The 216,019-nt window shown below is 59.3% G+C and carries 209 protein-coding genes, 2 tRNA genes, 1 other RNA gene and 1 riboswitch; of the genes, 131 read left to right on the top strand and 81 right to left on the bottom strand.

Annotated elements, in window-relative coordinates:
• Positions 1-198 precede the first annotated feature (198 nt).
• The 3 genes from AC0TNJ_RS07510 to AC0TNJ_RS07520 form a co-directional block, all read right to left on the bottom strand.
• A complete protein-coding gene (locus AC0TNJ_RS07510) occupies positions 199-816 on the bottom strand; it encodes a class I SAM-dependent methyltransferase (protein WP_473770736.1) in 618 nt (205 codons plus the stop codon).
• Positions 817-824: 8 nt separating this feature from the next.
• A complete protein-coding gene (locus tag AC0TNJ_RS07515; protein ID WP_473770737.1) occupies positions 825-1,493 on the bottom strand; it encodes an RluA family pseudouridine synthase in 669 nt (222 codons plus the stop codon).
• Positions 1,494-1,600: 107 nt separating this feature from the next.
• Positions 1,601-1,690, bottom strand: a tRNA-Ser gene (locus tag AC0TNJ_RS07520).
• A gap of 351 nt (positions 1,691-2,041) precedes the next feature.
• On the opposite strand from AC0TNJ_RS07520, the gene rplU reads away from it, so the two are divergent.
• The 10 genes from rplU to rlmH all read left to right on the top strand — a co-directional run bounded on the left by rplU (position 2,042) and on the right by rlmH (position 9,705).
• Positions 2,042-2,470 (top strand): 50S ribosomal protein L21, encoded by a 429-nt coding sequence (rplU, locus tag AC0TNJ_RS07525; RefSeq protein ID WP_122001569.1) that lies wholly within the window; start codon positions 2,042-2,044, stop codon positions 2,468-2,470.
• Between the two features lie 25 nt (positions 2,471-2,495).
• The gene (gene rpmA, locus AC0TNJ_RS07530; RefSeq protein WP_002964927.1) at positions 2,496-2,765 is read left to right on the top strand and encodes a 50S ribosomal protein L27; all 270 of its coding nucleotides are present in this window, start codon (positions 2,496-2,498) and stop codon (positions 2,763-2,765) included.
• 183 nt (positions 2,766-2,948) lie between these two features.
• A complete protein-coding gene (locus AC0TNJ_RS07535) occupies positions 2,949-3,644 on the top strand; it encodes a GNAT family N-acetyltransferase (protein ID WP_473770738.1) in 696 nt (231 codons plus the stop codon).
• A gap of 66 nt (positions 3,645-3,710) precedes the next feature.
• Positions 3,711-4,262, top strand: a complete 552-nt coding sequence (locus AC0TNJ_RS07540; protein WP_473770739.1) for a GNAT family N-acetyltransferase — start codon at positions 3,711-3,713, stop codon at positions 4,260-4,262.
• A 152-nt stretch (positions 4,263-4,414) separates the two neighbouring features.
• A complete protein-coding gene (gene obgE / locus AC0TNJ_RS07545) occupies positions 4,415-5,440 on the top strand; it encodes a GTPase ObgE (protein ID WP_473767394.1) in 1,026 nt (341 codons plus the stop codon).
• Positions 5,441-5,479: 39 nt separating this feature from the next.
• Positions 5,480-6,616, top strand: a complete 1,137-nt coding sequence (proB, locus tag AC0TNJ_RS07550) for a glutamate 5-kinase (protein WP_473770740.1) — start codon at positions 5,480-5,482, stop codon at positions 6,614-6,616.
• Positions 6,617-6,627: 11 nt separating this feature from the next.
• Positions 6,628-7,911 (top strand): glutamate-5-semialdehyde dehydrogenase, encoded by a 1,284-nt coding sequence (locus tag AC0TNJ_RS07555; RefSeq protein WP_473770741.1) that lies wholly within the window; start codon positions 6,628-6,630, stop codon positions 7,909-7,911.
• Between the two features lie 6 nt (positions 7,912-7,917).
• Positions 7,918-8,577 carry a nicotinate-nucleotide adenylyltransferase gene (locus tag AC0TNJ_RS07560; RefSeq protein ID WP_473770742.1) on the top strand — a complete coding sequence of 220 codons (660 nt, stop codon included), beginning with the start codon at positions 7,918-7,920 and terminating at the stop codon, positions 8,575-8,577.
• 222 nt (positions 8,578-8,799) lie between these two features.
• Complete coding sequence (gene rsfS, locus AC0TNJ_RS07565; protein ID WP_122001575.1) at positions 8,800-9,171, top strand: ribosome silencing factor; 372 nt, start codon at positions 8,800-8,802, stop codon at positions 9,169-9,171.
• Positions 9,172-9,222: 51 nt separating this feature from the next.
• Positions 9,223-9,705 (top strand): 23S rRNA (pseudouridine(1915)-N(3))-methyltransferase RlmH, encoded by a 483-nt coding sequence (gene rlmH, locus AC0TNJ_RS07570; protein ID WP_122001576.1) that lies wholly within the window; start codon positions 9,223-9,225, stop codon positions 9,703-9,705.
• On the opposite strand, the gene AC0TNJ_RS07575 is transcribed toward rlmH, so the two are convergent.
• Entirely contained in the window at positions 9,693-10,226 is a 534-nt protein-coding gene (locus AC0TNJ_RS07575; protein WP_473770743.1) for a dihydrofolate reductase family protein, read from the bottom strand. The genes rlmH and AC0TNJ_RS07575 overlap by 13 nt on opposite strands.
• A gap of 50 nt (positions 10,227-10,276) precedes the next feature.
• Here AC0TNJ_RS07575 and AC0TNJ_RS07580 point away from each other — a divergent pair, with 50 nt between their 5' ends.
• Complete coding sequence (locus AC0TNJ_RS07580; protein ID WP_473770744.1) at positions 10,277-10,861, top strand: TetR family transcriptional regulator; 585 nt, start codon at positions 10,277-10,279, stop codon at positions 10,859-10,861.
• 63 nt (positions 10,862-10,924) lie between these two features.
• On the opposite strand, the gene AC0TNJ_RS07585 is transcribed toward AC0TNJ_RS07580, so the two are convergent.
• A complete protein-coding gene (locus AC0TNJ_RS07585) occupies positions 10,925-11,557 on the bottom strand; it encodes a LysE family translocator (protein WP_122001580.1) in 633 nt (210 codons plus the stop codon).
• A gap of 236 nt (positions 11,558-11,793) precedes the next feature.
• On the opposite strand from AC0TNJ_RS07585, the gene AC0TNJ_RS07590 reads away from it, so the two are divergent.
• The 7 genes from AC0TNJ_RS07590 (at position 11,794) to AC0TNJ_RS07620 (ending at position 17,745) form a co-directional block, all read left to right on the top strand.
• The gene (locus AC0TNJ_RS07590) at positions 11,794-12,180 is read left to right on the top strand and encodes a VOC family protein (RefSeq protein WP_473767388.1); all 387 of its coding nucleotides are present in this window, start codon (positions 11,794-11,796) and stop codon (positions 12,178-12,180) included.
• 69 nt (positions 12,181-12,249) lie between these two features.
• A complete protein-coding gene (locus AC0TNJ_RS07595) occupies positions 12,250-13,569 on the top strand; it encodes a murein hydrolase activator EnvC family protein (protein ID WP_473770745.1) in 1,320 nt (439 codons plus the stop codon).
• A gap of 2 nt (positions 13,570-13,571) precedes the next feature.
• Positions 13,572-14,900, top strand: coding sequence for a S41 family peptidase (locus AC0TNJ_RS07600; protein ID WP_075042061.1), 1,329 nt, complete (start codon positions 13,572-13,574; stop codon positions 14,898-14,900).
• 7 nt (positions 14,901-14,907) lie between these two features.
• Positions 14,908-16,125, top strand: a complete 1,218-nt coding sequence (locus tag AC0TNJ_RS07605; RefSeq protein WP_473770746.1) for a divergent polysaccharide deacetylase family protein — start codon at positions 14,908-14,910, stop codon at positions 16,123-16,125.
• Positions 16,126-16,148: 23 nt separating this feature from the next.
• Positions 16,149-16,673 (top strand): RNA pyrophosphohydrolase, encoded by a 525-nt coding sequence (locus AC0TNJ_RS07610; protein ID WP_473767385.1) that lies wholly within the window; start codon positions 16,149-16,151, stop codon positions 16,671-16,673.
• A gap of 102 nt (positions 16,674-16,775) precedes the next feature.
• Positions 16,776-17,030 carry a GlsB/YeaQ/YmgE family stress response membrane protein gene (locus AC0TNJ_RS07615; RefSeq protein WP_075042058.1) on the top strand — a complete coding sequence of 85 codons (255 nt, stop codon included), beginning with the start codon at positions 16,776-16,778 and terminating at the stop codon, positions 17,028-17,030.
• Between the two features lie 70 nt (positions 17,031-17,100).
• Positions 17,101-17,745 carry a YoaK family protein gene (locus tag AC0TNJ_RS07620; protein WP_075042057.1) on the top strand — a complete coding sequence of 215 codons (645 nt, stop codon included), beginning with the start codon at positions 17,101-17,103 and terminating at the stop codon, positions 17,743-17,745.
• Between the two features lie 49 nt (positions 17,746-17,794).
• On the opposite strand, the gene AC0TNJ_RS07625 is transcribed toward AC0TNJ_RS07620, so the two are convergent.
• Entirely contained in the window at positions 17,795-18,676 is an 882-nt protein-coding gene (locus AC0TNJ_RS07625) for a LysR family transcriptional regulator (RefSeq protein ID WP_075042056.1), read from the bottom strand.
• Positions 18,677-18,810: 134 nt separating this feature from the next.
• Here AC0TNJ_RS07625 and AC0TNJ_RS07630 point away from each other — a divergent pair, with 134 nt between their 5' ends.
• Complete coding sequence (locus AC0TNJ_RS07630; RefSeq protein WP_473770747.1) at positions 18,811-20,307, top strand: CoA-acylating methylmalonate-semialdehyde dehydrogenase; 1,497 nt, start codon at positions 18,811-18,813, stop codon at positions 20,305-20,307.
• A gap of 494 nt (positions 20,308-20,801) precedes the next feature.
• Here AC0TNJ_RS07630 and AC0TNJ_RS07635 read toward each other — a convergent pair whose 3' ends face one another.
• A complete protein-coding gene (locus AC0TNJ_RS07635) occupies positions 20,802-21,149 on the bottom strand; it encodes a DUF3088 domain-containing protein (RefSeq protein WP_473770748.1) in 348 nt (115 codons plus the stop codon).
• Between the two features lie 185 nt (positions 21,150-21,334).
• On the opposite strand from AC0TNJ_RS07635, the gene AC0TNJ_RS07640 reads away from it, so the two are divergent.
• The 5 genes from AC0TNJ_RS07640 (at position 21,335) to AC0TNJ_RS07660 (ending at position 25,184) form a co-directional block, all read left to right on the top strand.
• Entirely contained in the window at positions 21,335-22,354 is a 1,020-nt protein-coding gene (locus tag AC0TNJ_RS07640) for an NADP-dependent oxidoreductase (protein ID WP_473770749.1), read from the top strand.
• Between the two features lie 179 nt (positions 22,355-22,533).
• Entirely contained in the window at positions 22,534-22,815 is a 282-nt protein-coding gene (locus AC0TNJ_RS07645) for a hypothetical protein (RefSeq protein ID WP_121987122.1), read from the top strand.
• A 7-nt stretch (positions 22,816-22,822) separates the two neighbouring features.
• The gene (gene pdxY / locus AC0TNJ_RS07650; RefSeq protein ID WP_122003401.1) at positions 22,823-23,719 is read left to right on the top strand and encodes a pyridoxal kinase PdxY; all 897 of its coding nucleotides are present in this window, start codon (positions 22,823-22,825) and stop codon (positions 23,717-23,719) included.
• A complete protein-coding gene (locus tag AC0TNJ_RS07655; RefSeq protein WP_473770750.1) occupies positions 23,719-24,438 on the top strand; it encodes a DUF429 domain-containing protein in 720 nt (239 codons plus the stop codon). Before pdxY ends, AC0TNJ_RS07655 begins: the two co-directional genes overlap by 1 nt.
• A gap of 101 nt (positions 24,439-24,539) precedes the next feature.
• A complete protein-coding gene (locus AC0TNJ_RS07660; RefSeq protein ID WP_122003403.1) occupies positions 24,540-25,184 on the top strand; it encodes a carbonic anhydrase in 645 nt (214 codons plus the stop codon).
• Positions 25,185-25,492: 308 nt separating this feature from the next.
• Here the strand turns inward: AC0TNJ_RS07660 and AC0TNJ_RS07665 are convergent, their stop codons facing one another.
• The gene (locus AC0TNJ_RS07665; protein ID WP_473770751.1) at positions 25,493-26,317 is read right to left on the bottom strand and encodes a lytic murein transglycosylase; all 825 of its coding nucleotides are present in this window, start codon (positions 26,315-26,317) and stop codon (positions 25,493-25,495) included.
• A 290-nt stretch (positions 26,318-26,607) separates the two neighbouring features.
• Here AC0TNJ_RS07665 and AC0TNJ_RS07670 point away from each other — a divergent pair, with 290 nt between their 5' ends.
• The 9 genes from AC0TNJ_RS07670 (at position 26,608) to AC0TNJ_RS07710 (ending at position 40,253) form a co-directional block, all read left to right on the top strand.
• The gene (locus tag AC0TNJ_RS07670; RefSeq protein ID WP_122003405.1) at positions 26,608-28,311 is read left to right on the top strand and encodes an L-lactate permease; all 1,704 of its coding nucleotides are present in this window, start codon (positions 26,608-26,610) and stop codon (positions 28,309-28,311) included.
• Positions 28,312-28,672: 361 nt separating this feature from the next.
• The gene (gene ffh, locus AC0TNJ_RS07675) at positions 28,673-30,244 is read left to right on the top strand and encodes a signal recognition particle protein (protein WP_473767381.1); all 1,572 of its coding nucleotides are present in this window, start codon (positions 28,673-28,675) and stop codon (positions 30,242-30,244) included.
• A gap of 5 nt (positions 30,245-30,249) precedes the next feature.
• Positions 30,250-30,564, top strand: a complete 315-nt coding sequence (locus tag AC0TNJ_RS07680) for a chorismate mutase (protein ID WP_122003410.1) — start codon at positions 30,250-30,252, stop codon at positions 30,562-30,564.
• A gap of 72 nt (positions 30,565-30,636) precedes the next feature.
• Positions 30,637-31,053 carry a 30S ribosomal protein S16 gene (gene rpsP / locus AC0TNJ_RS07685; protein ID WP_473770752.1) on the top strand — a complete coding sequence of 139 codons (417 nt, stop codon included), beginning with the start codon at positions 30,637-30,639 and terminating at the stop codon, positions 31,051-31,053.
• A 206-nt stretch (positions 31,054-31,259) separates the two neighbouring features.
• Positions 31,260-31,883, top strand: a complete 624-nt coding sequence (locus AC0TNJ_RS07690) for a LemA family protein (RefSeq protein WP_122003408.1) — start codon at positions 31,260-31,262, stop codon at positions 31,881-31,883.
• 11 nt (positions 31,884-31,894) lie between these two features.
• A complete protein-coding gene (locus AC0TNJ_RS07695) occupies positions 31,895-32,800 on the top strand; it encodes a TPM domain-containing protein (RefSeq protein ID WP_473770753.1) in 906 nt (301 codons plus the stop codon).
• Between the two features lie 12 nt (positions 32,801-32,812).
• The gene (locus AC0TNJ_RS07700) at positions 32,813-33,454 is read left to right on the top strand and encodes a TPM domain-containing protein (RefSeq protein ID WP_473770754.1); all 642 of its coding nucleotides are present in this window, start codon (positions 32,813-32,815) and stop codon (positions 33,452-33,454) included.
• Between the two features lie 289 nt (positions 33,455-33,743).
• A complete protein-coding gene (locus AC0TNJ_RS07705; RefSeq protein WP_473770830.1) occupies positions 33,744-38,534 on the top strand; it encodes an NAD-glutamate dehydrogenase in 4,791 nt (1,596 codons plus the stop codon).
• 321 nt (positions 38,535-38,855) lie between these two features.
• The gene (locus AC0TNJ_RS07710; RefSeq protein ID WP_473770755.1) at positions 38,856-40,253 is read left to right on the top strand and encodes an MFS transporter; all 1,398 of its coding nucleotides are present in this window, start codon (positions 38,856-38,858) and stop codon (positions 40,251-40,253) included.
• A gap of 17 nt (positions 40,254-40,270) precedes the next feature.
• Here the strand turns inward: AC0TNJ_RS07710 and glpK are convergent, their stop codons facing one another.
• The 5 genes from glpK to htpX all read right to left on the bottom strand — a co-directional run bounded on the left by glpK (position 40,271) and on the right by htpX (position 47,955).
• Positions 40,271-41,770: a glycerol kinase GlpK gene (gene glpK, locus AC0TNJ_RS07715; protein WP_473770756.1), complete on the bottom strand. Its 1,500-nt coding sequence runs from the start codon at positions 41,768-41,770 to the stop codon at positions 40,271-40,273.
• 224 nt (positions 41,771-41,994) lie between these two features.
• Positions 41,995-43,611: a bifunctional phosphoribosylaminoimidazolecarboxamide formyltransferase/IMP cyclohydrolase gene (gene purH / locus AC0TNJ_RS07720; protein ID WP_473770757.1), complete on the bottom strand. Its 1,617-nt coding sequence runs from the start codon at positions 43,609-43,611 to the stop codon at positions 41,995-41,997.
• 106 nt (positions 43,612-43,717) lie between these two features.
• Positions 43,718-45,460: a heparinase II/III family protein gene (locus AC0TNJ_RS07725; protein WP_473770758.1), complete on the bottom strand. Its 1,743-nt coding sequence runs from the start codon at positions 45,458-45,460 to the stop codon at positions 43,718-43,720.
• A gap of 122 nt (positions 45,461-45,582) precedes the next feature.
• Positions 45,583-46,974, bottom strand: coding sequence for an RsmB/NOP family class I SAM-dependent RNA methyltransferase (locus AC0TNJ_RS07730; RefSeq protein ID WP_473770759.1), 1,392 nt, complete (start codon positions 46,972-46,974; stop codon positions 45,583-45,585).
• 15 nt (positions 46,975-46,989) lie between these two features.
• Positions 46,990-47,955, bottom strand: coding sequence for a zinc metalloprotease HtpX (htpX, locus tag AC0TNJ_RS07735; RefSeq protein WP_473770760.1), 966 nt, complete (start codon positions 47,953-47,955; stop codon positions 46,990-46,992).
• A gap of 135 nt (positions 47,956-48,090) precedes the next feature.
• On the opposite strand from htpX, the gene AC0TNJ_RS07740 reads away from it, so the two are divergent.
• Positions 48,091-48,309, top strand: coding sequence for a DUF1674 domain-containing protein (locus tag AC0TNJ_RS07740; RefSeq protein WP_473770761.1), 219 nt, complete (start codon positions 48,091-48,093; stop codon positions 48,307-48,309).
• On the opposite strand, the gene AC0TNJ_RS07745 is transcribed toward AC0TNJ_RS07740, so the two are convergent.
• Both AC0TNJ_RS07745 and acs read right to left on the bottom strand, forming a co-directional pair.
• Complete coding sequence (locus AC0TNJ_RS07745; protein WP_473770762.1) at positions 48,306-48,983, bottom strand: DUF2268 domain-containing putative Zn-dependent protease; 678 nt, start codon at positions 48,981-48,983, stop codon at positions 48,306-48,308. The two genes, AC0TNJ_RS07740 and AC0TNJ_RS07745, sit on opposite strands and share 4 nt — an antisense overlap.
• Before the next feature lie 112 nt (positions 48,984-49,095).
• Entirely contained in the window at positions 49,096-51,051 is a 1,956-nt protein-coding gene (gene acs / locus AC0TNJ_RS07750; RefSeq protein ID WP_473767373.1) for an acetate--CoA ligase, read from the bottom strand.
• 331 nt (positions 51,052-51,382) lie between these two features.
• Here acs and AC0TNJ_RS07755 point away from each other — a divergent pair, with 331 nt between their 5' ends.
• On the top strand, positions 51,383-51,670 hold the full coding sequence (locus AC0TNJ_RS07755; protein WP_006471250.1) for an usg protein: 288 nt from the start codon (positions 51,383-51,385) through the stop codon (positions 51,668-51,670).
• Positions 51,671-51,745: 75 nt separating this feature from the next.
• On the opposite strand, the gene AC0TNJ_RS07760 is transcribed toward AC0TNJ_RS07755, so the two are convergent.
• Positions 51,746-52,426, bottom strand: a complete 681-nt coding sequence (locus tag AC0TNJ_RS07760) for a YggS family pyridoxal phosphate-dependent enzyme (protein WP_473770763.1) — start codon at positions 52,424-52,426, stop codon at positions 51,746-51,748.
• A gap of 122 nt (positions 52,427-52,548) precedes the next feature.
• Between AC0TNJ_RS07760 and leuS the strand changes: the two genes are divergently transcribed.
• The 3 genes from leuS to AC0TNJ_RS07775 all read left to right on the top strand — a co-directional run bounded on the left by leuS (position 52,549) and on the right by AC0TNJ_RS07775 (position 57,013).
• Positions 52,549-55,182, top strand: a complete 2,634-nt coding sequence (gene leuS / locus AC0TNJ_RS07765) for a leucine--tRNA ligase (protein ID WP_473770764.1) — start codon at positions 52,549-52,551, stop codon at positions 55,180-55,182.
• Positions 55,169-55,753 (top strand): LPS assembly lipoprotein LptE, encoded by a 585-nt coding sequence (lptE, locus tag AC0TNJ_RS07770; protein ID WP_473770765.1) that lies wholly within the window; start codon positions 55,169-55,171, stop codon positions 55,751-55,753. Before leuS ends, lptE begins: the two co-directional genes overlap by 14 nt.
• Positions 55,754-55,918: 165 nt before the next feature.
• On the top strand, positions 55,919-57,013 hold the full coding sequence (locus AC0TNJ_RS07775) for an AAA family ATPase (RefSeq protein WP_473770766.1): 1,095 nt from the start codon (positions 55,919-55,921) through the stop codon (positions 57,011-57,013).
• A gap of 151 nt (positions 57,014-57,164) precedes the next feature.
• Here AC0TNJ_RS07775 and fsa read toward each other — a convergent pair whose 3' ends face one another.
• On the bottom strand, positions 57,165-57,818 hold the full coding sequence (gene fsa / locus AC0TNJ_RS07780) for a fructose-6-phosphate aldolase (protein ID WP_121983394.1): 654 nt from the start codon (positions 57,816-57,818) through the stop codon (positions 57,165-57,167).
• 109 nt (positions 57,819-57,927) lie between these two features.
• On the opposite strand from fsa, the gene AC0TNJ_RS07785 reads away from it, so the two are divergent.
• From AC0TNJ_RS07785 to AC0TNJ_RS07820, 8 genes are all read left to right on the top strand, one after another.
• Positions 57,928-60,150, top strand: a complete 2,223-nt coding sequence (locus tag AC0TNJ_RS07785; protein WP_473770767.1) for a primosomal protein N' — start codon at positions 57,928-57,930, stop codon at positions 60,148-60,150.
• A 77-nt stretch (positions 60,151-60,227) separates the two neighbouring features.
• Positions 60,228-60,641: an AGROH133_08824 family phage infection protein gene (locus AC0TNJ_RS07790; RefSeq protein ID WP_122000273.1), complete on the top strand. Its 414-nt coding sequence runs from the start codon at positions 60,228-60,230 to the stop codon at positions 60,639-60,641.
• A 291-nt stretch (positions 60,642-60,932) separates the two neighbouring features.
• On the top strand, positions 60,933-61,493 hold the full coding sequence (locus tag AC0TNJ_RS07795) for a F0F1 ATP synthase subunit delta (protein WP_122000392.1): 561 nt from the start codon (positions 60,933-60,935) through the stop codon (positions 61,491-61,493).
• Positions 61,493-63,022, top strand: coding sequence for a F0F1 ATP synthase subunit alpha (gene atpA / locus AC0TNJ_RS07800; protein WP_122000274.1), 1,530 nt, complete (start codon positions 61,493-61,495; stop codon positions 63,020-63,022). Before AC0TNJ_RS07795 ends, atpA begins: the two co-directional genes overlap by 1 nt.
• A gap of 21 nt (positions 63,023-63,043) precedes the next feature.
• Positions 63,044-63,922 carry a F0F1 ATP synthase subunit gamma gene (locus tag AC0TNJ_RS07805; protein ID WP_122000275.1) on the top strand — a complete coding sequence of 293 codons (879 nt, stop codon included), beginning with the start codon at positions 63,044-63,046 and terminating at the stop codon, positions 63,920-63,922.
• A 127-nt stretch (positions 63,923-64,049) separates the two neighbouring features.
• Positions 64,050-65,600 carry a F0F1 ATP synthase subunit beta gene (gene atpD / locus AC0TNJ_RS07810; protein ID WP_122000276.1) on the top strand — a complete coding sequence of 517 codons (1,551 nt, stop codon included), beginning with the start codon at positions 64,050-64,052 and terminating at the stop codon, positions 65,598-65,600.
• Between the two features lie 118 nt (positions 65,601-65,718).
• Positions 65,719-66,126 (top strand): F0F1 ATP synthase subunit epsilon, encoded by a 408-nt coding sequence (locus tag AC0TNJ_RS07815; protein ID WP_122000277.1) that lies wholly within the window; start codon positions 65,719-65,721, stop codon positions 66,124-66,126.
• Between the two features lie 215 nt (positions 66,127-66,341).
• Positions 66,342-66,779: a MarR family transcriptional regulator gene (locus tag AC0TNJ_RS07820; RefSeq protein WP_122000278.1), complete on the top strand. Its 438-nt coding sequence runs from the start codon at positions 66,342-66,344 to the stop codon at positions 66,777-66,779.
• A gap of 94 nt (positions 66,780-66,873) precedes the next feature.
• Here AC0TNJ_RS07820 and AC0TNJ_RS07825 read toward each other — a convergent pair whose 3' ends face one another.
• Positions 66,874-67,569 carry a GntR family transcriptional regulator gene (locus AC0TNJ_RS07825; RefSeq protein ID WP_122000393.1) on the bottom strand — a complete coding sequence of 232 codons (696 nt, stop codon included), beginning with the start codon at positions 67,567-67,569 and terminating at the stop codon, positions 66,874-66,876.
• Between the two features lie 296 nt (positions 67,570-67,865).
• Between AC0TNJ_RS07825 and AC0TNJ_RS07830 the strand changes: the two genes are divergently transcribed.
• From AC0TNJ_RS07830 to AC0TNJ_RS07885, 12 genes are all read left to right on the top strand, one after another.
• The gene (locus AC0TNJ_RS07830) at positions 67,866-69,128 is read left to right on the top strand and encodes an NAD(P)/FAD-dependent oxidoreductase (protein WP_473770768.1); all 1,263 of its coding nucleotides are present in this window, start codon (positions 67,866-67,868) and stop codon (positions 69,126-69,128) included.
• Positions 69,129-69,133: 5 nt separating this feature from the next.
• Positions 69,134-70,135 (top strand): 4-hydroxyproline epimerase, encoded by a 1,002-nt coding sequence (locus AC0TNJ_RS07835; protein ID WP_473770769.1) that lies wholly within the window; start codon positions 69,134-69,136, stop codon positions 70,133-70,135.
• Positions 70,136-70,526: 391 nt separating this feature from the next.
• Positions 70,527-71,435, top strand: coding sequence for an ABC transporter permease subunit (locus tag AC0TNJ_RS07840; protein WP_122000395.1), 909 nt, complete (start codon positions 70,527-70,529; stop codon positions 71,433-71,435).
• A gap of 2 nt (positions 71,436-71,437) precedes the next feature.
• On the top strand, positions 71,438-72,817 hold the full coding sequence (livM, locus tag AC0TNJ_RS07845; RefSeq protein WP_473767367.1) for a high-affinity branched-chain amino acid ABC transporter permease LivM: 1,380 nt from the start codon (positions 71,438-71,440) through the stop codon (positions 72,815-72,817).
• A 29-nt stretch (positions 72,818-72,846) separates the two neighbouring features.
• Complete coding sequence (locus AC0TNJ_RS07850; RefSeq protein WP_473770831.1) at positions 72,847-73,914, top strand: ABC transporter ATP-binding protein; 1,068 nt, start codon at positions 72,847-72,849, stop codon at positions 73,912-73,914.
• Positions 73,914-74,660, top strand: a complete 747-nt coding sequence (locus AC0TNJ_RS07855; RefSeq protein WP_031347285.1) for an ABC transporter ATP-binding protein — start codon at positions 73,914-73,916, stop codon at positions 74,658-74,660. The genes AC0TNJ_RS07850 and AC0TNJ_RS07855 overlap by 1 nt, the downstream gene beginning before the upstream one ends.
• A 9-nt stretch (positions 74,661-74,669) precedes the next feature.
• Positions 74,670-75,014, top strand: a complete 345-nt coding sequence (locus tag AC0TNJ_RS07860; protein ID WP_473770770.1) for a DUF6867 family protein — start codon at positions 74,670-74,672, stop codon at positions 75,012-75,014.
• A 151-nt stretch (positions 75,015-75,165) separates the two neighbouring features.
• Entirely contained in the window at positions 75,166-76,281 is a 1,116-nt protein-coding gene (locus AC0TNJ_RS07865; protein WP_122000282.1) for a branched-chain amino acid ABC transporter substrate-binding protein, read from the top strand.
• Between the two features lie 429 nt (positions 76,282-76,710).
• Positions 76,711-77,826 (top strand): branched-chain amino acid ABC transporter substrate-binding protein, encoded by a 1,116-nt coding sequence (locus AC0TNJ_RS07870; protein WP_473767365.1) that lies wholly within the window; start codon positions 76,711-76,713, stop codon positions 77,824-77,826.
• 267 nt (positions 77,827-78,093) lie between these two features.
• Positions 78,094-81,570, top strand: coding sequence for a pyruvate carboxylase (gene pyc / locus AC0TNJ_RS07875; RefSeq protein ID WP_473770771.1), 3,477 nt, complete (start codon positions 78,094-78,096; stop codon positions 81,568-81,570).
• A 19-nt stretch (positions 81,571-81,589) separates the two neighbouring features.
• The gene (locus AC0TNJ_RS07880; protein ID WP_473770772.1) at positions 81,590-82,213 is read left to right on the top strand and encodes a LysE family translocator; all 624 of its coding nucleotides are present in this window, start codon (positions 81,590-81,592) and stop codon (positions 82,211-82,213) included.
• A gap of 115 nt (positions 82,214-82,328) precedes the next feature.
• Positions 82,329-83,522 (top strand): MFS transporter, encoded by a 1,194-nt coding sequence (locus AC0TNJ_RS07885; RefSeq protein WP_473770773.1) that lies wholly within the window; start codon positions 82,329-82,331, stop codon positions 83,520-83,522.
• Between the two features lie 53 nt (positions 83,523-83,575).
• On the opposite strand, the gene AC0TNJ_RS07890 is transcribed toward AC0TNJ_RS07885, so the two are convergent.
• Positions 83,576-84,367, bottom strand: coding sequence for a 3-hydroxybutyrate dehydrogenase (locus AC0TNJ_RS07890; RefSeq protein ID WP_473767362.1), 792 nt, complete (start codon positions 84,365-84,367; stop codon positions 83,576-83,578).
• 183 nt (positions 84,368-84,550) lie between these two features.
• Here AC0TNJ_RS07890 and ispG point away from each other — a divergent pair, with 183 nt between their 5' ends.
• Positions 84,551-85,822, top strand: coding sequence for a flavodoxin-dependent (E)-4-hydroxy-3-methylbut-2-enyl-diphosphate synthase (gene ispG, locus AC0TNJ_RS07895; RefSeq protein WP_473770774.1), 1,272 nt, complete (start codon positions 84,551-84,553; stop codon positions 85,820-85,822).
• A 98-nt stretch (positions 85,823-85,920) separates the two neighbouring features.
• On the opposite strand, the gene AC0TNJ_RS07900 is transcribed toward ispG, so the two are convergent.
• Entirely contained in the window at positions 85,921-87,171 is a 1,251-nt protein-coding gene (locus tag AC0TNJ_RS07900; RefSeq protein ID WP_473770775.1) for an MFS transporter, read from the bottom strand.
• Positions 87,172-87,264: 93 nt separating this feature from the next.
• Between AC0TNJ_RS07900 and AC0TNJ_RS07905 the strand changes: the two genes are divergently transcribed.
• A complete protein-coding gene (locus AC0TNJ_RS07905) occupies positions 87,265-87,723 on the top strand; it encodes a winged helix-turn-helix transcriptional regulator (protein ID WP_473770776.1) in 459 nt (152 codons plus the stop codon).
• A 3-nt stretch (positions 87,724-87,726) separates the two neighbouring features.
• Here the strand turns inward: AC0TNJ_RS07905 and AC0TNJ_RS07910 are convergent, their stop codons facing one another.
• Positions 87,727-88,641: a polyprenyl synthetase family protein gene (locus tag AC0TNJ_RS07910; RefSeq protein ID WP_473770832.1), complete on the bottom strand. Its 915-nt coding sequence runs from the start codon at positions 88,639-88,641 to the stop codon at positions 87,727-87,729.
• Between the two features lie 185 nt (positions 88,642-88,826).
• Between AC0TNJ_RS07910 and mtgA the strand changes: the two genes are divergently transcribed.
• Together mtgA and rpmF are read left to right on the top strand one after the other, a co-directional pair.
• Positions 88,827-89,555: a monofunctional biosynthetic peptidoglycan transglycosylase gene (gene mtgA / locus AC0TNJ_RS07915; protein ID WP_473770833.1), complete on the top strand. Its 729-nt coding sequence runs from the start codon at positions 88,827-88,829 to the stop codon at positions 89,553-89,555.
• 149 nt (positions 89,556-89,704) lie between these two features.
• A complete protein-coding gene (rpmF, locus tag AC0TNJ_RS07920) occupies positions 89,705-89,884 on the top strand; it encodes a 50S ribosomal protein L32 (RefSeq protein ID WP_006467787.1) in 180 nt (59 codons plus the stop codon).
• 149 nt (positions 89,885-90,033) lie between these two features.
• On the opposite strand, the gene AC0TNJ_RS07925 is transcribed toward rpmF, so the two are convergent.
• Entirely contained in the window at positions 90,034-90,465 is a 432-nt protein-coding gene (locus AC0TNJ_RS07925) for a GlcG/HbpS family heme-binding protein (protein WP_473767358.1), read from the bottom strand.
• Positions 90,466-90,650: 185 nt separating this feature from the next.
• On the opposite strand from AC0TNJ_RS07925, the gene AC0TNJ_RS07930 reads away from it, so the two are divergent.
• From AC0TNJ_RS07930 to AC0TNJ_RS07955, 6 genes are all read left to right on the top strand, one after another.
• Entirely contained in the window at positions 90,651-91,835 is a 1,185-nt protein-coding gene (locus AC0TNJ_RS07930) for an acetyl-CoA C-acetyltransferase (protein WP_473770777.1), read from the top strand.
• 716 nt (positions 91,836-92,551) lie between these two features.
• Positions 92,552-95,635, top strand: coding sequence for a helicase-related protein (locus AC0TNJ_RS07935; protein ID WP_473770778.1), 3,084 nt, complete (start codon positions 92,552-92,554; stop codon positions 95,633-95,635).
• A gap of 1 nt (position 95,636) precedes the next feature.
• Positions 95,637-96,020 (top strand): RNA-binding S4 domain-containing protein, encoded by a 384-nt coding sequence (locus tag AC0TNJ_RS07940; RefSeq protein WP_473770779.1) that lies wholly within the window; start codon positions 95,637-95,639, stop codon positions 96,018-96,020.
• A gap of 379 nt (positions 96,021-96,399) precedes the next feature.
• Positions 96,400-96,738, top strand: coding sequence for a ferredoxin FdxA (gene fdxA, locus AC0TNJ_RS07945; RefSeq protein ID WP_006467781.1), 339 nt, complete (start codon positions 96,400-96,402; stop codon positions 96,736-96,738).
• 572 nt (positions 96,739-97,310) lie between these two features.
• Positions 97,311-97,892 carry a CarD family transcriptional regulator gene (locus tag AC0TNJ_RS07950; RefSeq protein ID WP_006471273.1) on the top strand — a complete coding sequence of 194 codons (582 nt, stop codon included), beginning with the start codon at positions 97,311-97,313 and terminating at the stop codon, positions 97,890-97,892.
• Positions 97,893-98,293: 401 nt separating this feature from the next.
• Complete coding sequence (locus AC0TNJ_RS07955; protein ID WP_473767354.1) at positions 98,294-99,229, top strand: RNA polymerase factor sigma-32; 936 nt, start codon at positions 98,294-98,296, stop codon at positions 99,227-99,229.
• A gap of 45 nt (positions 99,230-99,274) precedes the next feature.
• Here AC0TNJ_RS07955 and AC0TNJ_RS07960 read toward each other — a convergent pair whose 3' ends face one another.
• The 5 genes from AC0TNJ_RS07960 to thiB form a co-directional block, all read right to left on the bottom strand.
• Positions 99,275-99,979 (bottom strand): MOSC domain-containing protein, encoded by a 705-nt coding sequence (locus tag AC0TNJ_RS07960; RefSeq protein WP_473770780.1) that lies wholly within the window; start codon positions 99,977-99,979, stop codon positions 99,275-99,277.
• A 6-nt stretch (positions 99,980-99,985) separates the two neighbouring features.
• Positions 99,986-101,467 (bottom strand): cell division protease CdlP, encoded by a 1,482-nt coding sequence (gene cdlP / locus AC0TNJ_RS07965; RefSeq protein ID WP_122000299.1) that lies wholly within the window; start codon positions 101,465-101,467, stop codon positions 99,986-99,988.
• A gap of 193 nt (positions 101,468-101,660) precedes the next feature.
• Positions 101,661-102,392, bottom strand: a complete 732-nt coding sequence (thiQ, locus tag AC0TNJ_RS07970) for a thiamine ABC transporter ATP-binding protein (protein WP_473770781.1) — start codon at positions 102,390-102,392, stop codon at positions 101,661-101,663.
• 20 nt (positions 102,393-102,412) lie between these two features.
• Entirely contained in the window at positions 102,413-104,038 is a 1,626-nt protein-coding gene (thiP, locus tag AC0TNJ_RS07975; protein ID WP_473770834.1) for a thiamine/thiamine pyrophosphate ABC transporter permease ThiP, read from the bottom strand.
• Positions 104,035-105,039, bottom strand: coding sequence for a thiamine ABC transporter substrate binding subunit (gene thiB / locus AC0TNJ_RS07980; RefSeq protein ID WP_473770782.1), 1,005 nt, complete (start codon positions 105,037-105,039; stop codon positions 104,035-104,037). The genes thiP and thiB overlap by 4 nt, the downstream gene beginning before the upstream one ends.
• Before the next feature lie 41 nt (positions 105,040-105,080).
• A riboswitch (TPP riboswitch) is annotated at positions 105,081-105,244 on the bottom strand.
• A 95-nt stretch (positions 105,245-105,339) separates the two neighbouring features.
• On the opposite strand from thiB, the gene AC0TNJ_RS07985 reads away from it, so the two are divergent.
• The 3 genes from AC0TNJ_RS07985 to AC0TNJ_RS07995 all read left to right on the top strand — a co-directional run bounded on the left by AC0TNJ_RS07985 (position 105,340) and on the right by AC0TNJ_RS07995 (position 108,393).
• The gene (locus AC0TNJ_RS07985; protein ID WP_473770783.1) at positions 105,340-105,987 is read left to right on the top strand and encodes a thiamine diphosphokinase; all 648 of its coding nucleotides are present in this window, start codon (positions 105,340-105,342) and stop codon (positions 105,985-105,987) included.
• Between the two features lie 143 nt (positions 105,988-106,130).
• A complete protein-coding gene (locus AC0TNJ_RS07990) occupies positions 106,131-106,415 on the top strand; it encodes a glycine zipper domain-containing protein (RefSeq protein ID WP_121983360.1) in 285 nt (94 codons plus the stop codon).
• Positions 106,416-106,575: 160 nt separating this feature from the next.
• Positions 106,576-108,393 carry an ABC-F family ATP-binding cassette domain-containing protein gene (locus tag AC0TNJ_RS07995; RefSeq protein ID WP_473770784.1) on the top strand — a complete coding sequence of 606 codons (1,818 nt, stop codon included), beginning with the start codon at positions 106,576-106,578 and terminating at the stop codon, positions 108,391-108,393.
• A 24-nt stretch (positions 108,394-108,417) separates the two neighbouring features.
• Here AC0TNJ_RS07995 and AC0TNJ_RS08000 read toward each other — a convergent pair whose 3' ends face one another.
• The 3 genes from AC0TNJ_RS08000 to AC0TNJ_RS08010 all read right to left on the bottom strand — a co-directional run bounded on the left by AC0TNJ_RS08000 (position 108,418) and on the right by AC0TNJ_RS08010 (position 110,714).
• The gene (locus AC0TNJ_RS08000) at positions 108,418-109,365 is read right to left on the bottom strand and encodes an aldo/keto reductase (RefSeq protein ID WP_473770785.1); all 948 of its coding nucleotides are present in this window, start codon (positions 109,363-109,365) and stop codon (positions 108,418-108,420) included.
• 87 nt (positions 109,366-109,452) lie between these two features.
• On the bottom strand, positions 109,453-109,713 hold the full coding sequence (locus tag AC0TNJ_RS08005; protein ID WP_002964837.1) for a DUF2312 domain-containing protein: 261 nt from the start codon (positions 109,711-109,713) through the stop codon (positions 109,453-109,455).
• Between the two features lie 182 nt (positions 109,714-109,895).
• Positions 109,896-110,714 carry an N-formylglutamate amidohydrolase gene (locus AC0TNJ_RS08010; protein ID WP_473770786.1) on the bottom strand — a complete coding sequence of 273 codons (819 nt, stop codon included), beginning with the start codon at positions 110,712-110,714 and terminating at the stop codon, positions 109,896-109,898.
• 256 nt (positions 110,715-110,970) lie between these two features.
• On the opposite strand from AC0TNJ_RS08010, the gene AC0TNJ_RS08015 reads away from it, so the two are divergent.
• Both AC0TNJ_RS08015 and pyk read left to right on the top strand, forming a co-directional pair.
• Positions 110,971-111,432 carry a DUF1036 domain-containing protein gene (locus tag AC0TNJ_RS08015; RefSeq protein ID WP_122000305.1) on the top strand — a complete coding sequence of 154 codons (462 nt, stop codon included), beginning with the start codon at positions 110,971-110,973 and terminating at the stop codon, positions 111,430-111,432.
• A complete protein-coding gene (gene pyk / locus AC0TNJ_RS08020) occupies positions 111,429-112,865 on the top strand; it encodes a pyruvate kinase (protein WP_121983356.1) in 1,437 nt (478 codons plus the stop codon). Before AC0TNJ_RS08015 ends, pyk begins: the two co-directional genes overlap by 4 nt.
• Before the next feature lie 338 nt (positions 112,866-113,203).
• On the opposite strand, the gene AC0TNJ_RS08025 is transcribed toward pyk, so the two are convergent.
• The 5 genes from AC0TNJ_RS08025 to AC0TNJ_RS08045 form a co-directional block, all read right to left on the bottom strand.
• Positions 113,204-113,893 (bottom strand): tetratricopeptide repeat protein, encoded by a 690-nt coding sequence (locus AC0TNJ_RS08025; protein ID WP_473770787.1) that lies wholly within the window; start codon positions 113,891-113,893, stop codon positions 113,204-113,206.
• Between the two features lie 37 nt (positions 113,894-113,930).
• A complete protein-coding gene (gene ykgO, locus AC0TNJ_RS08030) occupies positions 113,931-114,056 on the bottom strand; it encodes a type B 50S ribosomal protein L36 (RefSeq protein WP_010661422.1) in 126 nt (41 codons plus the stop codon).
• Between the two features lie 235 nt (positions 114,057-114,291).
• Entirely contained in the window at positions 114,292-115,380 is a 1,089-nt protein-coding gene (locus tag AC0TNJ_RS08035; RefSeq protein ID WP_473770788.1) for a 5-(carboxyamino)imidazole ribonucleotide synthase, read from the bottom strand.
• 1 nt (position 115,381) lies between these two features.
• Positions 115,382-115,876 (bottom strand): 5-(carboxyamino)imidazole ribonucleotide mutase, encoded by a 495-nt coding sequence (purE, locus tag AC0TNJ_RS08040; RefSeq protein ID WP_122000308.1) that lies wholly within the window; start codon positions 115,874-115,876, stop codon positions 115,382-115,384.
• 86 nt (positions 115,877-115,962) lie between these two features.
• Positions 115,963-116,166: a DUF465 domain-containing protein gene (locus AC0TNJ_RS08045; RefSeq protein WP_122000309.1), complete on the bottom strand. Its 204-nt coding sequence runs from the start codon at positions 116,164-116,166 to the stop codon at positions 115,963-115,965.
• A gap of 343 nt (positions 116,167-116,509) precedes the next feature.
• On the opposite strand from AC0TNJ_RS08045, the gene AC0TNJ_RS08050 reads away from it, so the two are divergent.
• On the top strand, positions 116,510-116,692 hold the full coding sequence (locus tag AC0TNJ_RS08050) for a YdcH family protein (protein ID WP_180350104.1): 183 nt from the start codon (positions 116,510-116,512) through the stop codon (positions 116,690-116,692).
• A 314-nt stretch (positions 116,693-117,006) separates the two neighbouring features.
• Here AC0TNJ_RS08050 and AC0TNJ_RS08055 read toward each other — a convergent pair whose 3' ends face one another.
• Both AC0TNJ_RS08055 and AC0TNJ_RS08060 read right to left on the bottom strand, forming a co-directional pair.
• Positions 117,007-118,245 (bottom strand): MFS transporter, encoded by a 1,239-nt coding sequence (locus AC0TNJ_RS08055; protein WP_122000310.1) that lies wholly within the window; start codon positions 118,243-118,245, stop codon positions 117,007-117,009.
• Between the two features lie 149 nt (positions 118,246-118,394).
• Complete coding sequence (locus AC0TNJ_RS08060) at positions 118,395-118,586, bottom strand: DUF1192 family protein (RefSeq protein ID WP_473770789.1); 192 nt, start codon at positions 118,584-118,586, stop codon at positions 118,395-118,397.
• A 168-nt stretch (positions 118,587-118,754) separates the two neighbouring features.
• On the opposite strand from AC0TNJ_RS08060, the gene AC0TNJ_RS08065 reads away from it, so the two are divergent.
• Both AC0TNJ_RS08065 and AC0TNJ_RS08070 read left to right on the top strand, forming a co-directional pair.
• The gene (locus AC0TNJ_RS08065) at positions 118,755-119,759 is read left to right on the top strand and encodes an NAD(P)H-quinone oxidoreductase (protein ID WP_473770790.1); all 1,005 of its coding nucleotides are present in this window, start codon (positions 118,755-118,757) and stop codon (positions 119,757-119,759) included.
• Positions 119,760-119,880: 121 nt separating this feature from the next.
• Entirely contained in the window at positions 119,881-120,570 is a 690-nt protein-coding gene (locus AC0TNJ_RS08070; protein WP_473770791.1) for a DUF1013 domain-containing protein, read from the top strand.
• Between the two features lie 82 nt (positions 120,571-120,652).
• Here the strand turns inward: AC0TNJ_RS08070 and AC0TNJ_RS08075 are convergent, their stop codons facing one another.
• The 4 genes from AC0TNJ_RS08075 to AC0TNJ_RS08090 form a co-directional block, all read right to left on the bottom strand.
• On the bottom strand, positions 120,653-121,354 hold the full coding sequence (locus AC0TNJ_RS08075) for a helix-turn-helix transcriptional regulator (protein WP_006467756.1): 702 nt from the start codon (positions 121,352-121,354) through the stop codon (positions 120,653-120,655).
• Positions 121,355-121,361: 7 nt separating this feature from the next.
• Entirely contained in the window at positions 121,362-121,547 is a 186-nt protein-coding gene (locus AC0TNJ_RS08080; RefSeq protein ID WP_473770792.1) for a hypothetical protein, read from the bottom strand.
• A gap of 112 nt (positions 121,548-121,659) precedes the next feature.
• Positions 121,660-122,451, bottom strand: a complete 792-nt coding sequence (locus AC0TNJ_RS08085) for a 3-oxoacyl-ACP reductase family protein (RefSeq protein ID WP_122000315.1) — start codon at positions 122,449-122,451, stop codon at positions 121,660-121,662.
• 68 nt (positions 122,452-122,519) lie between these two features.
• Positions 122,520-124,430, bottom strand: a complete 1,911-nt coding sequence (locus AC0TNJ_RS08090; RefSeq protein WP_473770793.1) for a propionyl-CoA synthetase — start codon at positions 124,428-124,430, stop codon at positions 122,520-122,522.
• Positions 124,431-124,660: 230 nt separating this feature from the next.
• Between AC0TNJ_RS08090 and AC0TNJ_RS08095 the strand changes: the two genes are divergently transcribed.
• Entirely contained in the window at positions 124,661-124,855 is a 195-nt protein-coding gene (locus AC0TNJ_RS08095) for a hypothetical protein (protein WP_286167637.1), read from the top strand.
• Positions 124,856-124,864: 9 nt separating this feature from the next.
• On the opposite strand, the gene AC0TNJ_RS08100 is transcribed toward AC0TNJ_RS08095, so the two are convergent.
• Entirely contained in the window at positions 124,865-125,890 is a 1,026-nt protein-coding gene (locus tag AC0TNJ_RS08100; protein ID WP_473770794.1) for a class I fructose-bisphosphate aldolase, read from the bottom strand.
• A 223-nt stretch (positions 125,891-126,113) separates the two neighbouring features.
• Between AC0TNJ_RS08100 and AC0TNJ_RS08105 the strand changes: the two genes are divergently transcribed.
• A complete protein-coding gene (locus AC0TNJ_RS08105; protein WP_473770795.1) occupies positions 126,114-127,286 on the top strand; it encodes a PQQ-dependent sugar dehydrogenase in 1,173 nt (390 codons plus the stop codon).
• A 17-nt stretch (positions 127,287-127,303) separates the two neighbouring features.
• On the opposite strand, the gene AC0TNJ_RS08110 is transcribed toward AC0TNJ_RS08105, so the two are convergent.
• From AC0TNJ_RS08110 to tkt, 4 genes are all read right to left on the bottom strand, one after another.
• Entirely contained in the window at positions 127,304-128,494 is a 1,191-nt protein-coding gene (locus tag AC0TNJ_RS08110; protein ID WP_473770796.1) for a phosphoglycerate kinase, read from the bottom strand.
• 49 nt (positions 128,495-128,543) lie between these two features.
• A complete protein-coding gene (locus AC0TNJ_RS08115) occupies positions 128,544-129,113 on the bottom strand; it encodes a putative glycolipid-binding domain-containing protein (RefSeq protein ID WP_122000320.1) in 570 nt (189 codons plus the stop codon).
• Positions 129,114-129,122: 9 nt separating this feature from the next.
• On the bottom strand, positions 129,123-130,130 hold the full coding sequence (gap, locus tag AC0TNJ_RS08120) for a type I glyceraldehyde-3-phosphate dehydrogenase (RefSeq protein ID WP_021588015.1): 1,008 nt from the start codon (positions 130,128-130,130) through the stop codon (positions 129,123-129,125).
• A 111-nt stretch (positions 130,131-130,241) separates the two neighbouring features.
• On the bottom strand, positions 130,242-132,233 hold the full coding sequence (gene tkt, locus AC0TNJ_RS08125) for a transketolase (RefSeq protein ID WP_122000321.1): 1,992 nt from the start codon (positions 132,231-132,233) through the stop codon (positions 130,242-130,244).
• A gap of 393 nt (positions 132,234-132,626) precedes the next feature.
• On the opposite strand from tkt, the gene AC0TNJ_RS08130 reads away from it, so the two are divergent.
• The 7 genes from AC0TNJ_RS08130 to AC0TNJ_RS08160 all read left to right on the top strand — a co-directional run bounded on the left by AC0TNJ_RS08130 (position 132,627) and on the right by AC0TNJ_RS08160 (position 137,013).
• Positions 132,627-132,899: a DUF4164 domain-containing protein gene (locus tag AC0TNJ_RS08130; protein ID WP_006473231.1), complete on the top strand. Its 273-nt coding sequence runs from the start codon at positions 132,627-132,629 to the stop codon at positions 132,897-132,899.
• Between the two features lie 9 nt (positions 132,900-132,908).
• Positions 132,909-133,274, top strand: coding sequence for a cell division protein ZapA (locus AC0TNJ_RS08135; RefSeq protein ID WP_473770797.1), 366 nt, complete (start codon positions 132,909-132,911; stop codon positions 133,272-133,274).
• Positions 133,275-133,387: 113 nt separating this feature from the next.
• Positions 133,388-133,546, top strand: a non-coding RNA gene (gene ssrS / locus AC0TNJ_RS08140) — 6S RNA.
• 97 nt (positions 133,547-133,643) lie between these two features.
• Positions 133,644-134,639: an SRPBCC family protein gene (locus AC0TNJ_RS08145; RefSeq protein ID WP_473770798.1), complete on the top strand. Its 996-nt coding sequence runs from the start codon at positions 133,644-133,646 to the stop codon at positions 134,637-134,639.
• A 60-nt stretch (positions 134,640-134,699) separates the two neighbouring features.
• Entirely contained in the window at positions 134,700-135,296 is a 597-nt protein-coding gene (locus AC0TNJ_RS08150; RefSeq protein WP_473770799.1) for a 5-formyltetrahydrofolate cyclo-ligase, read from the top strand.
• Positions 135,297-135,305: 9 nt separating this feature from the next.
• Entirely contained in the window at positions 135,306-136,130 is an 825-nt protein-coding gene (locus tag AC0TNJ_RS08155; RefSeq protein WP_122000324.1) for a TIGR00282 family metallophosphoesterase, read from the top strand.
• Positions 136,131-136,266: 136 nt separating this feature from the next.
• On the top strand, positions 136,267-137,013 hold the full coding sequence (locus AC0TNJ_RS08160) for a TerC family protein (RefSeq protein WP_473767334.1): 747 nt from the start codon (positions 136,267-136,269) through the stop codon (positions 137,011-137,013).
• 24 nt (positions 137,014-137,037) lie between these two features.
• Here the strand turns inward: AC0TNJ_RS08160 and AC0TNJ_RS08165 are convergent, their stop codons facing one another.
• The 3 genes from AC0TNJ_RS08165 to AC0TNJ_RS08175 all read right to left on the bottom strand — a co-directional run bounded on the left by AC0TNJ_RS08165 (position 137,038) and on the right by AC0TNJ_RS08175 (position 138,926).
• A complete protein-coding gene (locus tag AC0TNJ_RS08165) occupies positions 137,038-137,487 on the bottom strand; it encodes a DUF1284 domain-containing protein (protein WP_473770800.1) in 450 nt (149 codons plus the stop codon).
• On the bottom strand, positions 137,484-138,053 hold the full coding sequence (locus AC0TNJ_RS08170) for a biotin transporter BioY (RefSeq protein WP_473770801.1): 570 nt from the start codon (positions 138,051-138,053) through the stop codon (positions 137,484-137,486). The genes AC0TNJ_RS08165 and AC0TNJ_RS08170 overlap by 4 nt, the downstream gene beginning before the upstream one ends.
• Before the next feature lie 192 nt (positions 138,054-138,245).
• Complete coding sequence (locus AC0TNJ_RS08175) at positions 138,246-138,926, bottom strand: GntR family transcriptional regulator (RefSeq protein ID WP_122000328.1); 681 nt, start codon at positions 138,924-138,926, stop codon at positions 138,246-138,248.
• A gap of 226 nt (positions 138,927-139,152) precedes the next feature.
• Here AC0TNJ_RS08175 and AC0TNJ_RS08180 point away from each other — a divergent pair, with 226 nt between their 5' ends.
• On the top strand, positions 139,153-139,899 hold the full coding sequence (locus AC0TNJ_RS08180) for a YebC/PmpR family DNA-binding transcriptional regulator (RefSeq protein ID WP_122000329.1): 747 nt from the start codon (positions 139,153-139,155) through the stop codon (positions 139,897-139,899).
• Between the two features lie 123 nt (positions 139,900-140,022).
• On the opposite strand, the gene rpmE is transcribed toward AC0TNJ_RS08180, so the two are convergent.
• Positions 140,023-140,244: a 50S ribosomal protein L31 gene (rpmE, locus tag AC0TNJ_RS08185; RefSeq protein WP_002964804.1), complete on the bottom strand. Its 222-nt coding sequence runs from the start codon at positions 140,242-140,244 to the stop codon at positions 140,023-140,025.
• A gap of 69 nt (positions 140,245-140,313) precedes the next feature.
• On the opposite strand from rpmE, the gene AC0TNJ_RS08190 reads away from it, so the two are divergent.
• A complete protein-coding gene (locus tag AC0TNJ_RS08190) occupies positions 140,314-142,242 on the top strand; it encodes an ABC transporter transmembrane domain-containing protein (RefSeq protein ID WP_473770802.1) in 1,929 nt (642 codons plus the stop codon).
• 30 nt (positions 142,243-142,272) lie between these two features.
• Here the strand turns inward: AC0TNJ_RS08190 and AC0TNJ_RS08195 are convergent, their stop codons facing one another.
• From AC0TNJ_RS08195 to AC0TNJ_RS08220, 6 genes are all read right to left on the bottom strand, one after another.
• Positions 142,273-143,304, bottom strand: a complete 1,032-nt coding sequence (locus AC0TNJ_RS08195) for a peptidoglycan -binding protein (RefSeq protein WP_122000331.1) — start codon at positions 143,302-143,304, stop codon at positions 142,273-142,275.
• 6 nt (positions 143,305-143,310) lie between these two features.
• A complete protein-coding gene (locus AC0TNJ_RS08200) occupies positions 143,311-144,348 on the bottom strand; it encodes a MotA/TolQ/ExbB proton channel family protein (protein WP_122000332.1) in 1,038 nt (345 codons plus the stop codon).
• 157 nt (positions 144,349-144,505) lie between these two features.
• Positions 144,506-145,297: an inositol monophosphatase family protein gene (locus AC0TNJ_RS08205; protein WP_122000333.1), complete on the bottom strand. Its 792-nt coding sequence runs from the start codon at positions 145,295-145,297 to the stop codon at positions 144,506-144,508.
• Positions 145,298-145,489: 192 nt separating this feature from the next.
• Complete coding sequence (gene efp, locus AC0TNJ_RS08210; RefSeq protein ID WP_122000334.1) at positions 145,490-146,050, bottom strand: elongation factor P; 561 nt, start codon at positions 146,048-146,050, stop codon at positions 145,490-145,492.
• Positions 146,051-146,238: 188 nt separating this feature from the next.
• Complete coding sequence (locus AC0TNJ_RS08215) at positions 146,239-147,273, bottom strand: tetratricopeptide repeat protein (protein WP_473770835.1); 1,035 nt, start codon at positions 147,271-147,273, stop codon at positions 146,239-146,241.
• Between the two features lie 28 nt (positions 147,274-147,301).
• Positions 147,302-147,967 (bottom strand): thiamine phosphate synthase, encoded by a 666-nt coding sequence (locus AC0TNJ_RS08220; protein WP_122000335.1) that lies wholly within the window; start codon positions 147,965-147,967, stop codon positions 147,302-147,304.
• A 415-nt stretch (positions 147,968-148,382) separates the two neighbouring features.
• Between AC0TNJ_RS08220 and AC0TNJ_RS08225 the strand changes: the two genes are divergently transcribed.
• The 23 genes from AC0TNJ_RS08225 (at position 148,383) to AC0TNJ_RS08335 (ending at position 175,314) form a co-directional block, all read left to right on the top strand.
• Entirely contained in the window at positions 148,383-149,579 is a 1,197-nt protein-coding gene (locus AC0TNJ_RS08225; RefSeq protein WP_473770836.1) for an OpgC family protein, read from the top strand.
• A 493-nt stretch (positions 149,580-150,072) separates the two neighbouring features.
• Positions 150,073-150,579, top strand: a complete 507-nt coding sequence (gene rcdA, locus AC0TNJ_RS08230) for a protease adaptor protein RcdA (RefSeq protein WP_121983412.1) — start codon at positions 150,073-150,075, stop codon at positions 150,577-150,579.
• A gap of 91 nt (positions 150,580-150,670) precedes the next feature.
• Positions 150,671-151,189, top strand: coding sequence for a crossover junction endodeoxyribonuclease RuvC (gene ruvC, locus AC0TNJ_RS08235; protein WP_010661380.1), 519 nt, complete (start codon positions 150,671-150,673; stop codon positions 151,187-151,189).
• Positions 151,190-151,195: 6 nt separating this feature from the next.
• The gene (gene ruvA, locus AC0TNJ_RS08240) at positions 151,196-151,813 is read left to right on the top strand and encodes a Holliday junction branch migration protein RuvA (protein WP_121986129.1); all 618 of its coding nucleotides are present in this window, start codon (positions 151,196-151,198) and stop codon (positions 151,811-151,813) included.
• 55 nt (positions 151,814-151,868) lie between these two features.
• Positions 151,869-152,909, top strand: coding sequence for a Holliday junction branch migration DNA helicase RuvB (ruvB, locus tag AC0TNJ_RS08245; protein WP_411505937.1), 1,041 nt, complete (start codon positions 151,869-151,871; stop codon positions 152,907-152,909).
• Positions 152,906-153,355: a YbgC/FadM family acyl-CoA thioesterase gene (locus AC0TNJ_RS08250; RefSeq protein ID WP_122000337.1), complete on the top strand. Its 450-nt coding sequence runs from the start codon at positions 152,906-152,908 to the stop codon at positions 153,353-153,355. Before ruvB ends, AC0TNJ_RS08250 begins: the two co-directional genes overlap by 4 nt.
• Before the next feature lie 332 nt (positions 153,356-153,687).
• On the top strand, positions 153,688-154,398 hold the full coding sequence (tolQ, locus tag AC0TNJ_RS08255) for a protein TolQ (protein ID WP_121983322.1): 711 nt from the start codon (positions 153,688-153,690) through the stop codon (positions 154,396-154,398).
• A 46-nt stretch (positions 154,399-154,444) separates the two neighbouring features.
• Positions 154,445-154,897 (top strand): protein TolR, encoded by a 453-nt coding sequence (gene tolR / locus AC0TNJ_RS08260; protein ID WP_006467713.1) that lies wholly within the window; start codon positions 154,445-154,447, stop codon positions 154,895-154,897.
• Positions 154,898-154,904: 7 nt separating this feature from the next.
• Positions 154,905-155,975 carry a hypothetical protein gene (locus AC0TNJ_RS08265; RefSeq protein WP_122000338.1) on the top strand — a complete coding sequence of 357 codons (1,071 nt, stop codon included), beginning with the start codon at positions 154,905-154,907 and terminating at the stop codon, positions 155,973-155,975.
• 58 nt (positions 155,976-156,033) lie between these two features.
• Positions 156,034-157,365, top strand: coding sequence for a Tol-Pal system beta propeller repeat protein TolB (gene tolB, locus AC0TNJ_RS08270; protein ID WP_122000339.1), 1,332 nt, complete (start codon positions 156,034-156,036; stop codon positions 157,363-157,365).
• Between the two features lie 369 nt (positions 157,366-157,734).
• Positions 157,735-158,244: a peptidoglycan-associated lipoprotein Pal gene (pal, locus tag AC0TNJ_RS08275; protein ID WP_122000341.1), complete on the top strand. Its 510-nt coding sequence runs from the start codon at positions 157,735-157,737 to the stop codon at positions 158,242-158,244.
• 293 nt (positions 158,245-158,537) lie between these two features.
• Positions 158,538-160,016, top strand: a complete 1,479-nt coding sequence (gene ybgF / locus AC0TNJ_RS08280; protein WP_473770803.1) for a tol-pal system protein YbgF — start codon at positions 158,538-158,540, stop codon at positions 160,014-160,016.
• 116 nt (positions 160,017-160,132) lie between these two features.
• On the top strand, positions 160,133-161,503 hold the full coding sequence (tilS, locus tag AC0TNJ_RS08285) for a tRNA lysidine(34) synthetase TilS (protein WP_473770804.1): 1,371 nt from the start codon (positions 160,133-160,135) through the stop codon (positions 161,501-161,503).
• Positions 161,504-161,782: 279 nt separating this feature from the next.
• Entirely contained in the window at positions 161,783-163,711 is a 1,929-nt protein-coding gene (gene ftsH, locus AC0TNJ_RS08290; protein ID WP_122000345.1) for an ATP-dependent zinc metalloprotease FtsH, read from the top strand.
• A gap of 307 nt (positions 163,712-164,018) precedes the next feature.
• Complete coding sequence (gene glmM / locus AC0TNJ_RS08295) at positions 164,019-165,374, top strand: phosphoglucosamine mutase (protein WP_473770837.1); 1,356 nt, start codon at positions 164,019-164,021, stop codon at positions 165,372-165,374.
• A 200-nt stretch (positions 165,375-165,574) separates the two neighbouring features.
• Positions 165,575-166,393, top strand: a complete 819-nt coding sequence (locus AC0TNJ_RS08300) for an outer membrane protein (protein ID WP_122000346.1) — start codon at positions 165,575-165,577, stop codon at positions 166,391-166,393.
• A 142-nt stretch (positions 166,394-166,535) separates the two neighbouring features.
• Positions 166,536-167,225, top strand: coding sequence for an outer membrane protein (locus AC0TNJ_RS08305; protein ID WP_473770805.1), 690 nt, complete (start codon positions 166,536-166,538; stop codon positions 167,223-167,225).
• 143 nt (positions 167,226-167,368) lie between these two features.
• A complete protein-coding gene (locus tag AC0TNJ_RS08310; protein WP_122000348.1) occupies positions 167,369-168,325 on the top strand; it encodes a bile acid:sodium symporter family protein in 957 nt (318 codons plus the stop codon).
• A gap of 150 nt (positions 168,326-168,475) precedes the next feature.
• Positions 168,476-169,651 (top strand): phosphoserine transaminase, encoded by a 1,176-nt coding sequence (locus tag AC0TNJ_RS08315; RefSeq protein ID WP_473770806.1) that lies wholly within the window; start codon positions 168,476-168,478, stop codon positions 169,649-169,651.
• 138 nt (positions 169,652-169,789) lie between these two features.
• A complete protein-coding gene (gene serA / locus AC0TNJ_RS08320; protein ID WP_122000350.1) occupies positions 169,790-171,391 on the top strand; it encodes a phosphoglycerate dehydrogenase in 1,602 nt (533 codons plus the stop codon).
• A gap of 4 nt (positions 171,392-171,395) precedes the next feature.
• The gene (locus AC0TNJ_RS08325; protein ID WP_473767319.1) at positions 171,396-171,905 is read left to right on the top strand and encodes a GNAT family N-acetyltransferase; all 510 of its coding nucleotides are present in this window, start codon (positions 171,396-171,398) and stop codon (positions 171,903-171,905) included.
• Positions 171,906-172,328: 423 nt separating this feature from the next.
• Positions 172,329-173,618 (top strand): adenylosuccinate synthase, encoded by a 1,290-nt coding sequence (locus tag AC0TNJ_RS08330; RefSeq protein WP_122000353.1) that lies wholly within the window; start codon positions 172,329-172,331, stop codon positions 173,616-173,618.
• A gap of 268 nt (positions 173,619-173,886) precedes the next feature.
• Entirely contained in the window at positions 173,887-175,314 is a 1,428-nt protein-coding gene (locus AC0TNJ_RS08335) for a transcriptional regulator (protein WP_473770807.1), read from the top strand.
• Between the two features lie 161 nt (positions 175,315-175,475).
• Here the strand turns inward: AC0TNJ_RS08335 and AC0TNJ_RS08340 are convergent, their stop codons facing one another.
• The 3 genes from AC0TNJ_RS08340 to AC0TNJ_RS08350 all read right to left on the bottom strand — a co-directional run bounded on the left by AC0TNJ_RS08340 (position 175,476) and on the right by AC0TNJ_RS08350 (position 178,545).
• A complete protein-coding gene (locus AC0TNJ_RS08340; RefSeq protein ID WP_473770808.1) occupies positions 175,476-176,078 on the bottom strand; it encodes an inorganic diphosphatase in 603 nt (200 codons plus the stop codon).
• A 239-nt stretch (positions 176,079-176,317) separates the two neighbouring features.
• Positions 176,318-177,229, bottom strand: a complete 912-nt coding sequence (rpoH, locus tag AC0TNJ_RS08345; protein ID WP_473770809.1) for an RNA polymerase sigma factor RpoH — start codon at positions 177,227-177,229, stop codon at positions 176,318-176,320.
• A 311-nt stretch (positions 177,230-177,540) separates the two neighbouring features.
• Positions 177,541-178,545 (bottom strand): RluA family pseudouridine synthase, encoded by a 1,005-nt coding sequence (locus tag AC0TNJ_RS08350; RefSeq protein WP_473767317.1) that lies wholly within the window; start codon positions 178,543-178,545, stop codon positions 177,541-177,543.
• 168 nt (positions 178,546-178,713) lie between these two features.
• On the opposite strand from AC0TNJ_RS08350, the gene AC0TNJ_RS08355 reads away from it, so the two are divergent.
• The 4 genes from AC0TNJ_RS08355 (at position 178,714) to AC0TNJ_RS08370 (ending at position 180,307) form a co-directional block, all read left to right on the top strand.
• Positions 178,714-179,190: a hypothetical protein gene (locus AC0TNJ_RS08355; protein WP_473770810.1), complete on the top strand. Its 477-nt coding sequence runs from the start codon at positions 178,714-178,716 to the stop codon at positions 179,188-179,190.
• Positions 179,191-179,380: 190 nt separating this feature from the next.
• A tRNA-Glu gene (locus AC0TNJ_RS08360) sits at positions 179,381-179,455 on the top strand.
• An 87-nt stretch (positions 179,456-179,542) separates the two neighbouring features.
• Positions 179,543-179,809, top strand: a complete 267-nt coding sequence (locus AC0TNJ_RS08365; protein WP_473770811.1) for a hypothetical protein — start codon at positions 179,543-179,545, stop codon at positions 179,807-179,809.
• Between the two features lie 72 nt (positions 179,810-179,881).
• Positions 179,882-180,307 (top strand): ferric uptake regulation protein, encoded by a 426-nt coding sequence (locus AC0TNJ_RS08370; RefSeq protein WP_122000405.1) that lies wholly within the window; start codon positions 179,882-179,884, stop codon positions 180,305-180,307.
• A 223-nt stretch (positions 180,308-180,530) separates the two neighbouring features.
• Here the strand turns inward: AC0TNJ_RS08370 and AC0TNJ_RS08375 are convergent, their stop codons facing one another.
• The 3 genes from AC0TNJ_RS08375 to AC0TNJ_RS08385 form a co-directional block, all read right to left on the bottom strand.
• Positions 180,531-181,541, bottom strand: coding sequence for a PAS domain-containing sensor histidine kinase (locus tag AC0TNJ_RS08375; RefSeq protein WP_162997273.1), 1,011 nt, complete (start codon positions 181,539-181,541; stop codon positions 180,531-180,533).
• Between the two features lie 288 nt (positions 181,542-181,829).
• Complete coding sequence (locus tag AC0TNJ_RS08380; protein WP_006473348.1) at positions 181,830-181,994, bottom strand: DUF1328 domain-containing protein; 165 nt, start codon at positions 181,992-181,994, stop codon at positions 181,830-181,832.
• Between the two features lie 229 nt (positions 181,995-182,223).
• Complete coding sequence (locus AC0TNJ_RS08385) at positions 182,224-183,018, bottom strand: response regulator (protein ID WP_122000360.1); 795 nt, start codon at positions 183,016-183,018, stop codon at positions 182,224-182,226.
• Positions 183,019-183,254: 236 nt separating this feature from the next.
• On the opposite strand from AC0TNJ_RS08385, the gene AC0TNJ_RS08390 reads away from it, so the two are divergent.
• The 3 genes from AC0TNJ_RS08390 (at position 183,255) to AC0TNJ_RS08400 (ending at position 185,600) form a co-directional block, all read left to right on the top strand.
• On the top strand, positions 183,255-183,482 hold the full coding sequence (locus AC0TNJ_RS08390; protein WP_122000361.1) for a NepR family anti-sigma factor: 228 nt from the start codon (positions 183,255-183,257) through the stop codon (positions 183,480-183,482).
• Positions 183,454-184,026, top strand: a complete 573-nt coding sequence (locus AC0TNJ_RS08395) for an RNA polymerase sigma factor (RefSeq protein WP_006467673.1) — start codon at positions 183,454-183,456, stop codon at positions 184,024-184,026. The genes AC0TNJ_RS08390 and AC0TNJ_RS08395 overlap by 29 nt, the downstream gene beginning before the upstream one ends.
• 167 nt (positions 184,027-184,193) lie before the next feature.
• Positions 184,194-185,600, top strand: coding sequence for a sensor histidine kinase (locus AC0TNJ_RS08400; RefSeq protein ID WP_473770838.1), 1,407 nt, complete (start codon positions 184,194-184,196; stop codon positions 185,598-185,600).
• 66 nt (positions 185,601-185,666) lie between these two features.
• Here the strand turns inward: AC0TNJ_RS08400 and AC0TNJ_RS08405 are convergent, their stop codons facing one another.
• Positions 185,667-186,587, bottom strand: coding sequence for a LysR family transcriptional regulator (locus AC0TNJ_RS08405; RefSeq protein WP_473770839.1), 921 nt, complete (start codon positions 186,585-186,587; stop codon positions 185,667-185,669).
• Positions 186,588-186,710: 123 nt separating this feature from the next.
• Here AC0TNJ_RS08405 and AC0TNJ_RS08410 point away from each other — a divergent pair, with 123 nt between their 5' ends.
• Together AC0TNJ_RS08410 and AC0TNJ_RS08415 are read left to right on the top strand one after the other, a co-directional pair.
• Positions 186,711-187,067 carry an antibiotic biosynthesis monooxygenase gene (locus AC0TNJ_RS08410; RefSeq protein ID WP_122000363.1) on the top strand — a complete coding sequence of 119 codons (357 nt, stop codon included), beginning with the start codon at positions 186,711-186,713 and terminating at the stop codon, positions 187,065-187,067.
• Positions 187,068-187,072: 5 nt separating this feature from the next.
• Complete coding sequence (locus AC0TNJ_RS08415; protein ID WP_473770812.1) at positions 187,073-188,284, top strand: MFS transporter; 1,212 nt, start codon at positions 187,073-187,075, stop codon at positions 188,282-188,284.
• Between the two features lie 73 nt (positions 188,285-188,357).
• Here AC0TNJ_RS08415 and AC0TNJ_RS08420 read toward each other — a convergent pair whose 3' ends face one another.
• The 4 genes from AC0TNJ_RS08420 to AC0TNJ_RS08435 form a co-directional block, all read right to left on the bottom strand.
• Positions 188,358-188,789 carry a hypothetical protein gene (locus tag AC0TNJ_RS08420; RefSeq protein WP_473770813.1) on the bottom strand — a complete coding sequence of 144 codons (432 nt, stop codon included), beginning with the start codon at positions 188,787-188,789 and terminating at the stop codon, positions 188,358-188,360.
• 8 nt (positions 188,790-188,797) lie between these two features.
• Positions 188,798-189,151: an ElaB/YgaM/YqjD family protein gene (locus AC0TNJ_RS08425; protein WP_473770814.1), complete on the bottom strand. Its 354-nt coding sequence runs from the start codon at positions 189,149-189,151 to the stop codon at positions 188,798-188,800.
• A gap of 176 nt (positions 189,152-189,327) precedes the next feature.
• On the bottom strand, positions 189,328-190,182 hold the full coding sequence (locus AC0TNJ_RS08430; protein ID WP_473767313.1) for a PRC-barrel domain-containing protein: 855 nt from the start codon (positions 190,180-190,182) through the stop codon (positions 189,328-189,330).
• Positions 190,183-190,375: 193 nt separating this feature from the next.
• Entirely contained in the window at positions 190,376-190,534 is a 159-nt protein-coding gene (locus tag AC0TNJ_RS08435; protein WP_473767312.1) for a hypothetical protein, read from the bottom strand.
• Between the two features lie 295 nt (positions 190,535-190,829).
• Here AC0TNJ_RS08435 and exbB point away from each other — a divergent pair, with 295 nt between their 5' ends.
• The 3 genes from exbB to AC0TNJ_RS08450 are packed head-to-tail and all read left to right on the top strand — an operon-like array spanning position 190,830 to position 193,221.
• Complete coding sequence (gene exbB / locus AC0TNJ_RS08440; RefSeq protein ID WP_473770815.1) at positions 190,830-191,798, top strand: tonB-system energizer ExbB; 969 nt, start codon at positions 190,830-190,832, stop codon at positions 191,796-191,798.
• Between the two features lie 5 nt (positions 191,799-191,803).
• Entirely contained in the window at positions 191,804-192,307 is a 504-nt protein-coding gene (exbD, locus tag AC0TNJ_RS08445; protein ID WP_473770816.1) for a TonB system transport protein ExbD, read from the top strand.
• Positions 192,304-193,221 (top strand): energy transducer TonB family protein, encoded by a 918-nt coding sequence (locus tag AC0TNJ_RS08450; protein WP_473770817.1) that lies wholly within the window; start codon positions 192,304-192,306, stop codon positions 193,219-193,221. Before exbD ends, AC0TNJ_RS08450 begins: the two co-directional genes overlap by 4 nt.
• Before the next feature lie 51 nt (positions 193,222-193,272).
• Here AC0TNJ_RS08450 and AC0TNJ_RS08455 read toward each other — a convergent pair whose 3' ends face one another.
• Genes AC0TNJ_RS08455 through AC0TNJ_RS08465 form a run of 3 tightly spaced genes read right to left on the bottom strand, consistent with a single transcriptional unit; the run spans position 193,273 to position 197,288 of the window.
• Complete coding sequence (locus tag AC0TNJ_RS08455; protein ID WP_473770818.1) at positions 193,273-194,043, bottom strand: phosphodiester glycosidase family protein; 771 nt, start codon at positions 194,041-194,043, stop codon at positions 193,273-193,275.
• 27 nt (positions 194,044-194,070) lie between these two features.
• Entirely contained in the window at positions 194,071-196,041 is a 1,971-nt protein-coding gene (locus AC0TNJ_RS08460) for a MacB family efflux pump subunit (RefSeq protein WP_473770819.1), read from the bottom strand.
• Entirely contained in the window at positions 196,041-197,288 is a 1,248-nt protein-coding gene (locus AC0TNJ_RS08465) for an efflux RND transporter periplasmic adaptor subunit (protein ID WP_473770840.1), read from the bottom strand. Before AC0TNJ_RS08465 ends, AC0TNJ_RS08460 begins: the two co-directional genes overlap by 1 nt.
• Before the next feature lie 516 nt (positions 197,289-197,804).
• Between AC0TNJ_RS08465 and AC0TNJ_RS08470 the strand changes: the two genes are divergently transcribed.
• The gene (locus AC0TNJ_RS08470) at positions 197,805-198,275 is read left to right on the top strand and encodes a TadE/TadG family type IV pilus assembly protein (protein ID WP_473770841.1); all 471 of its coding nucleotides are present in this window, start codon (positions 197,805-197,807) and stop codon (positions 198,273-198,275) included.
• A 20-nt stretch (positions 198,276-198,295) separates the two neighbouring features.
• Positions 198,296-200,026, top strand: coding sequence for a pilus assembly protein TadG-related protein (locus AC0TNJ_RS08475; RefSeq protein ID WP_473770820.1), 1,731 nt, complete (start codon positions 198,296-198,298; stop codon positions 200,024-200,026).
• Positions 200,027-200,080: 54 nt separating this feature from the next.
• Here the strand turns inward: AC0TNJ_RS08475 and dut are convergent, their stop codons facing one another.
• The gene (dut, locus tag AC0TNJ_RS08480; RefSeq protein ID WP_473770821.1) at positions 200,081-200,554 is read right to left on the bottom strand and encodes a dUTP diphosphatase; all 474 of its coding nucleotides are present in this window, start codon (positions 200,552-200,554) and stop codon (positions 200,081-200,083) included.
• A gap of 298 nt (positions 200,555-200,852) precedes the next feature.
• Here dut and AC0TNJ_RS08485 point away from each other — a divergent pair, with 298 nt between their 5' ends.
• Positions 200,853-201,167, top strand: a complete 315-nt coding sequence (locus AC0TNJ_RS08485) for a four-helix bundle copper-binding protein (protein WP_473770822.1) — start codon at positions 200,853-200,855, stop codon at positions 201,165-201,167.
• 14 nt (positions 201,168-201,181) lie between these two features.
• Here the strand turns inward: AC0TNJ_RS08485 and AC0TNJ_RS08490 are convergent, their stop codons facing one another.
• The gene (locus tag AC0TNJ_RS08490; RefSeq protein ID WP_473770842.1) at positions 201,182-201,649 is read right to left on the bottom strand and encodes an Lrp/AsnC family transcriptional regulator; all 468 of its coding nucleotides are present in this window, start codon (positions 201,647-201,649) and stop codon (positions 201,182-201,184) included.
• Positions 201,650-201,792: 143 nt separating this feature from the next.
• Here AC0TNJ_RS08490 and AC0TNJ_RS08495 point away from each other — a divergent pair, with 143 nt between their 5' ends.
• Together AC0TNJ_RS08495 and AC0TNJ_RS08500 are read left to right on the top strand one after the other, a co-directional pair.
• A complete protein-coding gene (locus tag AC0TNJ_RS08495) occupies positions 201,793-202,008 on the top strand; it encodes a DUF6356 family protein (RefSeq protein ID WP_122000377.1) in 216 nt (71 codons plus the stop codon).
• Between the two features lie 14 nt (positions 202,009-202,022).
• Entirely contained in the window at positions 202,023-202,835 is an 813-nt protein-coding gene (locus AC0TNJ_RS08500) for a class II glutamine amidotransferase (RefSeq protein ID WP_473770823.1), read from the top strand.
• Positions 202,836-202,856: 21 nt separating this feature from the next.
• Here AC0TNJ_RS08500 and mbfA read toward each other — a convergent pair whose 3' ends face one another.
• Positions 202,857-203,840, bottom strand: coding sequence for an iron exporter MbfA (gene mbfA / locus AC0TNJ_RS08505; RefSeq protein WP_122000379.1), 984 nt, complete (start codon positions 203,838-203,840; stop codon positions 202,857-202,859).
• 243 nt (positions 203,841-204,083) lie between these two features.
• Between mbfA and AC0TNJ_RS08510 the strand changes: the two genes are divergently transcribed.
• Entirely contained in the window at positions 204,084-205,436 is a 1,353-nt protein-coding gene (locus AC0TNJ_RS08510; protein ID WP_473767302.1) for an MFS transporter, read from the top strand.
• Positions 205,437-205,472: 36 nt separating this feature from the next.
• Here the strand turns inward: AC0TNJ_RS08510 and AC0TNJ_RS08515 are convergent, their stop codons facing one another.
• The 5 genes from AC0TNJ_RS08515 to gluQRS form a co-directional block, all read right to left on the bottom strand.
• Positions 205,473-205,967 carry a GNAT family N-acetyltransferase gene (locus tag AC0TNJ_RS08515; protein ID WP_122000381.1) on the bottom strand — a complete coding sequence of 165 codons (495 nt, stop codon included), beginning with the start codon at positions 205,965-205,967 and terminating at the stop codon, positions 205,473-205,475.
• Complete coding sequence (locus AC0TNJ_RS08520) at positions 205,964-206,479, bottom strand: GNAT family N-acetyltransferase (protein WP_473770824.1); 516 nt, start codon at positions 206,477-206,479, stop codon at positions 205,964-205,966. Before AC0TNJ_RS08520 ends, AC0TNJ_RS08515 begins: the two co-directional genes overlap by 4 nt.
• 11 nt (positions 206,480-206,490) lie before the next feature.
• Entirely contained in the window at positions 206,491-207,072 is a 582-nt protein-coding gene (locus AC0TNJ_RS08525; protein ID WP_473770825.1) for a helix-turn-helix domain-containing protein, read from the bottom strand.
• A 150-nt stretch (positions 207,073-207,222) separates the two neighbouring features.
• Positions 207,223-209,394 (bottom strand): malate synthase G, encoded by a 2,172-nt coding sequence (locus tag AC0TNJ_RS08530; protein WP_122000383.1) that lies wholly within the window; start codon positions 209,392-209,394, stop codon positions 207,223-207,225.
• Between the two features lie 139 nt (positions 209,395-209,533).
• Positions 209,534-210,427 (bottom strand): tRNA glutamyl-Q(34) synthetase GluQRS, encoded by an 894-nt coding sequence (gene gluQRS / locus AC0TNJ_RS08535; protein ID WP_473770826.1) that lies wholly within the window; start codon positions 210,425-210,427, stop codon positions 209,534-209,536.
• Positions 210,428-210,501: 74 nt separating this feature from the next.
• Between gluQRS and AC0TNJ_RS08540 the strand changes: the two genes are divergently transcribed.
• Together AC0TNJ_RS08540 and AC0TNJ_RS08545 are read left to right on the top strand one after the other, a co-directional pair.
• Positions 210,502-211,146 carry a DNA-3-methyladenine glycosylase family protein gene (locus AC0TNJ_RS08540; protein ID WP_473767399.1) on the top strand — a complete coding sequence of 215 codons (645 nt, stop codon included), beginning with the start codon at positions 210,502-210,504 and terminating at the stop codon, positions 211,144-211,146.
• A gap of 258 nt (positions 211,147-211,404) precedes the next feature.
• Complete coding sequence (locus AC0TNJ_RS08545) at positions 211,405-211,977, top strand: HNH endonuclease (protein WP_010661320.1); 573 nt, start codon at positions 211,405-211,407, stop codon at positions 211,975-211,977.
• Positions 211,978-212,059: 82 nt separating this feature from the next.
• Here the strand turns inward: AC0TNJ_RS08545 and AC0TNJ_RS08550 are convergent, their stop codons facing one another.
• The 3 genes from AC0TNJ_RS08550 to AC0TNJ_RS08560 all read right to left on the bottom strand — a co-directional run bounded on the left by AC0TNJ_RS08550 (position 212,060) and on the right by AC0TNJ_RS08560 (position 214,848).
• A complete protein-coding gene (locus tag AC0TNJ_RS08550) occupies positions 212,060-212,581 on the bottom strand; it encodes a disulfide bond formation protein B (protein ID WP_473770827.1) in 522 nt (173 codons plus the stop codon).
• A 91-nt stretch (positions 212,582-212,672) separates the two neighbouring features.
• Complete coding sequence (locus AC0TNJ_RS08555) at positions 212,673-213,263, bottom strand: YqaA family protein (RefSeq protein ID WP_473770828.1); 591 nt, start codon at positions 213,261-213,263, stop codon at positions 212,673-212,675.
• 133 nt (positions 213,264-213,396) lie between these two features.
• On the bottom strand, positions 213,397-214,848 hold the full coding sequence (locus AC0TNJ_RS08560; protein ID WP_122000388.1) for an NAD-dependent succinate-semialdehyde dehydrogenase: 1,452 nt from the start codon (positions 214,846-214,848) through the stop codon (positions 213,397-213,399).
• A gap of 130 nt (positions 214,849-214,978) precedes the next feature.
• On the opposite strand from AC0TNJ_RS08560, the gene AC0TNJ_RS08565 reads away from it, so the two are divergent.
• On the top strand, positions 214,979-215,824 hold the full coding sequence (locus tag AC0TNJ_RS08565; protein WP_473770829.1) for an IclR family transcriptional regulator: 846 nt from the start codon (positions 214,979-214,981) through the stop codon (positions 215,822-215,824).
• Positions 215,825-216,019: the final 195 nt, after the last annotated feature.

The raw sequence follows: 216,019 nt of genomic DNA on the forward strand, positions 1-216,019 counted from the left end.
GTAGCTCGTCAGGCTCATAACCTGAAGGCCGCAGGTTCAAATCCTGCCCCCGCAACCAACGATCCAAAACCCCGTTGCCCACGCAGCGGGGTTTTTGCGTTTCCAGAGCAAACATGACACCAGCGGACAATGACGCCTTTCGTCGGCATGAACCGGATCAGAGCGACCAGACCCTGCGATAGTGCCACGGCTTGATCCTCAGGTGAGCTTGGCCTTCACAAACACATCATAGCGCGTGCTTTTCCCGAGTATCTGATGAGAGGGCTTGCGCAGCCCGTGCATGGGTTCGGCTCGCAATGGCCATTTCAACACCACGCGGTACTGCGCGGCCTCCAGCGCCACCTGCATCAGTTTTTCGGCATCCGGATCGGTGCCGACGATCTCGCGGATCTGGCGCATTTCCTTCTTGACGAGTGCGCTGTTGCCGCGCGGAGGGTGCATTGGGTCAACCAGCACGACCTGGGGCTTCAATTTGGGCAGGAGACGGCAGGAATCGCCATGCAGCAATGTCATGCGCCCGACAGTTTCCGCATAGCGACCGCCTTCAGCGCTTGCGCGCGCCAGTCCGTCGGCCAGAAGACCATGCATCTTTTCGGAGCGTTCTATCAAGGTTACCTTGGCACCGAGTGATGCCAGCAGAAACGCATCCCGGCCAAGCCCTGCCGTCGCATCTACAATTTCAGGCATAACATCGCGCGTCAATCCGGCCGCCTTGGCTAGCGCCTGTCCGCGACCTTCGCCAGAGCGAAACCGGTGGCCGACGGCACCTCCGACGAAATCAACGACCAGTTCCGACGTATCGATTTTCTGCGACATGGATGCTCTCAGAACGGACAGGGCGCGGTGAACGTCAAGGCGCTGCCATCGGGATGGCGGAAAGCCAGTTCTTCCGCATGCAGCAGCAGACGGTCCGCAGCGGTCAGCGCTTCGCCTTCGGCATAGAATTCATCGCCGAGGATCACATGCCCCAGCGCCTTCATATGCACCCGCAGCTGGTGCGTACGGCCTGTCAGCGGACAAAGCCGCAGTCGGGTTGTGCGCTCGTCCCGGTCCAGAACCTGCCAGCGTGTCTGTGCGGGCTTACCGTGATCGCGATCGATACGATGCCGCGGCTTGTTGTCCGGATCGATTGCCAAGGGCAGGTCGATCAGTCCTTCGTCTTCCTCAATATGTCCCCAGACCACGGCTACATAGGATTTCTGCGTTGTCCGGCCCTCGAACTGTGAGGCGATGGCGGCATGCGCCTTGCGGTTGAGTGACATGAGAACAAGGCCTGACGTGTCCTTGTCGAGACGGTTGATCATTTGAGCCTGTGGAAACTGCTTTTGAACTCGTGTCGCGAGACTGTCCGCCAGCGCGGGGTGGCGTCCCGGTACAGACAACAAGCCGCTTGGCTTGTCCAGCACGAGAAACCCCTCATCGCGATGAAGAATCGAGACATAGGGTTCCAGCGGGGGATGATAGATGGGAGACACAGCGGATAACACACTCATGATCTCTTCTAGCATGTTTTTCGTCAGGCGGAGAAGTTCGCGCTCATGTCTGCGGCGGCAAATGACATGCTATCCACCGTCGGGTTGAATCAGTGCAGGGAAGCAAATGGCGGAGAGGGAGGGATTCGAACCCCCGATGGAGTTGCCCCCATGCCGCATTTCGAGTGCGGTGCTTTCAACCACTCAGCCACCTCTCCGCGTTGTGCAGCACTGAAAAACGATCCTTGAAGAATCGCTCAGTAACAAGCATCAATAACGAATGCCGAGCGTGCAGCGGCTCAATAACGGGCCAGCGCCGATTAGACAAGAGCTAATTTGCATTCCGTTGTGAAAATTCTTGACTTTTCTGCCGCTTCGAACCTATAAGCACCAGACCTTGGGCGTGGGGTGATCCGCGCCTATTGTTTTGATTGCAGATTTCGGGCTTTTCCGGGGCTGCGATCAAGGGCAAAAGCCCGCTCATCAACCGACTGATAAAAAGACGGCCCATCACTTCGACGCCAATGTCGCGGAATGAGAGCCGGACCGAACAACCGAAAGGACAACAAATGTTCGCAGTCATCAAGACCGGTGGCAAGCAGTATCGCGTTGCCGCAAACGACCTCATCAAGGTCGAAAAAGTTGCTGGCGAAGCCGGTGACATCGTAGAATTCGCAGAAGTCCTGATGGTCGGCACGACCATTGGCGCCCCGACCGTCGCCGGTGCCCTCGTCACCGCCGAAGTCGTCGAACAGGGCCGTGCCCGCAAGGTCATCGCGTTCAAGAAGCGTCGCCGTCAGAACTCGAAGCGCACCCGCGGTCATCGTCAGGAACTGACGACCATCCGCATCTCGGAAATCCTCACCGACGGCGCAAAGCCTTCCAAGAAGGCCGCCGAGAAGAAGGCTCCGAAGGCAGACGCCGCTGAAGGCGAAGCCGCAAAGCCGAAGAAGGCAGCGCCCAAGAAGGCCGCAGCCAAGGCCGAGTCGGCTGAGTAAACAGAGAGATTAAAGGAGAACACCAATGGCACACAAAAAAGCTGGCGGTTCCTCGCGTAACGGTCGCGATTCAGAATCCAAACGCCTTGGCGTGAAGAAGTTCGGCGGCGAAGCTGTGCTCGCCGGCAACATCATCGTGCGCCAACGCGGCACGAAGTGGCATCCGGGCGCCAATGTCGGCCTCGGCAAGGACCACACGATTTTCGCAACCGTAAACGGCTCCGTGTCTTTCCGCACGAAAGCCAACGGTCGCACGTACGTGTCGGTTAACCCGATCGCGGAAGCAGCAGAGTAAGCCGGGCACTCTTTAAAGCACCGGCGTCCCATCGGACCCGGTGTAAATGGCAGCCTAGCCAAAAGATCGAAGGGAAGATGGGGCCACCCATCTTCCCTTTTTGCATTTGAGCGCATCTCGAAAAGTGTGAAGCGGTTTTCAAACAAGGTGCGCGTCAAATGAAACGCTCTGGAGGAACGAAAAATGGTTGTCGAAGTTCTGGAAGAAGATTGTTACGACGCAAGCAGTAGCGAAAGAAGAGACAGTTACGCCGATCTGTCGCCCGGCGCGGCAGGTGAAGCAGGCCCCGATCTGAGCCCCGATCTGAGCGTAGATCTGGCCTACGAGTTGGATTGTCCCGTCCTCGTCACTGAAAGGCTGGTGCTGCGCCCGCCGCATGTCGAAGACGTGGATGCGATTTCCTATCTTGCCAATAACGCCCGCGTCTCCAGTATGCTTGCCCGTATGCCGCATCCATACACGCGTGAAAACGCCGTCGATTTTGTCGAACGCGTGCGAAAAGGCGAGATGGGCAATTGCATCTACGCCATCACGCAAGCGGAAACCGGCATCTTCATGGGCTGCTGCGGCATCCATGCGCATAAGCATGGTGAGGGGCTGGAAATCGGTTACTGGCTGGGCGAACCCTATTGGGGCCACGGCTTTGCCACCGAGGCCGCGCATGCGTTGATCGACCTGGCTTTCCGCGCAACGGAAATCGAGCGGCTGCATGTCTCGTGCCGCGCCAGCAATGGCGGCTCGCGCCGGGTGATCCACAAATGCGGCTTCCAGTTCAGTAGCATGGGCATGGCGGATTCGCTTGCCGCAGGCAATGTGCCGGTGGAGCGCTATGTTCTCGACCGCCGCACCTGGATCGGGCTGAGAAGCTGGCAGTCGTAAGATAAGCAGCGGTCCTGCGTGAAGCCCTTCCGGCTTGCGCAGGACCGATAATCACCGGGGAATGAAATGATGGATACGCACGCAATCGCCCGCGACAGGATCGTGGTGCGCGCGCTCGAAAAGGGCGACCTGCACCGCTACCGGGCCATAAGACTAAGCGGTTTGCAACTTGCGCCGATGGCTTTCGGTTCGAGTTTCGAGGAAGAAAACGCCTATTCGGACAGCGTCTTCGCGCGCCGTCTGGAACAGGTGGACGGCAATGTGGTTTTCGGTGCCTTCGACGGCGAAAACCTGCTGGGAACGGCAGGCATGTTCCGCCATGATCGCAAGTCCGAGCGCCATCGCGGTACGCTCTGGGGCGTCTATGTGGCTCCCGAAGTGCGCGGGCTGGACCTCGGCAGGGCTCTGGTCGGCAAGGTCATCGATCACGCGGCCAACCATGTCGTCGTTCTGGATGCCAAGGTGGTCGCGACCAACGAAGCCGCCAAACGCGTCTATTATGCGCTTGGCTTCAAGACTTACGGCGTCGAACCCAAGTCGCTCTACGTTCAGGGCCAGTATCTGGATCAGGAATTGATCTATATCGATTTCACCGATCCTGAACGGAACTCGAAATAGGCATAAACCGGCTTCCTCGACTGTTTGCAGGAAGCCGGTTTTGCTGTAATTGCAACACACCACAGGCGGGCGCGCCCCGCCTGTAACGATATCAGGGCGCGCGCCGCCCCAAAGTCTGCCGCAGCGCGGGCATCCAAGAAGGTTACGTTCAGATGAAGTTTCTCGATCAGGCAAAGATCTATATCCGCTCCGGCAATGGCGGGGCGGGGGCGGTTTCGTTCCGCCGCGAGAAATTTCTGGAGTTCGGCGGTCCCGACGGCGGTGACGGCGGACGCGGCGGCGATGTGTGGGTGGAGGCCGTCGACGGCCTCAACACGCTGATCGATTATCGCTACCAGCAGCATTTCCGGGCCAAGACCGGCATGCACGGCATGGGCCGCAACATGACCGGCGGCAAGGGCGACGATATTGTCCTCAAGGTGCCGGTCGGCACGCAGATTTTCGAAGAAGACGACGAAACGCTGATCTGCGACATCACCGAAATCGGCCAGCGCTATCGTCTCGCAAAGGGCGGCAATGGCGGTTTCGGCAATCTGCATTTCACGACCTCGACCAACCGCGCGCCGCGCCGCGCCAATCCTGGACAGGAAGGTATCGAGCGCACCATCTGGCTGCGCCTGAAGCTGATTGCCGATGCCGGTCTGGTCGGCCTGCCCAATGCGGGAAAGTCCACTTTCCTCGCAAGCGTGACAGCGGCAAAGCCGAAGATTGCCGATTATCCTTTCACCACGCTGCACCCCAATCTGGGCGTTGCGCGTGTGGACGGGCGCGAGTTTGTCATCGCCGATATTCCGGGCCTGATCGAAGGGGCGAGCGAAGGCGTCGGCCTTGGCGACCGCTTCCTCGGCCATGTCGAGCGCACGCGCGTCCTTCTGCATCTGGTGTCGGCGCAGGAAGAAGATGTGGCCAAGGCCTACAAGGTCATTCGCGGCGAGCTGGAAGCCTATGAGCACGGTCTTGCCGACAAGCCGGAGATCGTGGCGCTGTCGCAGATCGATACACTCGATCCGGAAGCGCGCAAGGCCAAGGTCAAGGCGCTGAAAAAGGCATGCGGGCGCGATCCGCTGCTGCTTTCGGCGGTCAGCCATGAAGGTCTGAACGATGCGTTGCGCCAGCTCGCTGCCGTCATTGACCAGAGCCGCGCCGCAGAGGCCGGTACGGCGCAGGCCGAAGAATAAGCGTCGGATTTTATTTTGGATGCGGCGAGGGGGATGAACATGCTGAAGAAACTGAAAGATTATCGCCGCATCGTTGTCAAAATCGGGTCCGCCCTTCTGGTGGATCGCGCAAGCGGCCTCAAGCGCGACTGGCTGGAAAGCCTGGGGCAGGATATTGCAGCGCTGCATCACGCAGGCGTTGAGGTGCTGGTGGTCTCGTCCGGTGCCATTGCGCTTGGCCGCACGGTGCTGGGCCTGCCGAAGAAGGCGCTGAAGCTTGAGGAAAGTCAGGCTGCTGCCGCTGCCGGCCAGATCGCGCTCGCTAAGGCCTATGCCGATGTGCTTGGCGGTCATTCCATCCGTTCCGGCCAGATCCTTGTCACGCTTTCCGATACCGAGGAGCGCCGCCGCTATCTCAATGCGCGCGCCACCATCGAGACGCTGTTGAAGCTGAAGGCCGTGCCGGTCATCAACGAGAACGACACGGTGGCAACCACCGAAATCCGCTATGGCGACAATGACCGTCTGGCCGCGCGCGTGGCGACGATGATGGGCGCGGACCTTCTGGTCCTGCTGTCGGATATTGACGGGCTTTATACGGCCCCGCCGCACAAGAACCCGGATGCGCAGTTTCTGCCATTGGTCGAAACCATCACGCCGCAGATCGAGGCCATGGCAGGCGCTGCGGCGTCGGAATTGTCGCGCGGCGGCATGAAGACCAAGCTCGACGCGGGCAAGATCGCCAATGCCGCCGGGACCGCGATGATTATCACCTCGGGCACGCGTTTCGGCCCGCTTTCGGCCATTGACCGCGGCGAGCGCGCAACGCTGTTCGAGCCGACGCGTGCGCCGGTCAATGCGTGGAAGACGTGGATTTCCGGCAATCTGGAACCGGCTGGCCGGTTGACGGTGGATGCCGGTGCGGCCAAGGCGCTGAAATCCGGCAAGTCGCTCCTGCCTGCGGGCGTGAAGGAAATCGACGGTCAGTTCGAGCGCGGCGATACGGTTGCGGTGATGAACGAGGACGGGCGCGAGATCGCCCGCGGACTGATCGCCTACGATGCCGAGGATGCGCGCAAGATCGCAGGCCATAAAAGCGATGAGATCAGCGAAATTCTTGGCTATGATGCGCGCGCGGCGATGATCCATCGCAATGATCTGGTTGTGCGCGCGGCCAGCAATGCGGAAGCGGTGTAGGGGGAGAGGACATGCTGACCAAGGCAGATACGGCAAACGACATTGCTGCCGTGATGGCGGAGGTGGGGCGCAGGGCGCGCGCCGCCGCCGCCCCCCTTGCCATCGCCACCACCGAACAGAAGAACAGGGCGCTGATTGCCGCTGCTGACGCGCTGCTGGAAGCGCGGGCAGATATTCTGGAAGCCAACAAGCTTGATCTTGGCCATGCGGAAAAGAACGGCATGGCGGCATCCTTCATCGACCGGCTGACGCTGGATGACGGCCGGATCAAGGCCATTGCCGACGGTATCCGCGCTATTGCTGCCCTGCCTGATCCGGTGGGCGAAGTGATTGCCGAATGGGATCGTCCGAACGGCTTGCATATCGAGCGCGTGCGCACGCCGCTTGGCGTGATCGGCGTCATTTACGAAAGCCGTCCCAATGTAACCGCCGATGCCGGGGCGCTGTGCCTCAAGGCGGGCAATGCCGTCATCCTGCGCGGCGGTTCGGATTCGGCGCATTCGTCGGCTGCCATTCACAAGGCGCTGGTCAGGGGGCTTGAAGCGGCGGGTCTGCCTGCCGATGCGATCCAGATCGTGCCGGTGACGGACCGTGCCGCTGTCGGCGAAATGCTGAAAGGTCTTGGCGGCGCGATTGACGTGATCGTGCCGCGCGGCGGCAAAAGCCTCGTCGCGCGTGTCCAGTCGGAGGCGCGGGTGCCGGTCTTCGCGCATTTGGAAGGCATCTGCCATCTTTATATCGACAAGTCCGCCAATCTCGACATGGCGCGCAGAATTGCGCTCGACGCCAAGATGCGGCGCACCGGCATTTGCGGTGCTGCGGAAACGCTGCTCGTGGATCGCGCCGCGGCTGCGACGCATCTCGCGCCGATCCTCGGCGATCTCGCCGCCAAGGGCTGCGAAATTCGCGGCAGCGAAGAGGTGAGGGCGCTCTATCCGGCGGCAAGGCCTGCCACGGAAGAGGACTGGTCGACCGAATATCTCGATGCGATCATTTCCGTTGCGCTGGTCGATGGCATTTCGGGTGCAATCGAACATATCAACCGCTATTCCTCGCATCATACGGAAGCGGTGGTCGCGGAAGATGCGGCAGCGGTTGCGCGATTCTTCAACGAGATCGATTCGGCCATACTCCTGCACAATGCCTCGACGCAATTTGCCGATGGCGGCGAGTTCGGCATGGGGGCGGAAATCGGCATTGCCACCGGCAAGATGCATGCGCGCGGGCCGGTTGGCGTCGAGCAACTGACCTCCTTCAAATACCGCGTGCGCGGAAGCGGTCAGGTTCGTGGTTAGTTTCGGATGAAGTTCGGTTTCGGGCTTTCCGCATTGAAGGAAAAATATCCGGGTGTCAGTGCGCATTATCTGCGCATGCCCCATGTCGAAAAGGGCATGGCGGTGGGGCTGTTCGGCGGCTCGTTCAACCCGCCGCATGGAGGCCACGCGCTGGTGGCGGAAATCGCCATAAGGCGGCTGAAGCTCGACCAGCTCTGGTGGATGGTGACGCCCGGCAATCCGCTGAAGGACAGCCGCGAACTGGCGCCGCTCGCCGACCGGCTGAAGCTGAGCGAGGCAGTGGCCAAAGACCCGCGCATCAAGGTGACGGCGCTGGAGGCGGCTTTCAATGTGCGCTACACGGCGGATACGCTGGCGCTCATCCGCGACGCCAATCCCGGCGTTCATTTCGTCTGGGTGATGGGGGCGGACAATCTCGCTTCCTTCCACCGCTGGCAGCGCTGGCGCGAGATTGCGCAGAATTTCCCGATTGCGGTTATCGACCGGCCGGGCTCGACGCTCGCCTATCTGTCGTCACGCATGGCGCAGACATTTTCCGACGGCCGCATCGACGAACAATATGCGCCCATGCTGGCGCGGCGCACGCCCCCGGCCTGGACCTTCATCCATGGGCCGCGTTCGTCGCTGTCCTCCACCGCCATCCGCAAGACCCGTACCGTATCTTGATGGTTTCCTGATAATTTCTGCAAGATATGCGTATGACGGGCAAAGAAACTGAAAAAGTGAACAGGTTGGAAAAGCTGTCACTCTTGAAACAAAACAGGGACTCTGCCTATTTTAGAGCGTGTGGTGCTTACAACTGCCACACTGCGTTGTTCTGTTGAGAAAGGGAATACACTGAGAACAGCAATTGAGAAGAAGGCTCATCACGCGCCTTCAACGGTCAGGATGGACGAGTCCAATCTCGTGTCCCAGACCTTCGACGCGGCCTTGGCCAGTCTCGAAAACTCCAAGGCGGAATCCATCATCCCCATCGACATTCGCGGAAGATCAACGATCGGCGATTTTATGATCGTCGCGTCGGGTCGCTCGCATCGCCATGTGACGGCGGTTGCCGACCATCTCATGCAGGCCCTGCGTGAAGCAGGCTGCAAGGACGTCAAGGTCGAAGGGCTCGAAAGCGGCGACTGGGTTTTGATCGATACGGGCGATATCATCGTTCATATCTTCCACCCGGAAATCCGCGAATTCTATAATCTCGAAAAGATCTGGCTGGACGACGATTTCGACGCCGACAAGGCGCTGGGAACCGTTCACTGACTTTCGAGCGAACCTTGCAGGCGGTGCGCTGCCTGCCTGATTGAGAGCGTCATGCGTGTGAGTGTTTTTGCCGTGGGCCGAATGAAAGCCGGCCCCGAACGGGAACTGGTCGAGCGTTATTTCGACCGATTTTCGAAGGCTGGTCCGCCTTTGGGACTGGAATTTGCCGGTGTGAGCGAAATTCCCGAAAGTCGGGGCCAGACGGCGGATCTGCGCAAGGCTGAAGAAGCCCAGCGCATCCACGAAGCGCTTGACAATGGTGCGGCGCTGATCCTGCTGGACGAGCGTGGCAAGGCGCTCGGATCGGAAGCTTTTGCGGATCGCATCGGGCGGATGCGGGACGACGGCAAGCGCCAGCTCATCGTCGCCATTGGCGGGCCGGACGGCCACGATCCGGCCTTGCGATCACGCGCCGATCTCGTTCTGGCGCTGGGCGAATTGACGTGGCCGCACCAGATCGCCCGCATCCTGATTGCCGAGCAGCTTTATCGCGCCGCCACCATTCTGGCAGGCCATCCCTATCATCGGTCGTGAAATGCGTAATGCAGGCGGACGCAGCCGCGGTCAAGCGTCTTCGCGCTGAGGAGGACGGGGCTTGCCTTGAAGCCGACAGCCGGAAACAGCGGTATGCCGCCGCCGATCAGTTCCGGCATGAGGTAAATCTCGATTTCATCCAGCGCCCCGCGTTCCAGAAACGCCATCTGCAACTGGCCGCCGCCAAGCATCCACACATCGCCATCATCAAGCGCACGCAGTTCCGTGATCAGCGCATCGATATCGTGGCGGATTTCAAGCGGGGCCTTCGGATTCTCGATGGGGCGCGAGGTGACGACAATACTTCTCTGGTCGCCATAGGCCCACGGCTCATCGCTCTGCGCGACGAAATCATAGGTCGCGCGGCCCATGACCACGGTGCGGATCGACTTGATGAAGCTGCGATAGTCATGCTCGCCCAGATCGGCGTCTCCATATTTGAACAGCCAGTCGAGATTTCCGTTCTCCGCCGCAATGTAACCGTCGAGACTGGCGGCGATGTAGCCGACAATTTTCGCCATGATGAACTCTCCTGTTGATTTATAAATGAACATACGTTTATATATTGTCCATGGCAAGAACGAAATCCATATCCGATGAGGCGGTGCTCGACCGGTTGATGACAATGGTCTCGGAGGCTGGCCCTGAGGGCCTCACCTTCGCGCGGGCGGCGAAGGCTGCCGGGCTTTCTGCGGCCACACTGGTCCAGCGTTATGGCAACCGGGAAGCCATGCTTGAGGCGGTGCTGCTGCGGGCGTGGGACAGGCTCGATGCGGCAACGCGCGCAGCCGATGAAAATGCGGCCCCCGGTCCGCAGGGGGCTGTCGATCTGTTGATGGCGCTGATGCCATCCGATGCCGCTGAATATAATGCGACGGACGGGCTTCTGCTGCTGCGCGAGGATATTCGCAATCCGGTGCTGCGGGCGCGGGGCGCGGCGTGGGGCATCGATCTGGCCCATGCGCTGGGGCGCAGGCTTTCAGGCGATGCGGAAAAAGCCGAACGGCTCGGCTGGCAGATAGCCAATATCTGGCAAGGCGCGCTTATATGGTGGGCATTCAGGCGCTGCGAACCGCCGGAAACGGCCATCCGGCGCGCCCTGACAGAATGGCTGGAGACGGTTCGGTGTGCCGTTTCGCTCGATCACCGTTCGTAACGCTCTTCATTTCCTCGACAAAAAGCGGCGCGGAAGCCGCTTCGCGCTTTTGCTGGAAATGCTCTAATTCCGGTTTCCAAGCGCGAGACGGCAGGCAAGTCCGGTGAAAACCGATGCAAGAAGGAATTGTGGCAGTCGGGGAAACCGGTTCATCGCGGAGAGGCGGGCACGAACATGGCTTCCCGCTACAATGACGGTTCCGTTGACCAGGAAGCCGATTATGTTCAGGACGGTTGCCAGCAGGATCATTTGAAGGAGCACCGATCCGCCGGCGGGATCAACGAACTGCGGAAAAAGCGCCAGAACGAACAGCGCCATTTTGGGGTTGAGCAGATTTGTCGCCAGACCTTCGGTAAAAATCCGTTTGCCTGACAGTTTTTGCAAGGGTGTCAATGAGGAGACGCTGGCTCCTTTTGACCGGATTGTCTTATAGGCGAGATAGAGCAGATAGGCGCAGCCAGCCCAACGAACGATTTCATAGGCAATGGGCACGGACAGAAACAGTTTTGACAGGCCAAGCCCGGCGGCGATGGCGTGGCAGTAGGTACCGGCTGCGATGCCTGCATAGGTTTGAAAGCCAGCAGATCGCCCCTGACTGACACTGCGGGAGGCGATGAGAAGCATGTCCGGTCCCGGCGTAGCGGTCAGCACCAGCGAGGCGGCGGCAAAGAGCATGAGGATGGAAAAGTCCGGCATGGGAGTTCCTTTTGGAAGTAAAGCCGGGATTCCTCTTTACCATAACCTCGCCCAATAACAACAGGCACCCGCTCCCTTCGCGCGGGCGGCGAAGGTTGCCGGGCTTTCTGCGGCCATCCGGCGCGCCTGACGGAACGGCTGGAGGCAGTCTTACCTTCCTGACGGCCTTCCCGAATTCTGTTGTGCGATTCTGCGCTGCTTTGTAGGCTTTGCCCGCAAACAGCAGGAGAGACCTCATGCGCGTCGCGCAACTGGATCATGTACAGCTTGCCATGCCGCAAGGCGGAGAAGAGCAGGCGCGCGCATTCTATGGCGGGCTGCTCGGCCTACCGGAAGTCCCGAAGCCGTCGAATCTCGCCGCCCGTGGGGGCTGCTGGTTCGAGCGCGGCGCTTTGAAAATCCATCTGGGTGTCGACCCGGCTTTCGCGGCTGCGCGCAAGGCGCATCCGGCATTCCTGATCGATGGTCTTGATGAGCTGGTCGATATTCTGTCCGGCGCCGGTTATCCGGTCAGCGAGGATGAGCCGCTAGAAGGCTATAAGCGCTGCTATGTTTCCGATCCTTTTGGGAACCGCATCGAATTGATGGAACGGCTGGCGGCTGATGCCGGTCGTTATGGTTGATGGTTCGTTAACGGGTTCGGGCTAGTTTCGGCTCTGAATTTAGCCTTGTTTCGTCCTGATAGAACACGAATGTACCCTGTACGCCTTTTCAAAAGACCAAGATTACTTGCATCCGCGCGGGCTGGCCTTGTCGTGGCCGGGCTGTTTGCCTGCGCGCCGGTTCATGCGCAGGACGCCTTGCAGCAGCAGCGCGATCAGGCGGCAAGCGACTATGAAAAGCTCAGCAACGAACTCACCGTTACCGGCGACAGGCTGAAACAGCTTGAGGACGAGGTGGCCGGGCTGAAGAAGGATCAGGCCACCATTACCGCCGCGCTGATCCAGTCGGCCAAGACCGACAAGAAGCTGCAGCAGGATATTGCCGATATTGCCGACAAGCTGACCGCGCTGCGCGAGCAGGAAGACGGCATCCGCGCATCGCTCAGCGCACGGCGCGGCGTTCTGGCCGAAGTGCTGGCCGCGTTGCAGCGCATGGGGTTGAACCCGCCTCCCGCCATTCTGGTGCGGCCCGACGATGCGCTCGCCTCGGTGCGCAGCGCCGTGCTTCTTGGCGCCGTGGTGCCCGAAATGCGCGAGCAGGTGGAGGAGCTGACCGGCGATCTGAAAGACATGCAGCAGGTCACCGCTTCCATCGGCCAGGAGCAGGAAAAGCTGAAGACGACGCGCACGGTCCAGGCGGAAGAGCAGAAACGGCAATCACTTCTTCTTGAGGAGAAGAAGAAACTGCAGGCGCAATCGGAACAGGAAATCGAGGCGCAGCGCAAGCGTTCGGAAGAGCTTGCGGCCAAGGCAGGCAGCCTGAAAGACCTCATCGACGGGCTCGACAAGCAGATGGCAGGCGTGCGCGATGCAGCCGAAGCGGCCCGCAAGGCGGAAGCCGATCGCCTTGCCGCAGCAAGGGAAAAGGCCGGGGAAGCCGCGCCCGATGACACGCATCTGCGCCCGCAGATCGATTTTGCCTCCTTGCAGGGCAAGCTTGCCTTGCCTGCGGCGGGTAAGACGGTGCGCCGCTACGGCGAAAGGGACGGCGTCGGCGGCTCCATGATGGGGCAAGTGGTCGAAACCTTGCCCTCTGCCACGATTACGTCACCTTCCGATGGCGTGATACTTTACGCGGGCACATTCCGTTCCTACGGGCAGCTCTTGATACTCGATGCAGGCAATGGATATCATGTCGTCATGGCTGGCATGGGGCGAATCGACGTATCGCAAGGCCAATTTGTACTTGCGGGAGAGCCGGTCGGCGCAATGGGAGAAAAACTTCTCGCAAGTGTTGCACCGATAGAGGTGGGCAATGGCGCGCCATTGCTTTACATTGAATTTCGAAAGGATGGAAAACCCGTCGATCCCGCTCCGTGGTGGACCGAACGGCTTTCTGGAAGGACGTGAAAATGATGCGTAAACTGTCGCTGCTGTTCGCCGGGGCCCTTCTGGGGGCGTCAGCCATGGTGATGGTCCAGGGCGCGCCGGCTTCCACTGCTTTCGCGGCAGGGAAAGATAGCGATGTCTACAAGGAACTGGCCCTTTTCGGCGATATTTTCGAGCGTGTGCGCGCACAATATGTGACGCCGCCCGACGACAAGAAGCTCACCGAAAGCGCGATCAACGGCATGTTGACCTCGCTCGATCCGCATTCGTCCTATCTCAACCCGGAAGCCGCGCAGGACATGCGCGCGCAGACCAAGGGTGAGTTCGGCGGTCTGGGCATCGAAGTGACGATGGACAACGATCTCGTCAAGGTCATTGCGCCGATCGACGATACGCCCGCTTCCAAGGCCGGCGTGCTGGCAGGCGATCTCATCACCAAGATCGACGGGCAGGAAGTGCGCGGGCTTTCGCTGAACGACGCCGTGGACAAGATGCGAGGCGAAGTGGGTTCGCAGATCGAGCTGACCATCCAGCGCGAAGGCGCCGACAAGCCGATCACGCTGAAGATCGCGCGCGCCGTCATCAAGGTGAAGGCCGTTCGCTACCGCGTCGAGAACGATGTGGGCTATCTGCGCGTCATCTCGTTTACCGAACAGACGTCCGACGACCTGAAGAAGGCGATCAAGGATATTCAGGACAAGATTCCGGGCGACAAGCTCAAGGGCTATGTGCTGGATCTTCGCCTCAATCCGGGCGGGCTTCTCGATCAGGCGGTCGCCGTGTCCGACGCCTTCCTCGACAAGGGCGAGGTGGTTTCGACCCGTGGCCGCGATCCGCAGGACGTGACCCGTTTCGATGCGCGCAAGGGCGACCTGACCGACGGCAAGCCGGTCATCGTTCTCATTAATGGCGGTTCGGCCAGCGCGTCGGAAATCGTTGCCGGTGCGTTGCAGGATCATCGCCGCGCCACCGTGCTCGGCACGCAGTCCTTTGGCAAGGGCTCGGTGCAGACGATTATTCCGCTTGGCGAAAATGGTTCGCTGCGCCTCACCACCGCGCTTTATTACACGCCGTCGGGCAAGTCGATCCAAGGCAAGGGCATCACGCCTGATATCAAGGTCGACCAGCCATTGCCGCCGGAACTGAAGGGTGAGGACGTCGTGCGCGGCGAATCCGAACTCAAGGGCCACATCAAGGGCAATGCCGAAGACGATAACGGCTCCGGTTCGTCGGCCTATGTCCCGGCTGAACCGAAGGACGATATTCAGCTCAATGAAGCCTTCAAGCTCCTGCGGGGCGAAGTGGCCAATGCCGCATTCCCGCCGGACCCGAAAAAGGGCGTATTGAACTGATCGCTCCATGCTTGACCTGAACAGCCCGTTAGGACTGGACAAGAAACCGCAAAAGCGCGGGGGCTTACGCTCCCGCGCTTTTCGTTCGTCCGTGAAGGGTCTGGCCATCGTCGCCGGGCTTTGCCTTGCCGGGGGCGCGGTGTTCGCCATCTGGCAGACCAATCAGGCCGGTTTCCGCAAGACCGAAACCGCCGCCGTGGAACCGGCGCAAACCGAAGCGCCCGCCGTCAAGCCAGAGGTGAAGCCTGCGACCGGCAACACGCCGCCGCCCGGCAGCGCATTGCGCGGGGCGAGCGGTCAGCCGGGACCGGCCATCATCAAGGTGACGCCGGACACGCCGCCCGGTATGCCAAATGTCGCTCCGGGTGCGGAAGGCAACGTGGTCGTGGTGCAGAACACGCATCGCTCCGGGCAGGACCAGCGCGTCGCCCATCTGCCCGAACCGGCGCTGGTCGAGCAGAGCCCGACCGGGCCGCTTCCCCAGCGCGGCGCGGATGGCCTGCGCCCGATGGATGCCTATGCGGTCGGCTGGTCCGGCGCGCGCGGCGCGCGGATCGCGCTTGTCATTGGCGGTCTCGGGCTGTCGCAGACCGGCAGTATGGAGGCGGTCGACAAGCTTCCGCCGGAAATAACGCTCGGTTTTGCGCCGCAGGGCAACAGTTTGCAGCGCTGGATGCAGGCCGCACGGCAAAACGGTCATGAACTTGTGCTGCAATTGCCGATGGAGCCGTTCGATTATCCGCGCGTCAATCCCGGCCGCAATACGCTGACGGTGAATGACGGGGCCAGCCAGAATCAGGCTTCCCTGCTGTGGGCGCTGTCGCGCATGACCAATTATGCCGGAGTGATGAACTATATGGGCGCGCGTTTCACAGCCGAGACGGAAGCCTTTTCACCGGTGCTGGGCGAGATCGGCAGGCGCGGCCTTTATTATCTGGATGACGGCACATCGGCGCGCAGCCAGGCCGACCGGATTGCCGAAAGCGACGCGGTGCCTTTCGCGGCGGCGGACGTGCTGATCGATGCGGCGCAGGAGCGCGGCGCAATCCTCGATCGTCTGGATGAGCTGGAACGGATAGCGCGCGCCAATGGCAGCGCCATCGGCACCGGCTCGGCCTTTGCCGTGACGGTCGATGCGGTTGCCGCATGGGCCAATGAGATCAAGAAGCGCGGCATTGAAATCGTGCCGGTTTCGGCGCTGGTCCGCGATCCCGAACAGCAGTAGATTTTCATATCATGGAGAATGTCATGTCGAAGCACAAAGGCCCTGTCGACCCGGAAAGCCTGCCTTACCGTCCCTGTGTCGGGCTGATGGTGCTGAACAAGGCCGGTCTGGTCTGGGCTGGCCGGCGCATCGTCATTCCGGGCGACGAGATGGACGGTGCGACGCAGCTCTGGCAGATGCCGCAGGGCGGTATCGACAAGGGCGAGGAGCCGGTCGAGGCGGCCATCCGCGAGCTTTATGAGGAAACCGGCATGAAGTCGGTCTCGCTGCTCGAAGAGGCGTCGGACTGGATCAATTACGACCTGCCGCCGCATCTGGTCGGCGTGGCACTCAAGGGTAAATATCGCGGCCAGACGCAAAAGTGGTTTGCCTATCGTTTCGAGGGCGACGAGAGCGAAATCGCCATCAACCCGCCGCCCGGCGGCCATACCGCCGAATTCGACCGCTGGGAATGGAAGCCGATGGCCGAGCTGCCGGGGCTGATCGTGCCTTTCAAGCGCAAGGTTTACGAGGACGTGGTTGCTGCTTTCCGGCATCTCGTGGCCTGATTTAACGGGGGAGGTGTTCGTGCCCCCTTGTGCCTTCCGCGAACATATAGTCAACTCGCATCAGGCGCGCCGGACGGCGTGTTTTGAGAGGGAGAAAAACGCATGGATGTTGGAAGTCTTCTCGTATTTCTTTTTGTGGGTCTTATCGCTGGCTGGCTGGCAGGCAAGGTCGTGCAGGGCGGCGGTTTCGGCCTGATCGGCAATATTATCGTCGGCGTGATCGGCGCTTTCTTTGCGGGCTGGTTGCTGCCGCGTCTCGGATTTTCCGTCGGCGGAGGGATTATCGCCGCAATCGTCAACGCCTTTATCGGCGCGGCCATCCTGCTTGTTATCCTGCGCATCATCAAACGCGCCTGACCTGCAAATATTTCTCTGAACAGGCCCGGCTTCCCGAAAGCCGGGTTTCTTCATTGCGAAGTTCAATCAGATGACACCGAATTCCAAACTGTCGCTCGGGCTGATTCTCACCGCATCGGCCGGTTTCGTCGATGCGATTGCCTTCCTGCAGCTTGGCGGTTTTTTCGCTTCCTTCATGAGCGGCAATACGACCCAGCTCGGCACCGCGCTGGCCGGACAGCCGGGACCGCAGGGCGCGGTGCTGGTGTGGTTTCCGGCCATCCTGATCGTGCTGTTTTTTGCCGGAGCATTCTTCGGCACGCTGACGGTGCGCGCCCATGGACGCCGGGGCAGCCTTTATGTGATGGCGAGCGTCGTGGCGATATTGCTGCTGGTCGGCGTGCTGCGGCGGGAGGGCGCGCTGCTCATCCAGCCGGTGCTGCTGCTTGCCGCCGCCATGGGAGCGCAGAATGCGGCGGTGCAGCCGATAGGCGCGGCGCGTCTTGGCGTGACCTATGTGACCGGCACGCTCTTCAACGCCGCCGCCGATCTTGCCTGTTCGCTGCGCGGCGAAACGCCGAAATGGCGCTGGCTCCAGCATGTGGCCGTGTGGCTTTCCCTGATGCTTGGCGCTGTCGGCGGCGGTCTTGGACACTATTTCATCGGCCTTGACGCGCTGTTCGTTCCGGCTGCGATGATTGTGGGCGTCATGGTCGCCTATATACGGCTCAATTGATTTAGCATGATCTGATCCGAAAACCGCTTCACACTTTTCGGGATCATGCTCAGCTGAAAAGCGATTTTTCGCTTTCCACCAGTTCGGAAATCAGGGCCGAAACTGCCGTCACGCGCCGCAATGTGCGGGCGGATTCGTGATAGGCAAGCCAATAGGCGCGGCGGATCACGCGGTCAGGCAGGACGGGGACAAGGTCAGGATCGGCGCGGGCGATAAAGGCGTGAAGAATGCCGATGCCCGCACCGGCGCGCACGGCCTCGACCTGTCCCAGAGCACTCGACACTTCAAAAGCCGGTTTCCAGTCGCGGGAAATTTCCGGCGCATAGGCGAGCGACGGATTGATGACCAGATCCTCCACATAGCCGATCAGCCGGTGCCGGGCGAGGTCTTCCGGGCTTTCCGGCGTGCCGTTTTCTGCCAGATAGCGCCGATGCGCATAGAGGCCCAGCGTATAATCGACGAGCCTGCGCGCAATCAGCCTGCCTTGTTCCGGGCGTTCGACCGTGATGGCGATATCCGCCTCGCGGCGCGACAGCGAAAAGGAGCGCGGCACAGGCACAAGCTGGATGGTGAGGTCCGGATATTTCTGGGTCAGCCGCGCCAGCCGGGGCGCCAGGAAATTGACGCCGAACCCGTCCGGCGCGCCGATGCGCACCGTGCCCGACACGGCAATGTCCGCATTGCCGACATGGGCGCGGGCGGCAAGCATTTCCGCCTCCATGCGCTCGGCGGCAAGCAGAAATTCCTCGCCCGCCTGCGTCAGCGTCGAGCCATTGGTGCGGCGTGTCAGAAGCGTGGTGGAGAGCGCCGTTTCCAGCGCCGTCAGCCGCCGCGCGACGGTGGTGTGGTTGAGGCCAAGCCGTTTGGCCGCTCCAAGAATCTGGCCAGAGCGGGCGACGGCCAGAAAAATGCGAATATCGTCCCAGTTCATGGCGGCACACTAGCATAAAAATGCACAACGGATACGCTTTTCAGCGCCTTGCAATCACGAATTTGCAGAGTCAAGATGGCGGCAACGATGGGGGCGCCTGCGCCCTCCAAAGCGATCATCAGGGAGGTTCTTCGATGCGCAATATCGGACATTTCATCGGCGGCAAGCATGTGGCAGGCAAGAGCGGCCGCACGGCGGACGTCTTCCAGCCGCTCGACGGCTCGGTGCAGGCCAAGGTGGCGCTCGCCACCAAGGAAGAAGTGCGCGCCGCCGTCGAAAACGCCAAGGCGGCACAGCCGGCCTGGGCGGCGACCAACCCGCAGCGCCGGGTTCGCATCCTGCGCAAGTTCATCGAACTGGTCGAAGCCGAATATGACAGCCTCGCCGAATTGCTGGCCCGCGAACACGGCAAGACCATCGCCGACGCCAAGGGCGACATCCAGCGCGGCCTTGAAGTGGTGGAAGTCTGCCTCGGTGCGGCGCATATGCTGAAAGGCGAATTCACCGACAATGCCGGTACCGGCATCGACACCTATTCCATGCGCCAGCCGCTCGGCGTCGTGGCAGGCATCACGCCGTTCAACTTCCCGGCCATGATCCCGCTGTGGAAGGCCGGCCCAGCGATTGCCTGCGGCAATGCCTTCATCCTGAAGCCGTCCGAGCGCGATCCGGGCGTGCCGATGCGCCTTGCCGAACTGTTCATGGAAGCCGGTCTTCCGGCAGGCATTTTCAACGTCGTCAATGGCGACAAGGAATCGGTCGACGCGCTGCTCGATGATCCCGACGTGCAGGCCATCGGCTTTGTCGGCTCCACGCCGATTGCGCAATATATCTATGGCCGCGGCTGCTCGAACGGCAAGCGCGTGCAGTGCTTCGGCGGCGCGAAGAACCATCTTCTCATCATGCCGGATGCCGACATGGACCAGACCGTCGACGCGCTGATCGGCGCAGGCTACGGTTCGGCTGGCGAGCGCTGCATGGCGATCTCGGTTGCGGTTCCGGTCGGTGAAGACACCGCCAACCGCCTGATGGAAAAGCTGATCCCGCGCGTCGAAGCGCTGAAGATCGGCACCTCCACCGACAATTCCGCCGATTACGGCCCGCTCGTCACCAAGGCAGCGCTCGACCGCGTGCGCGGCTATGTCGATCTCGGTGTGGAAGAAGGCGCGAAGCTGGTCGTCGATGGCCGTAACTTCAAGATGCAGGGCTATGAAGACGGCTTCTACATGGGCGGCTGCCTGTTCGACCACGTGACGCGCGACATGCGCATCTACAAGGAAGAAATTTTTGGCCCCGTCCTCTCGGTCGTGCGCGCCAAGAATTACGAGGAAGCGCTGGCTCTGCCGAACGATCATGAATATGGCAACGGCGTTGCTATCTTCACCCGTGACGGCGATGCTGCCCGCGATTTCGCCAGCCGCGTACAGGTCGGCATGGTCGGCATCAACGTGCCAATCCCGGTTCCGATCGCTTACTACACCTTCGGCGGCTGGAAGGCTTCCGGCTTCGGCGATCTCAACCAGCATGGCCCGGATGCATTCCGCTTCTACACCAAGACCAAGACCGTCACTTCTCGTTGGCCGTCCGGGGTTAAGGATGGGGCAGAGTTCGTCATCCCGACGATGAAGTAACCCCGAACGATTCCCTACGTTTGCGCGTCCTCGCTTCGCTGCGGGCGCGCGGCTGGGGTTGAGGATGGGGCAGAGTTCGTCATCCCGACGATGAAGTAACCCCGGACGATTCCTTACGTTTGCGCGTCCTCGCTTCGCTGCGGGCGCGCGGCTGGGGTTGAGGACGGTGCGGAGTTCGTCATCCCGACGATGAAGTAAGCATTGCGCCAATCACCTCGTCCTTCGATGAACTCAGGATGAGGTGATTGGCAGCCTTACTGCCCCCCAAGCGAAACCCCGCCGTTGTGGCGGGGTTTTTGTTTGTATCCGGGCATCAATAAGGGCGCAGAGTTGGTCATCATCGCCAATGAAGCAGGCGGCACGGCGTCTGTCCCCTCATCCTGAGGAGGCGCAAAGCGCCGTCTCGAAGGGCGAGGTGAGGGTCCCCCACCCGCCAATGCCCAACGTCATCTTGAGCCTATCAAGGGGTCGAAGGATGGCTGTGGGGCGGGCTTTCAGGGATGCAGGGGCGGAAATCCATGCCGTTCTGTCAGGGCAGCCAATATCTTGTGCGGGTCGGCAATCAGCGAACGCCCTTCATACATGCCGGTCTCAAATTCGGAGCGGTCGCCATCCTTCACTATCAGCAAAGGCAGGCTTTGATTGTCCTCGCCTGCCAGCGCTATCACGCCCTTGCGCGGGCGCTGCCAGTCGATGCGCTCAATGTCCAGACCGCTGCCCAGCGCCGGAAACGAAGCCAGCACGCCTTCGATGAGCGCACAGTGCCAGCAATAGAATGTCTGGCCGGGATAAGCCGGATCTTCAAAACCGGGCTTCAAGAGAAAAAGCTTGTCCTGTTTCATGGCCGTTATCCCAATGCTTGAGTAATTTGTAAAAGTGATGAAGCGCAAAAATCGCTGGTTTTGGAACAGCTTTCCAAGCCAGATGCCTGCAATCGATATATAGCTTGATTCCCGATTGCAAAAGCTCAACTTTTCCGTTTCACGCCCTAAATAAGCTCGAAGCCCGATCATCAGGAGTTCCGTTCATGAGCGAAAAGATCAATCGCCGCATCGTGCTGGCGTCCCGTCCCGAAGGTCGCCCCACAGCGGAAAACTTCCGGCTGGAGGAAGCGGCAATCCCCAGCCCCGGTGATGGCGAGGTTCTGCTGCGGCTGCGCTATTTGTCGCTCGACCCCTATATGCGCGGGCGCATGAGCGCGGGCAAGTCCTATGCGGCGCCGGTGGCCATCGGCGATGTGATGGAGGGCGGCACGGTCGGCGAAGTGGTTGAAAGCGGGAGCGCGGGCTTTGCTCCGGGCGATGTCGTGCTGTCCCATTCCGGCTGGCAGGATTACGCGGTCGCCGATGCCTCGACCTTGCGCAAGCTCGATCCGAAGGAAGCGCCGGTGACGACGGGGCTTGGCGTTCTCGGCATGCCGGGCTTTACCGCCTATTCGGGCCTCCTCACCATCGGCCAGCCGAAACCGGGCGAGACTGTCGTGGTGGCGGCGGCAACCGGCCCGGTCGGTTCTGCCGTCGGGCAGATTGCCCGGATGAAGGGCGCGCGCGCCGTCGGCATTGCAGGCGGGGCGGATAAGTGCAAGGCGTTGATCGATGAGTTTGGCTTCGATGCGGCCATTGATCACCGCAGCCAGAATTTCGCGGCTGAACTGGCGCAAGCCTGTCCTGACGGCATCGATGTCTATTTCGAGAATGTCGGCGGCAAGGTTTTCGATGCGGTGTTTCCGCTTCTGAACCAGTTTGCGCGTGTGCCGGTCTGCGGCCTGATCGCGCAGTATAATCAAAGCGGGCCGTTCGACGGGCCTGACCGGTTGCCGCTGGTGATGCGGGATGTTCTGTCGAAAAGCCTCACCATTCGCGGTTTTATCCAGCGTGATTTCGCCGATCAGAGGCCAGCCTTCCACCACGACATGGTGAAGTGGATTGCCGATGGGCAGGTGCGCTATCGCGAAGATATTGTCGATGGGCTGGAAAATGCGCCGAAAGCCTTCATTTCCCTGCTGGAAGGCGGCAATTTCGGCAAGCTGATCGTGAAGCTTGCATGAGACTGCAATAAACTACTTGCAGAACGGCCTGTTGAGCGTGATGCTGTGCCCGTCAATTCAAACTGAAGCGCGTTTCGATCTCCTGAATCGGATCAGCGCTCCGGTCATTTGTTTTAACGCGCATCTGTTCTGAAAGCCGTTTCACACGTTTCAGGATGCGCTCCAAAGGCAGGCAGGGCATGGGCGAGCGCCAGCAGGCGGGCATAGGGGAAGGCGGCGGGCCGGGGCGCGAGCGCCAGGAAGAGGCCCAGCGCATTCTTGACCGGCTGGAGCGCGAGCAGACCGGGGCCGAAGGCATTGTGCGGCGCGGTTTTTTCCGCACTACGCAACATCTGGCCGCCGCCGACGCTCCCGAAAACGATCCCATCGAGCTTTGGGCCACGCGCGTCGGGCGCGGGCTCGGCTTCCTCATCACGCTGGCGATCATCGTCTGGCTCATTTTCTATCTCATGCAAAGCTAGGTGCCCAATGACGCTTTCAGCGCCTTCGGATGCGACAACCGTTATTGTCATCTCAAGCCATGTCGTGCGCGGATCGGTCGGCAATCGGGCCGCCGTTTTCGCATTGGAAACGCTGGGTTTTCCCGTCTGGGCCGTGCCGACCGTGGTGCTGCCATGGCATCCGGGCCATGGAGTTCCGGGCGCTCCGGCTGGACGCATCGTGCCGCCGGCGGAAGAGTTTTCGCGGCTCATGCAGGATCTGCAGCGCGCGCCATGGCTTGGCGAGGTGGGCGCTGTCCTGACCGGCTATCTCGGCCATCCCGAGCAGGCGGCAGCCGTTGCCGAACTGGTCAAGACCGTGAAGACGAAAAATCCGCAGGCCGTCTATCTCTGCGATCCGGTCATTGGCGACGAGAAGGGGCTTTATGTGCCCGAAGCGACGGCGATCGGCATTCGCGACAGGCTTTTGCCGCTCGCCGATATTGCGACGCCCAATCGGTTCGAGCTTTCCTGGCTGACCGGCGTGCCGCTCGAAGACAATGCCGCCCTGATGGAAGCGGCACTGGAAGCCGGTCCGGCGACCATGCTGGTTACTTCGGCCTTTCCGCTGATGAGCGGCAGCATCGGCAACATTCTGCTGACGCCGACCATGGCGCTGATGGCCGAGCATCGCCGTGTCGAAGGCCCGACCAACGGTCTTGGCGACCTGACCTCGGCGGTGTTTCTGGCGCGGCGCCTTTCCGGCATGACCGAGGAAAAGATGCTGCAAAGCACAACCGCAGCGGTGTTCGAGATCATGGCGCGTTCGGCAAAGCGCGGGGCGGACGAACTGATGCTGGAGGCCGATGCGTCGAGCCTTGCAACGCCCATGGCCATGGTGCAGACCCGACGGCTGGTGCATCCGACCAGGGGGTTGCGCGCCTGATGCAGACCGCCGCCGTGTTCGCTGGCGTCGATGGCTGTCCCGGCGGCTGGGTCGCGGTGATCGGGGAGAGCGGGCGCTTGCGGGCCGAAGTGTTCGGCAGTTTTGCTGCATTGGCGGCGTCGCTGCCCGACAAGGCGATCATTGCTGTCGATATGCCGATCGGCTTGCCCGAAAAGGGCGTGCGTTCTGCGGAGCGGGCTGCGCGGGCGCATCTCGGCGAAAGACAGTCGAGCCTTTTTTCCATTCCGCCGCGTGCTGCCGTTTATGCTGCGGATTATCGCGAAAGCTGTTCCCTGTCGCTTGAACGAACCGATCCGCCACGCAAGGTTTCAAGGCAGGCTTTCGGGCTTTTCCCGAAGATTTGCGAGCTTGATGCCCTGTTGCGCCGCGATGCCGGGCTTGCGATGCGTGTTATCGAATCGCATCCCGAACTGGCTTTTGCCGCGCTGAATGGCATGAAGGCCATGTCGCTGCCCAAGAAGATCAAAGGCCGCGTAAACCCGCAAGGGCTGGCCGAGCGCCGGGCATTGCTGCGCGGCTGCGAACTGACGGAGGATTTTTTGCAAAGTCCCGTTCCGCGCGGCGCGAAGGAGGATGACTTTCTCGATGCCTGCGCCATGTATCTCGTGGCCCGTCGCCATGCGCGGGGCGAGGCGCGTCCGTATCCCGGCCATGTGGAACGTGATGAGTTCGGTCTGCGCATGGCGATATGGGCTTGAGAAACATGCGTGAATGCGAGCGAAAATCTGCGTCCAATTCGACGCAGCCCGTTCAGTGCATTTCGATTGATCTCGCTTTTCGATAGGGATATTGGAAAAATATGGTTGATCTTCCAGACTCACTTCTCGCCGGTTATCGGACCTTCATGAGCGAGCATTTTGCCCATGAAACCTCACGATACCGCCATTTGGCCGACAAGGGACAATCACCGGAAACGCTGGTTATCGCGTGTTGTGATTCCCGTGCGGCTCCCGAAACCATCTTCAACACGGCGCCCGGAGAAATCTTCGTCCTGCGCAATGTTGCCAACCTCATTCCGCCCTACGAGCCCGATGGCGAATATCATGCCGCTTCCGCAGCGCTGGAATTCGCGGTTCAAAGCCTCAAGGTGAAGAATATTGTCGTCATGGGCCATGGCCGCTGCGGCGGCATCAAGGCGGCGCTCGACACCGAAAGCGCGCCGCTTTCGCCGGGCGACTTTATCGGAAAATGGATGAGCCTCATCGCGCCCGCCGCCGAAGCTGTCAGCGGCAACCAGCTCATGACCCAGAGCGAACGCCAGACCGCTCTGGAGCGCATCTCCATCCGCTACTCCATCAACAATCTGCGCACATTTCCTTGCGTCGATATTCTGGAGAAGAAGGGCAAGCTTACCCTGCATGGCGCATGGTTCGATATTTCGACCGGCGAGCTGTGGGTGATGGATCATCAGACGGGCGATTTCAAACGTCCTGAGCCGGCCTGATCGAATATTCAAAAAGAGTGTTTTTGAACGGCTCCTTTCATGTCGAGAGGAGCCGTTGCCTTATTTTTGCCATCAGAAATCGGGGATTTTCTTCCCAAAACGCGAAAAATCGCACCAGAACATGCAAAAATAGCCCCAAATTTTGGGGCTATTTTGTGAAGTCTGTGGCTTTTCCGTGGCAATTTCGAAGCGAAATTGCGGATAGCGGCATAGGAGCGGGATGATTTAAACTAAATCGTCTCCCGCTCTGAATTTTATTTGAGCATGATTTTATCCGAAAACCGGTTCCCAGTTTTCGGAATCATGCTCTAATTTCCGTCGATGGCCTTGCCCATGACGGCGATGGCGCGCTGGTAAACCGAAGCTGCATTCCAGCCCTGGATCGCACCGTAGTTCGGTTCGCCCGGCTGATAGCCCGCACCGCGCCGCCAGCCGTGGCCGACGAGGAAATTCGCGGTCGAATGGAGCGCGTCCGCCTTGTTGCGCAGGTCGAAATGGCCGCCGCCCGAACCGCTGACACCGTATTTCAGGACGTTTGCCGGCATGAACTGGGTCTGGCCGACTTCGCCATGCATCGCGCCCACGGCCTGCGGGCTGAGATCGCCCTGATCGATGAGCTTGAGAGCGGCATAAAGCTGGCCGGTGAAGTATTCGGAACGGCGGCAGTCATAGGCCAGCGTTGCAACGGCGGACAGCGTGTGCTGCTTGCCGAGATAGGAGCCGAAGCCGGTTTCCATGCCCCAGATCGCGATCAGCGGGCCGGCTGGAACGCCATAGCGCTTTTCGATCGCGGCGAAGAGAGCGGCGTTCTGCTGCTTCTGGGCGCGGCCGCGCTTGATGATCGTATCGGCGCCGCGCTTCTTCATGAAGTCTTCGAAGGAGAGCTTGAAGCTCTTCTGATTGCGGTCGGCATTGATGGTGGCCTGCGCATATTTGGTGTTGGCCAGCGCGCCGAGGCCCGCCTTGCCAACGCCGCGCGACGGCGCTTCCTTGAGGGTCTGCTGGAGCCAGGCATTATAACCGGCGGCGTTATTGCCGCACTGGGCTGCCTCGGCAATGCCTGTTCCCGTCATCATGCCCATTGCAAGAACTGCTGCTGCCGTCCAAGTCCGGCCCTTGGCAACCAATGCCATTCGTTTCTCCTTTGGAGTTGATTCGACCTCAACGCGAATTTGCCATTCCTTACACCAAATGTCATGCGGCAACGACAACGCGCCGGAGGCATTTGCGAAATGCCGCGTTTACAAACATTTTTGCATCAAAACAGCAAGCTTTTGTTGGCTCCCAAACAGTGAGCGAAATTTTTCGCTTGGATGCTGTGGCTTTCATACCTATTGCTAATAGCGGGACTGGTAAAGAATATTTACCACCCAGGATACAATCGATTTTCAAGATTCGTGACATTGACGAGGGAGGACGCCACATGTCGAACGGATTTCTTGCGCTATTTGCGTTTCTGCCAATTCTCGTAGCCGGTGTAATGCTGGTTGGATTTCGTATTCAAGCCCGCATCGCGATGCCTGTTACCTATGCGCTGACCGTGGTGATCGCCATGGCGGTCTGGGGCATGAGCGGCAACCGGGTCATCGCCTCGACCATTCAGGGCCTGATCCAGACGGCGGGTCTGCTCTGGATCATTTTCGGAGCGATACTGCTTCTCAACACACTTAAATATTCGGGCGGCATTTCCGCAATCCGGTCGGGTTTTGCCCAGATCAGCCCGGACCGCCGCATCCAGGTGTTTCTGATTGCCTGGCTGTTCGGTTCGTTCATCGAGGGTGCGTCCGGCTTCGGCACGCCTGCCGCCGTTGTGGCGCCGCTGATGGTGGCTGTCGGGTTTCCGGCCCTTGCCGCCGTTACGTTCGGACTGATGATCCAGTCCACGCCGGTCTCGTTCGGGGCCGTCGGCACGCCGCTCATCGTCGGCGTGCAGTCGGGTCTCAATCGCGAGGCGCTGACGGCGCAATTGCAGGGCGTGGGGTCGGGCTGGGAACAGTTCTTCCATATCATCACATCGGAAGTGGCAATCCTGCATGCGCTGTGCGGCACGTTCATGCCGCTGTTTCTTGTGGTCGTCATGACCCGCTTCTTCGGGCGCAACCGCTCCTGGACGGAAGGCCTTGCCATTCTGCCCTTCGCGCTGTTCGCCGCCTTCTCGTTCACCATCCCATATGTGCTGAGCGCGGTTTTCCTCGGCGCGGAATTTCCGTCCATGATCGGCGGTCTCGTCGGTCTGGCGCTCGCGACATTCGCAGCGCGCGCCGGTTTTCTCATGCCGAAGCAGAACTGGGATTTTCCGCCCGCTTCGGAATGGCCTGCGAGCTGGCTCGGCAGCGTCGAAATCAAGCTCGATGAACTGACCTCGAAGAAAATTCCGCTGGCATTGGCATGGACGCCCTATGTGCTTCTGGCGATTTTCCTGGTCGTCAGCCGCACATTCCCGTCCGTGGGCAATGCGCTCAAATCGATCACCTTCGTTGCCAAGGATATCATGGGTGAAGCCGGGGTAGGAGGCGATTTCTCGCCGCTTTTCCTGCCGGGCGGCCTTCTGGTCATTGTCTGCGTGATCACCTTCTTCCTGCATCGCATGAATGGCGGGCAGTTTGCCAAGGCTTTCGGGGAAAGCACCAAGACGCTGGTGGGGGCGGGCTTCGTGCTGCTGTTCACCGTGCCGATGGTGCGCGTCATGATCAATTCCGGCGTCAACGGCAAGGAACTGGCCAGCATGCCGCTGATGGTGGCCGACTGGGTGGCGACGGAAGTCGGAAATGTCTATCCGTTCTTCGCCCCCTCGGTCGGTGCGCTGGGTGCGTTCCTTGCAGGCTCCAACACGGTATCGAACCTCATGCTCAGCCAGTTCCAGTATGGCGTGGCGGAAGGGCTCGGCATTTCCGGTGCGCTGATGGTTGCCGGTCAGTCGGTCGGTGCCGCAGCCGGCAACATGATAGCAATCCACAACGTGGTTGCGGCTTCGGCGACCGTCGGCTTGCTGGGGCGTGAAGGCACCACAATGCGCATGACCATCATCCCCACGATCTATTACGTGGTGCTGGCGGGAACCCTGCTGATGATCGGCCTCTATGTGCTGGGCATCGGCGATCCGCTGGCTGGTGTGGCGGCACAATAAACGCAAGCGAACCTAAAACGGCCCCGTTTGTTTTAGGGGCGCATCCCGAAAGGCGTGAAACGGTTTTCGGAACAAGATGCGCCCCATGGCAAACCGGGCCGGTTTCAGTGTATTGCGGGCCTTTTGCTTGACATTGCAGGCTGTTCGCCTTAAAGCCTGCTCCAATCTATCCGCGATCTTCAGAACGCGAGCCACCGACCGGGACCCATCATGGTATAAAGCGATCCCGGAGGTCCACATCCGACAGCGCGATGCGCCCTCGGGTGCTGTACCGCTTTGGTTGCTTCTTGAACTGGCAGACCCACGGGACGATTTATCCCTGACGAAGCATAAGCCTCTTCTCGGATTAAAAGGAAATTCGATGTTTGAATCACTTCAGGAGCGTCTTGGCTCCATCCTGAACGGCCTGACCGGACGCGGCGCTCTTTCCGAGGCCGACGTGACGGCGGCGCTGCGCGAAGTGCGCCGCGCGCTGATCGAGGCCGACGTTTCGCTGGAAGTGGTTCGCTCCTTCACCGACAAGGTGCGGGAAAAGGCCGTTGGCGCTGAAATCCTGAAAAGCATCAAGCCCGGCCAGATGGTCGTCAAGATCGTCCATGACGAACTTGTCGAAATGCTCGGCACCGAAGGCGTTTCCATCGACCTGAACGCGCCTGCGCCCGTCGTCATCATGATGGTCGGCTTGCAAGGCTCCGGTAAGACGACCACCACGGGCAAGATCGCCAAGCGCCTGACCGAGCGCCAGCGCAAGAAGGTGCTGATGGCGTCGCTCGATACGCGCCGTCCGGCTGCGCAGGAACAGCTTCGCCAGCTTGGCATCCAGACCGGCGTCGACACGCTGCCGATCATTGCCGGCCAGTCGCCGGTGGAAATCGCCAAGCGCGCCGTGCAGGCCGCAAAGCTTGGCGCGCACGACGTGGTCATTCTCGATACCGCAGGCCGCACGCATATCGACGAGCCGCTGATGGTGGAAATGGCGGATATCCGCAAGGCCGCCAATCCGCATGAAATCCTGCTCGTTGCCGACAGCCTGACCGGTCAGGACGCCGTCAATCTGGCGCGCAATTTCGACGACCGCGTCGGCATTACCGGCATTGTGCTCACCCGTATGGATGGCGACGGTCGCGGCGGTGCCGCCCTTTCCATGCGCGCCATCACCGGCAAGCCGATCAAGCTGATCGCCACCGGCGAAAAGATGGATGCGCTTGAGGAGTTTTATCCCAAGCGTATTGCAGACCGTATTCTCGGCATGGGCGACATTGTTTCGCTGGTCGAAAAAGCTGCCGAAAACATCGACGCGGAAAAAGCCGCCGCGATGGCCAAGAAGATGCAGTCGGGCAAGTTCGATCTCAACGATCTTGCCGATCAGCTCGGGCAGATGAAGAAGCTTGGCGGCATGGGCGGCATCATGGGCATGATGCCGGGCATGGCGGGGATGAAGGACAAGGTGGCAGCCGCCGGTCTCGACGACAAGGTGTTCGACCGCCAGCTCGCCATCATCGGTTCCATGACCAAGGCCGAGCGCGCCAATCCCGACATTCTCAAGCACAGCCGCAAGCAGCGCATCGCCAAGGGTTCCGGCACGAGTGCCGCCGACATCAACAAGCTTCTCAAGATGCATCGCCAGATGGCCGACATGATGAAAGTCATGGGCAAGGGCAAGGGCGGAATGATGAAGCAGATGATGGGCGGGCTTGCCAGCAAGATGGGGCTGGGTGGTCTGGGTGGAGGAATGGGCATGCCCGATCTCTCCAAGATGGACCCCAAGCAGCTTGAGGCGCTTGCCAAGCAGGCGGAAGCAGCGGGCCTGACGAAAGGCGGCGGCTTGCCGGGGCTTCCCGGCGGCGGTCTTCCGGGCGGTTTGCCCGGTCTGGGCGGGCCCAAGCTTCCCGGTCTCGGTGGCGGCCTTCCGGGTCTGCCGAAGAAGAAGTGAGCATCATGAGCGACGAACAGAACACTGCACCGGCTGAACTTCTGGCATTGCGCGCTTCCATCGACAATATCGATGCGGCGTTGATCCATATGCTGGCCGAGCGTTTTCGCTGCACGAAGGCTGTTGGCGTTCTGAAGGCTGAACGCGGTCTGGCGCCCGCCGATCCGGCTCGCGAAAAGCGTCAGGTGGAACGTCTACGCGCGCTTGCAGTCGATGCCCATCTCGATCCCGATTTCGCCGAAAAATTCCTGAACTTCATCGTGAAGGAAGTCATTCGGCATCATGAGCATACCGCCGCCAATCACGGTGGGAAACAATAGCTATCTCGATAGCTTAACCCGTTTTGTCCCGGCCATCCCCCGGGCGAAGCAATTGTCTAAAGGAAAGAAAAAATGTCTCTGAAGATTCGTCTGGCCCGCGCTGGCTCCAAGAAGCGTCCTTACTACCACATCGTCGTTGCCGACGTCCGCAGCCCGCGTGACGGCCGCTTCATCGAAACCGTTGGCGCATGGAACCCGATGCTGGCCAAGGACGCTGAACGCGTGAAGCTCGACGCCGACCGCATCCAGCATTGGATTGCACAGGGCGCACAGCCGACCGATCGCGTTCTGCGCTTCCTCGACCAGGCTGGCCTTGCAAAGCGTCCGACCCGCAGCAACCCGACCAAGGGTGAGCCGGGCAAGAAGGCCCAGGAACGTCTGGCCATGGCCAAGCAGGCTGAAGAAGAAGCCGCTGCAAAGGCTGCCGAAGCTGCTGCAGCCGCCGCGGAAGCTGCTGCTGCTCCGGCTGAAGAAGCTGCAAGCGAATAATTTTTTCGCGCAGTTTTGCGTTTTGAGAAAGCGGCGGAGCAATCCGTCGCTTTTTCTTTTTAACCAGTCATTTTGAATGGGCTGGACGCGCCGCCAAAATCGCTTATCTTCTTGATTTGACGGCTCGCATTTGCGTGAACGCGTATGTGCGGGTGATGAGTTTGTTTCCCCGGCGCTTGGCAAAGCGCTCTTTTCAGGAGAAGTCCATGTCGGCTGCGACCGTTGCCACTTCTTTCTCTTTTCGCCGTATTTTCATCGCTCTTGGTCTCATCGTTCTGGTTCCGCTGCTCTCCGCATGCGGTTTCAACACGATCCCCACCAATGAGGAAAAGGCGAAAGCCGCCTGGAGCGAGGTGCAGAACCAGTATCAGCGCCGCGCCGATCTCGTGCCCAATCTGGTCGAGACCGTGAAGGGCTATGCCGCCCACGAAAAGGAAACCCTGCAAGCCGTGATCGATGCGCGCGCCAAGGCGACGCAGGTGCAGATCACGCCTGAAACGCTGAACAATCCCGAGCTGTTCAAGCAGTTTCAGGATAATCAGGCCAACCTGACCAGTGCGCTGTCGCGCCTGATGGTGGTGGTCGAGCGCTATCCGGACCTGAAAGCCAACCAGAACTTCCTTGCTTTGCAGTCGCAGCTTGAAGGCACCGAAAACCGCATCGCCGTCGCACGGCGCGACTATATCGAGGCGGTTCGTGTCTACAACACGTCGCTGCGCACCATGCCGACGATGATCTGGACATGGATCTGGTATCGCGATGCACAGCCCATGCAGAGCTTCAGCGCCGATGCGGGCAGCCAGGCCGCGCCCAAAGTCAACTTCAACTGACGGCGCGATTTATGGCGCGTGCGGCACTCTTGCGTGATCGTCGCGGCCTTGGCTGGCCGGGGGGCTGGCTGGGCTGGCTGGGCTGGCCGCGACATTTGCTTGCGCTCGCTTTCCTGATTTTTTCGAGCGTTCTGGCGCTGAACAATGCGCTGGCGCAGGACGTGCCGAAGCCGGCGCAGGCACTGACAGGCCGCGTGGTGGATGCGGCAGGGATCATCGATCCGGCTGAGCGCCAGCAACTGACGCAGAAACTTGCCGATTTCGAAGCGAAGTCGTCCGATCAGGTGGTCGTGGTGACGGTGCCAAGTCTCAATGGCGAAGACATTGAAACCTATTCCAACCGTCTGTTCCGCGCCTGGGCGCTGGGGCAGAGCCAAGAAAACAACGGCATTTTGCTGGTGGTTGCGCCCAACGACCGCAAGGTGCGCATCGAGGTCGGCTATGGTCTCGAAGGCGTCATGACAGATGCGCTTTCAAGCGTCATCATCAATGGCACCATCATTCCGGAATTTCGCACCGGCAATTATTCGAGCGGCATCGTGCAAGGCGTGGACGGCATTCTTTCGGTGCTTTCCGGCGATGCGGCGGAGCTTGAAGCGCGGGCGAAGCGCAATGTGCAGTCAAGCTCGGACGATGTCGACTGGGTGTTCGTCGTCTTCATCACCTTCTGGTGCCTGATCTTCTTCGGCGGTTTCGGCATGGCGATCCTGACGCCGGTTTTTGGCCGCAAGATCGGGCCGGGAAAATATCAGTGGCTCGGCATGGTCGTGGATTACAACAATCGCGGCGGCGGCTCTGGCGGCAGGGGTGGCGGCAGCTGGGGCGGCGGCGGTGGCTGGTCGTCCGGCGGGGGAGGCGGCGGTTTCTCCGGCGGTGGCGGCTCATCGGGTGGCGGCGGCGCCTCGGGCAGCTGGTAGGGAGACGCAACGATGAAGCATCACACGCTGATTGGCGCCGAGGACCATACCCGCATTGCCGAGGCGATCCGCAAGGCGGAAGCCGAGACCAGCGGCGAAATCTACGCCGTCCTGGCGCGCTCCAGCGACGATTATTTCTTCGCGGCGGGCTTTGTCGCGACCTGCGGCATTCTGCTGGCATCGGTTGTCGTGGCGTTTCTCGCGCACTGGTACTGGTTCGATATCCGCCTGCCCATGTTTGGACTGGCGGTGCTGGCGGCGTTTCTGACCGCAATGCTGGTGCTCTGGTTCTTTCCGGCCATCCGCATGCTGCTGGTGCCGCGCCGCATCCGCTACAAACGCGCCCATCTCAATGCCGTGCAGCAGTTTCTGGCGCGCAATGTGCATATTACGGAGCACCGCACCGGCATCCTGCTTTTCGTCTCCATGGCCGAACATTATGCCGAGGTGATCGCCGATGCGGGCATCAATGCGCGTGTCGATCAGGAAGAGTGGAACGCGATCGTCGCGACGCTCACCCATCATGCCTCGCGGGCGCAGGTGGCCGAGGGTTTCGTGCTGGCAATCGGGCAGGCCGGGCTTTTGCTGGAGAAGCATTTCCCGGCAGGCCCGGACAATATCAACGAGCTGGACGATCACCTGATCGAGTTATGAGAGCCGTTCGATTCCGTCAGAATCATCTGCAACTTTAGTCCTAGAATAAGGCGAAACGCGCCTGCGGCTTCGCCCTTCTGACGGGTTTCCAGCGGGTTGTGGAGAAATCCACCGGCATAATCCGAAATTTCGCAGGAAGTTTTCGAAGTTTTGTTCCAAATTAAATGGATTAAATGCTGTTTTTCTGACTTTCCGGGAAATTTTTCGTTATTTTCAGCGAATTGCCATCGAAACCGATGCCTAATCTGCTAGTTTGGCGCGCATTGCCATCATGACAGGAGTATCCGACGTGACTGCAAAGCAGGATCGGTCGAGCAAGGTTAAAGGTTCCAAGGCAAGCAAGGAGGAGAAGAAGGGAGGAAGTTCGAAGGCGCTTACGGCCTTCTCGCAGCTTCTCTTCGAATGGGCGCCGCCAGAAGATCTGGCCGCTTACGATGCTGCCGCTCTCGACAGTTCGGCCCGTCACGGCTATGCCGCGCTGGAATCCTGGCGCAAGGGCAAGAGCATCATCAGCGTCGATAACGGTATCGAACGCCAAGGTCGCCCGGTGAGCGTCATCACCATCGTCAATGACAACATGCCGTTCCTGCTCGACTCCATCATGGGTGAGCTGAACGATCATGCCGGCCAGATTTTCATGGTCGTGCATCCGGTTCTGGATATTGCACGCGAGAAGGACGATCTCGTCATTCTCGGCGAAGCATCGCAGCTTGCGCCTGCCAAGGGTGTTGAGCGCGTCAGCCTGGTACAGATTCATCTTCCTGCCCTCGACAAGCAGGTCAAGGCCGACCTGACCGCCGCCATCAAGCGCGTGCTGGGGCAGGTTCGCTCCGCCGTCAGCGACTGGAAGCCGATGCTGAAGCGCCTCGACGGCGCCATCGCCGATTACAAGCGCGTTTTTGAAATGACGAACGATCCGGCCATGCCGGAAGCAATCGCGTTTCTGGAATGGCTGCGCGACGACCGTTTCATCTTCCTCGGCCTGCGCGAACTGACCTTCAAGGGCAAGGGCGACAAGCGCGAACTGGTCCCGGTCAGGGAAACGCTCGGCATCCTCAACGATCACGAGGTCCGCGTCCTGCGCAAGGATGGCGACGACACCGTGACGCCACGCGAGGTGACGGAATTCCTCGACAGCAGCGAACCGCTCATCGTCACCAAGGCGAATTCGCTTTCGCTGGTGCATCGCCGCTCCTATCTCGATTATGTCGGCGTGAAGATTTTCGGCGAGAAGGGCGAGGCCATCGGCGAACTGCGCCTGGTCGGCCTCTTCACCTCGGTCGCCTATACGAGCTCGGTTGCTGGCATTCCGTTCATCCGCTCCAAGGCCGATGCGGTCATCAAGCATCTGGGCTTCAACCGCGAGGACCATTCGGGCAAGGCGCTCATCAATGTGCTGGAAGAATATCCGCGCGACGAGCTTTTCCAGATCGATGTGGAAAGCCTCACGGCCAATGCCGAACTGATCCTGGCGCTCGGCGAACGCCCGCGCGTGCGCGCCGTGCCGCGTCTCGATCGCTTTGGCCGTTTCGCCACGGTGCTGGTCTATATCCCGCGTGACCGCTACGACTCGGTCGTGCGCGAGAAGATCGGCCATTATCTGGTCGACGTCTATGGCGGCGACAGCTTTGAGTTCCATCCGGTCTTCCTGCAAAACGGCCTGACCCGCGTTCAGTTCGTCATCCGCCGTCATGAGCGCTCCACGCCGCATGTGGACCGGGAAGCGCTGGAAGCTGAAGTGCGCGCCATCGTCCGCACCTGGGACGACGCGGTGCGTGAAAGCTCGGACAGCGCCGAGGCAAAGACCGTTGCGCTTGCCGCGAGCTTCCCGCCGTCCTATCGCGAAATCTTCACGGCGCCGGAAGCGCTGGTCGATGCGGAACGCATTGCCGGCCTCAGCGCAGAAGCTCCACTTTTCGTGGATTTCTATCGTTATCGCACCGATGGTCCCGATGCGGTTTCGCTGAAAATCTATCATCACGGCGCCCCGGTTGTGCTGTCGCAGCGCGTGCCGCTTCTGGAAAACATGGGCTTCCGCGTCGTCAGCGAGCAGACCATCGACCTGCCAAATGCGGGCAAGGACGGCGCGACCGTCTATCTGCACGACATGCAGCTTGTGAATGCCTATGGCGCAGCCGTCGATCTTTCCGACGATGGCGAGATGCTGGAAGATGTGTTCCGCAATGTCTGGGACGGTCTGGCCGACAATGACGGCTATAACGCGCTGGTGCAGACCGCGCGCCTGAGCGCACGCCAGATCATGATCCTGCGTTCCTATGGCCGCTATCTGCAACAGGCAGGCATTGCCTATTCGCAGAGCTTCATCGCGGCTGCGCTGAACCGTTATCCGGAAATCGCCAGCGATCTCTATGCGCTATTCGACCTGCGCTTTAACCCGTCGGCCAAGCGCCGCGATGCGGCTGAAAGGAAGCTGGTCGACGGTATTGAAACCGCGCTCCTGGGCGTGCCGAGCATCGATGACGACCAGATCTTGCGCCGTTTCCGCAATCTGATCGAAGCGACGCTGCGCACCAATGCTTACCAGCCGGATGCCGACGGCAAGCCGCGCGTCACCTTCGCCTTCAAGCTTGATCCGCGTCTGGTCGACGGCCTGCCGGACCCGCGCCCCTATCGCGAAATCTTCGTCTATGGGCCGGAAGTGGAAGGCGTGCACCTGCGCTTCGGCGCTGTCGCTCGCGGCGGCCTGCGCTGGTCGGACCGCGCACAGGATTATCGCACCGAAGTGCTGGGTCTCGTGAAGGCGCAGCAGGTCAAGAACGCGGTGATCGTGCCGGTTGGCGCCAAGGGCGGCTTCTATCCGAAGCGCCTGCCGGTCGGCGGCGACCGCAATGCGGTTTTCGAAGCCGGTCGCGATGCCTATAAGGTGTTCATCTCCACGCTTCTGTCGGTCACCGACAATATCGAGGACAACCATGTCGTGCCGCCGACGGAAGTCGTGCGTCATGACAATGACGACCCTTATTTCGTCGTTGCCGCCGACAAGGGTACGGCCACCTTCTCCGATACGGCCAATGCCATCAGCCAGGCGCATGATTTCTGGTTGGACGATGCCTTCGCATCCGGCGGTTCTGCCGGTTACGACCACAAGGGCATGGGCATCACCGCGCGCGGCGCGTGGGAAGCCGTGAAGCGGCATTTCCGCGAGCTCAACATGGATATCCAGACCGAGCCTTTCACGGTTGCCGGTGTGGGCGACATGTCGGGCGACGTGTTCGGCAACGGCATGCTGCTTTCCGAGCAGATTCGTCTGGTGGCGGCATTCGACCATCGCGATATCTTCATCGATCCGAACCCGGTTCCGGCGGACGGCTATGCCGAGCGCAAGCGCCTGTTCGAACTGCCGCGTTCGAGCTGGCAGGATTATGACCGCTCCAAGCTTTCGGCTGGCGGCGGCATCTACAGCCGCAGCCAGAAGACGATTACGCTCTCGCCGGAAGCCGCCGAAGTCATCGGCCTTGGCAAGACCTCCGGCACGCCGCAGGAAATCATGACGGCGATCCTGAAGTCGAAGGTCGATCTCCTCTGGTTTGGCGGTATCGGCACCTATATCCGCTCGTCCGCCGAAACGGATGCGCAGGTCGGCGACCGCGCCAATGATGCCATCCGCATCACCGGCTCGGAAGTCGGCGCACGGGTGATCGGCGAAGGCGCAAACCTTGGCGTAACCCAGCGCGGGCGCATCGAATATGCGCTGTCGGGCGGTCGCGGTAATACGGACGCCATCGACAATTCGGCAGGCGTCAACTGCTCGGACGTCGAGGTCAATATCAAGATCGCGCTGGCTGCCGCCATGCGTTCGGGCAAGCTCAAGCGCCCGGCGCGCGACAAGCTCCTGGTCAGCATGACCGACGATGTATCGGAACTCGTTCTGCGCAACAATTACCTGCAACCGCTGGCCTTGTCGCTCAACGAAAGGCAGGGGCTCGCAGAACTGCCCTATCAGGCCCGCTTCATGGCCGAGCTGGAAGCCCGCAAGCTTCTCGACCGCAAGGTGGAGAACCTGCCGTCCGACGCCATGCTGATCGAGCGCCAGAAGGCTGGCCAGCCGCTGACGCGCCCGGAACTGGCGGTCCTGCTGGCTTATGCCAAGCTGTCGCTCTGTGACGATCTGGTGGCGAGCCAGCTTCCGGACGAGCCTTACTTCCAGTCGCTGCTGCTGGATTATTTCCCGAAGCGCATGGTGAAGACCTATGCCGAGGAAATCTCCGGCCATCGTCTGCGCCGTGAAATCGTCGCCACCCTGTTGGCAAACGATGTCATCAATCGCGGCGGCATCACCTTCATCAGCCGTCTGGCCGATACGACCGGCAAGTCGCCTGCCGATATCGTCCGCGCCTATGTGGCGGTGCGTGACGGTTTCGACATCGACACGATCTATGATGCCATCGATGCGCTCGACAACAAGGTGCCGGGCGATGTGCAGAACCAGTTCTATCATCTGGTCGGCGAAATGCTGCAGGCGACGACGGCCTGGGTACTGCGCAACGACACGACCCGCGCCAACCTGACGGAGCTGGTGGATACGATCACCCGCGCCCGTGCCGAACTGGAGCCGCGTTTCGACGGCCTGATGCCGGAATATCTGAAGAGCGCGCTTCAGACCGACAAGGCCGCCTTCGTGGAAATGGGCGCGCCGGAAAAGCTGGCAGGGCGTCTTGCCAATCTGCAGCTTGCAGGCATCATGCCGGACATCGCGCTGATCGCGCATCTGGCCGGTGCCGACCGGGTGGTCACCGCCAAGACCTATTTCGGTGTTTCGGAAGCGTTCCGCATCGGTCGCATCGAGGAAGCCGCCCGCGCTATCCCCGTCACGGATTATTATGACGGGCTGGCGCTGTCGCGGGCAAGCGATACGATCACGCAGGCCGCACGCGGCATCACCATTGCGGCGCTCAAGCGCTTTGCCAAGGAGAAGGACCCGGCGTCAGCCTGGTTTGCCGCCGATGGCGCGCGCATCGAGCAGGTGAAGAGCCGCATGGTGGCGCTGACGGAAGGTGGCGACCTGACCGTCTCGCGACTGGCGGTTGCGGCGGGTCTCATGTCCGATCTTGCGCAGTAAAACAACCCGAGAACAGTCTCATGGAAGGGCGGCTTCGGCCGCCCTTTTTCATTATCCTGCGCAAAACCGTTTCACACTTTTGCTGGAAATGCTCTAATATGATTTGGGCCTGAAATTCATCCGACACATTGAAGGAACGACGCAGCCTTGGCTGGGCTGGCCTGCGCGCATCTGCCTGAAAATCGGAGCTGAAAATCGGAGCCGGTTTTCGCAAAGCATTGTGTGCAGATGTATCGCGTTGGAGTGGTCTTTATACGCCAAAAGGCGCACGGTGCTCTATCGTCGAAAGCAGCTTCGGGCGTGGGGGGAAGGAAAGAGTAATTGAGCGATCAGCTTGTGGCTGCCCGCAGCCATGCCTCGCGGCGTGGCATATGGGGCTGGATATTCTTCGACTGGGCGGCGCAGCCGTTCTTTACCGTCATTGTAACCTTTATCTTCGGCCCGTATTTCATTTCCCGCATGGCGGATACTCCGGAAGCGGGGCAGATTGCCTGGGGATATGGTCTTGCCGCAGCCGGTTTCGTGATCGCCATCCTCTCGCCCGTTCTGGGGTCGATTGCCGACAAGACCGGTTCGCGCAAGCCCTGGATCGCCTTCTTTGCCGTTCTGAAGATCGTGGGCCTGATGACGCTGTGGTTTGCAGTGCCGGGTGCCAGCCTGTTCTGGGTGCTTCTGGCTTTCAGCATGGCAATGGTTTCGGCGGAATTTTCCATCGTCTTCAACGATTCCATGATGCCGCGGGTTGTTCCCGGCGGTGAGATCGGCAAGGTTTCCAACCTGGCCTGGGGGCTTGGCTATCTGGGCGGCGTTCTGGTGCTCATCTTCGTGGTGGTTTTTCTGGCTGCATCGCCGGATACGGGCAAGACGCTGATCGGGCTTCCGCCGCTCTTCGGCCTTGATCCGTCCAGCGGAGAAGATGCCCGCATCACCGGGCCTATCGCGGCGCTGTGGTATCTTGTTTTCATCATGCCGATGTTCCTGTTCACGCCCGATCAGGCGCGTGGACAGCCGTTGCGTCAGGCAATCGGCAGCGGTCTGGCTGAACTCAGATCGACGCTGGGGGAAGTGCGAAAGCGTCCGGGCATTGCCCGCTTTCTTGCCGCGCGCCTTGTCTATCAGGATGGGCTCAACGCCATTGTGACGCTGGGCGCCGGTTATGCCGCTTCGTTGTTTGACTGGAGCATCAACGAAATCGGCCTCTTCGGCATGATTACCAATGTGACGGCCATCCTGAGCTGCCTCGTTGTGGCGCGTCTCGACACCAGGATCGGCTCAAAAGTCATCGTGATTGGATCGCTGGTGCTTTTGCTCGTGGCTTCATTGGGCATCGTTTCCACCCAAACGGATTCCCTGCTGTTCGGCCTTGTGCCGGTCAGCTATCCAGAGGTGAGGGGACTGTTCTCGACTGTTTCGGAACAGGCATTTCTCGTTTACGGGCTGACGATTGGCGTGGCGCTCGGGCCGGTGCAGGCATCCGCCCGTTCGTGGTTTGCCCGCAGCATCAGGCCGGAGGAATCGGGCCGCTATTTCGGCATCTATGCGCTGGCTGGCCGCGCGACGAGCTTTCTCGGACCGTTTCTGGTGGCGACCATCACCGCTCTCAGCGGTTCCGCAGCACTCGGCATGTCGGTGCTGTTGCTGTTCTTTGCCGTTGGGCTCTATCTGGCGGCCATAACGCCTTATCCAGCCGACCGGCCGCGCGCATCCGGCCCGCTGTGACGGGCCGGATGATTATATTATTCGATCCAGCCGAGTGAACGCTGCACGGCCTTTTCCCACGAGCGGAACAGGCGCGTGCTTTCCTCGGCTGACATGCGCGGGTGCCAGCGATGGCCCACTTGCCAGTTCTCGATAATGTCCTGCGTGGATTTCCAGTAGCCGACGGCAAGCCCGGCGGCGTAGGCGGCGCCCAGCGCCGTCGTCTCGATGATTTTCGGACGCACGACCGGCACGTCCAGAATGTCGGACTGGAACTGCATGAGAAGCTCGTTGACGGTCATGCCGCCATCGGCGCGCAGTTCCGTGATCTCGACGCCGGAATCCTTCACCATCGCATCCAGTACTTCGCGCACCTGATAGGCGCTTGCCTCAAGGGCTGCGCGCGCTATGTGGCCCTTGTTGGCGAAGCGGGTGAGACCGGCAATGATGCCGCGCGCCGAATCCTGCCAGTGCGGCGCAAAGAGGCCGGAAAAGGCCGGGACGAAATAGACGTCGCCATTGTCTTCGACGGTCCGCGCCAGCGTTTCGATGTCGCCGCTCGTTTTGATGATGCCGAGATTGTCGCGTAGCCACTGCACCAGAGCGCCGGTGATGGCGATGGACCCTTCCAGCGCATAGACCGGCTTCGCACCGTCGAGCTTGTAGGCAACCGTGGTCAGCAGGCCGTAATTGGAGGGCACCAGTTTCTCGCCGGTGTTCATCAGCATGAAGCAGCCGGTGCCATAGGTATTCTTGGCTTCGCCCGGTTCCAGGCAGGCCTGACCGAAGAGCGCTGCCTGCTGGTCGCCCAGAATGCCCGCAAGCTGGACGCCGGAAAGCGCGGGCAAGGTGATCTCGCCATAGACCTCGCTCGAAGAGCGGATTTCCGGCAGGCAGGCGGATGGAATATCGAACAGGCGAAGAATAGCTTCGTCCCATTCCAGCGTCGAAAGATCCATAAGCTGGGTGCGGGAGGCATTGGTCACGTCGGTGATGTGAATGCCGCCCTCAGTGCCGCCGGTGAGATTCCAGACCAGCCATGTGTCGATGGTGCCGAAAAGCGCATCGCCCGCTTCAGCCTTTTCACGCGCACCCGGAACATGATCGAGGATCCAGCGCAGCTTGAGGCCGGAAAAGTAAGTGGAAATTGGCAGGCCCGTCTTTTCGCGCAGACGGTCCGCGCCGCCGTCCTTGGTGTAACGGGCGACCAGCTCGTCGGTGCGCGTATCCATCCAGACGACCGCATTATGAAGCGGCGCGCCGGTCTTCCGGTCCCAGAGCAAGGTGGTCTCACGCTGGTTGGTGATGCCGACGGAAGCGATATCGCTTGCCTTCAACTTTGCCTTCTTGAGTGCAGCCGCAATGACATGCTGCGTGTTCCGCCAGATTTCCACCGGATTGTGCTCGACCCAGCCCGCTTTGGGGTAAATCTGCTCGTGTTCGCGCTGGTCGCTGGCGACGATATCGCCCTGCCTGTCGAAAATGATGAAACGCGAACTCGTGGTTCCCTGGTCGATGGAACCGATAAACTGCGTCATGGGGCGGGCTCCTCCAAATCTGTTCGAAACGAATGTAAACGAAAGAATGTGAAACTCAAAATAGAGCATTTCCAGCAAAAGTGCGAAGCGGTTTTGCGTAGGATAATGCGAAAAAACAAAGAGATAGATCGGTTCCGCAATTCCGCTAGGATCGGAACCGATCTAAACGAAGGCCCCGGAACGGTTGGTTCCGGGGCCTCTATAAATCTGTGGTTTACAAGGATTTAGTGGCGGAAGTGACGCATGCCGGTCATCACCATGGCAATGCCATGTTCGTCGGCAGCGGCGATCACTTCGTCGTCCCGCATGGAGCCGCCGGGCTGGATGACAGCGGTTGCGCCAGCCTGAACTGCGGACAGCAGACCGTCTGCGAACGGGAAGAACGCATCGGAAGCGACCACGCAGCCCTTGGTGAGCGGTTCGGCAAGACCGGCTGCTTCGGCTGCATCTTCGGCCTTGCGGGCTGCGATGCGGGCGGAATCGACCCGGCTCATCTGGCCTGCGCCGATGCCGACCGTTGCGCCGTCCTTCACATAGACGATGGCGTTCGATTTCACATGCTTGCCAACGCGGAAGGCGAATTTCAGATCGTTGAGTTCGGCTTCGGTCGGGGCGCGCTTGGTGACGACTTTCAGATCAAGGTCATCGACCACGCCATTGTCGCGCGACTGGACCAGCAGGCCACCGGCAACCGTCTTGGCGGCAATGCCCTTGGCGCGCGGGTCCGGCAGACCGCCGGTCACGAGCAGGCGCAGGTTCTTCTTGGCTGCGACGATGGCCTGTGCACCTTCGGTGGCATCCGGCGCGATGATGACTTCGGTGAAGATCTTCACGATCTCTTCGGCTGCTTCCTCATCGAGCGTCTTGTTGAGCGCAACGATGCCGCCAAAGGCTGAAACCGGATCGCAGGCGAGCGCCTTGAGATAGGCTTCCTTGATCGTGGAAGCTTCCGCAACGCCGCACGGATTGGCGTGCTTGATGATGGCGACGGCTGCGGTGCGGGCGGGATCAAACTCGGCCACCAGCTCGAAAGCCGCATCGGTGTCGTTGATGTTGTTGTAGGAAAGCTGCTTGCCCTGAAGCTGGGTCGCGGTGGCGACGCCGGGGCGCTTTTCGCCGGTGAGATAAAAGCCAGCCGTCTGGTGCGGATTTTCACCGTAGCGCATGACGGAATGCAGCTTGCCTGCGACGGCGCGATAGGTTGGCGTTTCTTCGTTGATTGCCTCGGCAAACCAGTTGGAAATCGCCGCATCATAAGCTGCCGTGCGCGAAAAGGCCTTGGCGGCAAGCTTTTTGCGGAAGGCGAGCGGCAGGGAGCCGGAATGCTTTTCCAGTTCGGCCACAACTTCCGTATAGTCGGCAGGATCGACGACCGTTGCGACATAGGCATGGTTCTTGGCCGAAGCGCGGATCATCGCCGGGCCGCCAATGTCGATATTCTCGACGGTGGTGTCATAGTCGCCGCCCTGGAAGCGGACTTCCTCGAACGGATAGAGATTGATAACGGCAAGATCGATGCCGCCAATGCCGTGTGCTTCCATGGCCGCGACATGTTCCGGGTCATTGCGTACGGCGAGCAGGCCGCCATGCACCGCCGGATGCAGCGTCTTGACGCGCCCGTCCATGATTTCCGGGAAGCCGGTGACTTCGGACACGTCCTTCACCGGAATGCCTTCTGCGGCAATCGACTTGGCGGTGCCGCCGGTCGAGAGGATTTCGACGCCTTGCGCATGAAGCGCCTTGGCGAAATCGATCAGGCCGGTCTTGTCGGAAACGGAAAGGAGGGCGCGGCGCACCCGATGAAGATCGGGAGCGGGAATATGCTTGGAGCTGACAGCCATAGGGAGTTGGTCTCTTCGTTGCTGAAACGGATGCGTTCAGGAAAGTGGACGGCTCGCCCTAACACAAGCGCGCCGAGAATCCTACCGCAAAAGACCAATTTGATCTTTATACGTAACTGCCAAGCGCGACGCGGCTGAACTGCCAGTTCACTTCCGGCAGGTCGGATGCCGGGAAGGAGAGCACGATCTGTTTCGATGTCACTGGACCGCGGAAACCCGCAAAGAAGATCGAATCTTCCAGTTGCGGCGCAACTTCAAAGCAGGAAAAGACCCAGGTGTCGTCGCGATCCGCTGACAGGACGATCAATCCGTTCTCATCGAAGGAAATATCGACCGAGGGATGCAGGTGGAAACGGACGGCAATATTGTCGCGCCCGTTGGCCTTCAACGGACGGCCATCGCCGCGATAAAAGCGATCGGCGCCCTGGATTACGCTGCCATTATGCGACAGCACGAGGCGACGTTCGTGATAGATGCCGAACAGGCGCGCATAGCCGTCATGGCTGGCAACAAATCCCTGCCGCCCCATTTCCTCGATCCGGTCGCGCTGCACGCGGGTCGGGCCTGCAATGATCGGCGTGCCGATCATGTTGGAAAGGCCCGCATTGAGGCTGAAACGGCACGAGGACGTGTCGTTGATGGTGACGGTGGAGTGCGCAGCCGTCGAGCGGCCCAAGGGACGAAATTCCGGCGGGCCGAAACGGTCGATGCCGGAATTGACGATATAGCGCTGGCGCCCGGAGGACATTTCAAAGGCGAGGCAACCCGCATGGGCATCCCGCGATGCGGTCACCGGCGGCGGCAGTCCGGTATCGGCGATGATGGTGGTGGACCCCATCGAAAGCCGTTCATAGCCGGAATAGGGCGCATGGGTCAGCGGCGATCCGGCGGTCTCGTCGTGCCGCAGAACCGAGATGATGCGTTCCGGCATGGTGGGACCGACGCCATTGAAAAGCGCAAGGCTGCCATCCTGATGACGGAAGAAACGCAGCGCAGGCAACATGCGCTCAACGGCTTCGATCAGCGCCTTGGGCGGCGATTCGGTGCCGTTGGCATAGGTCTGGCGGAGCGGCAGAAGATCGGCCAGAAGTTCCAGTACCGTAACGGGATTGCGCGAGATATGCCCGCCATCCGGCAGGATCTGGCGTTTCAGCTCATATTCCAGATTGCGGCGCGCGGCGCGTGCCGTCGGCGGCGAAACTGGCAAGGCAAGCGCTGCGAAGGCAAGAGCGATGCGGGCGCGCAAGCGTTCCTCGCCGTCATCCATGGCGGCGGCGACGGTGCGCAGGTAACGCACCTGCATGGCGAGCGAGCGCATGAACTTGCGATAGGCGGGAAGTTCCGCGCCCGACAAAATGAGATTGGAATGCTGCAGCCAGGCGATGATGCGCTGGGCGGTGACTTCCGGCGACCAGGCAAGACCGCCGATGCGCCTGCCGAACATGCGCATCCAGTCATCGACGAGCGCGCGCGCATTGGCGGTGGCCAGTTCGCTGTTGGCGCTTTTCAGATGACGCAGCCAGCCAAAACTCTGGAGGGCTGCTTCCCATTCCGGTGTCGGCGGCTCGACGGCGAAAGGCGACAATCCGCCGGTTTCGACAAGACGACCGGCGAGCGCGAAGCGGCCATGATAGAATTCTTGCGCCAGTTGCGGGTCGGCGACGCGCAGGTCGGGCGGGGCTATCAGAATGCGGTCCGGGGTAAAGCCGGTGAAGCGCCAGCGATAAAGCGGCCCCATGCGCAGACGGCGGCTGAACTTGCGCCACGCCTGTGCAACGGCCAGTCCCCAGAGGTGAGGGGTTTCGCTGAGGGCGACTGCCACCCGGTCTTTCTCCGTATCGTTTGTCATTATGCTGCGGCCAAATCGAACAGCCGATGTCCTTTGATACAATTGTACTGAAATGGTGAATCGAGCGTTAACCATACCGGACGGAAATGCGCCCGGTATGCGAAAACACTTGTTTAGTGGTTTTATACGCGCTTGAAGCGGGCGGCGAAGAAGCCGTCCATGCCAGCCATTTGCGGATTGCCGTCAAAACGATCCGGCGGCAGGTCTGCAGGTGTAGACCGCAAAAAGCCTTCCGCCGTCACCAGCCCTTCAAGGCCGGGACAATCCTGCTCCGTGATCGGGAACGGCTCCAGCAGCGGATTTTCCGCCGCCTTGCGCGCCATTTCTTCGCCTTCGAGCGGATGCAGCGAACAGTTGGAAAAGACGATCACGCCGCCGGGTTTGACCAGAGTGGCCGCGTGCGCCAGAAGCTTGCCCTGAAGTTCCGCGAGTTTTGCAATGTCCTGCGGGGTCTTTGTCCATGGCACATCCGGGTGACGGCGCACCGTGCCGGTGGACGAGCAGGGCGCATCCAGAAGCACGGCGTCGAACAATTCATTCGGCTGGAAATCCATCAGATTGGTGGCGACGGTTTTCGCCTCGAAACCAAGCCGTTCCAGATTGCTGTTGAGCCGCTTCAGGCGGTTTTCGGAAAGGTCGAGCGCGGTCACATCCGCGCCCTGAAGCACAAGCTGCGCCGTCTTGCCGCCGGGGGCGGCACAGAGATCGGCAACCCGTTTGCCCTTGATGTCGCCCATCAGGCGGGCGGGCAGGCTTGCCGCCACATCCTGCACCCACCAGTCGCCTTCGGCAAAGCCGGGCAGGTCGGTGAGATTGCCTTCGACCGTTTGCAGGCGCACCGAACCGTTGGGAAGCGCCATGCCGCCGAGCTTTTCGGCCCATGCCTTCGCATCGCCCTTGACCGTGAAATCGATCGGCGGCTCATAGGCGTGCATGGCGAGAATGGTTGCGGCTTTTTCCGCGCCATAGGCATCCGTTATACTCTTTGCAAACCACTCCGGCACATTGGTTTCGGGCTCCAGCGTGTGGGCGAGAGCGCGTTCCTTGTTGCGCGCGAGACGCCGCAGCAGCGCATTGACCAGACCGGCATATTTGCGGTTGCGCGGATCGTTGTTTGCCGCTTCCACCGCCAGATCGACCGCCGAGTGATCAGGCAGATCGAGATAGAAAATCTGGGCGATGGCGACGTGCAAAAGATGTTTCAGCGCCACGGCATTTTCCGGCAATGGCCGGTCGAGCCGCTTGTTGATGGCGCGTTCGATGCTGCCGCGATTACGCAGCGCAGAACCCAGAATGGCGCGAACCAGAGCGCGGTCGCGCGGCTCAAGCGCCAGATATTGCGGATGGCCGTGGGTATTGTCGGTCAGGCCGTCGAGCGAGGTGTTCTTTTCGATCACCGCGCCGAGAAGGCGGGCCGCACACAAACGCGCCGCCAGACCGGGGCGCAGGTCTGCGGCGTAGTTGTTCTGCGGCTTTTTGTTTCCACGCTTCGGCGCGGCTTTTTTATCGTTCACACTATTCTTCTTTATTTACGACCACGGCCCTCGAAAACCGGAACCGCCATTGCTGCTGCCGCCTGCATTACCCCATGGACCGGTGCTTTGGGAAGGGGCAGCGGCGCGTGGTGCCATTCCGCCAGAGCGGATGCCCATTTCGGCAGCCATCTGTTCAAGTGCCGCAATGCGGTTATCGGTATCCGGATGGGTCGAGAAAAGATTATCCGCGCCGCGCCCGCTCAAGGGATTGATGATGAACATATGCGCGGTCGCCGGGTTGTGTTCGGCTTCCTCGTTCGGGATGACCTTGGCGCCACGCGCGATCTTGCCTAGCGCGGAGGACAGCCACAACGGATTGCCGCAGATTTCCGCGCCGCGCCTGTCGGCGGCGTATTCGCGGGTGCGGCTCACCGCCATCTGCACGATCATCGCGGCAAAGGGCGCGACGATCATGGCGAGAAGCGTGCCGACCACGCCCATGATGCCATTGCCGTTCTCGCGGTTGCCGCCAAGAAAGAAGGCAAAATTGCCGAGCATGGAGATCGCGCCGGCAAGCGTTGCCACGATGGTCATGGTCAGCGTGTCACGGTTTTGCACATGCGCCAGCTCATGCGCCATCACGCCCGCCACTTCTTCCGGCGAAAGCCGGTTGAGCAGGCCGGTCGTCGCGGCAACGGCGGCGTTTTCGGGGTTGCGGCCCGTGGCGAAGGCGTTCGGCTGGTCTTCGTGGATGATATAGACCTTCGGCATCGGCAGGCCCGCATTGGCGGCAAGGCCGCTCACCATGCGGTAATAGTCGGGCGCGCTGCGCTCGTCCACTTCCTGCGCATTATACATGCGCAGCACCATCTTGTCGGAGTTCCAGTAGCCGAACAGGTTCATGGCGACGGCGATCACTAGCGCGATCATCATGCCGCCTCCGCCGCCCAACAAATAGCCGATGCTCATGAACATGACCGTCATGAGCGCGATCAGCATGGCAGTTTTCGTCATATTCATCCGTGGCGGTCTCCAAATCTTGAGCCGCGCGCCCCCGCAAGGGTTTTGCACGGCAAGCCTTTCTGCCTATATGATGGGTATGAAAAGGCTTCGCTTCAATAATGGGAGCAGATGCAGCCAACAGGAATGTGACCGATGAGCGAGAAAACCGACGCAACCGAAGCCCGGGAAAATGTGGACAAGCGCACGTTTGAAGACCTGCCGCCTGCGGCACAGCGCGCCTTGAAGGAAGCCGAAGCGCGCCGCGCCGCCGAAAAGGAAGCGCAAGCACCGCGCGAAATTGGCGGGCGCGGCGGAAAAGATCCCGCCCGTTATGGTGACTGGGAGATCAAGGGGCGGTCGATAGATTTTTAGTCTCTGATCAGTCCGGCTTCTTTGCCAATGGCAAGAATTTCATGTGAAGGCGTGTCGGTCCATTGGGCTTGAGTTTCCGGTCGAACGGTTTCACGCCAGAGCCGCACGAGTTCGAACCCCATTGAATAACCAAGCCAACGGGGAAATTTTCCTCTGCCAAAAAACCATTCGGCGTGATTGTAATCGGGAGATTGCAAATCTGCGACTGTTGGGCGGTGCACGCTCAACCGGTCGATGTCGACTGCACGTTCCCACGGCTCTGGTGGTGAGTTCATCAGATGTTGGACGAAATTTCCTGCCAAGCCTTCGCTTACCAACGCTTCACCAAGTGTCCATCCATAGCCCGGTCCAGCCATGCGCATGCAGTGATGGATTTCATGCAGCGCCTGGCGCTGGAGCGTTCCGTTTGTAAGGCTGGGTTTAAGATTGGGATTTTCTGGGTCGAAGTTTAATGAAAACAACGTGCTGTTGTGGGCTCGTCCCAGAATTCCGATCTCTGGAATTATATGTTTCGAACGATCGAGAAGAATATCGAGCTTAGGAGGCGAAACGAAGCGTTCCAGAGTTCTGAAGGCTTCGGCAATCTCAACGTCGATACGTTGCTGAAATTCTTTGAGGCCGCCTGATGCAGTCAACCAATGTAAAAGCCAGATATCCTTGAAGGCAGATTCCATACCAGTTCTCAGGAAATGAGTGACTGAAATCGAGTGTAGGACACTTCAATTCTCACACAAGTCAAAGAATTGGGGATGTGAAAAGGCCGGGAAATTCCCGGCCTTTCGTTTGTCATTTCTTGTTCTGGCGATTTTCGATCAGGTCGTCCACGACGCCCGGATCGGCCAGCGTCGAGGTATCGCCCAGTGCGCTGAACTCGTCTTCGGCGATCTTGCGCAGGATGCGGCGCATGATCTTGCCCGAGCGGGTCTTCGGCAGGCCCGGCGCGAACTGGATCTTGTCCGGCGTCGCGATGGGGCCGATTTCCTTGCGCACGTGCTGGGTCAGTTCCTTGCGCAATGCCTCTTCGTCATGGACGGTCTCGCCGGTCATCAGCGTGACATAGCAATAGATGCCCTGTCCCTTGATCGGATGCGGATAGCCCACGACGGCAGCTTCCGAAACCGAGTGATGCGAGACGAGCGCTGATTCGATTTCCGCCGTGCCGAGGCGATGGCCGGAAATGTTGAGCACGTCGTCGACACGGCCCGTGATCCAGTAATAGCCGTCCTCGTCGCGGCGGCAGCCGTCGCCGGTGAAATACTTGCCCTTATAGGTCGAGAAGTAGGCTTCGACGAAGCGCTTGTGGTCGCCGTAAAGCGTGCGCATCTGGCCCGGCCACGAATCGATGATGCACAGATTGCCGTCTGTGGCGCCCTCGACGACCGCGCCTTCATTGTCCACGAGTTCCGGCTTGATGCCGAAGAACGGGCGTGTTGCCGAACCGGGCTTGAGGTCCGTTGCGCCCGGCAGCGGCGTGATGAGAATGCCGCCGGTTTCCGTCTGCCACCATGTATCGACAATCGGCGAGCGCTGGTCGCCAACCACGTTGTAATACCATTCCCAGGCTTCCGGATTGATCGGCTCGCCGACCGAGCCGAGCAGGCGCAAGGTCGAGCGCGACGACCGGGTGACGAATTCATCGCCCGCACCCATCAGCGCGCGGATGGCCGTCGGCGCGGTATAGAAAATGTTGACGTGATGCTTGTCGACGACTTCCCAGAAACGCCCCTGATCGGGGAAGTTGGGCACGCCTTCGAACATGAGCGTCGTCGCGCCGTTGGCGAGCGGCCCATAGACGATATAGGAATGGCCCGTCACCCAACCCACGTCCGCCGTGCACCAGTAGATGTCGCCATCGTGATAGTCGAAGACATATTGATGCGTCATCGATGCATAGACGAGATAGCCGCCGGTGGTGTGCAGCACGCCCTTCGGCTTGCCCGTGGAACCGGAGGTGTAGAGAATGAAGAGCGGGTCTTCCGCGTTCATCGGTTCCGGCTCGCAGGTCGGCTCCACGCTTGCCACTTCCTGGTGGTACCAGAGATCGCGGCCCGGACCCCAGCTCACCTTGCCGCCGGTGCGGCGCACGGTGAGAACCTTGTTGACCATCACATATTGCTTGGCAGCAATGTCGATGGCGGTATCGGTGTTTTCCTTCAGCGGAACCGGCTTGCCGCCGCGCACGCCTTCATCGGCAGTGATGACGAAGGTGGATTCGCAGTCGACGATACGGCCGGCCAGCGCCTCCGGCGAGAAACCGGCGAAGACGACCGAATGCACCGCGCCGATGCGCGCGCAGGCGAGCATCGCATAGGCGGCTTCCGGGATCATCGGCAGATAGATCGTGACGCGGTCGCCCTTCTTCACGCCGTGCTTCTTCAGCACATTCGCCAGACGGCAGACGTTTTCATAAAGTTCGCGATAGGTGATCTTCTTGTCGATATAAGGATTGTCGCCTTCCCAGATGATGGCGACCTCGTCGCCACGGCTCTTCAGGTGGCGGTCGATGCAGTTGTAGGAAACATTGGTGACGCCGTCCTCATACCATTTGATGGACACGTCGCCGTTGAAATCGGTGTTCTTGACCTTGGTGAAGGGCTTGAACCAGTCGATGCGCCGTCCGTGCTTTGCCCAGAAGCCGTCCGGGTCGCTCACGCTTTCCTGATACCAATCGAGATAGGTTGCGTTGTCGATGAGCGTGTTTCTCTTTGCCTCGGCAAGAACCGGGTAAAGCTTTTCCGACATGATGTCCTCCTTCAGCATTCCGCGAACCGGACAGCCATGTCCCGCTCGCATAATGCACCCAAAACTGCCCGGCACCTCCCGCCGGATGAGACGGCTTGCCGAGAATGGCAAGACCATCGGGTGCCCTGTCTACCTTCCATCGCGGGCAAGGTAAATTAGACAATCGGCGCGTCCATGATCCACAATGACGCATCGTTGGGAAGGGCGGCTGGCAGCACTCGCTGTCGATTGTTGCTAATATATTGTTTTTACAGTTTAAAAACCTTTTGGAGTGATTATCTTCTAATCAGGAGCCTTGCAATATGGCTCTTCACAAAAAGGGGAAATCGCCATGACGACGTCCGCTTTGAATGCGAAATCAGCCTTCGAACTCCAACTTGCCGGCTACGGCCTGACGACGGCGAAAGTCTTCTACCACCTGCCCGATCATCCGCATCTGCTGCAACTTTTCGTCTGGCAGGATTATGACCTCGCGCCGGATTTTCCGGTGCTCAATCATTTCATCGAGTTCTGGAACAGGGAAATCGACGGGCCGTTGCATTCGGTCAGCTACACGCATTTTCGGCTGCTTGGCCCTTCGGACTGGAGGAATGTGCAGGGCGAGATCGTCCTGCATTAGGAGCATTTCCAGCAAAAGTGTGAAGCGGTTTTGCGTAGGATAATGCGACAAAACAAATAGTAGGGGACAAGGGACTCAGGCGGGGGTGGTATAGCTCCGCCCGCCGAAGATGGCCGAGCCGACACGCACCGATGTCGCGCCGAAGCCGATGGCGGTTTCATAATCGCCCGACATGCCCATGGAGAGCTTTTCGACGCCTGCTTCACGCGCCAGTTTTTCCAGAAGCGCGAAATGCGGCCCCGGATTTTCATCCGCAGGCGGGATGCACATCAGCCCCTCGATGGCGAGGCCATGTTCCGTGCGGCAGCGCTCGACAAAAGCCACGGCCTCTTTGGGCGCAATACCAGCCTTTTGTTCTTCAAGGCCGGTGTTCACCTGCACATAGAGTTTGAGGCTTTTGCCCTGCTTCTTGATTTCATCGGCAAGGGCAGCGGCGATCTTTTCGCGGTCGACGGTTTCGATGACATCGAAAAGCGCGACGGCATCGGCGGCCTTGTTGGATTGCAGCGGGCCGATGAGATGGAGTTCGATGCCGGAATAATCCTCCCGCAACTGCGGCCACTTGCCTTGCGCTTCCTGCACGCGGTTCTCGCCGAAGACGCGCTGGCCTGCATCGAGCGTGGGGCGGATGGCATCCGCGTCGAAGGTTTTTGACACCGCGACAAGCGTAACGGAGCCTTTATCGCGTTGTGCTTCCTTTTCAGCTTGGGCGATTGCGGCCTTGACCGTGTTCAGGTTCGCTACGATATCTGACATGAAACTCTCGCTTTCAGGCTTTTCGTCCGCAAAAGGTTGACGCTTTCGCCAATACGTGGTGAAGGTCGCCATTAAATATCGACTCTCCTTATTGCATCACCTTCGTGCGAGTAAATACGGTCATGGCAGCCGAACGTTATAATCCGCGCGTGGCGGAAGCTCATTGGCAGAAAGTCTGGGAAGAAGACCGGACTTTCGAAACCGACAATGGCGACAGCCGCGAGAAATATTATGTGCTCGAAATGTTCCCCTATCCGTCGGGGCGCATCCATATGGGCCATGTGCGCAACTATGCGATGGGTGATGTCGTCGCCCGTTACAAGCGCGCCAAGGGTTTCAACGTGCTTCATCCGATGGGATGGGACGCGTTTGGCATGCCTGCGGAAAATGCTGCAATGCAGAACAAGGTCCATCCGAAGGAATGGACCTACCAGAACATCGCCACGATGCGCAGCCAGCTGAAATCGATGGGGCTTTCGCTCGACTGGGCGCGTGAATTCGCGACCTGCGACGTGGAATATTATCATCGCCAGCAGATGCTGTTCATCGACCTTTTCGAAAAAGGCCTGGTGACGCGCAAGACCTCCAAGGTCAACTGGGACCCGGTCGACAACACCGTGCTTGCCAATGAGCAGGTGGTGGACGGTCGCGGCTGGCGTTCGGGCGCACTGGTGGAACAGCGCGAACTGACGCAGTGGTTCTTCAAGATCACCGATTTCAGCGACGAATTGCTGGCCGGTCTCGACACGCTCGACCAGTGGCCGGAAAAGGTCCGCCTGATGCAGCGCAACTGGATTGGCAAGTCGGAAGGCTTGCAGGTCCGCTTCGCGCTGGATGGCAAGTCCGCGCCGGAAGGTTTCTCGGAAATCGAAGTCTATACGACCCGCCCCGACACGCTGTTCGGTGCGGCTTTCGTGGCGATTTCCGCCGATCATCCTCTGGCGAAGAAGCTGGCTGAAAACAATGCCTCGCTCACCGGCTTCATCGATGAATGCCATCACCATGGCACATCGCTGGCGGCGCTTGAAACCGCTGAAAAGAAAGGTTTCGACACTGGCGTAAAGGTCAAGCACCCGTTCGACGAGAACTGGGAGCTGCCGGTCTATGTCGCCAATTTCGTTCTGATGGAATATGGCACGGGCGCGGTTTTCGGCTGCCCGGCGCACGATCAGCGCGACCTGGATTTCGCCAACAAATACAAGCTGAAGGTTACGCCTGTCGTTCTGCCGAAGGGCGAGGACGCGGCAAGTTTCAGCATCGGCGATACGGCCTATACCGACGATGGCATGATGATCAATTCGCGCTTCCTCGACGGCATGACGCCGGAAGCCGCCTTCAATGAAGTGGCGAACCGTCTGGAGAAGACCGATCTCGATGGCAAGCCGCAAGCGGTTCGCAAGGTGCAGTTCCGCCTGCGCGACTGGGGCATTTCGCGCCAGCGTTACTGGGGCTGCCCGATCCCGATGATCCATTGCGAGGCTTGCGGCGTCAATCCGGTGCCGCGCGCCGATCTGCCGGTCAAGCTGCCGGACGATGTCGAGTTCGACCGCCCGGGCAATCCGCTCGACCGTCATGCCACATGGCGTCATGTGAAATGCCCGAAATGCGGCGGCGATGCGCGCCGCGAGACGGACACGATGGACACGTTCGTCGATTCGTCCTGGTATTACGCCCGCTTCACGGCACCTTGGGAAAACGAGCCGACGGATCGCGCGGTTGCCGACCGCTGGCTGCCGGTCGACCAGTATATCGGCGGCATCGAACACGCGATCCTGCATCTGCTCTATTCGCGCTTCTTCACCCGCGCGATGAAGGTTGCCGGTCATGTCGGCATCGACGAGCCGTTCAAGGGCTTGTTTACGCAGGGCATGGTCGTGCACGAAACCTACAAGGCCAATGGCCAGTGGGTGGCGCCTGCCGATATCCGCATCGAGGAAAGCGAAGGCAAGCGCAGCGCGACTTTGCTTTCGACAGGCGAGCCGGTGGAAATCGGTTCCATCGAGAAGATGTCGAAGTCGAAGAAGAACGTTGTCGACCCGGATGACATCATCGCTTCCTACGGTGCCGACACGGCGCGCTGGTTCATGCTGTCTGATTCGCCGCCCGAACGTGACGTGATCTGGACGGAGGCCGGTGCCGAAGGCGCGCATCGTTTTGTGCAGCGCGTCTGGCGCCTGGTGGCCGAAGCTGCCGAACAGTTGAAGGACGTTGCGCCGAAGGCGGGAACGCAGGGCGAGGCGCTTGTCGTTTCCAAGGCCGCGCACAAGGCGGTCAAGGCTGTCGGCGACGATATCGAAAAGCTCGCCTTCAACCGTGGCGTGGCCCGTCTTTACGAGCTGGTCAACACGGTCGCCGGTCCGTTGCAGCAGGTTGCCTCCGGCAGCGCGGATGACGAATTGAAGGGCGCTGTCCGCGACGCTACCGAAAAGCTTATCGCGATGCTGGCGCCGATGATGCCGCATCTGGCCGAACAGTGCCTGGCAGCGCTCGGCGGCAAGGTGGCTGGTCGCGAAACGCTGGTTGCCCGCGCGCCATGGCCGGTCTTCGATCCGGCCTTGGTAGTGGAAAACGAGATCGTTCTGCCGGTTCAGATCAACGGCAAGAAGCGTGGGGATTTGACAATCGCCCGCGACGCTGATCAATCTAGCATCCAGCAGGCGGTGCTCGAACTTGACTTCGTCAAGGCTGCGCTCAATGGAGGCTCGCCGAAGAAGGTTATCGTGGTGCCGCAAAGGATCGTCAATGTCGTTGCCTGACCGCTTTTTCTCCGCAATCAAAGCTTTCCGCATTGCGTTTTTCGCAGTGGGAGCCGCGGTTCTGATGGCTGGATGCACCGTGCAGCCGCTTTACTCCTCCGGCGCTGGCGTCGGTGGAACCATAGGCGGCAGCGTGACGCCGGACATGCGCACCAAGCTTGCTTCGGTCGCGATCGATCCGGCTGGCGACGTCTTCGGCCAGCAGGTCCGCAATCGCCTCATCTTCCTGCTCGGCGGCGGTGCCGGTGAGCCGGCTAACCCGACCTATCGGCTTGGCCTTGGCCTGAGAAGCTACACGCTTGCGGCGGTCAGCGTCGATGTCGGCGATACGACCGACCGTACCGGCCGTCCATCGTCCGGTATCGTCAAGGCGACGTCGAATTTCGTGCTGCGTGACAAGGACGGCAAGCCGCTTGCCGCTGGCACTCGCACGGTTGGCGCTTCCTTTGACCGTCCGCGTCAGGAATTTGCGAACCTGCGTGCCGAACGCGATGCGCGCAAGCGCGCCGCGGAAGAACTGGCCGAACAGATCTTCCTCGGCCTGGCGCAAAAGATGTCGAAGCTCCAATAGAGCGGCTTTAACGGTATCGTTGGAACCGCTCTATCCATTCGTTTTTTCCGCATTTGCGAACGTAAAACCGTTTCACATTTTTGCTGGAAATGCTCTGGTTGGGCTGGTCCGATCTGGCGGAAGGCGGTACTCTCTGTGCCGCCTTTTGTGTTTCAGGGAGCAATGATGCGTCTCGTTTCGTTTTCCGCGAAGGGCTATCGTTCGTTGCGTTCCGTTCGTGTCGATCTCGGGCAGGTGGCGGTTTTTGTCGGCGAGAACGGGGCCGGAAAATCCAATCTCTATCGCGCCCTGCAATTGGTGAAGGCCGCTTCCGAAGGCAATTTCTCAACCGAAATCGTGCGTGAAGGCGGAATGCAATCGGCGATGTGGGGCGGAAGCCGCCGCAAGCACGAACCGGCGCGCATCATTCTGGAAGCGCATTTCGAGGATGAAAGGCTGGCATCGCGGCTTGCCTATAGTGTCGAGGCGGGGTTGCCGCCGCCCGTTTCGGGTGCGTTTCCCTTCGAGCCGCAGATCAAGGAAGAGAAGCTCAGCCTCGATACGGGGCGCCGTCCTGTCGATCTGATGGACCGGCGCGGGCCGGTTGTTTTCGCGCGGGATGGGGAAGGGCGGCGCATGGAGCATCCGTCACGCCTGCTTACTTCCGAAAGCGGGCTGGCGGTGCTGGGACAATCCGGCCATTACCCCGAGATCGGCGATTTGGCCGCGCAGATGCGAAGCTGGCGCTTTTATCATGGCTTTCGAAGCGACCGCGACGCACCGGCGCGTCAGCCCTCCATCGCTGCGACCGCCGCCATGCTGGACGAGGACGGCGGCAATCTTGCCTCGGTCTTCGCGACGCTTGCCCATATCCGGCAGGATACGGTCGATCTGGACCGTCTGGTGGCAGATGCGCTGGATGGCGCGAGGCTCGATATTCCCTTTCCGGGCGAGACGGCGAGGTTCGGCCTGAATTTTCCGGCTTTTCCGCATCGCATATTCCGGGCCGGAGAATTGTCCGACGGGCAAATCCGCATGCTGGCGCTTGCCGGTGCTCTGCTTTCCTATCGCCTGCCGCCGCTGATCGCCCTCAATGAGCCGGAGGCGAGCCTGCATCCCGATATGCTTCCCTCGCTCGCCCGCATGATCGCCCAGGCATCCGAGCGCAGCCAGATATGGGTGGTGACGCATTCCGCCACCCTTGCAAGCGCCATTGCCGAGCAATGCGGCGCGCGACCGATCCGGGTGAGCAAGCAGGATGGGGAAACGGTGCTGGAATAAAAAAGGCGAGCCGATGGCCCGCCTTTCATTCGTCTGACAAGAGCAGCCCATTCAATGATGAATCGTTGGAACTGCTCCAAGTTTTTGTTTTTAAGCATTATCCTACGCAAAACCGCTTCGCACTTTTGCTGGACATGCTCCAGGTCGCCGATCAGGCGATCTTCTGGCCGGTTTTCGCCCAATCGGCGAGGAAAGCTTCGAGACCCTTGTCGGTCAGCGGATGCTTGACGAGCGCCTTCAGCGTGGCAGGCGGCGCGGTCACGACATCGGCGCCGATGAGAGCGGCTTCCTTGACATGATTGACGGTGCGAACCGAGGCAGCAAGAATCTCGGTGCGGAAATCATAATTGTCATAAATCGTGCGGATTTCGGCAATCAGTTCCATGCCGTTGATGCCCGTATCGTCCAGGCGGCCGATGAAGGGCGAGATATAGGTCGCGCCAGCCTTGGCGGCGAGCAGGGCCTGATTGGCCGAGAAGCACAGCGTCACATTGGTCTTGTGGCCTTCCGACGACAGCTTCTTGCAGGCGCGCAGACCGTCCAGCGTCAACGGAACCTTGATGCAGATATTGTCGGCGAGCTTGGAAAGAACGGCGGCTTCCTTCATCATGCCGTCGAAATCCGTCGCGGTGACTTCCGCCGAGACCGGACCCTTGACGATGCTGCAGATTTCCTTGGTGACTTCAAGAATGTCGCGGCCCGACTTTGCAATCAGCGACGGGTTGGTGGTCACGCCATCGACCAGCCCAAGGTCATTGAGCTCGCGGATTTCCTTGACGTCCGCAGTGTCCACGAAAAACTTCATAACAGCGTTCCTCCATAATGAGCGCGGGTGGATTTGAGGAATTTAAAACCATTTAATTCCCGGAAGGTGGCTTTTCTTTAGCGCAAAGCCGCGCCAAGGTCACGCGATCATGTCGAAAGATTCGCACGATATTGCAAACCCCATTTCTGGCCTGTTTCCGGAGCTCGCCCCCCGGGTGGTTCCCGTGCTCGTGCCCATGCCCGCGGAGCGGCCTTATTCTTATATGGTTCCGCCGGGCATGAACGTCCAGCCCGGATCGATTGTGCGCGTGCCGCTGGGGCCAAGGGAAGTTGCGGGGATCGTCTGCGAGGGCGAAACCGATGCCGTCGATGCCAGAAAATTGCGGGAAATTTCGGAAGTTTTCGATTGTCCGCCGGTTGGCGGCGACATGCTCCGCTTCATGCGCTGGGCAGCCGACTACACGCTGTCGCCGCCCGGCATGGTGGCGCGCATGGTCCTGCGCGTGCCTGCCGCATTCGACCCCGAACCGTCGGTGCCGGGGCTTCGCTATTGCGGCGGCGAGCCGGAGCGCATGACCGACGCCCGGGCGCGGGTGATGGAGCTTGCCCGCGACGGGCTTGCCTGGACCAGATCGGGCCTCGCCCATGCGGCGGGGGTTTCGATGACGGTCGTGGACGGGCTGAAGGCGCAAGGCGTTTTTGAGGAAGTGATGCTGCCGCCGCCAGCCGTGGTGGCAAAGCCCGATATCGATTATGCCCGGGCCACGCTTTCGGAAGACCAGCAGGCGGCGGCGGAAATGCTGTCGGAAGCGGTGGAAGCGGGCGGTTTTTCGGTTTCGCTTCTCGACGGGGTGACCGGTTCGGGCAAGACCGAGGTCTATTTCGAAGCGGTCGCCAAGGCGATCGACCAGGGCAGGCAGGTGCTGATTCTCCTGCCGGAAATCGCGCTGACGCAGCAGTTTCTCGACCGGTTCCATGACCGGTTCGGGGCAAAGCCCGCCGAATGGCATTCCGATCTTGCACCGCGTACCCGCGAACGCGTCTGGCGGCAGATAGCGGAAGGCACGGTGCGGGTTGTGGCGGGCGCGCGGTCGGCTCTGTTTTTGCCCTTCAAGGAACTGGGGCTGATCGTCGTCGACGAGGAACATGACCCGGCTTACAAGCAGGAAGATCGGGTTTTTTATAATGCCCGTGACATGGCGGTGGTGCGCGGCCATATCAGCGGTTTTCCGGTGGTGCTGGCATCGGCCACGCCCTCCATCGAAAGTCAGGTCAATGCGGAGCAGGGGCGCTACAAGCGAATCAAGCTCTACGGACGCTATGCGGAAGCCGCGCTGCCCGACCTGAAGACCATCGACATGCGGCGTTCGCCGCCGCCGCCGGGCCGGTTTCTGTCTCCTGCCCTGACGGAAGCGGTCGGCAAGACGGTAGAACGCGGCGAACAGGCGCTTTTGTTCCTCAACCGGCGCGGTTATGCGCCCCTGACGCTGTGCCGGGTCTGCGGCCATCGCTTCCAGTGTCCGCAATGTTCAAGCTGGCTGGTGGAACACCGCTTTCGCGGGCAGCTCATGTGCCATCAGTGCGGCTATCACGAGCCGGTTCCGCAAGCCTGCCCCGAATGCGGCACGCTCGATCATCTGGTCGCCTGCGGTCCCGGCGTGGAACGCATTGCCGAGGAAGTGGCGGCGACCTTCGACAAGGCGCGAATCATCGTTCTTTCGTCTGATATGGCGGGTGGAGTGAAGCGGCTGCGGCTGGAACTCGACGCTATCGCGAAAGGCGAGGCGGATATTGTCATCGGCACACAGTTGGTCGCCAAGGGGCACAATTTTCCCAATATGACGCTGGTGGGCGTCGTGGATGCCGATCTGGGGCTTGCCAATGGCGATCCGCGTGCGGCCGAGCGCACCTTCCAACTGCTCAATCAGGTGACGGGACGTGCCGGACGAACCGGGCGCAAGAGCCTCGGGCTTCTCCAGACCTACCAGCCCGATCATCCGGTGATGCGGGCCATCGTCAGCGGCGATGCGGATGCGTTCTACGCCCGCGAGATCGAGGAGCGCGAGCGCAGCAACCTGCCGCCTTACGGACGGCTTGCAGCGCTGATCATCTCCGCCGACAACCGGCCCGACGCCGAAAATCATGCGCGTGCGCTTCGCCGTGCCGCCCCTTCTTCACGGGAGATATCCGTGCTCGGTCCTGCCGAAGCGCCGCTTGCGCTGGTGCGCGGACGCCATCGCTTCCGAATTCTGGTGCACGGGACAAAACGCGCAGATATTCAAGGATTTATCCGTGCGCTGCTGGCGGCTGCGCCAAGGGAAAAAGGCTCGATCAGGGTGCAGGTGGATATAGATCCGCAAAGCTTTCTCTGACACGTAAAGGCGTGGAAGATCCACGGAAATTCCGCTATATGGCCTGAAGTGACAAGGGTGCCGAAAGGGGAAATGCGATGGAATTCTATCTTCCTGCCACGACCGGAGAATGGCTTGCATGGGGCTCTGCGGCCATCACGGCACTGGCCGGTCTTGTCATGCTTTTCGCACCCGGCATAACGATGAAGCTCTTGCGCCTCCAGCCGATCAACGGCCGGCCCGAAGGTTACGGTTCCATCCGCGCGACGCTTGCAGGACCCTATCTCGGCGTGGGGCTTGGATGCCTCATCTTTGCCCAGCCTTTTCTTTGGGTGGTGCTGGGTACCGTATGGGCGTTTGCGCTGTTCGGGCGCTTCATTTCGATGATGTCGGACGCAGGCGGGCGCAGGGGCGGACCGACCGGCGGACGCTTCTACGGCAGTCTCGCGGCATTGGTAGAATTCGTGCTCGCAGCCGGTCCGCTGCTCTACGCATTCGGCTTCATTTCCTGACCGGAAAGGGCCGGGTTTTGCACGTCAGGCGTGCAGGCTTTGTCACGGAAGGTAGCACTGGCGCGGCAGATGCGACTTTTTTGACCGCGAAAGGCGGCAAATCTTACACAAAAGTGCCGGATTCGCGTGTTGCGAGTCCTGTTCGTCTATGCTAGACGGCAATCACATTTCGGTGTTGACGTGCTCGCGCGTCAGTGGTTTTCCGGAAACATTCAATAAAATCATCGGCTTGGCGTCCTGAGCAAGATTGGGCCCCAAAAGGATGGTTTCAACGTAGAGAGCAGGTTGTTCGTGGCTGAAACGTCTTCGCTCATTTCAGGTGTCGCACAGCGTTACGCCGGATCGCTTTTCGAGCTCGCGCTCGACGCGAAATCCGTTGCAGCTGTGGAAAAAGATCTTGACCGTTTCGAGGCGCTTCTGAGCGGAAGCGAAGACCTCAAGCGACTGATCTCCAGTCCGGTGTTTTCCTCGGAAGACCAGCTTCACGCCATCGGCGCCATTGCCGACAAGGCAGGCATCAAGGGTCTGGTTGGAAATTTCCTGCGCGTCGTCGCGCGGAACCGCCGTCTCTTTGCATTGCCCGGCATCGTTGCCGCTTTCCGCAAGATTGCTGCTGAACATCGTGGCGAAGTCTCCGCCGATGTGGTTTCCGCGCACGAGCTGAGCGCTGCGCAGCAGAACGAATTGAAGGCAACGCTGAAGGGCGTGGCCGGCAAGGACGTGACGATCAATGTCACCGTCGATCCGTCGATCCTCGGCGGTCTTATCGTCAAGATGGGTTCGCGTCAGATCGACACGTCCCTTCGCACTAAACTTTCTTCTCTCAAGCTTGCACTGAAAGAGGTCGGCTGATGGACATCCGCGCCGCGGAAATTTCCGCTATCCTGAAAGAGCAAATCAAGAACTTCGGCAAGGAGGCTGAGGTCTCCGAGGTCGGTCAGGTTCTGTCCGTTGGCGACGGTATCGCCCGCGTCTATGGTCTGGACAATGTTCAGGCTGGTGAAATGGTCGAATTCCCTGGCGGCATTCGCGGCATGGCGCTGAACCTTGAAAGCGACAATGTCGGCGTCGTTATCTTCGGTGCCGACCGCGACATCAAGGAAGGCGACATCGTCAAGCGCACCGGCGCAATCGTTGACGTTCCGGTCGGTCCGGAACTGCTCGGCCGCGTTGTCGACGCTCTCGGCAACCCGATCGACGGCAAGGGCCCGATCAAGGCCAAGGAACGCCGCCGCGTCGACGTCAAGGCGCCTGGCATCATCCCGCGCAAGTCGGTCCATGAGCCGATGTCGACGGGCCTCAAGGCCATCGACGCCCTGATCCCGGTTGGTCGCGGCCAGCGCGAGCTGGTCATCGGCGACCGTCAGACCGGCAAGACCGCCATCATCCTCGACACCTTCCTGAACCAGAAGCCGATCCACGACAACGGCCCGGACAAGGACAAGCTGTACTGCGTCTACGTCGCCGTCGGCCAGAAGCGTTCGACTGTTGCCCAGTTCGTCAAGGTTCTTGAAGAACGCGGCGCCCTGGAATATTCGATCGTTATCGCGGCTACCGCTTCCGATCCGGCTCCGATGCAGTATCTCGCACCGTTTGCTGGCTGCGCGATGGGCGAATATTTCCGTGACAATGGCCAGCACGCCCTCATCGGCTATGACGATCTGTCCAAGCAGGCTGTTGCCTACCGCCAGATGTCGCTTCTGCTGCGTCGTCCTCCGGGCCGCGAAGCTTATCCGGGCGACGTTTTCTACCTGCACTCCCGTCTTCTCGAGCGCGCTGCAAAGCTCAACGACGAAAACGGTGCTGGCTCGCTGACGGCTCTGCCGGTCATCGAAACGCAGGGCAACGACGTTTCCGCCTTCATTCCGACCAACGTGATCTCGATCACCGACGGCCAGATCTTCCTCGAAACCAACCTGTTCTATCAGGGTATCCGTCCGGCTGTTAACGTCGGTCTGTCGGTTTCGCGCGTTGGCTCTTCGGCCCAGATCAAGGCCATGAAGCAGGTTGCCGGTTCGATCAAGGGCGAGCTTGCCCAGTATCGTGAAATGGCTGCCTTCGCACAGTTCGGTTCCGACCTTGACGCTGCAACGCAGCGCCTTCTGAACCGCGGTGCGCGCCTGACCGAACTCCTGAAGCAGCCGCAGTTCTCGCCGCTGAAGACGGAAGAGCAGGTTGCCGTGATTTTCGCCGGTGTTAACGGCTATCTCGACAAGCTTGCTGTCAACCAGGTTGGCAAGTTCGAAGAAGGTCTTCTCGCTTCGCTGCGCACCGAGCACAAGGACGTGCTCGAGGGCATCCGCAACGAGAAAGCCATTACCGATGACCTCAAGGGCAAGCTCAAGGCAGCGATCGACGCGTTCGCCAAGTCTTTCGCTTGAATTTTGTGACGGGATGAACGGATGCCTTCACTAAAGGATCTGAGAAACCGTATCGCCTCGGTCAAGGCGACGCAGAAAATCACCAAGGCGATGCAGATGGTCGCCGCGGCGAAGCTGCGCCGTGCCCAGGAAGCTGCGGAAGCCGCAAGGCCTTATTCGCAGCGCATGGGCGCCGTTCTCGCAAATATCGCGCAGAACGTCACCGGCGAAGATGCGCCGGCCCTGATGGCCGGTACGGGCAAGGACGACGTGCATCTGCTCGTCGTCTGCACCGCAGAACGTGGCCTTTGCGGCGGTTTCAACAGCCAGATCGCGCGTCTGGCGCGCGATCATGCCCGCAAGCTCCTCGCTGAAGGCAAGACGGTCAAGATCATCACGGTCGGCAAGAAGGGCGCGGACATCCTGCGTCGCGAATTTGCCAGCCTGCTGGTCGATCATGTCGATCTGCGCGAAGTCAAGCAGCTCGCTTTTGTGCATGCCGACCAGATCGGCCACAAGATCATCAAGCTGTTCGAGGAAGGCGCTTTCGACGTCTGCACGCTGTTCTATTCCGAATTCAAGTCGGTGATCTCCCAGGTTCCGACCGCACAGCAGCTTATCCCGGCTTCGGCTGGCGACAGCGTGGGCGGGGAAACTGCGGGCGACGCGATCTACGAATACGAACCTGATCCTGCGGCGATCCTGTCGACGCTGATCCCGCGCAATATCTCGGTCCAGATTTTCCGCGCTCTGCTGGAAAATGTCGCGGGCGAGATGGGCGCGAAGATGAGCGCGATGGACAATGCGACGCGCAATGCGGGCGACATGATCAACAAGCTGTCGATCACGTATAACCGCCAGCGTCAGGCGCAGATCACCAAGGAACTGATCGAAATTATTTCGGGTGCGGAAGCGCTCTAGAGCATTGTGCAGCCAGATGGAAACATCTGGCGTCGCACGGATGCGCCGGAATAGAATTTGGTTTACCGCGTGATTTTCCGAAAAGCCTGCAACTTTTCGGGATCATGCTAACGGAAGGTAAGGATCGATGGCAAAAGCAGCGACCCCGAAAACTACCGCCGCGGCCGAAGCAAAGCCAGCGGCGAAGGCGCCTGCCAAGAAAGCAGCGCCCAAGACCACCGCAGCAGCCAAGTCTGCCGCTCCAAAGGCAGCAGCGGCTGGCGCAATCGGCCACGTTACGCAGGTCATCGGCGCTGTCGTCGACGTCAAGTTCCCGGAAGGCCAGCTCCCGCTGATCCTGAACGCGCTTGAGGTTGACAATCAGGGCAACCGCCTGGTTCTCGAAGTTGCCCAGCATCTCGGCGAAGACACCGTGCGCACCATCGCCATGGACGCGACCGAAGGTCTGGTTCGTGGTCAGGAAGCACGCGACACCGGCGAACCGATCATGGTTCCGGTTGGCGTCGAAACGCTTGGCCGCATCATGAACGTCATCGGCGAGCCGGTTGACGAAGCCGGTCCGATCAAGACCACGGCAACCCGCGCCATCCACCAGAGTGCTCCGGAATATATCGAGCAGTCGACCGAAGCCGAAATCCTCGTAACGGGCATCAAGGTCGTCGACCTTCTCGCTCCTTACGCCAAGGGCGGCAAGATCGGCCTCTTCGGCGGTGCAGGCGTCGGCAAGACCGTTCTCATCATGGAACTCATCAACAACGTCGCCAAGGCGCACGGCGGTTACTCCGTGTTCGCAGGCGTCGGTGAGCGTACCCGTGAAGGCAACGACCTTTACCACGAAATGATCGAATCGGGCGTGAACAAGCTCGGCGGCGGCGAAGGTTCCAAGGCTGCCCTCGTTTACGGCCAGATGAACGAACCCCCGGGTGCGCGCGCCCGCGTTGCTCTCTCCGGTCTGACGGTTGCCGAAAACTTCCGTGACCAGGGCCAGGACGTTCTGTTCTTCGTGGACAACATCTTCCGCTTCACGCAGGCAGGTTCGGAAGTGTCGGCTCTTCTCGGCCGTATTCCTTCCGCCGTGGGTTATCAGCCGACGCTGGCAACTGACATGGGCGCCATGCAGGAACGCATCACGACGACGACCAAGGGCTCGATCACCTCGGTTCAGGCGATTTACGTCCCTGCCGACGACTTGACCGACCCGGCGCCGGCCACCTCGTTTGCCCACCTGGACGCCACGACCGTTCTGTCGCGCTCGATCGCAGAAAAGGGTATCTACCCGGCTGTTGACCCGCTCGACTCCACGTCGCGCATGCTTGACCCGAAGGTCGTCGGTGACGAACACTACGCCGTCGCCCGTCAGGTTCAGTCGATCCTGCAGCGCTACAAGGCCCTTCAGGACATCATCGCGATCCTGGGCATGGACGAACTGTCTGAAGAAGACAAGCTCACCGTGGCCCGCGCCCGCAAGATCGAACGCTTCCTGTCGCAGCCGTTCTTCGTTGCTGAAGTCTTCACCGGTTCGCCGGGCAAGCTGGTCGACCTCGCCGACACCATCAAGGGCTTCAAGGGCCTTTGCGCTGGCGATTACGATCATCTTCCGGAAGCTGCCTTCTACATGGTCGGCAGCATCGAGGAAGCTCTCGAGAAGGCCAAGAAGCTGGCAGCAGAAGCTGCCTGATGAATTGAATTTCCCGGTGGGCCGCAAGGCCCGCCGTGAAAGCCAATCATTTTGTTTAAGCATGTTCTGAAAACTGCTTCAGCTTTCCGGATCGTGCTTTTGAATTCAAGTGAGAACCATGGCTCAAGCTTTCCAATTCGAACTCGTGTCGCCTGAACGGCTCCTGCTTTCCGCGCAGGTGACGGAAGTCGTCATTCCGGGTAGCGAAGGCTATCTGACGGCTCTCGCCGGTCATTCGCCGCTGATGACGACGATCATGCCGGGTGTCGTTTCGGTGAAGCTTGCCGACGGCAAGTCCGACTCCTACGTGGTCTTCGGCGGCTTCGCCGATATCACCCCGCAGGGCTGCACCGTTCTGGCCGAATCGGCGACCCATGTGGATGATATCAACCCGGCAGACATTCAGCGCCGCATCGAGGAAGCCCGCAAGCATCTGGAAGATGCCTCGACCAACGAGCATCGGACCAAGGCGGAGATCTTCCTGCACCAGCTGATGACGCTGCAGGGAACGATCATGCCGGCCTGATAAGCGGGCAATTCATCGTGTTTCGGGAAAGCGGGCTTTTGCCCGCTTTTTCTTTTCAGATCACCGTTCCGTCAGGGAATTTGTTCGCAGAACGGTCATATCGGCGCAAAATCCCATCACGCTTGCGTGAGTTCATGAAGTTCGCTTGAAAATGGTTCGGCAGCGATCTATCCAAACCTGAAATCATTAGTTTACTAATATATAAGGCGATTGGCATGGATACGGCAGACCTCAGAGCTGAAATGATAGATGCCATGGCGAAGGTTAATCGCAGGCTTCGCACTGTTTTTGATGCGCGCGTGAAGGAGCGCGGCCTGACGCTGGCCCGGGCGCGCACCCTGCTTGCCCTGATGGAACAGGAAGGCCTTTACCAGAAGGAGCTGGCCGAGGCGCTGGAGATCGAAAACGCGACCATGGTGCGCCTGCTCGATGGTTTGGAGCGCCAGTCTTTCATCGAACGGCAAACGGTTCAGGGCGACCGCCGCGCCAAGCGGGTCGTCATGACGGCGGAAGGCAAGATTCTGGCTGAACAGGTGGTGAAGCTCGCCGGAGACGTGCGCGAAGATCTTCTTGAAGGCGTGAGCGATGAAGAGTTGAGCGTTGCGCTCAACGTGCTTCGCAAAATGTCGGACTCGATGAACAAATCCCATTGATGGGGTTAATCAGTTCCCGAAGTTTCAAAGAGCCGGAGCCATCGCTTCGGCTTTTGTTTTGATTATCGCGCCTCATGAAAGCCAGCGGCGAAAATCAGGGCGCGAGGGTCCGCAGATAGGCCATCAGTTCGCTGGCCGTGTCGCTGGCCCGCTCCGGCTGGCGGGAAATGATCGCCTCGATCAATGTCGCATGTGCATTGGCCGAACCGGCTATGCCGGTCGACGGGCGAAGGCGGAACCAGAAGCGGCGGCTGTGGCTTTGCAGGGGCGCAGCGATGCGCGCCGCATAGGGATTGCTCGCAGCCGCGCCCAGAACAATGTCGAACGCCTTGTCGGCATCGAGAAACAGCGCCACATCCTCGTCGGGAATTGCCTGCCGCATGGCAGCGGCAGCGGCTTCGAGCCGTTCATAGTCGCGCGGGCTGCCGAAGCGCGCGGCATCACGCGCCAGAACGCGCTCGACGCCTTCGCGCGCATCCAGCACCTTGATGAAATCCTTCGGGTCGATGGCCGCGATGGCAATGCCGGAGCGCGGACGCACCTCTACGAGACCTTCCCAGGCGAGCCTTTGAATGGCTTCCCGCATCGGCGTGCGGCCCATGCCGGTCAGTTCGATCAGCGTACGCTCGTTGACGACAGTGCCCGGCTCCAGTTCCAGCGTGACGATGGAACGCTCCAGAATGCGATAGGCCTGTTCGGCAAGGCTTTCGCTGGCCCAGCCATCCATGGCCGCCAGCGGCATGCTGGCCGGGCTGCGCGTCAGCCTGTCTCGAACGTTCGTTTCTTCCATGTCGTCCATGCCCTGTGGTTTACGACGATTGACATAGTTCAATCCTACAGATATATCTCTGATATATCAATAAGTGACGATTTGCGTAGTCGATCCCTGACTTGGCCCTAATCTGGCCTTTGTGGCTTTTTCAAGCGATGGCGAACTTTCGGCACAGTGTCATTCCAAAAAAATGATGGACAGAAATTGCGTGCTGGCGTTGAACATGACGATTGCCGATTGGCCGAAACGACCATGTGGGCTGGTTTTTCGGCAAGGCTGCAGGCAGAATTGAATCCGGTGGGGAGCCGCACAAGATGAAATCTGATCCACAGGGTCAGCAGGATATTCTCATTATCGGCGGCGGTATCGTCGGCGTGGCCACAGCGGCCTTGCTTGCCGAAGCGGGGCGTCAGGTTCTGGTTATCGACAGAACCGGCATTTGCGAGGAAACCAGCTCCGGCAATGCTGCGGCGCTTGCTTTCTCCGACATTCTTCCGCTCGCCTCCAAGGGCGTCATGCGCAAGGTGCCGGGCTGGCTGATGGACCCGCTCGGGCCGTTTACGATCCGTCCTTCCTATTTTCCGAAGATGGTGCCCTGGCTTTATCGCTTCTGGCGCGAAAGCAGCGCGGATGCATTGGCTAAAACCGCGATTGCGCAGGCAGATATCATGCGGCTTGCAGGCAGCGAGATGATGGCGCTGATCGACCGGGCCGGCTTGCGCGATCGCCTGCACGAGAACGGCAATCTCGAACTTTATGAAAGCGAAGCGGAGCTTGCCGCCTCGCAGCCGGGCTGGGATGTTCGCGGAAATGCCGGAATTGCCTATGAACACGTGCGCGGCGATCGGCTTGCCGAATTGCAGCCGGGACTAAGCCCGCGTTTCGTTGCCGGAACTTTCGTTCCCGGCTGGAAGAATGTGAGCGATCCGAAGCTGTTCGGCAAGGCGATCTGGTCCTATGCGGAAAGCAGGGGCGCGCGCTTCCTTCAGGCCAAGGTCGTGAATGCCAGACCGGGCGATGGCGGGGCGAGTGTTCGTCTTGAGGACGGAACCGAAATCAGGGCGGCGCATCTCGTCCTGATGGCCGGTGCGTGGTCGCGTGACCTCGCCAAAGGTTTTGGCGATGCCGTGCCGCTCGATACGGAACGCGGTTATAATACGACCTTGCCGGTCGGCAGTTTCGACGTGAAGCGCCAGCTGACATTCCCCGGCCACGGTTTCGTCATCACTCCGATGGAAACAGGCCTGCGCGTCGGCGGCGCGGTGGAGTTCGGCGGGCTTGACCTGCCGCCCAATTTCGCGCGTTCCGAAGCCATGCTAAAGAAGGCTTCCATGTTTCTGCCGGGCCTTCGCACCGAAGGCGGACGGCAATGGATGGGCTATCGGCCATCCATGCCGGATTCGGTGCCGGTCATCGGCCGGGCTTCGGCGCGCGGCAATATCTATTACGGCTTCGGCCATGGCCATCTCGGCCTCACGCAGTCGGCTGCGACCGGGCGGCTTATCCGCGATCTTATCACGGGGGCTGCGCCTGCAATCGACATCGAACCTTTCAAGCCACAACGTTTTCGGAACTGACCATCATGGCAAGACATTCATTCTTCTGCGTCGACGGACATACATGCGGCAACCCCGTGCGTCTGGTGGCTGGCGGCGGGCCGAACCTGGAAGGTTCGACCATGATGGAAAAGCGGGCGCATTTTCTGCGCGAATATGACTGGATTCGCACCGGGCTGATGTTCGAACCGCGCGGCCATGACATGATGTCGGGCTCGATCCTCTATCCGCCCACGCGCCCGGATTGCGACGTTGCGGTGCTGTTCATCGAAACCTCCGGCTGCCTGCCGATGTGCGGTCATGGCACGATTGGAACCGTGACGATGGCGATAGAGCAGGGGCTGGTGACGCCGAAGACGCCGGGCAAGCTCAATCTCGATACGCCCGCCGGTCTGGTGGCCATCGAATATGAGCAGAACGGCCAGTATGTCGAGCGCGTGCGCCTCACCAATGTCCCGGCCTTCCTTTATGCCGAAGGGCTGGAAGTCGAGTGCCCCGACCTTGGAAACCTCAAGGTTGATGTGGCCTATGGCGGCAATTTCTACGCCATTGTCGAACGCCAGGAAAATTACACGGACATGGAAGATTATTCCGCGCTGCAACTGATTGCGTGGAGCCCGGTCCTGCGTGAGCGGCTGAACGAGAAGTACAAGTTCCAGCATCCGCTGCTGCCCGACATCAATCGTCTGAGCCATATTCTATGGACCGGCAAGGCGAAACACCCGGAAGCGCATGCCCGCAATGCGGTCTTCTACGGCGACAAGGCAATCGACCGTTCGCCCTGCGGAACCGGTACGTCTGCGCGCATGGCGCAACTGGCTGCCAAGGGCAAGCTGAAGCCCGGCGATGAGTTCGTGCATGAATCCATCATCGGGTCGCTTTTCCACGGCCGCGTGGAACGCGCTGCGGAAGTCGACGGGCGCCCGGCAATCATCCCTTCAATTGCTGGCTGGGCACGCATGACGGGATATAATACGATCTTTATCGATGACCGCGATCCCTTTGCACACGGGTTTACAGTCGCGTAGGATCAGTGGAGGGGACGAGGCTGGGACAGCGTCGGGATTTGTTCAGGAATAAAATCCGGCTGACGCCAGGCCCGCAACCTGGTCTCCCGAAAGACCCTAAAGTGGGTACGGCTGGTAATTTTCTTATTGGCCCCCAATTTTTTGGCTTTCGGGCAACGCTAAAAATATGGAATAAAGCGCGCCGGGTAGGAGAAAAAAACATATACAGGACGTTTGATAGGGGACATGACTAGTTTGTGGAGGGATGATGCCCTTAGTCTTTTGTCTGAGACAAAAGGGGCTTGCATTCCTCTATACAGCCGTTAGGTGTAATTAACCGGGAATAAAATGAAGGCGCACGAAATAAAGATGCGTCAAAAAAACCCCGGACGTTAAAATGGGTGGCTTCTCGATGGAATATTTCTTCCAGCAGGTGATCAACGGGCTTGCGCTCGGCTCGATCTATGGCCTGATCGCCATCGGCTATACGATGGTCTATGGCATTATCGGCATGATCAACTTTGCTCATGGCGATGTCTTCATGCTCGGCGCCTTCATGGCGCTGATTGTTTTTCTCATCATCACAACTTTCATTGGAGCATTGCCGATTGCGCTGATGCTTCTGTTGATGATGATCGTCGCCATGTTGCTGACGGGCTTGTGGAGCTGGACGATCGAGCGCGTGGCCTACAGACCGCTGCGCGGTTCGTTCCGCCTCGCGCCGTTGATCACGGCTATCGGCATGTCGATTGCCTTGTCGAATTTCGTTCAGGTGACGCAGGGTCCGCGCAACAAGCCGGTGCCGCAGCTTCTGAACGGCTCCTTCAATATCTTCGGTACGAACGTGACGATTTCGCTGAAGCAGATCGTTGTCATCGTGGTGACCGCGGTGCTGCTGACGATCTTCTGGTATATCGTCAATCGCACCTCGCTGGGCCGTGCGCAGCGCGCCTGCGAACAGGACCGCAAGATGGCGGCGCTTCTTGGCATCAATGTTGATCGCGTCATTTCGCTTACCTTCGTGATGGGTGCGATGCTGGCGGCGGTGGCCGGTACGCTCTACCTCTCCTTCTATGGCGTGATTTCCTTTGCCGACGGCTTCATTCCCGGCGTCAAGGCGTTCACGGCAGCGGTTCTGGGCGGCATCGGCTCGCTTCCCGGCGCTGTGGTCGGTGGCTTGCTCATCGGTCTCATCGAGGCGTTGTGGTCGGCCTATTTCTCGATCGATTACAAGGACGTTGCCGCGTTCTCGATCCTTGCCATCGTGCTGATCTTCATGCCGTCCGGCATTCTTGGCCGTCCTGAAGTCGAAAAGGTTTAATCATGGCTGCACAGTCGAGTTCACGCCCGGATTCCCTTTTTGGCCGGGCCATCCGTGAAGGGTTCTTCGCCGGTCTTCTGGCGCTGGGCCTCTTCTGCCTCATCATCGGTTTCAAGACCGATCAGAACATCAACAACGAACTGGTGCTGCAACAGCGCTGGGGCGCGCTGGCCATCATCGTCGTGCTGGCCGCCATTGGCCGCTTCCTGTTCGTTGCCTTTGCCCAGCCCTGGCTGGAGGCGCGCAAGCTTGCCAAGAGCAAGCAGCCTGCCGTTGCGGTCGGAAGTCCGTCTTTCGTGCGCCGCAACTTCTCGCGTCTTGGCGTCGCCTTCCTCTTTGTCTACCCGATCCTGATCGTCGCGCTGCTTGGCTGGCAGGGATCGCTCAAATGGGTCGACAATTTCGGCGTTCAGATCCTCATCTATGTGATGCTGGCCTGGGGTCTCAACATCGTGGTGGGCCTCGCCGGTCTTCTCGATCTGGGTTACGTCGCCTTCTATGCCGTCGGCGCTTATTCCTACGCGCTGCTTTCCACCTATTTCGGCCTGTCCTTCTGGATGCTGCTGCCGATTGCCGGTATTCTCGCTGCGACGTGGGGCGTTATTCTGGGCTTTCCGGTCCTGCGCCTGCGCGGTGACTATCTCGCCATCGTGACGCTGGCCTTCGGTGAAATCATCCGTCTGGTCCTCATCAATTGGACCGATCTGACGAAGGGCACGTTCGGCATTTCCGGCATTGCCAAGGCAACCTTCTTCGGCCTGCCTTTCAAAGCGGGGCCAGATGGTTTTGCGGCCCATATGGGACTGACCTTCTCGGCGGCGCATTACAAGTTCTTCCTTTATTACGTCATCCTTCTGCTGGCGCTGCTAACGGCGTGGGTCACCATCCGCCTGCGTCGCATGCCGGTTGGCCGTGCATGGGAAGCGTTGCGCGAAGACGAAATCGCCTGCCGCTCGCTCGGCATCAACACCACCACGACCAAGCTCACGGCCTTTGCGACGGGCGCGATGTTTGGTGGCTTCGCCGGTTCCTTCTTTGCGGCACGCCAGGGCTTCGTCAGCCCGGAATCCTTCGTGTTCCTCGAATCCGCCGTCATTCTCGCAATCGTGGTCCTCGGTGGCATGGGTTCTCTGGTCGGCATCGCCATCGCGGCAATCGTCATGATCGGCGGTACCGAAATCCTGCGTGAAATGAGCTTCCTGAAAGCGATTTTCGGACCTGATTTCACCCCCGAACTCTACCGTATGCTCATCTTCGGCCTCGCCATGGTCGTGGTCATGGTCTGGAAACCGCGCGGTTTCGTCGGAAGTCGAGAACCGAGCGCGTTCCTGCATGAGAAGAAGATGGTGTCGGGTGCCTTTACCAAGGAAGGGCACGGCTGATGGCGGAGATAAGCACAATGTCTGGCACTGTGTCCGGCAACACTCAAAAAGACACCATCCTTCAGGTCGAGCATCTCTCGATGCGCTTCGGTGGCCTCGTCGCCATCAATGATCTGAGCTTCAATGTGAAGCGCGGGGATATTACGGCAATCATCGGCCCCAACGGTGCAGGCAAGACCACGGTCTTCAACTGCATCACCGGCTTCTACAAGCCGACAGGCGGCATGCTGACGATGAACCGGAAGACGGGCGACAAGTACTTGCTGGAGCGTCTTCCCGATTTCCAGATCACCAGACACGCCAAGGTGGCGCGCACATTCCAGAACATACGCCTGTTCTCGGGCCTCACCGTTCTGGAAAACCTGCTCGTTGCGCAGCACAACACGCTGATGCGTTCTTCCGGTTATACGATCCTGGGTCTTCTGGGGCTGCCCGGCTACAAGTCGGCGGCGAAGGAAGCGGTTGAAAAGGCGCGTTACTGGCTGGAGAAAATCAACCTGATCGGCCGTGCGGACGATCCGGCAGGCGATCTGCCCTATGGCGATCAGCGCCGTCTGGAGATCGCCCGTGCAATGTGCACCGAGCCGGAAATCCTCTGCCTCGACGAACCTGCCGCCGGTCTCAATCCGCGCGAATCGGCGGAGCTCAACAAGCTTCTGCTCGATATCCGCAAGGAAACCGGCACATCGATCCTGCTGATCGAACATGACATGTCGGTCGTCATGGAAATCTCCGATCATGTGATCGTTCTGGAATACGGCACCAAGATTTCCGATGGCGCGCCGGAAGAGGTCAAGAACGATCCGCGCGTTATCGCCGCCTATCTCGGCGTCGATGACGAGGAAATCGCCGAACTCATCGAAGAGGCGGACAAGCCCGGTGTTGTCGATCCGGCGCATCTGGTCGCCGCCCAGCTTGCCGAGGAAGCCATCGAGGAGGAAATTGCCGAGGAGACGGGCGAAAAGCCTTCCGCTGTTGATGCAACCGATGTTCCGGCTGGCGACAAGACTGCTCCCAAGGGCGATGCGAAACGCACCAAAGCCCCGACAAAAACCCCTACAAAGGCTTCCTCGAAGCCCAAGAAGGGAGGCGAATGATGCAGGCTGAAACCATGCAGAAAAAGCAACCGCTTCTGGCCGTCGAGAAGGTCGAAACCTATTACGGCAATATTTGCGCCCTGAAGGGCATCGACCTGACTGTCGACGAGGGCGAGATCGTGGCGCTGATCGGTGCCAACGGCGCCGGAAAATCGACGCTCATGATGACGATCTTCGGTTCGCCGAAGGCGCGCACCGGTCGCATTCTCTTCAACGGCAAGGATATCACATCCATGCCGCCGCACGAGATTGCCAAGTTGCGCATCGCGCAGTCGCCGGAAGGCCGCCGCATCTTCCCGCGCATGACGGTTCTGGAAAATCTCCAGATGGGCGCGAGCCTCGATAATCAGCAATATTTCGATGAAGACGTAAAGCTGATGTTCGACCTGTTCCCGCGCCTGAAGGAGCGTATCAACCAGCGTGGCGGCACGCTTTCGGGCGGCGAGCAGCAGATGCTGGCCATCGCCCGCGCGCTGATGGCGCGTCCGAAGCTTCTGCTTCTGGATGAACCGTCGCTCGGTCTGGCGCCGCTGATCGTGAAGCAGATCTTCGAGGCGATCAAGGAACTGAACCGCACCCAGGGGCTGACGGTTTTCCTCGTCGAGCAGAACGCATTCGGTGCGCTGAAGCTCGCAGACCGCGGCTATGTGATGGTCAACGGCTCGATCACCATGAGCGGCGCAGGCCGTGAATTGCTGGCCGATCCGGAAGTCCGCGCCGCCTATCTCGAAGGCGGAAGGCACTAGGAGGAAATCATGCAAGGTATTCTCTACGAAGAACCGTCATTCTGGTTGTTTTTCCTCATCACCTGTCTGCTTGGCGGCTGGGCTGCCTGGATGACGGGACGTGCCTGCGCTTCGACCTGGCGCACCTATCCGCAGCTGCTGATCTACCTGATCCCACTGGGCGCTGCGGTGCGCTTCATCCACTTCGCGCTGTTCGAGGGAACCCTTCTTTCGCCCCAGTACTATCTGGTGGATACGATTGTCCTGATGATCATAGGCACGATCGGCTTCCGCTACACGCGCACCAAGCAAATGGTGCGGCAGTATGGCTGGCTTTATGAAAAGGCGTCACCTCTCAGCTGGAAAGCGAAATAATTTCAAAGCTTCGCCGTTATGCGGCGAAGCTTTTTTACAAGATCACGTTGACAGTAATAAGATTCAGCGTAGATATTGCTGAGTAATCAGCAAGAAAATAAGGCGATGCAAAACATCGTTCGGGGTAAATACAATGATGGGAGTCTCAACAATGAAGAAATCGCTTTTTTCAGGCGTTGCACTTGCAGCAGTAATGGCTTTCGGGGGCTCGGCTTGGGCCGACGTGCTTGTCGGTATCGGTGTTCCTGTAACGGGGCCAAATGCTGTTTACGGTGCGCAGATTCAAAAGGGCGCGGAAGCCGCGATCAAGGAAGTCAACGATGCGGGCGGCATCAATGGCGAGAAGATTGCCATTACCGTCGGTGATGACGTATCCGATCCCAAGCAGGGGATTTCGGTAGCCAACAAGTTCGCCGCTGATGGCGTCAAGTTCGTCATCGGTCACTTCAATTCCGGCGTCACGATCCCTGCATCGCAGGTCTATGCCGAGAATGGCATCCTCGAAATATCGCCCGGCGCGACCAACCCGCAATATACCGAACAGGGCCTTTGGAACACCTTCCGCACCTGTGGCCGTGACGACCAGCAGGGTATTGTTGCCGGTCAGTACATCTTCGATCATTTCAAGGACGCGAAGGTCGCCGTTATTCACGACAAGACCCCTTATGGTCAGGGCCTTGCTGACGAAACCAAGAAGAAGCTCAACGAACTTGGCGCCAAGGAAACCCTCTATGAAGGCGTCAACGTCGGTGAAAAGGACTTCTCCGCGCTGATCGCCAAGCTCAAGCAGGCTGGCGTGACCGTTGTTTACTGGGGTGGGCTGCATGCTGAGGCCGGTCTCATTATCCGCCAGATGGCCGATCAGGGCGTGAAGGCCCAGTTCATCTCGGGCGATGGCATCGTGTCGAACGAGCTGGCCTCTATCGCCGGTCCGGCTGTCGAAGGCACGCTTAACACCTTCGGTCCCGATCCGCGCAACAACCCAAACAATGCCGATCTGGTGAAGAAGTTCCGTGACGCCGGTTTCGAGCCGGAAGCCTACACGCTTTATTCCTATGCGGCGGTTCAGTCGCTCGCCCAGGCCGCCAAGGCTGCCGGCAGCAACGATCCGCAGGAAGTCGCCAAGGCCATGAAGGAAAAGGGACCGTTCAAGACGGTGCTGGGCGACCTCTCCTATGATGAAAAGGGCGATCCGAAGCTTCCCGGCTATGTCATGTATAAGTGGGAAAAGGGCGCTGACGGAAAATATACTTACGTTCAGCAGTAAGTTTCGCTTATATTCTTTCCCGATTGGTGGAGATGCCCGGCTTTATGCCGGGCATTTTCGTTTTCATGTTTCGACCTCGCATAAAGTCATGCGTGAAACGCAGAATATAGACGAAATCATTACTTTACTTTCCTAATGAAAGGGAATCTATCTACGATGGCTGTCAGATGTAGGGCGATTCCCGGTGTCTGACTGGCGATCTGGTGGGAGGACCGGTTTCAACGCGGGCAGTTCAAGCCCAAATTGCGTTTCAACGGCTGATGCAGCCTCCCATCCGAAATTCCGGGTTCAGGTCCAGCCATTGCTGTTCAAGCCCGCAAGAATGGTGGCCATCCGGTTCGGTCGGGCGGTCGCCGTGAATGACTGTTTTGATGCGTATTCCGGAAACCGTTTCAAACTTCGGAGTGCGATTTAGTGGGAGCAACTGAAATGAAGAAATCCTTATTCTGCGGCGTATGCCTCTCGGCAATGGTGGCAATGGGCGGCGTATCCTTCGCCGACATCCAGCTGGGCGTCGGCGCACCGTTGACCGGCAGCCAGGCGGCTTTTGGCGAGCAGATCAAGCGCGGTGTGGAAGCGGCTGTCGCGGAAGCCAATGCCAAGGGCGGCATGAACGGCGAGCAGATCACCATCGTCTATGGTGACGACGCAGCTGATCCGAAGCAGGGCATTTCGGTTGCAAACAAGTTCGTTGGCGATGGCGTCCAGTTCGTCATCGGCCACTTCAATTCCGGCGTCAGCATTCCGACTTCTGACATCTATGCCGAAAACGGCGTGCTGATGATTGCGCCCGGCACCACCAACCCGACCTTCACCGAGCGCGACTTGTGGAACACCTTCCGCACCTGCCGTCGTGACGACAAGCAGGGCATCGTTGCCGGTAAATACATGGCCGACAATTACAAGGACGGCAAGGTTGCCATCCTGCACGACAAGACTCCCTATGGTCAGGGCCTTGCCGACGAGACCAAGAAGTCGCTCAACGAAAGCGGCATGAAGGAGACGCTCTACGAAGGCGTGAACCAGGGCGACAAGGATTTCTCCGCGCTCATCTCCAAGATGAAGGCGGCGGGAATCACCGCGGTTTACTGGGGCGGCATGCACCCGGAAGCCGGTCTGCTCATTCGTCAGATGGCCGATCAGGGCCTCAAGGCGCAGTTCATTTCGGGCGATGGCATCGTGTCCAACGAACTGGCCTCGATTGCTGGTGATGCCGTGGCAGGCGTCATGAACACCTTCGGTCCCGATCCGCGCGACGACAAGTCGAACGCCGATCTGATCAAGGCTTTCCGCGACAAGGGCTTCGAGCCGGAAGCCTATACGTTCTACGCCTATGCGGGTGTGCAGTCGCTGATCAGTGCCGCCAATGCCGCCGGAAGCAACGACCCGCAGGAAGTCGCCACCGCGATGAAGGAAAAGGGCCCGTTCAAGACCGTGCTCGGCGACATCACCTTCGATGCAAAGGGCGATCCAAGCCTGTCGCCTTACGTCATGTTCGAGTGGCGCAAGGGTGAAGACGGCAAGTACAATTACTTCCAGAAGTAATGGAGCATTTCCAGCAAAAGTGCGAAGCGGTTTTGCGTTGGATAATGCGCAAAAGCAAATGCACGAGAGCGGTTCCAGTGATTGCCTCAAAATAGGAACCGCACTCGTGCCTCATATATTAGCAAAATTTGCTACAAAATTCAGCAATATGCCCGGCATTTAGCCGGGCATATTGTTTTTAACTTGCGGTTGCACAGTTCGTTTGCGCTTGGGCCTGTTGCCATGTAATCAAAGCTGCCTTTGTCATTGCAGTTAGGGAGATCTGCCTTGTCTTTCGCCCAAAAGCCAATCCGGAAAATTCTGGTCGCCAACCGATCTGAAATTGCAATCCGCGTATTCCGCGCCGCCAACGAGCTGGGGCTCAAAACGGTGGCCATATGGGCCGAGGAAGACAAACTTTCCCTGCATCGCTTCAAGGCCGACGAGAGTTATCAGGTAGGGCGCGGCCCGCATCTCGACCGCGACCTTGGCCCGATTGAAAGCTATCTTTCGATCGACGAGATCATTCGCGTTGCCAGGCTTTCGGGCGCCGATGCGATCCATCCGGGTTATGGCCTGTTGTCGGAAAGCCCGGAATTTGCCGAAGCCTGTGCCGAAAACGGCATCATCTTCATCGGTCCGAAGCCGGAAACCATGCGCCGCCTCGGCAACAAGGTTGCGGCGCGCAATCTCGCCATCGAGATCGGTGTGCCGGTGGTGCCCGCCACCGATCCGCTGCCGGACGACATGGAGGAGGTGAAAAAGCTTGCCGCCGAAATCGGCTATCCGCTGATGCTGAAGGCAAGCTGGGGCGGCGGCGGGCGCGGTATGCGCGCCATCCGCGCCGAGGCCGATCTCGCCCGCGAGGTGACGGAAGCCAAGCGCGAGGCCAAGGCCGCCTTCGGCAAGGATGAGGTTTACCTCGAAAAGCTCGTTGAGCGCGCCCGCCATGTCGAGGTGCAGATTCTCGGCGATACGCATGGCAATGCGGTTCATCTTTTCGAGCGTGACTGCTCGATCCAGCGCCGTAACCAGAAGGTCGTGGAGCGCGCGCCCGCGCCCTATCTCGGCGATGCGCAGCGGCAGGAACTGGCAAATTATGGCCTGAAGATTGCGCATGCTACCGATTATATCGGCGCGGGGACCGTCGAGTTCCTCATGGATGCCGATAGCGGCAAATTCTATTTCATCGAGGTCAATCCACGCATTCAGGTGGAGCATACGGTCACGGAAGAAGTGACCGGCATCGACATCGTCAAGGCGCAGATTCATATTCTCGAAGGCTTTGCCATCGGCACGCCGGAATCAGGCGTGCCCCGCCAGGAAGATATCCGGCTTAACGGTCACGCGCTGCAATGCCGTATTACGACGGAAGACCCGGAACAGAATTTTATTCCCGACTACGGGCGCATTCAGGCCTATCGCTCGGCGGCGGGCTTTGGCATCCGTCTGGACGGCGGTACGGCTTATTCAGGCGCGTTCATCACACGCTACTACGACCCGCTACTGGTGAAGGTGACGGCCTCCGGCTCGACACCGCTTGAAGCCATTCACCGCATGGATCGGGCGCTCCGCGAATTCCGCATTCGCGGCGTGGCGACGAACCTCACTTTCCTCGAAGCGATCATCAATCATCCGAAATTCCAGTCGAACGATTACACGACGCGCTTCATCGACACGACGCCGGAACTGTTCGAGCAGGTGAAGCGGCAGGACCGCGCCACCAAGCTTCTGACCTATATTGCCGATGTGACCGTCAACGGACATCCCGAAACCAAGGGCCGTGCGAAACCTGCCAGCGATGCTGCCAAACCGCGCGTGCCGTGGTTCGGCGACAAGCCGGTGCTCGATGGCACCAAGCAGCGTCTGGACCAGCTGGGGCCGAAGAAATTCGCCGAATGGGTGCGCAATGAAAAGCGTGCGCTGATTACCGACACCACCATGCGCGATGGGCATCAGTCACTGCTTGCCACCCGCGTGCGCACCTATGACATTGCCCGTATCGCCAATTCCTACGCGCAGGCGCTGCCGAACCTGTTTTCTCTGGAGTGCTGGGGCGGCGCAACCTTCGATGTCTCGATGCGCTTCCTCACAGAAGACCCGTGGGAGCGTCTGGCGATGGTGCGTGAAGGCGCGCCGAACCTTCTTCTGCAGATGCTTCTGCGCGGTGCGAACGGTGTTGGCTACAAATCCTATCCCGACAATGTCGTGAAATATTTCGTGCGCGAAGCTGCGCGCGGCGGCATCGATCTGTTCCGCGTCTTCGACAGCCTCAACTGGGTGGAGAACATGCGCGTGTCGATGGATGCGGTGCTGGAGGAAAACAAGCTTTGTGAAGCGGCGATCTGCTACACCGGCGATATCCTCAATCCGGAACGCGCCAAGTACGACCTCAAATATTATGTCGATCTGGCGAAGGAAGTCGAAAAGGCAGGCGCGCATATCATCGCGGTGAAGGATATGGCGGGGCTTTTGAAGCCTGCCGCCGCGCGCGTGCTGTTCAAGGCGCTGCGTGAGGAAACCGATCTGCCGATCCATTTCCATACGCATGACACGTCAGGCATTTCGGCCGCGACCGTGCTTGCCGCAATCGATGCGGGCGTCGACATTGTCGATGCGGCGATGGATGCGCTGTCGGGCAACACGTCGCAGCCTTGCCTGGGTTCCATCGTGGAGGCGCTGCACGGTTCGGAGCGCGATCCGGAACTGGACTCGCAGTCGATCCGCCGCATTTCCTTTTACTGGGAAGCGGTGCGCAACCAATATGCGGCCTTTGAAAGCGACCTCAAGGGGCCGGCCTCGGAAGTCTATCTCCATGAAATGCCGGGCGGACAGTTCACAAACCTGAAGGAACAGGCGCGTTCGCTGGGGCTTGAAACGCGCTGGCATGAAGTGGCGCAGGCCTATGCCGATGTGAACCGCATGTTCGGCGATATCGTCAAGGTCACGCCATCCTCGAAGGTGGTCGGTGACATGGCATTGATGATGGTCAGCCAAGACCTCACCGTTGCCGACGTGGAGAACCCGGCCAAGGACATTGCTTTCCCGGATTCGGTGGTGTCGATGATGCGCGGCGATCTCGGTCAGCCGCCTTCGGGCTGGCCGGAAGCCTTGCAGAAAAAGATTCTGAAGGGCGAAAAGCCTTTCACCGTGCGTCCCGGCTCGCTTCTGCCTGCCGCCGATCTCGATGCGGAGCGCAAGGGCTTTGAGGAAACAGTGGGCCGCAAGCTTTCCGATCAGGAATTTGCCTCAGCGCTGATGTATCCGAAAGTCTTCACGGATTATGCTGCCGCGCAGGAAACCTATGGCCCGACAAGCGTGCTGCCGACGCCGGTTTATTTCTATGGCCTCAAGCCGGAAGAAGAAGTCTTTGTCGATCTGGAGCGCGGCAAGACGCTGGTGATCGTCAATCAGGCGATGAGCGAGACCGACGAGAAGGGCATGGTGACGGTGTTCTTCGAGCTGAACGGCCAGCCGCGCCGCATCAAGGTGCCGAACCGCGCCAAGGGCGCTTCGGGCGGTGTCCGCCGCAAGGTGGAGGCGGGCAACGACAAGCAGGTCGGCGCGCCGATGCCGGGTGTCGTTTCGACCGTTGCCGTGGCGACCGGTCAGAAGGTTTCGCAGGGCGATGTGCTTCTATCCATCGAAGCGATGAAGATGGAAACCGCCATCCATGCCGAACGCGATGGTGTCATCGCCGAAGTGCTGGTACGCCCCGGCGAACAGATCGACGCGAAGGATCTGCTGATCGTCTACGGCGAGTAGGGAATGTGAGGGAGCAGTCATGAACATGCATCTTTGGATCGGCTTTGTGCTGGCCTCGCTCGTCATGGGGCTTATCCCCGGTCCTGGTGTGCTCAGCATTGTTGGCTATGCCATCTCATCCGGCACGCGGACGGCTCTGGCCTCCGTTGCCGGAATGGCGGTCGGCAATTTCTGCGCCATCACCCTGTCGCTGGCCGGCGTGGGAGCCTTGCTGGCGGCATCGGCGCTAGCCTTTACCATTCTCAAATGGGCGGGTGCGCTTTACCTGATCGGGCTTGGCGTCATGGCAATCTGGAAAAGCAGAGGCGAGCCGGTGGCGGGCGTGACGGAAACGCGCCCCATTTCGCCCAGGCTCGCTTTCCTGAGCAATATTGCAATCGGGATTTTCCACCCGAAGACAATCGTGTTTTTTGTGGCTTTCGTGCCGCAATTCATTGATCTGAACTTTCCTTACTGGCCGCAGGCGGCAATTCTGATCGCCACTTTCACGCTGGTGGTGGGCATGACCGATGCGCTCTATGCGCTTGCGGCTTCAAGAGCGAGAGGCGTTCTGGCCGCGTCACGCGCGCGTCTGTGGGCGAAGCGGGCTGGCGGCGCGGCCCTGATCGTTGCAGGCACGGCAACGGCGCTCAGTCGCAACTGATTGGTTGTGAGCTCTCGATTTTCCGTGGATCTGAGGATAAACAGTGATTTCATCAGCCATGCCGTCACGATTCAGTGGTTGGGTGGAAGGCTGATTTTGTGCGGGTGAGAGCAAAATGGAACAGGTTTCCGGGCGCGAAGATGCAGCGCCCACGCGTGCGCCGATCATAACCAGAGAGCGGATCGCCGTTGCGCTCCTCTTCCTGATGAACGGTTATATTTTCGGCGGCTGGGCCCCGAAAATCCCGGAATTTGCTGCACGTCTGGGTCTCGACAGCGCCGGTATGGGGCTGATGATCCTGATCTTCGGTCTCGGCTCCCTGGCCATGATGCCGGTCGCGGGCGCTCTTTCGGCGCATCGCGGCTCGGGCATTGTGGTGCGCATTTTTGCGCTTGCCTTCATTCCGGCATTGCTCATCATCGCGCTGGTTCCGAATGTGGTTACGGCTGTGATCGTGATGTTCTATTTCGGCGGGACCATGGCCGCGATGGATGTGTCGATGAATGCCAATGCGGTGGCGGTCGAGAAAAAGATGCGCCGGGCGATCATGTCGTCCTGCCACGCTTTCTGGAGCCTTGGCGGCTTGATCGGTGCTGCAAGCGGCGGCTTTCTCATTGCGCAATTCGGGTCGGCCGTTCATGCGCTGGTGACGACAATCATCGCCGCCATCCTGATCGCGATTGCCTGGCCGTCGATCATTGCGGACACGGAGCACCATCATCCAAGCGGCGAAAAGCAGAAGCTGACCCTGCCGCGCAATCCTCTGCCATGGCTTGTCGGCGTCATGGCGCTGTTTTCCATGGTGCCGGAAGGCGCTATTCTTGACTGGGGCGCTTACCATATGCGCCAGGATCTGGGCGCTTCGGTAACAGTGGCGGGTTTTGGTTTTGCGGCGTTTTCAGGTGCCATGGCCGTCATGCGTTTTGCGGGCGATCTGGTCCGCGACCGGTTCGGCGCGGTTAAAACCCTGCGCGCCTGCACAACCATCGCCATCATCGGCATGTTGATCGTCGGTCTCGGAAACAGCTCGACAATGGCGATTATCGGTTTCGCGATCTGCGGGATCGGCATTTCCAACATGGTGCCGATAGCCTTTTCGATGGCTGGCAACATGCCGGGCGTCAATCCGAGCGTCGGCCTGTCCATCGCGACTACGCTTGGCTATTCCGGCATGCTGGTGGCGCCGTCGCTGATCGGCTTTGTCGCCAAGCACAGCGGCTTCGGCGTGGTGTTTCTGGCGCTTCCAGTCCTGCTGCTGGTGGTGCTCGCCTTCTCAAGCCTGGCCCGATATGCGGATCAAAAGCATTAAACTTTCTTGACGCGCATCTTATCCGAAAACCGGCTTCCACTTTTCGGGATGCGCTACTCCGCCGTCCAGCCGCCGTCGACGGGAATGGCAGCGCCGTTGATCTGCGCTGCCGCATCGCTGGCGAGGAAGGCGGCAACTGCCCCGATCTGCGCGGTGGTGACGAATTCCTTCGTCGGCTGTTTGTCCAGCATAACGTCGCGGATCACGGTTTCGCGGTCCATGTGGTAAGCCTTCATCTGGTCCGGTATCTGCGCTTCGACAAGCGGGGTCAGAACATAGCCGGGGCAGATGGAATTGGCGGTGATCTTGGCGGTCGCAAGTTCCAGCGCCAGCGTCTTGGTAAAGCCGACAATGCCGTGCTTGGCGGCCACATAGGCCGACTTGAACGGCGAAGCCACGAGACCGTGCGCCGAGGCGATATTGATAATGCGGCCCCAGCCCGCCTTGCGCATATGCGGGATGGCGGCGGCGGAGGTGTGGAAGGCCGATGTCAGGTTGATCGCGATGATGCGGTCCCATTGCTCAGGCGCAAACTCTTCCACTGGCGATACATGCTGGATACCGGCATTGTTGACGAGAATGCCCACGCTGCCGAACCGCCTTGCAGTTTCTGTGATCAGCGCGCGGCATTGATCCGCCTTTGACATATCGGCGGCGATATAGACCACGCTTGCGCCATGCTCTTCAGCCAGCTTGGCGGCAAGTGCATGATCCTCGTCGCGGTCGGTGAAGGAATTTATCACGACGTTGTGTCCCGCCGCCGCCAGTGCATGGGCTATACCGAGGCCGATCCCGGAATTCGATCCGGTGATGATTGCGGTCTTGCGGGCAGATGTGTCGTTCATTGGCGGGCTCCTCCATGTGGTCACGACATAATGAGAGGGCGACATTGCCTCGGCAAGCGATTATATAAAGCGCAAGCCGGATATACGCAGGCCCGGAGAAATGCAGACCCGGAGTATTGCAGCCGTTGACATTCGCGTCGCGCTGCGCCACCTGAAAACAGGTACAGTTAAGAACAGAGCAAAATGTCTTCCGAGACCGTCAGCTATTTTTCGCATCCATTTCCTCGCCGCCAGTCGGTTGGTGTCAGTGTCGGTGGCGTTATCGTCGGCGGCAGTGCGCCCGTCGTCGTGCAGTCGATGACCAATACGGACACCGCAGATGTGGATTCCACCGTGGCGCAGGTGGCGGCCCTTCATCGTGCCGGGTCGGAGATCGTGCGCATCACGGTGGATCGCGATGAATCGGCTGCCGCCGTCCCGAAAATCCGCGAGCGGCTCGAACGTCTCGGACACAATGTGCCGCTGGTGGGCGATTTCCATTATATCGGCCACAAGCTGCTGGCCGATCATCCGGCCTGTGCGGAAGCGCTTGCGAAATATCGCATCAATCCGGGCAATGTCGGTTTCAAGGACAAGAAGGACAAGCAGTTCGCCGATATTGTCGAAATGGCGATCCGCTATGACAAGCCGGTACGTATCGGGGTGAACTGGGGTTCGCTCGATCAGGAACTCCTGACCACGCTGATGGATCGCAATCAGGCTGAGGGTGCACCGCTTTCCGCGCAGGAAGTCATGCGCGAAGCCATTGTGCAGTCAGCGCTTATTTCGGCCAATCTTGCCGAAGAGATCGGGCTTGGCCGTGACAAGATCATCCTGTCGGCCAAGGTCAGTCAGGTGCAGGACCTGATTGCCGTCTATACGATGCTGGCGCAGCGTTCCGACCACGCCCTGCATCTGGGCCTTACCGAAGCAGGCATGGGCACCAAGGGCATTGTTGCCTCGTCGGCGGCGATGGGCATTCTGCTGCAGCAGGGTATTGGCGACACGATCCGCATTTCGCTGACGCCGGAGCCGGGTGGCGACCGCACTCGCGAAGTGCAGGTGGCGCAGGAATTGCTGCAGACCATGGGCTTCCGGCAGTTCATTCCGATCGTTGCGGCCTGCCCGGGCTGCGGACGCACGACGTCGACGGTGTTTCAGGAACTGGCGCAGACCATTCAGGACGATATCCGCCGCAACATGCCTGTCTGGCGTGAGAAATATCCCGGCGTGGAAGCGCTTTCGGTTGCCGTCATGGGCTGCATCGTCAACGGGCCGGGCGAATCGAAACATGCCGATATCGGCATTTCGCTTCCCGGCACGGGCGAAACGCCGTCCGCGCCGGTCTTTGTCGATGGCAAGAAGGTCACGACGCTGCGTGGTCCCGCCATTGCCGAGGACTTCCAGAAGATGGTTGCCGATTACATCGAGAACCGCTTCGGGCTTGAGCAGAAGGTTGCCTCCGGTCAGAACTAGAGCATTTCCAGCAAAAGTGCGAAGCGGTTCTGCGTCGGATAATGCGATAAAAACAAAATGTTAGACCGGTTCAGGCGACGCCGTTTAACCGGAATGCCCTAGGCCGAACAGCTTACCGCGCGTGTTGCGGCTTCTGGCGTTGTTTTCAGTGTTGCTGCCCAGAAGACGAGCGTGACAAGGCTGATGCCTGCACCGAGCAGGCAGACGCCGTTCCAGCCTGCATGAGCATAGATCCAGGTTGAAGCCGCCGAACCGCTGGCGCTGCCGATGGAATAGAAAACCATATAGGCGGCGGTAAGCCTGTTCTGCGCGTCCGGCCGCACGCGGTAGATCATCGCCTGGTTGGTGACGTGGACGGCCTGAAGGCCGAAGTCGAGTACCAGCACGCCTGCGATCAACCAGAGCAGCGAGTGCCCAAGCAGGGCTATCAATCCCCACGAGATAAACATCAGGAGCAAGGCAAAGCCTGTCATGCGCTGCGCATGGCCACGGTCGGCAACGCTGCCTGCACGCGATGCGGCCAGTGCTCCTGCTGCACCTGCCAGCCCGAACAGGCCGATCTGGGCGTGGCTCAGTTCGAAGGGCGGTGCGCTGAGCGGCATGACCAGTGGTGCGAGCAAGGTGGTGATATTGGCGAAGATCAGCATGGCGATGATGGCGCGAATGCGCAGCACCGGTTCGGAACGAAACAGCGATACGAGCGACAGAATAAGTGCCGGATAGCGGACGCTGGTGGGTTGGCGCTTCTGGTCGGGGAGGGCGCGCCAGAGCAGGAGCGCGATTGAAAGCGTCAGAATGGCGGAAACGAAATAGACGATACGCCAGCCGCCAATGTCGGTAAGGGCGCCAGCTATGGCGCGCGCCAGCAATATGCCGAGCACAATGCCGCTGGTGACGATGCCGACCACATGGCCGCGCCGCGCAGGTTCCGCGAGGCTAGCCGCATAGGCGACGAGCGCCTGCGTGACGACAGCGAGCAGCCCCATAACGGCCATGGCGACCAGAAGTACGGTGGCATTGGCCGCAAGGCCGATTGCGATCAGTGACAGGACCGACAGAAGGAAATGCGTGATGATGAGCTTGCGCCGGTTGAACAGGTCGCCGAGCGGAACGAGGAAAATCAGGCCGAGTGCATAACCGAGCTGGCTGGCGGCGACGATAAAGCCCGCGGTTGACCGCTTGAGGCCGAGGTCGTCGGCCATCACATCAAGTAAAGGGTGGGCGAAATAGACATTGGCTACCGCCAGTCCGCTTGCTGCCGCAAACAGAAAAAGAGTAGCCGAGGAAAGCGCAGGGCGCGCATCAGGGTTCGCGGACAGCCTTGCTGCCGCGTCGGTTGAAGTTTGCATGATGGGCTCCTAAAATGGTTTCAATATGAAACCATTTTGCTTGTAGTGCAAAAGGTTTTATATTGCAACCATGTTGCAATCGATGGAGCGAATATGGTTCGGAAAAAAAGCTTGAAAGGCGATTATTGCCCCAGTGCGCGCGCGCTTGACGTGATCGGCGACTGGTGGTCGCTGCTGATTGTCCGTGAAGCTTTTGATGGTGTGACGCGTTTCAGCGCCTTTCAGAAAAATCTGGGAATCGCCCGCAATATTCTTTCCGACCGCCTGCGCAAGCTGACGGGGGAGGGCATCATGGAAGCTGTACCGGATCCCAAGGGCGGAGCGCATCAGGAATATCGGTTGACGGCAAAAGGGCGCGATCTGCTGCCTGTTATCGTGTCGCTTCGCCAATGGGGTGAAAAGCATCTCTTTGCGCCCGGCGAGACGCATTCACGCCTCGTCGACAGCATCTCAGGCGAGGATGTGGCCACGCTTGATGTGCGCGCTCAAGACGGGCGCGTGCTTTCCGCTGATGACGTCGTTCTGATCAAGGTGCGTGAGGACGATCTGTGAATTTCAGTTCTGCCGCTCGGCGATGAAGCGGGCGGCCTGCTTGAGAATATCGGCGTCCTTGCCGAATGGTGCCAGCAGGCTTTCCGCCTGGGCAACCAGTCCCGCAAGCTGCTTGCGGGTCCAGTCGATGCCGTGAAGTGAAACCAGCGTGGCTTTTCCGGCGGCGGCATCCTTGCCGGTGGCCTTGCCCATCGCCTCGGCGTCGGCGGTCACGTCCAGAAGGTCGTCCGCCAGCTGGAAGGCAAGGCCGATGGCCGATCCGAATTCGGCCATGCGCTCGCGATCTTCGGTTGATGCGCTGGCGATGATGGCCCCCGCCTCGCAGGCAAAACGGATCAGCGCGCCGGTCTTCATTGCCTGAAGCGTAATGATGCCTGCCTCGTCCGGCTTGCTGGTTTCGGCCATCAGATCGAGAGCCTGCCCGCCTGCCATGCCGCCAAGGCCCGACGCGCGCGCCAGCGCAGACACCAGCTGCACGCGGGTTGTTGCATCAAGGTCGGTTTCATCGGATGCGATAATGTCGAAAGCGTAGGTCAGAAGGCTGTCGCCGGCCAGAATGGCTGCTGCTTCGTCAAATGCCTTGTGTACGGTCGGCTGGCCGCGCCGCAGATCGTCGTCATCCATCGCAGGCAGGTCGTCATGAACAAGTGAATAGCAGTGAATGCATTCAAGTGCGGCGGCGACACGCAGAACGGCATCGCCGCTCTTGCCAAAGAGGGCGGCACTTTCGACAACCAGAAAAGGCCGGAGGCGCTTGCCGCCGTTCAGGACACCGTGGCGCATGGCGGCGAGCAGCCTTTCCGGGCGGGCGATTTCTCCCGTCCTGAGGCGCTGGTCCAGAAGGCCCGTCAGTGCCATTTCCACTTCCATGGCGCGAAGGTTGAGAACGGCGGTGAAATCGGTCGGCAGCTTTTCCATGGCAAAGGGGATGGACGAAAGCGCCGGGTTGGTCAACTGGCCACAGCGATCAGCACAGGCTTTTTCATTTGAACGTCACGAAACGCCGGGTTTCGACTTGTTTCCCTGACAGGATTATGGAATCCGGTTCAAACTTATTAAGGAATGGTTTATGTCGCTTGGGGGAAGGGCAGCAGGCAGTGGCAGTGGCAAAAATCATCATCAAGAGCAAAGATGGTCGCAATTATCTGGCAGATCCTGTTTGGGGTGCCCGGATTGCTCTTGCGCTCAAGATTCTGGTGATTCTGGCCGTGCTGCCGGTTTTCCTGCTTTTCATCTACTCCGTACCCTTTGTCCGCCCGATCTCGACCCTGATGGTCAAGGATTATGTTCTGTTCCAGGACGTGGACCGCAGGTGGGTGGGGCTCGACGATATCGCGCCGGTTCTCGTCAACTCGGTGATGATGGCCGAGGACGGCCAGTTTTGCAGCCATGGCGGGGTGGACTGGCATCAGTTGGGGCTGGTTCTGGATGATGCAGGCGAAGGCGGCCCGAGCCGCGGCGCGTCCACCATAACCATGCAGACCATGAAGAACCTCTTCCTCTGGAACGGGCGCTCCTATGTCCGCAAGGGGCTTGAATTTCCGCTGGCGCTGGCAGCCGACGGGCTTCTGTCCAAAAGGCGCATAATGGAGATTTATCTCAATATCGCTGAATGGGGGCCGGGCATTTACGGGATCGAGGCCGCCGCCCAGCACTATTTCAAGCGCCCCGCGGCAAAACTCAACGCCCAGCAATCGGCATTGCTCGCCGTCACGCTGCCGAACCCGGCATTGCGCAATCCAGCCAAGCCGACACGCAATATGCAGCGCATTGCCCGGATCGTGGCCGGACGCGCAGCACGGTCGGGGCCCTATGTGGTTTGCGTGCAATAAATCGATGATACGAAAAAAAGATAAGACTCCCGCTGGTCAAACGCGGTGAGAGCGTGTATAGGCACGTGACTTTCCGGAATTTTGTCCGATGTGACAGGCTCTTCGGGGCCGTGCCGGACGTTTATTGACCGATCAGTGGAGCTGGATCCATGGCAGTACCAAAACGAAAAACGTCTCCGTCGAAGCGCGGCATGCGCCGTTCGGCTGACGCTCTCAAGGCCCCGACCTATGTCGAGGACAAGAACTCGGGCGAACTTCGTCGTCCGCATCATATCGATCTGAAGAGCGGTATGTATCGCGGCCGTCAGGTCCTCGAAGCCAAGGAATAAGTCTGACGCTGCATAGCAGCCGAAAGATGGTTTTCAAAACGCCGTTCCCGTTTGTTCGGGAGCGGCGTTTTATTTTGTGCCGGTCATTTCGGCAAGGCACATGAAAAAGGCCGCATGAAGCGGCCTAGATCGCGAGCTTTTGTTGGATATCAGCCCGCGTCGAACGCAAAGCCCGCAGCTTCGATGCCAGCGATGGCGGCGATTTCGTCATTGTCCGATGTGTCGCCGGAGATGCCGACCGCGCCGAGGATTTCGCCGCCTGCGTCCTTGATCAGAACGCCGCCCGGCACCGGCACGATCTTGCCGCCCGAGACACCGGAAAGACCTTCCAGAAAATGCGGACGATCCTTCGCCTGATTGTTCAGCCAGCGCGAGCCGGTGCCGACGGCAAGCGCGCCATAGGCCTTGCCCGAGCCGATTTCAAAGCGGAGCATGGACGCGCCGTCCTGACGCTGGAAAGCCTTTACATGGCCGCCGGCATCAAGCACGCAAACAGCAAGCGGCTTCAATTTCAGTTCGTTTGCCTTGGCAAAGGCACCGGTGATGATCGTATTGGCTCGTTCGAGGGTCAGCGAAGGCATGGATATCTCCTATTTGTAGCTCAACGTAATTTAGGCTGTAGCGACCCGCGATGCACACTCCAATGCTTCTCGTCACAGGAAAAACACTTTATCGAATTTCATGAAGACGGCTCGCGCAGCACGGCAAAGCTTGCCAAGGCCCGAAAATTGGTCTTTGTGTTGCGGAACATTTCAAGGAGGAAAGAATGTCCGAACCGAAAGCCATCGTCATTGCCAGTGCGGCCCGTACCGCTGTGGGCGCATTCAACGGCGCATTTGGCAATGTCCCGGCCCATGCATTGGGTGCTGCGGCCATCAAAAGTGCGCTGGAACGCGCCGGTGTGGCGGCGACGGAGGTGGATGAGGTCATTCTGGGACAGGTGCTGACGGCAGGCGAGGGCCAGAACCCTGCGCGGCAGGCCGCTATGGGTGCCGGTTGCCCCAAGGAGACGACGGCGTTTTCCATCAACCAGCTGTGCGGCTCGGGTCTACGGGCGGTTGCGGTGGGCATGCAGCAGATTCTTTCCGGCGATGCGAGAATAATCGTGGCGGGCGGTCAGGAATCCATGTCCATGGCGCCGCATTGCGCGCATCTGCGCTCAGGCGTGAAGATGGGCGATTTCAAGATGGTCGACACCATGCTGAAGGATGGGCTGATCGATGCTTTCAACGGTTATCTCATGGGCATCACGGCGGAAAATATCGCCCGCCAATGGCAGTTAAGCCGCGTTGAACAGGATGAGTTTGCACTGGCATCGCAGCAGAAGGCGGAAGCCGCACAGAATGCGGGCAGGTTTGAGGACGAAATCGTTCCCTTCACTGTGAAGGGCCGCAAGGGTGATGTGGTTGTTTCGGCGGACGAATATATCCGTCCCGGCACAACGATGGAGGCTTTGACCAAGCTGAAGCCCGCTTTCGACAAGGATGGAACGGTTACTGCGGGCAATGCGTCTGGCATCAACGACGGCGCTGCAGCGGTTGTGCTGATGGATGCGGATGAAGCCGCAAAGCGCGGCGTGAAGCCGCTTGGCCGTATCGTTTCCTGGGCAACTGCTGGCGTCGATCCGTCGATCATGGGAACGGGCCCTATCCCGGCAACGAAGAAGGCGCTGGAAAAGGCAGGCTGGAGCGTTGGCGATCTCGATCTGGTCGAAGCCAATGAAGCCTTCGCAGCGCAGTCCTGTGCCGTAGTGCGCGACCTCGGCCTCAATCCGGATATTGTCAACGTCAATGGCGGAGCAATCGCTATAGGCCATCCGATCGGCGCTTCTGGAGCGCGCGTGCTGACGACGCTGCTTTACGAAATGAAGCGCCGTGATGCGAAGCGCGGTTTGGCAACACTTTGCATCGGCGGCGGCATGGGCGTCGCTTTGTGCGTCGAACGCGACTGACTTTTTCTTCATTGAAAGGGGGCGGGCGGAGAAATAGCTCCGTCCGCCTTTTTGTTTCCGCAATGAGGGGATTGAAATCGGATGCGCTGGATAGGGTGGCGTTGCCGGAAAAGTTAACGCAAAACCGTTGAAACAGGCGTCGAAGTCCATTCAACATCGATTTTCTATGGTGTGCCTTGATTGCTGCCCACAAGATGTGGTGAGAACAAATGGAGAAACTTTGCGGATCAGCGATTCGTCGCCGATTCGTTCCGGCTTTGGCCTGAAGGTTAACGGAAATCCTGTTTCCGCCCCTTTTGGCATTAAGGAAGTATCAGTAATCATTAAAATTTTCTGAAACATCGCTTAGCCTTTCGCAACGTCTGTTGACAGGTTTTGCCAAAGGTTAACAACCATGGTGTTTCGCGTCAGGAGAACACGGACAAGCGGAACATTTGATTCATCATGTTGTGGGCGTTTGTGTTAGGCTTACTATATGTTGCCGTGAACAAATGGCGAAGCTGTCGGAGTCAGCGATTCGTCGCCGATTCGTTCCAGAGTCGTTCCAATTGTTAACCGACACGTTATTGACCGGCTTCACATCGGTCGTCGACATATCGGCAATTGGCCCATATTTAAACTTAACAGGAGCGCTTTCGGTGCAGGTCGTATAGTGCTATCGCAGAACCAGCATCCAGCCCGTAAAGGGCGCTTGTACCGGGAATCCGATTATTGGCATGAACCAACTCCCTGCCCATGATTTGCCGCTGACCCTGAGTGGCCGCGATGTGACAGCCGTGCTTGGGCCGACCAATACCGGCAAAACGCATCTGGCTATCGAACGCATGCTGTCGCATGGAAGCGGCATGATTGGCCTGCCGCTGCGCCTTTTGGCGCGCGAGGTCTATAACCGCGTCGTGGAACGGGTCGGTGCGGCCAATGTTGCGCTGGTAACGGGCGAGGAAAAGATCGTGCCGCCCGGCGCGCGCTATTCCGTCTGCACGGTCGAGGCCATGCCGCGCCGCACCGATGTGGCTTTCGTGGCCATTGATGAGGTGCAACTGGCTGGCGATCTTGAGCGCGGCCATATTTTCACCGACCGCATCCTGCATCTGCGCGGGCGGCAGGAAACGCTGCTGCTTGGTGCCGGAACCATGCGCGGCATTCTGGAAAAGCTGCTGCGCGGCATCAATGTGGTGACGCGGCCGCGCCTCTCACATCTGGCCTATGCCGGTTCCAAGAAGATTACCCGCCTGCCGAACCGTTCGGCAATCGTCGCTTTTTCCGCCGATGAGGTTTACGCCATTGCCGAGCTGATCCGTCGCCAGCGGGGCGGTGCAGCGGTGGTGATGGGCGCGCTATCTCCGCGTACTCGCAATGCGCAGGTGGAGCTTTACCAGTCGGGCGATGTCGATTTTCTGGTAGCGACCGACGCCATCGGCATGGGACTGAATCTGGATGTCGACCATGTCGCTTTTGCGCAGAACCGCAAATTCGACGGCTATCAGTTCCGCGATCTGACGCCAGCCGAAGTGGGGCAGATTGCGGGGCGCGCCGGACGTCATCTGCGTGACGGCACATTCGGCGTGACGGGACAGGTGCATCCGTTCGATGAAGAACTGGTCGAGCGGGTGGAAGCGCATAATTTCGATCCGGTGAAAGTTCTGCAATGGCGCACGGCGCGTTTCGACTTTTCGTCGCTCGATTCCCTGCGGTATTCTCTGGAAACGCCCGCACCGGTTGAAGGCCTGGCAAAGGCTTTGCCGGCTGTCGATCAACAAGCGCTTGAAAATTTGTCGAAAGACGAAGAGATTGTGCGGCTCGCAAAGACGCCGGCACGGATCGAGCTTTTGTGGGACGCCTGCGCGCTGCCCGACTATCGCAAGATCGCGCCGGCGCAGCATGCCGATATCATTGCAACCATCTACCAGGATCTTGTCCGCCGAGGGAGCGTCGATGAAGATTATATGAGCGAACAGGTGCGCCGCGCCGACAGCACAGAGGGGGAAATCGACACCCTGTCGCATCGCGTGGCGCAAATCCGCACCTGGACTTTCGTGTCGCACAGGCCGGGATGGCTTGCCGATCCGACACACTGGCAGGAAAAGACGCGCGAAATTGAGGACAGATTGTCCGACGCGCTGCATGAAAGGTTGACGAAACGCTTTGTAGACCGCAGGACAAGCGTGCTTATGAGGCGCCTGAGAGAGAATGCCATGCTTGAAGCAGAAATCAGCCCGGCCGGAGACGTGATTGTCGAAGGCCATAATGTCGGGCAACTGGAAGGATTCCGTTTTACCGCTGACGTTCAGGCCGAAGGGCCGGACGCCAAGGCGGTGAAGTCGGCTGCACAAAAGGCGCTGGCCGCCGAGTTCGAACGCCGCGCGGAGCGCTTTGCTGCTGCGCCGAACGGCGACTTCGCACTGGGCTCGGATGGCGTCATGCGCTGGGTCGGAGCAACGGTCGCAACGCTGGTTGCAGGCGATGACCTGCTGAAGCCGCGCGCGGTGATCCTGGCCGACGAACAGCTGACGGGAGCAGCGCGTGACAAGGTTGCCGCACGCATCGACCGTTTCGTCGCGCATCATATCGAAACCGTTTTGAAGCCGCTTACCGATCTGGCTGCCGCTGATGCCCTGACCGGCATGACGCGCGGTCTCGCATTCCAGATCGTCGAGAATCTGGGCATTCTTCCGCGCCGCGATGTGGCGGAGGAAGTGCGCGGTCTCGATCAGGATTCGCGCGCGGCGCTTCGCCGCCTTGGCGTGCGTTTCGGTGCCTATCATGTCTTCATGCCCATGCTGTTGAAGCCCGCCCCGGCTGGCCTCATCACGCTGCTGTGGGCGCTCAAGAACGATGGCCGCGAACGTGCGGGTTACGGCGATGTCGTGAATGTGCTGGCCGCTGGCCGCACTTCGGTCGTGGTCGATCCGGCTTTCGATCCGATGTTCTATCGTCTGGCAGGCTATCGCGTGCTGGGCCGTCGCGCCGTGCGCATCGATATTCTGGAGCGTCTTGCCGATCTTATTCGTCCGGCGCTTGCCTGGCGTCCGGGTTCCGGTGCGCGTCCGGATGGTGCTTATGACGGCGGACGCTTCATCGTCACGCCTGCCATGATGTCGATTCTGGGGGCAACCACAGACGATATGGAAGAAATCCTGCGCAGTCTCGGTTATCGCCATGAGGCGATGGAAGCCGCTGCCGTGACGGCGAAGCTTGCTGAGCTCGACGCTTTCGCAGCTGAAGCTGCCGCAAAGGAAGCTGGCGTTTCTCCGGCTGCAGAAGCCGAAAAGCCTGCCGTTCCAGCGGCTGAACCCGTGCCTGCACCGGTTGTCGTTGCTGAGGCGGAGACCGAAGCCAAGGTGGACGAAGTTGCTCCTGTGGCAGCGGAAGCGGCGCCGGCCGGTGAAACAGCAGAAGCTGCGGCTGAAGAGCCAAAGCCTGTTCTTCTCTGGCGTCAGGGTCGCTTCGAAGGCCGCAACCGTAATCAGGACCAGAACCGTCAGCGCCAAAATCGCGGCAACCAGAATCGCGGTCATCAGAACCGCGATCAGGGTGGCGAGGCGCGCAAATCCGACGGTGCCGAGCAGCAGGCTCGCAATGATCGCGGCGGCAAGCGCTTCGACAAGCAGAAGCGTCATGACGGTGAAGGCAAGCGTGAAGGCGGCAAGGGCGATTTCCGTGGCGGCAATCAGCGCCAGCCGAAGCGCGATCACGGTCATCAGGGTGCCAAGCGCGTCGAGCAGGAACGCCCTGCGCGTATCGATCCCGACTCGCCTTTCGCCAAGCTTCTGGCTCTGAAAGAACAGATGAAGAAGTAAGATGACCGTAGAAACGGGCGCTAAACAGCGAATCGACAAGTGGCTGTTCTTTGCGCGCGTGGTCAAATCAAGATCGCTGGCGGCGAAACTCGCCGTCGGCGGCAAGGTCCGGGTCAATCGCGACAAGATCGAGCAGGCTGCCCATCAAGTGAAGGTCGGTGACGTGCTGACCATTACGCTGGATCGGCGCATCCTCGTCTATAAGATACTCGCTCCAGGAGAGCGCCGCGGTCCGGCACCGGAAGCCCAGCTTCTCTATGAAGATCTTTCGCCGCCGCCGGCTTCTGCGGCGTCAGTCGAGCCCGCAATGCCGCAGCGCGAGAGCGGCGCGGGAAGGCCGACCAAGAAGGAGCGCCGCGAAACGGATCGGTTGCGCGGAAACTGACATGGACGCGTTACACGGACCCTTTCCATGGACGCGTTGCCGCAGGCGTCTTGCGGTAGTGATGGAAATTGCTTGGCGGGCCCTTCCGGCGAAAGCGTTTTCCAAGCGGAAGCCGCCAAACGAAATGCTGTTTCAGGCATGCATGACTTCGTGATATTGCGGCGATTGTACCCTTGTCACGGCGGGATAAAATCGTTACCTCACGCATTGTCATAAAAGGGCATGGGCTGATACCCGCAACCATTTCCGTGCACGGTGACTTCGTGGCGAGATATTCCAAAGCCCCGGGCTGATTGTCGGCTTGTCGGAGTATCGGCGCAAAGCTGTAGGATAGATAAGCTGCCTGTTCAGGAATTCGGGCAGCAACAGGAGTTCGACGATGACGTATGTCGTGACCGATAATTGCATTCGCTGCAAATATACGGACTGCGTCGAGGTCTGTCCGGTCGATTGCTTCTACGAAGGCGAAAACATGCTCGTCATCAATCCCGACGAGTGTATCGACTGTGGCGTATGTGAACCGGAATGCCCTGCCGAGGCGATCAGCCCCGACACCGAGCCGGGCCTCGACAAGTGGCTGGAACTGAATACGGAATATGCGGCAAAATGGCCCAATATTACCGCCAAGAAGGACGCCCTTCCCGAAGCCAAGGAAATGGATGGCGTGGCTGGCAAGCTGGAGAAGTATTTCTCTGCCGAGCCGGGTAGCGGCGACTAATATCGGTACGGTATTGCATTTGGTGCTTTCAGATTCCTGAAAGCAGGACGGTATTATATAAGTATCGTCTTGTTCCAGAAGACTTCGCACTGCTGGAACACTACCGGTTGTCCTGTCAAGACTGACAGGATGAACGGCATTACGGAAAAGCACGATTTATCACTTGCATTTTCTGTGATGCACCGGCAAAAGACGAATGAAATCACGGGAAAACGCCCATCTTTTAGGTGTGTTGCGTTGCCGGATACAGCATATCCGGCAATTTGTTGATTCTTGCGCAAAATTGTGTTAGGTTGTCTCAATAATTTCGGTGACTGGACGTCAATTCGTGGCGCGATGCGTTAATCTCTGAAAGGGCTGATCTTTAGTACCGGGCTGAATGGCACCGGGGAAGATGATTGCGATTGGCGTCATTCCCCTCACCGTACACCCGGTCGGTTTGATTTGTCGTCAGATACGCTTTCAGTTCCAAGCCGACAAACAGCTTCCGTGCTTCATTTCTCCGGAGCGCGGTCGAACATCATGTGTCAACCGGCGGGTCGCGCCGGGCACAACAGGGAGTAATGAAGCGTATGTCATCCCAGCAGAAAAAGTCTCCAGTAGCGCGTGGCGGTTTCAAGGCCGGTGAGGCCATCGTATATCCGGCTCATGGCGTCGGCCAGATCGTGACGATCGAAGAGCAGGAAGTGGCAGGTCACAAACTCGAACTCTTCGTGATCGATTTCGAAAAAGACAAGATGCGCCTGAAGGTGCCGGTTGCCAAAGCCGCTTCGATCGGTATGCGCAAGCTGTCGGAGACCGACTATGTTGAACGCGCATTGAAGGTCGTTCAGGGCCGCGCACGTGTAAAGCGCACCATGTGGTCGCGCCGCGCGCAGGAATATGATGCGAAGATCAATTCCGGCGACCTCATCTCGATCTCGGAAGTCGTTCGTGATCTTTTCCGTGCTGAAAACCAGCCGGAACAATCCTATTCGGAACGCCAGCTTTATGAAGCCGCCCTTGATCGTATGGCGCGCGAAATCGCTGCCGTGAATAAGCTTTCGGAAACCGAGGCTGTCCGTTTGATCGAGGCCAATCTCGCCAAGGGACCGAAGCGCGGCAAGGCCGATGCCGAGGCCGATCTTGACGACGATGAAGTTGAAGCCGCATAAGCTTCTCTCTCTTCTTTTCTAAAAAGCCCGGCTCGACCCGGGCTTTTTATTTGCCTTTCATCAGAAAAAGCCGGACCCGCGCCATCTTTCGCGCAGGAAACTGCAGTATTATTAGGTTAAAATTTTATTGAGTTTTGCAATCAGTCATTAACCCTTTCAGTCATCATCCTGCATTCTCAAAGATTTATCCTGATTGGGAGGGAACCTGAACGCGGCTGATGCGTTGTCCCGGACACCAGTTCGTAAACGGGTTTGTTTTGCGGCGTAATCATGTTGGCCAAAGAATGGGCCTGGCGGGGAGTTTTGGGCGGTTTCGCTAGTCGTCCAAGGAGTCTTTGTGGGACTGGCATATCCTTCCACTGAACGCCTGACGGGGCGTGAGTTCAGAACAGGAGAACCAGATGAAGCAGTCATCCATGAGCAGTTCTTCCGCAGTTCCAGCCAATCGCATGCCTATGGTTGCGCGCAGCCTCCCGGCGACAGCAGCATCTTCCCAGTCCATGATCCGCAGCGCGATGTCGGCTCCTTATCTGGAGCGCGAAGAGGAACGCGATCTCGCCATTCGCTGGAGGGAACTGAAGGATCAGGAAGCCCTTCATCGCATCACTTCCGCACATATGCGGCTGGTCATTTCGATGGCCGGACGCTTCCGCAAGTTCAAGCTGCCGATGAGCGATCTTATCCAGGAGGGTTATGTCGGCCTTCTGGAAGCTGCCGCACGTTTCGATCCCGAGCGCGAAGTGCGTTTCTCGACCTATGCATCCTGGTGGATTCGCGCATCGATGCAGGATTATATCCTGCGCAATTGGTCCATTGTGCGAGGCGGCACGAGTTCGGCGCAAAAGGCGTTGTTCTTCAATCTGCGGCGACTGCGTTCCAAACTGGCCCAGTCCGATGACAATATGACCAAGGCAGAGATTTATCGAGAAATTTCCGATCAGCTTGGCGTGTCGACAACCGATGTCGAGATCATGGACAGCCGTCTTTCGGGGCCGGATAGCTCCCTGTCGGCGCCCGTAAACAACGAGGAGTCGGGGGCGTCGCGCCGCATGGATTTTCTGGTCGACGATCATCCCTTGCAGGACGAAATCGCGGAAAGCTCCATCGATATGGAGCGCCGCAACCAATGGCTCAACGTGGCGCTCGACACGCTGAACGAGCGCGAATTGCATATTATCCGCGAGCGGCGTCTCGATGATGATGGCGTAACGCTGGAAGCGCTGGGCGAAAAGCTCGGCATCTCGAAGGAACGGGTGCGGCAGATCGAAAGCCGCGCGATGGAGAAGCTGAAGATAGCCTTGTTGAGCCAGCACGAACTGGCAGCTTATCAGGCATAGGCCGCAACAATCAGGGCAACACAAGTAGAGGGGCCAAGTGGCTCCTTACTTTTGTGGTTCCACCGCCTTGCCTTCAAGCCGGGAGGACCAGTCCTCGACCTTGCGATTTTCGAGACGGCGCACGGCATAGCGCTTCCAGCTGTCGGCGAGGTGCGAAAGTCCTGCCATTGATGCCAGTTCGTCGTAATTCAGCGTATCGACATACAGCAAATGCCAGATACGATGCAGCGTCCATTCCGGCGAAAGTCGGTCAATGAGCGTCATCGCGTCTCCGGCTTCCACATGGCCTTCTTCCAGAACGCGATAGTACCACCCCGTCCGTCCTGTCTTCTGGACGCGGACCGCCATGTCGGCTGTTGCAAAGCGCTCGTTCAGCTTCCAGCAAGGCTGGCGTCCCTGTGAAACCTCCACAAGTGCGCTGCCAAGGCGGAACCTGTCACCAACGGCGACATTGCGTTCGTCCAGACCAGAGGTCGAAATGTTTTCGCCGAACGCACCACGCGTGCTCAGACGCGGGTTGTCGCCGATTTCTCCGCGCCAGAGCGCATAATGGTCATGCGGGTAATGATGGAGTGCCTTTTCCGGTCCGCCATGCACCTTCCGGTCGCCCTGCGCATCGCAGTCCAGTCCTTCGAAGGTCACACGAACCTTGCCCGAAACCGGCTGCTTGTCGATGCCGCTTGGGACGCCGCGGTCTCCAAGAGGAGCGACTTTTCCGGCCAGAACTGAGTGGATCTGTGTTTCGGTCATCCTGTCTTACTCGCTGATCAGCTTCACGCGATCGCCAACCGAAACAGTTGCCCCGGCAGACATGGCATTGAGAAGGCGGAACAGTTCCAGCTTGCGGGTGGTGCCCTGCATGCGTGCCGACAGGCTGGCCAGCGTGTCGCCCGGCTTCACCGTCACAACGCGGATGCGAAGCGGCTTGATGGCGTTTTGTTCGGCAGGCGACAGCAGGCGGAACGACTGCGTGACAGTTTGTGAAGCAGGCAGAAGAGCGTTGCTGCCTTTCGGAGCCGCTGTCAGGAAGCGATAGACCTTGTTGTTGGCGCCGATGACCACAATGTCGAACTGCCAGCGGTCGGCACTGGCGCGCGCGGTTGCGGCAGGCAGGCCGTTGATGGTGGTGGTCTGGATCGAACTGTCGTCGAGGCCGGTCACCCAGCCGGAGCGGATATAATCGGCAAGGTTCGAGCCGTCCGGAAGCGATGCGCCATCGAAACGAATGGCCACTTCGCCGGGGCCGCTCGCCATGACCGCGTTGGCCGAATTGTCGATGACGAAGCCATCCGGCGCGCGGAAGGTAACGCCGAGCTTGGGATGGAGAAAGGTCTGTTCGCGGACATAACCTTCATTGGGCGAGTCGCCATAAAGAAGGCCGTCAATGCCGTTAAGGAAGGAATCGCGATCCGTTGTGCCGACACCGGGTGCGCCGATACGGCGTGCATGGCCAAGCGCAAGCTGGATGCGCTGCGGCGTTGCCGGGTGGCTTGCAAGAAAGTCGAGGCTGGCATCGGTCGCGCCCGAAACCGAACGAAAGCCCTGATAGGCTTCCATCGATTGCAGGAAACGTGCCGAAGCGAAGGGATCGTAACCGGCTTCGCCGATCATCTTGATGCCGATGGCATCCGCCTGCAATTCCTGATTACGCGAGAACTGGGCAAGCCGCAGCTTGCCGCGCAGCGCTTCCTCGCGGCTGGCGGATTCATTATGCAGAACTTCGCTGGCGACGCGTCCGGCAATCGCGGTCTCTGCTTCCTTTTCTTGCCGCAAGATGCCGTGATTGGCAATGACATGGCCCATTTCATGGGCGATCACGGCCGCGACTTCCGAAGAGTCGTTGGCGAGCGCAAGCAGGCCGCGCGTGACGTAGAGATAACCGCCCGGCAATGCGAAGGCGTTGATATTGGGGCTATCGAGAATGGTGATGCGGTATGTCTGATCGGGCTTGTCGGTAACGGTCGTCAGCTTGCCGACGATCTTCGCCACCATGCGTTCAAGCTTCTGGTCCTTGTACTCGCCGCCATAAGTGGCGAGGATGCGCGGGTGTTGCTGAGCGCCAAGCTGCGCCAGCCGGTCATTGCGCGTCACGTTGTCGACCGTCACAGGATTGTCGGAAGGCTGCAATCCCAGATCCTTGTTGGAATTGATCGACTGGCAACCTGAAATCAAGGCGACCGCAAGCAAGCCAAGACCGATGGCCGGTTTCCGCCAATTTTGCTGCGTCCATTCTGGCAGGGAGATGGGTAGACACAGGAAGGCCCGGGAACGGGTCGATTGACGGAACAGTATTTTATCCTCGCTTCTGAATCAGATTGCATGATCCGCGACCAAATCTAGCCACAGAACAGAAAGCCTACAAGAATCTGTAGCCGGTTCTTCCGACAGATTGCGAACAAAATATGTCCGCAACCGTAACTCTATTTGAGGCTCAGCGCCGCATATCCTGCTTTTCGCCGATATAGTGCCGCAGTGCCTCCGGTCCAGTCGGTGAAAGCAGTTCAGCAGCAGGTCCCATGGCGGAAATCCGGCCACTGTCGAGAAAAAGCAACACTGCATCGAGGTAGATCGCATCTTCCGGCGTGTGTGTCACCATCAGCACTGTCATGCCGGTTTCCAGCTGAAGCTCTTTCACCAGATCCAGCATCTGATGCCGCAGGGCAGGGCCGAGCGAGGCAAAGGCTTCGTCAAGGAGCAGAACAGGGCGCTGGCGTATGAGCGCGCGAGCAATCGCCACGCGCTGGCGTTCGCCTCCAGACAGGGCTTCGGGCTTGCGCTGCTCCTTGCCTGCAAGTCCGACGCGCGACAAGGCTTCCGCGATGTCGGCGCGATCCTGCGCGGAGAGCTTCAGGTTTGGCGAGCGCCCGAGACCGACATTTTGCTCGACGGTCAGATGGGCAAAGAGGTTGTTTTCCTGAAACACCATCGAAACAGGCCGGTCCGCCGGTGAAAACGCGCTAACGTCGCTGCCGCCGATCAGGATGCGGCCGGATTGCGGAAATTCGAAACCGGCAATCAGATTGAGAAGCGTCGACTTGCCGGAACCGCTTGGCCCGACAATCGCGGCAATGACACCGCCATTTATCGTTGCATCGAAATGCATGGCGGTTTCACCATAGCTGAAACGGACGTCATCAAGGCGAATTTCGGCAAGAGTGCTCATCGGGGCGTTCACCGGGGCATTCATAGAGAAGGCGTTTCCTTTCGGGATGCGCGATCCGCGATCATCATCAGGGCAAGGCAAAGCAGCCCGAGAATGAGGGCCAGACCAGCCGCATCGAATGTGCGATAGCTGCCCATGCGCTGCAAGAGGAGATAGGGCAGGGTCAAAAGCGCGTCGCTGCCGAACAGGGCAATTGTGCCAAGGTCGCCGAGGGACAGTGCCATGGCAAAGGCGAAGGCCATGCCGGAAGGCTTGCGGATCGACGGCCAGTCAATGAGCCGGAGGCGGTTAAGGCCGCGAATGCCCAACTGTGCGCACAGCCGGTTGTGGCGACTGGCCGCCGTGTCCCATGCGGGCCGCAGAAGGCGCACGGCAAAGGGCATGGCCATGGCCGCATTGACAGTGACGACCATGAAAGGCGCCATGGCAAATGGATCGGTGAAATGGCGAAGCAGGATGAACCAGCCAGCGCCGATCACGATGGGCGGCATGACAAGGATCAGGCTGGCACCCGTATCAAAGATGTTGGCCAGTTTGTGCCTTTTCACTGCTTCACGCGCAGATATGAGTGCAAGCGACAGAATGAGCGCGAGCAGGGCAGCGAAGAAACCGAGCGCGAGGCTGGTGCCGATGGCGCGCCAGACCGTTCTTTCAGTCAGTAGCCGCACGAGATCGGCGGCGAGACCGGAGATGACGACGCCTGCAATCGGCAGTGCGACATAGAGAAAGCCTATCCCGATGAGGAGGATGTTCATGGCGCGTTCAGCCGGAGCTATTTTGCGATAGCGGCGCAGCGTGGCGGAATGGGTAACGCCTTCTTCGGAGGGGCTTCCGGTGAGACGAAGGGCCAGAAGGACGAGTAATGTCAAGGCAAGCTGCGTAAAGGTGAGGGCGACGGCGCGGCCCGGATCGAAATCGAAATGCAGGCTTTGATAGATTGCGACTTCCAGTGTGGTGGCGCGCGGCCCGCCGCCAAGCGTCAGCACGGTCGTGAAACTGGTTACGCAGAGCATGAAGATGAGGCTGATCATCCCCGGCAGATTGCGGCGGATCACCGGCCATTCGATGAGGCGGAATCGCGCCCCGTTACCCATGCCGAGCTGCGCGGAAAGCTTCCAGTAATCGGTCGGTATCGACTCGTATCCAGCCAGAATGAGACGGACCGCAAGCGGCATATTGAAAAAGACATGAGCGATCAGGATGCCCGCAATGCCATAAATATTCGGCTGGAACGAATGGCCTGCGGCTTCCGACAGATAAGCAATGAGGCCGTTGCGGCCATAGATGCTTGTAACCCCCAGCACCGCAACAAGGGCCGGCAGAGCAAGCGGCAGGGCAAACAGGCGCAGGATCAGCCCGCGCCCCGGAAAATCGGCTTCGGCGTAAAGTGCGCGGGCGACCGAAACTGCAAACAGCACGGACAGCAGGCTCGAAGCGATTGCCTGCAGGATCGTGAAGCGCGCCACGCGCCACAGATAGGCGTCGAAATTGGCGACGGCATCGAAACCGCCGCTGCCTGCTTCAAATGCAAGTGCAGCAAGCGCACCACCGGCGAGCACCACCAGAAAGACAAGCGCCGCCATGCCCGCGGCGGGTCTGGCGGTGGATATGCCTTTTAAGCGGTGCTGTGCCGGAAAAGCCGTCATTTGCTGGTCGCGGCCAGCCATTCATCGACCCATGACTTGCGGTTCCTGGCCACCTCGTCGGAGGGGAAGAGAAGCGTCTTTTCGGGTTTGGGCATCGCGTCGAAAGCGGCTGGAAGCGGGGCGGAAGTCTTGCCCGCCGGGTACATCCAGTTGGTTTCGGGGATGGCATCCTGAAAGCCGGGGCCGGTCATGAATGCCAGAAACTTTTGCGCCAAAGGATTTTTCGCGCCGGTGACGGTCTGGGCGGCCAGCTCGATCTGGAGATAATTGCCTTCCGGATAGGCCAGAGCCTTATAGCGGTCCGTCTTTTCGGCGATCATGTGATAGGCGGGGGAGGTCGTGTAGGAAAGAACCATCGGAGCCTCGCCCTTGGTGAAAAGGCCATAGGCTTCCGACCAGCCGGGCGTGACGGTGAGGATGCGCTTTTGCAGTTTCTGCCATGCGGCTTCCGCCTCATCGCCATAGACCGATTTCATCCAGAGCAGCATGCCCAGCCCCGGCGTCGACGTGCGCGGGTCCTGCAGGACGATTTTCTGGGAAGGGTCGCCCTCGACCAGTTCCTTCAGGCTTTTGGGCGGATTGGGCAATTTTTCCGAATCATAGACCACGGCGAAGAAGCCATAGTCGTAGGGCACGAAGATATCGTCCTTGAAGCCCCCCGGAACGTTCACATTGCTCTGGTCGATGCCGCTTGGAGCGAAAAAGCCGGTAGCACGCGCTTCGGTCGTCAGATTGGTATCAAGACCAAGCACGATGTCGGCTTTGGTATTGCCGCCTTCAAGCTTGAGGCGATTGAGCAGGGCAACGCCGTCGGCGGACGCAATCCAGTCAACTTCGCAGTTGCATTCCTTTTCGAAGTTTTCCTTGACCTTCGGCCCCGGACCCCATTCGGAAACGAAACTGTCATAGGTGTAGACGGTGAGCTTGTCTTTCGCCTGTGCAGAAGGCGTGAAAGCAACGGCTGCGGAAAATGAAAAGGCCAGCAAAGATAAAAGCCGCATCACGGCACTTCCTTTCTTTTGTTACAAGAGGATCGAGCGCCGTTTATGGAGCGTCTAATCCCTCCGCCGGTGCAAACCGGATCAGGTTCAGCGGGTTGGCCGTTTTTCGGGCATTTCCGAACGCAAAACCGCTTTACACTTTTGCTGGAAATGCTTTGGGCCTCTCAGCCATCCGCGAAAGCAGACGGCACCCCGTTAGAGCGGTTGCGACAATAATCTTTCGCAACGGGAAGGGCAAGAGATGGCAATGGCAGCGAATGCAGGCTTCCGGCGCGGATTTGCCCGTGTTATGAGCGGCTTATGAGCACATTCGTCATTCTTCTCGGCGGCGATCTCACCGTGACTGATCGCCTGAAACGCCAAATTGCAGGCGCGCGTATTCTCGCCGCCGATAGCGGGATCAGGCATGCTGCCGCACTTGGTGTCGAACCGGAACTGTGGCTCGGCGATTTCGATTCGACCTCCCCGGAGCTTCGCGCTCAATATGGCCACATTCCGCAAAAGACGTTCCCTTCCGCCAAGGACATGACCGACGGAGAACTCGCTTTCGAGGAAGCCTATGCGCGGGGAGCGGAACGGGTCATCCTGTGCGGAGCCTTCGGCGGGCGGCGCACTGACCATACGCTTTTGCATCTGACCATGGCGACGGCGCAGGCTGCAAAAGGGCGCAACGTTCTTCTGTCGAGCGGTTATGAAGAAGCCTGGCCCCTGCCGCCCGGCGATTTTGTTTATGATTTCCCGGATGGAACACCGTTCAGTGTGATTAATTTCAGCACTGTCGAAGGCCTTTCGATCACGAATGCGGAGTGGCCGTTAGATAATGTGACACTGCCATTTGGCTCTTCATGGACAGTTTCCAACGTGGTTCGTGGAACACTTCGCGTTACTGTGCATTCTGGACTAGCGATACTTGTCGCCAATTTGGCGATGGAGGATCAACCGCACTGAGGCCGCTAACCTTACCAATCGAAAGAGCTTGACGCTGACAAGTGAAACGTATTGTAAATGGGTCAAGCGGGTGTCATCTGCTTTACGCCGAAGTTGGGGACGCAAAGTCGGTGATTAGTTCAACTCTTGTAGGAGATGTTTCAATGAAGTCACGTCTTACGATGATTGCTGTTGCTGGCGTGCTCGCGTTCTCGACGGCTGCATGCACGACGAATGAACAGCGCACGGCCGGTTACGGCGTTGGTGGCGCGGCTCTCGGCGCTCTCGCCGGTGGCGCAATCGGCGGCAATGGCCGCGGTGCACTCACGGGTGCCGCGATCGGTGCGGTTGCCGGTACGCTGCTTGGTGCAGCCCAGACCCGCAACGGTGTGCAGTATTGCCGTTACCGCGATCCATATGGCCGCGTATACGAAGCGCCTTGCCAGTAATGGCTTGGCCAGTAATGGCTGGATAATCAGTTTGCCGACAGGCCGGGGAAACCCGGCCTGTTTGTTTTCAAGGGTCTTTTCTTGCCGTTCCATTTGACAGAACGGCTTTTGTCGCGGACAAGCAGGGCGGAATTTTCAATCCTGTTTATCGAAGAGAACCATGGCACCACCACTCCTGCGCCTCGACCAGATCAAGCTAACCTTCGGGGGCACACCGCTTCTGGAGGACGCAGGCCTTTCGGTGAGCGAGGGCGACCGCATCGCGCTGGTCGGCCGCAATGGTTCGGGTAAATCGACCCTGCTCAAGATTGCCGCCGGGATGGTGGAAGCGACATCGGGCGAGGTTTTCAAACATCCCGGTGCAACCGTCCGTTATCTGCCGCAGGTGCCGGATATGGATGGCTTCGCCAATGTGCGCGCCTATGTGGAAGCGGGGCTGGGGCCGACCGACGACCCGCATCGCGTCACCTATCTTCTCGAACATCTGGGGCTGACCGGTGAGGAAAAGCCGGATCATCTGTCCGGCGGCGAGGCGCGGCGCGCTGCCCTTGCGCGTGTAATTGCGCCGCAGCCTGATGTGCTTTTGCTGGACGAGCCGACCAACCATCTGGACCTCACCACCATCGAATGGCTGGAAGGCGAGCTGCGCCAGATTCGCTCGGCCATCGTGCTGATCTCGCATGACCGGCGCTTTCTGGAAAATGTCAGCCGGGCGACGGTCTGGCTGGATCGCGGCATCACGCGCCGTCTGGAGCAGGGCTTTGGCCATTTCGAGGAATGGCGCGACAAGGTGCTGGAAGAGGAAGAGCGCGACCACCACAAGCTCGGTCGGCAGATTGCGCGCGAGGAACACTGGCTGCGTTACGGTGTCACGGCGCGCCGCAAGCGCAATATGCGCCGCCTCGGTGAACTGCACTCCATGCGTGCCGATTTCCGCAATCATCGCAAGGCGCAAGGGACGGCGGTTCTGGCGGCAAGCGATGCGAAGGAATCCGGCAAGCTGGTGATTGAAGCCAAGGGGCTGAACAAGGCCTATGGCGAGCGTGTCCTGGTCAAGGATTTTTCGATCCGCGTGCAGCGCGGTGATCGTATCGGTCTTGTTGGTCCCAACGGTGCCGGGAAAACGACGCTTTTGTCGCTTCTGACCGGCAAACTGGAACCGGATTCAGGAACGCTGCGGCTTGGCGTCAATCTCGAAATGGCCGAACTCGACCAGAAGCGCGAAAGCCTCAATCTGGACGAGACGCTGGCGCATTATCTGACGGACGGGCGCGGCGAAAGCCTTGTCGTCAATGGCGAGCAGCGGCATGTCGTATCCTATATGAAGGACTTTTTGTTCCAGCCGGAGCAGGCGCGCACGCCCATCCGCGAGCTTTCCGGCGGCGAACGCGCCCGCCTGATGCTGGCCCGCGTTCTGGCGCGTCCCGCCAACCTGCTGATCCTCGACGAGCCGACCAACGATCTCGATATGGAAACGCTCGATCTGCTGCAGGAGCTGGTCGCCGGTTTTCCGGGCACAGTCATTCTGGTCAGCCACGACCGCGATTTTCTGGACCGCACCGTTACTTCGGTCATTGCGCCGGAAGGTGACGGGCGCTGGCTGGAATATGCGGGCGGCTATGCCGACATGATGGCGCAACGCAAGGAACAGGCCCTGAACCGGCGCTCGGTCAAGGCATCCGGTCCAAATGCCGACAGCAGGGCAGAAGAAAGCGCACCCCAGCCAAGACGGGACGAAAAGCGCAAGCTTTCCTACAAGCAGAAATTCGCGCTTGAAACGCTGCCCGGCAAGATGGACGCGCTGGCCAAGGAAATTGCAGTGCTGGAAGGCAAGCTTGCCGATCCGCAGCTTTATGCCAAAGACCCGACGCTGTTTGCCAAGACTGCCGATCTGCTTGAGAAAAAGCGCTCTGAAAATGCGGCCATGGAAGAAGAATGGCTGGAATTGGAAATGCTGCGCGAGGAAATCGAAGGGTAAGGCTACCCTTCGATGCTTTGAAATTTAGCTGCTCGCCTTGTTCAGCAAGGCGATTTCATCGTCGCTAAGCTTCAATTCGGCTGCGGCGATCAGTTCGCCAAGCTGGGCCGAACGCGTGGCGCTGGCAATGGGTGCAGTGACCGACGGCTGTGCGATGAGCCATGCGATTGCGACCTGCGCAGGCGTGACATCGAGATTGCGGGCCACATCATCCAATGCCGCAATGATTCGCGAACCACGATCCGTCAGATATTTTTCAACTGATTTTCCGCGTGCGCTTTGCCCGAGATCGCCAGCGGAACGGTACTTCCCGGTTAGAAACCCCGCAGCCAGCGAATAATAGGAAATAACGCCAAGCTCGTTGTCTCGGCAGATTTTTTCCAGCCCGTTTTCGAAATCCGCGCGATCATAGAGATTATAAAGCGGTTGCAGGCTTTCATAGCGCGGCAGTTCATGCGTACGGGCAACCTTCAGCGCCTCGGTCAGCCGCTCCGGCGTGAGATTGGATGCGCCGATGGCCCGCACCTTGCCAGCGTCAATCAGCTCCTTATAGGTGCCGAGTACGTCTTCGAACGGTGTTTCCGGGTCATCCCAGTGCGATTGATAAAGATCGATGTAATCCGTCTGCAGCCGTTTGAGGGAGGCGTCGACCGCTTTGCGGATATAGGCCGGGGAGAGGCCCTTTTCGTCAGGGCCCAGTTCGCCGCCGACCTTGGTGGCGATGACGACCTTGTCGCGCAGGCCACGGGATTTCAGCCAGTTGCCGATAATGGTTTCGGATTCGCCGCCCGCATTGCCGGGCGCCCAGGCGGAATAGACATCCGCCGTGTCGATGAAATTGAATCCCGCATCGATAAAACGGTCGAGAAGCGAAAATGACGTCGCTTCGTCGACCGTCCATCCAAATACATTGCCGCCGAAGCACAGCGGCGAGACATTGAGTTCGGTCCGTCCGAGCTTTCTGAATTCCATAGACCTCTTCCTCTGAATACGAATCGCGAATGATTCATCGGGTTTCGATTTCAGGAAGAAGAAGGAAGGCTCCGGGAGGAGCCGAAATCAGCTCATGCCAAGCGCATCCATATAGAGCTGCAGCATGGCTTCTTCTTCCTGACGTTCATGGTCTTCTTTTTTACGCAGACGAATAATGGTCCTCACGACCTTGCTGTCAAACCCCGATCCCTTCAATTCCGCGTAAACTTCCTTGATGTCGTCGCCGATGGTCTTTTTTTCTTCTTCCAGGCGCTCGATGCGCTCGATGAAAGCGCGCAACTGGCCGACAGCAATCGTTTGGGCTTCGCTGGTAATGTCGTCGCTCACGAGGAGTTCTCCAATTCAAATTCTATGATGACGCGGACACGCATTGCGCGAAACCGCTTATCGAAAGTCTGGACTGTTTTTCCCGCGAGTCGCAGGCAAAATTAAGAGCCTTTTTCGATGCACGACCCGGTTTGACGGGTCAAGCCCTGTGGATAGCGGGTAAAGCATCTCCTGACAGGCCGTTATCTGCTCCTATCGGCACGCGAGCCGAAATGCTGCACCGCATGAATGCCGGGCAAGGTGTTGATCTGCGCCATCATCGGCGCGAGCCTTTCGGCCCATTCTGCCGCACCCTTGTCATCGGCAATCAGGTCCTGGCGGATTTCGATCAGGACATGGGCGAAGCCCTTCGCGGTCGCATGCCGGTACATGGCGTCGTTCTTGAGCGCGCCGTCATAGGGTTCGTTATCGCCAACCGTCAGGTCAGGATTTTCGCGCAGCAGCGCCAGCAGAGGCTTTACGGCACGGTCATCCTTGTCCCAGAGAAGGCCGATCTGCCAGGGGCGGGCCTTGTCCTTCCAGCGCGGGGTGAAGGAATGGACCGAAACGATGAAGGGTGCAGCCCCGCTTTCCGCCGCTACGCGTTGGCTCGCCCGCGCGACTGCATCGTGATAGGGGCGATAGAAGCGTTGGAGGCGTTCCTCGCGCTCGCCTGCCGACATTGGGTAATTGCCGGAGATGACCGCACCGTCGGATAGTTGCATGATAAGCGTCGGATCGTCCTCTCCGCGATTGGGATCGATCAGGAGGCGCGAAAAACCGCCGAGGACCGCTGGCGCGTTCAAACGGCTGGCAAGCCTGCGCGTCAAATTCTCGACGCCGATATCATAAGCGATATGCCGGTCGAATTCACTTGTCTGCAAACCAAGCGTGCCATATTCGGCTGGAACATCGCGGCGCGCATGGTCGGCGGTCAGGAGCAGGCCAAGGCTGAAATCGCCATCGATAGTGTGTGCTGGCGAGAACGGCGTCGAAGCGGTTGAACCGGATTGAAGCGGCATAGGGCGAAATCCGAGGCTGAACTGTGAAATTATTTCTGTGTTGTGCGGGAAGCTGTTTCAGGTCTGTCATGAGAAAGCCGGGATTGCAACGATCATTCTTTGATCGAGAGTACCTGTAATCAATGGGTTTGCGTTGACATCAAAGGCGAAACTGCCGAAAAGAGAGCGACCCGAAACGGGATGTCCCCGAGATGGATTTCCTTGTGCAATATAAATTGTTCGATAAAACCGATAGCGGGCTGAAGGGGTTCTGCGTATGCGACTTCCACGATCTCTAGTTTTGTTTGCCGGTGTGCTGATAACTGCGCTGGGCATGACATCCATAGAGGCAAAGGCGGATTTCCGCGTATGTAACGCAACCCAGAACCTGGTCGGCGTTGCGATCGGTTACCGGGCCAAGACCGGCTGGGTGACGGAAGGCTGGTGGCATATTGAAGGCGCTGCCTGCAAAACGCTGCTCGAAGGCCCGCTTTCATCCCGCTACTACTACCTCTACGCCGAAGACGCCCAGGGCGGCGGGCGCTGGGAGGGCAAGGTCAACATGTGCGTGGCCGAGAAAGAATTCCGTATTACTGGCGTCCAGGATTGCTTCGCGCGCGGTTTCCAGCGCAACGGCTTCCAGGAATACGACACCGGGGAACAATCGAGCTGGATGGTTCAGCTCACCGATGAAACGCCGACAGAAAACCCCACTGTTACAGGAACGAATAGTCAATGAAGCGCAACCGCAAGGTCAAGATTCTCGCTACGCTAGGTCCGGCGTCAGGCGAGGAAGCCGTCATCCGCAAGCTGTTTGAGGCAGGCGCGGATGTGTTCCGCATCAACATGAGTCATGCCGACCATGATCTGATGCGCACCCTCGTCAAGCGCATTCGCAATGTGGAAAAAGAACTTGGCCGTCCGATCGGCATTCTGGCCGATCTCCAGGGGCCGAAGCTGCGCGTCGGCAAGTTCAAGGACGGCAAGGTCGATCTCGTTCCCGGCCAGACCTTCACCCTCGACAACAACGAAGCGCCTGGCGATGACACCCGCGTCTATCTTCCGCACCCGGAAATTCTCGAAGCTGTCGAGCCGGGCCATCGCCTGCTGATTGACGATGGCAAGCTGCATCTCGTCGCCGAAGCGAGCGACGGCAAGTCGATCCGCTGCAAGGTGATTTCGGGAACGCGCATTTCGGACCGCAAGGGCGTCAGCCTCCCGGATACGACGCTCGGCGTCGGCGCGCTCACGGAAAAGGACCGCAAGGACCTCGATGCCGTTCTGAAGGAAGAAATCGACTGGGTTGCGCTTTCCTTCATCCAGCGTCCGGAAGATCTGGCCGAAGTGCGCAAGGTTTCGCGCGGCAAGGTCGGCCTGATGTCGAAGATCGAGAAGCCGCAGGCTGTGACGCGTCTAGATGAAATCATCGAGCTTTCCGACGCATTGATGGTTGCGCGCGGCGATCTCGGCGTCGAGATGCCGCTTGAAAGCGTTCCGGGCATCCAGAAGCAGATCACCCGCAAGGCACGCCGCGCTGGCAAGCCGGTGGTGGTCGCCACGCAGATGCTGGAATCGATGATCACCGCTCCGGTGCCAACCCGCGCCGAAGTGTCCGACGTTGCGACCGCCGTGTTCGAAGGCGCGGATGCGATCATGCTTTCGGCAGAATCCGCTTCCGGCCAGTATCCGGTCGAAGCCGTGGCCACCATGAACCGCATCGCGGAGCAGGTGGAGAAGGAGCCGACCTATTCGACCATCATCGATGCGCAGCGCGCAGCGCCGGAGCCGACGGGCGCCGACGCAATCTCGCTTGCCGCACGCCAGATCGCGGAAACGCTGAAGCTTTCGGCCATCGTCACCTATACCGCTTCCGGCACGACTGGCCTGCGTGCTGCCCGCGAGCGTCCGCGCACGCCGATTATCGCCCTGTCGCCGGTCGTCGATACCGCGCGCAAGCTGTCGCTCGTCTGGGGCCTGCATTGCGTTGTGACCGCCGATGCGCATGATCTGGAAGACATGGTCAACCATGCCTGCGAAATCGTCTTCCATGAAGAGTTCGGCAAGGCGGGCGACCGCGTCATCATCACCGCCGGTGTCCCGTTCGGAACGCCCGGCGCGACCAACATGCTGCGCATCGCCTATATAGGTCCCGACGGCAAATCAGGCATCTAGACTGGCGATATTCCGGCTGTGACGGCCTGCAAATGGCGTTGTTTTGCGCTTCCGGTGCTCATGTACCCAAAAGTACATTCCGCTCCGGTTCTCAAACCCCACCATTTTCGACTCGTCACAGCCAGAATCTCATCCAGTCATGGTGCTCGGCATCCCAAAAAACGCGCTCCTTCGGGCGCGTTTTTGCTTTGAATAAAGATGAATTGGTGGAGGCGGGGGCTGCTTTAAGAGCCTGAATCAAAAAGCGTCATGTGTCTGCGAAATTGGTGATTTTCGAGCACTGAAGCGCAGACAAATTGTCATTTGCAGCTACGCAGGAGCGACTTCTGGAGCAGGATCTAAGTGCGCGTCTCTGTCAGTTCGTCCGCCAGATCATTGAAGTTCTTCTGTGCGTCGCGCATCATCGGATAGACGATGAGAGCTTGCTCATAGGCTTTCAAGGCCTGTTCCTTGAGGCCGCGCAGGCGCAATATGGCTGCCATGCCGGTCAGCGCGCCATAATGGCGGGGTTCCAGCTCCAGCGTACGATTGATGTCGTACATGGCATGAGCATAGTCTTTTTGCAGGAAATAGACCGTAGCGCGGCGGTTCCATGCTTCCGCATATTCCGGGTCGAGTGCGATTGCTTCATTGAGGAAATCGATTGCCGACGGATAGCGCCGCTCCAGCATCGCGGTGTTCGCCCATTGCATCAGGAGATCGACTGTGGCGCTGCCAGACTGCGACCACAGCGTATTGATCTGTGAAGCTATACGCCGCGCCTTGGCTTCGTCCGTCGTGCGGCGAAGATCGGCAAAGAGCATGTCGAGACGCTCTTCAGGTGTCTGGGCTGCATCCGCTGCTGGATTCGAGGCAGGCTTCTGTTCGCTGTCGGGGCCGGTCTGAACCGGCGTCAGAGGCGCCGTGAGCGGCACTTTGCCGGGTGCTACTTCGGCATAAGCCGATGGAACAATCGCAGCAGGCGATGCGAATAAAGAAAAAGAAACCAGAAATGCAAAAACGTTCCGCATGCGCATAGATTTTATCATGCGCAGCGAAACGTCAAATGCAAAATCAAAAATAAGATTAGCCCTGACGAGCCTTGTAGCGCGGGGCGGTCTTATTGATGATGTAAACGCGGCCCTTGCGGCGGACCAGCTGGCAGTCGCGATGACGGCCCTTAAGCGCTTTAAGCGAGTTCTTGATCTTCATGTCAATCACCGGTCTTGTTGGCCCGTTGACGTGCAGATGCCGCGGGGCTTCATAAAAACAGGCGCCTCAGGCGCCAATTGATTACAGGCACTGTTAGATGCCCGAAGGGTTGGCCGAAATACACAAGGTTTCAGGCAAATGTCAACTGCTGAGCCGCAGATTCAGGGGGCTGGCGCTGAAATTCTTGGCAGGCAGTCGAAGATTCATCGGGAATCGGGAGGATTCCCGATGAACATTATTTGTGGCGAGGGTGAATGCGCGTCACATGACCCATTTTACGGCCCGGGCGCGCTTCCTTTTTGCCGTAAAGATGCAGCACCGCATCCTTTTCAGAGAGAATCGCGGGTACCTTCTCGATGTCGTCACCGATCAGGTTTTCCATCACGCAATCCGAATGCCGGTCGGTATTGCCCAAAGGCAATCCGGCAACGGCGCGGATATGCTGTTCGAACTGCGAAATGGCGCAGGCCGCTTCCGTCCAGTGGCCTGAGTTATGGACGCGCGGGGCAAATTCGTTTGCCAGAAGCGTGCCGTCCTTCAGGACGAAGAATTCAAGCCCCAGCACGCCGACATAATCCAGTGCGTTCAGAAGCTTTGCTGCGGCCTTGCGGGCAGTTTCTGCCGTGCTGTCGGAAATGGCAGCCGGTACGGTTGAAGTTGCAAGAATTCCGTCCTTGTGCACGTTTTCGGCAATATCGAAAATGGCGACGTTGCCGCTGCGATCACGCGCTGCGATGACCGAGACTTCCCGCTCGAAATCAACGAAGCCTTCGAGGATTGCAGGCGCGCGATTGATGGCAAGAATCGCCTTGTGGGCTTCGTTCTCGTCGAGCGAGGTCAGGCGGACCTGTCCCTTGCCGTCATAGCCCAGGCGCCGCGTCTTGAGGATGCCGCGTTCGCCCAATGCGCCCAAGGCTGCGATCAGGGTCTCTTCATCGTCCACGAGGCGCCATGGGGCTGTCTCGATACCGCTTTCATTGAGGAACTGCTTTTCCGTAAAGCGATCCTGCGAGACTTCCAGCGCGGCTGGCGGTGGCAGAACCAGAGCGGTTTCGGCCAGCCTGTCGGCGGCGCTGACCGGCACGTTCTCGAATTCATAGGTGATGACAGCGGACGCAGCGGCAAGTTCCGCAAGCGCTTTCGGATCATTATAGGCTGCGACGATCTGGCGACTGGCGACCTGTGCTGCGGGGCAATCGGCCTGCGGCTCCAGAATCACGGTTTGAAAGCCAAGACGCGCTGCGGCCATGGCCAGCATTCTGCCGAGCTGGCCGCCGCCGATAATGCCGATGGTTGCACCGGGCTGAAGAGGAGAATTTTTCATGTCAGGCCTCGTTCGAAGGGCGCTCGGCCACACTTTCCGTTTGCGCCCTGCGCCACTCGTCGAGACGGGCTGCAAGCGCTTCATCGTAAAGCGCCAGAACGGCTGCGGCGAGGAGGGCGGCATTGACCGCGCCGGCGCGACCGATGGCCAGCGTGCCGACAGGAATGCCTGCTGGCATCTGCACGATGGAGAGAAGCGAATCCTGGCCTGAAAGCGCCTTGGACTGAACGGGAACGCCGAAAACCGGGAGTGGGGTCATGGCTGCGGCCATGCCGGGCAGATGGGCCGCGCCACCCGCGCCGGCGATAACGACCTTAAACCCTTCAGCTTTCGCGCCCTTGGCGAAAGCGACGAGCCGGTCAGGGGTGCGGTGCGCGGAAACGATCCGGGCATCGAAGGAAATGCCGAGCGCCTCCAGTGTGTCTGCTGCATGGCGCATGGTCTCCCAGTCGGACTGGCTTCCCATGATGATGGCGACGTCGGCAGTAACGCTCATTGATCTTTCTGCTCCGGTTTTCATTCGTGGTGTCAAAACGACAAAGCCGGGCGGACCCCGGCTCTCTCATGTATCGTTCTCAGCGTTCAGGCGATGATGTCGGGGATGACCTGATCTTCCATCTCCTGCAACTTGTCCTTGATTGCGAGTTTTTTCTTCTTCATGCGCTGGACGCGCAACTGGTCGCAGCCCGTTGCTATCATAGCGTTGATAGCCGCATCGAAATCCGCGTGTTCCTGTTTCAGACGCGCGACGGCCAATCTGATTTCGGCCTGTTCCTGATCGGACATGCGAACCCCGTTTCGTTGAATAGTTTTACGGGCCGCACCGAACCCTAAAAAGGCGCGGCATCAGCCCGTTTCAGGCGAAGCCCTTATCACATTTTTCGCGTCAGGAAAATGCTACCACGACAAAATCGACTTTGCACCAAACTCGTGCCAAACTGTCATGGTTCTGTCATGGATGCGGCTGTCGAAGGCGACAAAAATACCGCATCCTCGGCAGCCGGGACTGCGTGTCTGGCCCGGAATACAGGAGGTGTACCGGGCGTTCATGCAGGCTGAATGGCGGGGCAGCGGGCAAGCAAGGTCCAGGTTGCTCCGCAAACCAGGGAAATCAACCAAAGGAGATCTGATGATGGCTATTGAGTCCCATCTTGCCACGCTTGAAAAGAAGCACGGCGCTCTGGAACAGGAAATTTCCGAAGCCATTGCGTCACCGGCAATGGATGATCTGCATGTTGCATCTCTGAAGCGCAAGAAGCTTATGCTTAAGGAGCAGATTGAAAAATTGAGATCTCAGGTAACCCGTCACTAACGGGAAAAGCCGCGCTTTGATCGCGGTTCGATACGGCGTCTCAAGCCATAGACACAAGAAATGCGGTCTTGGCGGCTGTGACACAGCCGCCGAACATATTGATTCAATTATTTAAAAACAAATTGATCACAACGCCGCCGCTCCCAACGCAACTTGATGCAACTTAAAGCGTGTCGCATTTTATTCCGTTCATACGACAGGCTTTAAGCTTTTGTTTTCACGCACGTCTTGATCCCATCGAGAGCCAAGATCAGAAATCAGTCCAGTGGACTGATTTCCCCGCGAAGGCGGTTCCCACTTTTGGGAGGCATGCTTTATCCATCCGTCTCGGCTCTCGGATCAAGATTGAGCGCTTCCGGCGTTGCACTGCGCTCGGAAGGCATGCTCTTGAACTGGTCTTTCTCTTCTTTCGGGACGGATGCGCGCTTGCGTGACCGGAACAATGCATAGCCGGTGATGGAAATATGCGCGAGCATGGTGATGGCGAAGAGGCCGGACGGCCAGAAAATATCCATGGCGGCGGCTGCCAGCAACGGCCCGAGCATTGTGCCGAAGCCGTAAAGCAGCAAAAGCCCGCTTGATACTTTCACGAAGCTTTCCGACGTCGCGTGATCGTTCGCATGGGCGACGGCAACGGGATAGAGGGCATAGGCGAGCGCGCCATAACAGCCGGTCATTGTAATGATGACAGGACCGCTGGATGGGGCGACGAGAAAGGCGATGAGACCGACGAGAGCCGCCAGCGCCGCCACGCTTGCCAGAACAAAACGCCGGTCGACCAGATCGGAAATACGCCCGATCGGAATCTGCATCAGGGCACCAGCTGCGATGGTGACGCTGACCATCAGGGCGATTTCAGTGGTGGAAATACCGGATTTCGCGCCGAAGACCGCTCCAAGCGTACCCCAGGCGCCATTGGCGATGCCGATCAGGATGCACCCGACGAAGGCGGCGGGCGAATTATTATAGAGCGCCTTGAGATCAAGTTGCACTTCCGTCAGCGGCTTGGGACTGACGGCTGTAGAAATCGCGGTCGGGATAAGGGCCAGACAGAAGAAGACGCCGCTTATCATGAACAGGTGGTCGGAGCGCACATCGCCTGCCGCCACCAGCATCTGGCCAGTCATGGTGGCCCCATAGTTGACCATCATGTACATGCCGAAAATCTTGCCGCGCGATTCGTTGGTTGCGCGCTCATTCAGCCAGCTTTCGATGACCATGAAGGCGCCGGCCATGGAAAAGCCGGTGAAGGCGCGCAGGATCACCCAGATGGTGGCGTCCACGAAGATGCCGGACAGGAGGGCGATGATCGCAGCCGACGCGGCAAAACAGCCAAATGCCCGCACATGGCCGACGCGGCGCACAAGGCGCGGCGCAAACAGACAGCCAGCCACGAAACCTCCGGCCCAGGTTGTGCCGAGCATGCCAAGCGAGGTTACTGAAAAGCCTTCCGCGCCGCCGCGCAGCGGCAGCAAAAGACCATGGAGTCCCGAAGCCATGAGGAGGAAAGCTGTGCCGCAGAGAAGGGCCAGAACCTGAATGTAAATGCGCAAAATTCTATTCCCGAAATCTGAAGCCGGATTGTCAGTGTTGAGACCGATGCGTGATCGTTGCGATCAATGACTGTTGTTCCTAAAGCCCGTCGTCCGGAAATGGTTCCGGCTGTTTGTCTCGGCATCCATTCCCGTCGACGACCTCATTCCTATCGAAACAATGCTTCTGCCGCAGCGCGGCTGTCGCCCTTCTTGAGGCGTTCTGTCTTCAATCGCTCTATTTCGGATTGCAGCAGGGCAATGCGCTGATCAATCTCCGTGACCGAAAGCAACGATAGCTCCTCTTCGCTTAGCGTCACGCTGTTGTGGGGCTTCACCATATCCTCATCAAAACCGCTCATAGCCTTCCTCCGTGGTCAATGATGGCTCAGAAAAGATTTAACACCTTGAATCGTCGCATATATATTTGGGAAAATCGATGACGATTTCCCTAACGTGGCGTCTTGCATCCGTCATGCGGCATTTCTGCGACGACGCGCAGGGCTAGAAATCTGAATGGAGTTTTGAAGATGATGGCCGACCTGCCTTCCCAAATGACCGCTATCGAAATTTCCGCACCGGGTGGACCGCATATGCTTCGCCCGGTTCAGCGCTCGGTGCCGGAACCGGGGGAGGGTGAAGTTCTGGTGCGTGTGCGCGCGGCTGGGGTCAACCGGCCGGATGTTTTGCAGCGGCTGGGACAATATGCGCCGCCGCCCGGCGCCTCCGATATTCCGGGGTTGGAGATTGCCGGTGATATCGTTGCCGTCGGCAGCGGGGTGAAGCGTTTCAAGACCGGCGATCAGGTGGTCGCATTGCTGGCCGGCGGCGGCTATGCAGAATATGCCGCCGTGCATGAAACCAATGCGCTGCCCCTGCCTTCCGGCTACGGCTATATCGAAGCGGCTGCGATCCCGGAAACTTTCTTCACCGTCTGGCACAATGTGTTCGAACGCGGAGGATTGAAGAAGGGTGAGACCTTTCTGGTTCATGGCGGCTCATCCGGGATCGGCACGACGGCCATCCAGCTGGCCAAGGCGTTCGGCGCGACCGTGATTGCAACCGCCGGCTCGAAGGAAAAATGCGACGCCTGCCTGAAGCTCGGGGCAGATCGCGCCGTCAACTATCGCGAGGAGGATTTCGTCGAGGTCGTAAAGGAAGTGACTAACGGCAGGGGTGCCGATGTGATTCTCGACATGGTCGGCGGCGATTATGTGGACCGTAATTACAAGGCTGCTGCGGAAGATGGCCGCATCGTGCAGATCGCTTTTCTCAATGGTGCGAAAGCCACGGCCAATTTCGCGCTGTTGATGACCAAGCGTCTGACCCATACCGGCTCCACGCTGCGTCCGCGGCCCGTCGATTTCAAGGCTGGCGTCGCGCGCGAACTGGAGGCGAAGGTCTGGCCGCTTCTGGCGCAGCGCCGTGTTGCGCCGGTGATGGATATGATCTTTTCGCTGAAAGACGCCTGGCGTGCGCATGAGCGCATGGAGGAGGGAAGGCATATCGGCAAGATCGTACTCGATATTGCTTAAGCCTGAGAGCCATTCTTGCTCTGGCGATAAAAAAACGATATATAGGCCGTGATTTCCCGGAAATTGTGGTTTTGCCCACGTCCCGCGCCACCGGAGCGGACGAACAGAAGGATTATATCTAATGGCCACCCAGCTTCTTATGCCGAAGGCAACGGCCGTTTGGCTTGTCGATAATACGGCTCTGTCGTTTGACCAGATTGCCGCTTTCTGCAAGCTGCACCCGCTGGAAGTGAAGGCTATTGCCGACGGTGAAGCTTCGCAGGGCATCAAGGGTCTCGACCCGGTCATCACTGGCCAGATTTCGCGTGAAGAAATCGCGAAGGGCGAAAAGGACCCATATTATCGCCTGAAGCTTTCCGAACCGAAGGTTCGCGTTCCTGAAGCCAAGCGCAAGGGCCCGCGTTACACGCCGCTTTCCAAGCGTCAGGACCGCCCGAATGCGATTCTCTGGCTGGTGCGCAATCATCCTGAGCTGAAGGATGCGCAGATTTCCCGCCTGATCGGCACGACCAAGTCGACCATCGAGCAGATTCGCAATCGCACGCACTGGAACTCCGCCAATCTGACGGCGATGGACCCGGTGACGCTTGGCCTTTGCTCGCAGATCGATCTCGACATCGAAGTCGAACGCGCGTCGCGCAATCGTCCGGCCACGCCGGAAGCGGACAGCACCTTGCTTCCAGCTTCCGCGACCGAGAATTTCGACTATCGTGACGAACAGCCCGCGGAAGACGAACTCGACGCGGACAAGGTTTTCGCCAAGCTCTCTTCGCTCAAGAGCTCGACCCCGGACGAAGACGAAGACGAATAGTCTGGACGAGAAATCGCTTTACAGAAATGCCAAAAAAGCCCGGTTTTATCAGCCGGGCTTTTTCTTTTGCCTTGGGAGGTACTCAGTCCTTGAAGGCGTTATATTCGCTCAGTTCCATGAGGCGGTAGAAATCCGCCAGCGTCTTGCCGCGTTCGGCCCGGAAGAGGCGACCTGCGTCGCTCGCTTCCACGATGCGGTCGGTGCGGAATGTGCGGAAGGCGTTGCGCAATTCGCACCAGCCGATAACCGTCCAGACCTTGCCCCAGAACCAAAGGCCGAGCGGGCGAATATCACGCTCGCTTTCACGCGATTCCAGATCGCGATAGCGGATATTGAGTACATTGCCCTGATCGACCGCGCGTTCCACCGCGTCGATGATGCGGCGTTCGTCCATGCTGATACGCGCCGTCGGCGCGTGAATCTGCGTGCTGGTGATGCGGGCACGCTCTTCCTTGGGCAGAACGGCTTCGATCTTGACGAGAGCCTCTTCCGCGCCGCGCGCCATGGAAACGCCGCCCCATGCGCGGATGAGGCGCGCCCCGGCGACAAGAGCCACGATTTCGTCGCGCGTGAACATCAGCGGCGGGAGTTCAAAGCCCTGCCGCAGAATATAACCGACGCCGGCTTCGCCATCGATGGGGACGCCGGTCGATTGCAGATCGGAAATGTCGCGATAGATGGTGCGTTCGGAGACTTCCAGCCGTTCGGCCAATTGGCGCGCGGTGACAAGCCTGCCACCGCGCAGGTGCTGAACAATCTGGAAAAGGCGGTCCGCGCGGCGCATTCCGGTCTTACTTTCCGCTGCAATAATTGGTGTTGCGCTGTTCCAGATAACGATCCGGCCAGCCCAGATCCTTGCGCAGGTCTTTTGGCAGGCCGTCGATGACGCGCTGGGTGCGGATAAACCGGCGGCGTTCGTCCTGCCTGCGCCTGTATTCCTTCAAAATTGCGATCAATGGTGCGATTGCGAGTGCCATGGTGAAAACTCCCTCATCCTTGGGTACGCAGTATCGCACACCCCTCCTGACAGCTATCTGTCAGGAGCGAATGCGTGTTTTATTATCATCCTGTTAAGGCGGGATCGCAACATCATGCCTTGTAGCGCGGCGCAGCCATATAGCTGAGGGGCAGGCGCCCGCCATCTGCATAGATGGTCTGGCCCGTCACATAGCTTGCATCCTCCGACGCCAGGAATGACGCTATCGAAGCAATTTCAGAAGCTTGGCCGATGCGCCCGAGCGGAGTTCTGGACAATATCCTGTTGCGGGATTCCGCATCGGTATTCACGGCGGAAAGCATGTCCGTCTCAATGGAGCCGGGGCCGATAGCGTTGACGCGAATCCCCCAGCGCGCGAGCGCTACTGCCATAGTGCGTGTCAGTTGGTTCAATCCGCCCTTGGAAACGGAGTAGGCGAGCTGTTCCGGCAGGCCATAGATGGCGTTGATCGATGACATGTTGATGATCGTGCCGGGTTCGCCGCCCGATTCGACCCGTTCCACCATGCGCCTGGCCACGGCTTGCCCGCAGAGAAATGCGCCTTTGAGATTGACCCGCATCACGCGGTCGAAATCTTCTTCCTTGAGATCGAGGAAATCCGCCTGATGCACGATGCCGGCATTGTTCACCAGAATGTCGATCTCTCCAACATTGGTGACGGTAAAAGTCAGAAGATTGTGGACGTCGAGCTTGTCGCCCACATCCGCCGCCATGTGGCGCACCGGACCGAACTGTTCCAGATCCCTGGCAGCGCGCGTGGCTGCGGCATTGTCGATGTCGGAGAGGACGACACTCGCACCGTCCATCAGGAAGCGCTTTGCTATGGCGTAGCCAATACCGCGGGCAGCGCCGGTGACAATTGCCACCTTGCCTTCTAATTGCATGATCGATCTCCAGTTTGCGTGGAGAGTGGACCGGCGGCAACCGCCGGTCAATAGCCGGGGAGCCCCGATCAGGCGAAGGCAAGGCCGGTGTGCCGCTCGCGCAGAACGGTGCTGATTTCGTCCAGAATTGCCGGGTCATCGATGGTCGCGGGCATCTTCCATTCTTCCCCATCGGCGATCTTCTGGATGGTGGAGCGCAATATCTTGCCGGAGCGGGTTTTGGGCAGGCGCTTCACGGTCAGCGCCAGCCGGAAGGCTGCAACCGGGCCGATAACGTCACGCACCATGCTGACACATTCCTTCTCCACCTCCTGCGGGTCGCGTTCGATATTGGATTTCAGCACCAGAAAACCGCAGGGAACCTGCCCCTTCAGAGGATCGGAAATGCCCAGCACCGCGCATTCGGCGACGTCGGGATGGCTGGAAAGCACTTCTTCCATCGCGCCCGTCGACAGGCGGTGGCCAGCGACGTTGATGATGTCATCGGTGCGGCTCATGATGTAGAGATAACCGTCCTCATCCATATAGCCCGCATCGGCGGTTTTATAGTAGCCCGGAAACTCGTTCAGATAGGCCTTGCGGAAGCGCTCATCCGCATTCCAGAGCGTCGGCAGGCAACCCGGCGGCAGCGGCAGCTTGATGAGAATATTGCCGAGCTGGCCACGTTCGAGTTCATGGCCTTCATCGTCGAGCACGCGAATGTCGTAGCCCGGAAGACAGACGGCGGGAGAACCATATCTGGTTTCCAGAAGACCGAGGCCGAGCGGATTTGCGACCATGGGCCAGCCGCTTTCCGTCTGCCACCAATGGTCGATCACGGGACAGCCAAGCAGGTCCTCAGCCCAGTGGATCGTGTCGGGATCGGCGCGCTCGCCCGCAAGATAAAGGGCGCGGAATCCGGAGAGATCATGGCGGCGGACGAAATGGCCGTCCGCATCCTCCTTCTTGATGGCGCGCAGCGCGGTCGGTGCGGTGAACATCACCTCAACGCCGTGTTCTTCAATTATGCGCCAATATTCGCCTGCATCCGGGGTGCCGATGGGCTTGCCTTCAAACAGGACGCTGGTCGCGCCAAGAAGCAGGGGCGCATAGACAATATAGGAATGGCCGACGACCCAGCCCACATCGGATGCCGCCCACCAGACTTGGCCCGGTTCGACGCCGAAGACATTTTTCATCGACCACAGCAGCGCCACCATATGCCCGCCATTGTCGCGGACGACGCCTTTCGGCGCGCCGGTCGTGCCGGAGGTGTAAAGCACATAGAGCGGGTCGGTCGCGGCCACCGGCACGCAAGGCACAGCACGGCCACGCGCGGCGTCGACAGCTTCGCGATAGTCGATGTCACGGCCAGCCACAGGTTCGTGCCGGTGCTGTTCGCGCTGCAGGATTATGCAATGATTGACCTTGTGGCGCGCAAGTGAAATCGCCTTGTCGAGCATGGCCTGATAGGGAACGACGCGTGTCGGCTCGATGCCGCAGGAGCCTGCAATAATCATGACGGGCTTTGCATCGTCGATGCGGGTTGCAAGCTCATTGGCGGCAAAGCCGCCGAACACGACGGAATGAATTGCCCCAATGCGCGCCGATGCCAGCATGGCGACGGCTGCTTCCGGCACCATCGGCATATAGATGAGGACGCGGTCGCCCTTCTTCACGCCATTGTCGAGCATGACGGCGGAAAGCGCCTCTACTTCTTCCAGCAGTTCGCGATAGGTAAACTTGCGCACCTTTCCGGTGACCGGACTTTCGTAGATCAGCGCGACCTGGTCGCCGCGCCCATTGGCGACATGGCGGTCAAGCGCATTGTAGCAGGTATTGCATTCGGCTCCGACATACCACCGGCCATAGACGCCTTCGTCGCCTGCAAAAACCCGGTCCCACGGCTTGAACCAGTCAATTGCCGCCGCGGCATCCGCCCAGAAGCCTTCAGGATCGTTCTGCCATGCGGCATAGGTTTCGGCATATTTCGAAGTCATGCTGTTCCTCCCAGAAGCACGCGCCAAACCCCGTCCCGACAGAGGGCGGTCGTCGCGTGGTGATTATCCGGTGACAAAAACGCAAGATCGGCCTCCTCCGGCCCATCTCCTCCATGCGCGTTCGTCTCCTCCAGAAACGCAGTTTACGCCGCCGGGTTGCGGCTCGTCCATGAAACTTAAGAAGGAGGCGGAACGGTTTGGCGTTTCCAAGCCTTGCGGCAGGGGCCTGACTGCGCCACAAGAAGACAGAGAGGTGCGTCGTGACCAAAATCCTGCCCGTATTGCTGGTTCTCCTGATGGGGCTGCACATCATCAAACCGTTCGGCCTGCCGGGACTGAAGCGACGCAGCGATTTCTGGAAAATCGGCGTGATTTCCATTCTGGCCATGGCGCTGGCAGTTGGCTTCCACTTCCACGAAGGATGAAAAGGCGGGTCAGGCCGCCTTTTCCATATCCTTCTTCCAGCCGCCGGTTGCGGCAAGGCCGTTCATCCTTGCGCGATGCGCGAAAGCCCGCTGCCCGGCTGCGATATTTTCTTCCTTACCGCCCCATGCCTCAAGCGCCGCCGCCTGCAATGCGCGGCCATAGGAAAAAGTCATTTTCCACGGCATGTCGAAGCCCGCATTCATCGCGGAAAGATGGGCTGTCGCTTCCTCGCCGGTCTGTCCTCCAGAGAGGAAGGCGATGCCCGGAACCGCCGCCGGAACCGTATTGCGGAAACAGCGGACAGTCTTTTCCGCCACTTCCTCGACGGAAGCCTTGCGGGCGTTCTTGCCGTCGATAACCATGTTCGGCTTGAGGATCATCCCTTCCAGCCTGACGCGGGCATCGTAGAGCTCGCTGAATACCGTCTTGAGGACCCATTGCGTCACATCATAGCAGCGGTCGATGGTGTGATCGCCCGGCTTGCCATCCATCAGCACTTCCGGTTCGACGATGGGGACGATGTTCGCCTCCTGACAAAGCGCTGCATAGCGGGCGAGAGCCTGCGCATTCTGTTTCACCGCGCCCCATGTGGGCAGGCCATCGGAAATGGAAATCACTGCGCGCCATTTGGCGAAACGGGCGCCAAGACCGTAATATTCGGAAAGCCGTTCCCGCAGACCATCAAGACCTTCGGTAATTGTTTCGCCCGCGAAACCTGCAAGCGGCTTTGCGCCCGCGTCCACCTTGATGCCCGCAACAGCGCCAGCGTTGCGGATGATCTCGACAAGCGGCGCGCCGTCGCGTGCTTTCTGCCTTATGGTTTCATCATAGAGAATGACGCCGGAAATATAGTTCTTCATCGCATCGTCGGCGCGGAACAGCATCTCGCGATAGTCGCGGCGCGAGTCTTCGGTGGACTCCAGATGGATCGCGTCAAACCGCTTCTTGATGGTGCCTGAGCTTTCATCGGCGGCGAGAATGCCTTTTCCCACCGTCACCAGTGCAATCGCAATATCTTCAAGACGTTCAGTCATAATGCAACGCTCCTTCTATCAAGGCGATGAGGGAGTGTTGGTTAAAACTGTGGCAAGCGCAAGCCTTTGAAACGATTGAAATATTTTTCAAACGGTTTAGGTATTCATACTTCCTGTCGCAGGTTTTTGACGAAACTGGTTTTATATCCGGATCCCAAACCCCATGTAAGAAACCAGTGAGGAAACCCCGCCCGTTTCTCTTGTCCGGATTTGAGGAGAAAATATGCGACGCGTCCTTTTTAGCCTGCCTTTTGTACTGGCCGCATCAATGGTTGCCCTGCCGGTGCTGAACGCTTCGGCTGAGAGCATCAACGCTGGCGACAGGCAGGCCGCAGCAAATGCTCCGTTTGCGGTAACGCCGGTTGCCGAATTCGATACGCCGTGGGCGATTGCATTCCTGCCGGATGGCAGGCTTTTACTGACGGAGAAGGGCGGCAAGATTTTCGTCGTCACGCAAACGGGTGACAAAATTGCCGTCGATGGTGTGCCGGAAGTCGCCTTTAGCGGCCAGAACGGTCTGCTCGATATTGCGCCCGCACCCGACTTCGAAAAGAGCAGGGCGGTCTATTTTTCCTATAACGAACCGGCGAAGAATGGCAGCAGCGTCGTTCTGGCACGTGCCGTGCTGGAGGAAGGCGACGGCAAGGCCGCGCTGAAGGACAGAACCACGATCTGGAAACAGGATGCTGCGGCTCGCGGCGGACAGCCTGGCGGCATTATCGCCTTTGCGCCGGACGGCAAGCATCTGTTCTTCTCCGTCGGTGATCGCATGTTGCCTGCAACCGCGCAGGACGATGCGGCAGCCATGGGGAAAATTCTCCGCATGAACCTCGATGGGTCCGTTCCGAAGGATAATCCTCACGCCGATGCGGATGGTTTGCGGGCGCTGACATGGACCACCGGTCACCGAAACCCCTATGGGCTGGCCTTCGGTCCCGACGGAAAACTCTGGGAGCATGAGATGGGACCGCGGGGCGGTGACGAGTTCAATCTCATCAAGCCCGGTCTCAATTACGGCTGGCCGGTTGTTTCCAATGGCGACAATTATAGCGGCAGGCCGATCCCGCGCCATAGCACACGCCCGGAATTCGAGCCGCCGCTGGTCTATTGGACGCCGGTGATTGCCCCGGCCGGGCTTGCCTTTTACCAGGGAGACATGTTTCCCGAATGGCGCGGTTCGGCGCTGATCGGAGGGCTTGCCTCCATGGCGCTGGTGCGGGTGGCAATCGACAAGGACGGCAAGGCGGATGAAGCCGAGCGCTTTGAAATGGAAAACCGTATCCGTGATGTGGCCGTCGGGCCGGACGGTGCCATCTGGCTGATTGAGGACGACAATCCGGGCCGGTTATTGAAACTGACGCCCAAAAAAGAAGCCCGGCATCAACCGGGCTTATGAGAAGATGATTTATCGCATTATTTCTTCAGCACATCGACGCCGGGAAGCGGCTTGCCTTCCATCCATTCAAGGAAAGCGCCGCCTGCGGTTGAAATGTAGGTGAAGTCGTCGGCAACGCCTGCATGGTTGAGCGCTGCGACCGTATCGCCGCCGCCGCCGACCGAAACCAGCTTGCCTGCCTTGGTGCGCGCTGCGACGTGCTTGGCGGTCTTGACCGTGGCGGTGTCGAACGGGCGCAGTTCGAAAGCACCGAGCGGGCCGTTCCAGACAAGGGTGGCGGCGTCATCGATAGCCGAGGCGATCAGGTCGGTCGAAAACGCGCCCGCATCGAGAATCATGCCGTCGCTCGGCACTGCATCGACGCCATAGGTCTGGTTCGGCGTGTCGGTTGCAAAGTGCCAGCCCACGACGGCGTCGACCGGCAGGATGATCGCGCATTTGGTGGTTTCGGCCTTGGCCATGATTTCGCGGGCGGTCGAAGCGAGTTCATGTTCGCAGAGCGACTTGCCGACATCGTATCCCTTGGCTGCAAGGAAAGTGTTGGCCATGCCGCCGCCGATGACGAGCGCATCGACCTTTTCGATCAGGTTGGACAAGAGGTCGAGCTTGGTCGAGACCTTTGCGCCGCCGACAATGGCGACAACCGGGCGGGCCGGATTGCCGAGACCCTTTTCCAGCGCTTCGAGTTCGGCCTGCATGGCGCGGCCTGCGAAAGCAGGCAGGACATGCGCCAGACCTTCGGTCGAGGCATGGGCGCGGTGGGCGGCGGAAAAGGCGTCATTCACATAAAGATCGCCATTGGCGGCGAGCGCCTGCACGAATGCCGGATCGTTCTTTTCCTCACCCTTGTGGAAACGGGTGTTTTCCAGAAGCAGAACGTCGCCGTCCTTGAGCGCATCGACAGCGGCCTTGGCCTTGTCGCCAATGCAGTCCTCAGCAAAATGAACGCCGTGGCCCAGAACCTTGGAGAGCGGCTTCACGACATGCTTCAGCGAGTTTTCATCCGAAGCAACGCCCTTGGGACGACCGAAATGGGCGAGCAGGATGACCTTTGCGCCTTTCCGCGAAAGTTCGGCAATAGTCGGCACGATGCGCTCGATACGGGTCAGGTCGGTGACTTCGCCATTCGCCATCGGCACGTTGAGATCAACGCGGACCAGTACGCGCTTGGACTTGACGTCGGTATCGTCGAGAGTGCGGAAACTCATGGTCTTTCTCCCATAACTGTCTTTCGGGTGCCGGTGGAGCGGGGATCGCTCAGACAGGCAGGCGCCGGAAAAGGGTTGGATAGTCGGTGACAAGCCCGTCCTCGTCGACGGGCAATTCGGCGGTGAAGGTGCGGTCAGCTGCCTCGTAACGATAGCGCCGTCCTTCCTCGATACAGGTATAGCGCTGCTGGTCGCGCAGCGGGCGGAAACTGTCAAACGGCACGTAAAGCATGTCGAGCTGAACGGTGCCGCTTTCCGGTGTCAGGCCGAGGCGGCGGATGGGCAGCGTGTTGGTAAAGGGGGTTCCCGCCAGATCGATATCGATGCAGCCGTCGAATTCGGGCAGTGCATCGCCCGCCATCGTGTTCCAGCGGCCCTCGCCGTCGGAAACAAGCTCCAGCCGGTGGCCGGACGTGGTTTCGATCAGGAAATGGAGGACATGCCAGGCGCTGTTGCAGTCGATGCTGTAGCGCACGCCATAAGGGGCGCCGCCGCGATCGCCAATCACCACGCTTTCAGCACGGATCGTGCGGCCCGTGAGGCCGAGATTGAGATGTTCGAGCCCTTCTCCTTCCAGCGGACGCCAGCGCGCAACGGTGGGGAGAAGGGCGCGAAACATGATCGGAGCTTAGATCAGCTTGCCGAAGGCGACAGCAGTATCGCCCATGCGGCTGGAGAAGCCCCACTCATTGTCGTACCACGACAGGATGCGCACCATGGTGCCTTCCATGACCTTGGTCTGATCCGTGTGGAAGACCGAGGAATGGGAGTCATGATTGAAGTCGTGCGAGACGAGCGGCTCGTCCGTGTAGCCGAGGATGCCCTTCAGGCGGCCATTGGCGGCGGCACGGATCGCATTGTTGACTTCATCGACAGTCGTTTCGCGCTTGGCGATGAAGGTCAGGTCCACGACCGAGACGTTCGGGGTCGGCACGCGGATGGCGACGCCATCGAGCTTGCCCTTGAGCTCCGGCAGAACGAGGCCGACAGCCTTGGCTGCGCCCGTCGAGGTCGGGATCATGGAAAGAGCTGCGGCGCGGGCGCGGTAGAGATCCTTGTGCATGGTGTCCAGCGTCGGCTGGTCGCCCGTATAGGAATGGATCGTGGTCATGAAGCCCTTTTCGATGCCGATGGCATCATTCAGGACCTGAGCCACCGGCGCCAGGCAGTTGGTGGTGCACGAAGCGTTGGAAATGACCAGATGATCCTTGGTCAGCTTGTCGTGGTTGACGCCATAGACGACGGTCAGGTCGGCACCATCGGCAGGAGCCGAAACGATAACGCGCTTGGCGCCTGCTTCCAGATGCATGGCGGCCTTGTCGCGCGAGGTGAAGATGCCGGTGCATTCCAGAGCGATATCGACGCCTTCTTCCTTCCACGGCAGCTCAGCCGGGTTGCGGACGGCGTGAACCTTGATCGGGCCATAGCCGACGTCGATGGTATCGCCTGCAACCTTCACTTCCTTGGGGAAACGGCCATGAACGCTGTCATAGCGCAGGAGATGCGCGTTGGTTTCGACAGGGCCGAGATCGTTGATGGCGACGACCTGGATATCGGTGCGGCCCGACTCGACGATGGCGCGGAGGATGTTACGACCGATGCGGCCAAAGCCGTTGATTGCGACGCGAACTGCCATTTTCTCTTAATCTCCCGATGGGGTTCTGCATCTTGCGATGCGTCTCATTCGAACTGATACGTTCAAAAACTCAAAACGCCGGCGTTTTTGGGGCGCCGGCGTTTTTCTAAATCATGCGGCGTTGAGCTTCTTCTCCGCAGCTTCGGCGGCATGTTCTGCCGTGATGCCGAAATGCTTGTAGAGATCGTTGATCTCACCCGAAGCGCCGAAGCCCTTCATGCCGATGAAGATGCCGTTTTCGCCGATGAAGCGTTCCCAACCGAGCGAGATTGCCGCTTCGATGGCCACTTTCACGGGCGCATCGCCGATGGTCGCCGTCTTGTAGGCGTCGCTCTGCTGTTCGAAAAGCTCGAAGCAGGGGACGGAAACGACGCGGGTCGCGATGCCCTTGCCTTCCAGAAGGTCGCGGGCCTTGAGTGCGATTTCCACTTCCGAGCCGGTTGCGAAGATCGTCACCTTGGCGTCCTTGCTTGCGGCAGCAAGCTCATAGGCGCCGTAAGCCGACAGGTTTTCGTCGCGATGCTCGGTGCGGACCGTCGGCAGGTTCTGGCGGGTGAGCGCCAGCGTTGACGGGGTCTTCTTCGATTGCAGGGCGATCTGCCAGCATTCGGCGGTTTCGACCGCGTCGGCGGGACGGAACACATTGTGGTTCGGAATGGCGCGCAGCGCAGCCAGATGCTCGACCGGCTGGTGGGTCGGACCGTCCTCGCCAAGACCGATGGAGTCATGCGTCATGACATAGATGGTGCGGATGCCCATCAGCGAGGAAAGACGCATGGCCGGACGTGCATAATCCGAGAAGGTCAGGAAGGTGCCGCCGTAAGGGATGAGACCGCCGTGCAGCGTCATGCCGTTCATGGCGGCAGCCATGCCGTGTTCGCGGATGCCGTAATGGACGTAACGCTGGCCGTAATCTTCCGGCGTCACAGCCTTGGTCTGGCTCGTCTTGGTGTTGTTGGAGCCGGTGAGGTCGGCAGAGCCGCCAATAGTTTCCGGCACAACGCCATTGATGACTTCCAGCGCCATTTCCGAAGACTTGCGGGTCGCGACCTTCGGCTTGTCGGCGGAAAGCTTCTTCTTGTATTCGATGATGGTTGCATCGAAGTTTGCAGGCAGGTCGCCACGCATGCGGCGCTCGAATTCAGCGCGGGTCTCAGCGTCGGCGGCAGCAAGGCGCTTTTCCCACTCCTGGCGCTTCTTGGCCGCATTGAGACCAGCCACACGCCATGCGTCCAGCACTTCAGCCGGAACGACGAAAGGTTCAGCACTCCAGCCCAGAGCCTTGCGGGTGGCGGCGATTTCTTCAGCACCGAGCGGCGAGCCATGCACCTTGTTGGTGCCAGCCTTGTTCGGCGCGCCGAAGCCGATGGTCGTCTTGCAGGCGATGAGCGTCGGCTTGTCGGAAACCTTGGCCAGCTCGATGGCCTTGGCAATGGCGTCCTGGTCATGGCCATCGACAGCCATGGTGTTCCAGCCGGAAGCGGCGAAACGGGCAGGCTGGTCGGTATTGTCGGAAAGCGTGACCGGGCCGTCGATCGAGATGTTGTTGTCATCCCAGAACACGATCAGCTTGTTCAGCTTCAGGTGACCGGCAAGCGCGATTGCTTCCTGGCTGATGCCTTCCATGAGGCAGCCGTCACCGGCGATCACATAGGTATAGTGGTTGACGAGGCTGTCGCCGAACTGCGCATTGAGGATGCGTTCGGAAAGCGCCATGCCGACGGCATTGGCGATGCCCTGGCCGAGCGGGCCGGTCGTCGTTTCGATACCGGCGGCGTGGCCATATTCGGGATGTCCTGCCGTGCGCGAGCCGAGCTGGCGGAAATTCTTGATCTCGTCGATGGTGATGTCTTCGTAACCCGAAAGATAGAGCAGCGAATAAAGCAGCATCGAGCCGTGGCCTGCGGACAGCACGAAACGGTCGCGATCCGGCCAATGCGGGTTCTGCGGGTCGTGCGAGAGGAAACGGGTGTAAAGCGTCGTCGCTATATCGGCTGCGCCCATCGGCAGGCCGGGATGGCCCGAATTGGCTTTCTCGACCGCGTCCATGGAGAGGAAGCGGATTGCGTTTGCCATCTGGTTTTGTTTGTCGGAATTGGTCATGGTCTCAGCCGTCTTTCCTTGGGAGGGGTTAACGGGGTTGCGGCGATGCCTTTTGCCTGAGCACGATCCGTATCGAGAACGGTTTCATGCGTTTTAGGATCACGCTCCAGAAGGCACCGGGACACATAGCACCTGCACATAAGGAGTCAATAAACCGATGAGTTTTGGGCAATAAACTGTCCGCGACTAATCGATTGAGTAGCGCCGACAGCTTAATTGCAACCACCGAAAAGCCGTTTTTGCACCGATAACGGTGTATGAACGCTCGTATATGCCCCTCATTTGTTGCTTATCGGGCAGTCGATTATTACAATCTTTTCAAAGATGCCCGTCCCGCAGGCGCGATTCGATGTCCCTGAATAGGGCTTGCGATTGGCATTGGAAAGGACATGGATGGCACCCGATACGACCCTCAGGCAAGTCTTGGAACGGCTCGAAAAAGCACTCAACGCGCTTGAACAAGCGGTCGATCTGCGGCTGGACAAGGAAGGCGATTTCGCCGAAGCCGAGGAAGAGGTGCAGCGCATGAATGCGGATCGCAGCCGTCTTGCCCAGGAACTCGATCAGTCCGAAGCGCGCGCCGAGCGGCTTGAAGCCGCCAACCGCGAGGTTTCGCGCCGTCTCGTGACCGCCATGGAGACAATCCGCGCTGTTCTGGACCGATAGGAGGCTACCATGGCGACCGTTACCGTTACCATCGATGGCAAAGCTTACCGTATGGCCTGCGACGAGGGGCAGGAGGAGCATCTGTCCGGGCTTGCCGACCGCTTCGATCAGTATGTGGCCCATCTGAAATCGTCCTTCGGGGAAATCGGCGATCTGCGCCTGACCGTCATGGCGGGCATCATGGTGATGGATGAGCTGGCCGAGATGCAGAAACGCATCACCGGGCTGGAGAACGAGGCGGAAACGCTGCGCCGCTCGCGTGACGAGGCTTTGGGGCGCGCCGACAGCAATGATGCCGCCCTGACCGGCTTGCTGACGGAAGTGGCGTCACGCATAGAGCAGGTGGCATCGCGCATTGCGCCGCGAAACAGCTAGGGTCAGGGCCATGATCCTGCCCTGATCGCCGTCCGGATTTTTCTGAAAAGATTTCCTGTCCAGCCAGCGCAAGCCACTGGCGTTCCGGTCCGGCAGATACTATATTGGCTCTTGGCGAACTGCGCTTCCCGACAGGTGTAACAGCATCCCCGGGGCCTTATTGATCTCTAAGGGAGCTGTCCCTGTGAAGGCTTGCGGGCTTTCGCATATGGCGCCCACCTACTTTGTAGGTTCCCGGGATCAATCACTACCATCGGTCGTCGTGGTCGCCGCTTTCTTCTCTCGATTGGCCGCAGCTCCTCTATGAGCTTGATCTAACGGACAATTTGTTCGTAAACAGGCGCAAACTCCAACAATTTGCGCTTCCTGATGAAATCTCCCCAAACAGCATCGCCCGTAACATCGGAAAGACTGGCCGTCGCGATACCCGTCGCATTCGTCTACGGGCTTCTGCTTTATCTCATGATCTGGTCGCGCCATTACATGGACGCGATGCCGGTCATTGCCGGGATGGCGTTGCTGCCGATGGCGGTTGCAAGCCTTGCTTCCTGCCTGTCCGATCCGCGTGCGCAAAAGAGCCTGTGGCGGCATGTCCGCATGGGGTGGGCCATCATCGCTGGACTCGTCATCACCAGCATGGTCCTTTTCCATGAGGCCGGCATTTGCGTGGCCATGGCTGCTCCGTTTTTCATGGTGTTCTCGGCGCTGGGGTCGGCTGTGACCTTGTGGATTATCCGGCAGTTTCGCTCGCGGCGCTCGACCACTCTGGTGATCGCGCTGCCGCTGCTTGTGCTGCCCGCCGAGCTCCAGATCACTTATGCTCCGCATGACAGCTTCGTCACGACAATAGTCGAGATCGCGGCCCCGCCGGAGGTGGTGTGGCGGCAGACGGTCGAGATTCGCAACGTGCGCCCGGAGGAACTGTCGTGGACATTCAGCCACGGCATATTGGGCGTGCCGCAGCCGGTCGATGCGCGGCTGGAAGGGGAGGGCGTCGGGGCTGTGCGTCAGCTTCGGTGGACACGCGGGGTGAACTTTCAGGAAATCGTCACGCGATGGGAGGAAAACCGGTTGCTGGCTTGGGACTTCCGCTTCGGTCCCGGTTCGATCCCGCCCGAGGTGGAAGCGCATATCAAGGTCGACAGCACCTATCTGAAGCTTGCGCAGGGCAACTATAGTCTTGAACCGCTGGCGAACGGCCATACGCGCCTTACGCTGACGACCCATTACCGGATCGCAACGCCGATCGATTTCTATTGCGACCTGTGGGGCAAACTGTTCCTGAACGACTTCCACGGCGTTGTCTTGAAAGTCATTCGTGACCGTTCCGAGAAGATCGCTCAAGGGGCAACCGGAGTCACTTGACGGATTGTCATATTGCGGTTCCACTGCATGACGAAACACGGCAGCAGGGAGTGGCTTGGAATGACGGCAGCGGAGCGCGATCCCATTCAAAAGCAGGAACTCAGGCGCAGGGTTCTGGCGATTCGCGATGCGCTTGATCCCCGCTTTCATTACGAGGCCTCACTGGCTGCAGCGAAAATCGGCGAAGCCGCAATCGATGTTCCCAAGGGTACATTGATCGCGGGCTATTGGCCGATCCGGTCTGAAATCGATCCGCGCCCGCTCTTGTCGGCCTTTCGCGCCAGGGGCGCACGGCTCTGTCTCCCCGTCGTTCTGGACAAGGAAACGATTGCCTTTCGTGAATATCTGCCGGATGCCGAGCTGGTGCAGACCGGCTTCGGCACTATGGGCCCGGGAGACGATGCGCCGGTGGTCGATCCGGCGATCATGCTGATGCCGCTTGCGGGCTTCGACCGGCGCGGGCATCGGCTCGGCTACGGCGCCGGGCATTACGACCGCGCGCTGGCGCGTTTCACGCAGCGCGGCTTGCAGCCGCTTCTGATCGGCATGGCCTTCGACTGTCAGGAAGTCGAGCATGTGCCCGATGAGCCGCATGATATCGCGCTCAACCAGATCTTGACTGAAAGCGGCTTGCGTTCGCTTGGCGCAGGTTTATAAGGCGGTTTCATGAGATTGCTTTTTCTTGGTGATATGGTGGGCCGGTCGGGCCGCACCGCAGTATATGAAAAACTGCCAGGGCTGATTTCCGATCTGAAGCTGGATTTCGTCATCGTCAACGGCGAGAACGCCGCGGGCGGATTCGGCATTACCGAAGAGATTTTCCACGACACCATCCGTGCCGGTGCCGACGTGGTGACGACCGGTAACCACGTCTGGGATCAGCGCGAGGCGCTGGATTTCTCCCGCCGCGAAGATCGCTTCCTGCGCCCGGCAAATTTCCCGAAAGGCACAGCCGGAAAAGGCGAGGGACTTTATATCGCCAAAAACGGCGCGCGCGTTCTGGTGTCGAATGTGATGGGCCGCGTGTTCATGCATCCCGATCTCGACGATCCGTTCATCGCGGCGGAGAAAATTCTGGAAGCCTGTCCGCTCGGTGAGCAGGCCGATGCCGTCTTTTTCGATTTCCATGCCGAAGCGACGAGCGAAAAGCAGTGTTTCGGTCATTTTGTCGATGGTCGCGCCAGCGCGGTTGTCGGCACACATACGCATGTGCCGACGGCAGATTGCCAGATATTGCGCAATGGCACGGCCTATATGTCGGATGCGGGCATGTGCGGCGATTATGATTCATCGCTCGGCATGGACAAGGAAGAGCCGCTCAACCGTTTCCTGTCGAAAGTGCCGAAAGGACGTTTCGAGGCGGCCAATGGTCCGGCGACCGTCTGCGGCGTCGGCATAGAGATTTCGGACCGTACAGGGCTGGCCGAAAAGGCCGCTCCCCTGCGCATCGGTCCTCATCTGGAAGAAACTGTTCCGGCGTTCTGGCGATAACGTCTTATTTTCAGTCGAAGCATGATGTTATCTGCTGGCGGCCCTCTATTGTCGTCCGGCAGCTTTTTGCCCGTTGAACGGGCTTTTCGCGTTCCTATCTCCTTGCAACGAGTTTTTTGCAAGGGGACGCCGCCTGATGGATTTTCTTACCGAGTATCTGGGATTTCTTTCGACCCCCGCCGGCTGGGCCGCGCTGGTTACGCTGGTGACGATGGAAGTCGTCCTCGGTATCGACAATCTGATCTTTATCTCGATCCTCACCAACAAGCTTCCCGCTTCGCAGCAGGCGCGTGCGCGGCGTATCGGTATCGGTGCGGCGCTCATTCTGCGTCTGGCGCTTCTTTTCACCATCTCGATCATCGTCCAGCTCAAGGACCCGATTTTCGAGGCGTTCGGTCACGGCTTCTCATGGCGCGACATCATCCTGATTGCCGGTGGCCTGTTTCTTGTCTGGAAGGCGACCAAGGAAATTCACCACACGGTCGATCCCGATGACGGCAAGGAAAATATCGGCGGCAAGGTGGCGCAGCTCACCATGGGCGCCGCCATCGTGCAGATCCTCATTCTCGATCTGGTTTTCTCGGTCGATTCGATCATCACCGCCGTCGGCATGACCGACGAGATCGCCATCATGGTCATTGCCGTGGTCGCGGCCGTCACCGTCATGCTGCTTGCAGCCGATCCGCTGTCGCGCTTCATCGCGGCCAACCCGACCATCGTCATGCTGGCGCTGGGCTTCCTGCTGATGATTGGCATGACGCTGATAGCCGACGGTTTCGGCTTCCATGTGCCGAAGGGCTATATCTATGCGGCCATGGGCTTTTCGGCGCTTGTCGAGGCGCTCAACATGCTGGCGCGGCGAAAGCGCAAGAGCCAGCAGTAAGGTTCTGCAAAAAGGCCACCCATCTCACGCAGCGTTGGGTGGCCTTGTTATTTTAACGCCGTGAAACTGGTCTGTTGTGGCAATTCGCGTGCAGAGGTCCGACCATTCGCAACCCTCGCAGGCTTTGCGCAATGTGCCTTTTGCAAATGCACGGCGCAACGCGGCAAGTCGCTCCGCGTCAAGATCGAATGCGTTTTGCGTGGAAAGCGTCTGGCCGAAAAGTTCGCCCACTGCCTCCATCGCAAGCCGGTCACGTATCCGGACACTTGTTTCGTAGCAATGGCAATTGCCTTCGGCGCCCCCGCAGAGCAGGGGCGCACAGATGTCATCCGGGCCATCGACCAGAAAAATATCTTCTCCCTGGCTCAGCCGCCCGGCAATCGCGTCGTAGTTTTCCACGAAAGCCGGGCTGTAGCCCTTGCCGACATAAGTCAGCATGCAAAGAAGATGATGGCCACGCAGACGTATGGTCACCGGTTCGGTGCTGCCGCCTTGAGGATCGCAGCGCCGAGGGCCGACTTGATGAGGCCACCGATGAGGAAGGGCGTCACGCCGAAGGCGATGGCTTTTTCGGCGCCGATGATGCTGGCGAGCCAGGCCGCACCAATGGCAAGGCAGATCACATTGGCTGCAAGGAACGAAACAAAGGCGAGACCGACGCGGTTACCGTTCCAGCCACGTTCTGCCAGATAGCCGGTGAGGGCAGCGATGATCGGGAAGGATACGAGATAGCCAGCGGTCGGGCCTGCAAAATGGGCGATGCCGCCCGCGCCGCCAGCCAGAACCGGCAGGCCCATCATGGCTTCACCGAGCCAGGCCAGAACCGTGGCCATGCCAAGACGCCAGCCATAGAGCGCGCCGATCAGCGGAACGATCAGGGTCTGCAGCGTGATCGGAACCGGGATCATCGGAACTTCGATCTGCGATGAGACAGCGAGAACCAGCGTGCCGAATGCAACGGCCGCAAGGCGCATTGCAGGGGAGCGGGCTTCCAGATTAAGCGGGCTGAAGGATGGGCGCGTCTGAGTGATGGTGGTCATGGTTTCCTCAAATTATAGATAAAATTGAGATTCGATCTATATCTTTTTAAAGCTCCTGACGATAAACGCAAGAGGCGGAACAAAAAGCACTCCGCATGGCGGTGCAAGCTGTACGCAAAAGCCGTTCCCGCCGCCTGAAATCTGCGTGCGGAATCGAAGTCGGTTAAGGCGGGGTTGCAGGGTGTCGTAGCGTCAGCCGACGATGGCAAACGAATCGCGCGTCTTGCCCGATGCTGTCTTGACCGGGCGGTGCCCGATCCATTGCACGTGCCGGGCGAGGATCGTGGCTGCGCTGTCGACATCGTTCTGGCGCAGCGCCTGCAATATGGCGCGATGGTCGTGGTCGGTACGGGCTTCCCATTCCGAACGCCATGTGGCGAAAAGAAACCGTGCGCTGGCGGCATGAAGATCATCGATGGCGGCGAGCAGGCGCGGCATTTTGCACGGTTCGAGGATGAGCCGGTGGAAGCGGCGGTTGGCATCTTCCCAGCTTCGAACGTCGCGAGACTTGTCGCCTTCCAGCGTTGCCTGTTCGGCAGCATCGAGCGTTGCCTGGGTGATGTGCGGTGCGGCATGGCGCAGCGCCAGAACCTCCAGCGCGGCCCGCATTTCCGCCACTTCCCTGATCTCGCTGATATCGAAGGACGCGACACGAACGCCGCGCCGCGGTTCCGACACAGCGAGGCCTTGAGCCTCCAGTCGCCGGAACGCTTCGCGGACCGGCACATGGCTGGTCTCGAATTCTTCGGCAATGTGATCCTGTCGCAGTTTTGTGCCGGGTTCGATCTCGCCCGCAATGATGCGGTCGGCAAGGATACGGCTGATGCGGGCTGCGATGGTTTCGCCGGGAGTGTTCTGGGCAAGCTGAATCATGAATTTATAGATAATCTGCTTTGCCGGGCGGGTCGAGCGATATTGCCTTTATTGACAGAGATTCGAGGGCAGCGGCGCTTTTGCTGGACGAATGGGCCTGAATTCCTTATAACGCGGCCATTCTGCACGGAAAGCACTGTGGCCCGACATGCGGCCCTTCTCTGCTTGATCTCTGTTTCATGCGTGACGCTTCCGTGCGCAGCATTTTAAACAGAACAGGGGTGCCATGGCCGGCCATTCACAGTTTAAGAATATCATGCACCGCAAGGGCCGTCAGGATGCGGTGCGGTCGAAAATGTTTTCCAAGCTCGGGCGCGAAATCACCGTCGCCGCCAAGCAGGGTTTGCCTGACCCTGCGATGAACCCGCGCCTGCGTCTGGCGATCCAGAACGCCAAGGCGCAGTCCATGCCGAAGGACAATATCGAACGCGCCATCAAGAAGGCCGCCGGCAATGACGGCGAGAATTATGATGAAGTGCGCTACGAGGGTCGCGGCCCGGGCGGCGTGTCGGTCATTGTCGAAGCGCTGACCGACAACCGCAACCGCACGGCATCCAACGTGCGCGCAGCCTTCACCAAGTCGGGCGGCGCACTGGGCGAAACCGGTTCGGTGTCCTTCATGTTCGACCGCGTTGGCGAAATCATCTACAAGGCCGCTGTCGGCGACGCCGACAAGGTCATGGAAGCGGCGATTGAAGCCGGTGCCGACGATGTGCAGTCCGGCGAAGAAGAACACGTCATCATCTGCGCCTTCGAGGATATCGGCGACGTGTCGAAGGCTCTGGAAGCTTCGCTCGGCGAAGCCGAATCGATCAAGACGATCTGGAAGCCGCAGACCAATACCGAGCTGGATGAGGAAAAGGCCCGTTCGGTTCTCAAGCTTCTCAACGTGCTTGAAGACGATGACGACGTGCAGAACGTCTACACGAACTTCGAAGTCAGCGACGAAGTCATGGAAAAGCTGAGCGCCTGATTTCTGACGCTCACGGATTTTCGAAACTCCCGGCTTGTCCGGGAGTTTTTTTATGCTGGCTGCCAAATTTCAGGCAATAAAAAACCCCGCCGAAGCGGGGCTCTTTGAACCATGCAAACCGGATTAGATGCCGAGATTGCCGAAACGGTTCTTGAACTTGGTAACGCGACCGCCGCGATCGAGCAGGGTCTGCGAGCCGCCCGTCCAGGCCGGATGGGTGGTCGGGTCGATATCGAGGTTCATCGTATCGCCTTCCTTGCCCCAGGTCGAGCGGGTCATGTATTCGGTGCCATCGGTCATCACGACCTTGATGGTGTGGTAGTCGGGATGGATATTGGCTTTCATCTTCTCAATCCTGAAAGTCTGGGGTGAAAAGCGCAGCCTTGACTATCGAAACTGCGGCACTTTCGCCCAATGGCAGATATGAAGACCCATTACCTATCGGCAACGGCTTCCAAAAGGGTTGGCGAGCCTATACATCAGGCGCACGGCAATAACAAGGGCGCAAACACAAGAATGGCCGACCGGGATACTGAAATTGATATGAATCACGAATTGACTGCAGAAGAAAATCGCAAACGCCGCTCGCTGAAGCCGCTCAAGAGAATGGCGCCCTTCCTCGCGCCTTACAAGGTACTGGTTGCCGGTGCGCTCTTTTCGCTGGTGCTGGCTGCGGTGACGACCCTTGCCGTGCCGGTCGCGCTGCGGCGCATGATCGACCATGGATTTACCGGCTCGAATGCGATCTTCGTCAACAATTACTTCGGCATGCTGGTGGCGCTGGCGCTCATTCTCGCACTGGCGTCGGGCCTGCGTTACTTCTTCGTGATCTCGCTTGGCGAGCGGGTGGTGGCAGACCTGCGCAATGCGGTCTTTTCGCATGTGACGGCGCTTTCGCCGGAATTTTTCGACCGCTCGCAGTCGGGAGAAATCGTGTCGCGCCTCTCCTCCGACACGGTGCAGATCAAGTCCGTGGTTGGCGCTACGGCATCCGTGGCGCTGCGCAACATGATTCTGGGCGTCGGCGCGCTGGCGATGATGGTTGTCACGAGCCCAAAACTTTCCGCGCTGGTTATCGCGGCGATCCCGGTCATCGTTGTTCCCCTGATCGCCTTCGGACGCTCCGTGCGGCGGCGCTCGCGCATGACACAGGACATGCTGGCGAGGGCCAATGCCTATGCCAGCGAACAGATTGGCGCGATGCGCACCTTGCAGGCTTTCACCAACGAGAAGATGGTGGTAGGGCGGTTCGGCAGCGCGGTGGAAAAATCTTTCCAGGCGGCGCGCTCTTCCATTCAGGCGCGTGCCATTCTGACGGCTTTCGCCATTTTCCTGATCTTTTCCAGTATCGTGGCCGTGCTGTGGTTCGGTTCGCGTGACGTGCTGGCCGGTACGATGTCCGCCGGCACGCTCGGCCAGTTCGTGCTTTATGCCGTGTTCGCGGGCAGCTCCTTCGGGGCTTTGTCGGAAGTGGGCGGTGAACTGGCGCAGGCCGCAGGCGCGACGGAGCGGCTTGTCGAGATTCTTGACGAGCAGCCGGGTATTGCCGCGCCTTTGAAGCCGGTTGCCATACCGGTGCCGCCGCGCGGCGAGATCGTGTTCGATTCCGTGCACTTCTCCTATCCGACGCGGCCTGACGCGCCGTCGCTGAACGGTGTCAGCTTCACGGTGAAACCGGGTGAGACGGTTGCCATTGTCGGTCCGTCCGGTGCAGGCAAAAGCACGATCTTCTCGCTCGTCATGCGCTATTACGACCCGCAGTCGGGCGAGATACGGCTCGATGGCGTGACCTTGCCGGATGCCGATCCGCAGGCCGTTCGCGGGCGGATTGCAACCGTGCCGCAGGACGTGGCGATCTTTGCAACAAGCGTGCGCGAAAACATCGCCTTCGGCAGGCCGGGAGCGAGCGATGAGGAAATCGTCGCGGCGGCAAAGGCCGCCCTGGCGCATGATTTCATCATGGCGCTCGACAAGGGTTATGATACGGAAGTGGGCGAACGCGGCGTGACGCTTTCAGGCGGCCAGCGCCAACGTATCGCCATTGCGCGGGCAATCCTGCGTGCGGCGCCCATCCTGTTGCTCGATGAAGCTACATCGGCGCTCGATGCCGAAAGCGAAATGCTGGTGCAAAAGGCCCTCGACGGTCTGATGGCTGACCGTACGACGCTTGTCGTCGCGCATCGCCTTGCGACCGTGCTCAAGGCCGACCGCATCCTCGTGCTCGACCATGGCCGCATCGTCGAAGAGGGGACGCATCAAAGCCTTGTCGAGAAGGGCGGTATTTATGCCCGTCTCGCCAGGCTGCAATTCGATGCGGGCGCGGGAGCCTTTGCCCTGAAATGACGGGAAAGGCTTTGCCTTCCCGTTCTCATCCTATCGTTCGGTCAGTTTCAGCTCGATGCGGCGGTTTTTGGCGCGGGCATCCGGCGTGTCGGAGGCGTCGAGCGGCTGATATTCCCCGAAGCCCGCGGCAACGAGCCGGTTGGCCGGGACGCCATTTGCAATCAGGAACTTGACCACTGCGGTGGCGCGGGCCGACGAAAGCTCCCAGTTGTCGCGGAAGCGTCCCGTGCCTGCCAGCGGCACGTTATCCGTGTGGCCGTCGACACGCAGCACCCAGTTGATGTCGTCGGGTATTTCCTGATTGAGCTGGTTGACCGCATCGGCGAGTTTCTTCATCTCATCCTGACCGGCCGGATTGATATCCGCCGAACCTGTCGGGAACAGCACTTCCGACTGGAAGACGAAACGGTCGCCGACGATGCGGATGTTTTCCTTGTCCGACAGGATTTCACGCAGACGCCCGAAAAAGTCCGAGCGATAGCGGTTCAGTTCCTGCACACGCTGCGCCAGAGCAACATTCAGGCGGCGACCTAGATCGGCGATCTTGGCATTCGATTCGCGGTCGCGGCTTTCAGAAGCATTGAGCGCATCTTCAAGCGCCGCGATCTGCCGGCGAAGCGCCGAAATCTGCTGGTTGAGCAATTCCACCTGGCTGAGCGCGCGAGCGCTGACCTGCTTTTCGGCATCAAGACTTTCGGACAGTTCACCGGCGCGCTTTTCAGCGGCGGCACCCGCTCCGCTACCTTCGTTCAAAAGGCTTTGCAGGCGCGAGCGCTCGCTTTCGGCAGTGGAAAGCGACGCTTGCAGATTGGCGATGGTGTCCTGCATGTCCTGCGAATTGCTGCGCTCCAGCGACAGGAGCTGCGTCAGTTCCTGTATCTGGCTGTTGAGGCGCGCAAGAACGCTGTCCTTGTTGTTCACTTCCCGGCTGAGCAGAAATTGCGCCAGCACGAAGACGGTCAGCAGGAACATGATTGCCAGGAGCAGCGTCGTCAGCGCGTCAACGAAGCCCGGCCAGTAATCGACATGCCTTTGTGTGCGGCGGTTGCGGGCAAGAGCCATGGCGTCTTACTCCGGCTTGTCGCTGCGATTGTGCTGCCGCTCGCCGATGGCCTTGGTCAGACGGTCGAGCGTATGGCGGATGGCCTTCTGCTCGTCCGCCTGTTTTTCCACCCAGTCGCGCATGATCTGCTGTTCGTTGCGCATGTTCTTGACGAGGCCCTGTATGCCTTCGGCGAGATTGGCAAGAGCTGCAGTGGTGCGCTGGGTGGATGCATCGCCGCCATGCAGGTTTTGCAGCCGGTCGGCCAGAACGCGGATTTCTTCCGTCCCGCCATGATGATCGCCGGACAGGTCCGAACCAAGGTCGGTGACGGAGGAAAGCCAGTTTTCCAGTTCCGTATAGAAGCGGTTTTGCGCGCGGCCCGCCTGAAGATCGAGGAAGCCGAGGATCAGCGAACCCGAGAGACCGAACAGCGAAGACGAAAATGCCGTGCCCATGCCGGAAAGCGGGGCCTGCAGGCCGGCTTTCAGGGCATCGAGAACGTCGCCGGTGCTGCCAGAGTTGGGGTCGAGGGTCTGGATGGTGCGCCCGATGGAGCCGACGGTTTCCAGAAGCCCCCAGAAGGTGCCGAGGAGGCCCAGAAACACCAGAAGCCCGATCAGATAGCGCGATATATCGCGGCTTTCATCAAGGCGTGTCGCTATGGAATCGAGAATCGAGCGCATGGATGCGGTGGAAAGCGCCATCGACTGGCGGCGGCCGATCAGGGCGCGCATCGGCGCAAGCAGGACGGGCGGTCGCGTGGTGTCGTCGCGGTCGCCCTCGCGGAAAGAATTGACCCAGCGGATTTCAGGCAGAAGCCGCAGCACCTGCCCGAAAGCGAGCAGAATGCCGACCAGCAGAACGCCGAGGATAAGCCCGTTGAGGCCGGGATTGGTGATGAAAAACGTATGGATCTGGCGCATCAGGACCGCAGCCAGAAAGGCGACGATGATGAGGAAGATCACCATGGAGAGAATGACGACACGCGGGCTCGACAGGCGGTAGGGGTCGTAATCGCGTCCCTCATCCAGACGTTCCCGGGAAAGTCTCAAATCGCTCATGCGTTGCGCTCCATGGTCGCGTGTGTGAACAGGAGCCTACTTCATTAATTCGTGAAGCGGAATCGTCTGGAGGGAAAAAATGAAGGCAAAATTGATTCAGGCCTCAAGCGCGCCGCTTTCATGCGACGCGCTGATTTGAAAAGCTCGCAGTCAGTAATCAGATCGGCTTGTTGATCGTCTTGAGCAAGGCTTTCTGAATGATTTCATTGCCTGCAACGATGGTTTTGGTGCCGAAAATATCCTGTCCGCCCTTCTTGTCGGAGACAAAGCCACCGGCTTCGCGGATCATCAGCATGCCCGCGCCGAGATCCCAGGGATGCATGCCGTCTTCCCAGAAACCGTCGAGACGACCGCCTGCGACATAGGCCAGATCGAGCGCGACAGCGCCCATACGGCGAATGCCTGCGGTTTCGGCCATGACGTTGCGCAGTTCGACCAGATAATGGCCGTGATGGCCGCGACCCAGATGCGGGATGCCCGTTCCGATGACGGAATCGACCAGCTTGTTGCGCGATGCGACGCGCAGGCGGCGGTCGTTGAGGAATGCGCCACCACCGCGTTCGGCGGTGTAAAGCTCGTCCATGGCCGGATTGTAGATGACGCCGGCGACGATCTGTCCCTGGCGCTCAAGCGCGATGGAGACCGCGAAGACCGGGATGCCGTGCAGGAAATTCGTGGTGCCGTCGAGCGGATCAACCAGCCAGCGATGCTGTCCGTCCTTGGCTTCAACCTCGCCGGATTCTTCCATCAGGAAGCCATAATCCGGGCGGGCGCGGCTCAATTCCGTGTAGACGATCTTTTCAGCGCGGCGGTCTGCCTGGCTGACATAGTCGCCTGGGCCCTTGAGGGAAACCTGAAGGTTCTGGACTTCGCCAAAATCGCGGGCGAGGCTGCGGCCGGCCTTCATAGCGGCCTGTACCATAACGTTGAGAAGGGCTGAGCGGGCCATTTCATTGTCCTTGTAAGCACGATCCCGAAGCGTGGATTTGGAGAGGGATCACGCAGTTAGTTAAAAAGAGAGGGCGAACATCCAGCCGCAAACATGGGCGGTGGACGGTCGGGGAATTGAGCGATCTGAGAAAGAACGGTCGCAAGGATGCGACATGCGGCGCCCCGTGGGACGCCGCAGCTATTGCGCGGTTCAGGCGCGGCTGACGTAGGTCAGTTCGTTGGTGTCGACGATCACGCGTTCGCCCGATTCGATGAATGGCGGAACGAGGATGCGGATACCGTTTTCAAGCACAGCCGGCTTGTAGGACGAGGCAGCGGTCTGGCCCTTGACGACCGGATCGGCTTCGGTGATGGCGAGGGTGACCTGATCCGGCAGGCGGATGCCGATCGGCTTTTCTTCGTAAAGTTCGACGGTGACCATCATGCCGTCCTGCAGGAAGGCTGCGCGGTCGCCAACGAAATCCTTGGCCAGCTCAAGCTGTTCGTAGGATTCGGTGTCCATGAAGATCAGCGCTTCGCCCTGTTCGTAGAGGAACGAGAAATCCTTCTGTTCCAGACGAACGCGCTCGACGGTTTCAGCGGCGCGGAAACGTTCGTTGAGCTTGGTGCCGTTGATGAGGTTCTTCAGTTCGACCTGATTATAGGCGCCGCCCTTGCCGGGCTTGACGGCATTGGTCTTGACCGCAACCCACAGGCCGCCAGCATGTTCGATGACATTGCCGGGGCGGATTTCGTTACCATTGATCTTCATGAGCTTGATCCGGAATGAAAATGTGAAACCATGTGCGGTTCGGCGACGACGAAAAGGCAATCTCGAGAGATTGCGCACCTGCCCTATGTTCGAACCGCGATAATCGCGTCTCCAAGACCATAAAACTGCGTCTGACGCAAGCCTGACCACGAAAAGAGAGCGGGTCTGGCCTGATAATTCGCCCAAAATCAGCGGACGCGGAGACTGTTGGCGGTTTCGATTGCCTGCTTGATCTGGTCGTCAGCCAGTCCGTCCATCATGTCGTTGAGGTCCGGCGCGCGAAAACCGGCGCGCTGGGCGACGATATACCAGGCCGCTGCCTTGACCTGATCGCCCTCGGTGCCGATGCCGTCGCGATAGAGGCGGGCGAGCCACGCCTGCGCCATCACCATGCCGCGCTGCGCGCCCAACTGCATCCAGCCGAAACCCTGTTCATAGTTGCGGTCGCCGCCGCGCCCTTCGATCAGCCAGCGGCCAAGGTCGAACTGCGCGGTGTCGTATCCTTGCGCGGCCGCGAGCAGGAGATAGACACGCGCCTTCTTGTCGTCGCGCGGGATAGTGGGGGTGCCATTGGCGTAAATCTGGCTGAGTGCATATTGAGCGTCGGCAAGCTTGGCCTCGGCTGCTTTCTCGAACCAGGGAAAGGCGAGATCGATGCCGGGCTTGCCCGGCGTCTTCACCATCAGCATCTGGCCGTAGTTGAACTGCGCCATGGCGTTGCCGCCCTCGGCAGCCTTCTTCATCAGTTCTTCCGCCTTGACGGGGTCCTTCCTGGCATAGGTGCCCTGAAGCAGAAGGGCGGCATAGCGGAACTGCGCCTCGACAACACCGTTATTGGCCGCTTTCTCATACCATTCCGCCGCCAGTTTCTGATTGGCGGGAATGCCAAGGCCGCGCGCATAAATTTCCGCGACGAGCGCCTGCGATGCCGGGTCGCCTTTTTCAGCCTGCGGCTTGGCCAGATTGAAAGCGGTCAGATAAAGACCACGCTGAAACGCGCCGAAAGCCTCGTCTGCCGGCTTGTCGCCGAAACGGCTCGGATCGATGTGCGGCACCGGTTCCGTGGTTGCCGGTTGCGGCAGCATGACCGGCTTGGACTGTTTGTCGGCCTTCTTGCCCTGCTGGCTGCTTTTCTGACTGTGCGCAGGCTCGTTTGCTGCCGAGGCAGGCAGGACCGGCAGAGCGAATGTCAGAACAGCAGCGAGAAGAATTTCGTTCTTCATGGGCATCGGCAAGACCTTGACGAAGGGATCAGTTTTCAAAGCGCGGCGCTTGTTCATCAAGCAGCCGGTTGGCTTCGGCGACGGCTTTCGCCGGATCTTCCGCATCGAAGACGGCGCGTCCGAGCGCAACGAAATCCGCGCCGGTTTCGGCTGCGGGGATAATGCTTTCCAGCGCACTTCCGGCCTGCGCAATGCAGGGAATTTCCACCATCTGCGCCCACCATTCGGCCAGCGACAGGTTGCGCGGATGGGCGTCCGGCTTGTTGTCCGCACCGATCTTGCCGAAGAACACGTAATCGGGCTGCAATTCGCCGATTTCCATTGCGCCATGACGGTCGCGCAGATTGCCGGTGCCGACAATCATCTTCGGCGTATGCTTTTCTATCGCCTCGGCCAGATCGGCGGCCTTGCCTTCGATATGAATGCCGTCGGCCCCGACGCGGCCTGCGATGCGCGTATCATTGAGGATAAGCGCGGCGGCACCCTTTTCCTGAATGACGGGGATGGCCTTTTCGGCCGCGGCCTGAAAAGTGGCTTCGTCGAGATCGCCGGTGTCGAGAATGACGCTCGCAACGTCGCCGCCCGAGAGCGCAGCCGTCAAAAGCTTTGCGAGCGCCGCGCCGTCGGCAAGCGGGGGCGCAACCAGCACGATGCGGCAGCGGTCTGTTTCAGTCTGGTGAGCGGGCGTGTTCATGAACGAAGCCTAACGGGAAAAACGTGATGGAATTCGGGCAATAGAAGCACTGTGTTTACCGGAAACGGAAGCCGCGCTCTATCTATTTGTTTTGCCGCATTTATGCGACGCAACCGCGCTTCGGCAAGTATTCATTGGCTAAGCACCCTTCGGTCGGCGTCTGTCCGGGCTGGCATAATGTTATCCACTGGAACGAAAGTTGATCGGAACCAACCCGGTTCTGCTCGGATTTAAGCGTATATAACCCGCACTGAGATCGGGGCACTGGTTGGCCCGACAAACGTGTGAAACCGTTCCGGATCACCCGTCCGGAAATGACACGAAGAAGATTGGAAAGCCTTGCAATCCCAAGTGCAGGTGCTTTCCGTCAATGACAGGTAGGCTGGTAATGAATATTGCGACCGCTGGAAAGGCGATGCCCGCACCGACCGTAAAAATGCGCGACACGCGCATTGACGTGTTTCGTGCGCTCGCGCTGCTGACGATCTTCATCAACCATGTGCCCGGCACGATCTACGAGCATCTTACACACAAGAATCTCGGCTTTTCCGATTCGGCAGAAGCCTTCGTGCTGATTTCCGGCATGGCCGTGGCACTGGCCTATGGATCGAAGTTCGCTCCCGGCAGTCGCCTGCTTCTGTCGCTCAAGATGTGGCGCCGCGCCGGTGTGCTTTATACAACGCATATCATGACTACCATGGCGACCATCGCCATTTTCGCCGCCGCCGCAATCTTCCTCAAGCGTTCGGAATTGCTCACGCAGATCAACATCGCTCCGCTGGTCAAGCACCCGGTCGAGGCGCTGTTCGGCATTGTCACCATGGGGCACCAGCTCGGCTATAACAACATTCTGTCCATGTATGCCGTCATGCTGGTCCTGACGCCGATCCTGCTTCTCCTGGCGCGCATCAGCCTGCCGTTGATGCTTGGCGTTTCCGGCACCGTCTGGTTCCTTTCGGGCCTCTATCATGTGGCACCCGTCAATTATCCGACAGAGGGCGTCTGGTTCCTCAATCCGCTGTCGTGGCAGTTCCTGTTCGCGATCGGTATCGCAGGCGTGATGCATGTGCGTCGCGGCGGCGAACTGCCGAAGCATCCGCTGCTGATCGGGCTTGCCGTCGGCTATCTGGTGCTGGCGCTGGCGTGGGTGCGCATCCCGCTGTGGGGCATCGATGCATCGATGGGAATGCCGATGGTCATTACCGGCTTCGACAAGACCTTCCTGTCGGGTCCGCGCCTGCTGCACGTGCTGGCGATTGCCTATCTCATTGCCGTCGTTCCGACGCTGAACAACATCGCCCGCACCGCGCCGGATAATCCGCTCGCCATTCTCGGCAAGCATTCGCTGCCGGTCTTCATTGCCGGTACGCTGCTGGCGATGGTGGCGCAGGTGATGAAGCTCGTGAATCCCGGCGGCCTGCCATATGACACGCTGCTGATTGCAACCGGCATCGTGATGCAGTTTGCGCTGGCCTATTATCTGGAATGGCTGCCGACCATCGGCTGGAGCAAAAAGGGTGCGCCTGCTTCGGCAAAGCCCGCCGTGCCCGCTGCCGAACCGGTCAAGATGCAGCTTGCATCCGGCACCAAGCCTGCGATGCAGCGTTATTGAGCAGTGATAAGCCGCCCCGTTTCGGGCGGCTTTTCCTTGAGGGGAAGTGCGGTCCCGCGTGAGAATATCCACAGTGCGGAACCGAAATTAACCATTCATTAATCTTAACGGTGTTAAATGGTTTACATCCAGTTCGGCTGGATTCTTACCGAGTGGTTTAGCCACTCTGTTTGACGCCTCCCTGTTAAACTCCTGAGAGCCGCCCTTGCGGCTCTTTTTTTATGCGCTTTTTGCCGCGTCTTCATAAAAACCCTTCGAAAATATTAACCGAACGTTAAACATAAACTTGCGCGACCGTGCATGAAGGTGCAGTTTGTCGTGGACTTGTTTAGCGTAGCTGTTCCGTCTCAGCCTCCCCCATGGTCGAACAGCGGTTCAATGGTTTCATTCGTATCCGTCTGGAAAATCCCACAGGCGTATACGGCAACGGAATGGGCCGCCGATGCAGGCGGTCATGCAAGGTGGCAGAGCAGTGATTAGCGAACAGGGTCAGATGCCGAGCAATATGATCAGCCTCGCGGAGCGCATGGTCTTCTCGGATTCGTTCAAGCCGATCTATACGCAAGGCATGGATATGGTCGAGGAAGCGGCAAGCTATCTTGACGGCGAGGGCCGCGAGGATGCGCGCAACCTGTCGCGCGTGGCCGCGACGCTTTATGCCGCCGAATCGATGCGGCTGACCACGCGCCTCATGCAGATTGCCTCCTGGCTGCTGCTTCAGCGCGCGGCGCGCAGCGGAGAAATGTCCCGCCAGCAGGTTGCCGCCGAAAAGGCCAAGGTGCGCCTCGACACGCCGTCGGCAGGTGAGGCCGCGCAGGGCTGGTCCGAGCTGCCCGCCGCATTCGTGGAACTGGTTGAGCGGTCCATGCGCCTGCAGGCCCGCGTGCGCCGCATGGACCGTGAGGTCTACGGCGAGGTGGTTTCGTTGCAAGGCGTCCCACGCGGCAACCCGGTTTCCGAGCAGATTGTGTTGTTAAAAACCGCTTTCGGCGCTTCATAACCATTGAACATATGCGCCCTTCGGGGCGCATGTTTCTCTTTTGTTCACTTTTCTGCTGTCAAGTGAATCCGTCTGAGGATAGGGTTCGCTTATGAAAGAAACGATTCGCATCATTGGTATCGATCCGGGCCTGCGCCGTACCGGCTGGGGCATTGTCGAATCGCTTGGCAATTCGCTGCATTTCATCGGTTCGGGGACCGTGACCTCGAATGCCGAGATGGACCTCGCATCCCGCCTCTGCCAGCTTCATGAAGGGCTTTCCAAAGTCCTGCATGAATATATGCCGCACGAGGCGGCGGTCGAGCATACCTTCGTCAACAAGGACGCAACGGCGACATTGAAGCTTGGTCAGGCGCGCGGCATTGCGCTGCTGGCCCCGGCGCAGGCCGGACTGCCGGTTGCCGAATATGCGCCGAATGCCGTCAAGAAGGCGGTGATCGGCGTCGGCCACGGTGAGAAGCAGCAGATTCATATGATGGTGAAAGTGCTGATGCCGCGCGCATCCTTCGATACGAGCGATGCCGCCGATGCGCTTGCCATCGCCATTTGCCATGCGCATCACCGGCAGAGCATCGCCAGTGCGCGCCGGTTGCAACAACTTATCGCGTAGGTGGCCATGATCGGTAAACTTAAGGGTGTGATCGATGAAATCGCCGAGGATCATGCGGTCATCGACGTGCATGGCGTCGGTTATGTCGCTTTTTGCTCGGCGCGCACGCTGGGCAATCTGGGTGGCGCAGGCGAGGCGGCGGTGTTGTTCATCGAAACCTATGTCCGCGAGGACATGATCCGCCTTTACGGGTTTGCCAGTCAGCTTGAGCGTGAATGGTTCCGCCTGTTGCAGAGCGTGCAGGGCGTCGGTGCGAAAGTGGCGCTTGCCGTGCTTGGCACGCTGTCGCCGTCGGAACTCGCCAATGCGATTGCGCTACGTGACATTGCCATGGTGTCGCGCGCGCCGGGCGTCGGCAAGAAAGTGGCGGAGCGCATCGTTACGGAATTGAAGAACAAGGCTCCTGCCTTCGCCGGTGATGCGAGCGGCACGATCGGGCTCAAGCAGGAACTTGGTGCAGGGGCAGCACCGGCGCCGGTGGCTGACGCGGTATCTGCGCTTTCCAATCTTGGTTATTCACGCGATCAGGCTGCCAATGCGGTTGCCGCTGCGCTGAAAGAGGCGGGCGAGGATGCCGATTCGGCAAAGCTCATCCGGTTGGGTTTGAAGGAACTTTCCCGATGATGGACTGCCGGGCGAGAGACTTGCCTGAACGATATGTTCATGCGAGGAGGAAGGCATGAGCGACCGCAACCCTCTCATTGATGCAGATAGACGCGTAGACGAAGACAATACGCTGCGCCCGCAGACGCTCGACGATTTCGTCGGCCAGGCGGCAGCGCGCGCCAATCTGAAAGTGTTTATCGAAGCGGCCAAGGTGCGCGGCGAGGCGCTGGACCATGTGCTGTTCGTTGGCCCTCCCGGTCTCGGCAAGACGACGCTGGCGCAGATCATGGCCAAGGAACTCGGCGTCAATTTCCGTTCGACGTCCGGCCCGGTCATCGCCAAGGCGGGCGATCTGGCGGCGCTGCTCACCAATCTCGAAGAGCGTGACGTGCTTTTCATCGACGAAATTCATCGGCTGAGCCCGGCAGTTGAAGAAATTCTCTATCCGGCGATGGAGGATTTCCAGCTCGACCTCATCATCGGTGAGGGACCGGCGGCGCGCTCCGTCAAGATCGATCTGGCCAAGTTCACGCTGGTTGCGGCGACGACCCGTCTGGGCCTCCTGACAACGCCGCTGCGTGACCGCTTCGGCATTCCGGTGCGACTCAATTTCTACACGGTCGAGGAACTGGAATATATCGTGCGGCGCGGCGCGCGCATCATGCAGATGGGCATTTCGCCGGACGGCGCGGTGGAAGTTGCCCGCCGTTCACGTGGTACGCCGCGCATTGCCGGACGGCTGTTGCGCCGCGTTCGCGATTTCGCGCTGGTCGCGGGCGCCGATGTCATCGATCGCAAGATCGCCGATGAGGCGCTGTCGCGTCTGGAAGTGGACAATCGCGGGCTGGACCAGCTCGACCGGCGTTATCTCAACATCATCGCGCGCAATTTCGGCGGCGGTCCGGTGGGTATTGAAACAATCGCTGCCGGCCTGTCCGAACCGCGTGACGCGATTGAAGACATTATCGAACCCTATCTGATCCAGCAGGGTTTCCTGCAACGCACGCCGCGTGGCCGGGTGCTCACGGCTGTCGCCTGGCAGCATCTGGGACTGCCTGCGCCCGCTGAAATCATCCAGCAGTCGCAATACGGCCTCTTCATGGAAGACGAATGACCGACAAGCAGCAACAGGCCGTATCCGGCGAACTCAAAGACGGCGCGCATCTTCTTTATGCCCGCATCTATTATGCCGATACGGATTTTTCCGGCTTCGTCTATCACGGCCGCTATCTGGAATTCTATGAGCGTGGACGCACGGACTTCCTGCGCTTGCAGGATGTTCACCATATCGAGCTGGCCGAAGGCGCGCTCGGCGAAGAAATGGTCTGGGTCGTGCGCCGCATGGAGATCGACTATAAATCGCCCGCGAAGATGGACGACCTCATTCTGATCGAAACCCGCGTCAGCGAAATTCGCGGCGCGCGGGTCATCATGGCGCAGAAGATCACCTGCGAGGGCCGCCTGCTTTCGGAAGCGAGGGTTGAAGCCGTCATGATAACCAAGGCAGGTCACCCGCGCCGCATTCCCGATGAATGGCGGGAAGCTTTTACCGGTTCCTGAGCGGTTCCCACTTTTTTAGGATGGATGCAAACGCTAACGCATCTTTAACCATAATATCCCATTAATCACCCTGACGGAATCGGTTGAGAGGCTGGCTTGAAGCGCAGCGCCTTCCTTTCACCAAAATTAACCGTAACAAGCGCCTGATGGATTTAAAGTTGAAATCCGGGATGGCGGTTGCGGTGCGAAGTGTCGGCCGCTCGTCGGGCAGGTACGGCTTCACGTTGAAAAGCTGCGCAAGGTTAGAGTGTCTGTTTTCAGACGCTGGGTAACGGATTTGCGATACCGCCCGGTCAAGTGGCCGGGCGTTTGGATTCGAGGACGGTAGATCGATGGAAAATGTTGCGTTAGCGGCCCCCGCCGCCGATGTTACCCTCTGGGGCCTGTTCATGCAGGCGAACTGGGTCGTCAAGCTGGTTATGCTTGGCCTGTTGTTTGCCTCGATCTGGACCTGGGCTATCATCGTGGACAAGACGATTGCCTACGGACGGGCGCGGCGCGCGATTGATCGCTTCGAGCAGACGTTCTGGTCCGGCCAGTCGCTGGAAGAACTTTATCGCAATCTCGGCGAACGCCGCACCACCGGCATGGCATCCATCTTCATGGCCGCGATGCGCGAGTGGAAGAAGTCATTCGAAAAGGGCGCCCGCTCCCCTATCGGTCTTCAGATGCGTATCGACAAGGCCATGGATGTCGCGCTGGCGCGTGAAAGCGAAAAGCTGGAATCGCGACTGGGCTTTCTGGCGACCATCGGTTCTGCTGCTCCCTTCATCGGCCTGTTCGGCACGGTTGTCGGCATCATGACCTCGTTTCAGGCCATCGCCGCTTCCAAGAATACCAGCCTTGCCGTCGTTGCGCCGGGTATCGCCGAAGCGCTTCTGGCGACGGCCATCGGCCTTCTCGCCGCTATTCCTGCCGTTATCGCCTACAACAAGCTGTCTGCGGATGCGGGCAAGATCGGCGGGCGGCTGGAAGGTTTTGCGGACGAGTTTTCCGCCATACTGTCGCGCCAAATTGATGAGAAGCTGACGCCGCGTAATTAAGCGGCATCAAGCATCGAGTGTAGTTTCAGCCTTCGGGAATCTTGCAATGGGCATGTCGGTCGGAAATCAGGGAATGCAGTCGGGCGGACGCCGCAGGCGCGGCCGCAAGAAGGCGCTCATGAGCGAAATCAACGTGACGCCGTTCGTCGACGTGATGCTCGTTCTCCTCATCATCTTCATGGTTTCCGCGCCGCTTCTGACGGTTGGCGTGCCGATTGACCTGCCCGATACGCAGGCCAAGGCCATGAATGCCGACACGCAGCCGATCACCGTTTCGGTCAACAGCGAGGGCAAGATCTATCTGCAGGAAACCGAAATCCCCATCGAAGAAGTGGTGCCGAAACTCCAGGCCATCGCCAAGACGGGCTATGAGGAGCGCATTTTCGTGCGCGGTGACAAGGCTGCCGATTACGGCACCGTCATGAAAGTCATGGCCCGCATTTCCGCCGCCGGTTTCAAGAATATCGGCCTTGTGACCCTCCAGGAGCAGGATAGCTGACGCCATCATGAAGGCTGGCCTGACATCTTCTGTTGCCTTGCATGCCGTTGCGGTTGCGCTGGCAGTGGTTTCGTTTTCCTCGCCGAAGGCTTTCGACGTGCAGGATTCGGAGTCATTTCCGGTCGATATCGTACCGATCGAGTCGATAACCCAAATCCAGCAGGGCGACAAAAAAGCGCCCATGAAGGAAAAATCCGCGCCGATCCCGACGACGAAGCCGCAAACCGTTCCCGACGCCCAGAATGTCGGCGATCAGGACGTGGACACCACGACGCCCCCGAAGCCCGACCCAAAGGCGAAACCGATTGAGGCGGCTGAGGAGCCGAAGGCGCAGCCGGAACCGGTGAAAAAGCCGGAGCCGAAGCCTGATCCCAAGCCGGAACCGAAGCCCGAGGAAAAGCCGACGCCGGTTCCCGCGACCGAAGTTCAGACCAAACCCGAACCGAAGCAGGAAGTGAAGCCTGATCCGGTCGCCGAGGCCATCGAAAAGCAGGCTGAAGCACCGGATGCCGAGGCGCCGAAGCTGCCGGACAAGGTGCCTGCACCGGAGGCAAAGCCGAAACCGCCGCAGGCGCAGACGGCCAAGACCAACGAGCGCAAGCAGCCGGAAGAAAAGAAGAAGACGCAGAGCGCCTCGCAGACTTCGCAGTCGAAGAATGATGCGATTGCCGATGAGGTTGCAGCCCTTCTCAACAAGCAGAAGGCGTCCGGTGGCGGCGCCAAGCGTTCCACCGATCAGGCATCGCTGGGCGGCAAGAAGAATACCGGCGGCTCCAAGCTCAGCCAGAGCGAAATGGACGCGCTGCGCGGTGCGATTTCGAAGTGCTGGAACGTTCCCGCCGGTGTGGCGGACGCGCCGGGACTGGTCGTGACCGTCAAGATGAAGCTCAACCAGGATGGCTCCATTCAGGGCGTTCCGGAAGTGACATCGGGCGGCGGCGGTGATGGTGTGGGTCGTGCAGCAGCCGAGAGCGCCAAGCGCGCTGTCGCACGCTGCGCACCGTACAATCTGCCAGTCGACAAATATGATTCATGGTCGGAAGTGATCGTCAATTTCGACCCGAGCGAAATGTTCTGACCGGGTTTCCGGTCGCCAACCAAACTTACTTGCCAAGGACAAAGAGGTCCCAGAAGACATGAAAATCGGCATCATCAATACAAAGATCCGGACGGTCTTTTCGGCTTTCGCGTGTATGATTGCCGCAAGCCTTGTCTGCACCATGCCGGCGCGCGCCGTCGTGGAAATCAACATCAACAAGGGTGTGATCGAGCCGCTGCCGATCGCCATCACCGATTTCCTTTCGGCCGACCAGCTTGGGCCGAATATCACCTCGGTCATCGCGGCCGATCTTGAGCGGTCTGGCCTGTTCGCGCCGATCGACAAGGGCGCCTTCATCGAGAAGATTTCCAATCCCGACGCGGCTCCGCGTTTCGAGGACTGGAAGGTCATCAACGCGCAGGCGCTTGTCACGGGCCGCATCACCAAGCAGCCGGATGGCCGTCTCAAGGCCGAGTTCCGCCTGTGGGATACGTTCGGCGGCCAGCAGATGATCGGCCAGCAGTTCTTCACCACGCCGGACAACTGGCGCCGCGTCGCGCACATCATCGCTGACGCCATCTATGAGCGCCTGACCGGTGAAAAGGGCTATTTCGATACGCGCGTCGTTTTCGTTGATGAATCCGGCCCGGCACAGAAGCGCGTGAAGCGTCTGGCCATCATGGATCAGGATGGCGCCAATGTGCGTTACATTTCGGACGGCCGCTCCATTTCGCTGACGCCGCGTTTCTCGCCGAACCGTCAGGAAGTCACCTATATGTCGTATGAAGGCGGCTCGCCGAAAGTGTATCTGCTGCAGCTCGAAACGGGCCAGCGTGAGCTTGTCGGCAACTTCCCCGGCATGACGATTGCCCCGCGCTTCTCGCCGGATGGCCAGAAGGTCGTGATGAGCCTGCTTCAGGACGACGGCAGCGCCAATATCTATTCGATGGACCTGCGCAATCGTTCGACCACCCGCCTGACCAACAGCCAGGCGATCGATACGAGCGCGTCCTATTCGCCGGACGGTTCGCAGATCGTTTTCTCCTCCGACCGGGGCGGGCGTCCGCAGCTTTATGTCATGGGTGCCGATGGCTCCAATCCGCGCCGCATCTCGATGGGCGACGGCAGCTATAACACGCCGGTCTGGTCTCCGCGCGGCGATCTCATCGCCTTCACCAAGCAGTCGCAGGGTCAGTTCTCCATCGGCGTGATGAAGACGGACGGCTCGGGCGAACGCCTCTTGACCTCCGGCTTCCACAATGAAGGTCCGACCTGGGCACCGAACGGCCGCGTTCTGATGTTCTTCCGCAAGGCGGCCGGTGCCGGTGGCCCGAAACTCTTCACCATCGACCTGACCGGCCGCAACGAACGCCAGATCCAGACGCCGAACTTCTCGTCCGACCCGGCATGGTCGCCGCTGCTCGAATAGATTTGCGCAAAGCGTTGCCAAAGTTGAAGGCGCGAAGCTTCGGTTTCGCGCCTTTTTTATGCATGGAGCGGCTCACGTTGAACCGGAATCGGGGAACCGCTTTGTTGTTTTATCGCATTCTCCTCACGTATCGAAGCGGGATCAGAAATCAGTCCAGTGGACTGATTTCCCCGCGCAGGCGCTTCGCAGTTTTGCTGGAAATGCTAAATTTGCCACAATCCTTGCCCGAAAGCCGTGTTTCTGCCGCATTTTGCCGCCAAGGGCTGGGACAGCAGGAATTCATTAACCATACTTCTTGAGCCTGTCTTAACCTCAATATGATTATTGGGGGGTTACGCAGGAACATCAAATCTTAAGGAGCTCCGGCCCATGCGCCGTATCCAGTCGATTGCACGTAGCCCGATCGCTATTGCCCTTTTCATGTCGCTCGCCGTTGCCGGCTGTGCGTCCAAGAAGAACCTTCCGAACAATGCCGGCGATCTTGGCCTCGGTGGTGCAGGCGCGGCAACGCCCGGCTCCGCGCAGGACTTCACCGTCAATGTCGGCGACCGCATCTTCTTCGATCTCGATTCTTCGCTGATCCGCGGCGATGCGCAGCAGACGCTTTCCAAGCAGGCCCAGTGGCTGCAGCGTTATCCGCAGTACTCGATCACGATCGAAGGCCATGCCGACGAACGCGGTACGCGTGAATACAACCTCGCTCTCGGCCAGCGCCGTGCAGCCGCCACCCGCGACTTCCTCGCTTCGCGCGGCGTGCCGACCAACCGCATGCGCACCATCTCCTACGGCAACGAACGCCCGGTCGCAGTCTGCGATGCCGACTCGTGCTGGTCGCAGAACCGCCGCGCCGTCACCGTTCTCAACGGTGCGGGCAGCTAATCTGCGAACACCTGACAGTGTTACGGAAAAGCGGCTTTCGGGCCGCTTTTTTCGTGTTGGGGCGCTTGTTTGGGCGCTTTGACAAACTTTGGCCGAAGTCACCCCTGTCATAGTGAGCGTCAGGATGCCTTCGCTTTTCGCATTTTGCGGCGCAAAACCGCTTCGCACTTTTGCTGGAAATGCTCTAAAAGCGGAGCTGATCGTGCGGCAAACGCATTCAGCGTCTGTTCAGGCGCGGCACTCCATCATCCAGTTCGCATGAACCGGATGGGTGAATTTGCAGGGGCAAAGGAATGAGGAAACCAATGAGGAAAGTGACACTGGCAATTGCCATGCTGCCGCTTTTGGCGAGTGCTCCGGCTCTGGCGGCATCTGTTTCTTCGCAAGGGGAAATTCAGCTCGCGCAGGCAGGTGCTCCCGGCGGGGATCAGTTTTCGCAGCAGGTCTGCAATCTGGCGCATCAAAATGCCCAGTCATATGCACGCATCTTGCAGCTGCGCGACAAGATGCTCAAAATCCAGCGCGACAATGAAGCTCGTTTCCAGGCATTGGAAAAGGGTCGCGGCGGCGCGCAGAAACACGTCAGCGTCGGCTCGACGGCAATTCTCGACGAAGCCATGCGGGATAATGGCAGCGGCGGCGGGCAAGGTGGCGGCTATCAGAGCCCCGGCTTGCAGCAGGAACTGGTGCGCAACCTGACCGGCAAGGTCGAGGATGTGGACGCCCAGATTTCGTTCACCGACAATCAGCTGCAAAAGACGCAGGAAGACAATGAGTTCCGGTTTGAAGAACTGGAAAAGAAGAATGGCGTTACCTCGCCTGCTTCCGGCGGTGGGTCCCAACCCGCGCCCGTTGCGGCATCGCCGGGGGCTGATCTGTGCGCGCAGGGCATGGGCAATCCCGCCGGGATCGCCGAGGCGCTGAGTGCGCGCGCGGAAGCCATGAACTTCCAGATACTCGAAATGCAGGATCAGATGCAGAAGATGCAGGAAGCAAACGAAAACCGCTTCCAGTTTCTGGAAACCGGCAAGCGCGCCGATACGGATGTTCAGCAGGCTGGCGGCGATACGTCGCTGGCCGCTGCCGATCCGGATCAGGGCAACAGCGGAAACCTCGATGGCGGGGTTTCCGAAGGCGCTTCGCAGACGGCGGCCAGCCAGTCTTCTGGCGCCGATTCCATGGCTATTGGTTCGAATGCGCCCGCACAGGGTGGACCGGCACGTGGCGAACCGCCGCAAACGCTGGGCTCCATCCGCTTCGACGCCAATGGCAATGTAATCGGCGAAACACTCGACGCCACGCCGCGCACGGTACAGCCGGGCGCAGCACCGGGAACCGCCGCAGGCGGAACGGCAGCAGGCGATGCGGTTGCATCGCTTCCAACCGACGATAATCCCAATTCGCTCTATCAGGCATCCTATCAATATCTGATGTCGGGCGACTACAAGGCGGCAGAAACCGGCTTTCGCGAGCATGTGAAGCGTTATCCGGCCGATCCGATGACGGCGGAAGCCCGTTTCTGGCTCGGAGAAACCCTTTACGGTCAGGGGCGTTATCCGGAAGCCGCAACGGTTTTCATCGATACGCAACGCGACTATCCCGATTCGAAGCGTGCGCCGGAAAACATGTTCAAGCTCGGCATGACGCTGGAAAAGATGGATAATCGCGATGTTGCCTGCGCCACCTTCAGGCAGATCCCCGAGCGTTACCCCAAGGCGGCGCCCGCCATATTGAAACGCGTTGCCGACGAGCGCAGCCGCGCAAAATGCTAAAGCGGTTCTGCTGAAACACAGGCCTCGAACCGCTCTATCCATTTGTTTTTACGCATTATCCTACGCAAAACCGCTTCGCACTTTTGCTGGAAATGCTCTAATGACGGAGTTATTTCGTGGGGCTTAGCCCGGCCAATATTTCCAGATTATTCCAGCCATTTGGATTTGAGCGGGTCAAGGCCGTTATCGCCGCCGTTTCGGGCGGCAGCGATTCTCTCGGCCTGCTTTTTCTCCTTCGGGATTATCTGGCGACGCTTCAGAAACCACCCCGGCTGATCGCCGTGACGGTGGATCATCGTCTGCGTGCCGAATCGGAGGCCGAAGCCCGGAATGTTGGACGGCTCTGCCGGCAATACGGGATTGAGCACCGGGTTCTCGTCTGGGATGAGGCGAAGCCTGCCAGCGGGATTGCCGCTGCGGCGCGCACGGCGCGCTATCGGCTGCTGGTGCAGGCCGCGCATGAGGCAGGTGCGGGCATTATCGCAACCGGCCATACCGAGGACGACCAGATCGAAACCTTTCTCATGCGCAAGGAGCGCAGCGCCCATGCCGAGGCGCGAGGGCTTGCGGCGATGTCCTCACGCTCATGGCTGGAAGGCATGGGACTAGACGGCTCCATCGAGCTTGACCGCCCGCTGCTTTCCGTGTCCCGCACGGCGTTGCGGGATGAATTGCGGGGCAGGGGCATCCAGTGGGTCGACGACCCCAGCAATGCGAACACACAATATGAACGGCCGCGGATTCGTCTGGGTATTGCCGCGGTGGCCGACCGGCAGGCGGTTCTCGACCAGATTGCCGAAGCTGGAGCCGCGCGCGAGCGCGACAATGCGGCGCTGATTGCCGTGCTATCCGATCCGGCCAGCCTGCGCGTCGATGCGAACGGGACCTTGCAGGTCCATCCGCCGCTTTTTGCGGGGCTTGCCGACAATGCGCGGCGGCTGTTCTCCGGATTGCTGGCGGCCATTGCCGGGGGGCGCCGTTTCCTGCCGGGCGACAGCGAGCGCTCCCGCATCGAACGGGTTCTTTCGGGAGAGGATGACCATCATCGTCTGACTGTTTTCGGCGCGCTGATCGAGCGCGGCGCGGACGGCTCGCCGCACCGGTTTCGTCGCGAAAAACGTAACCTCCCCAAGCTCCCCTTGGAGCCGGGCAAGCCGATCGTCTGGGATGGGCGCTTCCGTTTCTCGAATGAAGGCTCAATCCGTTTCGAGATCGCTGCGCCGGGACGGCAGGAGCTGATCGATTTCCTCAAGGCGCGGAACATCGAGATCGAATCTCGTAAACGTGAGGCCCTGCTGGTTTCGCCAGCCCTTTACAGGGATGGCGGGCTTTTTGCCTTGCCGTTCCTGCCGGATGGAAATGTTCCGCAAGACATTCATATCGAACGGCATTTTGCGATTTTCGATCACGTGTTGCCGGGACATGATTTCGACCTTGCAAGGGCCGTTGAAGCTCGTATCGGGCGCGTCTGTGCGGAAATGTCCTAGAGCAGTTCCCGATTCAACAGAATCGCCGGGAACAGCCCCAACCTTGCTTTGACGCATTATCCTGCGCATCGAAGCGGGATAAGAAATCAGTCCAGTGGACTGATTTCCCCGCGCAGGCGCTTCGCACTTTTGCGGGAAATGCTCTTTTTATAAACCAGAGTGCGAAGAATCGAGGATGCGGGGTCAAACGCGCCTTGGCAAGGCCATCCTTCGATCCTATGTTAGACTGCAACATCGTTCCGTGCCCGCGGAATGGCCGTGGTATCGATTGGACCCGATATGAATCCGAACTATCGCAACTTCGCCCTGTGGGCGATCATTGCTCTTCTTTTGATCGCGCTGTTCAACCTGTTCCAAAGCCCAGGTCAGCGCTCCAATTCCCGTGAAGTTTCCTATTCGCAATTTATTGACGACGTATCCAATGGTCGCGTGAAATCGGTGACGATCACCGGCCAGCGGATCACCGGTACTTTTGCCGACAATGGTTCGACCTTCCAGACCTATTCGCCGGGCGATACGGGTCTCGTCTCGCGCCTCGAAGGCAAGGACGTCGCGATCACCGCGCGCCCTGAAACTGACGGTTCCAGCTCGCTGATTGGCATTCTCCTGTCGTGGCTGCCGATGATCCTGATCCTCGGCGTGTGGATTTTCTTCATGCGCCAGATGCAGGGCGGCTCGCGCGGTGCGATGGGCTTTGGCAAGTCGAAGGCCAAGCTTTTGACCGAAGCGCATGGCCGCGTGACTTTCCAGGACGTCGCCGGCGTGGATGAAGCCAAGCAGGACCTTGAGGAAATCGTCGAATTCCTGCGCGATCCGCAGAAGTTCCAGCGTCTGGGCGGCAAGATTCCGCGCGGCGTGCTGCTCGTTGGCCCTCCCGGCACCGGTAAGACGCTTCTGGCGCGTTCCGTTGCAGGTGAAGCCAATGTGCCGTTCTTCACCATTTCCGGTTCTGACTTCGTTGAAATGTTTGTCGGTGTTGGCGCAAGCCGCGTCCGCGACATGTTCGAGCAGGCCAAGAAAAACGCGCCCTGCATCATCTTCATCGACGAAATCGATGCGGTCGGCCGTCATCGCGGCGCCGGTCTCGGCGGCGGCAATGACGAACGCGAACAGACGCTCAACCAGCTTCTGGTCGAGATGGACGGTTTTGAAGCCAACGAATCGATCATCCTGATCGCGGCGACCAACCGTCCTGACGTTCTCGATCCGGCACTTCTGCGTCCGGGCCGTTTCGACCGTCAGGTCGTTGTGCCGAACCCGGATATCGTCGGTCGCGAACAGATTCTCAAAGTGCATGTGCGCAATGTGCCGCTTGCTCCCAATGTCGATCTCAAGGTTGTCGCACGCGGCACGCCGGGCTTCTCCGGTGCCGATCTCGCCAACCTCGTCAACGAAGCTGCCCTCATGGCCGCACGCCGCAACAAGCGTCTGGTGACCATGCAGGAATTCGAGGACGCCAAGGACAAGATCATGATGGGCGCGGAACGCCGCTCCGCCATGACGCAGGAAGAAAAGGCCAATACGGCCTATCACGAGGCAGGCCACGCCATCGTTGCGCTCAACGTGCCGAAGGCCGACCCTGTGCACAAGGCAACGATCATTCCGCGCGGTCGTGCGCTCGGCATGGTGATGCAGCTTCCCGAAGGTGATCGTTATTCGGCCACCTATACCTGGATGGTGTCGCGTCTTGCCATCATGATGGGCGGTCGCGTGGCGGAAGAGCTGAAATTCGGCAAGGAAAACATCACCTCCGGTGCTTCCTCCGATATTCAGCAGGCCACCAAGCTCGCCCGTTCGATGGTGACGCAGTGGGGCTATTCCGACAAGCTTGGCCGCGTGGCCTATGGCGACAATCAGGAAGAAGTCTTCCTTGGCCATTCGGTGTCCCGCACGCAGAATATTTCGGAAGAGACCGCGCAGATCATCGATGCCGAAGTGCGCCGCCTGATCGACGAGGCCTATGCCGAGGCGACCCGCATCCTGACCAAGAAGAAGAAGGACTGGATCGCGCTTGCCGAAGGCCTGCTCGAATATGAAACGCTCTCCGGCGACGAGATCAAGGAACTGATTGCGGGCAACAAGCCATCGCGCGATCAGGGCAGCGATACGCCGTCGCGCGGTTCGGGCGTGCCGAAGGCCGGAAGCCCGCGCAAGCGCAAGGGCAGTGAACCCGGCAGCGAACCGGGCATGGAGCCGCAGCCGCAATAAGCTGCTCGAAAGTGAACAGAGAAAGCCGGGCTTGTCCCGGCTTTCTTGTTATCCAGCTTTGTGGGGCCTTGGCGCAAAGGCTCGTTAAGGATTTCGGCGCATCATATTGCACCAGCTTACGACTTTGGGTTCGGGAGCGTTGAACCTTCTGCCAAAGGCGAAATTGCATTCGTAAGGGTTTTTGCGTTAAGAACAGCGAAAATCCGCTGTCCGGTCAGCCGACAGCAATTGTTTGCCTGCAAGTTCAGGCGGCATATATATTGGAAGACATAGAGAGCGGTTCATGGCTCAGCGCAAGGCGAAACAGATGGCACGCAAATATTTTGGAACCGATGGCATTCGCGGACAGGCAAACAGCTTTCCGATGACCCCGGAAATCGCCATGAAAGTCGGCATGGCGGTTGGCCACATCTTCCGCCGCAAGGGTCACGTTTCGCGCGTGGTGATCGGCAAGGATACGCGCCGTTCGGGCTATATGCTTGAAAACGCGCTGGTGGCCGGTTTCACCGCCGCTGGCATGGATGTGTTCCTGCTCGGACCGATCCCCACGCCTGCCGTTGCGATGCTTTGCCGCTCGCTGCGCGCCGATATCGGCGTGATGATCTCCGCGTCGCACAATCCATTCTACGATAACGGCATCAAGCTTTTCGGCCCGGATGGATACAAGCTTTCCGATGAGATCGAACTGAAGATCGAGGCAATGATCGAAGGCGATCTGACCCCATATCTCGCCAGCCATGGCGATGTCGGCCGCGCCAAGCGCGTCGATGGCGACATCTATCGCTATATCGAATTCGCCAAGCGCACGTTGCCGCGCAACATCGACCTGAACGGTTTGCGCGTCGTTGTCGATTGCGCCAATGGCGCGGGCTACAAGGTTGCCCCTGCCGCCCTGTGGGAACTGGGCGCGGAAGTCATCACCATCAACAACGAGCCGAACGGCATCAACATCAATGAGGATTGCGGTTCGACGCACCCGATCGGCCTGATGAAGAAGGTTCACGAAGTGCGCGCCGATGTCGGCATCGCGCTCGACGGCGATGCGGATCGCGTGTTGCTGGTCGATGAAAACGGCACCGTCATCGATGGCGACCAGCTGATGGCTGTGATTGCCGAAAGCTGGGCTGCTACCGACCGGCTCGAAGGCGGCGGCATCGTGGCGACCGTCATGTCCAATCTGGGACTGGAGCGTTTCCTTGCCGACCGTCACCTGACGCTGGCCCGCACCAAGGTGGGCGACCGCTATGTGGTCGAGCATATGCGCGAGCATGGCTTCAATGTCGGCGGCGAGCAGTCCGGCCATATCGTCCTGTCCGATTTTGCGACGACGGGCGACGGCCTGATTTCCGCGCTGCAAATTCTTGCGGTCGCGCAGGAGCAGGGCAGGCCGATCAGCGAAGTCTGCCGCAAGTTCGATCCGGTACCGCAGCTTTTGAAGAATGTGCGCACCGCTGGCGGCAAGCCGCTGGAAAACAAGCGCGTGAAGAGCGCGATTGATGAGGCCACCGAGCGCCTTGGCGTGCAGGGCCGTCTGGTTATCCGTCCGTCCGGCACGGAGCCGCTCATCCGCGTCATGGCGGAAGGCGACGACCGAGGTCTGGTGGAAAAGGTCGTCAACGACATCATCGACGTGATCTCGTCTGAAGGCAGCGCTGCGGCCTGATCGCCTACAGCGCAGTTTCAGCAAAGGCGCGGGTTCTGTCCCGCGCTTTTTGTTTGGATTGTCTTCTGTATATTAGCAAATATTAATGAATATGGTAAAAAAACAAGGTTAAGTTGTATTTAACTTTTACCGCATAGTCTTCCCCTCAAACATCCGTACCCGCCGCTTTTGGCGGCGCGAATCTTCGATGGGGCAGACCTATGAAAAGTCTTACGAAAACTCTTTTTGCCGGTGTGGCGGCATCGGTTGCCCTCACGGTCTTGGCGCCCGTCGCGCTGGCCGCCGACATTATCGAGCCAGTTCCGGAAGTGCCGGAAGTCGTTGTCGCTCCGCCTGCCGTTGGCGGCTGGTATCTGCGCGGCGACATCGGTTATTCGTGGAATAAATTCAAAGGCGCGAACTATTCGGTTGTCGGCAGTGCATGTGACCCATGCGGCAATGAAACTACTTTCGTCGACAAAAAGGACATCAAGGGCGGTGATCTCAAGGGTTCCTTCCTGATCGGCGGCGGTATTGGCTATCAGGTGACGGACTATTTCCGCACGGATTTCACGCTCGATTATATGACGCGCGCAAAATTCACCAGCGAGCGCGATGAAAGCCATCTGTCGGCCTTGTCCCTCCTCGCCAATGCCTATGTCGATCTCGGCAATTTCGGCGGCGTCACGCCTTATGTCGGCGCGGGTATCGGCGGCACGCGCATCAAATGGGCAGACCTTGTCGATACAACGAATGGCGGCGCCTTGCCCGGCGATGCCAACTGGCGTTTCACCTACGCCCTCATGGCGGGCGCGTCGGTCGATCTCACGCATAACCTGAAGCTGGATGCCGGTTATCGATATCGCCATGTCAATGGCGGCAAGATGTTCGACGGCAAATACGGTCTCGGCGATGGTTACGACAAGGGCATGGACATTCACGATGTGCGTGTCGGCCTGCGTTACATGTTCGGCGGCGCGGCTCCCGTCTATGCCCCGCAGCAGGTCTCGACCATCGTGGACAGTCCAGTTTACAAGTAAAAAGCAAATCCCGAAACGAAAAAAGGCCCGGTTATCCGGGCCTTTTTTCGTTTAGAAATACAGTAAACATATCCCTATATTTATGTGATCTTAACCATGTTCATTCATACATGATGATACATTCATAAGCGGGGGTTTCATCATGTCCATGCAATGGCGTGCTTTCTGTTCGTCGGCTGCTTTGCTGGCCGGACTATGCGTTGCGTCGCAGTCTTTTGCCGCCGATCTCGATATGATCAGCTATGAGCCGGGCGCTGCGGCGCAACAGCCGGTAGAGGTCGGGTCGGGCTGGTATCTGCGCGGCGATATCGGCTACAACATCTCCTCCAAGGCCCGACTTCAGGTGGAGACACCTTTCGGGAGCGCGTCCGAGAGTTTTGACCTGGACAAGAATGTCGTGCCCTCCATCGGCGTCGGCTATCAGTTCACGGATAATCTGCGCGGCGACGTGACGTTCGGCTATTCCAAACAGAGCTTCGACGACTATGACATCGATGTGCGCAGCTGGGACATGATGGCCAATGCATATGTCGATATCGGCAATTATTACGGCTTCACGCCTTATCTGGGCGCCGGTCTCGGCTTTGCCAATGTGCGCTACTCCATCGATACGGCCTATGGCGAATACAAATCGGACGATGATTATCGTCTTGCCTGGGCGCTGATGGCGGGTGTGGGCATCGATGTGACATCCAATATCAAGCTCGATGTGGGCTATCGCTATGGGGTCATCGAGGGTGCCGATATTGCAAGTTCGGCAGGGGGCACGCTGAGCGACAAGGACATCCGGTCCCATCAATTGCGTGCCGGCGTGCGCTTCACGACCTGGTAAGACCAAGTCTCATCGAGAATTGGTCTTTCGGCCCGCCTTGCAGTTATTGTTTCAGGTCTGGCGAATTTTTGGTTTTCATATACGGCCCAAATCCTTACAGGTGAACGAATGCGTCGAAAACGTGTCCTGAAAAGGGGAGGGTTATGAAAGCAATCGCTGCACTATCGGATTTCGTCGGCCGCACCTTCGCGGTCTGGGTCATTGTCTTTGCCGTTCTGGGCTTCCTGCTGCCCTCCACATTCAGCGTTTTTGCGCCATGGATCGTGGTCCTGCTCGGCATCATCATGTTCGGCATGGGCCTGACCATTTCCGGCAAGGATTTTGCCGAAGTCGCCAAGCGGCCTTTCGATGTCGCCATCGGCGTGCTGGCGCAGTTCATCATCATGCCGCTTCTTGCCGTGTTGCTGACGCGCATCATTCCCATGTCGCCGGAAGTGGCGGCGGGCGTGATCCTTGTCGGCTGCTGCCCCGGCGGCACGGCTTCCAACGTCATGACCTATCTGTCGAAGGGCGATGTGGCGCTCAGCGTCGCCTGCACCAGCGTCACCACGCTGCTGGCGCCGCTGGTCACGCCTTTCCTCGTCTGGTTCTTCGCCAGCCAGTATCTGCCAGTCGATGCGATGAGCATGTTCATCAGCATCGTGAAGGTGATCCTTGTGCCGCTGGCGCTGGGCTTCATTCTCCAGAAGCTGGTGCCGGGCGTGGTCAAGGCTGCGGTGCCCATGCTGCCGCTCGTCTCGGTCATCGGTATCGTTTTGATCGTCGCCGCCGTGGTCGCGGTCAACAAGGCGGCCATCGCCCAGTCCGGCCTGCTGATTTTCGCGGTCGTGGTGCTGCACAATTGCTGTGGGCTGCTGCTCGGCTATTTTGCGGCGCGTTTTGCGGGGCTGTCGCTTGCCAAGCGCAAGGCGATCAGCATTGAGGTCGGCATGCAGAACAGCGGCCTTGGCGCTGCGCTCGCCAATGCGCATTTCTCGCCGCTGGCGGCGGTGCCGAGCGCCGTTTTCAGCGTGTGGCACAATATCTCCGGCGCGCTGATTGCAAGCTACTATGCGCGCATGGAAGAAGAGCCGTCGGAAACGCAGACGGCGACGCGATAACGAAATTCCACTCGCCCGGAGCAATCCGGGCGAGCTGGGTAAAAATATTCCACGAATGGTGTATTGAGGAAGAATGCGCTTTCGGCTATCCCGGTAAGTGGGCCACGTCTCCCCAACGAGACGCGTGCTATCTGAGAGGATAGAAACAACATGACGACGATTGCGAAGCCGGCAGTTCGCCCGGCTAATCCTAATTTTTCATCCGGTCCCTGTGCAAAACGTCCCGGCTGGTCGCTGAATGCGCTGGTCGATGCGGCGCTTGGCCGTTCGCACCGCGCGAAAATCGGCAAGACCAAGCTGAAAGAAGCCATCGACCTTACCCGCGAAGTGTTGCAGGTGCCTGCCGATTACCGCATCGGCATTGTTCCCGCATCCGACACCGGCGCTGTCGAAATGGCGCTGTGGTCCATGCTCGGCGCGCGCGGCGTCGATATGGTCGCGTGGGAAAGCTTTGGTTCGGGCTGGGTGACGGACGTAACGAAGCAGCTCAAGCTCGAAGATGTGCGCACCTTCGAGGCGCCTTACGGCGAGATTGTCGATTTCAGCCAAGTCGATTTCGACCGCGACGTGGTCTTCACCTGGAACGGCACCACATCGGGCGCGCGCGTCCCGAACGGTGATTTCATTCCCGCTGACCGCAAGGGCCTGACCTTCTGCGATGCGACCTCTGCCGCTTTCGCGCAGCGCCTTGATTTCCCGAAACTCGATGTCGTCACCTTCTCCTGGCAGAAGGTGCTGGGCGGCGAGGGCGCGCATGGCATCCTGATCCTGTCTCCGCGTGCTGTCGAGCGGCTGGAAAGCTACAAGCCTGCATGGCCGCTGCCCAAGATTTTCCGCATGACTTCCGGCGGTAAGCTGATCGAAGGCATTTTTGTCGGCGAAACCATCAACACGCCGTCCATGCTCTGCGTGGAAGACTATCTCGACGCGCTGAAATGGGCGAAATCGCTCGGCGGCCTCGATGCGCTGGTTGCGCGTGCCGACGCCAATTTCGCTGTCCTGAACGATTTCGTGGAAAGGACGCCGTGGATCGCCAATCTGGCCGTGAAGCCGGAAACGCGCTCTAACACCTCCGTCTGCCTGACGATTGTCGACCCGGAAGTCACTGCCCTGTCAGCCGACGCGCAGGCCGCTTTCGCCAAGGGCATCGTCACCGCGCTCGATAAGGAAGGCGTTGCCTATGATATCGGCGCCTATCGCGACGCGCCTTCGGGCCTGCGCATCTGGGCCGGTGCGACGGTGGAAGCTTCCGATCTGGAAGCGCTGACGCATTGGCTGGATTGGGCTTTTGCAACGCAAAAGGCTGCGCTGAAAGCTGCTGCCTGAGCATTTCATGCATGACGCCGTGGTCCGCGTTGGGGCGGCCACGGTCCGCATTCCCCCATTACAGCGCATTTCCTGAATGAGAACGGTCTGCGTCATCACAGGAAATGCATGGTTTGAAAATGTTTGAAGGAGGCCTCAATGGCACCTCGCGTTCTCGTATCCGATAAGCTTTCGCCCACTGCCGTCCAGATTTTCAAGGATCGCGGCGTGGAAGTCGATTACCTGCCTGATCTCGGCAAGGACAAGGAAAAGCTTCTCGAAGTCATCGGCGATTATGACGGTCTGGCGATCCGCTCGGCCACCAAGGTCACGGAAAAGCTGATCGCCGCCGCCAAGAAGCTCAAGGTGGTCGGTCGCGCCGGTATCGGCGTCGACAATGTCGATATTCCGGCGGCTTCGCGCCGCGGTATCATCGTCATGAACACGCCGTTCGGCAATTCGATCACCACCGCCGAACACGCCATCGCGCTGATGTTCGCTGTCGCCCGCCAATTGCCGGAGGCCGACACATCCACCCGTGCAGGCAAGTGGGAAAAGAACCGCTTCATGGGCGTGGAAATCACCGGCAAGACGCTGGGCGTCGTCGGCTGCGGCAATATCGGTTCGATTGTCGCGACCCGCGCCATCGGCCTGAAAATGCATGTGGTGGCCTTCGATCCGTTCCTGTCCGAAGCCCGTGCGCAGGAACTGGGCGTGGAAAAGGTCGAGCTGGACGAATTGCTGGCGCGTGCCGATTTCATCACGCTGCACACGCCATTGACCGACAAGACGCGGCATATCATCAACGCGGAAAATCTCGCCAAGACCAAGCCGGGCGTGCGCATCGTCAATTGCGCGCGCGGCGGCCTGATCGTGGAAAAGGATCTGGTGGCGGCGCTGAAATCCGGCCATGTGGCGGGTGCCGGTATCGACGTCTACGAAACGGAACCGGCGACCGAGAACGAACTTTTCTCGCTGCCCAATGTCGTCTGCACGCCGCATCTCGGCGCGTCGACGGCGGAAGCGCAGGAAAATGTCGCGCTTCAGGTGGCCGAACAGATGTCGGACTATCTGGTGAAGGGCGCCGTTTCCAATGCCATCAACATGCCGTCGATCACGGCTGAGGAAGCGCCGCGCCTGAAGCCGTTCGTGAAACTTGCCGATGTGCTTGGCGCTTTCGTCGGCCAGGTCACGGACGAGCCGATCCAGGAAGTGGAAGTGCTGTTCGATGGCGCCACCGCCACCATGAACACGCGCGCGCTCCTGAGTGCGGCGCTGGCCGGTCTCATCCGTCCGCAGGTTGCCGACGTCAACATGGTTTCCGCGCCGATCATGGTGAAGGAGCGCGGCATCATCGTCTCGGAAGTCAAGCGCGACAAGTCCGGCATTTTCGATGGCTATATCAAGCTGACGGTGAAGACGACGCTGCGCGAGCGCTCCATCGCGGGCACCTGCTTCTCCGACGGCAAGCCGCGCTTCATCCAGATCAAGGGAATCAATCTCGACGCCGAGGTCGGCCCGCACATGCTTTACGTCACCAACAAGGACGTTCCGGGCATGATCGGTCTGCTCGGCACGATCTGCGGCAAGCACAATATCAACATCGCAAACTTCTCGCTCGGACGCGACCATCCGGGTGGCGACGCGATTGCCATGCTCTATGTGGATGAACAGATTCCACAGGCGGCACTTGACGAACTGACGGCTCAGGAGGCAATCAAGGCGGCAACACCGCTTGAGTTCAACGTCGGAGAAGTTTGAGAACATGGTTGAAGAGATGGTACAGCCGGAATGGCGGCGCATGCACGAGCAGGATATTGCGGGCGTGACTGCGGTTGCCAATGTTGTCCATCTCGATTTCTTCGAAGATGAAGCGGTCTTCCGGGACCGCTTCAAGCTCTATCCGGCAGGCTGCTTCGTGCTGGCCCGCGAGAACGAGGTTTTGGGCTATGGCGTCAGCCACCCATGGAAGCTCGATACGGTTCCCGCTCTCAACGCCGTTCTGGGCGAACTGCCGGAAGATACCAACACCTACTACATCCACGATATCGCGCTTCTGCCCGAAGCCCGCTCCAGCGGGGCGGCGACCCGCGTCGTCGAACTGATGGCGACGCAAGCCGAACGCGACGGCTTCGTCACCATGTCTCTCGTTGCCGTCAATGGCTCGCAGGGTTTTTGGGAAAAGAAGGGCTTTGTCGTCCGCGACCTTCCGGCGCTTGAAGAAAAGCTGAAAAGCTATTCGGAGGATGCGCTCTATATGGTCCGCGCCGGCTAGAGCACATCCCGAAAAGTGGGAACCGGTTTTCGGATCAGATGTGCGTTAAAAAAACTCGCGGATATTCCGCTTCTGGCGGGCTGCAAATGGCGCGATTTTTCGCTTCCGGTGCTCACGTCGATTTCCTAGGCACATAGTCTTGTCCGAAAAGTCTGCAACTTTTCGGGACTATGCTTGGCGTATGTTGCGCGCCGGTTCTCAAAGATCATCATTTTCGCCTCCCCAGAGACTGAATCTCTACCGACCCCAAGCGCCCTTCGTTCAAGAGGTGTTCAAAAATCGCGAATTTCTTGCACGAAAGAGTCGCGTAATCCGGTTTCAATCTGTATAGAGACGAGGGATCAGCACCCCGTTGCCCTTGATGGCGATGACCGGGCCGCTTTGATCCTTGGATTTTCAAATAGAAGCCAAGGAGTTTCTTCAATGGCAAATGTGGTTGTCGTCGGGTCGCAATGGGGCGACGAGGGCAAGGGTAAGATCGTTGACTGGCTGTCCGAACGCGCCGATGTCATCGTGCGCTACCAGGGCGGGCATAACGCAGGTCATACGCTGGTCATCGACGGCATCAGCTACAAGCTTTCGCTGCTGCCATCCGGCCTCGTGCGGGGCAAGCTCAGCGTCATCGGCAATGGCGTCGTTGTCGATCCGCATCATTTCGTCGCGGAAGTCGAGAAGCTGCGCGCGCAGGGCATCGACATCAATCCGGACGTGCTGCGCATTGCCGAAAATGCACCGCTCATCCTCTCCATCCATCGCGATCTCGACGCCATGCGCGAAGGCTCCAATTCGGGCCTTAAGATCGGCACCACCAAGCGCGGCATCGGCCCTGCCTATGAAGACAAGGTTGGCCGTCGCGCCATCCGCGTCATCGATCTGGCCGAGCCGGAAACGCTGGAGCCGAAGGTCGAACGCCTGCTCGCGCACCACAATCTGCTGCGTCGCGGCATGGGTCTTGAGGAAATCGCGGTCGAAACCATTCTGACCGAACTGACCTCGGTTGCCGACCAGATCCTGCCCTATATCGATCAGGTCTGGCGCGTGCTCGACGAACGCCGCAAGGCTGGCGACCGCATCCTGTTCGAAGGCGCGCAGGGTGCATTGCTCGACAACGACCACGGCACCTATCCGTTCGTGACCTCCTCCAACACGGTTGCCGGTCAGGCCGCTGCCGGTTCGGGTCTCGGCCCGACGGCCATCGGCTATGTGCTGGGCATCACCAAGGCCTATACGACGCGCGTCGGCGAAGGTCCGTTCCCGACCGAGCTGAACGACGAGATCGGCGAATTCCTCGGCACCAAGGGCCATGAATTTGGCGTGGTGACAGGCCGCAAGCGCCGCTGCGGCTGGTTCGACGCCGTGATCGTGCGCCAGACGGTCCGCACCTCCGGCATCACCGGCATCGCGCTGACCAAGCTCGACGTTCTCGATGGTCTCGACGAAATCAAGATCTGTGTCGCCTATGAACTCGATGGCAAGCGCATCGATTATCTGCCGTCCTCCATGGGCGCGCAGGCGCGCGTGAAGCCGATCTATGAAACGCTGCCCGGCTGGTCGGAGACGACCGCAGGCGCGCGTTCGTGGAACGATCTTCCGGCGCAGGCGGTCAAATATGTCCGCCACATCGAAGAACTGATCGGCGCGCCGGTGGCGATGCTCTCCACCAGCCCGGAACGCGAGGACACCATTCTCGTCACCGATCCGTTCCACGACTGACCGGCTGAAATAGCTGATCGAAAGGTTCGGAGCAGCTTTGCCAAGAGCTGCTCCGATTTTGTTTCGGCCGTTGTGCAAAGAACGCGATCGGCTGCACAAAGCTTCGAAACAGGGTGATTTTTGCCACTATTTTACCGCATCGTTTTGAAAGTCTTCGCTAAATCGTAGCCGGAGACTTTGCTTTCCCTTGATTATTGTGATTATTGGGACATTTATTGCATCCTGTGCTTATTGTTCATCTGGACGGGCGGAAACCGGGTAAGACGGAATGGCGGATTTTGTAGCGGTACTGAAAAAGACGATCGATGCGCAGGCGGACAAGTCGCCGGAGTTGCGCCAGCGCGTTTATGCGAAAGCGCGCGCCACGATCGAGCAGAAGCTTGTCACGGCAAATGCCTCGCAGGCTGTGGCTGTCCGCCAGCGCAATATCCTAGAAGACGCCATTGCCGAGGTCGAAGCCTTTTATGCGCCGCCAGCCGCCGTGCCGGAGCCGCCGGTCGAGGATGCGCTGGATGATTTTCTGCAGGAGGCGAATCGCGCCGCGGAAGACCGCGCCCCGTCCCATGATGACGACGAGCCTGCATTTTCCCACGCGCCGCGGGGTGAGCGTCGCGACAGCACCAGCGACGATGAGGATGCACCGGCTTTCGTGGCCGAGCGCAACGATGACTGGAAGCTGGACCGCGCCAAGGAAAAGGCGCAGGCCCGCCGCAGCGAATATATCGAGCGCACGGCCCGCAAAGAACAGCGCTCCTATAAGGGGCTGGTTGTCGCGTTGATCGCAGTTCTTGCTTTCGGAACCGCTGGCTACGTTGTCTGGAACAACAAGGACAAGATTCAGGAACTGGCATCGAGCCTTGGGCGCAGCGATGCGCCTGCGACCGGTTCGGACACGCAAACACATCCTGAAGGCACGACGCCGCCAGCCGACAGCAATGCGGCGACCACGGGCGGCGAACAGAAGCCGGAACAGCCGCAGCAGCCTGCGGGCGAACCGAAGCTGACGCAGCGGTTGATGCCGGATGGCAGCGAAACCGATAGCGGGCCTGCCGGTGGCGCGAATGGCATCGGGGAGGGCACGTCGACCGCCGCTTCCACCCCGGCCCCTGCCGAAACGAATCCGCCGACGGGCGCGCAGCCCGGACAGAACCAGACCGTTGCCGTTGGCCAGCAGGCCCTTCTTTATGAAGAACGCGGCGGCGCGGGGTCGGATTCGGTCGAGCGCGGCAATGTGGTCTGGTCGACGATCGAGGAAAGCCCGGAAGACGGCCAGCCTGCCCAGCCCGCCGTGCGCGCCACGGTCACGATGCCGACCAGCAAGGTCGAGCTGAAGATGACGATCCGCAAGAATACGGACCAGTCCATCCCGGCGAGCCATCTGATCGAAATGGTCTTCACTGTGCCGGAAGGCTTCCCCGGCGGCGTGGTGGATAATGTGCAGCGCGTCACCTTCAAGGATACGGAACAGGCGGCGGGCAATCCGCTGGTCGCCGTGCCATCGAAGATCGGCGACAACTTCTTCATCGTATGGCTGAACGACGCCCGCACCGCGCAGGACACCAATCTTTCGCTGATGCGCCGTTTGCAGTGGATCGATATTCCGATTTCCTACCGCAATGGCCGTCGCGCGCTTATCAGTCTGGAAAAAGGCGTGCCGGGCGAGAAGGTATTCAACGAGGTTCTGGGTACGAATTAGAGCGCGTTTCGATCTGATTGGATCAGATCGGCGCTCTAACTATTTATTTTACCGCGCATTTTTTCCGAAAACCGTTTCACACTTTTCGGAATGCGCTCTAACCCGCCACGAAACGAAAAAGGCCGCTTCGAGCGGCCTTTTTGTTGGCGAGCAGTCGGGGATTACTTCTTTTCAGCGAAGGCCTTGATAGCCTTGGCGACTTCGTTCTGCGCGGCTTGCGCACTGTCGAAGCCAGCCAGCTCAACGACCTTGCGGCCTTCCGGCAACTGCTTGTAGACGCGGAAGAAGGCTTCCAGACGCTGCTGTTCGATCTTCGACAGGTCGGTGATTTCCTTGATGTTGTCATAGGTCGGATCGATGTCCGTGGTCGGCACGGCGACGATCTTGTCGTCCTGGTCGCCGCCATCGATCATCTTGAGCACGCCGATGGGGCGAACCTTGATGATCGCGCCCGGAACAATCGGCTCGCGCGTATAGATGATTGCGTCGAGCGGATCGCCGTCACCGGCAAGCGTGCTGGTGATCGAGCCGTAATTGGCCGGATAGATCACCGGCATGGACTGATAGCGGTCGACGACGATGTGACCGGTCTTGTCGTCGATTTCATATTTGGTGAAGCTGCCCTGCGGGATTTCGATGGCCGTGAAGAACTCCTTCCCGTCCTGTTCCTTCTGCGGATAATCGAGGAAGGAGACATAGTCGGAAGCAGATGCGGCAGTGGCGGCGGTGAGCGCGAGAGCTGCGGCGAGCAGGAGCTTTTTCATGGAATGACCTTGAAGCTTGGGTGAAACACGCCCTCGTCCCTAAAGCCAATCCATTACAGTTGTTTGACGGTTTTATATCGGTTGCATGACGGTTTCGGCGAGGAGGCGCCCCGCGATACTCTGCCGGGCTGATGCCGACCTTCCTGCAAAACCGGTTTCCATTTTTGCTGCCCCAAACAATACTGCCGCAAAATGGCGTTCCCATCTTGCGGCAGTAAAAGGGTCAATAGTGCAACTGTTTAAGCGTGCGCTTCCTCGACTTGATTCAGCGCCTTCTGCTGCTTGAGAGCGGCGGCCTTGACCGCCGCCTGCACCTTTTCAAACGCACGCACTTCGATCTGGCGCACACGCTCGCGGCTGATGTCGAATTCGCTGGAAAGATCTTCCAGCGTCATCGGGTCATCCGAAAGGCGGCGGGCCTGAAAAATGCGGCGTTCGCGGTCGTTCAGCGTATCCATCGCCTGTTCCAGCATGGAGCGGCGGTTTTCCAGTTCGTCCTGCTCGATCAGGATCTGCTCCTGGCTGCTGCTGTCATCGACCAGCCAGTCCTGCCATTCGCCGGATTCACCTTCGGAAGCGCGCAGCGGCGCATTCAGCGAAGCGTCACCGGACAGACGGCGGTTCATGGAAACCACTTCGTCCTCGCTGACATTGAGCTTGGTCGCGATCTGCTTGACCTGATCGGGGTTGAGATCGCCGTCGTCGAGCGCCTGAATCTTGCTCTTCATCTTGCGCAGATTGAAGAACAGGCGCTTCTGATTGGCGGTCGTCCCCATCTTCACAAGGCTCCACGAGCGCAGGATATATTCCTGGATCGAAGCCTTGATCCACCACATGGCATAGGTGGCAAGACGGAAACCGCGTTCAGGCTCGAAACGCTTGACGGCCTGCATGAGGCCGACATTGCCTTCCGAAATGACTTCACCGATCGGCAGGCCATAGCCGCGATAACCCATGGCGATCTTGGCCACGAGACGCAGATGGCTCGTCACCAGCTTGTGGGCGGCCTTGGGGTCGGTATGTTCGTGATAGCGCTTGGCCAGCATATATTCTTCCTGCGGCTCAAGCATGGGAAAACGGCGGATTTCTTCCAGATAACGGGTAAGGCCACCGTCACCTGACGTGATGCTTGGGAGATTCATCTGGGCCATAGAGCACCCTCCTTTATGATTTCAGGTTCCCGTTTGGCGAACCTGTCGCGGGGGCTGCCTCCTGCACTTCCCTCTCGCGAGCCTCCATATATAGGCATGATTTTGGCGAAAACACGATCCTTTAACTCATGAAACAAACTGTCACTACAATGTGAACGCAGCTCCCGGTCAAAGGTTTCGTGAAATCGTCGGAAATGAATTGCGTGTTGTGAGAGAGCGGCTTTCACCGCGACCGCGCCCCCGGTCCTGATACTGAAAAGCCGAGATTAATCAGCAATCCATTCTTTCGCCAACCATGATAGTTGCCAGTATTATATAGAATGCTTGCGGAAATTTTCCAGAAGGTGCTCCATATCTTCCGGCACCGGCGCTTCAAAACGCATCAGTTCCCCGGTGGACGGATGAGTGAAGGCAAGCAGCCATGCATGCAGTGCCTGCCGGTGGAAACCGCGCACGGCCTCTTTCAAGGGGTCCGGCAGCTTGTTGGCCTTGGTCTTGTAGGCGCTGCCATAGTCCATGTCGCCCACAAGCGGATGGCCGATATGGGCCATGTGCACGCGGATTTGGTGTGTCCGGCCTGTCTCTAGGCGGCATTCGACGAGCGAGGCGAGCGCGGTCGCATCTTCGCGGGGCCCGAATTTTTCGACCGTGGCATAATGGGTGACGGCGTGGCGGGCATCTTCCCGCTCTTCATTGACAACGGCCTGCTTGGTGCGGTCGCGATGCGAGCGCCCCAGATGCGCGTCGATATAGCCCTGCGGGCGTTCGGTCATGCCCCAGACGAGCGCGAGATAGGCGCGCTCCAGATCGCCGGTGCGGCCATGGTCGGCAAACTGTTCGCTCAGATGCCGGTGCGAAAGATCGTTCTTGGCAACGACCATGACGCCGCTCGTATCCTTGTCGAGACGATGCACAATGCCCGGGCGGCGGATTCCGCCGATGCCCGACAAGCTATCGCCACAATGATATATGAGGGCATTGACGAGTGTTCCCGTCCAGTTGCCGTTGCCGGGGTGAACGACAAGCCCGGCAGGCTTGTTGATCACGATGAGATCGTCGTCCTCGTAAAGAATATCGAGCGGTATGTTCTCGGCAATCGGCTCGGCTGGCTCCGGCTCAGGCAGCACGATGGCGATTGTCATGCCTTCGCGCAGCTTCTGCTTGGCTTCACGGGCGGGCGCGCCGTTGATGGTCACATGGCCTTCGGCGATAAGGGATTGAACGCGGCTGCGCGAGAGTTCCGGCCCCAATGCTGCGGCCAGCCACTGGTCGAGACGCTTGCCTGTGGCATCGGAGTCGGTCGTAAGCTCTTTCACTCGTGTCTTTCCTTTATGAGAGCTGTTCTGCCGTGACGAAATCGTCAGAACTGCCCTGTCTCTAGATTTTACCGCATTTATGCGGCCTCAAATGTTTCCATTTGGCCGCAAAATGCTCTATCACCCGCACACGCCTTAACACGGCGAAGTTCGAACCGGAGTCGTTGAATGCAGGATCCACACTATCCCAGATACCAGAATCATCAGGATTCAGGCTATCAGGACTATCAGCAGGGCTATTACCCCGATGAACAGGCCGAGCCCCCGCTTGATCCAGCCATGGAACGTGTGCGCCGCAAAATGATCCGGCTTCTGGCCGTCTCCATCGGTGTCATGCTGATCGGTCTTATGGCGGTGCTTGTCGCCGTTGTCTACAAGATCAATCGCGCGCCGGAAACGTCGGTTGACGAAGCCCGGTCCGATATTCCCGGACAGGCCGCGCCGGTCCCCGCAAAGCCGGAGCCGCCGAAGCTGATCGAATCGCAGATCAACCTGACGCCGGGCACCCGTCTTCTTTCGCAAAGCCTTTCGGGCAACGAGCTTTCGCTGGAAACGCTGTTGCCCGATGGCGGCACGGAACTCATCATCTATGATTATCGCGAGTCGCGCATCATCGGCCGCATCAAGCTCGGCAATGTCGAGTAGGGCGAACTGATCAGGGCGGCATGATTGCCGCCCATTTGTTATGTCTTCGAGGATTGCGCTTTTTCCTTTTGGCGCTTATATCAGCGATGTGGCCTGGAGCGCGTTTCGATTTGATTGAATCAAATCTGCGCTCCCGGTTCTCGTGTTTCAAGCATAAGCTTGGTTTTACTCCGGTCGGCTTGTGCTCCAAGCGCCCATCGTCTAGCGGTCAGGACGGCGCCCTCTCACGGCGCAAACAGGGGTTCGATTCCCCTTGGGCGTACCAGCATAATCCAATCCTGCCTGAACAAACTGCAATCATCCCGTGTTTGCGGGATATGAATGCCGCGTATGGTGGTGTTATTGTTCAGGCATGTGGAAAATTGGGTCGAATATCTATCCTCAAATCCATAATGCGGTCAGGGTGAAAGGCATTCTTGCCGAGCCTTTCACGCCGCGAGACGTGCGGCGCGTCGCTCCGGGCTGGCCTTACTCCCGATACTTCTCGTTTCTTGCTGAAAACTGCACCGCCAATCAACCGGAAGGCCATGCGCTTTTCGTGCGCGTGGGCAGGGGACAATATCATCTGAACGACAAGCCGACGGCATCCGAGCCCGATCAGCGCGCGCATTCACGATAACGGCTGGGGAGATCGGCGCATGTCCAGTTGCAAAAAATTGCAACTGGCGGCGAGACGGTGCATAATCGAACCATGAGTGAATCGTACAAGAAACCCGATTATGAACAGGAACTGCGCCAGGCAGGTGTCCGCATCACGCGGCCGCGCCGGATCATCCTGAACATATTGACCGAAACGGAAGATCACCCCGACGCGCTGGAGATTTTTCGCCGGGCGGTGGAGATCGATGACAGCATTTCGCTGTCGACCGTCTATCGCACGATGAAGCTTCTGGAAGAGCGCGGCGCTATCCACCGCCACGCCTTTGCCGGAGGGCCGTCGCGTTTTGAACAGGCGAGCGGCGCGCATCACGACCATATCATCGACATGGATTCCGGCGATGTGGTGGAATTTCGCTCCGATAAGATCGAAAAACTGCAGGAAGAAATCGCCCGGTCGCTCGGTTACGAGATCGTGCATCACCGGCTCGAACTTTATTGCAAAAAAATTCAAAACTGACGGAACCAAGTTTCGTCTGCTGCGTTTAGCGCCCATGAAGGTCGTGACCCCGCCCCCACAACGCGGCCTTCACAGTTCGCCTCAACCTCCCCGCACGAGGCGAGCGGCGAGAATGCCGCGCTGATGTCAACATCAAGCAGCAGGCGTTCCGCAAATTCAGAGCAAGCCGCTGTGGTTCAGGCTGATCGCCGGACCATGGCGGCTTTTTTCATTTCGGCCTCGTTCAGGCGTCGAACTGCTCTGTCGGGATGATAAGGGAATAAATAGCGCCGGTTCCATCGATGCGATAATCGGCATGGCCGTTGACGGAGGCGGGAACGATGCGCTGCAGCACGGCGCTGCCAAAGCGCGGATCGTGCTCGAAAACCTCGGGCATTGCCGGATTGGTCTCTTCCCAGTGGAATTCCAGCCTGTCATCGCCGCTGGCCACATGCGTGACCCTGGCGGAAATCCTCACCCGGCCATAGGGTATGGACAGGCCGCCGAAGGAGGTGGCATTCACCACCAGCTCGTGCAGCGCGAGGCCGACATGCAGCGCCGCGCCGGGGAAAAGATAGGGGTTGTCTCCCTCGATGCTCACACGTTCATCGGTAACGTCGATATATTTCTCGACCTGCGAATGCACGAGATCGCGAAACAACGCGCCGCGCCAGTTGGAATCGGTCACCAGGTCCTGCGAATAGGATAGCGACTGGATGCGTCCGCGAAATTTCAGCAGGAAATCATCGATGGAGTCGGTGAAGCGCGCGGTCTGGCTGGCGATGCTCTGCACGATGGCAAGCAGGTTCTTGGAGCGATGGCTCACTTCGCGCAAGAGCGTCTTCAGCACCTGTTCGCGCCGCTTTAACTCGCTGATTTCGATGGCGGTGGTGACGAGGCCCAGAATATTGCCCTCATCGTCGCGGTCGCAATCGACGTGAAATTCGATCCAGCGCAGCTTGTCGCCGTCATTGATGGCGATTTCCACATTCTGCGCTTCGCCCGTGGCCAGCGCCGCTTGCTTGGCGCTGTCGAGCTTGTGCAGGGCGGCGGAAAAGATGAAATCGCAGTCGCTTCCGCCGACTTTCCACTTTTCCTGCCAGTAGAGCGGGATATTTTCTCCCCATGAATAGAGGAGATCGGGCCGCTGATAGAGAACGCAGACATTGCTGTTGCGCACGGCTCGCAACAGAGCCCGCAAACGGGCTGCGTCCGGTTCGGTTTCTTGCAGGTTGAATTTTGCGCCAGCCGCCATGTCTGCCTCGATTATCCCGCAACCGCACTCGATCCGCCCCTGGGCAACACCCCTAAAACCCCGGAAATGCTGATTGGAAGTTTACGTGCCATGGCGTCCATTTTCACTGACAGGCTGACGGATCTCGGTCGAGCAATCATCATTCGATCCCTGGACTTGCCTAGTTTGGCTGGCCCGAATTCTGAAACCGGTAAACCGCCGCATGGCTCATGCGGCGGTTATTTCCATTGAGACGTAATATAGGCTGGTGCTTCAGGAGGTCAAAAACTGCCTTTGATTTTGTGCCGGTTATGCCTTGCGGATCGCCGAGGCGATGAGCGAAATCACCAGCAGGGCAAGGAACACGAAGAATAGAATCTGCGCTATGCCAGCCGACGCACCGGCGATGCCGCCGAACCCGAGCGCACCTGCCACAAGTGCTACCACAAGAAATACGAGCGCATAATAAAGCATGTTCGGTCTCCTCTTTATTGTGTGCAAGAATAACGGGATCAAGACCGTATTTGTTCCGTGCTTCCGGGAGAATTAACGCGTTCACAACTCTAAATACTCATGACGTGCCGTAAGGCGGCGTGACCGGGCGAATAGATGGCGAAACCCGCAACCGAACCCCCGAAAGTTCTTTGCCTTTCGGGAGTGTTTGCGCACGCAAAACCGTTTCACAGTCTTGCTCGGAAATGCTCTAGGCCGCGACCTGCGAGGCTTCCTCGAAAAAGAGCGCCTGGCTGATCAGGGCCTTCACCATGTCGGGATTGAACGGCTTGGTGACGAGGAAGGTTGGCTCTGGCCGCTCGCCCGTCAGCAGCCGTTCCGGGAAGGCGGTGATGAAAATGACGGGTATGGTGTCATTTTGCAGGATTTCGTTCACCGCATCGATGCCCGAGCTTCCATCGGCAAGCTGGATATCAGCCAGCACCATGCGCGGCTTTTCCTGCTTGTAGAGCGCCAGCGCCTCATCCCTGGTGCGCGCGATGCCCACCACTTCGTGACCAAGGCTTTCCACCATCTGCTCGATATCCATCGCGATCAGCGGCTCGTCCTCGATAATCATGATGCGCGTTGCCACCTGGCGCGAGATTTCAGCCGATGCGACCGAGAGAACGCGGCTCAGTTCAGCGTCGTCCAGTTCGAGAATTTCGGCGGCTTCCCGGTCGGAAAAGCCTTCCACCGCCACAAGCAGGAATGCCTGTCGCGGCAAGGGGGCGATATTGGAAAGGTTTCTTGCCGCACGCTGTTCCCATGCAAAATCCGATGCCGGTTCCGGCACGCGGACCGAGGCCGTCTTGTAGAGATCGCAGAAAAGACGATAGAGCCCGATCCGGTCGGATGAAGCATCCGGAAATATGCTCACATCGGCAATCAGGGCTTCGAGGGCAGCCGCCACATAGGCGTCCCCGGACGATTGCGAGCCGGTAAGGGCGCGGGAAAAACGACGAAGATAGGGAAGATGCGGCGCGATACGCGTCGATAACGTCATGGTAATGGAACTCCTCAACTGCCGCTTTCGTTCATTTATGCATTTCGGGCGGACCGAAACCGGCCCTCTCCACCCATCCCTTGAGCGCAGCATTATGGTACTCTAAACGGGACGTTTGGAAAAAAGTTCCGTGACGGAGAAATATATTCGGGAACTTTTTGGAAACCTGCGCATTTCCCGCTGAAGCAGGGGCTTAGATTAATAGGGTAGGGCAGTCAGCCCGGAACGATCAAGATATGGCAGAAAAAGAAAACCTTCACATGAACGGAGCCGGGGTCAGGTCACCCCGCCGCGTTCAGAAGGATGTATTGGGACCAAATTGTGAAGTCGGATTGAAACTGAAGGCACTGTACGCCTCGATACAGGACGAGACGATCCCGGATCGCTTCCTCGATCTTCTTGAAAAACTCGATCAGGCTGAACAGGAGAGTATGCGTGAACACAGCACCCGGTCCGTCGGTTGAAAGCAACGCGCAGTTCAAGCGGGAACTTCTGTCCTCGCTGCCGAGCTTGCGCGCCTTTGCGGTGTCGCTGATCGGCCAGCATGACAAGGCAGACGATCTCGTCCAGGATACGATCATGAAAGCGTGGGCCAAGCAGGAGTCCTTCGAGATGGGGACCAATATGAAAGCATGGCTCTTCACCATCCTGCGCAATGAATTCTACACGCAGATGCGCAAGCGCGGCCGCGAGGTGCAGGACACCGATGGCGTGTTCAGCGAACAGCTCGCCGTGCATCCCTCGCAATACGGCACGCTCGACTTGCAGGATTTCCGTGCCGCGCTGGAGCAGTTGCCTGACGATCAGCGCGAGGCGATCATTCTGATCGGCGCGTCGGGCTTTGCCTATGAGGAAGCTGCGGAAATCTGCGGCTGTGCAGTCGGCACCATCAAGAGCCGTGTCAGCCGTGCCCGCACGCGCTTGCAGGAAATTCTCAAGATCGAGGGCGAAAGCGATTACGGTCCCGATGCCGATTCATCGCGCGCGACCTTGCGAAGTTTTGCGTAATCCCCGATAATTTCGCCCTCTTTCCCACCGGAAAGGGGGCTTGAAGTGCAGCGGGCCGAGCCTGCTGTTTTTGCCTGCGGCGATTGCTTTTTGTTCAGTCAACTGTAGGTTAGTATTTGCTGATATTTCTTGTCGGCAAAGTGATTGTCTGTTTGTGGGTTGCGTCCTTGCCATCGGCCTTGTTGCAAAAACTGCTCCGATCGTCATCGAAGCCGGTTGCGGTTATCGTGTCGCTTGGCCTTGTGCTGCTGTCGGCGATCATGACGCTGTTTCTGTCGTCCGGCGTCAACCATCAGGTCGTCGATATTTCCCGCAATTACGCCCTGCGCCAGCAGGTCGACAAGGTTGCGCGCCTTGCCAGCAATATGGAGATGAGCCGGCGCGGCTATCTTCTCACGCTCGATGAGAGCTATCTCGATCTCTATCGCAACACGATCCTGAGCGTCGACAACACGCTGGAAGCGCTGGAAGCCCTGACCGGCCAGAACCCGGTGCAGGATGCGCGGGTGAAGCAGATCCGGGCGCTGGTCGAGCGCGGACAGGAAGATGTGCGCGAGACGGTCGACCTTGCCCGGTCGGGCAATGTGGCGGCGGCGGTTGAAAAGGTGCGCGGCGACGAGGGCAAGGTGCTGATGGACCAGCTTGCCAGCACGGTGACGCAATTCATCGACGCGGAGGAACAGCAGCTTCTGGAACGCAATGAGCGCATCAACCGCATGCGCTACTGGATGACGGCGACCTCCATCGTGGCGCTGGCATCGGCTGCCATGCTGGCGCTTTTGCTGTTCAGCCGCGTGCAGCGCTATGCGCGATCCATGTTCGAGGGGCAGACGGCGCTTCTGTCGGAAAAGCAATTGCTGGAACAGCGCGTGAAGGAACGCACCGCCGAGCTTGAAGAAGAGCGCCGCATTGCCGAGCGCGAGCGCCAGCGGGTCGAGCTGCTGTTGCAGGACACCAACCATCGCATCGGCAATTCGCTGGCAACGGTTTCATCCCTGCTTGGCCTCCAGATGCGGCAGACGCGCAGCGAGGATGCCCGTGCCGCCCTTGCCGCCGCCCGCGACCGTGTCCAGACCGTATCGACGGCGCATCGGCGCCTGCGTCTGGGCGAGGATATGGAAACAGCCCGCCTCGACGAGTTTCTGGAAACCGTCATCGATGACATCCGAAATGCTGTCGGTCAGGACCGCAGGATCGAATTTTCCACCGATTTCGCGCCGCTCGATTTGAAGGCGCGCGACGTGACGACAATCGGCATCATTCTGGGCGAGCTTGTCACCAATGCGATCAAGCACGCTTTCAAGGGCCGTCCGGAAGGGCATATCCGCATCAGCCTGAAGCCGGGTGAAGAGACTGTCCCGGTGCTGATTGTGGAAGATGACGGCGTGGGCCTGGACGCGGATCAGCAAAAGTCCGGCGAAAAGAACGGCCTGGGGACGCTGGTCATCGAGCAGCTTTGCATGCAGTTCGGTGAAAAGCCGGTTTACTGCAAGACGGATGATGGGGTGGGAACCAGAGTGATCGTCCGCCTGTCGTCGCTCCTTGGAGAAGGCGAAAGGTCGGTCGGCACATAGGCGCTTCGCCCGATGTGGAGCCTCAACCGATTGTCTCGGTTGAGAGCGAGGCGACGGATTGGTGTTTCACTCTGCTTTCTCGCTCGCAAGCCCGGCTCGCTCCATCGTGAACAAATTATCAGCCATGAAGTCCACGAAGACGCGAATCTTCGGTGACAGATAACGGCTCGTCGGCCAAAGAATACGGAAGATACCCGCCTCTGCCGTGAAACCGTCGAGGATCGATACCAGCTTCCCCTCTTTTATCTGTTGGGCCACTGCGAAATGGGGCAAGCAGGTTATGCCAAAACCGTTCTCGGCAAGGTGGATCAGCGGCTCAAGCGTGCTGGCCACCGTCGTTGTCGGCAGCGTGACACGCAGGTCTTTGCCGTCCCTGGCCAGCGGCCATGGCTCCAGCTTGCCCGAATTGGCATATCGGTGGTGCATGCAGCGATGACGTCGCAGGTCTTCAGGCGCCAGCGGCACGCCTTCTCTTTGCAAATATTCAGGCGAGGCCACTATCCGGTGCCGGAAGGAGCCAAGTTTGCGGCTCATCAATCGCGTGTCACGCATTTCACCGGTGCGGACGACGGCATCGAAACCTTCTTCGATCACGTCAACCAGCCGGTCGGTGAAATCGAGGTCGAGGGTGATTTCGGGGTAGGCTTTCATGAATGCCGATATCGCCGGCATCAGCAGCACGCCCGTCAGCGGAAAACTCACGCGCAACAGGCCATGAGGCTTGCTGCGGGACCGTGAAAGCTGCGCCTGCGCCGCATCCAGTTCAGACAGAATACGCCGGCAGGTATCAAGAAAAAAGCTGCCTTCCTCCGTCAGCGTCATGCTGCGCGTCGAGCGATGGAAGAGGCGCACCCCCATCTCCTGTTCAAGACGCGCGATTGCCTTGCCAACCGCCGAGCTGGAGAGACCCAGCCGCTGAGAGGCGGCGACAAAGCTGCCGCCTTCCGCCGCCTGAACGAAAATGCCCAACGCACCAAGCTTGTCCATGTCTATCCTATTGAGGAATAATTTTCCGCTCTTACTGGAATACCAGACCATTTATCCCGTATCGCACAGTCCATATCAAGCCTCTCACGGCAGCCAATGCCGGTTTTCATCAGAGGAAGACACATGGATATGAAATTCGCCGCCGGATTTTGCGCCTCACCCGAACCAACCACTTTTATTGTCAACGTCATTCATGCCCATCCGGGCAAGCAGGATGAAGCGTTTCAAATCATTCAGGACGTGGTCCACTACGTGGCGGAGAGAAAGTCGGGGTTTCTCTGGAGCAATCTTGCCAAGAGCACCGACGGGCTGACCGTGGTCAACATTGAAGCAATTCAGGGTGCAGGCAATGTAGACGAGTTCTTTTCCGATCCGGTTTTCGTTGAAAAATTCCGTAAGCTGGATGCCGTCTCGACCAGCGAATTCCATACATATAGCGTCGGCGATCTGGTTCTGCCCAAACGCGGACAGAAGGGTTGAACACCATGGCCCATTCGACTTTGGACCACCGCACGGTGGGCGAAAGGGCGGACGATGCTCGCTTTCCGATGTCAGCCCTTCTTGCCCTTGCCATGGCTGGTTTCATCACCATCCTGACCGAGGCCCTGCCAGCGGGGCTTCTTCCGCAAATGAGCGTGGAGCTAGGCGTCACCCCTTCCGTTGCCGGCCAACTCATTACGGTATACGCCATCGGCTCGCTGGTGGCGGCCATGCCGCTAACCGCGGCCACCCAGCATTTCCCGCGCAAGCCGCTTCTCCTTTGCGCCATCGCGGGCTTCGCGGTGGTCAACACGATAACGGCGATCACCGGGAGCTTCGCTATCATGCTCCTGGCACGTTTCTTTGCAGGCGTTTGCGCCGGGCTGTTGTGGGCGATGATCGCCGGATATGCGGCGCGCATGGTTTCAGACCAGCAAAAAGGGCGCGCGATCGCAGTTGCGATGGTGGGTACGCCACTGGCCTTGTCTCTGGGAATTCCGGCAGGAACCCTGATGGGTTCCGTCATCGGGTGGCGCAGTACATTTTTGCTGATGACCGCGCTCACCGCGGTTCTGATAGGGTGGGTCCAGGCAAAGGTGCCCGCTTATCCGGGCACGGCGATCAATGACCGGTCTTCCATCAGGGGCACTTTGGCAATCGGTGGAATCAAGTCAGTGCTGATGGTTACCCTGCTGTTCGTTCTGGCCCACAACATCCTTTATACCTATATCGCTCCGCTCGTGGTTCCTGCGGGGCTGGAGCGGAAACTCGACGTCGTTCTGCTGATGTTTGGGCTGGCGGCAATCGCAGGGATCGTTATTGTCGGTTATCTGGTCGGCCGATGGCTGCGGGCGCTGGTGCTTGCCAGCATCATGCTGTTCGCCGCCGCCGCATTCATATTTGGCATCGGGGGCGAGGTGCCCGCTCTGTTCTGGCTGGCGGCGGGCGTGTGGGGATTGGCGTTCGGAGGCGCCGCCACCCTGTTTCAGACGGCAGCCGCCAATACTTCGGGGCGGGCTTCTGATGTAGCGCAGTCGATGATCGTCACAGTCTGGAATCTGGCGATTGCGGGTGGAGGCATCGTCGGCGGCCTGTTGCTTGAGCACGCCGATATCGGTTGGCTCCCCTGGTCGGTTTTGGCATTGCTGCTACCCGCCTGTTGGATCGCTTTCGCGGCAAAAGACGCGGCCTTCCCGCCGGGCAACCGAGCCTTGTGAGGTTCGCCGAGGGCGTTTCCAAGCCAAAAGTGTGGAACGCCTATGCGGGGAAATCAGTCCACTGGACTGATTTCTAATCCCGCTTCTTCTTGTCCGACAGCAGCGAAACCAGAGCGATGCCCGCAAGCGGCAAGGCGGCGGCCAGTATGGGCCGCTTGAGGATGGCGGGTACGGTTGCGATTGCCGCCGCCGCCATCATGGCCGACTTGTCCGCTTCCATTTTCTGCTTGCGCTTTTTCGCCTCGGCAGCCGCCTGAATTTTCAGCACCGCGAGAATGAGCAGCGCCACGATCAGCGACAGGCCAGCGAGAATGAGCGCGGCCAGCGGTCCGCCATAGCTTTGCGCAAGCGCCAGAAAAGCGGCAACACAGAAAAAGGTGATTGCGATGATCGTGAAGATCGCGATGGCTGCGCCGAAAATCGCCGCGCGTTTCGTTTGACCCGCGACGAATTTCAGTTCTTCGCCTGCCATGGCAGACAACAGGGGCATCAGGGCTTTCAGCATGGCGCGCCTCAGCGGCGGGAGAGCAGGGCCAGCAGATAGCCGATGCCGAGTGCGGTGGCGAGCGAGGTAATCGGGCGCTCACGCACCGTTGCCGTCAGTTGGGCTTCGAGATCCTGCGCCTTGTTGCGCAGATCATCGATTGCGTCTTCGCCCTGGATATAAGCGCTCTTGTAGGTTTCCTTCGCGCTGCGTTTGGCATCGCGGACCGTCTGTGAACCGAGATTGGCCAGTGTCGCCGCGATGGCGGCAATATCTTCCTTCAGTTGCTCGACCTGCGCCTGAAGGTCTTGCGCGCTGGCATCGGTCAGCGCTTCCTCGATCTTCTCTTCGATCCTGCTCGTTTTCGCGGATGCACGCGCCATATGGGCTCTCCTGTTCATTCACGGGTTATCGTTCGGATGGGTTGTCCGGATAACGTGCGGCTGGCCTAATGGTTGCATGCGAAGCCAGTGGCGGCAACACGGCCAGCCGCCTGTTGCAAGTCATGGTAAATCAGGGGGTAAATCACGGCGTAAATCAGGGAGACTAAATCGGGGTGTCACTCCGCTTCGCCGTGCAGGATCGTGCTTTCGGGGTCCTTCTTGTAGGCTGCTTCCGAATAGGCGGGCTGCGCCTGCAACTGTTCCTTGGTGAACTGCGTGAAGACATTCACCTTGTCGTCCTTGCCGGTCGCCACGTCGAGATTGGCGATGGAAACGGCCACAGGCTTGGAATTGATGCCAAGGAAACCACCCACGTCGACCACGAAAGCCTCGGTCTGGCCGTCGGCGGACATCAGCACATCGCCCACCGTTCCGATCTTTGTTTCATCCGCGCCGAAAACCGTCGCGCCAATCAGCTTGTCGGCGCTCAGCCCTTCCGACGGCACCGGCTTCATGCCCTCGGGCATGAGCCTGTCGGCCTTTTGCGTCGTAATCGTCTTTTCGGCGGCGGGCGGTTCGGCACGCGGCGCGCCATCTGCTGCGAAAGCCGCATTGCGGTCGAAGGCCGGTGCCTTTTCGAGCTGTTCCTTGGTGGCATCCACGATCAGCCAGCGCTCGCCGTCGCCACGGACCACCCAGGACAGATGGTCGAAGCCGATGGCGACATCCTTTTCGCCTACGCCCAGAAAACCGCCGACCCCGATCACCACCGCCTGCGGGCTGCCATCCGCGCCGAGAATCACGTCATTGACCGTGCCGATATTGGCGGCATTGTCCGAGGGGCCGTTATAGACCGCCTGTCCGATGAAGCCCGACACAAGAAGCTGGCCCGGCGATGCAACGAAATATCCATTCTCGCTGGCGATCGGCTTTTCCTGTTTCTCATTGGAGAAAATCGGCGAACGGTCCTGGGCAAAAGCGGGCAGGGCGATCAGCGCGGCAAGAGCCGTGGAGGCGAGAAATCGTTTCATGAAAACTCCTGTCGGTAATTAAGGCAAACCGAAGGCGAGAGCCAATCTCGCCGTCAACAGCAGAAAAAACGAGGGGAAACGCGTTCAGTTCCGCTCAAATTCCGTGTTATTCGAGCGTCAAAATTATGAATCTGCCGTCTTTTTCATGGCAAAAATGTGATGACAACAGCCTATGGTTGATATTTTGCCTTATTCAGGCGAGCAGTAGATAGGCTGCCCCAGCCAGCATGATGAAGGCCAGTCCGACATGCTTCGGCTTCAGCGAGCGCGGCTGTACCGGCAGCGGATCGTCATTTCCTGCCATGGCAGTGCGCGCCGCATGTTCAAGCGTCTGGATATCCTTGAGCATCATTGGCATGTCCCTCCAGAGTCCGGCTCAATTCCGCTTCGCGCGGAACTGCATATCCTCCCCCGCGCCGGAATTTGTTTTTAAAACCAATCCCGAAGCGCTTCGGTCATCCTATCAGGTCTGATTTGACGCGAATGTGCAACTGGCAAAAGGGCGGGAGCCGAAAAATATTCCCGGACCCCAATTTGGCATGATGAAAATGCCTTCAAAACAAAAACATGACTTGCGTCATCATGTTATTGGGAGTTAAGAAGAAACCCAACAGGCGGCGCGACGGCCTGCATGAAGGTTTGGTCATGTGCGCGCGGATTTGAACAATCAAAAGGCGAACAAAATGACTGGTTTCTGGCGAAAAGGCTTCATGGCTGCGGCTATGGTCATCGGCTTGCTGGGCGTAACTTCCGCATTGGCGCAAAACACGGCGCAAAATGCATCCTCTCCGACGAATGCCCCGGCTGTCGAAGCGCCTTCCGGTCCCGCTCCGGCTGCATCGCCTTCGCCTGAACTGGTCCAGTCGCAGACGGCTGCACCTGTTGAGAGCGACAATGGCCTGACCCTGCCGCACGACCTGTCGCCATGGGGCATGTTCATGGCTGCCGACTGGGTCGTGAAAGCGGTGATGATTGGTCTGGCGCTGGCTTCGCTTGCCACATGGACGGTCTGGGTCGCCAAGTCGCTGGAGCTGGCCGGAGCGCGCAGCCGTGCCCGCAAGGCATTGAAAATCATCGGCCATTCGGCGACGCTTGCCGAAGCTGCCCGCGCGCTGGAAGATGCCAAGGGACCGGGTGCGGTTTTGGTCCGCGCGGCGGAAGACGAGGTTCGGCTTTCGGGTCCGGCGCTTGCCCGCGCTGGCGGCGAAGGCCTCAAGGAACGCGTTTCCTCGCGCTTGTCGCGCATCGAAGCCAAGGCCGGACGCAGCCTCTCCAAGGGCACTGGTATTCTGGCGACCATCGGTTCGGTCGCGCCCTTTGTCGGCCTGTTCGGCACGGTCTGGGGCATCATGAACTCGTTCATCAATATCAGCCAGGCGCAGACGACCAACCTCGCTGTCGTGGCGCCGGGTATCGCGGAAGCCCTGCTTGCAACGGCCGTCGGCCTCGTCGCGGCTATTCCCGCCGTGGTGATCTATAACGTGTTCGCCCGTTCGATCACCGGCTACCGTGCGCTGCTGGCCGATGCTTCGGCTGGCGTCGAGCGCCTTGTCAGCCGCGACCTCGACTTCAGAACGGCCGGTGTGCGTGAAGGCACGCTGCACGCAGCGGAGTAGGCGCCATGGCTGGTAAAGTTCGCGAAGGCGGCGGCGACGATCTCGAGCTGAACCACGAGATCAATGTGACGCCGTTCATCGACGTCATGCTGGTTCTGCTCATCATTTTCATGGTGGCGGCACCACTGGCCACGGTTGACGTGAAGGTGGACCTGCCTGCCTCGACGGCGGCGCCTGCGCCGCGTCCCGACAAGCCGCTTTATGTGACCCTGAAAGAAGACCTCAGCGTCAGCGTCGGCAACGATGTGGTGGAGCGCGAGCGCCTCGGCGGAGCGCTCGACGTCCTGTCGGAAAAAAACAAGGAAGCGCGCATCTTCCTGCGCGCCGACAAGAATGTCGGTTACGGCGAACTGATGCGGGTGATGAACCTTCTGCGTGAAGCGGGTTACCTGAAGATCGCGCTGGTGGGGCTTGAAACCGTTGGCGCAAACGCCACCGGAACCGCTCCGGCGGCTGCGACACCTGGAACGGCACCTTCCTTGCCGGCACCGCAGGGAGCCGCGCAATGAATGCACTCCCGCCCGAGCATCCCCCGATAAAGGTGGCTTCAGCCGACGTTCACCATCATTCCTTCTGGCATGATGCGGGGCGCTGGCTCGGCGCGGGTATTCTCGTTCTGACCGTTCATGCCGCCGGTGCCTATGCCATCCACATGGCACAGGAGGAAGACCAGCCCGATGGCACGCAGGTTGCCGCCATGGTGGTGGAACTTGCGCCGGAGCCGGAAGCGCCGATGGAAGAGCAGGTTGCGGAAGAAGCCCAGCCGGAAACCGCTGAAGCGCCGCAGGAACAGGCGGAACCTGCCCCGCAGCCGGAACCCGTGCAGGAAGAACCGACGCCGCCCGAGCCTGCGCCGGAACCGCAGGCGGCTCAGGAACCGGAAGAAGTTATCCCGGATGTGGTCGAGGCCGAAAAGCCGGAAGTTGCGGTGCCTATGCCGGTTGAAAAGCCGGAAGTGAAGCCGGAGCCCAAACGCGAGCCGAAGCCGGAAAAGCCCAAGCAGCCCAAGGCCGAAAAGCTGAAGCCAAAGAAGGCTGAAAAAGCACCGGAAACCCGTCAGGCCGCTGCGCCGCAGATGGATGCTGACAACGGCGCGCGAGCCGCAGCCAATCGCAGAGGCGAAAACTCTGCATCCGCTGGTGTCAGTTCCGCCAAATGGACATCGAAACTCCAGTCCCATATGGCGCGGAATGTGCGTTTCCTGCAGCGCAAATCGCGGAATGCCAAGGGACTTGTTCAGGTTACTTTCGTGATTGATCCTTCGGGCAATGTGCTTTCGGCTCGTCTGGCCGGTTCGTCGGGTAATCCAGACGTGGACCAGCTTGCACTGGAAGCGGCGCGTCGGGCTTCGCCGGTGCCTGCCCCGCCAGCAGCCATTGCCAAGGCGCGCATGCCGATCACCTTGCCGCTGCTGTTCAAGTAGGAGCACGATTTGAAAGGCCGGTCACGAAACCGGCCTTTTCCTTGTCAGCGATTACTCCACAAACCCGAACATCGGGCCATAGCCGCCATGCCAGGATATATTGTTCCGCTCCAGCGCCGGGACGAAAATGCCTGCGCCGCCGCCGCCATCCAGAAACAGCGCGTTCGGGCATTGAAGATGGTCTCGAAACAGTTTTGCAAAGTCGTGGAAGTTGACCGCATCCTCGCTGACCGCGAAGCGGATCGCGCCGCCACCGCAAACGCCGACGCCGCTGCGTCGGGTCTTGTCCGTTGAGCCAAGAATAAAAATCGGATTGATCCGATTGCCGATGACCAGCATCGGCCCGGACTGGGTTGCCAGACGCGGCTTCATCCGCTGTTTCACGAAACGGTCCGCCGGCAGGATTCCAGCGCCCTTTTCGTCGAGATAGAAGATGCCGTTCGGCTTCTTGTAGAAGTTCGGCACAGGGCCGGAGCTACGCGGCGGTGTGGCCTTGCTTGCCGGGCGAAGCTCACGGCCATCTTCTATGTAGAGGCCCATCGGCGAAAAATCAGGCTGATACATTCCGGCATTGAGCGCGAAAACCAGATTTTTGCCCCGGCTTGCGGCAGCATCGGCCAGTTTTGAAAAATTGCGATAGGGCTCGCCATCCGCATTCTTCCAGAACAGGTGCAAGCCATCCGCCTTTGCCTCGCAGATGATATAGTTCGTGTTTTCAAAGGTTTGGCTGTTGCATGCTTCAGCCCGGGCAGATTGTGCCAGGGCGAGCGTTGCAGCAAATATCAGGGCAGCTGCGGACAGGTGTCTCTTGAAGAGAATCATCGCTGTGCAGCCTCCCGACAGTGTTTGCTATTCGGACGACAGTGCCACAGCCGGGAGCAGGCGGGAAGCCTTGCGCGCCGGCAGGAAGCCGAAGATCAGGCCGGTGGCGAAAGCGCAGGCGAAGGCCAGCAGGACCGGCCCGACGCTATAGCCGACCGAAAGACCGGCCCAGCCCGCGATGGCCGCAGCGCCGAGCCCGATCACGACACCAAATGCGCCGCCAATGGCCGAGACGGTCAGCGCCTCGGTGATGAATTGAAGCAGGATATCGCGCCGCCTTGCGCCGGTTGCCATCCGCACGCCAATCTCGCGGGTGCGCTCGGTCACGCTCACCAGCATGATGTTCATGACGCCGATGCCGCCGACCAGAAGCGAGATCGCCGCCACGGACCCCAGAAACAGGGTCATCGTGTTGCCCATCGCCGTCGCGTCCTCGCGGATGGAGGACATGTTGGTTATCATCGTGTCGCGCTTCTTGTGGCGCTGGTCGAGCAGGTCCTGAATTTGTTCCTGCGTCGTGTTGATGAGATCGGAATCCTTCACCTGCACGGTGATGGTGCGCACATATTTCTGGCCGAACAGCCGCAGATTGCCGGTCGAAAGCGGCACGACCACCACATCGTCCTGATCCGCGCCGCCAAAGCCGGCGCCCTTCGGCTCCAAGGTTCCGATCACCTGAAACGGAATTTTCTGGATCAGGATATATTGGCCGATGGGATTGCCGCCGTCTGGGAACAAGGTGTTGACGACGGTTTTGCCGAGCACGGCAACGGGCGCATAATTGTTGATATCGCTCTGGCTGATGAAATCGCCGGTCGCCACCTTCCACGATTTGGCTTCGGAAAAGGCGGGAACAGTGCCATTTGCCTGCGACTGGTAATCGACATTGCCGCGCCGCAGCGTCACCGTGCCGGTGACTTCCGGGACGGCGGTCTTGATGTTCGGCAGTTCCAGAATTGCGGTAGCATCCTCGGGGACCAGTGTCGCTATCGAGCCTGTTCCACGGAAACCAGCCATGGAGGGGCGAACCAGAATGAGATCGGTGCCCATGGCATTGATACGGTCGAGAATGGAATTCTGCGCGCCGGTGCCGATGGCGAGCATCGTCACCACGGAACTGACGCCGATGATGATGCCGAGCAGGGTGAGGATGGTGCGGAAGATGTTGGCCTTCAGCGCGCGCATCGCCATCTTCACCGCTTCCGAAACATCGGCGATGCGGGCGGAGTTGCCTTCAAGGCTCTCCTGCAGTCGGAAGGGAGCCTGCGTATCGGGGATGGCGCGCTTGACCGTGTCGGAAAGAATCTGCCCGTCGCGGATTTCGATCAGCCGGTCGGCGCGTTCGGCCACTTCGCGGGCATGGGTGATGACGATGACCGTATGACCCTGCTGGTGCATGGAGCGCAGCAGTTCCATCACGTCTTCGCCGCTCTGGCTGTCGAGCGCGCCGGTCGGCTCATCCGCAAGGATGATGCGCCCGCCATTCATGAGAGCGCGGGCGATGGAAACGCGCTGCTGCTGGCCGCCGGAAAGCTGGTTCGGGCGATGGTCGAGGCGGTCGCCGAGTTTCAGCTGGTTGAGCAGTTCGGCGGCGCGCGCATGGCGTTCGGATGCGGGCAGGCCCGCATAGATCGCCGGAACCTCGACGTTTTCCTGTGCTGTCGAGGTCGAGATGAGGTTGTAGCTCTGGAAGACGAAGCCGAAAGTGCGGCGGCGCAATGCGGCAAGCGCATCGGCATCCAGTGTCGACACATCCTCGCCATCGAGCAGATATTGCCCGCCGCTCGGACTGTCGAGACAGCCCAGAATGTTCATCAGCGTTGATTTGCCGGAGCCGGACGCGCCCATGATCGCGACGAATTCGCCAGCCTGAATGTCGAGCGTGATGCCGTGCAGCACCTCAACGGCGAGATCGCCATTGTGGTAGGTCTTGCGGATATCATCCAGTCTTATGAGCGGCGTGCCGGACTTGAGATTGTCGGTCATGGGGCGGCTCATCAGAACAGGCGCATGCCGGGCCTGCGGCCGCGCTGCCCTGCGGCGGCTTCGGCACCGCTGGAAGCGCTGGTGACGATGACCTTGTCGCCTTCCTCAAGGCCGCTTTTGATCTCGGTCTGCACGCGATTGCGCACGCCGATTTCGACTTGACGTTCGGTGACCGCGCCACTGTCGCTCACGACCTTGACCGAAATCTGTGGCTTGGCTTTCTGGTTCTGGCCATTCTGGTTCTGGTCAGCACGCTTGTAGTTCAGCGCCGAGGAGGGGACGATCAGCACGTCCTTTGCCTCGTCGAGAATGAAATAGACCTGCGTGCTCATATTGATCATCAGTTCGCCGGTCGGGTTCGGAACGTCGAACAGGGCATAATAGAGAACGACATTGTTCTCGGTCGCGGGCGTCGGCTTGATCTGGCGCAGCGTGCCGGTAAAGCGTTTTTCCGGCTGGCCGAGCAGGGTGAAATAGACCGGCATGCCAGGCTTGAGCCTGCCGATATCAGCTTCCGAAACCTGCGCTTCCACGGTCATCACCTTGAGGTCGGCCACGGTAACGATGGTCGGCGCGCTCTGCACGGCATTCAGCGTTTCGCCTTCCTTGGCGGCCTGGTCGACGACCGTGCCTTCCATGGGGCTGTAAATCTTGGTGTAGCCGAGATCGACCTTGTCGCTGGCAAGCTGGGCTTCCTGCTGGCGGATCTGCGCGCCAAGTGCCTTCACGTCGGCCTCGGCCATGGCAAGATCGGCATCGGCCTGATCGACGGTGGCTTGCGACACGCCGCGCGTGGCCAGAAGCGAGCGCTGGCGCGCCGCATTGGCTTTCTTGAGCGTGAGCTGCGCCTGTTTGCTCAAAAGCTGCGCCTTGAGATTGTCGAGCTGGGCGCTGGCGATTTCCACTTTCTTCTCGAAAGGCGACGGGTCGATTTCCGCGATCAACTGGCCCTGCTTGACCTGATCGCCCACCTCGACCTTCACGCTTTTAAGCTGGCCGGAAACCTGCGCGCCGACATTGATGCTGCGCAGCGCGCTGAGCGTGCCGACGGCGGTAATGGCGTTTTCGATGTCGCCGCGCGTGACCGTTTCGGCGAGATAGTTCGTCTTCTGGCCGCCAGCTTCGCCCGAGCCGTAAAAATACCAGCCCGCGCCCGCAGCGATTGCCGCCAGCGCAAGCCAGAGCCACCAGCGGCGCGCGCTCTTCGGCGACGGTGCCTTGCGCTGCCCGGTTTTGGACGAATCGGAAGATGTAAGCACCGTCAAACCCTCAAAACTTTCAGAACCGCCGCTCATCGGAGATTCATCACTGTGTCCCGCATAATTTTTGCCCCATGCAACCAAAGCGGGACAGCGCGCGCTCGGATGGCACAGTGCATCCGGATATCTATGCTTCCCGGCTCAGGATTTCATCTTAATTATTTGTCATGCAATAATTGCCGTCGGCGCAATGGCTGGAGGTTCGCCAGCGCCATTGCCAATTCACCGGACGCAGGCGATGCAGTGGAGAAAAGCTGACATCAAGATACAACTTGCGGTTATTCTTTTCAATTTTGACGGATGCAGCCCAATTATTAGTCAAATTAAGTGTTCTTAAATTATCTATCGGTTAAATAAGGCCGGAAAAGCACAATCTAAAAGTAGAAATAATAATCCGGAACGTGATCTGTCCGCAAAGGCGGGTGGTTGGCGCATGCATGATGCATGTTGCTTGGAAATGGCATGGGAATAAGGTTTCGATGCTCTTGGACGGGAGGGCAAATGGCTTACCTTATTATGGGGCGAAAAAGGTTTTCATTCGTAACGAACAGGTTTCGAAGAATACCATTCTTGTTGTTTTTAAATCGAAATAAAAGCGGTACTGCGGCGGTCGAGTTCGCAATATTGGCGCCGGTTTTTCTTCTGATCCTGATGGGCATGATTGCGTTCGGCATTTATCTGGGCGTGGCGAACGCCGTGCAGCAGCTTGCGGCTGACGCAACACGGACGGCGTTGGCAGGCATCGATCCGCCGGAGCGGCTTGCGCTGGCGACCAGCTATATCCAGAAAAACGCGGCGAAATATTCGCTGATCGATCCTGAAAAGATGCAGGTGAATGTCGACAATGCCCAGTCCGACCCGAACCAGTTTACCGTGACGATCCAATATAATGCGGAGAACCTGCCGATCTGGAACCTGATGACGGGCCTGCCGCTTCCCGACACGACCATCACAAGGGCATCGACAATCAGGCTCGGCGGAATCTGAGACGGGGCGGGGGATAAGTCATGCGGGGTTATGTATCGCGTTTCCTGCGGGCGCGGGGCGGCAATCTGGCGACGATGGCGGCGCTGGTCTCTCCGCTGTTCCTGGCGGTGGCGGCATTTTGCGTGGACACGAGTTCGCTGTTTCTGGAGCGGCGCCAGTTGCAGAACATGGCCGATCTTGCGGCCGTCGCCGGTGCTTCCTCTCTTTCGCAGGCCGATGATGCGGTGCTGCGGCAATTGCGGGCAAATGGCGTCGATCCGGTGCTGATGAGCGGCAGCTACGACCCGTCCGTTGTCGACGGAAAGACCGACGACAAAACGCGGGTATGGGTAGAGAAGGGCAACTATTTCCCCGACAAGAACCGCGCGGTCGAAAACCGTTTCGTGGCGGGCGGTGCAAACCCGGATGCGGTTCGCGTCCGGCTGGCGCGCCCCGGCAATCTCTATTTCGGCCAGTCCTTCATCGACCGGCCTGCGCTCGGCGCAACCGGCATGGCCGCGACGAAAGCGGAAGCGGCATTTTCGATCGGTTCGAGATTGTTGAGCCTGAACACCGACCAGAGCGTGCTGAATGGCCTTCTGGGTGGGCTTCTGGGAACCTCTCTCAACCTGAAGCTTGTTGACTACAATGCCCTGGCTGCGACCGATATCAACCTGCTCGGCTTTCTGGACAAACTTGCTCCGAAAGTAGGGCTGACGGCTGGTACCTATGAGCAGTTGTTGAATACGGATGTTTCAGTCGGCATGCTGGCGACTGTGCTGGCCGAGGTGGTGACGAACAATCCGACAGCCAAGGCAGCACTCGGTATTCTGGGCAAGGATGCGGCGGCCCTTGCTGCGAAACTGCCGGTTGGAAAATTGCTCGGGCTTGGGTCGATCGCCGATGCATCGCTTGGATCGGCCAGTAATTACAACATCACGGCCAATGTCCTGCAATTGATTTCAGCGGCGGCGATGCTGGGAGGCGATCATCAACTTCAACTTGGCCCTGGGCTGAAACTGCCGGGAGTGCTGGCATTCAAACTGGATGTCGCAGTTGGAGAGCCCGCGCAAAAGACCCCGTTCTTTACCGTGGGCGGAGCAGGTACCTTGGTGCGCACCGCGCAGATACGCCTGCTTTTGACGCTTGAGGTCGGCAATGACGGGCTTGTTTCCTATCTGGCCAATGTCCACGTGCCGATCTTCATCGACGTGGCGAGCGGCGAGGCTGAACTGAAAAGCATAAGCTGTCCGCAGGGCCCTGGAAGTGCCACGGTGAAACTCGCCGTCAAACCGGGCCTGGCCGGTGTTTATCTTGGCGATACCGATATAGATCTGATGAAGAATTTCAGCAAAACGCCGGTTGTCAGGAAGACAGCGATCGCTACAGTGAAATTGCTGGTCGCAGACATTGCCGAGCTTCGCGGTCGTGTCGAATTGCCGCTCGGCAACCCCAAGCAGGAAATTGTGACCTTCACGCCTGCCGATATTGCCGCCAAACGGATCAAAACCGTGGGGACCAACCAACTTGCCGGATCGCTTTTTGTCGGGCTGGTAAAGGGGCTCGATCTTGAGGTTGTCCTGCTCGGATTCTTGCCCTTGCCTCTACCCCTGAGTGGATTGACCCAGCTTTTGGGCACATTGCTCACCCCTTTGGGCCCGACGGTGGATGGCTTGCTTTTCGGAGTGCTGGATCTGCTCGGCGTCAAGATTGGACAAGCCGACGTTCAGGTCACTGGCGTTCTCTGCCAGCGCGCCGTCCTTACACAGTGAGAAAAACCGCAATAAAAAGCCCGGCGAACCGGGCTTTTTATTGCGGTATGGGGCCTATGCCGTGCCGGTCGAACCGAAGCCGCCGGCGCCGCGCGCCGTATCGGTCACTTCCGCGCGCTCTTCAATCTTCGGCTGGACGACCGGCGCGAAGACGGCCTGTGCAATGCGCATGCCGCGTTCGATGCGGAAATCGTCGTCGCCGAGATTGATGAGCAGCACCTTTACCTCGCCACGATAGTCGGAATCGATGGTGCCGGGCGTATTGAGGCAGGTGATGCCGTTCTTGAAGGCAAGGCCGGAGCGCGGGCGAATCTGCACCTCGAAGCCTGCCGGAATCTCGAAGATCAATCCGGTCGGCACCAGTGTGCGGCGTCCCGGCAGGAGAACAATCTGGCGGTCTTCGGCAACGGCTGCACGCAAGTCCATACCCGCTGAGCCGGACGTCTCATAGGCCGGTAGTTCAAGGCCCTTGGCATGTTCGAGGCGGATGATGCCGAGCGTTGGCGCGGAAGAGGATGCTGCGGTCATGAGGGAGCCTTTCCTGCGAGTTCAGTTGGCCTGCGAGAGACATTGTTTCCTCGCGCATCTGTCTGGAAAACGTTTACACTTTTCCGGATGCGCTCAAACTGGCGACGCTCATACGTGAAAACCAAAGAAAGGTGTACCGCCTATTTGGCGTTTTGCAATGATAGTACGGCACAGGGTCATGCAATTTGCACCGGGAATAGTGCGTGGGGGATGAAAAGCGGCTGATGGAACAAATCCATTCTTCGTCTGTTGGACCTTGTGTCCAAGGATAAGGATTTGAAAAATGCCGAGCCCGGAAATGATCAGATGTATCGACGCCTGTCTCGATTGCTATCGTATTTGCCTCGACACGGCCTCCAGCCACTGCCTTGAAGAAGGCGGGGCGCATGTCGAGCCGAAACATTACCGTATCATGCTGGCTTGCGTCGAAAGCTGCCGGACGGCAGCGCACATAATGCTGCTGAACACGCCCCTTCATCGGGAAAGCTGCGGGGCATGCGCGAAGATTTGCGAAGCCTGCGCCCAATCCTGCCGGGAGATCGGCGGCATGGAAAAATGCGTGGAAGCATGCGAGCAGTGTGCGGCGCTGTGCCACGAAATGGCTGGCCATTAATCTCGCGCGCGCCGCTATTCCTTCAGCGGCACGGCGGTCGTTTCCTTGATCTCCTCCATGACGAAAGAGGCCGAAACGTCCGAGAGCGGTACGCTGGCAATCAGCCGCTGGTAAAGGCGGTCATAGGCCTTGACGTCCGAAACGCGGGCTTTCAGCACATAATCCAAATCGCCGGTCATGCGATAAACGCCGACGATTTCCGGAAAGCGCGCCATGGCGCTGCGAAACTTGCCAAGCCAGTCGGGATCGTGGCTCGACGTGCGCACGAGGATGAAGACGGAAAGGCCGCATCCGGCAAGTTCCGCGTCGACCAGGGCGACGCGGCCCTTGATGATCCCTTCGTCTTCCATGCGCTTCACGCGTCGCCAGCAGGCGTTGCGCGAGAGATTGACCTTTTCGGAAAGGGAATCGACCGACAGGGTGCCGTCACTTTGCAGCTCGGCAAGAATTTTCCGGTCCATATCATCCATATTTGCGCTCATCATGGGATGATTGTCCCAACATTGAGCTGAATGCAAGGATAATTTGAGATTTCATCTCCGCGGGTTTTGTTAAAATGATTTTTCAGAAAGATGCTTCTGCGTCCGATAAACGGGAACGATTTGCTCAATATGGGAGTTTTTTGATGACGACACGTATTACCCGCCTCTTCACCGACCATCCTTCTTCGGTCGATGAAACCTATTTTGAGCATATGCTTTTTGCATCACGTTTTTCGGCAAAATTGCTTGGAGCGGCGCTTGCCGCGCTGATCCATGCAATTTTGCCATTTTTATTCGAGAAGACGGCGAGCACGATCGTTCGCCAGCTTTATGAGCGGACGCATAACCGGGGCCGGTAAAAACCGGATCAAAAATGTGTCGTTGGGCCGCCTATCTCGGACCTGAAACCTATCTGGAAGACATCATATCGTCTCCCTGCCATTCGCTCGTGGCGCAAAGCCACGATGCGCATGAAGCCAAAACGCGCACCAATGGCGACGGGTTCGGCGTTGCCTGGTATGGGCATCGCGATGAGCCGGGCCTCTATCGGGACATACTTCCCGCATGGTCGGACCAGAACCTCCGCAGTCTGGCGCGCCAGATACGCTCGCGCCTTTTTCTCGCGCATGTGCGCGCTTCCACCGGCGGGCTTACCAGCCGTTCCAACTGCCATCCCTTCGTTTCCGGTCGCTGGAGCTTCATGCATAACGGCCAGATCGGTCATTTCGACCGGCTGCGCCGCAGGCTGGAAAGCCATTTGAGCGATGCGATCTACGGCCAGAAACACGGCGCAACCGATTCGGAACTGATTTTTCTGCTGCTGCTGGAATTTGGTCTCGACAGTGATCCGGTTCTGGCGATGAAGCGCATGGTGGCAACGGTTGTCGAGGAAGCGGTTTGCGCCGGCGTGCCGCCATTTCTGCGGCTGACGGCCGCCTTCTCCGACGGAGACCAGCTTTACGCCATCCGCTATGCGACCGATGCCTTCGCGCCGACGCTTTATACGGCGACGCTGGGCGGGTCCTCGGGCATATGCGTGGTGTCGGAGCCGCTGGACGGCGAATCGGCCAACTGGATGGCTGTCCCTGCCAACAGTTTCGTCACCGTCTCGCGGCGGGGACGCATCGCGATCGAGACTTTCGAGGAACCGGTATCGCGCCCGCAGGAAGCTGTCGTGCGGGCGTGAATTTGAAAAAGCGAAGCGGTGTCAGGCGCTGCCGATCAATATGCCTGCCGCCAGAACCAGCCCGCCGCCAAGCACCACCTGTAGCACCGAACGGAAAAACGGGGTTTCCATATAACGGTTCTGGATGAAGGCGATGGCCCAGAGTTCGAAGAAGACCAGGATCGCGGCGATGCTGGTTGCAGTCCAGAAATCCTGGATCAGATAGGGCAGGGTGTGGCCGAGACCGCCCAGCGTCGTCATGATGCCGCAGGACAGGCCGCGCTTGACCGGCGATCCGCGGCCCGACAGCTTGCCGTCATCGTGGATTGCTTCGGTGAAACCCATCGAGATACCGGCGCCGACCGAGGCGGACAGGCCGACCAGAAAGGTCTGCCATGTATCCTGTGTCGCGAAGGCGGCGGCGAAGATCGGGGCAAGCGTTGAGACAGAGCCGTCCATCAGGCCGGCAAGGCCGGGCTGGACATAGGTGAGGATGAATTGCTTGCGCTCCAGCGCGCGTTCCTCATCCTGCACGTGGTTCGGGGTCAGCGTATTTTCCAGCGATTCGGCTTTCGCTTCGTGCTGCTTTTCCTGCTGGGCAAGATCGCCCAACAGCTTGCGCGTGTCGGCATCGCTGACGCGCTTTGCGGCCTCGATATAGAACCGATAGGCCTGTTCTTCCATTTCCGATGCGGCTTCGCGCACCTTGTCGATGCCAAGCGGACGCACCAGCCAGTCCGGCTTGCGGTCGTAATAACCGCTGACATGCTCGCGGCGGATCAGCGGAATCCGGTCGCCGAAGCGGGCCTTGTGCCGTTCGATCAGCGCATCGCGGTGGCCGTGTTCTTCCGCCGCCATCTGCTCGAAGATTTTCGCCGATTGCGGGAATTCATCGCGCAGGCCATCGGCGTAGGCGAGATAGATGCGCGCGTCATCCTCCTCGGAGGATATGGCAAGGGCCAGGATTTCCTGTTCGGAAAGCGAATCGAATGGGCGGCGGTCGTTGCGGAAGAATCGGCTCAACATTTATCAAATCCATTAGTTTAGAATAATTCTAAGATATGCTTTGGCGCCCGGAAGTCAAGTCTTGCAGAACTGGCGCATTTGGCGCATTAAAACGCACCCCAAAAGATTGGGGAACGCAGACAAACGACTGGAGCGCCGTGCCCCCGGCTGGACGCAAGGGCGCTCTGAACATCTAAACCACGCATCGCGCTTTCCGAAAATCGACGATGATTTGCGGCCGATGCGATAGAAAGAATCGGATCGATGGCATCGACGAATCTCCACGCAAATAATAGTCCGCGTCCGCTCAACCGGCAGGATTTCCGCACGCTCGGCCTGTCGGCCCTTGGCGGCGCGCTGGAGTTTTATGATTTCATCATCTTCGTGTTCTTTGCGAGCGTCATCGGCCATCTGTTTTTCCCGCCGGATATGCCGGACTGGCTGGTGACGATCCAGACTTTCGGCATCTTTGCGGCGGGCTATCTGGTGCGTCCGGTGGGCGGCATCGTGCTGGCGCATTTCGGCGACAAGTTCGGGCGCAAGCGGGTCTTCGCCTTCTCCGTCTTTCTTATGTCCATCTCGACGCTGGCCATGGCCTGCCTGCCGACCTATGCGACGCTGGGTGTCGGCGCGCCGATCCTGCTGATTGTCTTCCGCATGTTGCAGGGGGCTGCCATTGGCGGCGAGGTTCCGGGCGCGTGGACCTTTGTGGCCGAACACGTTCCGGCCAACCGGGTCGGCATGGCGTGCGGCTTTCTTTGCTCGGGCCTGACACTCGGCATCATGATCGGCTCGCTGATCGCGACTGCCATCAACTGGATTTTCACGCCGGAAGAATTGTCTGCCTATGCGTGGCGCATTCCGTTCTTCATCGGCGGCATATTTGGCCTGCTCGCCGTTTATCTGCGCCGCTGGCTGGCGGAGACGCCGATCTTCACCGAAATGAAGAACAGCCATCTGCTGAAGGACAAGCTGCCGCTCGGCACGGTGCTGCGCAACCACATGCACGGCGTCGTCATTTCCGTGCTGTTGACATGGATATTGTCGGCAGGCATCGTCGTCACCACGCTGATGACGGCGACCTTCCTGCAGAAGCTCTACGGCTACACGCCGCTGCAATCGCTTGCCGCGACAAGCTTCGGAACGCTGTTCCTGATGTTCGGCACGGTTGCCGCAGGCGCCATCGTGGACCGCATCGGCAGCGGTCGCTTCTTTGCCGTTGCCGGCATTTTCTTCGGTGTTGCGACCTTCGTGTTCTACACTTATGCGGCGGTTTCCTTGCCCATCCTCTTCACGCTTTATGCGGTGATGGGGCTTTCGGTCGGCATGGTCGGCGCGGTGCCTTACGTGATGGTACGCGCTTTTCCGGCCCCGGTGCGCTTCTCAGGCCTGTCGTTTTCCTACAATGTTTCCTACGCGGTTTTTGGCGGGCTGACGCCGGTGATCGTGACCTCGTTTCTGGCGGTCAATCCGATGGCCCATGCGTGGTATCTGGTATTCATCGCCGCGCTGACCTGCGGGCTTGGCCTTTACCTGATGGCCCGCAGCGACCAGCTCGAAGGCGAGATCGGCCTGACGGCACTACCGACCGGAACCGCGGTTCCACAGGCAAACTGATGAAAATGGCCGCGAAAGCGGCTCTTCTCATATCGATCAGAGAATCTTCTGCATGAAGGTGAGATCGAGCCAGCGCCCGAATTTCTGGCCGACTTGCTTCAAGGTGCCGCAATCCTCAAAACCCTGCGATTGATGCAGCGCGATGGAGGCAGCATTGCCAGCTTCGATGCCGGCAATCAGCACATGTACCTGGCGTTCGCGTGCTTCCTCCACCAGCTCGGCCAGAAGGGCGCGCCCGATGCCGCCGCCGCGCGCATCGCTCGCCACATAGATCGAAAGCTCGGAGGAATGGCGGAACCCCTCGAACGGGCGGAAGGGGCCATAGCTCGCATATCCCTGTACAGCGCCGTCACGCTCGGCAACCAGCACCGGAAAGCCGTCGCGGTTTCGGGCTTTCAGCCACTGGCGGCGGTTCTCCAAATCGACGAGCGTTTCGTTCCAGATGGCAAGCGTGTTCTCCACCGCGTCATTATAAATGGCGAGCAGGGCAGGAAGATCGGCTTCCGTCGCGTGGCGGATGAGGAGGGTCATTGCGAGAGGCCTTTGTAAAAGAGCGTGGTGGCGCAGGGGCTGCCATCGGGAAAGAGCGCATAATTGGGAATGGTGCCGACACGTTGCCACCCGAAATGCGTATAGATCGCTTCGGCGGGACTTCCGGTGGCGGTATCAAGGCAGATCAGCGTTTTGCCATGCATGCGGGCCTGCGTTTCCGCCGCATCCATCAGCTTGCGCGCGAGGCCGAGGCCGCGCGCCTTGCGGTGGATGAGCAGTTTCTTCAGGTCGGCGCGATGCGGCTGATTGGGCATTTGCGCGAGACCAAGCTGTACCGTTCCGACGATTTCGCCGTCATGTTCGGCAACGAGGAGCAGCGTGTCGCCGCTCTCGATTTCATGAGCAATGCGGATCCAGTAAGGGGTGAAATCCTGCGGTTCGCACGGCGCCATAAAGCCGACCGATGCGCCACCCATGACGCAGTCGGCCAGGATTTCGGCGAGCGCGGAAATGGCGCGCCTTGCTTCTTCGGCATCAAGAACGTGGATCATCGGTCTGTCTTTCAGAGAGCGCCGCGGCGTTCGAGCACAATGGCGTAGCGCGCAGGGGTCGAGCCGGGATTGTGAAAGGTGATGCCCGCCATGACGGGCATATAGAGGCAGTCGCCGGGACGGAGGTTGTATTGCGTGTCACCGACAGTCATTTCCATCTCACCAGCAAACAGCCACATATGCTGGGTGATACCGGCATTGGTAGTCTGCGGCGCGAAAGCCACTTTGGCGCCTGCCGGAAACTCGATCTCGATCAGATCGACATTTGAACCGGTGCCGGGCGGAGAAACTGACCGGCGCACATAGCCGGTGTCGGGATCGCGCCAAATTGGCTGGCGGTCGCGGACAAGCAGTGGCGAGGGGGGCGCTTCCGCATCGCTGAAAAAGGCTGAAAGCGATGTGCCAAGGGCAGCGCAAATGCGCGCCAGAAGCTGGGCGGTCGGACTTGTCTCGCCGCGTTCGATCCGCGAGATCATGGCGCGGCTGACCCCGGACGCATCGCCCAGGGCATCCAGCGTCATGCCTTGCGCCAGACGCAGGCGGCGCAGGTTTTCGCCAATGGCGTTGTCGAGCTGCTCGATTGCATTTTCCATTATGTTAGAAATAATATCTATTATAATGGAGTCAAGCGATTTCGGAAACGAAAACGGCGGGATTTCTCCCGCCGCAATCAATCTCTCTGCACAATAAAGTCTGAAGCTTTGGCCGCGGCCTCTTCCCCCGTCCTTTGCGCTCCAAACCGATCAGCCTTGCGCCTTCAGCTCCAGGCGGCGGCGATGCAGGACCGGCTCAGTATAGCCGTTCGGCTGTTCGCGGCCCTTGAAGACCAGGTCGCAGGCCGCCTGAAACGCAATCGACTTGTCGAAGTCGGCAGCCATCGGGCGATAAAGCGGGTCGCCTTCGTTCTGCTTGTCGACGACAGCAGCCATGCGCTTCATGGTTTCCATCACTTGCGCTTCCGTGACAACGCCGTGATAGAGCCAGTTTGCGATGTGCTGCGCCGAGATGCGCAGCGTTGCGCGATCTTCCATCAGGCCGACATTGTTGATGTCCGGCACCTTGGAGCAGCCGACGCCCTGATCGACCCAGCGCACGACATAGCCCAGAATGCCCTGCGCGTTGTTGTCGATTTCCTTCTGGATGTCTTCCGGCGTCCAGTTCGGGCGCACGGCAACCGGCACAGACAGGATATCGTCAAGCTTGGCGCGCGGGCGGCTCTTCAGCTTTTCCTGAACGGCGGCAACGTCGATCTGGTGATAGTGGGTCGCATGCAACGTGGCGGCGGTCGGCGACGGCACCCAGGCGGTGTTGGCGCCAGCCTTCGGATGCGCGATCTTCTGTTCCAGCATCGCGGCCATCATGTCAGGCATGGCCCACATGCCCTTGCCGATCTGCGCATGGCCGGAAAGGCCGCATTCCAGACCGATATCGACGTTCCACTGCTCGTAAGCGCCGATCCATGCGGCCTGCTTCATGTCGCCCTTGCGAATCATCGGACCGGCTTCCATGGAGGTGTGGATTTCGTCGCCGGTGCGGTCGAGGAAGCCGGTATTGATGAAGACCACGCGATCCTTGGCGGCGCGGATTGCTTCCTTGAGATTGACGGTCGTGCGGCGTTCTTCATCCATCACACCCATCTTGAGGGTGTTGGGCTTCATGCCGAGCATTTCTTCCGTGCGGGTGAAAAGCTCGTTGGCGAAAGCCACTTCTTCCGGACCGTGCATCTTCGGCTTGACGATATAGACGGAGCCTTCGCGCGAATTCATGTGGCGGCCATTGGGGCCGATGTCGTGCAGCGCGATCAGGCTGGTGAAGGCCGCATCCATGATGCCTTCCGGCACTTCATTGCCTTCGGCATCGAGAATGGCCGGGTTGGTCATCAGGTGGCCGACATTGCGCACCAGCATGAGCGAACGGCCCTTGAGCGTCAGATCGGAACCGTCGGCAGCCTTGTAGGTGCGATCGCCGTTGAGGCGGCGCGTCATCTGCTTGCCGTTCTTCTCGAACGTATCTTCCAGCTTGCCGTTCATCAGGCCGAGCCAGTTGCGATAGACGGCAACCTTGTCTTCGGCATCGACGGCGGCAATGGAATCCTCGCAATCCTGGATCGTGCTGACAGCCGATTCCAGAACCACATCGGCGATGTGCGCCGGATCGGTCTTGCCGATCGGGTGATCCGCATTGACGACGATGTCGACATGCATATTGTTCTTGGCGAGAAGCACATTCGTCGGGGCGGCGGCATCGCCATTATAACCCTTGAACTGGCTTTCATCCTTCAATGCGGTTGCCGATCCGTCGGTCAGCCTGATTTCAAGCTTGCCGTCCTTGACGGCGAGACCGGCGACATTGGCCCATTTGCCAGCCGCGAGCGGCGCGCTTTCGTCGAGGAAGTTCTTTGCCCAGGCAATGACCTTCTCGCCGCGCTTCGGATTGTAGCCCTTGCCCTTTTCCGCGCCGTCGGCTTCCGAAATGGCATCGGTGCCGTAGAGCGCATCGTAGAGCGAACCCCAGCGCGCATTGGCGGCATTGAGTGCATAGCGGGCGTTCATGACCGGAACGACGAGCTGCGGACCGGCAATATGGGTGATTTCCGGGTCGACATTGGTGGTGGAAACCGAAAACTCTCCGCCTTCCGGCAGGAGATAGCCGATATCCTTCAGGAACTGCTGGTAATCGGCCTGGCTGTAGCCCTTGTCGCGGTTCTGCTTGTACCAGGCATCGATCTTCGCTTGCAGGTCGTCGCGCTTGGCAAGGAGGGCGCGGTTCTTCGGTGCCAGATCGCGGATGATGGCGGCGAGGCCCTTCCAGAACTTTTCCGGCTCCACGCCGGTACCGGGCGCGGCTTCCCTGGCCAGAAACTCCACGAGTTCAGGGGCAACACGCAGACCTTCGATCTCGACGTAATTGCTCATTGCTTGGCCTCCTTCAGAATAAACGAATACATTGCCGCATTTTTCAATGCGGCTCCATGCGGTCTTTCAACCCTTTTGCCGTGCTCCCGTCAATCAGTGCGCGGGCACATCATCTGTGACGCTGCGGCGAAAATAGTGCTTATAACGACAGTCTGGCCCGGATATCGGCGGGCGAAACGCCCTGTTCGCGCAAGGATGCGAGCGCCGTATCCTGGCGGCTTTTCGACAGTTTCAACCCGTCGTCGCCCAGCACCAGATCATGATGATGGTAGAGCGGTTCCGGCAGGTTGAGCAGTTTCTGCAGGAGCCGGTGCACAGAGGTCGCGTGAAACAGATCGCGCCCGCGCACGACATGGGTAATGCCTTGCAATGCGTCGTCCACCACCACGGAAAGGTGATAGCTGGTTGGCGTGTCCTTGCGCGCAATCACCACGTCGCCCCAGCGGGCGGGGTCGGCGGCAATGCGCCCTGGCGTTTTTTGATTCAGGCTCTCGCTATCCGGGCCTGCGCCGCTTTCGCTCCAGAAAAGCGGCTCGCCAGCGGTGGCAAGCGCCTTGTCCATATTGAGCCGCCAGGCATAGGGCACGCCCGAGGCGATGCGCTCCATCTGTTCCTTTTCGGTCAGATCGCGTTCGCCCTGCGGATAAAGCGGTGTGCCATCCGGGTCGGACGGCCAGTCATCCCCCTTGGCGAAGGCTTCGCCGATACGCTCGCGCACCTCACCCCGGCTGAGGAAGGCCGGATAGACAAGCCCCTTGTCGGCAAGTTTGGTGAGGGCGTTGCGATATTCGCCGAAATGTTCCGACTGGCGGCGCACAGGGGTCTCCCATGTGAGGCCAAGCCAGCGCAGGTCGTCATAAATGCCCTGTTCCAGTGCAGGCGTGCAGCGCGCCGTGTCGATGTCTTCCATGCGCAGCAGGAAGCGGCCGCCGCTTTGTTTGGCCATATCCGCATTCAAAAGCGCGGAATAGGCATGGCCGAGATGCAACTGGCCATTGGGGCTGGGAGCGAAGCGGAACACAGGTACGGTCATGGCAGCTTGTTGTCAGTTGAATGTCATCTGATTCCATTGGTACGTTGTGCGCCAAGAGAATGAAAGGCCAAGGGATGCGGCGGATCGATACATTGAGCGATATTGAGGCGGGGCTGGAGGCTTTGATCCTTGCTGATACGCGGCTCGCCGATATTCGCAGCCGCTCCCATGCGGTGCCGCTGCGCCGGTCCGAACCCGGATTTGAAAGTCTGGCCTCCATCATTGTCGCGCAGCAGGTTTCGACAGCCAGCGCTGCCGCAATCTGGGCGCGGCTGAAACAGGCCATCGATCCGCTGACGCCGGAAGCCTATATTGCGGGCGGGGAGGAGGCCTGGCGTTTTGCCGGTCTCTCGCGGCCCAAGCAGAGAACGCTTCTGGCGGTCGCGCAAGCGCTTGCCCAAGATGGCCTCGACCTGCACGGGCTTTGCGATCTTCCTGCCGGGGAGGCGATTGCCCGGCTTACGGCGATCAAGGGAATCGGCCCGTGGACGGCGGAGGTCTATCTTCTGTTTGCTGCCGGTCATCCGGATGTGTTTCCGGCGGGCGATGTGGCCTTGCAGACGGCTGTTGGCCATGCCTTCGCCCATGAAATCCGGCCCGATGCCGTTGCCCTTCGCAAGCTGGCGGAAGACTGGGCGCCATGGCGCGGCGTGGCGGCGCGGCTGTTCTGGGCCTATTATGCGGCCATCAAGGGACGCGAGGCGGCGCCGCTTCTGTAAATGTTGCGTGTTTCCCGAATCACAATTGCGTTTCCGCTTCACAATCCTGTCACGTCGGGCTTACATTATCCGCATCGGCTGATGATGGAATTTCGATTCGCAGAAGCTTGATTTTCTGCTGATTGCAGTCCCGTCCTCACGAGATTGGAGCGTCGTTGTTGCGCCCAGAATGGACGCGCGGCGCTTCGATGAAAAGCGCAATTCCGCATGGAGAGCCATTTCGCCCTTTTTCGGAGTTGCTCTGAAGGAGGTGCGCCCTTGACTGTTGCCGTCTCGCCCAGAACCGTCTCGACCAGTGGCTTGCCCGCGCTGGTGCTGAACGCGGATTACCGCCCGCTCAGCTATTATCCCCTGTCGCTCTGGTCCTGGCAGGATGCGATCAAGGCGGTGTTTCTCGAACGCGTGAATATCGTGGCGGAATACGATCACATCGTATCCTCGCCATCGTTTTCCATGCGCGTTCCGAGCGTCATCTGCCTGAAGGATTATGTGAAGCCGCCGCGCTACCCCGCGTTCACGCGCTTCAATGTCTTCCTGCGTGATCGTTTCGAGTGCCAGTATTGCGGCTCGCCGCATGACCTGACCTTCGATCACGTTACCCCGCGTTGCCATGGCGGCGAGACGACGTGGGAAAATGTGGTCGCCGCTTGTTCACCATGCAATCTGCGCAAGGGCGGCATGATGCCTGCCGTCGCGCATATGTGGCCGCGCCAGAAGCCGGCCATGCCGACCGTGCAGGACCTGCACAATAATGGCCGCCTTTTCCCGCCCAACCATCTGCACGATAGCTGGCTCGATTTTCTCTATTGGGATGTCGAACTGGAGCCGTAAAGCATGTTGCGCAAAAGCGCGCAGCGGTTTTGCGATAACAACATGCGATAAAAGAAGAAACAGCCCCTACAGTTTTCCGCTCTTACTTCCCACTTTTCGCAAAAGCGCCGTAGTAGCCGATGGCTGCAAAGAGCAGGCTTGCCACGACGTTCCATCCGGCAAAGGACAGGCCGAGGAAGTGCCCGGGTGCGCTGTCGCATGCAGGCGGATGCGTGTTGAGCTCGTTCAGGAGATTGCCCGCATCGAGCGTGACCTTCATCGTCGCCGCGCTGCAATCAATCGGCCCCGGCCAGTATTTCAGTTCAACGCCGGTGTGGTAGATGGCGAGCGCCAGCCCAAAGGTCATCAGTAGCGCGCCGATCAGGATCAGGCCGCGCGTCAGGATCGGTGGCCATTTCAGGCCGTAGGAGACCCACGCCGCCGCCAGAACCGGGACGCCGATATAGTAAGGCGTGCGCTGTTCGAGGCAGAGCTTGCAGGGCATGAAGCCAGCCAGATGTTCGAAACCCAGCGCCGTGCCGACAGTCGCGGCAAGGCCGATGGTCATTATGCCTGCGGTCCATGCCTGTACCTTGCCGACCGGATTATTGAGTGCAAACGCCATATGGGTTTCCTTGCAAAGGCTCTCTTATTCTTAAGGCAAACTGCCAGCTTGTCTCCAAGCAATTTATTTTGACCGGGATTGGGCGAACCGCTCAGGCATGAAGATATTTCACAGCAAAGAAAAGCGCGATCAAGACCACAGCGACGAGACTTGCAATCAGGCCGAGGCGCTTTTCGATGAAATCGCGGATCGGCTCGCCATAACGGCGCAGCAGCCAGGCCAGAAAATAGAAACGCGCGCCGCGGGCAACGATTGCGGATGCGATAAAGAGCCAGATATCGATCCCGGCCGCACCTGACAGGATTGTCACCACCTTGATCGGCGGCAGATGCGCCAGGCCGGAGGTGATCAGCATCAGGAGGATGGCGTCGGCGCTGGTTGTGCCGCGCAAATGCTCGAACGAGTCAAGCTTGCCGTACATTTCGAGTACCGGCTTGGCGATCTGCTCATAGGCATGATAGCCGAGATACCAGCCCGCAATGCCGCCGAGGACGGAGGCAACCGTTGCGATGAAGGCATAGCGCCAGGCGCGCTCCGGGCGGGCAAGCGCCATGGGCAGGAACAGGACATCGGCGGGAACAAGAAAGACCGAGCTTTCCACAAAGGCGATGATGGCAAGCCACCATTCGGCGGATTTTCTTGCGGCAAGCGAAATCGTCCAGTCGTAAAGGCGGCGCAGCATATATTTTCCGGAATTCCTTGGCCGAAGCCATATTAGTGATCGCACCGTCTATAGATAAAAAAGATGGCGCGAACAATGCGCGCCATCTTCTTTGATACTGCTTTCGGGGGAACGGTATGGAAAGCAGTGTTTGCTAGCGCTTGTAGGCGCTGCAAATGTATTTGGTTTCGAGATATTCCTCGATGCCGTATTTCGAACCCTCACGGCCAAGGCCCGACTGTTTCACGCCGCCAAACGGCGCGACTTCGTTGGAAATGAGGCCGGTATTGTGCCCGACCATGCCGTATTCCAGCCCTTCGCTGACACGAATCGCGCGGCTGAAATTCTCCGTATAGAAATAAGCGGCCAGACCGAAGATCGTGTCATTGGCCATGGCAATGACTTCTTCTTCCGTATCGAAGGCAAAGAGCGGAGCCAGCGGGCCAAAAGTTTCTTCCCTGGCCACGATCATGTCGGTGGTTACGCCCGTCAGCACGCCGGGTTCAAAGAACAGGCCGCCCAGTTCCTTGCCGCCGGTGATGAGCTTCGCACCCTTGGAAACGGCATCGTCAATATGCGCCTTGACCTTGGTAATGGCTTTCGGCTCGATCATCGGGCCGATGACGACGCCCGGTTCGGTGCCATTGCCGACCTTGAGCTCCTTGACCTTGGCCGCGAGCTTTTCGGCAAATTTGTCGTAAATCCCGCGCTGCACATAGATGCGGTTGGCGCAGACGCAGGTCTGGCCCGCATTGCGGTATTTGGAAATCATGGCGCCATCAACGGCGGCATCGAGATCGGCATCATCAAAGACGATGAACGGCGCATTGCCGCCCAGTTCCAGTGAAATGCGCTTGATGGTCGGGGCACACTGCGCCATCAGCAGGCGGCCAACTTCCGTCGAACCGGTGAAGGAGAGCTTGCGCACCGTTTCATTGCTCGTCAGCTCGGCGCCGATTTCGCGCGCCTTGCCGGTTACGATCTGCAGGACGCCTGCCGGGATGCCGGCCTTTTCAGCGAGAACACCGAGCGCCAGCGCCGTCAGCGGCGTGAGGTCTGCGGGGCGGACGATCATGGTGCAACCGGCGGCGAGGGCAGGTGCAGCCTTGCGGGTGATCATCGCAGCCGGGAAGTTCCATGGCGTGATTGCTGCCGTCACGCCAACCGGCTGGCGGATGACGGTCAGGCGCTGCCCGGCCTGCGGGGCAGGAATGGTGTCGCCATAGACGCGCTTTGCTTCTTCGGCGAACCACTCGATGAAGGATGCCGCATAGAGAACCTCGCCGCGCGCCTCAGCAAGCGGCTTGCCCTGTTCGGATGTCATGATAAGAGCAATGTCGTCGGCATTGGCAACGATGAGATCGAACCATTTGCGCAAGGTAGCCGCGCGCTCCTTGGCGGTCTTGGCGGCCCATGCCGGAAAAGCCTTGGCGGAGGCGTCGATGGCTTCCTTGATGGTCGCGACAGAAAGGGAGGGAACCGTGCCGATGACCGAACCGTCTGCCGGGTTGGTCACGTCGATCTTGGCGCCGTCCGTGGCGTCTATCCAGCGCCCATCAACAAGGCATTGCGATTTGAGCAGCGAAGGGTCTTTCAAAGCGAGCATAGTGGTTTTCCATCCCGGTCTTGCAGAGAAAGCTTGTTCAGTATATTGAACAGCTTACGATATTTCGAATTAAACAGGCCGCAACATCCAAAGTCAAACGGTTAATCAGGCGGTCGATCAGGTGAAAGCTATGACGAAAACGGCGAGCGACGAAGAGAGTTCCCAGAAACTGGTTCCGGCAGTCATGCGCGCGGCGCAAATTCTCGATCAGATCGCGAAATGCGCGCAGGAAGGCGGCAAGGGGACTGGGGGCAAGGGGATTGCGGGCAAGGGGACTGGGGACGGACTCAAGCTTTCCGATCTTGCGCGCCGGACCGGCTTGCCGAAAAGCAGTGTGCACGGACTTTGCCAGACGTTGGTGCATCTCAAGCTTTTAAAGCTCAACAGCGACGGAAGCTTCACCATGGGATCGCAATCGGTGCGCTGGGCCAATGTGTTCATGGCAGGCAGCGACATTGTCGATGCGTTTCATGAGGCGGTGGTGGAGGCCGATGGGCTAGGCGCGCACACATTGACGCTTTCGCATCTGGAAGGTCCGGATGTCATTTATCTTTCCTGCCGCAACTCGACGGCGCCGCTCGGAATCACATTTCGCATCGGCATGCGGGTTCCGGCTGTCTTTACCGCGACCGGCAAGGCCATGCTGGCCGCGATGTCGCCGCAGGAACTGGCCCGTCATCTGCCGTCTGAATGGCCGGAACTGATCACCCCGGCCAGCGCGCCTTCATTCAAGGTTCTGGAAGCGGAGATGGCAGAAGTGAAGGCAAGAGGCTATTCACTGGATAATGGCCAGTTGCGCGAAGGCATGTTCTGCATAGGCGCTGCGATCTGCGACCGACCGTTTCATCCCACCGCCGGTATTGCCCTGTCGATGATGGCGGCGGAGGCTCGCCCCGACATTATAGAAGACATGGGAAGGCGCGTGCGGGCACTTGCCAATGATGTCGCGGACCGCATGGGATGGCTCTCTGCGTGAGGCCGGGAGCGACATTTATATATAGGGCCGCTGAACGGTCCTTTTGATTTAGTACCTGTGGAAAGAAATTTTGAAAAAAGTTATGATTGGTCGTTGACAGTTTTGCTTGGTGGGGTCTATATGGCGCCACAACGAGGGCGGCGGCGCCGCAAGCGGCAGGCTGATGCGTCCTTGGAGTTGGTTGAAAGAGTTGGG

The organism is Ochrobactrum sp. PL_is483 (assembly GCF_055816855.1).

What these genes read in the sequence shown, in the direction of transcription:
- AC0TNJ_RS07580 (WP_473770744.1), top strand. Translation starts at nt 10,277, where the DNA reads ATGGCAAGAACGAAATCCATATCCGATGAGGCGGTGCTCGACCGGTTG.
- tolR (WP_006467713.1), top strand. Translation starts at nt 154,445, where the DNA reads ATGGGCATGTCGGTCGGAAATCAGGGAATGCAGTCGGGCGGACGCCGC.
- mbfA (WP_122000379.1), bottom strand. Translation starts at nt 203,840, where the DNA reads ATGTTGAGCCGATTCTTCCGCAACGACCGCCGCCCATTCGATTCGCTT.
- AC0TNJ_RS08455 (WP_473770818.1), bottom strand. Translation starts at nt 194,043, where the DNA reads ATGATTCTCTTCAAGAGACACCTGTCCGCAGCTGCCCTGATATTTGCT.
- thiB (WP_473770782.1), bottom strand. Translation starts at nt 105,039, where the DNA reads ATGCGGCTTTTATCTTTGCTGGCCTTTTCATTTTCCGCAGCCGTTGCT.
- glmM (WP_473770837.1), top strand. Translation starts at nt 164,019, where the DNA reads ATGGCACGCAAATATTTTGGAACCGATGGCATTCGCGGACAGGCAAAC.
- AC0TNJ_RS07880 (WP_473770772.1), top strand. Translation starts at nt 81,590, where the DNA reads ATGAACATGCATCTTTGGATCGGCTTTGTGCTGGCCTCGCTCGTCATG.
- AC0TNJ_RS08415 (WP_473770812.1), top strand. Translation starts at nt 187,073, where the DNA reads ATGGCCCATTCGACTTTGGACCACCGCACGGTGGGCGAAAGGGCGGAC.
- purE (WP_122000308.1), bottom strand. Translation starts at nt 115,876, where the DNA reads ATGAGCGTTACTGCCGACGTCGCCATCATCATGGGAAGCCAGTCCGAC.
- AC0TNJ_RS08510 (WP_473767302.1), top strand. Translation starts at nt 204,084, where the DNA reads ATGGCATCGACGAATCTCCACGCAAATAATAGTCCGCGTCCGCTCAAC.
- rpmF (WP_006467787.1), top strand. Translation starts at nt 89,705, where the DNA reads ATGGCAGTACCAAAACGAAAAACGTCTCCGTCGAAGCGCGGCATGCGC.
- thiP (WP_473770834.1), bottom strand. Translation starts at nt 104,038, where the DNA reads ATGACGGCTTTTCCGGCACAGCACCGCTTAAAAGGCATATCCACCGCC.
- AC0TNJ_RS07690 (WP_122003408.1), top strand. Translation starts at nt 31,260, where the DNA reads ATGTCGGCTGCGACCGTTGCCACTTCTTTCTCTTTTCGCCGTATTTTC.
- ffh (WP_473767381.1), top strand. Translation starts at nt 28,673, where the DNA reads ATGTTTGAATCACTTCAGGAGCGTCTTGGCTCCATCCTGAACGGCCTG.
- tolQ (WP_121983322.1), top strand. Translation starts at nt 153,688, where the DNA reads ATGGAAAATGTTGCGTTAGCGGCCCCCGCCGCCGATGTTACCCTCTGG.
- AC0TNJ_RS08420 (WP_473770813.1), bottom strand. Translation starts at nt 188,789, where the DNA reads ATGCTGAAAGCCCTGATGCCCCTGTTGTCTGCCATGGCAGGCGAAGAA.
- rcdA (WP_121983412.1), top strand. Translation starts at nt 150,073, where the DNA reads ATGCCGAGCAATATGATCAGCCTCGCGGAGCGCATGGTCTTCTCGGAT.
- AC0TNJ_RS07820 (WP_122000278.1), top strand. Translation starts at nt 66,342, where the DNA reads ATGGATACGGCAGACCTCAGAGCTGAAATGATAGATGCCATGGCGAAG.
- AC0TNJ_RS08520 (WP_473770824.1), bottom strand. Translation starts at nt 206,479, where the DNA reads ATGATCCACGTTCTTGATGCCGAAGAAGCAAGGCGCGCCATTTCCGCG.
- AC0TNJ_RS08530 (WP_122000383.1), bottom strand. Translation starts at nt 209,394, where the DNA reads ATGAGCAATTACGTCGAGATCGAAGGTCTGCGTGTTGCCCCTGAACTC.
- AC0TNJ_RS07865 (WP_122000282.1), top strand. Translation starts at nt 75,166, where the DNA reads ATGAAGAAATCGCTTTTTTCAGGCGTTGCACTTGCAGCAGTAATGGCT.
- AC0TNJ_RS07635 (WP_473770748.1), bottom strand. Translation starts at nt 21,149, where the DNA reads ATGAAACAGGACAAGCTTTTTCTCTTGAAGCCCGGTTTTGAAGATCCG.
- AC0TNJ_RS07680 (WP_122003410.1), top strand. Translation starts at nt 30,250, where the DNA reads ATGAGCGACGAACAGAACACTGCACCGGCTGAACTTCTGGCATTGCGC.
- fsa (WP_121983394.1), bottom strand. Translation starts at nt 57,818, where the DNA reads ATGAAGTTTTTCGTGGACACTGCGGACGTCAAGGAAATCCGCGAGCTC.
- AC0TNJ_RS07885 (WP_473770773.1), top strand. Translation starts at nt 82,329, where the DNA reads ATGGAACAGGTTTCCGGGCGCGAAGATGCAGCGCCCACGCGTGCGCCG.
- AC0TNJ_RS08080 (WP_473770792.1), bottom strand. Translation starts at nt 121,547, where the DNA reads ATGGCACTCGCAATCGCACCATTGATCGCAATTTTGAAGGAATACAGG.
- AC0TNJ_RS07860 (WP_473770770.1), top strand. Translation starts at nt 74,670, where the DNA reads ATGCAAGGTATTCTCTACGAAGAACCGTCATTCTGGTTGTTTTTCCTC.
- AC0TNJ_RS08110 (WP_473770796.1), bottom strand. Translation starts at nt 128,494, where the DNA reads ATGAGTTTCCGCACTCTCGACGATACCGACGTCAAGTCCAAGCGCGTA.
- AC0TNJ_RS08435 (WP_473767312.1), bottom strand. Translation starts at nt 190,534, where the DNA reads ATGATGCTCAAGGATATCCAGACGCTTGAACATGCGGCGCGCACTGCC.
- AC0TNJ_RS08340 (WP_473770808.1), bottom strand. Translation starts at nt 176,078, where the DNA reads ATGAAAAAGCTCCTGCTCGCCGCAGCTCTCGCGCTCACCGCCGCCACT.
- AC0TNJ_RS08115 (WP_122000320.1), bottom strand. Translation starts at nt 129,113, where the DNA reads ATGTTTCGCGCCCTTCTCCCCACCGTTGCGCGCTGGCGTCCGCTGGAA.
- AC0TNJ_RS08490 (WP_473770842.1), bottom strand. Translation starts at nt 201,649, where the DNA reads ATGAGCGCAAATATGGATGATATGGACCGGAAAATTCTTGCCGAGCTG.
- AC0TNJ_RS08365 (WP_473770811.1), top strand. Translation starts at nt 179,543, where the DNA reads ATGTGGAAAATTGGGTCGAATATCTATCCTCAAATCCATAATGCGGTC.
- AC0TNJ_RS08540 (WP_473767399.1), top strand. Translation starts at nt 210,502, where the DNA reads ATGCGGCGGATCGATACATTGAGCGATATTGAGGCGGGGCTGGAGGCT.
- AC0TNJ_RS07625 (WP_075042056.1), bottom strand. Translation starts at nt 18,676, where the DNA reads ATGAACTGGGACGATATTCGCATTTTTCTGGCCGTCGCCCGCTCTGGC.
- AC0TNJ_RS08330 (WP_122000353.1), top strand. Translation starts at nt 172,329, where the DNA reads ATGGCAAATGTGGTTGTCGTCGGGTCGCAATGGGGCGACGAGGGCAAG.
- atpA (WP_122000274.1), top strand. Translation starts at nt 61,493, where the DNA reads ATGGACATCCGCGCCGCGGAAATTTCCGCTATCCTGAAAGAGCAAATC.
- AC0TNJ_RS07830 (WP_473770768.1), top strand. Translation starts at nt 67,866, where the DNA reads ATGAAATCTGATCCACAGGGTCAGCAGGATATTCTCATTATCGGCGGC.
- AC0TNJ_RS07890 (WP_473767362.1), bottom strand. Translation starts at nt 84,367, where the DNA reads ATGAACGACACATCTGCCCGCAAGACCGCAATCATCACCGGATCGAAT.
- AC0TNJ_RS08075 (WP_006467756.1), bottom strand. Translation starts at nt 121,354, where the DNA reads ATGCGCCGCGCGGACCGCCTTTTCCAGATTGTTCAGCACCTGCGCGGT.
- AC0TNJ_RS08155 (WP_122000324.1), top strand. Translation starts at nt 135,306, where the DNA reads ATGAGATTGCTTTTTCTTGGTGATATGGTGGGCCGGTCGGGCCGCACC.
- rpsP (WP_473770752.1), top strand. Translation starts at nt 30,637, where the DNA reads ATGTCTCTGAAGATTCGTCTGGCCCGCGCTGGCTCCAAGAAGCGTCCT.
- htpX (WP_473770760.1), bottom strand. Translation starts at nt 47,955, where the DNA reads ATGAATATGACGAAAACTGCCATGCTGATCGCGCTCATGACGGTCATG.
- AC0TNJ_RS08215 (WP_473770835.1), bottom strand. Translation starts at nt 147,273, where the DNA reads ATGAAGAACGAAATTCTTCTCGCTGCTGTTCTGACATTCGCTCTGCCG.
- AC0TNJ_RS07955 (WP_473767354.1), top strand. Translation starts at nt 98,294, where the DNA reads ATGAAGCAGTCATCCATGAGCAGTTCTTCCGCAGTTCCAGCCAATCGC.
- AC0TNJ_RS07960 (WP_473770780.1), bottom strand. Translation starts at nt 99,979, where the DNA reads ATGACCGAAACACAGATCCACTCAGTTCTGGCCGGAAAAGTCGCTCCT.
- AC0TNJ_RS07725 (WP_473770758.1), bottom strand. Translation starts at nt 45,460, where the DNA reads ATGACAAACGATACGGAGAAAGACCGGGTGGCAGTCGCCCTCAGCGAA.
- pyk (WP_121983356.1), top strand. Translation starts at nt 111,429, where the DNA reads ATGAAGCGCAACCGCAAGGTCAAGATTCTCGCTACGCTAGGTCCGGCG.
- glpK (WP_473770756.1), bottom strand. Translation starts at nt 41,770, where the DNA reads ATGACGCAGTTTATCGGTTCCATCGACCAGGGAACCACGAGTTCGCGT.
- AC0TNJ_RS07645 (WP_121987122.1), top strand. Translation starts at nt 22,534, where the DNA reads ATGGGCGAGCGCCAGCAGGCGGGCATAGGGGAAGGCGGCGGGCCGGGG.
- AC0TNJ_RS08070 (WP_473770791.1), top strand. Translation starts at nt 119,881, where the DNA reads ATGGCCACCCAGCTTCTTATGCCGAAGGCAACGGCCGTTTGGCTTGTC.
- dut (WP_473770821.1), bottom strand. Translation starts at nt 200,554, where the DNA reads ATGACCGCAGCATCCTCTTCCGCGCCAACGCTCGGCATCATCCGCCTC.
- efp (WP_122000334.1), bottom strand. Translation starts at nt 146,050, where the DNA reads ATGAAGATCAATGGTAACGAAATCCGCCCCGGCAATGTCATCGAACAT.
- AC0TNJ_RS08555 (WP_473770828.1), bottom strand. Translation starts at nt 213,263, where the DNA reads ATGCTGCGCCGCCTTTACGACTGGACGATTTCGCTTGCCGCAAGAAAA.
- AC0TNJ_RS07560 (WP_473770742.1), top strand. Translation starts at nt 7,918, where the DNA reads ATGAAGTTCGGTTTCGGGCTTTCCGCATTGAAGGAAAAATATCCGGGT.
- AC0TNJ_RS07985 (WP_473770783.1), top strand. Translation starts at nt 105,340, where the DNA reads ATGAGCACATTCGTCATTCTTCTCGGCGGCGATCTCACCGTGACTGAT.
- AC0TNJ_RS07740 (WP_473770761.1), top strand. Translation starts at nt 48,091, where the DNA reads ATGAGCGAGAAAACCGACGCAACCGAAGCCCGGGAAAATGTGGACAAG.
- AC0TNJ_RS08425 (WP_473770814.1), bottom strand. Translation starts at nt 189,151, where the DNA reads ATGGCGCGTGCATCCGCGAAAACGAGCAGGATCGAAGAGAAGATCGAG.
- AC0TNJ_RS07935 (WP_473770778.1), top strand. Translation starts at nt 92,552, where the DNA reads ATGAACCAACTCCCTGCCCATGATTTGCCGCTGACCCTGAGTGGCCGC.
- AC0TNJ_RS08500 (WP_473770823.1), top strand. Translation starts at nt 202,023, where the DNA reads ATGTGTCGTTGGGCCGCCTATCTCGGACCTGAAACCTATCTGGAAGAC.
- AC0TNJ_RS07700 (WP_473770754.1), top strand. Translation starts at nt 32,813, where the DNA reads ATGAAGCATCACACGCTGATTGGCGCCGAGGACCATACCCGCATTGCC.
- gluQRS (WP_473770826.1), bottom strand. Translation starts at nt 210,427, where the DNA reads ATGACCGTACCTGTGTTCCGCTTCGCTCCCAGCCCCAATGGCCAGTTG.
- AC0TNJ_RS07590 (WP_473767388.1), top strand. Translation starts at nt 11,794, where the DNA reads ATGCGCGTCGCGCAACTGGATCATGTACAGCTTGCCATGCCGCAAGGC.
- AC0TNJ_RS08525 (WP_473770825.1), bottom strand. Translation starts at nt 207,072, where the DNA reads ATGGAAAATGCAATCGAGCAGCTCGACAACGCCATTGGCGAAAACCTG.
- AC0TNJ_RS07660 (WP_122003403.1), top strand. Translation starts at nt 24,540, where the DNA reads ATGGTTGATCTTCCAGACTCACTTCTCGCCGGTTATCGGACCTTCATG.
- AC0TNJ_RS07510 (WP_473770736.1), bottom strand. Translation starts at nt 816, where the DNA reads ATGTCGCAGAAAATCGATACGTCGGAACTGGTCGTTGATTTCGTCGGA.
- AC0TNJ_RS07745 (WP_473770762.1), bottom strand. Translation starts at nt 48,983, where the DNA reads ATGGAATCTGCCTTCAAGGATATCTGGCTTTTACATTGGTTGACTGCA.
- AC0TNJ_RS07600 (WP_075042061.1), top strand. Translation starts at nt 13,572, where the DNA reads ATGATGCGTAAACTGTCGCTGCTGTTCGCCGGGGCCCTTCTGGGGGCG.
- ftsH (WP_122000345.1), top strand. Translation starts at nt 161,783, where the DNA reads ATGAATCCGAACTATCGCAACTTCGCCCTGTGGGCGATCATTGCTCTT.
- livM (WP_473767367.1), top strand. Translation starts at nt 71,438, where the DNA reads ATGGCTGCACAGTCGAGTTCACGCCCGGATTCCCTTTTTGGCCGGGCC.
- AC0TNJ_RS07825 (WP_122000393.1), bottom strand. Translation starts at nt 67,569, where the DNA reads ATGGAAGAAACGAACGTTCGAGACAGGCTGACGCGCAGCCCGGCCAGC.
- AC0TNJ_RS08035 (WP_473770788.1), bottom strand. Translation starts at nt 115,380, where the DNA reads ATGAAAAATTCTCCTCTTCAGCCCGGTGCAACCATCGGCATTATCGGC.
- AC0TNJ_RS08375 (WP_162997273.1), bottom strand. Translation starts at nt 181,541, where the DNA reads ATGGCGGCTGGCGCAAAATTCAACCTGCAAGAAACCGAACCGGACGCA.
- AC0TNJ_RS08560 (WP_122000388.1), bottom strand. Translation starts at nt 214,848, where the DNA reads ATGCTCGCTTTGAAAGACCCTTCGCTGCTCAAATCGCAATGCCTTGTT.
- AC0TNJ_RS08100 (WP_473770794.1), bottom strand. Translation starts at nt 125,890, where the DNA reads ATGACTGAACGTCTTGAAGATATTGCGATTGCACTGGTGACGGTGGGA.
- AC0TNJ_RS07995 (WP_473770784.1), top strand. Translation starts at nt 106,576, where the DNA reads ATGGCACCACCACTCCTGCGCCTCGACCAGATCAAGCTAACCTTCGGG.
- AC0TNJ_RS08180 (WP_122000329.1), top strand. Translation starts at nt 139,153, where the DNA reads ATGGCCGGCCATTCACAGTTTAAGAATATCATGCACCGCAAGGGCCGT.
- fdxA (WP_006467781.1), top strand. Translation starts at nt 96,400, where the DNA reads ATGACGTATGTCGTGACCGATAATTGCATTCGCTGCAAATATACGGAC.
- AC0TNJ_RS07855 (WP_031347285.1), top strand. Translation starts at nt 73,914, where the DNA reads ATGCAGGCTGAAACCATGCAGAAAAAGCAACCGCTTCTGGCCGTCGAG.
- thiQ (WP_473770781.1), bottom strand. Translation starts at nt 102,392, where the DNA reads ATGAGCACTCTTGCCGAAATTCGCCTTGATGACGTCCGTTTCAGCTAT.
- rsfS (WP_122001575.1), top strand. Translation starts at nt 8,800, where the DNA reads ATGGACGAGTCCAATCTCGTGTCCCAGACCTTCGACGCGGCCTTGGCC.
- AC0TNJ_RS08145 (WP_473770798.1), top strand. Translation starts at nt 133,644, where the DNA reads ATGAAATCTCCCCAAACAGCATCGCCCGTAACATCGGAAAGACTGGCC.
- AC0TNJ_RS07655 (WP_473770750.1), top strand. Translation starts at nt 23,719, where the DNA reads ATGCAGACCGCCGCCGTGTTCGCTGGCGTCGATGGCTGTCCCGGCGGC.
- ruvB (WP_411505937.1), top strand. Translation starts at nt 151,869, where the DNA reads ATGAGCGACCGCAACCCTCTCATTGATGCAGATAGACGCGTAGACGAA.
- AC0TNJ_RS08190 (WP_473770802.1), top strand. Translation starts at nt 140,314, where the DNA reads ATGGCAGATATGAAGACCCATTACCTATCGGCAACGGCTTCCAAAAGG.
- AC0TNJ_RS08430 (WP_473767313.1), bottom strand. Translation starts at nt 190,182, where the DNA reads ATGAAACGATTTCTCGCCTCCACGGCTCTTGCCGCGCTGATCGCCCTG.
- proB (WP_473770740.1), top strand. Translation starts at nt 5,480, where the DNA reads ATGCTGAAGAAACTGAAAGATTATCGCCGCATCGTTGTCAAAATCGGG.
- leuS (WP_473770764.1), top strand. Translation starts at nt 52,549, where the DNA reads ATGGCAGCCGAACGTTATAATCCGCGCGTGGCGGAAGCTCATTGGCAG.
- lptE (WP_473770765.1), top strand. Translation starts at nt 55,169, where the DNA reads ATGTCGTTGCCTGACCGCTTTTTCTCCGCAATCAAAGCTTTCCGCATT.
- AC0TNJ_RS07940 (WP_473770779.1), top strand. Translation starts at nt 95,637, where the DNA reads ATGACCGTAGAAACGGGCGCTAAACAGCGAATCGACAAGTGGCTGTTC.
- AC0TNJ_RS07630 (WP_473770747.1), top strand. Translation starts at nt 18,811, where the DNA reads ATGCGCAATATCGGACATTTCATCGGCGGCAAGCATGTGGCAGGCAAG.
- purH (WP_473770757.1), bottom strand. Translation starts at nt 43,611, where the DNA reads ATGGCTGTCAGCTCCAAGCATATTCCCGCTCCCGATCTTCATCGGGTG.
- ruvC (WP_010661380.1), top strand. Translation starts at nt 150,671, where the DNA reads ATGAAAGAAACGATTCGCATCATTGGTATCGATCCGGGCCTGCGCCGT.
- AC0TNJ_RS08225 (WP_473770836.1), top strand. Translation starts at nt 148,383, where the DNA reads ATGCCCGCACCGACCGTAAAAATGCGCGACACGCGCATTGACGTGTTT.
- AC0TNJ_RS07950 (WP_006471273.1), top strand. Translation starts at nt 97,311, where the DNA reads ATGTCATCCCAGCAGAAAAAGTCTCCAGTAGCGCGTGGCGGTTTCAAG.
- AC0TNJ_RS08085 (WP_122000315.1), bottom strand. Translation starts at nt 122,451, where the DNA reads ATGCAATTAGAAGGCAAGGTGGCAATTGTCACCGGCGCTGCCCGCGGT.
- serA (WP_122000350.1), top strand. Translation starts at nt 169,790, where the DNA reads ATGGCACCTCGCGTTCTCGTATCCGATAAGCTTTCGCCCACTGCCGTC.
- AC0TNJ_RS08305 (WP_473770805.1), top strand. Translation starts at nt 166,536, where the DNA reads ATGTCCATGCAATGGCGTGCTTTCTGTTCGTCGGCTGCTTTGCTGGCC.
- AC0TNJ_RS08300 (WP_122000346.1), top strand. Translation starts at nt 165,575, where the DNA reads ATGAAAAGTCTTACGAAAACTCTTTTTGCCGGTGTGGCGGCATCGGTT.
- AC0TNJ_RS07990 (WP_121983360.1), top strand. Translation starts at nt 106,131, where the DNA reads ATGAAGTCACGTCTTACGATGATTGCTGTTGCTGGCGTGCTCGCGTTC.
- AC0TNJ_RS08475 (WP_473770820.1), top strand. Translation starts at nt 198,296, where the DNA reads ATGCGGGGTTATGTATCGCGTTTCCTGCGGGCGCGGGGCGGCAATCTG.
- tkt (WP_122000321.1), bottom strand. Translation starts at nt 132,233, where the DNA reads ATGACCAATTCCGACAAACAAAACCAGATGGCAAACGCAATCCGCTTC.
- AC0TNJ_RS07925 (WP_473767358.1), bottom strand. Translation starts at nt 90,465, where the DNA reads ATGCCTTCGCTGACCCTCGAACGAGCCAATACGATCATCACCGGTGCC.
- AC0TNJ_RS08250 (WP_122000337.1), top strand. Translation starts at nt 152,906, where the DNA reads ATGACCGACAAGCAGCAACAGGCCGTATCCGGCGAACTCAAAGACGGC.
- AC0TNJ_RS08315 (WP_473770806.1), top strand. Translation starts at nt 168,476, where the DNA reads ATGACGACGATTGCGAAGCCGGCAGTTCGCCCGGCTAATCCTAATTTT.
- AC0TNJ_RS08410 (WP_122000363.1), top strand. Translation starts at nt 186,711, where the DNA reads ATGGATATGAAATTCGCCGCCGGATTTTGCGCCTCACCCGAACCAACC.
- ybgF (WP_473770803.1), top strand. Translation starts at nt 158,538, where the DNA reads ATGAGGAAACCAATGAGGAAAGTGACACTGGCAATTGCCATGCTGCCG.
- AC0TNJ_RS08065 (WP_473770790.1), top strand. Translation starts at nt 118,755, where the DNA reads ATGATGGCCGACCTGCCTTCCCAAATGACCGCTATCGAAATTTCCGCA.
- AC0TNJ_RS07615 (WP_075042058.1), top strand. Translation starts at nt 16,776, where the DNA reads ATGGATGTTGGAAGTCTTCTCGTATTTCTTTTTGTGGGTCTTATCGCT.
- AC0TNJ_RS07840 (WP_122000395.1), top strand. Translation starts at nt 70,527, where the DNA reads ATGGAATATTTCTTCCAGCAGGTGATCAACGGGCTTGCGCTCGGCTCG.
- AC0TNJ_RS08390 (WP_122000361.1), top strand. Translation starts at nt 183,255, where the DNA reads ATGGCAGAAAAAGAAAACCTTCACATGAACGGAGCCGGGGTCAGGTCA.
- pal (WP_122000341.1), top strand. Translation starts at nt 157,735, where the DNA reads ATGCGCCGTATCCAGTCGATTGCACGTAGCCCGATCGCTATTGCCCTT.
- atpD (WP_122000276.1), top strand. Translation starts at nt 64,050, where the DNA reads ATGGCAAAAGCAGCGACCCCGAAAACTACCGCCGCGGCCGAAGCAAAG.
- AC0TNJ_RS07870 (WP_473767365.1), top strand. Translation starts at nt 76,711, where the DNA reads ATGAAGAAATCCTTATTCTGCGGCGTATGCCTCTCGGCAATGGTGGCA.
- AC0TNJ_RS08205 (WP_122000333.1), bottom strand. Translation starts at nt 145,297, where the DNA reads ATGGCCCGCTCAGCCCTTCTCAACGTTATGGTACAGGCCGCTATGAAG.
- AC0TNJ_RS08090 (WP_473770793.1), bottom strand. Translation starts at nt 124,430, where the DNA reads ATGACTTCGAAATATGCCGAAACCTATGCCGCATGGCAGAACGATCCT.
- AC0TNJ_RS07910 (WP_473770832.1), bottom strand. Translation starts at nt 88,641, where the DNA reads ATGGAAAAGCTGCCGACCGATTTCACCGCCGTTCTCAACCTTCGCGCC.
- AC0TNJ_RS08130 (WP_006473231.1), top strand. Translation starts at nt 132,627, where the DNA reads ATGGCACCCGATACGACCCTCAGGCAAGTCTTGGAACGGCTCGAAAAA.
- AC0TNJ_RS08195 (WP_122000331.1), bottom strand. Translation starts at nt 143,304, where the DNA reads ATGGCTCTTGCCCGCAACCGCCGCACACAAAGGCATGTCGATTACTGG.
- AC0TNJ_RS08050 (WP_180350104.1), top strand. Translation starts at nt 116,510, where the DNA reads ATGATGGCTATTGAGTCCCATCTTGCCACGCTTGAAAAGAAGCACGGC.
- AC0TNJ_RS08200 (WP_122000332.1), bottom strand. Translation starts at nt 144,348, where the DNA reads ATGAGCGATTTGAGACTTTCCCGGGAACGTCTGGATGAGGGACGCGAT.
- pdxY (WP_122003401.1), top strand. Translation starts at nt 22,823, where the DNA reads ATGACGCTTTCAGCGCCTTCGGATGCGACAACCGTTATTGTCATCTCA.
- AC0TNJ_RS08135 (WP_473770797.1), top strand. Translation starts at nt 132,909, where the DNA reads ATGGCGACCGTTACCGTTACCATCGATGGCAAAGCTTACCGTATGGCC.
- tolB (WP_122000339.1), top strand. Translation starts at nt 156,034, where the DNA reads ATGAAAATCGGCATCATCAATACAAAGATCCGGACGGTCTTTTCGGCT.
- AC0TNJ_RS07515 (WP_473770737.1), bottom strand. Translation starts at nt 1,493, where the DNA reads ATGAGTGTGTTATCCGCTGTGTCTCCCATCTATCATCCCCCGCTGGAA.
- AC0TNJ_RS07620 (WP_075042057.1), top strand. Translation starts at nt 17,101, where the DNA reads ATGACACCGAATTCCAAACTGTCGCTCGGGCTGATTCTCACCGCATCG.
- AC0TNJ_RS07540 (WP_473770739.1), top strand. Translation starts at nt 3,711, where the DNA reads ATGATGGATACGCACGCAATCGCCCGCGACAGGATCGTGGTGCGCGCG.
- AC0TNJ_RS08405 (WP_473770839.1), bottom strand. Translation starts at nt 186,587, where the DNA reads ATGGACAAGCTTGGTGCGTTGGGCATTTTCGTTCAGGCGGCGGAAGGC.
- rpmA (WP_002964927.1), top strand. Translation starts at nt 2,496, where the DNA reads ATGGCACACAAAAAAGCTGGCGGTTCCTCGCGTAACGGTCGCGATTCA.
- AC0TNJ_RS08565 (WP_473770829.1), top strand. Translation starts at nt 214,979, where the DNA reads ATGACGAAAACGGCGAGCGACGAAGAGAGTTCCCAGAAACTGGTTCCG.
- AC0TNJ_RS07835 (WP_473770769.1), top strand. Translation starts at nt 69,134, where the DNA reads ATGGCAAGACATTCATTCTTCTGCGTCGACGGACATACATGCGGCAAC.
- AC0TNJ_RS08380 (WP_006473348.1), bottom strand. Translation starts at nt 181,994, where the DNA reads ATGCTTTATTATGCGCTCGTATTTCTTGTGGTAGCACTTGTGGCAGGT.
- rpmE (WP_002964804.1), bottom strand. Translation starts at nt 140,244, where the DNA reads ATGAAAGCCAATATCCATCCCGACTACCACACCATCAAGGTCGTGATG.
- AC0TNJ_RS08370 (WP_122000405.1), top strand. Translation starts at nt 179,882, where the DNA reads ATGAGTGAATCGTACAAGAAACCCGATTATGAACAGGAACTGCGCCAG.
- AC0TNJ_RS07610 (WP_473767385.1), top strand. Translation starts at nt 16,149, where the DNA reads ATGTCGAAGCACAAAGGCCCTGTCGACCCGGAAAGCCTGCCTTACCGT.
- AC0TNJ_RS08025 (WP_473770787.1), bottom strand. Translation starts at nt 113,893, where the DNA reads ATGATAAAATCTATGCGCATGCGGAACGTTTTTGCATTTCTGGTTTCT.
- AC0TNJ_RS08460 (WP_473770819.1), bottom strand. Translation starts at nt 196,041, where the DNA reads ATGAGCCGCCCCATGACCGACAATCTCAAGTCCGGCACGCCGCTCATA.
- AC0TNJ_RS07640 (WP_473770749.1), top strand. Translation starts at nt 21,335, where the DNA reads ATGAGCGAAAAGATCAATCGCCGCATCGTGCTGGCGTCCCGTCCCGAA.
- acs (WP_473767373.1), bottom strand. Translation starts at nt 51,051, where the DNA reads ATGTCGGAAAAGCTTTACCCGGTTCTTGCCGAGGCAAAGAGAAACACG.
- AC0TNJ_RS08010 (WP_473770786.1), bottom strand. Translation starts at nt 110,714, where the DNA reads ATGCCGCTTCAATCCGGTTCAACCGCTTCGACGCCGTTCTCGCCAGCA.
- AC0TNJ_RS08515 (WP_122000381.1), bottom strand. Translation starts at nt 205,967, where the DNA reads ATGACCCTCCTCATCCGCCACGCGACGGAAGCCGATCTTCCTGCCCTG.
- ispG (WP_473770774.1), top strand. Translation starts at nt 84,551, where the DNA reads ATGTCTTCCGAGACCGTCAGCTATTTTTCGCATCCATTTCCTCGCCGC.
- AC0TNJ_RS08485 (WP_473770822.1), top strand. Translation starts at nt 200,853, where the DNA reads ATGATCAGATGTATCGACGCCTGTCTCGATTGCTATCGTATTTGCCTC.
- AC0TNJ_RS08000 (WP_473770785.1), bottom strand. Translation starts at nt 109,365, where the DNA reads ATGGAATTCAGAAAGCTCGGACGGACCGAACTCAATGTCTCGCCGCTG.
- AC0TNJ_RS07585 (WP_122001580.1), bottom strand. Translation starts at nt 11,557, where the DNA reads ATGCCGGACTTTTCCATCCTCATGCTCTTTGCCGCCGCCTCGCTGGTG.
- AC0TNJ_RS07665 (WP_473770751.1), bottom strand. Translation starts at nt 26,317, where the DNA reads ATGGCATTGGTTGCCAAGGGCCGGACTTGGACGGCAGCAGCAGTTCTT.
- AC0TNJ_RS07670 (WP_122003405.1), top strand. Translation starts at nt 26,608, where the DNA reads ATGTCGAACGGATTTCTTGCGCTATTTGCGTTTCTGCCAATTCTCGTA.
- AC0TNJ_RS08105 (WP_473770795.1), top strand. Translation starts at nt 126,114, where the DNA reads ATGCGACGCGTCCTTTTTAGCCTGCCTTTTGTACTGGCCGCATCAATG.
- AC0TNJ_RS08175 (WP_122000328.1), bottom strand. Translation starts at nt 138,926, where the DNA reads ATGATTCAGCTTGCCCAGAACACTCCCGGCGAAACCATCGCAGCCCGC.
- AC0TNJ_RS07535 (WP_473770738.1), top strand. Translation starts at nt 2,949, where the DNA reads ATGGTTGTCGAAGTTCTGGAAGAAGATTGTTACGACGCAAGCAGTAGC.
- AC0TNJ_RS08470 (WP_473770841.1), top strand. Translation starts at nt 197,805, where the DNA reads ATGGGGCGAAAAAGGTTTTCATTCGTAACGAACAGGTTTCGAAGAATA.
- AC0TNJ_RS07815 (WP_122000277.1), top strand. Translation starts at nt 65,719, where the DNA reads ATGGCTCAAGCTTTCCAATTCGAACTCGTGTCGCCTGAACGGCTCCTG.
- rpoH (WP_473770809.1), bottom strand. Translation starts at nt 177,229, where the DNA reads ATGGCCCAGATGAATCTCCCAAGCATCACGTCAGGTGACGGTGGCCTT.
- rplU (WP_122001569.1), top strand. Translation starts at nt 2,042, where the DNA reads ATGTTCGCAGTCATCAAGACCGGTGGCAAGCAGTATCGCGTTGCCGCA.
- AC0TNJ_RS08385 (WP_122000360.1), bottom strand. Translation starts at nt 183,018, where the DNA reads ATGACGTTATCGACGCGTATCGCGCCGCATCTTCCCTATCTTCGTCGT.
- AC0TNJ_RS07760 (WP_473770763.1), bottom strand. Translation starts at nt 52,426, where the DNA reads ATGTCAGATATCGTAGCGAACCTGAACACGGTCAAGGCCGCAATCGCC.
- AC0TNJ_RS08015 (WP_122000305.1), top strand. Translation starts at nt 110,971, where the DNA reads ATGCGACTTCCACGATCTCTAGTTTTGTTTGCCGGTGTGCTGATAACT.
- AC0TNJ_RS07595 (WP_473770745.1), top strand. Translation starts at nt 12,250, where the DNA reads ATGTACCCTGTACGCCTTTTCAAAAGACCAAGATTACTTGCATCCGCG.
- AC0TNJ_RS07930 (WP_473770777.1), top strand. Translation starts at nt 90,651, where the DNA reads ATGTCCGAACCGAAAGCCATCGTCATTGCCAGTGCGGCCCGTACCGCT.
- AC0TNJ_RS07905 (WP_473770776.1), top strand. Translation starts at nt 87,265, where the DNA reads ATGGTTCGGAAAAAAAGCTTGAAAGGCGATTATTGCCCCAGTGCGCGC.
- AC0TNJ_RS08550 (WP_473770827.1), bottom strand. Translation starts at nt 212,581, where the DNA reads ATGGCGTTTGCACTCAATAATCCGGTCGGCAAGGTACAGGCATGGACC.
- AC0TNJ_RS07775 (WP_473770766.1), top strand. Translation starts at nt 55,919, where the DNA reads ATGCGTCTCGTTTCGTTTTCCGCGAAGGGCTATCGTTCGTTGCGTTCC.
- AC0TNJ_RS08045 (WP_122000309.1), bottom strand. Translation starts at nt 116,166, where the DNA reads ATGTCCGATCAGGAACAGGCCGAAATCAGATTGGCCGTCGCGCGTCTG.
- AC0TNJ_RS08220 (WP_122000335.1), bottom strand. Translation starts at nt 147,967, where the DNA reads ATGAACACGCCCGCTCACCAGACTGAAACAGACCGCTGCCGCATCGTG.
- AC0TNJ_RS07755 (WP_006471250.1), top strand. Translation starts at nt 51,383, where the DNA reads ATGACGACGTCCGCTTTGAATGCGAAATCAGCCTTCGAACTCCAACTT.
- AC0TNJ_RS08495 (WP_122000377.1), top strand. Translation starts at nt 201,793, where the DNA reads ATGACGACACGTATTACCCGCCTCTTCACCGACCATCCTTCTTCGGTC.
- AC0TNJ_RS08160 (WP_473767334.1), top strand. Translation starts at nt 136,267, where the DNA reads ATGGATTTTCTTACCGAGTATCTGGGATTTCTTTCGACCCCCGCCGGC.
- AC0TNJ_RS07605 (WP_473770746.1), top strand. Translation starts at nt 14,908, where the DNA reads ATGCTTGACCTGAACAGCCCGTTAGGACTGGACAAGAAACCGCAAAAG.
- AC0TNJ_RS08335 (WP_473770807.1), top strand. Translation starts at nt 173,887, where the DNA reads ATGGCGGATTTTGTAGCGGTACTGAAAAAGACGATCGATGCGCAGGCG.
- AC0TNJ_RS07785 (WP_473770767.1), top strand. Translation starts at nt 57,928, where the DNA reads ATGTCGAAAGATTCGCACGATATTGCAAACCCCATTTCTGGCCTGTTT.
- AC0TNJ_RS08170 (WP_473770801.1), bottom strand. Translation starts at nt 138,053, where the DNA reads ATGACCACCATCACTCAGACGCGCCCATCCTTCAGCCCGCTTAATCTG.
- obgE (WP_473767394.1), top strand. Translation starts at nt 4,415, where the DNA reads ATGAAGTTTCTCGATCAGGCAAAGATCTATATCCGCTCCGGCAATGGC.
- rlmH (WP_122001576.1), top strand. Translation starts at nt 9,223, where the DNA reads ATGCGTGTGAGTGTTTTTGCCGTGGGCCGAATGAAAGCCGGCCCCGAA.
- ruvA (WP_121986129.1), top strand. Translation starts at nt 151,196, where the DNA reads ATGATCGGTAAACTTAAGGGTGTGATCGATGAAATCGCCGAGGATCAT.
- ykgO (WP_010661422.1), bottom strand. Translation starts at nt 114,056, where the DNA reads ATGAAGATCAAGAACTCGCTTAAAGCGCTTAAGGGCCGTCATCGCGAC.
- AC0TNJ_RS07555 (WP_473770741.1), top strand. Translation starts at nt 6,628, where the DNA reads ATGCTGACCAAGGCAGATACGGCAAACGACATTGCTGCCGTGATGGCG.
- AC0TNJ_RS08310 (WP_122000348.1), top strand. Translation starts at nt 167,369, where the DNA reads ATGAAAGCAATCGCTGCACTATCGGATTTCGTCGGCCGCACCTTCGCG.
- AC0TNJ_RS08355 (WP_473770810.1), top strand. Translation starts at nt 178,714, where the DNA reads ATGCAGGATCCACACTATCCCAGATACCAGAATCATCAGGATTCAGGC.
- AC0TNJ_RS07790 (WP_122000273.1), top strand. Translation starts at nt 60,228, where the DNA reads ATGGAATTCTATCTTCCTGCCACGACCGGAGAATGGCTTGCATGGGGC.
- AC0TNJ_RS08450 (WP_473770817.1), top strand. Translation starts at nt 192,304, where the DNA reads ATGAATGCACTCCCGCCCGAGCATCCCCCGATAAAGGTGGCTTCAGCC.
- AC0TNJ_RS07695 (WP_473770753.1), top strand. Translation starts at nt 31,895, where the DNA reads ATGGCGCGTGCGGCACTCTTGCGTGATCGTCGCGGCCTTGGCTGGCCG.
- AC0TNJ_RS08265 (WP_122000338.1), top strand. Translation starts at nt 154,905, where the DNA reads ATGAAGGCTGGCCTGACATCTTCTGTTGCCTTGCATGCCGTTGCGGTT.
- AC0TNJ_RS08060 (WP_473770789.1), bottom strand. Translation starts at nt 118,586, where the DNA reads ATGAGCGGTTTTGATGAGGATATGGTGAAGCCCCACAACAGCGTGACG.
- AC0TNJ_RS07900 (WP_473770775.1), bottom strand. Translation starts at nt 87,171, where the DNA reads ATGCAAACTTCAACCGACGCGGCAGCAAGGCTGTCCGCGAACCCTGAT.
- AC0TNJ_RS08325 (WP_473767319.1), top strand. Translation starts at nt 171,396, where the DNA reads ATGGTTGAAGAGATGGTACAGCCGGAATGGCGGCGCATGCACGAGCAG.
- exbD (WP_473770816.1), top strand. Translation starts at nt 191,804, where the DNA reads ATGGCTGGTAAAGTTCGCGAAGGCGGCGGCGACGATCTCGAGCTGAAC.
- gap (WP_021588015.1), bottom strand. Translation starts at nt 130,130, where the DNA reads ATGGCAGTTCGCGTCGCAATCAACGGCTTTGGCCGCATCGGTCGTAAC.
- AC0TNJ_RS07575 (WP_473770743.1), bottom strand. Translation starts at nt 10,226, where the DNA reads ATGGCGAAAATTGTCGGCTACATCGCCGCCAGTCTCGACGGTTACATT.
- AC0TNJ_RS08150 (WP_473770799.1), top strand. Translation starts at nt 134,700, where the DNA reads ATGACGGCAGCGGAGCGCGATCCCATTCAAAAGCAGGAACTCAGGCGC.
- AC0TNJ_RS07805 (WP_122000275.1), top strand. Translation starts at nt 63,044, where the DNA reads ATGCCTTCACTAAAGGATCTGAGAAACCGTATCGCCTCGGTCAAGGCG.